Source organism: Spirosoma pollinicola (genome assembly GCF_002831565.1).
In the GTDB taxonomy this organism is placed as follows: Bacteria; Bacteroidota; Bacteroidia; order Cytophagales; family Spirosomataceae; genus Spirosoma; species Spirosoma pollinicola.
Map to the genome: position 1 here is coordinate 1326444 of NZ_CP025096.1, position 230686 is coordinate 1557129.

Consider the following 230686-nt stretch of genomic DNA (forward strand, 5'->3'; position numbering starts at 1 on the left):
CGCCATTAAGTATTTGCGAAACATAGCCTTTCGTCACGCCCAGCTTTTCGGCAAGTTGAGTTCGCGAAATATCATTTTCAGACATGTATTTGTCTAGTTGGCTGAACAGATCGAGTTGGATTTTGGCAATCCAATATTCCCGGCTATGTAGCAGTTCATCGCGTGTCATCTTAAAGCGAGTTTAAATACTGTTCTTTCAATGAGCGGAAACGTTTAAAGTCTGACTTTTGAGTAGTCTTTAAGCCTCCTAGCACAATCACCTTGCCATTTAATTGTTTAATTGCATACAGGCGTAAATGCTTTGATTTAAATTCATATTCTTTGATTAAGACACCGGTTGGTGTCACATCTTTGAATCTTGTATCAGGTAACGTATTGCCATTAGCCGCATGTTCAACATAAGTGAGCATTGTGCGCAACTCAGAAATATACTGCTTATGTTTTGTAGCGAGTAATTCTTCAAAAGCGGCTAATTGCCCAACTCCGTCAATCACCAACTCATCTAATTCTTGTTTAGCTTTTACTACCTCTACTTTCCTTAATGCAAACGTACTCATAAAAGTTTAGTTAAAGCTAAACAGGCTAGGCTGAAAATTTAGACTGTCGATTAAACCGTAAACTCCGGGTCGACATGCTCTCGGATCTGTTCGCGCAATTGCTCCACGTTGAGCCAGTCGGTATTGGTGCCGGAATTATATTTGAACCCCATATCGACCTGCCGCCCGTTGAACGCTTTCATGTAGTCTTCGATGCTCCAGGTGGGCGTCGAGGGCGTGATGACGTAATATTTGTCTGTCTCGACGGTGTTTAGCGAGTCGGTTTCGGTAATCATTTCCTCATGCAGTTTCTCGCCCGGACGAATGCCCACCAGTTTCTGTTCGCAGTCGGGACCAATAGCCGTGGCCACATCGGTGATGCGGTAGGAGGGAATTTTTGGAACGAAAATTTCACCGCCCCAGGCGTGTTCGAGGGCATGGAATACCATTTCGACACCCTCTTCAAGCGAAATGTTGAAGCGGGTCATATCGGGGTGGGTGATGGGTAACACACCATCTTTCCGTTTTTCCAGAAAGAACGGTACAACGGAACCCCGCGACCCGATTACGTTACCATAACGAACGACGGAAAACTGCAAATTGCGACTTCCTTTCATATTGTTGGCCGCTACAAAGAGCTTGTCGGAGCAGAGCTTGGTGGCACCATACAGATTGATTGGGGCAGCGGCTTTATCGGTCGACAGAGCTACTACGCGTTGTACACCATTGTCGAGGGCTGCGTTAATGACATTTTCGGCACCAAAGACATTGGTTTTGATGCATTCCATCGGGTTATATTCGGCAGCAGGAACCTGCTTCAGGGCGGCTGCGTGAATAATGATGTCGATTCCCTCACAAGCCCGCTTCAGCCGTTCGCCATCGCGCACATCGCCAATGAAAAAGCGAATGGATTTGTACTGGGAGGGCGGGAAATGCTGGGCCATTTCGAACTGTTTCAGTTCGTCGCGGGAATACACAACCAGGCGTTTAATATTGGGGTGGCGCTTGTAGACCATCTCAACAAATTTTTTGCCGAAAGAGCCGGTACCACCGGTAATCAAAATGGATTTATTCGTTAAATCAAGCATCGTTTTAGGTACTGAGTTGACCAGTGGGTTTGTGTAAAGCTTACTAAGTGAAGAATGTAGAGTGAAGAATAAATTACGGCCTGGAAGTCATTATCTATTGTTTATTCTTCATTATCCATTCTTCACTCTTCATTCACTTAATTCGTGTCTTGTTTTTCCCGGACGCTTTTTAGCAAAGCGGCTAGTTCGGTGGTTATCTGCGGGTATTTTTCGGCCAGATTTTTTGTCTCGCCAAGATCGGTTTTCAGGTCATACAATTGCGGCATTGGTGCGTAGCCCGTTTCAATGTTGGTATCCTTGTTGAGTACCGGCCCGTTGGATGGTTCAATGTATTTCCAGGTGCCTCGTATCAACGAAAGCGTACCATTTATGGCATGTTCTATAACGTATTCTCGGCTCGTTTTAGCTTTCCCGAGGAATGTATTCAGTGTATTAAAACTATCGGGGACCTCTCCCTTCGCCAACGGCTGACCAACCAAAGCCGCAAAAGAGGCTGCCAGATCAACCTGACTAATCAGCGCATCAGATATTCCGGGCTTCACTGTTTTCGGCCAGCGCACGATGAACGGAACGCGGGTGCCCGCATCGAATGCACTGTATTTGCCTCCGCGCAGTGGACCGGCGGGTTTGTGTCCGTTCAGTTTCTCAACGGCCTGATCTTTGTAGCCATCGTCAACAACGGGGCCGTTGTCACTACTCACGATGACCATTGTGTTATCGCTCAACCCCAGTCGATCCAGCGTTTTCATCACTTCGCCAACGCACCAGTCCAATTGCAGAATGGCATCGCCACGCGGCCCCATGCCACTTTTGCCCGCAAAACGGGAGTGGGGCATTCGGGGAACGTGAATATCGTGCGTGGAGAAATAGACAAAGAACGGTCCGTTTTTACTGGCTTCGATAAACTGGTTCACCTTGCCGGTCAGCACATCGGCCATCTCCTCATCGACCCAGCGAGCCGATTTCCCCCCGCTCATGTAGCCTATTCGGCTCACCCCGTTAATGATGGTCTGGTCGTGGCCGTGAGAGTAGGTCATTTTAAGCAACTCCGGATGATCTTTTCCGGTCGGCTCATTGCCAACGGGTCCTGTGTAACTTACTTGGATAGGATCGGCGGGGTCGAGGTTAATGATTCGGTGATTTTCGACATACACACAGGGCACGCGGTCGCCGGTAGCGGGCAATAAGAATGAATACGTGAAGCCAATTTCCAGCGGGCCAGGCTTAATGTCGCCGTTCCAGTTTGGTCCCCCTTTAGGCCCCAGGCCCAAATGCCACTTGCCAATGACGCCTGTTTTATAGCCTGCTTTTTGCAGGATTCCGGGCATCGTAATGCGGTCGGTCGGGATCAGGAGAGCCGCATCGCCGGGAGCAATGCCGGTTCCACTTTTTCGCCAGGCATACGCCCCCGTCAGGAGCGAATAGCGTGAGGGCGTGCATGTTGACGAGGACGCATGGGCATTGGTAAAGCGCAGACCTTCTTTCGCGATCTGGTCGATGTTCGGGGTACGCACCTTAGTGGCACCATTAGCGCTAATATCGCCGTAGCCTAAATCATCGGCATAAATCAGAATAATGTTGGGCTTCTTTTGCGCCAGCATCACCGATGGGCGGAGTAGACAGGCACTGATGAGTAAGAAAAAAAACTTCGTTTTCATGATACGTTTACTCATTACTCATTGACTGATTTACCGACTGGCTGATGGATTCTCGTTCGAAGGCATCTATGTAGCTTTTGGCACTGGCGTTAATAACTCGAACTCCCCGATAATCAGCGTAGTCGCGCAGAACCTCATAGCCCCGAAAAACTTTGTGTAAGGATAAGAACTGCGCGGCCATTGAAAACGTGCGTTGCCGTTGCGCATCCATATACACCGGCTGGTGAGCCAGATCTTTGGGCTTATCGTAAAAGTGAATCTGCTTGATCAGGAGTTGATTTTGTTCGTTCAGCCGAATTTGTTCGTGCCAGGATGTATCGGCTCCGAAAAGATAAATGGTATCGAACTTCCGGTTGATCATCAGCGTCAGCGCAGCAATAATAACGGTTTGCGCCTGAGGCATACCCAATCCTTTGCTATAGAGCCAGTACGTTAGCCGTCTGAACCCTCGAACAACGGTGTAGTTGAAATACACAACGGAGATTTTAGGGTTACTCGCTTCAATTTTACCCAGCAGATAGGAGCCTTTGGCAAAGTGCGGCACATAGAGTGTCATGGGCCAATCGACCTGATTCTGAAAGATGGATAAGGTTTTTCGGATATCGTCGCGGTCAGTGGTTTGCTCGGTAAAAACGAAATAGTTGGGATCGGAAATAACGTAATCCTGCGGGCGAAGGCGAAGGAAAACCTCGGCGTGGGCAAAGTTATTCACGCACACAATTTCGGTTTGCCGAATGAAGTCGAATTGGTCTGTCAACGATTCGTTCAGCGAAGGGCCGTTGCCCAGGACCGAGCACGTGGGTAATTGCCTGTCGGGCAAGCGGGTTGTATGTCGGCCACGAATCGCCACTTTAAGCAACGATACCAGTGAAGCGAACAAGTCGCTCAAAAATTGACTAAGAGAATTAAAACCAGCTTCGACCATGCAAGCGGCACACGAGGGCGTGCCTTTTTTCTACAAAACAACAAAAAAAACAGCAGATGGGCAGAGCGGCCAGCAGGATTAGCCCATTAACGTCATTTTATCCCATCACGTATAGACAAAGCCATTGACATTAAAACAAGGCCGCCCGTAAAGGACGCACTCGTATGTATCAATCAATAAGACCTACTTATTAATTTTTGAAAAATTTACCCCTAATAAGTATTCAAATGATTATTTATTTATAATTTTAGTTTTCAATAATTGATATAGGTTAATTTAATAAAATGTACTGTACCTATTAATTCTATAATATGATTCCTTACAGATTAAACGTGATACAGACAGTATAGCTAAAGACCGTACTTGTACTTTTCCAAAAAATATGCAAAACAGCTACCCAGTTCCTGAGAACGAATTTCAACGAATTATTGACCTGTCCGACTTCGATTTAGATTATTCGGGGCTTCAGGACAAATTTAAAGACCTTACTACGCTGGCAGCTAAGGTGACAGGAACCGATATCTCATTAATCAACCTGATTGATTCCTACACACAGTGGACCATTACCAGTCACGGCCTGGATTTAACGTCCATGCCTCGCGAAGAATCCGTTTGTCAATATACCATTCTGGAGCCTACCAGTTTTGAAGTCAAAGATTTACAACTTGACGAGCGATTCTCTGAGCGATGGTATGTATCCGATGCTCCTCATCTGCGCTACTATTTTGGTATACCCCTAACGTCGAGTAATGGCAACCATATCGGTGCACTTTGTGTGCTCGATACAAAAGTAAAAGAGCTTGATCCGGAAAAAATCGAGCTTTTACAGATCATTGCAGCTGAAGTCGTTAGCCGACTAAACACGCTTCAGGAGATCCAGTATTTAAAACGGCAGGCATCCGAAATGAATGAATCCCGAAAGCGGGTAGCACATGATATTCGGGGGCCTTTGGGCGGTATTATTACGATGGCTCAACTGGTTACCAGCAGCGGAGCCAGTATTAAGCTGAACGAAATACTCGAACTAATTCAGCTCATTCAGATGAGTGGTAAATCGCTGCTCGAACTGGCAGATGAAATCCTGGTCAACGATGATAAGTGGAAGCAGGACCATGATAAGAAAGAGATCTTTCATCAGGTTAGATTGAAAGACACGCTGGAAAAACTGTATACTCCACAGGCACGCTCCAAAGGAATTCGCTTCCTCGTTTCGACCGATGCTTCGACGGAGTTAATCCCTTTTTCCCGTAATAAAGTGGTACAGATTGCGGGTAACTTGATTTCCAATGCCATCAAGTTTACGCAGGGGGAAGGGCATGTGCAGGTCAACACTAAATTGAGAATTGAAGGCTCACACAACATGCTTAGTCTCACCGTTCAGGATTCTGGCGAGGGTATTACGAGCGAAAAAATAGCGGATATTCTTAATGGCCAGGGTCGTTCGAGTAACGGAACCGCCGGCGAGTCTGGCTATGGTTTTGGACTTCCTCTGGTAAAACACCTGGTCAGTACACTAAATGGAGAAATGACCGTTACCTCATCCCCTGGGCAGGGGACATGCTTTGAGATAAGTCTAATGCAGCAGAAAACGAGTTGATACTACTCAAGAATTTAGTCAGACACAGCAAAAAGGCCCGGTGATTAGTCAACCGGGCCTTTTTTTTGAGAAAAGACGGTGCCTTTGACAATTGTAGTTGTTAATAACTATTGACATACCTTACCGTTATATATCGTTGTAAACGTTTGTGAAAGCTGATAGCCCCAAGCTGCTGTAGCACTAAATGAGCGGATAATTGTGAACTTGCCACGAAATAAGCAACGCAGCTAACATCGGGTAGTAACCAGCAGAATAGCATGACTAAAAAGCGCATATTTTTTACCGGGGGATCGGGAAAAGCAGGAAAGCACGTAATTCCCTACCTGCTCGGCCAGGGACATAAAGTGATGAATGTAGACCTGACACCTCTGGACCACCCAGGGGTAAATAATCTGGTCGCGGATATAACAGATTCCGGACAGGTTTTTAATGCCATGAGTTCATACGCTGGCTTAGATGAATTGGAGGCAGGGAATGGGGTGCCAAAATTTGATGCGGTCGTTCATTTTGCGGCCGTGCCCAGAATCTTACTCAAACCGGATAATGAGACGTTTCGGGTTAACACCATTGGTACCTACAATGTGATTGAAGCGGCTGTTAAACTCGGCATTAGAAAAATTATTATTGCTTCGTCAGAGACCACTTACGGGATCTGTTTTTCAGATGGACAGACCAATCCTAGCGTGTTGCCGCTGGAAGAGGATTATGACGTCGACCCAATGGATAGCTACGGCTTATCGAAGGTTGTCAATGAAAAAACGGCACGCAGCTTCCAGCGACGGTCAGGCGTTGATATATATGCCCTTCGTATCGGCAATGTGATTGAGCCGCACGAATACGCGGAGTTGTTCCCCTATTATTTTAAACACCCTGAAGTGCGACGCCGGAATGCCTTTTGTTATATAGATGCGCGTGATCTGGGACAAATTGTGGATTTATGTCTGCAAAAAGACAGCCTTGGCTATCAGGTTTTTAATGCTGGCAACGATCATAACGGCGCCATTATTCCCAGCAAAGAACTGGCCGAAACGTTCTTTCCTACTGTGCCCATAAGTCGCGAATTAGGGGAGTATGAAGCCCTGTTTTCAAATCGCAAAATTCGTGAAGTGCTGGGCTTTAACGAACAACATAACTGGCAGAAATACGTGAAATGGGAATCGTGACAATGTAACCCTGGGTTTTAGTCTAATTCGATAGCCTGCTCGATTGACTTTTCGCTTTGACTCATTGACCGCAACTAATGATTTTGCTGATTCCTGTGACACCTCACAAACGCTTCAACCTCAAACAGCATGAATACGACAAGACAGCCCCAACCACTTCCAGGTGATTATTATGGAATAGTGTATAAAGGCAGCTTTATTGTGCCAATCCTGGTGATAGTTATTCTTGCAATAGCTCTTTGGTGGTTTTTGAGGAAACGTAAATAATCGTAGTCAACGTAAGCTTAGCGGCTGTTGGAAAGTAGTAAATGGGTCATTCCGAAGGTCAATGATCAGATCATATTTTTGCGTATTTTGAGTCAGAAAATAAACGCAAAATACGCAAAATTGATCGACTCGGACTTTGGCAATAGCCAACTCACGTATACAACAATGATTAAGCCTTCAAATGCTCTTTTCTGTATCTTGCTGTGGGCTTCCATCCTGAGTTGCTACAAACAGGTTCATCCTCCCACTGTTAGAACAATTTTGTTAGAGCAGCTAAAGAATACTCATACCAACGAAGACTGGTTTACTCCTCTGAAAAAAGCCACAGGAGGGCTTACAGCCATACAAGCTAACTGGCGAGATAGCACAGTTAATCACTCCATCGGGCAGTTAGTATCTCATCTAATCTTCTGGAGCGAAAGAGTTCTAACTGCCTTTCAGGGTAATACTGCTCCAGACTTTAGCGGAAATAATGAAGAAACCTTTGAGCGGTTCACCAACGTAAGTTGGGATCAGGCCATCGTGAAACTAGATAGTATTCAAATTAAATGGTATCAATCCGTAGAAAAGGCTACAGATAAACAACTTGCTAAATGGAGTTCTTCAGTAGCTAACATTTGCTCACATAACGCCTACCATACGGGGCAAATAATCTACATAAGAAAAAAGAACAGATGGTGGCCTAAACCTGAAGAAAAGAAGTAATTTCTATCTGGCTATTTATATAATTCTAAGGCTTTGCTAACCGGCGTTTTAAATAATCTTCTGACTTTATTCTTTTTTTATGAAATTAGTTATATAGCACTTCTAAAGAAATTTAAATTACTATTGAATGTATGAATTATGCTTCCTTAGCCTTTTTACAGCTATTAATAATTTAATAGTCTTTTCTATTCAATATACTCAGTCATTGATAATAAAATTTTACCACTTGCATTTTTATTTGGTTTTACGTAGAAAATAATCCCAGTATTATCTTGGTATATATCATGCTTACCTATATTCAAGTTTATTGAGTCTTTAAAAATTGTAAACGAACTATCCGTAAGTTTATCATTATTTCCTACCATCGCAATCTTGATACTACCGGAAAATTTTCCATTTATTCTCGTGTAAACTTTATCGCCACTTTTACCAATAAATGATATTTTACTCGACTTAGTTACGTCAAGTAAGATTCTTTTTTCAACTCCTTTTTCTTGTTCGCATCCTGAAAATCCTAAAAGATTCAGAAGGATAAGTAATTTCGAATTGTTCATTGTCTACGTTGAGAGATGTGTTTAGAATGTGAAAAATACTTCATTAATTTTTTGAGATTTCAACAACTAAAAAGCTCTGTCACTTAAAATTTTCATTTGTTATGTAAGTACGGTTATGTTAACCGAAATCTACCTTTATATAAATTACAAATACTAGCTATAACATCTCGGTTATATTTTTTTGAATTTTATAACAGCTCCTTTTTGTTGGCCAACAGGAGTATACAGAAAACCAACGATATTAGTTTCACTACAGGTTAAAGTAAGCAAGTTCGACTCTCTAGAAGGCATCAGATAAACTATATAACTTATACAACTTTCATTTACGCTTGTCCTGTTAATCTGCTGGGCAACAAAAGCGCTTTTGTACGTAAGACTATCCTGCGGTTGCCCATCAATAATAGTCCGCAAAGATACTTCAGCGGTATCTCTGGCTACACTTTTAATAGTTAATGTGATATCTCCTGCCTTGATTGGAAAAGGAATACCGCTGACTTGTGCTTGATAGGTACCTTCTACCGATGGAGCTGGATTTGGTAGGCTCAGAGTACTTTTAGTACAAGCTATAGCGCCTGCAAAAAGGGCAGTGGTGATGAGGAGCGTAGGATTACTCATTTCACTTAAAAATTCGTTCAGCCTAGAAACGAAAACCCTTCAGATACATTATGCTAAACTTATTCCATCATACATTCTTTTGTTATATAATCTACGCTATGTTTATATAAAGGAAAAGTTTAACAAAAATGGAATTCTGTTAAACAGGTAATTTAGGTGCTTTCTACTGAATTTATCGTTTATGACAGAAGAAGTTTGTAAAATCAACTTTTACGTTTCGTTAACATTCTTTTACTAGCCCTCCATCACATCTCAGCACAAAGACTAGTAGGTTTACGGGCCACTGTTGCGACCATCCGCGGTTGCGGCTAAAACCCTTACAAAAAGAGAGATGTCTAAACTCATACACATATATGCTTTGTTCCTGATGGTTGTTTTTTGCACTTCCTGTGGACAAAACCAAACAAACGGACCAAAAGATACTATCAGGTCCGAAATTAAAGACATAGGGCCTAACGTAATGGTTCGTAATATAAAAAGAGGCAGTAATGGCACCATTTTGATTGCTGGCCCCAACAACGCATCATTTGGTGATGTTTTTCGATATGATGCCCGCTTGCCAGAGGGGCAGGGAAAATCGTTTACTAATCTTACAAGTAAACTAGGTCAGCACAAATTCCAGGATGTTCTGGAAGATCGAAGTGGAAATATCTGGTTCGCTACTACTGATTCAGGCGTTTATTATTACAACGGGAAATCCCTGCCTACCGGACAGGTAGGAATTCAACATTTCACTACCACAGAGGGTCTTGCCAATAATCGGGTTACGTCTATTTATGAAGACAAAGCCGGCATTATTTGGTTCGGCACGGGAGGTGGAGTAAGTCGTTACGATGGGAAATCGTTTCGAAATTTTACATCTCCAAACGCCCCGCTTTTTTATAAAGAAGGGGATTGGAATAATGATATTCATACAATCATTGAAGATAAAACAGGAAAATTGTGGGTTGGCACAAGAGGAGACGCCTTTGTTTATGATGGGAAAAAATTTACCACGTTAACCCATAAAGGCGAACCCTTTCTCGATGTTTGGGCTATAATGGAAGATAGAAAAGGTACTATTTGGCTCAGCGGTTACAATGGCTTTAAAGTAAGCCAGACCGGTGGCCTCTATCGCTATGACGGCAGTACCTTTACGAAGGTATCGGAGAGGGGTGCTTATGCAATAATCGAAGATAAAAAAGGAAACATCTGGACTACTGGTCCGGTAAATCCTGCTAATTGGACGGTCCAGGCACTTTCCCGTTATGAGGCAAAGTCCTTGTCTAGTAATGAGCCCACGGTAACCGAAATCAGGTCAGGAAAGGCTTTTCTGGGGCTTTCGGAAGCGAACGATGGAAGTATTTGGTTTGGCGATGCGACCGGCGTGTATCGGTATGATGGGAAGACCATCACGGACTTTTACAATAAAGAGGGTCAGAAAAAATATAGCCTAGATACAAAGCAAAGTGTTGTCATATGGAAAGGTTCCTGGCTACTTGGTGCATGGGAAGGTTCTACGTTTTTGGGTGATGGTGCCGGTACAGGGGGCGTTGATCTATTAAAAGGAGAATTATTGATCGAATCGGATCGCCGAAGCGACCGTCATCTGGTGGGTGGTGCAGTTGACGTCGACATGACTACAATTGAACAAAAATTTGATGATCCAGGTCCACACAATAAATTACCGCCATTTTTTGATGTCAAAAAATTCCCTGTTTCTAGATTCATAATTACGAAGGTTGAAACAGGGAATGATGGAAATACAAAAGTTCCAACTGATGGAAGTATAAGAGTTACATCTGAAGGAAATATAAAAGTTACCGGGAACCTGACCATTGAAGGTATCACGAAGGCAGTTACTTTTCCAGCCCAACTATACTTTAAGGACGGAATGGACGGAACTGTCGAGATAAATGGCACACTGACCCTTGATCGAACAGAGTGGGGTATCGATTCTGGATCAGAAAAGCACTTTTTTAAGTCTGGTAATGCAATCTCGGACGACGTTAAACTCTTTATGAAAATCGTAGCAAAAAAATAAATAGTTAGCAGGGTTAGAAATAAGGTGTATAGCTGTTGCTAAAAATGCCCCATTTAGTAAGCAGTGACATGAACGCTCTTTCGTCTCAAGTGGGAGCGATTTATGAGACGCTGGCATCTGTTGATTATCCTAGTCGCAAGATAGTTGTATTACCGCTTTTTGCCTTTTCAGGGGTAACATCGCCAGTGTACTTAACCCAAAAAAAGTGGACTGGTGAAAAGCCGAACGGGCTGATATAACAGATTGGTAAACTAACGAACATGAAACCTATGGCAAGGCTACTAGGAATGGCTAAAACGAACATTCAAGAATTGGTCAAGTTCGCGTTGGGTAGCGGGATTCGTTCTTTGTCCGGATAGGTAAACTTTAGTACCTTGATACCAGAACGCAAGGATTCGGTGACTTCCTTTTTCCAGGCAGGAACTTTATATGAAAGCTACTTTCTTCGGTTTACTCCTTCTATTCCTGCTGGTTTCCTCAAGCTGGGCACAAACGGGGGTTAATACGGTCAAAAGCCTGCCTCCTGAAGGGATTAATCTCCAGGAAGGCTGGCGGTTCCAGGCAGGTGATAATCCTGCCTGGGCCAACGTCGACTTTCCCGATCAGAGCTGGCCAATCAGTAAGCTCACCCGCGATATCAATGATCCTTCCCCCCTGAATGCCGCCCCCATGGGTTGGCTGCGATTGCGATTGTCAACCGATAGTACCTGGCTGCGAGAACCGCTGGCATTAGTCATTCAGCAAGTGGGGGCCTCCGAAATTTATCTCAACGGGCAGCTCCTGCACCGATGGGGCGTGGTGAGTGCCGATCCTAAAAAAGTGATCGCGTTTGATCCCTTGTGGAAACCCATACCCTTCCCCCTGCGTAAAACCGGCGAGCAGCTACTGGCCGTCCGGTTTGCCCGTCAGCCCGGTATTCACTATACAACCGTGTTTGAAAGTCAGAATCCCCCCTTCTGGATTCAGCTAAAAAAGCAGGAGGCCGCCGACGTTTTCTATCAGCAGTACCTGGTCATTGCGGAGCGCTTACATGTGTTTCTGATCAGTGCCTGTTGTATACTGGCCATCCTTCACCTGGCTTTTTATCGATTCGACCCCAGCCGAAAAGCGAACCTCTATTTCGGTCTGTGGGCCGTTCTGGTGTTGACAGGAAATATTTTGCAGCGAAATTTGATGATCGCTACCCATCTAGTCGCCGACAAATTTTATATAGCCAATCTGTCGTTCGCCCTCTACCAGCTGGGTAGTCTAATGCTGATGTTGGCACTCTACCAATTGCTGGAACAACGCAAAGACAAAGTTTACTGGGCGCTGGTCGCTTGGATTCTTGCCGGGCTGTTGCTTAACGCCGGTATTTACGGATGGGGCTGGAAAGTCGGTGGTGTTTTGGCCGGGACGGCCTGCCAGCTAAATATGGTCCGAATTGCCTGGCTGGCCATTCGCCGACAGAAAAAAGGGGCCTGGATTATTGGCCTGGGAGCGATCAGTTTCGTTTTATTTTTTTTGGCCTTTTTTCTGCCCAGCATGTGGAGCAACGAGCTGTTTACTATAGGCATTGCCAACCGACGAAATAGCCTATATATACTCTCCTTACTGAGTATTCCGGTGGCCACCTCCATTTACCTGGGGCTTGATTTTGCCTTGCTCAGTCGCGCCCTTGAGCAGCAGTTAACCGAAGTCAAAGCCCTTTCCTACCAAGCCCTGATTCAGGAAAAGCAAACCCAGGCGTTGCAGGAGCTGGATAGCCTCAAATCACGCTTTTTTGCCAATATCTCCCACGAATTCCGTACCCCGCTCTCGATCATCAAAGGGTCAGTAGAAAAGCTACGGCATCAGGATAAAGAAGGCTCCGAACGGCGATCCGATTACCAACTCATCGACCGTAGCGCGAGTCGGCTATTGCAACTGATCAACCAGTTGCTGGACCTCTCCCGATTGGAAGCGGGTAAACTGGAACTGCATCCAAAGCCCGGTGAACTGACTCACTTTCTCCAAGGGATGGCGGGTTCGTTTGCCTCCCTCTTCGAAAGCAAGGGTATCACTTACCACTACACGGTATCGCTGCAACCGGTTTGGGTACAACTGGACAGCGATAAACTCGAGCAAATTATTTCTAATCTCCTTGCCAACGCCTATAAGTTTACGCCTGCTACCGGTCAGGTGCGGTTTTCAGCAGCAGTTGAACCGGGGCAAACCGGTAGATGTGAGCTTCAACTCATCATTCAGGACACGGGCATTGGCATCGGAGAACACCAACTTACCCGCATCTTCGATCGGTTTTACCAGGTCGATGATTCGGCTACCCGCTCGTATGAAGGCACGGGCATCGGGTTAGCCCTGGTGGCCGAACTGGTTGACTTGCATGGTGGGCAACTAACCGTAGAAAGCACGTTGGGCAGTGGTACAACTTTCCGTCTCTGCATTCCTTTGGAAATGCTACCTGTGGAAGAACGGCCCGGGCAGGAAAGTCCCGGGCTGGATGGCTCTGCGTCGGGAATCCCCGTCTCAGAACCCACGATAATGCCTTCGATGAAGGAACCTGCCCAAAGCAGTAAACGATCGAGCCATTCCGAGCAGATTTTAGTCGTGGAGGATAACCGGGATTTAAGGCAGTTCCTGGTCAGCCAACTGGCGAAAAACTATACCGTATCGGAAGTTGAAAACGGTCTGGACGGCTACCAAACCGCTATAAAAACAATTCCCGATTTGATTATTTCGGATGTGATGATGCCCGGCCTGGATGGGATGGCTCTCTGTGAGCGACTCAAAACCGACGAACGAACCAGCCATATTCCTATTATTCTGTTGACCGCCCGAGCCGACAGGGAAAGCAAACTCAAAGGCCTCGATACGGGCGCCGATGACTATATGAGCAAGCCCTTTGGTCTGGAGGAGTTACAGGTCCGGGTTCGCAACCTGCTGGAAAGCCGCCAAAAGCTTCGGGAGCGGTTCAGTCGGCAGATCACCCTGCACCCCACCGAACTGGTCGTCACCTCGCTGGATGAACAGTTTCTTCAAAAAGCCTTGGCCGTAACCCAAGCTAATCTAGCCAATGCGGCCTTTGACGTAGAGCTGTTCAGCCGGGAAATGGGATTGAGTCGAACCCAACTGCATCGCAAACTGACTGCCTTAACCGAGCAGTCGCCCAATGAATTTATCCGTGCCCTTCGCTTGCAACGAGCGGCCAGCCTGCTCCAGCAACAGCAGGGAAATGTGGCCGACGTGGCTTATCAGGTGGGCTTCAACAGCCCGAACTATTTTACCAAGTGCTTCCGGGATGTCTACGGGCAAACGCCGACCGAATACGCCAGTGGGCGTGTGGGCTCCGTCAAAAAACCGTAACCCGTACGATTTTTCGCCAGTTGCTCAGCCCGGCCCCAGTGTATTTCCTACCCGGCAATAGCAAAATCAGCTCATTTTTCTACAAAATTGTTCCATAGCGCTCATGGAGTAAGCTTTGGCACAATATTGCTAACCCTCCCCGGACCGGGTAGCGTAGGTTTGGGGTAGTCAACCGCTATGCACAGAAGGGATGGCTACTAGTCTACAATCGCTGTACCTGTCACCGTTATCCACTAACGTTTCTGACCAGGAGTTGGCTTTCGACTACGTATCTATTCCGATCTGTGCCTACATAGCCTAAACGTCAAACTCAATGAAACACCTTGTTACCCTGGCGGCCTTCGCGCTGCTGACTGCGCCCACGCTGGGGCAAACCCTGCCCGACCCGCACACGCCCCCGTCGGGCAAGTATAACACCACCAACTACCCCGAGGACCGCAAAGCTATTACGGCCATGCGCCTGATCGACGGGCTCGGACAGCACTGCGCCGACGACTATGTAACGGTGAATCCGGATGGGACTATTTCCTACGGCTTTGAGGAGTGGAAACAGGGGTTTATTAACGCCGGAGCCTCGTTTAAGTCGGTAACGCCCGTGCCGAGCATGGAAATTCTCCGCATCTACGAGGGCAAAACAGCGATCTTGAACAGCCTGACGGATGTGGTTTTGGGCACACCCAAAGGCGATGTCAAGATTCGGGTGCAACGCGTGGAGGTGTTTGTGAAGCAAAACGGTGGCTGGTGTTTCGTGGCCGGTCAGGGAACTCGCATCCTGTTCAAAGAAGAGATGGGAGCCCTGCAGGCTCCAGGCCCAAAAAAGTAAAACCAATGTCCCTACATCCAATCCCCAAAACCCAATGGAACCAAAACATGGTTTGTGGTATCCAACACCGTTTGTGACCAGAGCGTGAACAAAGCACCAATAAATCGCCCTGGTGATTTAGCCTAGCCGGATTGTTTAGCCAAAACGGCAATATTGTGATGATTGACTAGCAAACTGTCAGCAGACAGACCACTGTAGATTTTGTTATATGACGGCATGGATAGTCATTTAGTGGACGGTTCACGAATTCATCGGACGATTTTATCCACGATAGTTTCTATTTCACTATCACTTTAAACGCCCGTTCGAAGGGACGATAGCTGATAGGACTTTATAACTATCAACTTGAGTCAACTCATGTCGCAACTTGTTATCTCATGAATCAATGTATCATTTTCGACGTGTAGGTTGAGTTTTTGCGACACTAGTTGACCGCTGTTAAGCTTTAACGTCTGGTAATATCGATCGATTGACTTTAAGACTCATTTAGGTGAGTATATAATCAGAAGTAATTGGCAAGCTATTCCATTTGAATTCTACCTATCGTTTTAACACAGCGCGAATTGCGAATTGACTATTTAATCTTGAAGCTGTTTAAACTTTCTCTTTTAGTGAAGTTTAGGGTGTTTTTTTGTCATGCTGACGAAGGAAGCATCTTCGTTAACAGCAATTAATATGTATCCCGAAGATGCTTCCTTCGTCAGCATGACAAAAAAACACCTAATTCGGGCCTAATTTTAAAAGTTTAAACAGCTTCCTTATCAGAAATGTACTATCGTGTTAATTTTTGAATTTTATAGTGATGTTGCTGACTGAGTCGTCAATAAGTGTAATGTTAAAATTTCCCGATTTCGTTTAGTATAAACCCTCGTTTATAATTCGTAACAACTTGCCTTTTTATCTTATACCATACCGTTCAGCCGCTTTTAGACTATTTATCAGGCGTTCCCTACGCTAGAGGGCCTTTTCGAAAACAAACTTCGGTGACTCCTGTGCGCCAAGGTTCCGTTTAAAACGCATCAATCCTGGTTTCAGTTGCCGGTTACTATCAAGCGCCATCCCTAAATCGAATAGCTGAATTTTCTGTTGCTGGCAATACCCGTAAATGCCAGCTATAAGCAGAACCATCGGACTGAACGAGTTGTAAGCAGGATCTGACGCGGGCATGAAATTGTATAAGATGTCGTGTCGAACGCGAACGGCTATCGTCAACGCGATTAACTGCGGGCCATTATGCACTGAAAACACCACAAATTGATCCGGAAATTCGTGCAGTAAGCCCGTTAATCGGTCAGCGCAAATCGTTAATGGGTAACCTTGCTGTTGGCGGGTGTTCTGAATAAATTCAACGACTTCGGCTATTACGGGTGTTTGCCAGTGTGCAAACGTGAAATTGGCTTTCCGGCATTTGCGTAGTCGCCGTTGCTCTGCCGGAACAATAGAGTTTTCAAATAGCCTGTTGTCAACGGGTAAGAAGAAGGTTTGGTTACGCTCGGCCAATGTGAATCCGTATGTCAATAATGCCTGAATCAGCCGATCTGTTTGCCATGCTGCATAACAGTGCGGATAGTTTACGAGTCGCAAGTGCGTGGCTCCTGCCTGGCGAGCAGCGTCAGTAAGGACAAGAATAAATTGATCTAATGCAGCATCGGGAAGTGCCGCTGTGAACTCGATAGAGCCAAATGGAGCCGCAATGGGGCTGATTGCCTGAGTATGGGCCATAAAAAAGGAGCAACGTGCCTCTGCCTGTTTAGTCTCCTGATGTAGGGCCGATAATAAATAGAATTCACCACCAGATTGTTGATTGAGATGTTGTACCTCATTAAATAAAAAGCCCGGTTGGCAGAAAGTCGGAATCGTATCGGGTTGTGGACTATACTGAAGTAAAAAGGTGTAGTTAGCCATGCGATCAACGTATTATGGCTATACAGACGATCGAGATGGCGGTAAAGTAACACCTATATAAATTAACAGTAGTGACCTCACTGTCTGTTTTGACGTCAAACAAGTAACAAAAGTCGGGTTTATGTATATGATTACACTCTATCAGTACAGATCTGCTTTTGACGAACTATATGAACAAAATAGTACCTGTAAAACTGACGCATACAATAAATCCGGGTTGGAGTTGGCTTCGCGTCTGTTGTTTTAGTCTGATTGGGTTGTGTGTGTCGTGGGGTTTACGGGCGCAGGTTGCCGACTGTTCCAGCCTTTTAACTACCCGTGTAACATCCATTACGGTTTGTACGGAGAAAGCCGTTGATCAATTACAGGTTTTGACAACCGCTATAACGCCGGATGAAATTGAGTTTGTGCGATTCGATTCGCTACAGACAAATCCGTATAAAGGCAAGGGGGGCGTTTCGGTAGGTCATGTAGTACCGCTAAACGGTAAGGCTACGTTACGGAACGTAAATTTTCCCCCGAATTGGGATATAACGGACCGGCTCTATTATGTGTACGCCCGCCTGAAATTTAAATCAGCAAATTCCACTTGCACGCCATTCGCGCTAATAAGGGTTTTTATTCGAGCCAACCCAACGGCTTCTTTAGTGGTAAAAGAGGCCACTTGTTACAATGCCGAATCGCAAAACGATGGGCAAGTGTCAATTACCGGATTCGACCCAACAGACAGGTATGAGATGGCAATCAATGGAACATTTGTTGAGCATAGCAACCCTATACCGACCAATGGTGTACTTGTTGGCACGGGTAGCCGAACCGGCAGGCCAACCGTTTATACAGTTCGTGTTACGAATTCACTGGGTTGTACGACCGACCGGTATATAACCATGATAAACGCGCGCTGCGATTGTCTGCCCATGCGCTGTGTGCCCATCGTTATTTCTAAAACAAGACGTGGCAGGTAAGCCAGTCGAAGGGTGTCGTGCGGCAGAAAAGCCGCACGACAAACTATTACAATACTCGTTTTTGTTTGCTGAGGTGGGCGTAAACCAGCTGGATGATTCCATCTTTCAGGCCTAAGTCTGGCACAATGATCTTGCTGGCTCCTGCCCATTTCATGACAGAGGTATAAATATCAGCGGCTGGTACGATCACATCGGCCCGGTCGGCGTTCAGGCGAAGTTTATTGATACGATCTTCCTGGCTGAAACCCGCAATGAAATCCCGAATGCGCTCAATTTCGGATAGGGTGGTTTCTGTTTCTGAAATTTTAGACGCCAGATTAAACAGTTTGCTAATGTTGCCACCGGTACCAACGGCTGTAACTTCCTGCGAGGAGTCAATATTCTCTTCAACCCAATCTTCTATTTTGCGCCACGCTCCTTTATGCTCCTTACCCTCCAGTAACCGAACAGAGCCAATTTTGAAGGATTTGGAGTTGATCTTTTCGCGGTTCACATACACGTTCAACTCCGTGCTGCCCCCGCCAACATCAATGTGTAGATATTGCCGATCGTCTAACGCATGAACGACCACATCATTGATTAGCTCGGCTTCTCTACGACCGTCGATGATGTTAATTTTTATACCGGTCAAGTCGCCAATCCGTTTGGCAACTTCCTGTCCGTTAGATGCCTCCCGCATAGCCGAGGTGGCACAGGCCATGTAATCTTCGACCTCGTGAAGTTCCATCAGCAGCTTATAGGCCTGCAAAAGTTTAGTTGTCCGTACTTCGCTTTCGGGTGTTAATGCCCCGAAATTGAACACATCGTGACCCAGTCGAAGCGGGAAACGGACATATTCAACGCGCTTAAAGCTAACGAGGTTGTCGTTGTGCAATACCGTCGAAATTTGTAGACGGGCTGCGTTCGAACCGATATCAATGGCTGCCAGTTTCAATATCTATAGAGCTTTATGAAAGGGCCAAAGGTAAATTTTTTACGTGTACCAGAGAAGTTCTGTCATTTATTTTCGACCGTTTGGTATAGTAACCAACTCAATAGAACAACCTTCTTCGTGGCTCGTATATTTGTGTTATGTAGCAATCTTAAAAATATACCTATGTAGTGTATTCGCCTACTAATAGTATCTGCTTTGGGGAAATACTGGCGCTTCAGACCGTTACCGTGCTATTTCTCGTGTTTGTAAGCGCCGTGTATCAATTAGCGTTACAATTTATTGGAGTTATAGTAACATATAAAGCAGGGTTTTTCTGGCGTTAATAGCCATAAAACAGGAGCAAAACATAAGGTCGGACGTATAAAACAGGGAATCTCAACACCTCGTAACTTGAATAGATTTATTATGCTGTACAGTAAAGTATGGATTAAAGGGAGTGTACTATCATTAGTGAGCTTTATCGTTAGCTGGTTAATTCTTGAAGGTGTATCTGGTATGTTGCTGCGCTTGAAGGAAAATGCCTCGAAGTCAAGTGCTCAATTTACTGCTAAAGAGAATAAGTCCAGCGAAACAAAAAACACACTCGTATTAATAAAAAATGATGCTTTAGGGATATTAAGGCTAGCACCTGGCCCCTATAATGTGAGCTACGTAGTAAAGCAGACCGATTCACTCGATAACGCTCATACCCTTCCCGAAAAAACCGTTTCCATCACATACCATATAGATAGTCTGTCCCGGCGAATTACTCCGTTCGATAGCAGTCGGGCTGTTGGCAAATATGCCCTGTTTCTGGGCTGTTCATTTACCTATGGTGAATCGGTGGCGGATTCGAGTACGCTGCCTTATTTTTTTGGTAAAGACACCGGCTATCGGCCCTATAATTATGGCGTATCAGGCTATTCTCCGTCCCACATGCTGGCACTCCAACAGTCAGTTAACATGCGAAATGAGGTAGCTGAAAAAAATGGGATTGCGATCTATACGTATATCGAAGATCATTTGGCCCGAGTTGCTCCCAGCACCAAATGGATTTATAATTCGAAAGGGTATTGGCCAAATGTCAACCCGAACACGGTAACTGTAGAGGGTACCTATGCTGAAAAACATCCTATTCTTTTGGAGTTAATTCAGGGCATGTATAAAAGTAATATTGTCAATCTATTCAATGTCAACTTTCCCCGCAGATACAGTACTGAACAGTATGAGCGGTTTGTTGCTATTGTTAAGAAATCAGAAGAGCTATACCGAAAGCAGTTTGGGAACGATAATTTCTACGTCGTTATTTTTCCTGCCTATCCAATGCCTGCTGAGTTACGCCAGTTGTTTGAGCAGGCTCATTTAAACGTGATTGACTACTCTGCTCTGTTTTCCTGGAAAGCAACGTATGATGGAATGCATCCGGATGGCGATGCATATCGGCGGGTGGCTGAGAAATTAGCGCACGATTTGCCCCTTGCGTTCCCTCAGTCGGGATCTACCATGTGATGTGTTAAACTGGAATGCTGATTTTATGATTACCAGGATTTGCCCTGACCTCTTGACGAAAGCAAGAGACAAAACCAGGTCGCTCTTTAAATTAAATCATTGGTAATCGTAGAAACCATAAAAATCAGTGTCCTGCTTGTTAAAATTCCCTGTTTAATTAAAAAGTAATCAATAGATATTCTGGTTATTCGTTTGACAAATAAAACATTTATTTTGCGCTTCACTAAACGGATAGTAGTAACATAATTTATGGTAATATTGGGCATTTCTGCTTTTTATCACGATTCTGCAGCCGCAATTATTGATGATGGACGTATTGTTGCCGCTGCTCAGGAAGAGCGGTTTACGCGTAAAAAGCACGATCCGGGTTTCCCTGCCGAAGCCATTAAATACTGTCTTGAGTACAGCGGAGCAAACCTGAATACACTGGATGCCATTGTCTTTTATGACAAACCATTGCTCAAATTTGAGCGGTTGCTGGAAACATACTACGCCTTTGCTCCCCGAGGACTGAGGTCGTTTCTGATGTCGATCCCGGTTTGGCTCAAGGAAAAGTTGTTCTTAAAGCGACTTATTCGGGAAGAGTTGGCGAAGCTGGGCTACAAGGCTTCCAGTAAGGTAAAACTGCTTTTTCCCGAACACCATCTTTCGCACGGAGCCAGTGCATTCTACCCGTCTCCCTACGAGCGGGCCGCCATCCTGACTATAGATGGTGTGGGCGAATGGGCCACAGCGTCTATCGGGCTGGGCGAAGGAAAAGACATCTCCATTTTAAAAGAAATGCGGTTCCCGCACTCGCTCGGGCTGTTGTATTCGGCATTCACCTATTTTCTGGGCTTCCGGGTCAACTCCGGCGAATATAAATTGATGGGGCTGGCACCCTATGGCGACCCGAATTCACCCGATGTGGCCCGCTACATGACCATCATAAAAGATAAACTGGCCGACCTGCGGCCCGATGGGTCAATCTGGCTGAATCAGGATTATTTCGATTACGCAACGGGCCTGAAAATGGTGAACGAAAGCAAGTGGGCGGACTTATTTGGTTTCCCCAAACGCCAGCCCGAAGATGAGTTATTACCGCAACATTGCAACCTGGGACTAGCCATTCAGTATTTGACCGAAGAGGTTGTTCTGAATATGGCTAAGGAAGCCAAACGCCTGACCAATGCCGATGCGCTGGTGCTGGCGGGTGGGGTAGCGCTCAACTGCGTATCGAACGGAAAACTTCAGGCATCCGGCCTCTTCAAAAATATATTTATTCAACCGGCGGCAGGCGATGCTGGTGGCGCTCTGGGAGCAGCGCTCGCGGCCTATCATATCTACTTTGGCAAAGAGCGTATCGTAACAACCGAACGTGATGCCATGCGGGGTTCTTACCTAGGCCCAACATTCTCTGATCTGGATGTTGAGCTGATGGCAAAAAAATACAAAGCCGTTGCCACACACTACACCGATTTTACCAACTTAAGCCACGATGCGGCCCGGCTTTTAGCCGATGGCAACGTGCTTGGCTGGGTGCAGGGCCAGATGGAGTTTGGTCCACGAGCATTGGGAGGCCGTAGTATCCTGGGCGACCCCCGAAATGCCGAAATGCAGAAAAAGTTGAATCTGAAAATTAAATACCGCGAGTCATTTAGGCCGTTTGCCCCTTCTGTCTTAGCCGAAGATTGTGCCGAATACTTCGACTATAATGGTGTCTCGCCCTATATGTTACTCGTGCATCCGGTAGCCCAAAAACGCCGAACGCCGGTACCGGCCAATTATGCCAGCTTCCCCTTGCGCGAGAAGCTTTATTACCAGCGATCGGATCTGCCCTCAATTACGCATATAGACTACTCGGCACGTATCCAGACGGTTCATAAAGATACCAATCCACGGTATTATGAATTGATCGACTCGTTCAAAAAATTAACCGGCTATGGTGTTATTGTCAACACCAGTTTCAACGTGCGTGGTGAACCCATCGTTTGTACGCCCGATGATGCTTACCGGTGCTTCATGCGAACCGAAATGGATTATCTGGCCGTTGGAAATTACCTGTTCGATAAGCGGAAACAGCCCGAATGGCAGGAGAAAGATAACTGGAAAGAAGAATTCGTACTGGATTGATGAACAACCTGATTTAATAAAATCAAACACCTACTCCGGGGCTGTCCATGCACTCCTGAGGAATTTGCTGATCCTTTTTGCTGCGTGTAACACAACAATAACGGGCTGATGATCCTGATGAGGTAATTGTTACTAAACGGGTAGGTGAGACTCTTTTTTGCTTTGTACAGTTAACTTCGGTTATTATTCTGCCGCATCAATTAAAAATAAGTAAACTCAAACTAACGTATGGAATTTTTACAGGACATTTTCAAATTCATGAAACAGCGCAAAAAATGGTGGCTGGCCCCAATGATAATTTTATTGTTACTCGTTGGTGTTCTTATTGTCGTTGGCGGTGGATCGGCGGTAGCACCATTTATTTATACATTGTTTTAACCGATGGACGTTGCCGAAAAAGTAAAAGCCCAACTGGTCATTGTAACGGGGCTGATCGTATTGTATTTTGTGACTAAATCGCCCTGGTTTCTGTATGCCGCAGCGGCTGTCGGTGTGTTAAGTCTGGTGGTTCCGGTAGTGGGTGACCTGATTGTGAAGGGCTGGTTTAAGCTGGCCGAGATATTGGGCGCTATTAACGGAAAAATCATTTTGTCGGTCCTGTTTTTCGTGTTTTTGTTCCCCATCGCCTTACTATACCGCATGACAGGCAAGAACCCGCTGGGCATCAAACGAACCAACGAAAAGTCGTTCTACAATGAACGAAACCACTTATATACAAAAGAGGATTTAGAACAGATGTGGTAGCAGTACCAGGAAACATACTTATTTCGGGTGTTCCGCTTGCCGGGGCACCCGATTTTTGTTTAATTTTGTCCTAGCTTATCCAGAAAGACGGAGGGAACGGACCCGATGATGTCTTGGCAACCAACCAACTCCAGGAACTGGTGCCAACTTCCTCCCGCCATAAGGCGGGATAGATAAGTTAGCCCTGTGCTATCTGTCTTTCTGCAACTAAGCGTTTTCGTCTTTTTGGACTTTTTTTAGTGCGACGGTTGTTGGGTCTCTAACAATTTCGCCTTTCCATACAACATTTGAAAACGATATTCGAACTTCTTCGCGAACGTATCCTTGTCCTTGATGGCGCAATGGGTACGATGATTCAACGGTATAATCTGACCGATGCCGACTACCGGGGTGAACGATTCCGCGATTGGCCGCATGATCTGAAAGGCAATAACGATTTACTATCGTTGACCAAACCGGAAATCATTCAGGCCATTCATAAACAGTATCTCGAAGCGGGTGCCGATATTATCGAAACCAACACCTTCAGTTGTACGACCATCGCCATGGCCGACTACCACATGGAGGAACTGGCCTATGAACTGAACTACGAATCAGCCCGGATTGCTAAAGAAATAGCACTTGACATCACGCACCAGAATCCCGATAAACCGCGTTTTGTGGCCGGCGCAATGGGGCCAACCAACCGCACGGCTTCACTGTCGCCCGATGTAAACAACCCGGCCTATCGCGCGGTTACGTTCGATGATCTGGTGAATGCGTATTATGAGCAGGTAAGCGGCCTGGTAGATGGTGGAGCAGATTTGCTGCTGGTCGAAACAATTTTCGATACGCTGAATGCCAAAGCGGCCATGTTCGCCATTGATAAGTACTTCAATTTAAATCCACAGAAAACGGTTCTGCCCATCATGATCTCCGGCACCATTACGGATGCCAGCGGTCGGACATTGTCGGGGCAAACGACAGAGGCTTTCCTGTATTCGGTGTCGCACTTGCCGTTGCTGAGCGTGGGCCTGAACTGTGCGTTGGGCGCTGAATTGATGCGGCCGTATATCCAGACGCTTGCTAAAGAAGCCCCGTTCTTTACGTCGGCCTATCCAAATGCAGGCTTGCCGAATGAATTTGGCGAATACGACGAAACGCCGGATATGATGGCGGTGCAGGTTGAAGATTTCATTAAAAGCAGTTTTGTCAATATCGTTGGCGGTTGCTGCGGCTCCACGCCCGACCACATTCGGGCCATTGCTGATATAGCGGCCAAATACCCACCCCGCCAGTTACCGGAACCAGAGCCGTATCAGAAATTGAGCGGACTGGAGCCTCTTAAAATCACCGAACTGACCAACTTCCTGAACGTTGGCGAGCGGACCAACGTAACGGGTTCCAAGAAATTTGCCCGGCTTATCAAAGAAGGAAACTACGACGAAGCCCTAAGCATTGCCCGCGGTCAGGTTGAAGGCGGAGCGCAGGTGATTGACATCAACATGGACGAAGGTATGCTGGATTCGGTAGAGGCCATGACGACCTTCCTGAACCTGATTGCTGCCGAACCCGATATTGCCCGCGTCCCCATCATGGTCGATTCCTCGAAGTGGGAAGTTATCGAAGCGGGCTTGAAATGCGTACAGGGAAAAGCCATTGTCAACTCCATTTCGCTCAAAGAAGGCGAAGAAGCCTTCATTGAGCGGGCACAGTTGGTGAAGCGCTATGGTGCCGCAACGGTGGTGATGGCGTTTGACGAAAGCGGTCAGGCCGATTCCTACCAGCGACGTATCGAAATCTGCGAGCGGGCTTACCGGATTCTGGTCGACAAAGTCCATTTCAATCCGCAGGACATCATTTTCGACCCGAACATCCTGACCGTTGCCACGGGTATTGACGAGCATAATAACTACGCCGTTGACTTTATCAACGCCACGCGCTGGATAAAGCAAAACCTGCCGCTGGCCAAAGTAAGCGGGGGCGTATCCAATATTTCGTTCAGTTTCCGGGGCAACGATGTTGTTCGGGAAGCCATGCACTCGGCCTTTTTGTACCACGCCATTCGGGCAGGTATGGACATGGGTATCGTAAATGCTGGCCAACTGGAAGTATATGACAGCATCCCGAAAGAACTGCTGGAACGTTGCGAAGATGTATTGCTCAACCGCCGGGATGACGCCACGGAACGTCTGGTCGATTTTGCCGAAACGGTAAAAGCCAAAGGGAAAGTCATTGTTCAGGATGAAAGCTGGCGGCTCGAACCCGTTCGCGAACGGCTCAAGCACGCCCTGATTAAAGGGATTACCGATTATATTGATCAGGACGTCGAAGAAGTTCGCCATCAGGTAGAGCGGCCCTTGCACGTGATCGAAGGTCCGCTCATGGATGGCATGAACGTGGTTGGCGATCTGTTTGGCGCGGGTAAGATGTTCCTGCCGCAGGTGGTAAAATCGGCACGGGTCATGAAAAAAGCAGTGGCTTATCTGACGCCGTTTATCGAAGCGGAGAAATCCGGCACAGGCTCATCGTCGGCCGGGAAAATTTTGCTGGCTACGGTGAAGGGCGATGTCCATGACATCGGCAAAAATATTGTTGGCGTAGTGCTGGGGTGCAATAATTACGAAATCATTGACCTCGGCGTGATGGTGCCCACTCAGAAAATTCTGGATGCCGCCCGCGAGCACAACGTAGATATCATTGGTCTGAGTGGTTTGATTACCCCCTCGCTGGACGAGATGGTTGGCGTAGCGAAAGAGATGGAGCGTCAGGGATTCAAACTTCCGTTGCTTATTGGTGGTGCCACTACCTCGCGTATTCACACCGCTGTGAAAATCGATCCTCATTACTCGGGGCCGGTTATTCACGTGCTGGATGCAAGCCGGAGCGTACCTGTTGCCGGGAAACTGGTGAGCGATACCGATGGAACAAAAGAAAAAATTTTCACGGAAATCAAGGCCGAATATGTCAAACTCCGTGAAGACCATGCCAAACGGCAAAAGGAAAAAGCGAGCCTGACCATTTCGAAAGCGCGCGAAAACCGCACTAAAATAGATTGGTCTGCCTTCGAGCCAACGAAGCCTGCTTTCTTGGGAAACCGTTATTTTGAGGATTATGATATTGCCGAATTAGCCAAATACATCGACTGGACGCCTTTTTTCCAGACCTGGCAGTTGCACGGGAAATACCCCGCTATTTTCGAGGATGCCATTGTAGGCACAGAAGCCAAACAACTATTTGAAGACGCGAACCAGCTTTTAAAGGAAATCATTGACAAGAAACTGCTGAAAGCGAAAGCTGTGGTTGGCTTCTTTCCGGCAAATTCGGCCGACGACGATGTGCTTCTACACGATTTTGAAGAGCACGTACGCGAAACCTCCTGCGAACGGCACGGTTCTCACCAGCACATCGAATACAAAATCAGCAAAGCTCAGTCACAAACGGCCGTAACGCCAGCGGGTGAACTGATTTACGACACCAAAACAGTGCTGCATTTCCTGCGTCAGCAAAACCAGAAAGCACCCGGTTTACCAAACCTGTGCCTTTCGGACTATGTGGCTCCGCTGGAAAGTGGTCGGGAAGATTATATCGGCGGTTTCGCCGTAACGGCGGGCATCGGCATTGAAGCATTGCTCGACAAATACGAACGCGACCATGATGATTACAACAGCATTATGGTGAAAGCCCTCGCCGACCGCCTGGCCGAAGCGTTTGCGGAGCGAATGCACGAGCGTGTTCGGAAGGAGTTCTGGCCCTATGCCGCCGACGAAAACCTGCCGAACGATCAGCTTATTAAAGAGGCTTATCAGGGCATACGGCCCGCACCCGGTTATCCGGCCTGCCCAGACCATACTGAAAAAGGTACCTTGTTCAACTTGCTGGACGCCAACAAAATCGACATTGAATTAACCGAAAGCTACGCCATGTACCCGGCTTCGTCGGTGAGTGGTTTCTACTTCTCGCATCCCGAATCGAGGTATTTTGCCGTTGGAAAAATCAACAAAGACCAGGTGCTGGACTACGCCCACCGCAAAGACACGCCGGTTGAGGAGATTGAAAAGTGGCTAAGCCCGGTGCTGAGTTATGACGCTTAGGGGTTACTATTTTTTACAGAATACTACAAACACAAGAATGCCCGGCCAAACGGTCGGGCATTCTTGTGTTTGTAGTAAACCGCAATTTACATTTAGGGCATCAATACCGTGTCGATTACGTGGATCACGCCGTTTGACTGGTTCACATCAGCAATCGTTACCGTTGATGTACCACCTTTGGCATCCATCAATTCGATTTTTTTACCTTTCATCATAGCGGTTAGCGTACCGCCCGAAACTGTATTCAGTGTGGCTTTTCCACCGCCATCTGTAATAGCCTTCATCAGATCAGCCGCGCTCATTTTGCCTGATACAACGTGGTAGGTCAGGATTTTAGTCAGCGTTTCTTTGCTTTCTGGTTTTACCAGCGTTTCAACTGTGCCTTTAGGCAGTTTGTCGAACGCTTTGTTCGTAGGAGCAAACACCGTGAATGGACCGGGACCCGAAAGCGTCTCTACCAAACCTGCGGCTTTCACGGCGGCTACGAGCGTGGTATGGTCTTTCGAATTCACTGCATTTTCAATGATGTTCTTTGATGGATACATAGGTGCACCACCAACCGTTACTGTCTTTTCCTGTGCAAATGAAACCTGGCTGATAGCCGATAAAGCAACAATCGAGAATAGTAGTTTAAGCGTCTTCATGTCGTTATTTTTTTGACTGGTTCAAAATGTGTGTTGAATGTTTTTACTCTGTTTGTCGACAACATGAAGACTTACGGCGATTGAGTAACGTTTGGATTTAATTTACCGAAAAATATTTTTAATTCACTGGTAGTAAGTAAGTTAAATATATTTTCGCTCTAAGCCTGATAATTTGGTTTGAGTAAAATATACTATGATTGATTAATCAAAATGTTTACAGAAAGAAAAAAAATTTACGGAGTGTTATTAATTTTAACGCATTCCTCAGTTCACTAACACGCGTAAAAAAATGGTCGGTATAAACTAAAAAATTTAGTTTATACCGACCATTTTTTTACACTAATTCAGTTCATTAAACCGCTGCTTTACAACAGTGACAGCCACCGCTCATAAGCGTCTCGCTAGGCTTGTTGTGCCCGCATGTCAGGCTCTATTGTTTTGGTCACGTGACGCTCTCGTTTTTCGGTACCTATTTCCGTTGCCTTAGAATGGGTAATTCGCGGATACGGAATTTATCCTCTTCAAAAATCACTAAAGCGCCATCTTCCAATGGTCGGCAAATGAGTGACCAGTTATCGGTCAATAGCTTATAAAACAGACTACTGTTGATTTTATCAATTCTGAAAAGAATGACTGATGGCTTACTTGTGCCGAAAAAAGAAAGTAGTGTGCCAAAGTCTGTATCGTGTGTTAAAATGACTTCTCCTGTCGCAGCAGCCTCCTGAATAATATGTAAATCACTAGTCGTCGGACTCATGCAAATCGGTACCCAACGGTATGAGTGACCAAGTGTTTTGAGGCTTTCTCCCAGAGACGGGGCATATTTACATCAAGCAAAAACTTCATTATTAAGCTGCTTTTTGAAGCGGAAAAAATTCTCATGCAGCATCTCTGATGAGAAGGATAAGGCTTCAAGGATGTCTTCGCGTTCCAGAAAAGGAAATTCAGTTAGTAAAGCCTCATAGGTCATTCCGCTGCTTAAATACGCCAATAATGAAGTTACCGGAAATCGTATGCCACGTATACATGGTTTGCCTGTGCATACATCTGGGTCGATTGTAATACGCGGGTACCGAGGATGGACGTATTTCATGACGAGTGTGTTTTTTGTAAAAATACGGATAAACATAATTAAACTGAACCGCAGTTTTACAACAGTGCCAACCACCGCTCATAGGCGTCCCGGTAGGCTTGTTGTGCCCGCATATCGGGTTCAATGGTTTTGGTTACGTGCAGACCGGTGAAGGCTTCCTGGGCATTTTTGTAGTGGCCTAAACCTAGTCCGGCACCACGGGCCGCTCCCTGTGCGCCATCGGTATTGTAAAGTTCGATGGTGGCACCGGTCAGGTTAGCAAGTGTGTCGCGGAAGAGCGGACTGAGGAACATATTGGCTTCTCCCGCCCGAATCGTTTGCAGGCCAACACCAACGCTTTCCATAATCTGAATGCCATAGTATAAGGCAAAGACGATACCTTCCTGAGCCGCCCGAATCATGTGCGGCAACCCATGCCGATTGAGTTGAAGTCCGTGAAAAGACGCCCCTAGATCGGCGTTTTCGAGCATCCGCTCGGCACCGTTGCCGAAGGGTAAACAGACTAGTCCGTCAGCACCAACGGGTGCTTCGTGCGCCAGCATGTTCATGTCGGGGTAACTCACCGACCGTTGCAGTACCTGATTCCGTAACCAGCTATTCAAAATTCCCGTGCCATTCACACACAACAAAACCCCATAACGAGGAGCCGCAGGCGTATGACTGACGTGCAAAAATGTGTTTACCCGCGATTGAGGGTCGTAACTGGCCTGATCGCTAACGCCATACACCACACCCGACGTACCCGCCGTAGCGGCAATCTGACCCGGCTCCAGTACGTTGAGTGACAGGGCGTTATTCGGCTGGTCGCCCGCACGGTAGGTAACGGGTGTTCCGGCTGCAAGACCCAGCTCAGCGGCTGCCGATGCGGTCAATTCGCCTTGTGGTGCAAACGTCGGTTTGATGGTGGGTATAAGCGAGGCATCGAAACCGAAATAATCGAGCAGAAACTGAGCGGGCTGATCGGCCTGAAAATCCCAGAAAGCGCCTTCCGATAAACCCGAAGCCGTGGTGACGATATCGCCGGTCATGCGGGCCGCCAGATAATCGCCGGGGAGCATGAATTTGTCTACCTGAGCATACACGTCGGGCTCATTGGCTTTCACCCAGGCGAGTTTGGCGGCTGTAAAATTGCCCGGTGAGTTCAGTAGGTGATGCAGGGTTCGGTCATGGCCAAGCTCGTCGAAAGCACGGTTGCCGTAGGGAACGGCCCGGCTATCGCACCAGATGATTGACGGCCGAAGTACGTTGAAATCTTTGTCGACAACTATCAGACCGTGCATTTGGTAGGAGATACCAATGGCTTTCACATCGGCGGGCTGAACATTGGCTTTCTGCATAACAGCCTTGCTGGCCAGACAGGCATTTTTCCACCAGTTTTCAGGCTGTTGTTCGGCAAAACCGGCCTGGGGTGATTCAATGACCATTTCCGTTTCCGGAAAAAAGGCGGAAGCAACAGCTTTACCGCTATCGGCATCAACTAAACACGCTTTGACCGACGAACTGCCAAGGTCGAATCCAAGAAAATACATGTGGTTACCAGAGTTAAGGAATCTGGTACGAAAGTACAACGAGAAGGTGATAAACAAGTAACGGATTGTTCGGCAATTGGCGGCTGTACACCACGTAAACACTGAGCCTGATATAGAGGTTAGTGTCTGATAATCATTACACTTTTGTGCGATTTCCGCTATTCTTAGCCAATGCTCACTAACCAAACTATATGAATAACAAACGTATACTTTCTTTGGGGACGGCCTTCGTTGCTGTTTGTTTGACTATTCCGGATACTCATGCGCAGACGGATTCAGATCCTTTGTTTAACAAAAAACAAGTTTTCCGCACGCTCTCTGACCGGTGGGAACTTGACTCCACCACGCAAAAAGGTACATTTTTGGTTACGGCCTATAAACCATTATACGTGACCGCCGGACGATGGTCGAGCGATCCTAACGGACAACCGGTCAGTGAAAACCCGGCTTATAACTATCCATTCAATATACCTTTGGGCCGGTATGAAGCACGCTTTCAATTGAGTCTGAAAGTCAAGCTACTTCAGGGCATTTTTGGTAAACATGGCGACTTATGGGCTGGTTATACACAAAAATCACACTGGCAAATATATAACACAACCTTCTCACGCCCTTTTCGGGAAACTAACTATGAGCCGGAATTAATCCTGAACTTCGCGACAAACTTCTCGTTTCTAGGGTTGAAAACCCGCATGTTGGGAATAGCCTTCAACCACCAGTCGAACGGGCGGGCCATACCGCTTTCAAGAAGCTGGAACCGGGTCATTTTGCATGCCGGTTTTGAGCAGGGTAAATGGGTAATACTCTTCCGACCCTGGCTTCGACTACCGGATGCCGAAGATGAGAACCCGGCCATTACGGATAACATTGGTCGCGCCGATGCAACAGTCATCTATCGAACGGGGCGCCATCTTTTCTCAGCCGTAGGGAGCCATTCACTAAGGGGCGGTACTAAAAATAGGGGACAGGTGCAGTTCGACTGGACGTTTCCGGTAACGGGCAACCTGCGTGGTGATCTTCAGATTCTGCACGGCTACGGCGAAACACTAATCGACTACAACCATAAGCAAACAACAATTGGAGTAGCGGTGTCATTGGTCGATTGGTTATGAGCATTGGAAACGTGACCAGATACAGATGAAGATCAACGTTTTTTTATAAAAAAATGGAACGCGGATGGCACGGATTATACGGATATCCACGGATTATTTCCGTTCAAATCTGTAGATATCTGTATAATCCGTGCCATCCGCGTTCCATTTTGTGAGGCTTGATGTGTCAACTATGAGCATGCGAATAAACTGATAGTTGACACAATTCTTACCAGCCGGAACCCAGAAAATGCACAGAAAATCTAACTTGCGCTGCTATTTCAAGCCTTCCTGTTCTATGCGCTCGTTTCAACTCCTGCTCTTATTTTTAGTACTACAAACCACTACTTTCGCCCAGATACCCGCCCCGGACTGGACAAATCAATATTGGCCTGCCCGCTGGATTCTGCATCCTGTAGCCCCCGCACGCCAATACGGTATCTATCACGTTCGGAAAGCGATTGAACTGGCTCAGAAGCCTGCTCGGTTTGTCGTGCATGTCTCAGCCGACAATCGTTATCGGTTGTTTGTGAATGGCAAATCGGTGGCGATGGGTCCCGCTCGAAGCGATACCCAAAACTGGAATTACGAAACCCTCGATCTGGCTCCTTATTTACAGGCGGGCCGCAATGTACTGGCAGCTCAGGTGTGGTACATGGGTGAGGGCGCCCCCTTTGCCCAGATGAGCTACCAGCTTGGATTTTTGCTACAGGGCGATGGCGAAACCGAAAAGGTAGCCAATACTGATGCCAGTTGGAAGATTTACCAGAACCCGGCTTATTCGCCCATTAAAAACGACATTCCAAAACTCAGAACCTACATTGTGGCTGGTGATGGCGACCGGGTCGATGCTGCCAAATACCCCTGGGGCTGGGAGCAACCTAATTTTGATGATAAAGCCTGGGTTGCCGCCAAACCGCTTGGGTTTGGTACAAAACCACGTGGTTTCGGAACGGACGGAAACTGGCAACTGGTGCCGCGTACTATTCCGATGATGGAAGAAGGAGTGGTGCGGCTGGCCACCGTTCGGCGGAGCGAAAAGGGGAAAATGGACAATGCTTTTCTGCAAGGGAAAGCACCAACAACGGTTTCAGCCAATACTAAAGCCGTGTTCCTGCTCGATCAGGGCTACCTCACCAATGCCTATCCCGAACTGACCGTGAGTCAGGGGAAAGGGGCCACCATAACGCTTGCCTATGCCGAAGCATTGATAGATGCGAAGAACCAGAAGGGCAATAGAAACGAGGTAGAAGGACGGACACTACTTGGTTTCGAAGATCAGTTTATTGCCGACGGTACGCCCAAACGGACGTTTCGGCCGCTTTGGTTTCGCACGTACCGGTATCTGCAATTGACCATAGAAACCAAAGATGAACCGCTGGTTCTGGACGATCTGCTGGGCCAGTTTACGGGTTACCCATTCCAGGAAAAAGCGCAGTTTGCCACCAGCGATACTACCCTCAAAGCCATCTGGAACGTGGGCTGGCGAACGGCCCGCCTGTGTGCGGGCGAAACCTATTATGATTGCCCCTATTACGAGCAATTGCAATACACGGGCGATACGCGCATTCAGTCCATGATTTCGCTTTACGTGTCGGGTGATGACCGGCTGATGCGCAAGGCCATTATGGATTATGACCATAGCCGGTTCAACGATGGCCTGACGCAAAGCCGTTATCCGTCCGCTGATTTTCAGGTGATTCCGACCTTTTCGCTTTTCTGGGTTTGCATGATCCACGACTATTGGATGCACCGTCAGGACGACGATTTTATAAAGTCAAGGTTACCCGGTATTCTTAGCGTACTGAACTGGCACGAACAGCGCATTGCCAAAACGGGTTTGAACGGCCCGCTTGAGTGGTGGAATTTTGTGGACTGGTCGGCCTGGAAAAACGCGAAAGATGAAACGAGTGGGGGAGTTCCGGCGGGTGCGCGAAAAGGCGGTTCGAGCATTCTGTCGCTTCAACAAGCCTACACCTATTTCCGGGCGGGGGATTTGCTGGCGCACTACGGCCAGAATGAACAAGCCGAACACTATCGGGACTTGGGCCGGAAGTTGAATAAAGCGGTGTTTGCCCAATGTTACGACGCCGGGCGCGGTCTTTTCGCCGACACGCCGGACAAGACATCGTTCAGCCAGCACGCCAATATTCTGGCTGTGTTGACCGATGCCGTGCCTGCGGCTCAGCAAGCGGCCCTTTTGCAGAAAACAATGGCCGATACGTCACTGACTCAGGCTACTTTTTACTTCAAATATTACCTGTTCGAAGCCCTCAAAAAAACGGGCCTTGGCGATCAATTCATAGCCCAGCTAAAGCCCTGGCGCGATATGCTGGCAATGGGCCTAACCACTTTCGCCGAAAACCCCGAACCGACGCGTTCCGATTGCCACGTTTGGAGTGCTTCGCCTTTGTATGAGTTTTTGTCTACCACCTGCGGTATTCGTTCGGCTGAGCCGGGTTTTAAATCAGTTCGTATCGAACCATTTATGGGTGATTTGACAACGGTAGACGGGAAAATGCCTCACCCACTCGGTGAAATCGCCGTGCAGTTTCAGAAAACCCCAACGGGCGGTTTAACCGGAACCGTTACACTCCCGGCTAATCTGACAGGAACGCTACGCTGGAAAGGAAAATCGCTGCCACTGAAAGCCGGGAAACAGGATGTGAGTTTATAGGGTTGTGAATTGGCGGCTCGTTTACAACTGCTTAGCCCCTACAACCTGCCCGTTGTCTGTGCGTTGCACATATACCAGCACAGCCGTTTGATTGGTAGTGAGGCCAGTAGGTAAGGGGAGGGTAACGCTGCCCGACTTTTCAGCGTTGTCGATGGTTTTGAATTGACGAACAACATTGGTGTTCACCAGCGTTCGTCCTCCGTTTTCGCCATTTTTTACGTCGGTGCGGGCTTCCTTCTGGACTAACGCAACATTGACCCGATAGGGACCCGCCGTCGACAACTCGTAATTAACCGTTACTTGCTTGTCATTGCGGGTAACGCTGCCATCGACGCCCACAAAGGCTGCTGTAGGCTGGTTCTGAATCGTTTGGATAGCCTGTTCAATTTTGGCTTTCTGGCCGCCAATTACATCCTGACGCCCGTTAATAACCAGTTGGGGCGTATAGGTCTGGCTGCTCAACGCGCGGTCGTATTGCCGTTGGCGATCGGTAAAAAGTTTACTGCTGAACGGGTCCTGCCAGCCCAGCCGATTCCAGTAGTCAACGTGGAAAGACAGGCCATAAACCAGTTTTCCGGAGCGGGCGGCTTGCTGGGTTATATCCTGCAAGGCTTTGTCGGCGGGCGGGCAGCTGGAGCAGCCCTGCGACGTGAATAATTCCAGCACCACAACAGGCTGAGGAGCCGGTTTCGCTGGTTTTTTTGGAGATAGCATCCCGAAGAATGCCATGAGAATGAGTAAGTAGTTCATACCGATTTTTTGTCTAAATCAAACCTATAAGGTTTCTAAAAACCTTATAGGTTTACTGCTTACAACCCTACATAATAATCATAACCCCGCTCGGTCCAGAAGTCGCGGGGGCGGGTGTCGGAAAAGAAAATCCGGCCAATACGCTTAAGGTTTTTTACTCCGTATTTAACCGGAATAATCAGCCGGAGAGGTGCCCCGTGTGGTGCCGTAATAGGCTCTCCATTCAGTTCATAGGCCAGTAAGGTTTGGGGATGCATGGCACTTTCTATGTCAATGCCTACATAGTAGCCTTTGTCGGGCGTTTCCATACCGACGTGTTTGAACAGATCGTCGGTCGCATCGGGATTGGGGGCGTTGCCGCTTTTGGTACCGAGTTTGTATTTTTCCAGAAAATCGGACAGTCGTGCGCCACTCCAGTGCTGCACCTGGCTCCAGCCCTCAATGCACTTGAACTCATACACCATATCGTATTTGGGCAGGGCCTTAACGTCGTCGATAGTTAGCATCAGCGGTTCGGCACCCGGCCGGTCGATCTGCAGTTTCCAGTCTTCGGGAATTGGTGTTTTGATGCCATCGTAGCCATTGACGCGGGCTTTTTGAGCCGCATCCTGTACCGAAAACGTGGGTACCATATGTGTGTTACTGAAATAGGTGCGGGCCACCTCTTCATTGACATCAAGCACCCGTCGCAACGGTTTCTTCACACCCAGTAGTTTCGGGCTGTGCGTAATCCATTCGTAAACGCCAACGGGCACCGCAGCAGCCAAGGCAAACCAGCCAAATGATTGTATCATTCGTCGGCGGGCCACCGATTCGGGAATGTCGCTTTCGGGAAGTTTCGGTTCGGTAGGCTGGCTCATGATAAGGCTGGGGTAGGGGTTGGTAGAATCGGTTCGGTAGGTAGCTCACTGATAGGGTCGGGTAGTACCGATGGCCGTTCAGGATCGGTTGGTTTAACGACCTCAAAACCCGTTACCATCGACTGGAAGTTGTGCCAGCCCGCGCGAATCACCTGCCATACATGGATGAAGAAAAACAGGACGTAGCCAACCGTCAGAACGAAGTGTTCCAGTCGGGCCGCTTTGTATCCGCCCAGCAAACTTGTCAGCCACGAAAACTGTGTTGGTTTATAAATGGCAAAGCCCGTCAGCACGGAGCCAACGCCCATGAGCATAATGGAGAAATACGCGATTTTCTGCGCACCATTGTATTTGATAAAGGGCGGTTGCGTTTTGCGAAGACCGAAGTCATAGAGTGTCACCTGAATAGCCTCGCGAAACGAATGTCGATTGGGTACCAGGTGTCGCCACTCGCCCGACACGAAGGTATAGATAACATAAGCCAGCCCGTTGAGCATGAACAGCCACATGAATACCCAGTGCCAGGCCATGCCCTCGGCTAACCGACGTTGGGCACCCAAAAACGTATAGAATCCATCCGGGAAAAACGAAACCAGCGTGTAGCTTCCGATGGTAATTTTATAGGGATCGTAGGCCCAATAGATCAACAACCCGCTCCAGATCATGACGAACAGAACCGGGAAGTTGATCCAGTGAAACCACCGGATGGCCAGTGGGTGTTTGTGAACAATTCGTTTCATGGGTGAAAGATGGGGTAGTTAATTGACAGATAGCCTCAAACTTACTGTATAACGAATTAACGAAGAATTCGTGGGTTTCGATTGCCAAAGTTCAACCCAGTACGTAAAAAATACTAATTAACTTGCCATCACCTTTCTCAACAACGATGCCACCCTAGGGCAGACGTTCGGCTGCCGCTTACCCTGCCCTGCTATCAGGCATTTACGTTGATTTTGCCAATGAGCTTGTCTAACGTAATTGGGTAATCGCGAACCCTGACCCCGGTTGCATTATAGACGGCGTTGGCGACCGCTGCCGCTACGCCGACCAGACCCAGTTCGCCAACTCCTTTGGCTTTCATGGGCGACATGGTTGGGTCGAGGTCTTCGAGCAGGATGACTTCCTGATGGGGGATGTCGGCATGAACCGGCACTTCATAGCCTGCGAGATCGTGGTTCACAAAAAAGCCAACCTGTTTGTCTACTACCAGTTCCTCCATCAGGGCGGCTCCCACGCCCATCGTCATAGCCCCGATCACCTGACTGCGGGCGGCTTTGGGATTCAGAATACGACCGGCATGACAAACGGCCAGCATACGTCGTACCCGAATCTCACCGGTAAACTTATTTACGCCCACTTCCACGAAATGAGCGCCGAAGGTATCTTGGGCGTACTCCTGCGAAAGGGTACCGTAGGTCATGGCATCTTCCACCACCAGTTCGGCCGATTTGGCGGCTTCACCAAGCGGATAAATCCGATTGCCTGAGCGAACCTGCCCGTTCGTAAATTCGGCGTCTTCGCTCGGTAGACTAAGCGACTTCGCTACGGCTTCGCGGAGTTTCGTGCAAGCGGCATAAACGCCCGACGTAGCAGAGGCCGCGCCCCATTGCCCGCCGGAACCCGGTGATTCCGGGAATGTTGAATCGCCCAGTTTGACTACGACTTTATCCAAGGTAACGCCCATCATTTCAGCGGCCGTTTGCCCGATGATGGTATAGCTGCCGGTGCCAATATCGGTCATGTCGGTCTCGACCGTAACCACGCCATCCCGATTCAGCCGTACCCGCGCGGCCGACTTCATGATGGGTGCCCCCCGAATGGCCGACGCCACGCCCATGCCGATTAACCATTGCCCATCCCGCAGGGTGCTGGGTTTGGCTTGCCGCCGATTCCAGCCAAAACGCTCAGCCCCGGTTTGCAGGCACTCGACCAGTTTTCGGGTGGAAAATTTACGTCCTGGCTTTTCCGGGTCTACCTGCGTATCATTTTTAATTCGCAAGGTAACCGGGTCCATGTTCAGCTTCTCGGCCAGTTCATCCATGGCAATTTCCAACGTCATCATACCCGTCGCTTCCCCCGGTGCACGCATGGCGTTGCCTTCGGCCAGATCGAGAACGGCCAGCCGCAGCTCGGTGAACCTATTGGCCCCTGCGTACAGCAGCTTGGTCGACGCGGTGGCCGATTCGGTTCGTCCGCCCGGAATATTGCCCGACCAGCTTTCGTGGCCAATGGCGGTGATGGTGCCGTCGGGTGTTGCGCCGATTCGGATGCGCTGGATGGTGGCCGGTCGGTGGGTTGTGTTGTTGAAGATCAGCGGTCTGGGTAAAGCCACCTTCACCGGACGACCAGCCGCCTTAGCCGCCAGCGAAGCCATTACGATATCCGACAGGGCCGTACCTTTTCCGCCGAAGCCCCCACCAATGAAGGCCGAAATCAGCCGGATGTTCTCTTTCGGAATACCCAGAATAGCGCCTAGATCCCGCGCGCCCCAGTTGAGTTGTTGCACGGAACACCAGCACGTTAGATTATCACCGTCCCACCGGGCGATGGTGGCGTGCGGCTCCATCATGGCGTGCGACTGGTCGGGGGTGGTATAGGTTTGGTCCAGGGTGACGGGTGCCGACGCAAACGCCCCGGCAAAATCACCGACGCTGGTCTGCGGTGCCCCCCCGAACGGCCCTTGTTTCGGTACGGGAGCCGAATCTTTGGCGGCTGCCAGATCAAACGCTCCTTTGGTCTTCGTGTAGCTTATTTTCAGTAGCGAAGCCGCAGCCCGTGCCTGCTCGAAGGTCTCGGCAACCACCACTGCAATAGCCTGGTGGTAATGGTCGATCTCCGGCCCTGCCAGTAGCCGGTCGGCGTAGAATTTCCCCGGTTGGGTTGGTCCGGCATTGGCGGCTGTCACGATGGCGAGAACACCGGGTGCGGCCTTTGCTTTTGCCTGGTCGATGGACTTGATGCGTCCTTTAGCAATACCGGCGCCGACAACGTACCCGTACGCGTGATTCGATACGGCCTCATTATATTCGTAGGCATACTTGGCCGTTCCCGTTGTTTTCAACGGTCCCTCGATGCGGTCGGTTGGTTTGCCAATCACCTTCAACTGGTCGATTGGATTGATTCCTGCGGGCGTTTCAAATTTCATGTTAGTGTCCCCCTTCGTTTAAAACGGCCTCCAGTGTGGCTTCAACCAGTGCCAGTTTGAATTCATTTTCGTTCGTTGGCCGGGCGCCTTTCAGCAGTTGAGCGGTAAACGCCTTCGCGCCCGAAGGCAGTAGTTTCTCGGCGGCTTCTACGCGCCAGGGCCGGGGCGCTATACCCCCAATCGCCACGCGCCCGCTGCCATCTTTCTGTAAAATCGCACCTACCGAAACCAGCGCAAAGGCGTAAGAGCTGCGGTCGCGAACCTTGTGGTAGATATGCACCCCGCCTACGGGTGGCGGAAGCACCACCGCCGTAATCAGTTCGCCTTTTTCCAACGCTGTTTCTACCTGTGGCGTTTTGCCCGGCAAGCGGTGGAACTGGGCCATTGGAATGGTGCGGGTTTTACCGGCTGGGTTTACCGTTTCTACCACCGCGTCGAGGGCCCGCATGGCAACCGCCATATCGCCGGGGTACGTGGCAATACACGAGTCGCTGGTACCAATAATGCCAAGTTGGCGACTGAAGCCGGCAATGGCCGCGCAGCCGCTACCCGGCACGCGTTTATTGCAGAGTTGGTTGGTGTCGTAAAAATAGGGACAGCGGGTACGTTGCAGCAGATTACCCGCCGTGGTGGCTTTGTTGCGCAACTGCCCCGAAGCACCCGCCAGCACGGCTCTCGCCAGCAAGCCATAATCCCGACGCACGGTGCCGTTTGCGGCCAGATCGGTGTTGCTCACCAGCGCCCCAATGCGCAACCCGCCGGTTGGCGTTGGCTCAATTTTGTCGAGGCCAATCTTTCCAACGTCAATTAAATGCGCGGGGGTTTCAATTTCCAGTTTCATCAGATCCAGGAGATTGGTGCCCCCGGCCAGGAATTTTGCGCCCGGCGTACGGACAGCGGCTTTTGCAGCTTCGGCTGGCGTATGAACGCGCTCGTAGGTGAATGTTTTCATAGGTCGCTGATTTAGATAGTTCCCGCCACTTCGCTCATCGCTTCGGCAATGTTTGAATAGGCCCCGCACCGGCAGATATTGCCACTCATTCGTTCTCGTAGCTCTATATTGGTCTCTTTGGGATTCTCCAGCAGATCGGCGCTGACGTGGCTGGGAATGCCCGCCTTGATTTCATTCAGCACCGCCACGGCCGAACAGATCTGCCCCGGTGTGCAGTAGCCACATTGATAGCCATCATGCTTGATAAAAGCCGCCTGCATGGGGTGTAACTCCTTCGGCGTGCCTATGCCTTCGATGGTGGTAATGGTGTCGCCCTGATGTTGAAGGGCCAGCGACAGGCAGGAATTGATCCGCTGGTTATTAACCAGCACCGTACACGCGCCACACTGACCGTGATCGCAACCTTTTTTAGTCCCCGTAAACTGAAGATGCTCCCGAAGCACGTCGAGCAGCGTGGTTCGGGTGTCCATTTCCAGATTGTGGCTTGCTCCATTGACCGTAAACGACACCTTCGCCAACGAAAGTGGCACCGTATGCGGGGCGGCTTGCACGCCGGTCAGGTTCGTGAAAGCAAGGGCGGCAACGGCGGCTGTCGTTCCCGCAATCATTTCGCGCCGGGTAATCATCGACTCGTTCGACTCGTCCATAGTTTTATCGTTTGTCTGTCGTGGTAGTTGCTGGGTCGATCTTCACTTCCCGGATCACGCCGATGGCGTTGGCAATGCGAGGAAAGCCGATATAGGGATAAAGCTGCACCATGGCCGAAAGCAACGTTTCTGTATCGTTACCAACTTTCAGATTCCCGACCGCGTGAGATTCCATTTGGCGTTCGGTGCCGCCCAGAGTAGCTAAAGCACAGAAGATCATCAGTTCGCGGGTTTTAAGGTCCAGCCCTTCCCGCGTGTAGAAATCGCCAAAACACGATTCGGTCAGCAGGCGCGGGATTGCCTCCGCAAATTCGCCCGGCAGGGTTTTCATGTTCTGCTTCATGCTGTCGCCGTAGAGCGGAACCTGCTTTTCGGCGCCTTTCTCAAGCCGCTGCCCTTCCTGTACGGTCCCTTGAGTGGCCAGCGGTAAGGTGATATGACGACTTTCAAACACCTTGTTGATAGCGTCCATGGAGTTTAGCACCTTTGGATAGCCAATGAAGGGAGCCAACTGGTAGATGACTTCCCTGATCTCGAGGGGCGTTACGCCAATGTTTAGGGCGGCACCGGTGTGCGCAGTCAGTTGGGGAAGGGTTTGATTGGTCGCCAGGGCTGTAATCGTAATTAGCTCCCGGGTTTTGTCGGTCAGATTACCAACGTAAAACACCTCGCCGAAGATGAACCGTTGCAGGATCGTCAGCAGTTCGGGGTCGGTTTTGCTGGCCATAATTTCCTGTTGAAATAATGCCTGATAGGTCTTCTGGGTACGTTCAATGCGGTTCATAGTCATAGTTTGTTGAGTAGTAGGCTTGTTTGATACTTGTCCCAGTGAAGAGCTTATCGACAGGGCAATCAGCGAGCCGGTTAAAAGAAAATGGTTCATGGTGTTGAGGTTGTGTCAATTCGATGCCATCCGGTATTCATTCGGGGATTGGCCGACGTGCTGCTTGAACAGCCGCGTAAAGTGCTGGGGATATTTGAAACCCATGTTGTAAGCCACTTCGCTTATCGACTTGCTGGCATCGAACACTTTTTCTTTCGCTACCTCAATCACCTTGGTGTGGATATAGTCCTTAGCCGATTTGCCAGTTTCCTTCTTGACCAGCTCACCGAAATAGTTGGCCGATAAATTCAGTTGATCGGCGCAGTAGCCTACCGACGGCAGGCCCAATGTCTGGGGTTTATCGGAGTCGAAATAAGTATCCAGTAGTTCTTCAAACCGGACCAGAACATCTTTATTCAGGTGTTCGCGGGTGATAAACTGCCGGTCGTAAAACCGGACGCAGTAGTTTAGAAACAGCTCAATGGCGCTGACGATCAACGTCCGGCTGTGTTTATCGATGGGGTGATCCAGTTCGTACTGGATTTTCTGGAAGCATTCGAGCACCAGCTGCCGCTCCCGATCAGAGATATGCAGGGCTTCGTTGACGTCGTAGCTAAAAAAATCGTAGTCCTTAATGTGCTTCCCCAATGACGTTCCACGAAGCAGATCGGGGTGGAAAGCCAGTGCCCATCCGTTCGGCTGGAGCGTGTCTACGTCTTCATCGAAGCCAAACACCTGTCCCGGTGCAATGAACAGCAGCGTTTCATCCTGGTAGTCATATTGATTCCGACCGTATTGCAGCGGTGAACACTTGGCATCTTTCAAAAAGATGATGTATAACTCCGACAACTGACGGGCGGGCTGGATGAGGGTCGATTTAGACTGATCCAGCACGCTCACCAACGGATGCAGGGTTTGCTGTCCGCGCTTGGCGTTGAACTGGGAAACACTGTCTACTTTTTTGATTTTATCCATTGGTTTATCGGTCAACTAACTCAAAACTAACGGATGTGTGGGACGGATGTTTGCCTCCTTCGCCCAATCGGTAATTATGGTAAGTAAAACCGGAATCTGTATAAGTAGCCAGAGAAAGATTAGGAGACCTTTGTCCTATCGAAATGTCCTATCCCCTTGTCCGTAAGCGCAATACATACTTGGTTTTTTTGTCATCCCGACCGGTCCGCTGGTGCGGTCAGGAGGGATCTCCGGTAACAGGCCATTTCTAGCTAGTACCGGAGATCCCTCCTGACCGCACCGGCGGACCGGTCGGGATGACAAAAAACTTAAATTACGCTGTACTTAGTAGGCGAAGGCATAAGCACCTTAAACCATTAAACGAGCCAATGATGAGTATACTGAAATGGGCGTTACCCGCTGTGACCGGATTGATGTTGACAGTAGGTGCGCAGGCGCAGACAACGGCCGACAGCACGCAGAAAAAAGCAGAAAAGAAGTACCAGGCCGGGCCGCGTCAGGCCCGTGCGCCTAAAACGCAACCGTTTGGAGCCAGCGCCTTTGGGGCGTCAAAATCAACGACAATCCGGTGGCTGGGTTTTGCCGGTTTCTTTGTCAACTCACGCGGCACCACGTTCATGGTCGATCCGGTGCTGGAAGGGTTTGATATGCCCGTCCTGATCGACTTTCCGATTGCGCCCAAAGACGTACCCAAACTGGATGCCGTTCTGGTGACGCATGCCGATAATGACCATTTCAGCGTACCTACCAATCAGGACCTGAAAAGCGTAACGAAAGCCTATCATTCAACGATTTACGTCGACTCGCTGATGCAGAACCTGGGCCTGCCCGCACAGGGTCATACCATTGGTGATACCTTCAAGTTTGGACCTATCCAGGTGAAGCTCACCACCGCCGATCATGCGTACCAGAACGCCTATCCGGGCATGAGTAAACGTCATTTCAAGAATGAAGATGCCTGTGGTTTCTGGATCGAAACGCCCGACGGGAACATCTGGGCCACGGGCGATTCCCGCCTGATACCAAGCCACCTGACGATGCCCACACCGGATGCTATCTTCTTCGACTTCTCAGACAGCGAGTGGCATTTTACGTTCGAGGGCGCGGTGAAAATTGCCAATGCGTACCCGAATACGCCCCTTTTGCTGTGCCATTGGGGATCAGTAGACTCTCCGGATTTCGCGCCATTTAACGGCGATCCAGAAAAACTGGCCAAAGCAATCGTTAATCCGGGCCGAATTAAGGTGCTGGCCCCGGGCGAACCGTATACGCTCAGCCGGTTGAAAAAATCAGACAAGAAGTAGCGTGAGCTGACTTGCTGCGACCTTATGCTTCTGTAGGGAGTAATACCAATAAACAGTCAATACGTTTAAGGATGGAGCACTGTACTGCGGTCTGATTTTCCCTGCTTTTTAGATAGGTAAAATTGACCGTGTCGAGCCTTCTTTTGTAGGGGTCAATTAACAGAACCGGCCTTCGCTGACTACTGGTTCGATCTATCGAAACCGGCAACCCTACTTCTTACCCTTATGAACTTAAATTTAAAAGCACAGGCTGCCAATACGTTCGATGCCATTGTGGTGGGGTCGGGCGTTAGTGGTGGCTGGGCGGCAAAAGAACTTACCCAAAAAGGTCTGCGCGTGTTGATGCTTGAGCGGGGCCGTGACCTTGAGCACGTAACGGGTTACACAACAGCACAGAAAGACCCCTGGGAGTTTGCTCATCGCGGACGTAACATTTTGCCTACGGAAAAACAGGAGCCTGATTTCCGTGTCCGCCCGTACAACGAACAAAACGGCGATTTTTCATTCGACGATCGGAAGGCACCTTACAAGGAAATTCACCCCTTTGCCTGGTATCGCCCTGACATACTGGGTGGTAAGTCAATTATGTGGGGGCGGCAGAGCTACCGCTTCAGCGAGATGGATTTTGAATCCAACGCCCGTGATGGCTTCGGCACCGACTGGCCGATACGCTACAAAGACCTGGCTCCCTGGTACAGTTATGTCGAGCGTTTTGCGGGAATTTCGGGCAATAAAGAGGGGCTTTCGCAGTTGCCGGACGGTGAATTTTTGCCGCCAATGGAGTTGAATTGTGTGGAGGAACACGTTCGCGAGCGATTGAAAACCAGAATGAACCGCGTGCTCACCATTGGCCGAACGGCAAATCTGTCGCAAGCGAATCCGGTGCATACATCCGTGGGGCGAGCCCCGTGTCAATACCGAAATAAATGCGCCCAGGGCTGTCCATACGGTGGCTATTTCAGTACGTTATCCGCTACCTTGCCAGCCGCCCGCCAAACCAACCGACTCACCGTCCGGCCCGATAGTATTGTCTCTGAGGTTTTGTACGATGAGAAAAGCAATCGAGCCAAGGGCGTTCGGGTTATTGATTCAAAGACTCATCAAACAACGGAATATTATGCCCGGATCATCTTCCTGAATGCGTCGGCGATGTCCACGAATTTTATTCTGCTTAACTCCGTATCCAGTCGTTTCCCAAACGGATTTGGCAACGATAGCGGTACGCTGGGCAAATATATTATGGACCACCATTTTCAGGCGGGAGCCAATGCACAGGCCGACGGGCTGGGATTCGACGACAAATATTACTACGGTCGCCGGGCTAATGGCATTTACATTCCCCGCTATCGAAATATCGGCACCGATAAGCGGGAATACCTGCGGGGCTTTGGTTATCAGGGTGGTGCCTCACGGTCGAGCTGGCAACGGCTCATTGCTGAAGCGGCCGGGGCTGAGTCCAGCTTTGGCGCCGATTTGAAGGAACAAGCCACGCAGCCCGGCCCGTGGAATATGGGCATTATGGGGTTCGCGGAGTGTTTGCCCTACGAAGATAACCAGATTACCCTCAACCGGAACCGACTCGACAAATGGGGATTACCGACGTTGAATTTCGACGTTCGGTTTCGCGAAAACGAACATCTCATGCAGAAGGATATGATGAATGATGCCGCCGAAATGCTTGAAGCCGCCGGTCTGAAAAACATCAGCACGTACAACAATCATTCGGTACCCGGCGGGGCAGTTCACGAAACGGGCGGGGCGCGCATGGGGCGCGACCCGAAAACCTCGATGCTCAATGCAACTAATCAACTCTGGGCAGCCAAGAATGTATTTGTCACGGATGGAGCATCTTTTGCGTCGATTGCCTGCCAGAACCCATCGCTCACGTTTATGGCCCTTACGGCCCGAGCCGCCGATTTTGCCATAAGTGAGCTGAAAAGAAAGAATTTATAAGCTGGAAGCGAATGACCCGGTTAAGGAATTTTGTCCCGTCCGGCCGAAAGTCGCCCTGGTATCAGTAGGCTCCGCCAAAAATACGCTGCATTACCAGTGGTGAAGTTGGCAGAATACCAGATTAGAAAAACGCCCAGCCTACGAGCGTTTTTCTAATTTGAGCACCGCCAGCGGCAAGCCATTGAACAAATCAGCGAGCGCAATTCCCTGGTCTGCTTTACCTTCACTAGCCAGTAAGCGATGCTGCCAGCTGTTGGGCGCTTCGGGGGGCAATACAATATGCGTATCCTTCCAGTCTAAGGAGAAGGCTTTCTCGGTCAGTTTGTTGCACAATTGAGCCATGCCCAGCGGCACGGCGATGACATACCAAGTCTGCTCATGCCGACGGGCAAAGGCCAGCACATTCCTTTTGTAACGACCCTCCACAGTCAGCGGAATATAGTGGCCGTAGGCAAAAAGATCGGGATTCTGGTTGCGTTCGGCCAGCAGGGAATGGATGAGCCAGAGTTTGATACGGGCATCGTAGCGGTTTCCCCACAAGTCAGTCCAGTTCGTTTCCGTCGCCAGCAGGTCATCCAGCCCCGTTTGACGAACGGCGAAGTCAACGGGTCGACGATTGTCGGGATCGACCAGGCTCAAATCCCACCCCTCACAGCCCTGGTAAATATCGGGCATGCCGGGACAGGTACATTTAAGAACCACCTGTGCCAGCGAATTGAGAAGGCCGAAGTCAGCGACTCGTTGGTGAAATTGCTGAAAACTGTCCCAGAAAGGTCTTTTTTTGTCCAAAAGCTTAAGCGCAAATGCTTTTGTTGCGTCCTCATAAGCCTCGTTCGGCGCATTGTAAGTCGAGTTGCGTTTGGCTTCCCGCATCGCTTTTTCCAAATACTCCGTCAGGCGATCCGGAAAATCGACTTCATCCACGTTCGGCTGGTCCGCCGTGGCGGTGGACTCGCCGGGCATCGGGTAGGCGCCGACGAGTGTCTGGTAAATAAAGTACTCATCGTTTGGGTCGGGGGCGCCTTCGTCTGGAATTTCCCCGCCATCTCCCTTTTGCCGCAACTCGTTGTTGAGCTGCTGCCACTCCTGCACTTTGGCGAGCCATTCGTCCGTCAGGTCGGTAAGCACATTCAGCCTGCTCCGTACATCCTCACCCCGTTTGGTATCGTGGGTCGAGGTCGCACTGAGAGCCAGTGGCCAGTGCGTTTGCCTGTCAATCATTTTCTCATGAAACTCATCGACTGTCAGGCCAAAATATTCCGGTGAATCGCCCACTTCATCGTGTCCGATAAAGCGATTATAGGTATACATCAACGTATCTTCCACGCCCTTCGCCATCAACGGGCCCGTAAACTGCATGCAGCGCTGGTAGAAACGCAATGCCCGTTCGTCGTAGTCTGCATTGCCTGATTGTGGTCTTTTGAGAATTGCTTCGTCCAGCAGGTCAACGGCTGTTGAATGCCCTTTTTTTGCCTGCCTGATTCGGGCAAAAATACCCTCCACCGCAGCCGTCTCGTCCCGGTCTAAAGGCATATGATTGCCATAGTAGCGATAGACCGGACACTGAATCAAAAAATCACCGATGGCCGCTTTCAGTTGATCGGGTGAAACCGTTGCCAGTACGTCGTTGGAAACCAGGTTCAACGACCGGAACAGCGCATCCAGATTATCCAGCTCGCCCTGCATGTGCTGGTAGAGAATGTAGGCTTTCTTTTCGTGCAACTCCTGCCGTACCGCCGTTTTTTCGCCTAGTAGTTGTTGATAAAACCGGGTGAAGCTGACCTCGCTGCTGGTGCGCGTAAACAGGTTATTGACCATCGAGAGATAGGCATAACCCGTTGCACCCTGAACCGGCCAATTCAGCGGGAACACTTCATCGTTTTGCAGGATTTTCTCCACCACGATATACGCATCTTTGCCCGCCAGTTTCCGGAGTCGGTCCAGATACTGCCTGGGGTCGTAGAGGCCGTCTATATGATCGACTCGTAAGCCATGAAAAATACCCGCATCGAGCAGGGCTTTCGGGAGTTGATGAACAGCATCAAAAACGATTGGGTCCTGAATGTTGAGGCAGATGAGCGCGTTGACCGTAAAAAAGCGTCTGTAATTGATCTGCTGGTCGGTTTCGGCATGGGAGCACAACCTATATGCCTGCTCATTGGCGATCTGCCAGATACAGGCCGGTGTGTCATTGACAACGTTCAGGCAACGCCTGATATAGGCTTTGCTTGCGGAGGCCTTCATCAGCCCGGCCAGTGCCGACTGGCAAGCTGTGCTTTGTTGGGCGTATGTAGCTGGTTTGCGTAGTTTTCGGAGGTGGTTGATCTGATCAATCAATTCCTGAACAGCTTCTGTTGGCGTCTCATCACCAGCCTGCAAAATGGTGGCATATGAACGCAGATGTAACGGGTAAGCTGTATCGAAATAGGTGATAGAAAACGTTCCGCTTCGGTAGGTGATTTTTAGCTGGTTCTGGTCAATAACGTCGTCCAGCGACTCACCCAGAAACGGCACCATCAGGCGGCCTTTATGGACAGGGCTATGCCAGTCTATATCAAAAAAAGGAGCGAAGCGCGATAACTGGCCTTTCTCCAGTACATCCATCAACCAGGGGTTAGTTGGATGGAAGGCCATATGATTGGGAACAATGTCCTGTATCCAGCGCATGCCCCGCTGGCTAAGCTGACGACTAATGGACCGCAACTGCGCCTGGGTTCCGATCTCCGGATTAATGCGTTGTGGGTTTACGGAGTCATACCCGTGTACGCTGTCCGGCACGGCCTCCGCAATTGGTGAAGCATAGATGGTACGAATGCCCAGCTTGTCGAGATAAGGAATGATACCCTCAAAATCACGAAAGGTAAAGCCTCGGTGAAATTGGATCCGGTAGGTAGAAATTGGATTGTTCATCAGGTTGAGCATAAAGAATATTCGACTCGGATTTTAGCCTAATAGTTTTAGAACCGGTCATCTTTCTGGATGCCCTGCCTAGCGACAAAGAGATTTTGTGGCAACCACTGAATAGGGGGTGAGTCGAGCATTACACATAAAAAAATGGCGTCAACTGCCTGTGAAGGGCCATGTACGCCCTGCGCCTGGCAATTACTATAGTGCCTGTGTACTGTTCAGGCTTTCAACTTTTCTCCCCCGAAGGAATACCCGTATGTGAAATTGAAAAATGAGGCAACGGTACAACATTTTATTGGTACGAATTGTGTCATATACTATGATAACCACTTTCCCCCTGCACAGTAAAGGCTGTCTTACTAGCTGGTGTATCATCTGTTTGATGATGATGGCACGCGCATTGACTTGCCAATAGACGCTTTTTATGGTTTACCCGTAACGGATTTCATAAAAATTTAACGAAAGGGTACCAACAATGGCTACGCCTATAAACCAGTTGGTGGCGTTCGGGATGGATCAATGCGTTAATCCGGTTGTCACTTTGTCAAGACGCCACATCGGCCCGCTTTCGGTTCTTGCCCGGCTTACGACGCTTCTTTTTTGGATGGTCTGGAGTTGGCAGGCTATGTTTGGTCAAAATACGGGCCTGTTCGGCCTGGCCAACTTCACTTTGACGGGGAGTATGGAGTTGGATACGGGCCTGGCGGGCCATCATAGTCGCATCGATGATTGGAGCGGGGTAGTCCATGCCGACCTGAAAATGCGCCATTATCTGTTCTAGTGGAGGCATCGTCCAGGGGTGGTGAATGTAAGCAAGGGGGCAGTTGACCAACTCGGGCACCCATTGCCGGATAAATACCCCCTGCGGGTCATGGTCCTGCGACTGCTTGATGGGGTTATAAATCCGGATCGTATTGGTACCTGTCATTCCCGACTGCATCTGAATCTGGGCATAGTGGATGCCCGGTTCGAAATCCGTAAAGAGCCGGGCCAGGTGCCAGCCCCCTTCCTGCCAATGCTGAAACAAATGATGGGTTAGAAACGAGGTCAGCATCGCCCGCATTCGAAAGTTGATATAGCCGGTGGCTGTCAGACAACGCATGCACGCGTCGACGAGCGGATAACCCGTGCGCCCATCTCGCCAGGCTGCGTAATGGTCAGGGTTGGTGTTTTTCTGGATGGCATCGAAAGCCCGGTTCACATTCTCAAACTCCATGCGGTCTTCGCCTTCAAACTTCTGAATGAAATGGCAGTGCCAGCGCAGCCGGGAGGCCAACGCGCTTAACTGCCGCCCCAAACCTGCCTGTGTTGGGTGTTTGGCGGTCTGTCGCTGGGCCTGGTACACCTGCCGGATACTCAGACATCCCCAGGCCAGATAGGGCGACAGGCGACTGCATCCCCGTCGGCTTTCGAGCGGTTTGGAGATGGAGATGGCATACTGTGCAATACGCTCCTGAAGAAAACTGGCCATGTACCGATGCCCGTAATGTTCACCGCCGGGCTGAAATGAGGAGTTCGCTACCAGCCACGCCGTGGGCAGGTCCGGCCCTCGCTCGGTCTCAAACCAGGCTGGGGATACATTGGCTGGATACCAGCGGGTCAGGTCCGGATGCTGCTGGGGTGCCTGCATAGTCTGTTGCCAGTCGGCCGCCCAGGTCTCCCGGTTTTTCAGGCGTCGGATCACCCCATTGCTCTGGAATTCGTGCCAGCCAATTCCCTGCTCGCGGCAAAACTGCGCAACGGCTTTATCCCGGTTGTAAGTTACAGCCAGACCGGTTTCCTGATGGGAGAAGATCGTGCCGATGGTAAATTGGGTCAGTAAGACAGTCAACACATCCATTACCTCCCGGTAAAATACCCAAATGGCGGGCGGGCCTGTTTCCGGTGGACTAACCTCTTCAGTATCCTCGAATTCGAATGGTAGCCACTCATGCACCAACCGACTGCTGTCTGGTTGGGGAGCCGGGATCACAGCCGCCAACTGCTGCTGGAGGTCGGCCAGGCACTCGTGTATGAATCGCCCATGACGGAGATCAAAATTAGGATCGGCTATGAGGGATGGCTCAAAACAGTAGAGTAGGAGCAAGGGGCGCCTGGTCGTGCGCTGTCCCATAGAAATGGCTGCCTGTAAGGGGGCATGGTCTCGCAGACGCAGATCGCGCTTGAACCAGAGTATATTAATGGTTGGTCGGTTGGGCATGCTGGGAAGAAATAACCGCTTGTCCCCGAGTGGCTGGTGGCTCTCGCTGGGAAGGGGTTTTCAGAACGTAATAACACGTTTATTCGTGGGTGTGTTTTTTGTCCGGTAACCGGTAAACAGTTCTCCACGTCTGAAACGATGCACGTATCTATAGATAAACAATCGGGCGCCCGTCCGTGTTCTTCTCCAACTAAAACGAAACAAATATAATGAGCAAAGGAGCCACTCAACCAACCGTCCGTGAGACGGCCGACGACACTAAAAAGTACGAATTAGATAACAACTTGCCCGACGAAGCCCAGGGTAAAACCTCGCGCGGCAAGCATAAAAGCAAGCAAAGCACCGAAGATGAGCACGATGCTACGGGATCGGTCGAGAATAGCCACAAAGGGGGTCATGGCCATTCGGGCCACAGCAGCAGCCAGAGCGGTAGTGAGTCGAATCCGGAAAAAGAAGATTAATCGTTAGCTTCTTCAGGAAGCTGTCTAGCCCGATAGGCAGTCTGTCCTGCACATAGGCAGGTTCGAAAAAGGCGCAGGCGTTGGTGAAGTTCAAACTCATCAATGCCTGCGCCTTTTTTGATTGCCACCTGACAACACTTCGTAGCTCCTAAAACTTGATACGCTGGCCATCTTTGTACGAATGATACTTATCTGCCGCATCGCGGTCAGCATCGTTACCGACCAGCGCAAACGAAGCGGGATCTGCCTTTTTCAACACCTTGCCTTCATAATAGACCCGGTTGACGTCTTTTGCGTATCCATATTCCAGAACAGTGAACGACGTTAAATCGCTTGCTGGCAGGGGTGTATGCTTATAAAAAACGGCTTTAGCATCCTGCGCGTAAAAATCTGGCAGCAAGTTAAACGACGCCTTGTCGGCTTCCGCAATTCGTTTCTCCTGGAAATAAATATGCGTGCTATCACGGGCATAATTGATCTCATTCGCATCCCATTGCCTGAACGAAGCAGGATCGGCGGCTGGCAGGCAGTGGTCTTTGTAAAAGGCGTGAACCTGATCGGTGGCATAATACATGCCGATTACCGTAAATGAATCCGGAGTCGCCAGCGCAAGCCGGTGTATGCCCAAAAGGGGTGGCCCATCTGCGGCCCGCGAGCTGTAATAAACGTGCTGATTGTCTTTCGAGTAGTTGGCAGTCAACACCGTAAACGAGGGTCCGTGACTACCGGGTATCGGTTTGAGATCGCAATAGCCCGTCACGTTGTCTTTCCCATACCGATAGTCGAGTGGTTGGAACGAAGCCAGGTCGTTGACAGCAAAGCCCGTATCCTTATTGTAGCACTGATTTTTATCTTTAGCGTATTCACTCTCAATGACCTCGAATGAATTGGCATCAGCCGTATACATGCGGATGATTTTATCCTTTCGACTCGTGTCAAATAGTTTAAAATCAAGGTAGTTGTCGCAATAAAAAACCAGTGTCTTATCCTTGCCATAGTGGTCATTAAGTGCGCGAAAGCTGGCACCATCGGCATCAGTGAGTGAAATGCCCCGGTAATAGGCGTGCTTTTTATCTTTTGCGAAGACATTGTTCAGCACCTCAAACGAAGCATAGTCGGCCTCGCGAAGTTGATAGTCCTTGTAATAAACCGATCCATCCCTGGTTTCATATCCCGACTTTTTGCAGGACACCAGCATGCCCAGACCGAGAATTGACAGCAGGATGTGGAGTGATTTCATGGCCAGGAAACAAATCAGTTTGAAAAAGCGGAAGACATCTGCCATCAGTTCGTGGTAATATAGCGAGCCAGCAACAGGGCTCCCCAGATCGTAATAAGCAGCCAGTTGATGTACGTAAGCAGTTTCCAGATTGTCATATGGGTGGGGTGTAGAAAGGTTGTGCCCTTACGTTAGGCGTTAAAGACGGCATCCGTAAAAGGATGCCTGGATAAAGTCAGGTTGTGATTGGTCCGTTTTCTTTCCTGCCAATTCACGTTGATGCGCCCTAAAAGTTCTTCCTGATGGCTGAACAATATCCGCCTAAAGTCCTGCGCATGATTTCGGTTAGCCAGTTCAAATGTACAGGCCATCGAGAAGGTGATTGTGTCAAAAATCCAGTATAAGAGGTCGTCGAGTGCCGTAGTCGTTCGTCGTTCCAGCTCCTGACCCCGCTCCACCACGACAAAATGAAACGTATCGGAGCCATCAAGTTCGATGTGCGGCAGTGCCCCATCGGCCGAACGGCCATAGGTCGGGTACAAATGGTGGGGCGCATTGATCTGCCCTCCCAGGATATCTACCTGTTCTTTTATTGCTGAAAGCGTCATTGTCTTATTCCTGATCCTGAAAGAATGTGTGTCCTCTTGGGTAGTAAGCCTTTCCCTACTCATTTCCAGCCGCTTGAATTGCCGCCGAGAAGCATAAGTCCCATAAACAGGCCGTAGAGTAGGCCGGGCACTGCTAGTAAAGCCAGCAGGAGTTTGGCCAGAACGGCATATTGGTGGGTAAACAGCCAGTAGCCACCCACCAAGAGCGCGGCCAAACCGACCAGTATCATCAACCAGAGTAGGATATTGAATGACGAAACGGTGCCATCACCTAATCCGATAAAAAAGAAATAAACAAGGGTGATGGCAATCAGCGCGTCGATACCCCATAAAGTCCAGAATAAGTACATGGGTTTATACAGCAAAAGGGAGTTCGTATTCTTTGGTGATCACCTTGGAGCTACGGGTTTTCACGGCTACTTTGGCTTTAAGGGGTGAACCCAGCACGAGGTAATTTTTGACGAACTGATCGTCATGCACCATCCATGAGTGATCGTCCAGCAGGTATTCCTCAACGCCCGCTTTCGCAGCCTGATATGCCAGCCGCTCTACGGCCAACGGCTCGTAATTGACGATGTGGCCCATATAGAGTACCTGAATACCGGGTAGCGACTGGTTGCCCAGTTTCGTACATTTTACGGCCGTAATGGTCAGTGATGAGCCGTCTTCGAGGTCCTTTACCGCCCATTCGTCGATGATCGTTTTTTCGTTTGCCATAATTGTAAAGTGGTTTAGCTAGTTTATTACAAGTTGATAATTAAGCCGATCGTCAGAACGGTTTGTAATTTTTTACGTATTCCTGAAGGGAGGTCAGTTTGCGGTTGATTTGGCCATCAAGAGCTGTGTAAATGGCTTGAAGGTCCGCTTCATTTTTCTGGCAGTAGTTCTCAATGGCAGCCGGTCTGTTCCCGCTTTCCAGTACATCAAGCTGGGTGATGGTTGCCCGGTATTTGCGATTAGCACACTCGATAATAAAGCTGTACCGAAACGTGTAAACGCCACCGGCTGAATGCTCCGAACGGGGCAGCGTAATCACCTGCGACACCCGCCCGACCAAATCGCCGGTTTCTCTGTCGCTCAGCGAGAACGTGTCACCGGGTGAATAGCAGGATTGGGTAGCCCACAACCGGACGCGCCGGAACAGATCGGCCTGAGACACAGCCCCGCAGTCGACTACGTCCGAGTAGCTTACTTTTTGATTCACCACCGGCAGAATGCCCTGTAGTTTTCCGTTGGTGATAACCGGTGGACAATCCACGATTCCGTAGCTGGAGTTTACGAGGCAGGCCATGAGCAGGCCGATGAGAAAAAGACGCATGGTGAGGTGTAGTTTATGTCCTGTATTGTGCCGACAGGGCGTTTTGATGACACAAAGGTGGGTAGGCCTACACCGTGCGGCAATAATTTATAGCCGAGTTGCCAGTTTTAGACAGATCAACCGTAATGGGCTGGCAATGAATCGTTTTTGTGGGATAAGTAAGTCTGGCAGTTACCGAAAAGCGTACCATTCCGATGGCCCATTACTTTAGGGCATTTTGGTAGCCTGTGCTTCCAGAATCAGTTGCTGGGCAGCGTTTGAGGGTGTAATGTGGATGTAGTTTCCCTGGCCGGAACGGGCAATTTTTCGGAGGTTTCGGCCGTTGACTTCCGCTTTGCCGAAGGTAAAAACGGTCAGAAAAATAGCTCGTTGAGTGTTTTCGGCAACCGATGCCTGCACGTCGTCGCTGATGTCGAATTCGCCATCTGTTGCCAGTACGATCCGGTTGTTACCCGCTTCGATATAGTGTTTATTGGCCGTTTTATAGGCCAACTGGATGCCTTTATTTCCGTCGGTATCCCCATCTGATTTTAACTCGTCAACGACGCGGCTAATCTCGGCCATGTTGGCTCCTGATGTGGGTTTGAGTGCTACCCGTGCCTTCCCCGAATAGACCACAATGGAAACCTGATCCTCGGGACGAAGCAGGGTTAACAGCGACTTGATCGACTGCTTCAATAACGGCAGTTTATCGGGCGAACTCATGGAAGAGGAAACATCCAGCAACAGGATCATGTTGTTGGGCGCATAACCCGCCAGCGACTCTGGCTTGCTCGGCTGAACAGTTGACTCAACGGGTTGAACCACCGGTTTTTCGGAGTCAATAGGCGGTTGCCGCCGAAAGACAAACAAATCGGGTTGGTTGATCGTCGGCAGTACATCCGCTGGAGCCAGTTCACTAAACTTGTTGTACTGGTAGATTAACTCGTTGTTGTAGAAGTAATAAGCCGACTCAAACGGATTCGTTGACGACGTAACGGGCTTCACGGCCGCCACTACCTTCTCGAAACGGAGCGAGTTTTCGGCTACATCTTCGTAGGGCGAATAAGGACACAGGCCGTTGCTTCGTCCGTAGCGTTTGAGGCCGTTCAGATTGGCGTATTCATCGGCTATCAGCGTTCGGGCGTGGGCCGTGACCGAGTCCATCGCCGGTAGGTGATCGCTCTGCGCTTTCAGGTACCTCTTTACCCCGAAAAGGGCTTCCCGGTCCCGGTCAATGGTGGCCAGCAGTGCCCGACCCGATACATACCAGGCACTCGTTCGGCTGGCAGGTGGGTAACTTTCATAGATACGCCGTATGTCCGTGTAGAGCCGTTCTTTTTTCTGATCGAATAGGTCGAACAGATCGGCATACCGATCCAGAATAGCATCGGAACGATGCAACTGGTCTTGTAGATACTGTTTTTCGGTGGTATAGCGGACCAGTTCAGTGCTCAGGCCGTCCATTTCTGTCAGCATCGAAAACAGCACGTCTAACTGACCCGTCACCGATGCGCGATAGGGCATGGGAATGGATCGGCTTGTCGTGAGCAGGAGCTGGTGGGCCGAAACCGGAAGGATGACCTCATTATACGTGTAGGTGAGTGGGGCGCGTTTTGCCGCGTCAGCCGGGTTCCGATAGCGCTCGGCAGTGGGTTGGTAATTGCGGATCAGAAGCTGAATCCGGTGCATCTGCCGCAATGATTCGTTAATAAACTCAATGTATCCAGACAGAACCTGAACGGTGGTTTTCAACGCGGGTGAAGTAGCCGGTTTAATCGTAAACACAACCGGTTCCATGTCCCGAAAAGCGGGTGTTTGTCCTGAGTTTTTGGCGGATGGGGTAGGCTTGGCGAGGCTAAAAACCGGGGTAAGTTTAGGTGAATGGAGCAGTCGTTTGGTCGATACGCTATAGTTGACGAATCCGTCACGGGCCGCCAGTAAATCCTGATTGTAGTGCATCAGGAGTGCGCGGTAAAAGGCGTTCCCATGCTCGGATGATTGCCGGGCGGCAACCGTGTAGCCATCTACGGCGTCGCGCTTGAGTTGCTGGATGGACTGGAGCGCGACCCTGAACGGAACAATCGTCCCGGAAGCCGGGTAGGCTATCCCCAGCGGGTTGTTGTCAAAACTGTCCAGCACCTTCGCATCGGCCAGTATGCTTTGCTGCACCAGCTCAACCGGCCAGTCCGATGGGTCACTGGTTCGCAGGTAAAACGTAAGGGTATCGAGCAACTGCTGCTGGCTATGTAAAATTCGGTCCATGCCATCTTCCGTAGCCAGATATACGTCGGTGTTCAATAAGGGTTGATACCGACGGTAAACCCGTCTAATCTGGCTCATGAGCACAGCCCGTTCCTGAGCGAACTGCACAAACAGCGACTGCATCTGGCCAATCAGCACATCGGACTGGCGCAGGTTATCGCGCTGGTAATCATTGAGACGAACGTAGGTTTCCAGCGCCTTTGCTGTTTGGTCGAGCTTCGCCAGGCAGCCCCACAGCGATTCGGTCGTGCTGGTGAGCCGCTGCTTTTCGGCGGGTGTCAGACCATCGCTCACCAAAGCTTGTTGGTAGCTATAATCGTTCAGTGGTCCCGACGACGGCAATCGGAGTAACAAGGTGGAGGTCTGGTGGGGTTGCGAAGGCGCTACATAAGCGGCTGCATAGTACCCCTGTAACAGTTGAAAACGCCCTGCCAGCTCGTCGGCCGACTGATTCAGGAAAGCCACATAGCGGTTAAGCGACTGCTGCGGTGTTTCCCGAACGGGTTGGCCCGCTGCCCAGCCGGAAGCGAAAATTAGAAAGAGAAAGTACACATACGGTTGCATAATAAACAGGCGGGAAAGTCAACGATTTATGATAAGACTATTCTGAATCAGTCGGGGTCCATCTCACTAAACCCCTCCTGAAATCGACCTTTGCGCAACTCTCCGTCAAACTGATCGCCAATGGTTCTGAGCAGCGTCTGGTCTGTGCTTTGCAGACTCAGGCTTTTGTAGTCGTCACGAACGTAGAGGTTGAATACAGACCCATTGATGGTGAACACGGCACTGATCATACCCTCAGATCGCTCCACTCTGGGCTCGATAGCTGGATACTGTTTTTTAGCCCAACTCATGAAGTGATCAAACATACCGGGCAGCACCGGCTTTAGCTCGTAGCGAATTGGTTGCCCCTCACCCGGATCCTGCGCCCACCGACCGTGCCAGGGCGGGTGCTGCGTGTAGGGATGTACGCTCAGGATTTCTTTGCCCCCGCTGTCCGTTGTCCAGTCAAAATAAGTGGCAAACCAATCGGATGTTGCGTCTTCAGCCCAGATAAACTGCATGTCCGACGGACGGAATGGAACGGCATATACCTGATTCTTTACAAAATCGACACCCAGCATTGCATACTCCGACCGATTGCGTTGGTTGTTATAGCGGGTGCCAAGAAACACCAATTGTGTCTTGCCGGGCGAGAAACTAACCAGCCTGGTGCTAACCCGAACAAAGCCGTCGGTGCGCTTTATCGACCCCTCGCTAATCAGATCGAACGGGTAAATCGCCAGCGTGTGTACGTCCAGGACACTACGCTCATCGACCAGTAAAAAACGCCCACCCGACAGAAATCGGGATGCCCCTGAATTGTCCGTCGGCGTGCTGCTCTGTGCTCTGCCAGGTTGCCCGTGTTCGCTGTCGAGCCACTGGTAGGTACACAAGTCGCCCACATCACCAACGACGGTCGATGTATGTACCTGTCCCGCATCGTCAGTAATCAGGAAGATGCTGTTGCTGGTAGCCAGAATGGCAGTTTTCGGGGCGTCGGTCAGAAACCGGGCCTCCCAGATTTGCGCTTTTTTGCCCTCTTTACTGGTCAGTACGACTGGCTTACCCTGATAGTTGATGTTGAAATAAGACGTTGTGTGCGTGCCAATCAGGTTGCCGCTGCTATTGTTGGTGAACAGGTTCAGCCGGTAATCCCGCTCAAGCGAATAACTGATGGACATCGGTCCGCGAACAGTCTGATTCTGAGCGGTTGACGAACAGCCCAGCAAGGCAAGAAAGCTGGTCCAGGTGGCCATAGTGCGTAATAAAAACATGGGTCTAATATAGGATTATGACAGGTGTAAAATGGCACGAAAATCACCCCTGTCCCCTGGGTTGGGCATCCCGCGTGTTTTTCTGTACGGCAATAGCGGCAAAAAGGCTTAGTGTAAACGACATACCGTAAAAGCCTTTTTCGCTTGGTGTCAGCGTGGCATTCCACAGGCCGACGGTAAGCAACAGTAGACACAGTAGCACTGATACCCAGCTCAGACCGTAATAGATTGCGGTGACTGGAATACCCTCCTGTCGGTCGCGTACGCTTTTTTGCACCGAAACGGCTGCAAACAGGCCATACATGAGTACCGTGAAATAATACCCCTTTTCGTTTAACGGCATTTGCGCGTTCCATAGCCCGATGTTAAAGGCTAATAGTCCGGCAAATAACGCGGCCCAGGCAGCGGCAATAAATGCCCCGGATGGTTGTTGGTTCATGATTGTTGGGTGTGATTTAGTGGTTATGGAATACTATGGATTTATACTGGCGGCATTAAGCCGCCTGATGCATCGGGCAACCGCCCGCGCGAATGACAAGGGCTGGTTTTTCGGCAGGCGCTCCCATCGGGCAAACCCCGGCGGGCGCACTGAGCTCAAGGTGATCGCCGGGTTGCACAATGTCGAGAAGCCAGTTGCTAACGCTGCCAGTTTTGCCCGTTTCGCGTTTGGCCACAATAGTGTAATATTGACCGTTCGGCGCACCTTCAACGCGGTACGGATGCGGCTGAAACAGTTGTAGCTCGGGCATAAACAGCCGTACATTCAGGTACTGACTCATCCCAAAATTAGCCACTGTTCCGCCGTCGGCAGGATACAGATGAAAGGTGGTTTTGCCATTGGTCTCCGCGATTTTGGCATTGACAATAAACGGACGCCAGCCCGTCCAGCCACCTGGTTTCGTTACCTGAGCTGCGTATAAATCGGCTTCGATGCCAATCATCAGACTGGCTAGTTGTTTATAAGCCGCCGTCCAGGCATCGAGCAGTGCCGGGGTTGCCGCCGTACCCAGCACTTCACTGATGGACGCAATCAGGTGGCGACCAATAACGGCATAGTGTTCGGGCCGAACAGCCAGGCTGGTGTGTTTGTGGCCAATGCGCTGTAATGTGGATAGCAGAACTGACGGGTCGTCGATGTTTTCAGCGTAAGCCAGCACGGCCATCGCCAGGGCTGTCGGTTGTCGGCCATTCTCCTGATTAGCCATGTTGAAGGTGTTCTTCAGTTCAGCATTGACCGAAAAAACGCGCTGGTAGAAGTGTGTGGTCAGCAACAGGCCGTTTTCTTTTAAGACCGGTACGGTTGCTTTGATGAGTTGTTTCTGTTCGGGAGTCATTGGGTTTATGATTAGAGGAAGGGATGTAAAACACGGATAAGCTGTTCAAAAGGAAAGACCTGAGTTACACGATTCAGATGGAAGAATGTGTTTTGACTCGGCCGCCGATGTGCAGAAACAGGTTTACTTTTTCGGGTTCCTGGCCAACACGAACCGGGTGTGCATCGCCGACGGCTTTACGACCCAGCTGTAGCAGTTGATCTGTATTCCGGTAGTTGAGGGACCAGGCCACTAAATCCATATAGGGTTTGGAAGGATGGTTATCGGCGAAATTGCCGACAATCAGTTCACCTTCGGCTGTCAGGTACTCCGCAAACCGGCTGATGAGCTGCACAAACTGCCGGTCGTTGAAATAGTCGAACAAACCCGCCGACCAGATCATATCGTACTGACGATCCGGCATGAACCTAAACACGTTCTTCTGGATGAATCGAATATCATCGGTGTGACCGGCAAACTTCGGTTTGGCATACGCAATGGCGTTGCTGTCTAGATCCACACAATCGGCAATGATCCGGTAATCGGGGTTTTCGGCGATGAACTCAGCCAGTTCAGTGCAGGGGCCACTGGCTAAATTAAGCAGTCGGATTTCCCTCCGGTTATGGCGCTGCATATATGCCTTTACGACCTCTTTAAAGTACGTTTTGCGATTGCGAACGGCCCGGCAGGCTGCGTGATTTTGTAGAAACAGATCCCACTTGGTGTAAGGCTGGTCGGGGCTGATGTACCAGGTGTACATACGCTCGATAATCTCGAAGTCGCCCGCGTAGCCGTGTGGTTTGTTAAGCATAAAGCCCTGCATCGTCTGGTTCGATAAAGTCGTGCCAAACTCCGTCCGAATGCTGGTCAGTTCGTCGTCGGTCAGCAAACCCGACCGGAACTGGCTGCTTAACCGGATCATCAGGTTATCGACGTGCTGATAATCCTGTACGTCGGGACCGCCCTGACGGACCAGTTTTTCAATTTCTGCTTTCATCAGTGAAGTGCCTGGGGTGTAGGTAATAGTTTCCATTTGTGGTGCTGGTTAATTGGTTATGGAGTAAAGAATCAAGGTCTGCTCAATGGCCGGATAGTTTTGCCGGCGATTATGGTGTAAAAGTGGCGGGCGGGTGCCTGCTTCTCAAAAAATAGATACTGAGTAGTAGCAGAAAGCCGTTAAACCGTACGGTATTGGCCTTGAGTCGTTTACGACATCTGTATTGACCCCTGCATTATTCAGCCGGTACTGTTGACACAAAAAAGCCTCTAACAGAATCGGTAGAGGCTTTTTTGGAGATGCTGTGCTGTCAGTGGACATCGCGAACCGGGCTACTATAGTAGCTGAACGGCTTAAAAAGTTGGCGGAGTGTCGGCCGACACATACTCATACGCCTTGCTATCCCTCACAACGCCGGTTAGGACATCAACGCTCGTCCGATTTGATACATACCCGTTGGCGTTCATTGTGTAGGTAAATTTATTGTCCTGCTCCACCTGATTCGTAATCAGATTTTTTCGGATTACACGCTTCACCAAATGAGTGCTGGCAGTGCCAAAAACGCCCAGATACGTATCCTTGAGGAGACCCCACCACTTAAAGTTCAACTGAGCGTTCAGCGGATACGAATCCGGTAGAAGCGCGGGGGCCTCCGCCAGTTTATAAGCAAACGTAATCTCCTCATCGGCTGCGTCCCCATTGTATCTGACTACTTTACTTAGATCACCGTCTACTGTGTAGGAATACTCGTACTGTAACGTGAGGGTAGGGGCGAAACTGGTCCAAGTTTTTAACCGGCCCTGGTTGTCGTAGGTATATGACGAGTTATATACGTATTTCTGTTTAGTCACACCGCCATCGGGATAGACATACTCTCTGTACTGGTAGCAGCGGCCGTAAGCATCGAGCGTAAACGTTTCCTCGTTGTAGGTTTTGTTATTGTAGACTGCAGTTGCCTTGACTGACTGAGTGCCTTCATATGTATAGTCTGTACGTTCATTAGTATTGCCCGGTACGTCTGCGCCATAAATTACGCGCTTCAACCGGCCATCCGGGTAGTAACTCACCGTCTGTGGTCCATCTTTGATGAGCACGTATTTCGGAAGCTTGTCCGGAATTATATTGTTTGTGGCCTGATTCGCCACTTGTCCGGGATTCGCGGGATTGACAAGATTATCATTTTGGCAGGCAAAAGAGCCGATTGCTACGGCAAGGGAAACCGCGATTTTTGAAAATAGTGTGTTGATAGTAAAAATCTGATTGATGTTGATGCCCCATTTGGGAAGCTGGGCGCAGCTCTTGACGGATGAGTTAGTTGACATGATTTTTAATGGATAGATGTTGTTGTTCACTGTTCGTTTGTTGCCTACTCGTTATCAGGTTTTCGGCTTACCCTGTATTGTGGTTCAAAGGTGACAGGTGCAAAAGGGAGGAACAAAAGTTTCACCCTGAATGGTCGTAATCTATTAGCTGAACTGTATACCAGTGTCGATGAGTCGTTTAGGGGATAATCTGTTTGTCTGTCTTCCTGCCTGGTGTGGTAAAAAAAATAGCCCTCCGGCGCGAACGACGAAGGGCTATCTCAGGTATGTATGATTACTCGCTTAATGATGTTTTAGAATAGAACCAACATAGGCCATTGCTTCGGAGTACGTTTCGATGCCGTGACCTACATTGTCAAATACCTTGACTTCTCGTAAATTCTCAAGGTGTTTTTGCGCATTTTCGACGGACTGCTGCCAGGGAAACAAAAGGTCCTGATCGCCTACCAGAAGATAGGTGTCGGTTTTGACTTCAGACAGTTGTTCGGCCATGTAATACGGCTTTTGCGTGTTGTCCTTATATCGGGTTAGTGCGAAAATTTCGTAATCAACCAGCATCTTTTTGGCTGTTTCGGATAGCTGGTGATTGGGCGTTGAAAAGATCGCTTTATCCAGAAATGTGGACACGTTCCGGCGGGTTGGATGTAGAATCGGCAGAAGATTGTAGAAAAGATTCTTTACCGATAGCGAGAAGGGTTGCAAACAGCCGGGATTCAACAGGAAAGCCGCTTCGATTTTTTCTGGCGCCACAAGGCCCAGTTTCATGCAAATGAGTCCACCGAATGAAGCACCGGCTACGAATGCTTTCTTCAGGTGTAAACCGTCAAAAACTTCCGATGCCCATACGCCATAATCCAGTGACTCAATAGCTGGCGTGTCGCCGTGGCTTAGGTTTGGAAGTCCATTGGTTTCGACCATGAATATCCTCACGTTATGGTTTAGATTATCAAGCCCATTATCAAAATCCCAAATCAATGAGGTCGTTCGGGCACCCGGAAAAATAACCAGGCTATCCAGGTTTTCCTGCTTTGTGTTCAACCCCCACACGTGCGTTTTTCCCAGCGACGTGTGAACCTCGTATTGCTCATATTGCCTGCCGTTGGCGGCTTCCAGCTGAGTGGTCCAATTTCTGAAATAGGCAAAGTCGTTCACCTGATCCTTGAAATGGGACCTGCGTTTTATAGTCATAGATGGTATCGTTTATGCCCTGCTGAATTAGTGACTCAGTGGAGCCTGTTCGAGCATGAGTTGGGTAAGGGTGTCATAACAGGCAATCCAGGCCTGTTGCACATCGGTGTTCCAGTCGAGTCCTAATCCGCGTTCGAGTGTCCATAGCAGGGCCTCTTTCACATCGGCATAGTGGGAGGGCTGTACGCCATACCCGGCGTGGCTTCGGGCTAACAGACCAATTTCCTGCGCCACGGTATCCGGCCGGTCCAGTCGCGCTACGATAATACTGAGCATATCAACGAACTTCTGATACTGGCTTTCCATCGACCCCTTGAACATGGGCCGCAGGGCTGGATACTTGAAAAATAAACGCCGATAAAAGACATCACCCAGCACGGCCGGTTCAATCTCACGCAGGAGTTTCCAGGTTTGTTTGACCAGTTGAAGTTGTTGTTGCGTCATCATAAAAATCAGTGTTCTATTGAATCGGATAAAGCACCGACTAAATAGGTAGTTCACCAAATTTTCTCCAATGAGTCGCCAGTATTAGGTAATCAGTCGTACGAAAGAAGTCATCAGTCGCAGTTGAACTACACCACACGATTCATGACCCGTTCTGCGTCATTAAACCCGCGACCAGTACGGTTCGTTGCCGGAAACTTGCTATTGCTGATTGAAAATGAGAGTTTTAGCGTAGATTCTCTGCTCAATCCTCTCTACCATGAATGCGCTCATTATTGAAGATGAAAAATTAGTAGCTCTCGAACTGACGGCTAGCCTTGCGGAGGTCGATCCGGGTATCAAAATTGTCGGTACGGTTAGTAGTGTGAAAACTGCTTTACGTTGGTTCGCTGAGAACGCCGAACCAGACGTCATTTTTGCTGATATCCAACTGTCCGACGGGATTAGCTTTACCATCTTCGAGAAGTTTAAAATCTCATGCCCCGTCATTTTTACGACGGCCTATAACGAACATGCCATCCGGGCCTTTAAAGTAAATGGCATCGACTACCTGCTTAAACCCGTCGACTGGGACGAACTCCGGCAAGCCGTTGCCAAAGCCCGCGCGCTGACCAAAAACCAGAACAAACTGGTTGTTGACGTTCAAAAACTGATGGATGCGCTGAACACGCCTGCGTCGCTCAAATCCACTTACAAAGAGCATTTTCTGGGTAACGCTCGCAATAGCTGGGTTCCTGTCAAGATAGCCGATGTCGCCTATATCATCCGCGACGAACTGAATTTTATGGTTACCAACACCAGCGAACGCTACATTCTGGATTACGATACGCTGGACGAGATTGAAACCATGCTCAATCCTGACCTGTTTTATCGCGCCAGCCGCCACTGTCTGGTCAATATCAACGCCGTACAGAGCGTAAAAGGACTGGCGAATCTGAAGTTGCAGCTTGTGCTGAAAACGCCAAATCATCAGGTACAGATCGACATCAGCCGCGACAAGGCTCCTTCGTTTAAAAAATGGCTGGAGAAATGAGGCTCGCTTCGTTTTTTCGTCTTTTTCTGCTGTTTAGTTGGACCTGTATTGGCAGTCAGACTGTTTATGCTCAACCCGTTAACCTGCCGCTCGAATTCCAGCACATTCAGGAGTCGCAGGGACTATCATATAACGTCATTAACAGTCTGTTACAGGACCACGATGGGTACCTCTGGATTGGCACCTACGAAGGATTGAATCGGTTCGATGGCAGCCATTTTACGGTTTTCAAGGCCAGTCACCGGGCGGGGAGTTTACCCAACAATATTGTTCACGACTTATGTCAGGATAAAGCCAATGATTTGTGGTTGGCAACGGACGATGGAATCAGTCGGCGCGACAGCCGTACGGGGCAATTCTCGGCTATCCGCTTAGTGGGTACCGAAAACCTCGGCCGGTGTATGAACATCCTCTGTGATCGCAAGGGACGCATTTGGTTCTCCAGTTTGAACAAAGGATTGTTTCGGCTGGACCCCGCAACGGGACAGATCACCCAGTTTAAAAACGATCCGGCAAAGCCCGCAACGCTCTCCGGCGATTACATCAGTAAAAATGGTATCGTGGAAGATCCTCAACGGGATGGCCTATGGCTGACGACAGAACAGAATGGGCTAAACTATCTGGACATCAACACCGGGAAATTTTTTAATCATAAGAATAACCCGGAGCAACTGCCGGTTTTTCGTTTGCACGACACGTCGGCCCTGGTGCTCGATGGGACTGACAAATTGCTTTTTTCAGACAATACTGACCAGCGGATTTTAGTGTATGATCTGGTCCATAAAACGATTACGAACAGCATTTCGCTCACCAGTCAGACAGGCCGTTCGGCTTTTCCGGTGGGAACAATCTTTGTCGACAGAAAGCATAATTTGTGGATCAGTTCGTGGACCTATACCATGTTTACGGCCGAAGCCGGTTCGTATAAAGTCCGCGAGTTTTTTCACGATGTGGCCCGGCGAACCTCGATTGCCGGTGATTTTTTCTGGGCGGGCTGGCAGCAAAATGATGGTACGATCTGGCTCGGTACGGTGAATGGCATTTCGTATACCAATCCCGGAAACGCCTTCTATCAAATTCACGATCTGGCCCGGATGCATCCGTCGCTTGCCCACAAGCAGGGGCTAACCTCATTTCTGGAAGATGAGGTCGGAAACTGGTGGTTTTTCTCGGTCGATCAGGAGTTGTTGAAATATGAGTCAGCGTCAGGTCAATTAACTGTTTATTCGTTACCCCTGCCCATGCGGCAAACGGTCTGGTCGGGTCAGACGAATTTACTGCCGGGGCTTAACCCGGATGAGATTTACATTCGGCAGGGGAAATCGGTAAGCATTTTTAACCGGCGAACCCGAACGTTTACGCCGTTTCCTTTGCCGCCATCGCTGTTCAGTCACGCGGCTGACCTGCGCAGTATGGTACGGCAGGGCGACTGGCTGTGGCTGTTCGGTACCAGCGATGTTATTTTCAGGTGCTACCTGCCATCGGGCCGCTGGCAAACCTACCCGCTGCCTTTTGGCGAAACTAAAAAATACAGGGTTTACTCGGCTGGACTAGATAAAACCGGACGCTTGTGGGCCGATGTGCGGGACAAAGGGCTTATCTGGTTTTCGGCGGGTCAGCAGCGATTTGTGCCGTTTCCGGTGCAACAGGCTGGTTCGGGCTACGCCGACCACTTGCCGTTCACAACCGACGCCGAGAACCGGCTGTGGATACCTGCGTCGGGGCAGGGGTTGCTTGAAGTGGACCCGAAACGGGGCACATCGCGACTCTGGACAGATCAGGACGGCCTGAGCACCAACGAGTGCAAAGCCGTCTGCGCCGATGCTTACGGGCAAATCTGGATGGCTTCGCTCAATAAGTTTTCCATTATCAATCTGGCTCGCTCGTCCGTTCAAAATACCACGCTGGCACTCAATGAATCAAACATTGGGTATACCAATTATATGTTTGCCCTGCGAAACGGAAACTTGATCACCACCCTGAAAAATTACGTGGTCGAGTTTATGCCGCATCGAATCAACCGGCAGATTGCGCCCGCCAGTGTCCTGATCAGCACCCTCACGTTACCCGATACAACGATGCTCGTTCAGGCGCATAGTCCGGCAATCCGGCTGGGCGTCAGCGCCACTAATTTCAGCATTAGCTATGCTGTCCTGAACCGCGTTCAGCAGCACTACGTCTATTTCTATACGTTGGACGGATACGATGATCACTGGGTAAAGGCCGATGCCCGCACGGTGGCTAACTACACCAAAATTCCGGGGGGCGATTATACGTTTCGGGTCAAGGCGGTAGCGGGCAAAACAGAGACGGGCGAAACGACACTGGCTGTTCATATTGACACCGCTTTTTACAATACGCGCTGGTTCCGAATGGCCCTGCTGGCCTTGTTGCTGGGACTGACGTACTGGTTATACTTATACCGCACCCGGCAAACGGCTCAGCTACACCACTTTCAGATACAGACAACCCGGCTCGAACGGGATAAGGCCCAGATTCAGTACCAGAACCTGATCAACCACCTCAACCCCCATTTTCTGTTCAACAGCCTGACCTCGCTCAACAGCCTGATCATTACCAAACCGAAAGATGCGTCGCAGTTTCTGCGGAAGCTATCGACGATCTACCGGTATATCCTGCAGAATAAAGACAAGGAACTCGTCAGTCTCCAGGATGAATTGACCTTTGCCCAAAACTACATCGACCTCCAGGCCGCCCGCTTTGGCAGTGACCTGCAAATTAGTATCAACGTAGACGCTGCGTATTTAACCCATCGAATTGTGCCCGTAACGATCCAGAATCTGCTCGAGAATGCCATCAAGCATAATATCCTCGATGAAGAAAGTCCGCTTTACATCCGGATTTTTACGGAAAATAACACCCTGTTTGTGGCAAACACACTGCAAAAAAAGGACTTCGTGGAAACGTCGAACAAACAGGGATTGGCTAGCCTAAAATCACTATATGGCTACCTGAGTGGACGCGAGATCAGCATTACCCAAACCGATACCGAGTTTACTGTAGCAGTGCCGTTGCTTTGAAAGAAAACGTGGAGTTTTTCTGTTGAGGAAATTCTCATGTTTTCAATGCGTGATGGCTTAAAATCAGGCTATAAGTAGGTGTAGACCTTGACTCTGATAAAGGGGAAAATTTCCATCGTGGCTAATCATGATCAGGTTTTCAGTAATAGCTTGGCAGATCAGAAGATGGTCAAAAGGGTCGTTATGAATAGGCATCAACTCTTCTAACTGCTGCATGTGCATCACTTTAGAAGCTAGTAGTTTGACACCCAACGTTTCTTGAAGGGTCTTGGCAATGTCGGAAATGGTAACGCTCTGGAGTAATCTGAAATCTGGTTTGTTCAACTTCGCTTTAATAACGATTTCACGCAGGCTCTCATGACTAACATAAAATTCGTTTGCCTGATCGAACAGAACAGCTTTGATGAAAGGCTTTAATTGAGCGTCTTGAGTGATGAGCCAGATAAGAACGTGCGTGTCAAGAATATACCTCATTTCTTAACGGTACGGCGCAAATCGGCACTCCAGGCGGATGGCTTACTGATAATTTTATCTTTAAAAATACCAAAACCCGCCTTCATATTTGATTTAGGCATAGTAGTCTCCTTTTTTGCCCCTTTACCAGAGTTGGTTTCCTTAGTTTGGACCGGATTAGATTTGGTTACGTGTGCCATGCTGATTACTAACTAATTTCTGTAAATGTAACGAATTAAGCTATTCGTAAGTTTAAAGGGCTTATTCCATCCAGTGAGGTGGTCAGATTTACCGGCACACTAACTTTGCAAGTTTTGCGGTGGGGCCTAAAAACTATTGGTGCTGAACGGATTGTGGCACCAGCTTAAACCGGTAACGCAGACTGATACCTTCGGGCGTGGTGCTGTTTTTGTGAGGAGCGGGCCCACTCCAGTCCGACCATTCTGTCGATTGGGTTGGCCGATACGGTAGGTTCATGGGAAAGTACAGGTGCTGGCTATAGCGTAGCGTTACCCAGATAGACCAGTTATAGACAACGTTCACCGTCGTCTCCCAGGGTATGATCAGAAAATTACCTTCATGCCGAATCTGTTCGGTATGGAGTTGGTCGAAGCTGCCACCTAAAAAAGAGGGAACGATCACCTGATCGGGTTTGAGCGTGTCAAGCAGCGATGTCGCCACCCTAATTTCGGCCTCCAGCACACCCTGCCGGCCACTATAGTCCAGCTGACGGGGTTCATGCCAGGCAAAAATGGCCCCGGCTATACTCCAGCCAGCCAGCATCAGAGCAGTAGTCGTCTGTATCGGACGCAGATATCCATGTCCGCCATAAAACAAAGCCAACCCGCCCGTGACGATGAAACCTACTAGGGCCAAAATAACCCCCAAAAGGAGACTTGTCGACAAGCTGGGTCCCTGTCCGGGATCAGACCGGTTAATCGAGTCGATAGCCGTTAGGGTTAGGATAAAGAACAATGGCGCTGCACATAGGCCAAAAACGAAGGCGGTTACATAGCGTTCCATGCTCGGTATTGGGGTTAATATACTGATTTAGCTGGCTAATCGAGCAGCCGATCCCGCGAGCCCGGCTGTTCTGATCTCGCATCCAGTTGCTTCTGGTAGTGGAACCACTGCGTGGCGAAAATAGCACTGAGTAGCCCCAGGGCGACTCCCATTGGCCGATCATCCTGCCATTGCCAGGTAACCATGTCTATTCGAATGCTGATGGCCACGGCAAAAAGACTGCATAGAATAGTAGCCATCCGACAAACATTTCGCTTTTCCATTGTAATCGTTGGGTATCGTTGGGTGAGGAATAAAGAACGATACAAACCTACGGAGAAGCGGCAGGCAGGGGTTAGCAGGCTCGTAACATTCTATAGCACGGCTGTAACAGGGGATAAAAGAATTGGTGAATGGAGCCTGTTGTGTAGTTGGGCTATAGATTATCTACCGATCCCTAAGTATCGTCATGTTTTCTCCGGCCGTGATGATACCTTGCCGCCCTGGTTATCTCCTCTACTCATGAAATCAATTCGTAGTCTGCTTTTGGGCGTTATCCTGTTGATAACATCGCACCTGGTATCAGCCCAACAAAGCAAGCGAGACAGCCTGGAAAACCTCCTTACTCATGCCGGCATGGACACCAATCGGGTAATCCTGCTTAACAAAGCAGTTGGGTTGTATTTCAGTAACAATCCCCAAAAAGCAAAGCAATATGCCGAACAGGCATCCCGGCTTGCCCAACAACTTGGTTATTCTCGCGGGATTGGTCGTAGTTACCTCAGTCTTGGGGTTTACTTCTGGTCGCAGGGGCAGTACCAGCAGGCTATTCAGTTGGCGAACAAGGCCCTGCCTTACTTTGAGAAGTTGAACGATCAGAACGGACTCTCGTCGGTATATAGTAACATCGGTCTGAGCCTGCGCGCCTTGGGCGACTTTTCACAGGCAACCTCCTATTACTTTAAAAGCCTGCGGGCGAGCGAGAAAGCGGGTGATTTGGGGGGCGTTGCCAAGACGTATAATAACATAGGTATCGTCTTTAAATACCAAGAAAAATACGATCATGCCTTGTATTACTACTGGCAATCGTTTCGGAAAAGTGCCGGTGTCGATCCACGCAATCAGGCGGGGGCTTTAGCAAACATTGGCGTCATCTATCAGCTCAAAAAAGATAACCTGAAAGCCATTACCTACCTGATTCAGGCCCGCAACCGCTTTGCCGCCCTCAATGAACCTATGGGGCTGGTCATCTGCGACAACGATCTGGGCGAAACATACTGCCGGATAAAGCAATATGATAAGGCCGAAACAACGGTTCAGCGGGCGTTACAGGCAGCCACCCGCCTGAGCTACACGCCCGGCATCGTATCGAGTTTGCTGTCACTGGGCGAGATTCGATTGCAGACCGGCCGGGCAGCGGAAAGTTTCGATTTTTTCAACAAAGCCCTGCCTATGGTTGAAACGGTCAAACAACAGGCAGGCCGGTTGCGCACCTATAAGGGACTGGCAACGGCTCATGCACAAACCGGCGAATATGCCAAAGCCTACCAGTTTCAGTCGAAATGGGTGGCGCTCAAGGACTCGGCCTTTAATGAGGAAAGCATAAAAAAAATCGCCGGAGTGCAGGCCGAATACCAATCGGAAAAGAAGCAGGCCGAAATCGAGCTGTTAAAAAAGGATCAGCAAGTGGATCGGTTGTGGCGTAATACGGTGGGTGCCGGTTTACTGGCGGCCTTGATCATTGCCGGTCTGGTCGTGAGTCGGCAGCGCCTGAAAATTCGTAACGATCAAGTATTGCTAACCCAGGGTAAAGTCGTTGCCGAAAAGAATCAGCAACTGGAAGTCCAGACGCAGTTGCTGGAGAGTCAGGCCATTGTGTTGACCACGCAGGCACAACAGCTTCAGGAATTAGACGAAGCCAAAACACGCTTCTTCACCAATGTTACCCATGAATTCCGTACTCCCTTAACGCTCATCATTGGCACCTTGAGTGAAAAACTACACGGGTTAGCCGATAAGGCAGAAACCGTTATTCGACGGACCGAAGTAACGGTTATGTATCGCAATGCCGAACGACTCCTGCAACTGATCAACCAACTGCTCGATCTGTCCAAACTCGAATCCGGGCAACTACATCTTCACCTACAGACCGACGACGTAAAACCGTTGTTGAACGTAGTGACCGCCCTGTTTTCGTCCACGGCCGAACAGCGGAACATTCGTCTGTCGGTACAGCTATCGCCGGAACGGCTGTTGGTCAGCCACGATGCCGATCAACTGGAGAAAGTAGTGACCAACCTGCTGTCCAACGCCTTCAAATTCACCCCCGACGGCGGAGAAATAACGGTACAGGCCGAACCCATTCAGGTTGATGACGCTGCTTTTGTTCAGATAACCGTTGACGATAGCGGTATGGGCATTGCAGCCGAGCAGACGGATAAGGTCTTCGAGCGATTCTATCAGGGCGCATCGCCCCGCATGGATCGGCAACCCGGCACGGGCGTTGGGTTATCGCTGGTGAAAGAAATTGTCGAATTGCACAAGGGAACAATCACGATCGATAGTAAGCCCGGCGCGGGCGCCCGATTTGTGGTACTGCTTCCCGTTGCCGGGCCAGAAACGGTAACGGCCAGCTCACCCACGGGCAGACCGCAGTCAGCAAATCACATTGTTTCGGTAACCATCCAGGACCAGCTATCTGCTGCGGCACCGCTGGATAAGGGTCGTACGAATCAGCCCCTGTTGCTGATCGTTGAAGATAATGACGACGTGCGAACCTTTATCCGTAACCTGATGCAAAGCACCTATCAGGTGCTGGAAAGCGAGAATGGCCGTGCGGGGTTGAAACTGGCACAGGAACAATTGCCCGACCTGATCATCAGCGACTGGATGATGCCCGACATGGACGGCATTGAACTCTGTCACCGCATCAAAACGGATGAGCGCACCAGCCATATTCCGTTTGTGTTGCTAACGGCCCTCTCCACCCAGGACAAGCGCCTGACGGGTCTCCAGACCGGTGCCGATGACTACCTGACCAAGCCATTCGATGCCCGTGAGTTACTGATTCGTAGCCGCAATCTGATTGATACCCGTCGCCAGTTGCACGAGCGCTTCAAACGAGAAATCCGCATTCAGCCGAAGGAGATAACGGCCACCTCAGCCGACGAGAAATTTATGGCCCGGGTCATGACTATTGTGGAAACCAACCTCGGCAACGCCGACTTCAGTGCCGAGCAGTTCGGGCAGGAAGTTGGCCTGAGCCGGATGCAGCTACACCGCAAGCTCGTTGGCCTGACGGGCGTAGCGGCCAGTGATTTTATGCGGCTCATGCGACTGAAACGGGCGGCCCAACATCTGGAAGGTAGAACCGGCAGCGTGTCGGAGATTGCTTATGGAGTAGGCTTTAATTCGCTGTCTTATTTCGCCAAATGTTTCCGCGAACAATTTGGTATGTTACCTACCGACTACCAGAACAAAGCACGTACGCCGGCCTAGGGTATTGCTTTGTTGCCATACTTACTGAGGTAGTATTTACCACCCCGTTCAGCGGTTGTTAGGGAGCGGGAAGTGGGCAGCATTCCCAGTCAGCAGAAAGTGAACCCGGCCAGACAGTAACGGGATTAGTCGGTTTCAAAACCTTTTGGTATGCGAACCTCAATCTTACATCGCTCAAAATGGGCCTTGGCTCGCTTCAGACTCAAGAATAAGTCACCTTCCAGTTTACTTAATCCATTGTGTAAGGTGTAGATATGCTGGCTTCTACCCTTAATTCTCGTACTGCAAATGGCTTTAATCTTATCTTTCGCTAACGTCCGGTCGGCCGTAACATAGTACACCACATCACCGACAAAAATTTCTAACATGATCAAGCGTGAAAATCAGGAAATGCTGTAGCCTAACTCTCCATAACAAAAACAATAAGAAGTCGTCATTAATTCGTCATTATCAAGTAATTGCCGGTTATTTATATTTCCTGAACTACTCCACAGACATAGTTTGTTTGACGTTGTTACAACTGACGCAGGCGGTCATCCGGATGTTAATATGGAGCGGATCCGGGCATGACAGAAAATCTGAAAACGATACGATGGTGATATGTTTCGCCCGGATACAGTCTCGTATCTGGAAAATGGGGCTGATTTGGACTGTCGGGGAAATACTGGCACTCAAGGCACAGGCCATCGAATGGTCCGTATGAACCCGGTTCGTTGCCAGAAAGATAATCACCGGTGTACAGTATCATGCCTGGGTATGAAGTGTCCACTTCCAGCAGGCGACCGCTGACGGGCTCAAACAGGCGACACGCGTTGGAAAACAAACCGCCTGTTTTTTCGAGGACATAACAAACATTGAGACCGGCCAGCGTATGGCCATCATCCTTAACCCTGCTCCTGATTGCGTTTGCATCGAAGGTGAGTTGACCGGCCGGAATTAGTTGCCCCGTGGGAATATAATCGTCGCCTGCCTCCACTATGTACCGGGCGTTAATAGAAAGCTGGTGATCCAGAATTTTTCTAGCCCCGGCGGATAAATTAAAGTAGGCATGGTTGGTGAAATTGGCCACCGTTGTGCGGTCACTGGTAGCCCGGTAATCGATGGTCAATTCATTTTCGTCATTCCATCGGTAATTGACAGTAAAATCCAGCGTGCCGGGGTAACCGCCATCCCCATCCTTGCTGGTCAGCGTGAAGGAAACGCTTTGTTCATCGATCGTGTAGGTAAACACGTTACGATTGAACCCATTATAGCCACCATGATTGGACTGGCCGTTATCATTATCATCCAACGCGTATTCGTACTCATCCAGCGTAAACCGGGCACCCTTTATCCGGTTTGCAAACCGCCCGATCGTTGACCCCAGGTAGTAGGTATCAGCTACGTAAGCTGCTAAAGAATCGTAACTCAGGATCACGTTGCCCAAATGGTCGTGCCTGTCGGGTACGTAAATAGTTACAAGCGTAGCTCCGTAGTTGGTAAACTCAACATAGGCTCCGCTACTGTTGGTAATCCTGAACAGATAAACGGGGACCTGATCGGCTTCTCCCCAGAATAAAGAGGTTATCTGACTCATAGGTTATGGTGCAATTTGTTAGTAGCCACTTTGTCAATAAGTAAAAATACCTGCTGGTGCTACAGGGGTAAATGGATAATCTGATGATATGACAAAACAAGATTCGTTCTGATGCAGGAATGCGTTTTATTGCTGGCTGCACACTGTCGATCGCACTATTGAGTCGGTATAAAGCTGTGAAATCGTACTTTGTCAGACAATACTGATTTTTACTGCGTACAGCATCAGGGTTTGTGGTATTTAGATAAACTAGGACATGCTCAAAAAAAAGGAAGGCTTTGCCGGGCAGCGTAGTTGTGCATTGCCAGCGGAACTGACGCGACAAATTGCGGTACATCCTCTTTGCGAAGCACTCTATATCACCGATATGGGCTATTATCCCCATGCGGCATTCCATAGTCGGGAACGGCGCAAGGGCAGCCAGCAGCACATTCTTATCTATTGTATCAAGGGTGAAGGGTGGTATTACCTGAATGATCAGAAACATACGGTAAAACCTAATCAGGTGTTTATCCTGCCGGCCAATGTAGCACACCGCTATGGCACGGACGATACAAATCCATGGACTATTTACTGGCTTCACTTTACGGGTTCCCGGTCGCAGCATTTCCTGGATTTTCTGTTGCAGGAGTCGGGCAAATTACTCATAACCGTTTCTCCCCAGCCCGAGCGATTTCAGCTTTTCGACGACATCCTCTCGCACGTCGAGATGTCGTACAACATGGACAGCATCGTATATGCCAACAGTAGTCTGGCCCGTTTTCTAGCGACCTTTAATAATGCCGTATACAACCCAAACACAGTCAACAGGGTAGAAAACGATCCGATTAGCCAGACCATCACGTTCATGAAAGAAAACCTCCGCCAGTCGCTCAAACTGGAAGAACTGGCGGAGATAGCGGGTATGTCGGCGTCGCATTACTCGGCTGTTTTCCGCGAGAAGGTACAGAGTGCGCCGATCAATTTTTTCACGTTCCTGAAAATTCAGGAAGCCTGTCGGCTGCTTGAAAACACCCAGTTACGTATCAAAGAAGTGGCTTACCAGATTGGCTACGCAGACCCGTACCACTTCAGCCGGGTCTTCACGAATGTAATGGGCGTTTCCCCCCGCGACTTTCGCAAGCTGAGAAAGGTGTAGACCCGGTCAGGAGTGACCCTGTCAGGAATGCTGGTAGTTTGCCTGTTGAAAATCGACCATGTTGCGGTGAATGATGGCTCCCTGATGGTTAATGTCCATCGTTAGCACTTTATCAAAATAAGCGATAGCCTGACTCGTGTGCTCATTACCCAAACCCAGGTTGCCCAGGGCCATCAGGTAATAGCAGTGAATCCGGTTGCGCTCGTTGAGGTCCGTGTCGAAAACCAGCATGTCGGGCAGCGACACGGCGAAATAATCGAGTTTAATCTCGTCGTTCAGGTGTGCTTCGCCGTACTGGATCAGCTTCGTGAACAGCCGTTCGGCCCGTTCGTGGTCGTTTAGTTTTTTCCAGGCCAACCCCTGATAAACCAGTTTGTCGGGTTGCTGGTCGTTATAGAAAATGGCTTGTACGGGCGCATCGAGGCCCAACGTAGCCCGTTCAAAATACGCGATTGCCGTAGCTGTGTCGTTCAGCGCTTCATGAGCCAGCCCTTTCAGGTAAAAAATATCATTCTCCTGCACGCCATACAGTTTCCCTTCGCCCAGATTAACCGGATAGGTTTCTGCCTCAGTCAGCAGGTCAAGGGCTTCCGTCGGATTATCAGCTCGTAGAGCCTGTTTGGCCAGTTCGATATGGCTAATCAAATACTGCCCGACTACTTTGCCCTCGCCCCCTTCCCACGGGTGAAACTGCCGGGCGGCCAGCAATTGCCGGGCGGTCTGGTAGTGGCCCAACTGGTTATAGAGCGTGATGCGTTCGAGGTATAAATCATCCCGCTGCTCAGTGGCAGTGAGGTGCTTTTCGAGTAAGGCGAGCCTGTTGTGGGGGGCGTGGTTCAGTTTTTTATACAACTGGTCCAGTTCCATCAGTACCCGTGCATCGGTGGTGTCGAGCGCGAAGGCTTTTTCCAGCATCCGAAGCGCATCGTCTGAGCGATACAATTTGTTCTGATAGGCCAGCGACAGGTTGCGGAACACCGTGGGGAACGTATCGTCCAATTGGGCCGATTGCTCCCAGGCGGCAATGGCTTCGGCATATTGCCGGTTGCCGTACCAGAAATTGCCGAGGTAATAAAGTGTGCGGGCGTGGTTGTAGCCGGTCTGCGTAGCGGCCCACTGCAACACAATCAGTTCATCGAGCCGGTTGGGAAATACAAAATCCGGGTTCGCTTCGGTCGCTTTTTCGAGGTAAGCCGCACGTTGGTCGGTTTGCCCCAACTGAGCGTAGAAATAAGCCAGAAAATAATAGACGATCGGGTAAACCGTCGACTGCGATTCAACCAGTTCCAGCAGTAATTGAGCCGCTTCGTCATACAACCCGGCGCGGCTGTAATCAAGAGCGTAGGCCAGATAGTTGTGGACATAGTGCCGCATGAGTTTCTTCAGCTCCTGACGCGCTTCAGGCCCGGCAACGTTATCCTTATCCGCTTCAATGAGAACCCGCTCGAACAAACACCCGAAATGAAATTTATCGATGGCCAGGGTATCGTCGATGAGCCGCCGGGCTTCGTCCAGGTTGCCTGTTTTGCGGAGCAGGGCCACCTTCAGATGCCGGGCCGAGTGACCGTGCCAGTTGCGTACCAGCGACCGCTCGACCAGTTCGAGGGCCTGTTGGTCGTTCTTTCGACGGGTGGCAATCCGGGCAAGTTCCAGAAAGCTGGTATCCTGCCAGGCGGCATTCCAGGTGGCTTTGTAGAACGCGTCGAACGCGTCGTCGTAGCGGCCCAGCCTGGTCAGGCACAAGCCCAGATTGTAATACGCTCCGCCGTCGTAGGGGTTCGGGTTGCGGGCCGTTAGCGTTTGAATAGCCGCCCGGAAATACGGTTCGGCTTTGGCAAATTGCCCGTGTTTGTGATACCACAGGCCCATCGCGTTATTGCAACGGCTGTCTTTCGGATCCCGGCGCAGGGCTTCTTCGTAGTAATCCGTCGCTGAATAAGTCGCGTGGCGATACTGCTCGATGTGCTGACCCGTTAGAAATAGTTGCTCATTAGTTTCGACATCGGCCGGGGCTTTCGCTGCGACAGCCGGTTCCGGAATAGTAGGTTCAGCACTGCTATCGTCGGGCTGGTAGGCTACCAGTTCAACGCCTTCGGAGGTGGTCACACTCACCCGAACAGCGGCTTGTCTGCTTATCGTTACGGCTACAGTATGTATGAACGGATGGGCTGGCGAGAGGTCAACACGCTGCTCAAAAATGACCTGGTCCGCATCCGTTAGCCGTACTAGGGCTCCCGGATAAGCGGCTGTTGTATAGACGCTTATCTGAACCTCGTTTTCTGTAAATTCCAGATTGACAGCCGCTTCCTTCGTTGCGTTTTTGACGATGCCAATTTCGCTGTATGGCATAAAGTACTGCACGAAGGTGCGTTCTTCATTAGGCATAAGCCACGAAAAATCGGGCTGATTGTCGGTAAATACGCCCGTCATTAACTCCACGTACGGCCCGTCTTCATCGGTCAGATTGCGGTCCCAGGCGTAGCCAAATTCGCCGTTGCCCCACGTCCACTGCTTTTTGCCGGGCGACAGGTGGTGACTCGCCACGTGCAGCAGCCCCCCTTTGGTGTCGTGTTCATACCCCCCCACAAAATCGTATTTCGACTCGACCGCCATGTAGGATGTGGGTACCTGAATATTCTTGTAGCGCGAAATATCTGTTCCCGGCGAATAATCGACTTTGTAGTAGGTGCCTTTCGCAATCGGAAACGACGAAACGTCCCGGCGACCGTGGTCGAAAACAGCGTGCACATCGGGCGGAAACACCGATTGATAGTGGTCGTTCACTTTCAGGGCCGGGTTGCTCCACCACAGAAACGTTTGGGGAACGTCGGTCCGGTTATAGAGGACGCCCTGAATTTCGAGGTAAGCCTTGCCGGGGTGGAGCCGGAAACCGGCCATGCCTTTTGTACCAAACATCCGCTCCACTTCGCTCACCCATACCGTTTTAGACCCATCGGCGTGTTCTTCCATCGTGAAATCGACAGCCTCGAATGTGCTTGGACGGTGGTGCTGCGGCCAGTTGAACTCGATACCACCCGAAATCCAGGGGCCAGTCAGCCCCACAAGGGCGGGTTTGATAACCTGATTGTAATAGACAAAATGACGATTTTTGACTTTATCGAACGCCATCTGAACCCGCCCGCCCAGCTGCGGCAGAATCATGATCTTGAGGTATTCGTTTTCCAGGTAAACCGCCTGATAGGTCTGGTCTTCTTTCTGGTCGTTGATTTTCTCGATAACAGCGTTGGGGTATACCACGCCACTGCTCCCCTGATACACCCTTTTTTCCAGGAACATCGGGTTCTTTTCGGGTTTTCCCAGGCCGTAGGTAGGGATGATTACGGGTTCTTCCCAGACACGAACTTTCTGTGAGGTCATTGTATGATGTGTTTAGTAAGGATCTTGTCAAGTGGGCGGGATTGGTCACGCCCTGCTACATGTTTATTTCCTGAGTTGGTTTTGGGTACCTAAGCGTAGTCTTTTCCCTAAAACCACTTCATCAATTCATCTACAATCAGCGTGTGCCCGGCTTCGTTGGGGTGATTGCCCTGCGCCATATACCGGCTCAGGGTGTCGCCCTGCTGACGTTTGGTGTCGAACGCCTGATAGCTGTCAACCAGGCCTGTCTGGTATATATCTGCCAGTTGCCGAATCTGGTTGGCGTGTTGATTCAGTTCGTTATCGGGTTTGCTCATGTCTACGCTCAAATCGGGCGAGGGCGTGAGCAGAATGACTTTTATGCCCGCCTGCTGCGCCTGCTCAATCATTGTCTGCCACGATTGTCGCGCCTTTTTTACGCCAATTCCCCGGTCGTTGAGGGCGTAGTCGATAAACAGGACATCGGGTTTATGCGGCAGCACATCGGTCTGAAAGCGGGCGGCTCCCTGTTCGGAATGCTCTCCGCCAATGGCCGTCACCAGTACGTTAATTACAGCCGTTGGATACCGTTCTTTCAGGTGTTTCAGCAACTGATTCGGGTACGCACCCAACGTGTTAACCACCGGCGTTTTGAAGTACCCGGCCGGAACGCTGTGGCCGTGAAACAACAGCGTGATCGACCTGTTTTTCGGCCACTCTTTTGTCAATTCCGTTTTGATGTCGGCCAAAAATGTGGCTGGGTCAGCTGTACCGTATGACACCGGGCGGGACGCCGTCAGCAGCATAAGCAGGGAAAAAACGGCCGCCAGTTGGGAGGTTGACTTCATGAGATGATCTAGTTTTTAAGGGCCTGTTCCGTCTTTTTTGCCGTAAGAGCTTTAACCTCGTCAACAGATAGCGCACCCGTTGGGCTAAATGCTTTCGTATTCATGTAGTTCAGCAAACTATACCGCAGTTGCCGGGCCACCAGACGGTTTTCAAGGTCGGTGCTAATGTCGAAACTACAGAGCATCAGCCGCCCGTCGCCCACCTTTGCTTCCACGATGCTTGCCAGATACCGATTGTTGGCGAAGTTGTCGATCTGTCGCACGATGGGTGTTAGTTTGTTGTCGGGCAAGATCATCGTAGTCGATTTGGTGCATAGATCCCACCACTGCCAGTCGGTGTGGAAATCGGTTGGAAATCCGCGTAGCGCCGGGTGCGTGGGGTCGCATAGCAGGCCCATCGTGATCGCCTGCGCCGGGAAGTGAACTGGACTCCAGAACACAGGAACAAACTTGCCTTCCATCCCGGTCATCTGCTTGTAGTCGGGGTTAAGCAGCACCTTTTTGCCCTGCGCCAATGCCTGCATGGCCTCGTCGGTCGATTGAGTGAAGACGACATCCGCCGAAACATCGGGTACGCTGGCGGGATATACCCAGACGTGCCAGGTGTTTTTGTAAGGTGTTCCCTGCAGTGACAGGGTCAGCGTGAGTTGTTTAGCGGTTTTGATGCCCGACAGGCTGGCGTTGATGCTGCCGAGTGAGTTGCCGTTTCCCACCGGCACCGTCGTTTTCGGGAGTTTCCCACCGGCCAGTTGCTTTCCGGTTTCGTCCCGCAGTGACCATTCCGGTGTTACGTTCGGTAACGGAACGGCGCCGAAGTTGGCGAGTTCGGCGGTGGCCGCGAACGTCTCTGCGTTGGTATAGGTCGCTTTGGGGAAGCGTACCAGCGGCACCACCGATGAACAAAACTGCCGGAATTCTTCAGCAGTCAGGATACCCTTGCTATCCCAGAAAGCATCGAGCAAGCCAATATCCGCCGTACCCTGTCCCGGAAAATCGTGCAGGTCGAGCAACTGAATGCCGCTTGCGCCCGGCGTGCGCAGAAGCCGTTCCAGTTCTTCCTTGTACAAAATAGCCGCCAGTTTTCCGCTCGCTTTCAGGTACTTGTCGGCTAGCGGTAGCAGTCCCTTTTTTTGCAGGTCGTTGCGAATCGAAATCAGGCTGATGGGTTCCAGCACGCCTGTGTATTTACTGATTTCGGCCATGTTGGGAAACACGGCATACTGCCCTACTTCGTGCGTCACGAGCGGTACGGGCATGCCCACTATGGAGGCCGAGTAGTCATCGGTAAAGGCTGGCGATTGCTGGTTGAAAACGCCCTGTCCGCGCACCCAACCCAACTTTGTCTGTTGCGTGATGAAGTAGTCGTCGGCGGGTTCGGGCCAATTTCCGTGGGGCGGCTGAAACGAGTACGAGGTTGTGGTGTACAGGTGGCGTTTGTCGGTCTGCTGAAGGTGCGTCATCAGATCGGTCAGGAAGCTGAAGCGCCCTTCCAGTTCGTTTCCCATCGACCAGAAGCAGAACGACGGATGATTGCCGTATTCCCGGCTCATACGGGCCGCTTCATGTCGAATGAACTGGTCGGCTTTCGGGTCTTCGCCCACCTGCAAACTCCATAAAGGCAGTTCGATCTGCAAATAAAAACCCAGCGAATCGGCTACGTCGAAAGCCGCTTCGGGTGGACACCACGAGTGGAACCGGATATGGTTCAGGCCGTATTGACGGGCCGTTCCAACTACTTTTTCCCAACCCGCGCGATCGGTAGGCGGGTGACCCGTGAGCGGAAAAATAGCGCATTCGAGGGTGCCCCGCAGAAACAACCGGCGACCGTTGATGTGAAGCAAACTTTTCTCGCTGGTCAGTTGCCGAACGCCGAACGTGGTTTTATACGAACTTTTTGTTTTGGCATTATCCGCTACAAATTCGGCCGTCAGGTGATAGATCGAAGGCGAAAATTCATCCCAAAGCTGTATGTTTCGGCCCAGATCATACGCCATGTCTACCCGTTGCTGCCCGGAATCCACCCGTATCGTTTGCCTGGCTGCGGGCAGGTCTTTCCCGTTCACACGCGCTGTTAACTGCAACATGCCGGAAGTTGCCTTGCCCGTTTTATTTTGTAACTCAACCTGCACATTAACCGTGTTTGTCTTCGTCGTTTCGGTGCGGAGGTGACTGATAAAAACCGGTTCGCGGGCGATGAGAGCAAGTTTTCCGATGGCTCCGTTCCAGATCGTCTGCGTTCCGTCGGTATAGGCGTGAGCCAGCGTATTATGACTGATTTCGTACTGCCGCTTGTTGTTCACGCGTAGTAGGAGGGTGTGTGTACCCGGCGTCAGCAGGCTCGTCAGGTTGTATCGGTGGGGCGTGGTCAGGCTTTCCTGCTGTTGCAGATTTGCTTCGTTTCCATCTACATACACCCGGCTTTGCCAGAGCACCCGTTCCAGCATAAGCTCAATTTGTTTACCCTGCCAGTTGGCTGGAATGTTTACGGTACGCCGGTACCAGACCGTACCGATATAGCGATGTTTACGGGCCAGTTGATACAAGGCTTCGCGGTCGAGCGATGGTTTCATTGTGAGGGAATCGCCCAGGCCGGCTTCATCTGTTGTGCCGGGAAGAGTCATCCTGTAGGGATAATTATTGTTCAGCCAGCGATGCGCCCCGCCGTCCAGGTTTGTGTCAAAAGCCACATCCCACTCACCTGCCAGCGACAGTTCGTCCTGGGCAAAGGCGAATACGGGCAGGACGATAAGGCTAATAAACAAGAGAATAGTCTGGCGCATAGGTGATGAAAGAGTCAGGATAAATACAGGAGTCTACTATATGATTATATGTTTTTTATCTTTCCAAAGAGTGAAACGTCTTAATCTTATTGATGAAGCTGTTTAAACTCTTATTTCCCGAGTCGGATTATGTGGTTTTTTGTCATTCCGATGATAGGAGGAATCTTGAACTCTCCTGATAGGCAATTTCAAGATTCCTCCTATCGTCGGAATGACAAAAACGCTCTTTTCTCGGCCATTCTGAAAAGTTTAAACAGGTTTGACATATTAGTAAGATAAAGTGCCGATTCCTCCCTTATCGGAATGATAAAAAAGGTTAGTGCGGCATGAAAACTTCTTCCATTTCTTCCAGCGTCTTGCCCTTCGTTTCGCGTACGTTGCGGAGAACGAACACGAACCCGATCAGGCAAATACCGGCGTATAGCCAGAACGGTCCATACGTACCAAGCGTCTCGGCGAGGATAGGGAAGGTGAAGACGAGGATGAAATACGACCCCCATAGCGCCAGAATCGCAACCGACGAAGCCAGCCCCCGCACCCGGTTCGGGAAGATTTCGGAAATAAGTACCCAGGTTACGGGTGCCAGCGAGGTGGCGTAGGTAGCAATGGCCAACAGCACAAAGATGGATAATAATCCTGCCGACGCTCCGGTTTGCAGCAGCGTCGCAATAACGACGTAGAGAATGCTGAGACCAATGGCCCCAAACAGCATCAACGGCTTACGGCCCAGCTTATCGACCTGCCACATCGCTACCACTGTGAACAGTAAATTGACAACACCAATTGCGACCGTCTCGAACAGTTGCCGGTCCAGGTTGGCCCCAACGGTCTCAAAAATAGTAGATGTGTAATTGAACACGACATTGATACCGCACAACTGCTGAAACACCGCTAGTCCGATACCCACGAAAACCGCCGACCGTATGCCCGGTGCCAGTAATTCTGACAGGGCTACTTTTGCCTTGTTTTCGGCCGAAAGGTGAACGTCGGCCACTGTCTTTTCGGCAAAAACAGGACCGCCAATGCGTTGCAGAATGGCCGTTCCCTGTTCAACCATTCCGTGCTGAATCAGCCAGCGGGGGCTTTCGGGCAACCAGACGACACCGAACAGGAATAAAAGTGACGGCACAGCTCCCAGACCGAACATCAATCGCCAGGCATCGGGACCGTTGTTGGCCAGACCATAGTTAACCAGATTGGTAATCAGAATGCCAATGACAATGGTCAGTTGGTTAATGGCCACATTTCGCCCCCGGATCTCGGCGGGCGACACCTCGGCAATGTACATCGGACTCAGCATAGAGGCCATTCCCACGCCAATACCTGCCACGAATCGGGCTACCATAAACGTCGTCAGCGAACCGGACAGGGCCATCCCGACCGACGATACGGCAAAGATACCGGCTGCTACCATCAGGGCCGGTCGGCGGCCGTACCGGTCAGCAAGTCGGCCCGCTATGACGCATCCCGCCATACAGCCCAGGGCCAGCGTTCCCGTCAAAAAACCCTCCCACCAGGCCGTTAGGCCGAACACCTCCCGCAGCAATGGCAATGCCCCGGCAATCACAGCAAAGTCGAACCCGAAGAGGTAGCCGCCCAACGCTGAGATAAAGGAAATGCCCAAAGAATAATTCGTACTGACGCGGGAGTTTTCCATTATTGATTTTTAACTATTCGGTTATAGAGTTGCAAAAATATCAGTTCGTGACGCGCCTATACATAGTTATTCTTACGGAAAAGTTGGACGAAATGATGAAATAAACAGGTTCGTTAAAGTACTGACAGATCATTGCCAGACAGATCGGATCAGACGGTTAAAAAATCATTAAATTATCCATTATTATCAAGATTCTCTCCATTGAATAAGTGACATAAGTCTGTCAACTTTGTGAAAAATAGGCTTTACCTTCTAAAACTTTGTATTTTATCAGTACAAGGAAATTAGTCGATTCTTATTTTATCTCAATCTAATCATATATAAACAACCCCTCTTAACGATATGCAAAACGCTTTACGATGCTTGCAACTAATCTGCTTGCTGGCCATGTCAACCCTCACTGCGCTCGCCCAAACCCCTATTTCGGGACGGGTAAACAGTGAGCAGAACGAAGGTATTCCCGGCGTAACGGTGTCGATAAAAGGCAGCACCCGCGGAACAACTACGGATGCTGCAGGAACATTTAAACTCAATGCAGCCGCTAACGAGACGCTGGTATTCAGCTATGTAGGGTATATCAGTCAGGAAACGGTGGTGGGCAGCAAAACAGACTTCCTGATCAAACTCACCCCTGACACCCGGAGCCTGGAAGAGATTGTGGTTGTGGGCTACGGTACTGTCAAGAAAAGTGATTTGACCGGGTCGGTATCGACCATCAAAGCCGACGCCATCAAGGAGATGCCGGTGGTTTCTGTCGATCAGGCTATTCAGTCACGGGCAGCAGGCGTACAGGTAACGCAGAGTTCGGCCGCGCCGGGCGGGGGAATATCCATCCGGGTGCGCGGGGCCAACTCCATAAACAGCGGTAGCGAGCCCCTGTACGTTATTGACGGCTTTCCGCTTTATCCCGATAATGGCGCTATTGGCACCGGGGGCAACCGCCAGCCGACCAACGCCATGGCGACCATCAACCCAAATGAAATTGAAAGTATCGAAATTTTAAAGGATGCCTCAGCTACGTCTATTTACGGCTCGCGGGGCGCCAACGGTGTTGTGCTGATCACCACCAAGCGCGGTAAGGAAGGCCAGAGCCGGGTCGATTATGAAGGGTCTTATTCTACCCAAACCATTGCCCGCAATATCGACGTGCTGAACGGGGCCGACTACGCCCGCTACCTGAATATTCTGGAAAAAAGTCAGGGCGGAAGCCCGCGCTTCACCGATGCCCAAATCAGTCAAATCGGGCAGGGCACGAACTGGATGGATGCTATTTCGCGCACGGGTGGCCTGTCTAACCACCAGCTTTCGTTTACGGGCGGAAACAAATCCATGCGCTATGCCGTGGTCGGTAACTACGTAGCGAATAAGGGCGTTATCACGAATACGTTTTTCAAACGATACGGTTTCCGGCTCAATCTCGACAATGATTTTCTGAACGGCCGGGCTACGCTGAGCAATAGCTGGTCGTATAACCGGACGGGAAACAGCAATGTCCCTACGGATCGGGGCGGTCCGGGGGGTATTATCATCACGGCCCTCGGCCTTGACCCAACGGTACCGATCTACGATGCGAACGGTAACTATACGTATCCCAGCTACGATCAGCGGTTCAATACCAACCCACTGGCCGAAGCGCAGGAGGGCTACGACAGAGATAACCTTAACCGGTTGTTTGGTACCACCGCTGTCACATTTAAAATTATGGACGGCCTTAAATTCAGGACCAGCATCGGGGCAGATGTGCTGAGTGCCGAACGGACTACATTCTATAACAGCTCTACGTACCTCGGCCGGCAGTATGACCGGCAGCTGGAGAAAGCGAACCGGAACGTAACCAGCCTGCTGAACGAAAACATCCTGAGCTACAACAAACAGCTTGCACCGGGCCATACCATCGACGTTACGCTGGGCTATACCTATCAGAAAGAGAGCAACCTGTATAACTCGGTGGCAACGCGTGGACTACCCTCCGATGATGCGCTGTCGGTAAACCTGCAAAACGGGAGCAAGCCCCAGATTCCGTTTTCGGGTCGGCAGGACTGGACGCTGCAATCCATGCTGGGTCGGGTAAATTACAACCTCAACGACCGGTATCTGCTCACGTTCACGTTCCGGCGCGATGGGTCGTCCAAGTTCGGGCCGAACAACAAGTGGGCTACGTTCCCGTCCGGAGCCATCGGGTGGCGGGTTGTCAACGAGAGTTTCTTCCAGAATTCGGGCCTGGGTAAGGTGTTCAACGATTTCAAGTTCCGGGCCAGCTACGGCCTGACGGGTAACTCGCAGATTCCGGTGTACCGGTCGGTGGGCGGTCTGGTGCCGTACAACTATGTGTTGGGCAGCAACTTAGTGGCGGGCTATGGCCCCGACCGGATTGCAAATCCCGATCTCAAATGGGAAAGCACCGCTATGCTGGATCTTGGTCTGGATCTGGCCTTGCTGAATAACCGGCTCTCCATGACCTTCGACGTGTTCAGCAACAAAACCAGCGATTTACTGCTCGATGTGTCGATTCCACAAAGTACCGGCTTCAGCACCATCCTGCTCAATTCCGGATCGCTGACTAACAAAGGGATTGAGTTTTCGACCAATTACAAGGTGATCAGCAACAAGGTATTGACTTGGGATGTGAGCGGTAACATTTCTGTGCTGCGCAATGAAATCACCAGCCTGGGACAGAGCACGCCATTCTTTGCCAACAGTACGAGCGGTCACCTCGGTGTTTTCGGTAGCTGGGTAGAAGCAGGCAACCCCATTGGCGTGTGGAAAGGCTACAAATACACGGGCCTCTTCCAGACGGACGAAGAAGCCAAAAGCTATGCGGCCCTCGCGGGTTATCCAAAGTACGAAGACGTGAACGGCGATGGTAAGTACACGTCCGATGATTACCAGACTATTGGCAACCCGAACCCGAAGTTTACGTGGGGGCTGAATTCTACGGTGAAGTTCAGCAACTTCGATTTCACGATTTTCTTCCGGGGGGTGCATGGCAATCAGGTGCGTAACCTGCAACAGTCCGAAATGGGTGATGGTGTGCAGAAAATCAACCAGATCGCTAACATCCTGACCGATTCATGGACGCCTACCAACACGGGTGCCAGCCGCCCCGTTATTGATGGTCGCCGGGACTTTATCTCCTTCCGCCGGTCGTCGTTCTTCATTCAGGATGGCTCGTTCGTTCGGTTGCAGAACGTGGTGCTGGGCTACACTGTACCACTCAGAACGAAGTTCATTCGTAGTGCCCGTGTCTACGTCAGTGGTCAGAATCTGTTCCTGATCACGAAGTACAAAGGCTTCGATCCGGAAGTGAACAATCAGGGTCAGAACAACCTGAACCGGGGCGACGACTACGATGCCTACCCCCGCGCCCGGATGCTGACATTCGGTGTAAATCTTGGCTTATAATCCTCAGAATCTTCTAAGACAACGTTCAGCATGAAAATCAACCTATCTCCCCGAATCGCTTACCCGTTGCTGGTGGCCCTGATGGCTGCTGGCGCCGGTTGCTCGGACCTCAAAGAGAACCCGGACTTTATCAATCCGGACACGTTCTATAAATCGGCAAAGGAACTCCAGTTAGGAGTCAACGGCGTATATGACGACCTGAACTCCGGCTTCTCCGGCTACTTCTACGATCGTTATGTGTTCGAGTGTCTCACCGGCGACCAGATTGGCTGGGAAAAAGGGCCGTTACAATACAACCTCGGCAACGTCAGCTCGGCAGATGAGTACATCGAAGCCTACTGGTCTATCAGCTATCGGTCCATCAACCGGGCCAACGCCGTAATCGAAACCGCCGACGCGCTGAAAGACCCGACGAACGATGCGCTGGTGAAGCGTCTGAAAGGGGAAGCGCAGTTCCTGCGGGCTTTCTATTACTATGGCTTGCTGAGTTACTTCGACAACCCGCCCCTCACCATCAAATCGACAAAAGGGATTAGCGAACTACCCACCAACGCGGGTGGCAAAGGGGCTGTAATCGACCAGATCTATGCCGATGCCAAAGCGGCTGCCGAAGTATTACCCGCTTCCTATACAGGTGCCGATTTGGGTCGGGCTACGAAATGGGCCGCCAAAACGCTTCTGATGAAGGCGCAGTTGTGGGACGAGAAATGGGCCGATGCCAAAACCACCGCCGAAGACATCGTCAACAACAGCGGTGTTCAGCTATTTGAAAACTTCGCCCACAACTTCGACCTGGCGCACGAAAACCAGGGTGAGCGTCTATTTGAAGCCCAGGTATCGGCAGCAGCCAACGCCAACGAATATGATGTACATTCGGCGCACTTTAACCCGGAAGATTACCCGAGCGAACTGGGTGGAGCGGGCTGGAGCTGGCTGAGTGCCACGCAGGAGTTCCGGGCATCGTATGATGCCAAGGACAAGCGAATTGACGGCACCTTTATCGAGACGTATCCTACGGGGCGGTTTGGTAAAATAGACGGAGCCTATCCGATGGTGAAATGGAGTCCGAAAGCAGATTTCAACCTATCGCGTTTCGGTGGTATTGTCAAGTCGGATGCTAACCCCCGCGACCCATCCCAGATGATTTTTGGTAAAGCCTGGGCTGGTAAACTTGTCGAACTGGGTACCAACTGGACCAACACCGAGCGGAATACCATTTACCTACGCCTGGCCGATGTGTTGCTGGGCCACTCCGAAGCCTGTAACGAAAGTGGACAGGGCGATAAGTTTATGGGTATCAACAAGGTACGTGCCCGTGCGGGATTAGCGGCTCTGAGCGGACTGAGTCAGTCGGCCCTGCGCGATGCCATCATCCAGGAGCGCGAGCAGGAGTTCGTGTTCGAGCAGGTAATGTATCCGGAGTTACGCCGGAAGAGCAAACCTGGGGGTACGCCGGATTATCTGGGCAACCACATCAACAACTACATTACTAAATACAAAGCGGGCCGAACCCTCAAAGCGCGGGACTATGTGCTACCCCTGCCGCTGAAAGAAATGCAGGGTAATACCAATGTAACCCAGAATAAAGAATGGCAGTAAATGGTAGATGATAAAATCAAAAAAGGGCTATCTATGGCCCTTTTTTAGTGATGGACGTGTTTAAACTTTCTCAAATGAGTTGGCAATAAGTGGTTTTGTCATGGCTCCGGCCACCCGGCCCGAGGAACGAGGGATCTTCGGTAAGAACAAAAAACACTACTTCCGAAGATCCCTCGTTCCTCGGGCCGGGTGGCCGGAGCCATGACAAAACCACCTAATTCCACTTTAAAAATAAAAGTTTAAACAGCTTCGATAACTCTCCTTCATGAAATACGTAGCAGCGGTCTGGTTCCTTTGTAGTTTAATGGCTTGTTCGCGGAAACCAGATACGCTGTTTACGACGCTTTCTTCAAGTGAATCGGGCGTTGATTTCCAGAATATCGTTACCGAAAACGACACCGTCAACCTTGTCGATTATTACTATGTCTACAACGGTGGGGGCGTGGCTGTGGGCGATATCAATAACGACGATCTCCCCGATTTGTACTTCACCGGTAACCAGGTTGGCGACCGGCTGTACCTGAACATCACGAAGCCCGGCTCAGGGCATCCGCAGTTCAAAGACATCACCCAAACGGCGGGTATCCGGAAAGCAGGCTGGTCGACGGGGGTAACGATGGCCGATGTCAATGCCGACGGATTACTGGATATCTACGTCTGCAAATCAGGTAACTACCCCGGTAACCGGCGAAAAAATCAACTGTATATCAACAAAGGCAGTAAGGCCGGAGAATCACCCCGTTTCGACGAACAGGCCGAACAGTATGGGCTGGCCGACACAACGTATACGAATCAGGCGGCTTTTCTGGATTATGACCACGATGGCGACCTTGACGTTTATTTGCTGACCAGTACGAACCTGATCCGAAACCCGAACCAGGTAACCCCCGTCATTGCCGACGGCTCCGGACTGGCCAATGACAAACTTTTTCGCAACGACTCCGATGCCAGCGGTCACCATTTTACCGACGTAACAACGTCTGCCGGGATTCTGCACGATGGGTTTGGCCTGGGGCTGACCGTGGCGGACTTTAATCAGGACGGCTGGGAGGACATTTATGTAGCGAATGATTTCCTGGCGAATGATTTTCTGTACCTCAACAATCGCAATACCCACGCCGGTGAACCGTCGTTTAGTGAAGTCGGTAAACGCTATTTCAAGCACCACAGTCAGTTTTCAATGGGCTGTGATGCCGCCGATATCAACAACGACGGCTTGACGGACCTCGTTGTGGCCGACATGCTGCCACCCGATAACGAGCAGCGTAAGAAAATGGCGGGCCCGGCTAACTATCAGCAGTTTGAATCTATTCTCAGGCAGGGCTACCACCCGCAGTTCATGCGGAATATGCTCCAGGTAAACGGGGGTAAAGCGCCCGACGGACGCATGGTTTTCTCCGAGATCGGGCAGTTGGCAGGGGTGTCGGCCACCGACTGGAGCTGGTCGCCGTTGCTTGCCGACCTGGACAATGATGGCTGGCGCGATCTGTTCATTACCAACGGCTACCTGCGCGACATTACCGATCTGGATTTCGTTTCATTTAACGATAACATGGCACAGAAAGGGAGCCGCAACCCGGACGAAATGAACCGGTATCTGCGACAGGGCGCAACCAAAATGCCCTCCATCAATAAGCCAAACCGCTTCTTCCGGAATCATCACGATCTCACCTTCGACGACGTTACGGCAACCTGGTTCGGGACTGAACCTTCCCTTTCCAACGGAGCCGCCTACGCCGACCTTGACCGCGATGGCGACCTTGATCTGGTGGTGAATAACATCAATCAACCGGCCTACATTCTTCAGAATAACACCGCCAACACGCATTACCTCCAGCTAAAACTACGGGGACCGGCTCTGAATCCGTTCGGACTGGGAGCCGACGTGACGGTGTACAGCCGGGGGCTTACGCAAACCTATCATCAGGCCGTTACGCGCGGCTATCAGTCGTCGGGCGATTATATTATTCACGCCGGGCTGGGGCTGGCCAACCGTGTTGATTCCGTGCGGGTGGTGTGGCCCGATGGTAAGGCGCAGACACTGGCGAACCCACCCATCGACCGGCTATTGACGCTGGAACATACTCAGGCACGCCCAATTCCGGAACAGCCGAAACAACCATTGCCTACGTTACTGACTGATGTAACGGGTGTTTCGGGCCTGAACTTTACGCATCAGGAAGAGTCGTATCTGGACTATAATCAGGAGCCGTTGCTGCCTCATAAACTCTCGCAGCAGGGCCCGAAACTGGCCGCTGGCGACGTAAATGGCGATGGACTCGAAGACCTGTTTGTGGGTGGCTCGTTCCGGCATTACGGGAAAATAATGCTCCAGACGTCGGCAGGACGGTTTATCGAAAAAGCCTACACCGATGAGTCTCAGCCAAAAGACGAGGAAGACGTGGGTGCGTTGTTATTTGATGCCGATGCCGATGGTGACAAGGACCTTTACATTGTGAGCGGTTCCAATGAGTATTATGATGGCTCTGTTTACTACCAGGACCGACTTTACCTTAACAACGGCAGCGGCACATTCACCAACGCTACGGACCGCCTGCCCCCCATTCGGCACAGTGGTTCGTGCATCGTTGCGGCTGATGTTGACAAAGATGGTGACCTTGATCTATTTCGAGGGGGGCGGCTTCGGGCGTTGTCCTACCCGCTATCCGGCGAAAGCAGCCTGCTCATCAACGAAGGCGGGCGTTTTCGCGAAGCCACCGACGCGCTGGCTCCAGGCCTGAAATCGGCGGGAATGGTGACCGATGCGGTCTGGGCCGACATTGACCGGGATTCGTGGCCCGACCTTGTGGTGGTGGGCGAACTGATGCCAATCACTGTTTTCAGGAACGATCGGGGGCATCTGGAACCGTCGACAAGCCCGTCGCTAACTGGTTCAGAAGGGTTCTGGAACTGCATTCGGGCGGGTGATTTCGACCATGACGGCGATCCCGATTTTGTGCTGGGTAACCTCGGCATGAACAGTCGCTACCGGGTTTCGGCCACACAGCCCATGCGTGTCTACGCGGGTGATTTCGATGGCAACGGGCGGCTGGATGCCATCTCGACCTATTATTTGCAGGGTCAGGAATACCCCATAGCCTCCCGCGACGAACTGGGGCGGCAGTGGCCGGGCATCAAGAAACAGTTCACGAATTACGCGCTCTATGCCAAAGCCAAACTCACGGACTTACTGTCGCCGGAGCAGCAGAAGTCCAGCACCATGCTGAGGGCCTGCATACAGCAAAGTATTCTTCTTGAAAACACAGGGAATGGTACGTTTCGGCTGAAACCCCTGCCAATGCCCGCGCAGTGGGCACCCATTCAGGCGTTACTGGTCGATGATGTTGACCGGGACGGTAATCTGGATGTGCTGGCCGTTGGCAATGCCTACGATACGGAGTCGATAGCCGGGCAGTACGACGCCATGACGGGTCTGCTGCTACGGGGCGACGGGCGGGGGCGGTTCCAGTCAGTACTTTTTCCGAAAAGTGGTTTTCTGGCTGATGGCGATTGTAAAAGCGTTGTCCGATTGATCAATAAAACACAATCGCTCTATGTGGTGTCGGCTAACAAGGCACCGTTGCGGTTATTCCGGCGGCAAAAGGAACAATGAACAGACACTAGATATTTACTATAGGTTGGTTGTAAAAAGGCTGTTTCAGGTTTCCTGTCAGTCTTTTTTTATGCTCACCCTGCCTGTCACTTTAACGGGATTACTAGTCTTTTATCAAGGAAATGTGCGTGAGACGACAGCAGGGCATTTGCCGTTTCATACGGCACCGGGACAGCACGCCGTCGCAGGCCCGGAAAATCAATCACTTGATAGCAAGCAAGTTGATGAGCAATGATTGTAAGTATCACGAAATCAACCAGTAACTGAAAATGAGACGTCGATTAACGAGACAGCAATTTAAGACAACAGCCATTTTCTAGGAAAATCATTATCAGCATAAACAGATTATCTCAGACAAACGGGCGTTTTTTTAGATCAGGTATAGATGATATAGGAAAGGGAAAATTACAACGAAATTTCCCATTCACTGGCCCCAAGCCTAAAACCTATATGTGTCGAAGTGCAAATTTTCAGTGACAGGTATAAATTTATGTATTGCACATTGACCACTTTTACTGGTACTTTTGGGTGTTAGTAAACATAATGGCAGTGGCTGTTGCAAAGGTCGAAAAGCGGTTCGGTTGGTTCAATATATGAGTACTACGCAGCCAAACTTTACTTCGAAAACTATACGTTGAGCCGGGTAGTCCAGACGTGTACCGACTTTTGCAACAGCCACTGATGTTATGTAAAGCTAAGGCTTAAAGCAGTGCCTGCGACGCTTTAGGCCTTAGCTTTATTTAAGGTGTCCCATAAGTTCGGTACACCGATAAATCTGACTATCTGACACTATTTAGCTAGCCATTTCTCATTAATATATAACACACTGTGGTACTGAGTTGGAGCATTTGACATTGAACGACCATCGAAAGCAACAAACCCATAGTCGCTGAGAAATGAAGGTACTCGTTCATCATCATATCCATCTAAGTAAATCGCTTTTATCCTAGTCTCGTCGAAAAACTTACTTGCACCCTGTAAGACTTCCCACTCATGCCCCTCCACATCGATCTTCAGTATCATGGAATGTCCATCTAACGCAAAAGAATCTAATCGCCGAGTGGAAATGTTGACAATCCAGTTTGAATTTTGATTATGAGAAGCATTTATCAAAGCTCCGAAAACACCTGAAACGGCTCCCTTTGCAAACGGTATTACTTTCTCACTGTCAGACAGGCCCAGAATCTCAATATTTGCGTTCTTGTCCAGTAAAGTCCTTTTCAACTTCTCACCTGTTTCGGGATTTGCTTCGAAAGCATAGAACTTTATGTTAGGATAGACATATTGTAATCTACTGATTATACTGGAATATAGTCCTACGTTTGCCCCTATATCAATAAATGTATCTTGAGGAGAAATAATTAGGGCAATGTTAATAATTGAAGCTATTTCATCCCTAAAAACAATGTTACTGTTGGCATTCTTAGCTGCTCTGACATACCCTATTTCGGTTATTGTATTTGCATATATCTTTGAGCCAGCAATTTCAATATATGCGTTTTTGTCACGAATAAGTAATTTAGTCAGCCAAAGTCTAAATTTTGGTTTATTTATAAATAGTTTCCAAATAATCTTACTGATTATTTTATTGCTATAAATATTCATTGTATTGGATATTTCGAGATGTTTCTGCTAAAGTGTTCTACTGTCTTCAATTGATTTGCACGGATGTTCTGAATAAACGGTCCAAGCAGGCATATCTTTTCGGGTAGTGTTAAGATAGTACAATAGAATCATCATCCATCAAGGACTACCTACTTTTTAGTAAGCGGTCGCGAATCAGGAATCAGATGGTAGGTTAAGGCAAACATGTTGCGAAATGTAGCTCTTGGAAGTTGAAAATGAGCCGTTTTTAATCTATTTGGCAAAAATGGCTAAACAGGTCCATAGGATGGGTAGTTAGATCTGCATAACTGCCAGATTATTAGACTATTATGGATTCCATGTGGCGGATATACCCTGAATGTGTTAACTACCCCGATGATGAATTGAGGGAAGCCGAAGTCGGTTAGTTCTCAACAAGAAATAGGTTGATCGATTGCGGCCTCTCTAACTTCTATCGTCCGCAATAAATAGTCCAAAGCCGTTGTATAATCAAAGGTTATGTTAACCCTAAGGCTATTTTTAATGGTCCTTTACTCGTAGTGGGCGAGCTCAATCTAGCAATATTTCATTAACATAGTACCGACCCATTCTCTCCCCTCTGTAAGTTACAATCCGGCCTGTTTTTAGGGCTTCTATAAGGTGGTTGATCTAGGAATAGTTCATTAACATAAGATATGTGGCTGTTGCAAAAGTCGAAAAGCGGTTCGGTTGGTTCAATATATGAATACTACGCAGCCAAACTTTACTTCGAAAACTATACGTTGAGCCGGGTAGTCCAGACGTGTACCGACTTTTGCAACAGACACATATCTCATGAAGCCCTACTAAGAAAAGTGCAAAAGGAGTCCCCTTAATTTATTCTCACTAAACGCTTGATTTCTGTTACACGAATTTCCTTAAGTCAAGGGACGGCTTTTTATGCAAAACGGCAAATGCACACGGCAGCGTTTCGAATCATAAGAATGTCCATGAAAAGCAAAATTTGCTCCATTCCGGGTAGGACTATAATGGCTTAAATTTGTGCTAAGTCAATATCTCTCAGCGTATGAACATAAAATCGGTCGTCTTTATTGGAATAGGAATTGGGGGGGTATTTGTGCTATCCTCTTTTTTCGGTCTGTTTGGGGAGCGAGTCGATTTCAACACGCAGGTTAAACCACTCCTGAATAAAAACTGCATTGCCTGCCACGGCGGGGTCAAGAAAGCAGGGGGCTTTTCGGTGTTGTTCCGGCATGAAGCCGTTGCACCCACAAAGTCGGGGAAACCGGCTATTATCCCCGGCGATGCGGATGCCAGCGAGATGATTCGTCGGCTCACGCTGGAGGACCATACCGAACGCATGCCGCTGGAAGCCGCTCCCCTCAAACCAGACGATATCGCCCTGCTTCGGAAGTGGATCGATCAGGGAGCCGACTGGGGTGACCATTGGGCCTATACGCGCATCGAGAAGCCTGACGTGCCCGTCATTGGTACGTTCTGGAGCCGCCTGGGCCTGCGTGACAACGCCGAACTGGACTGGGCCAGAAATGACATTGACCATTTTACGCTCCAGAAAATGAAGGCGCAAGCCTTACTGCCGTCGCCAGAAGCCGACCGGGCTACCCTGCTCCGGCGCGTCTCACTCGACCTGACGGGACTACCCCCAACGGAGCAGGAAATGGCTGGGTTTACTAAGGATAAATCACCCGATGCCTACGAGAAAGTAGTGGATCGTTTGCTGGCTTCACCCACCTACGGGGAACGCTGGACCGCTCTCTGGCTCGACCTGGCCCGATACGCTGACTCGAAAGGGTACGAAAAAGATACCGAGCGGAAAATATGGCGGTACCGCGACTGGGTTATCAACGCCTTCAACCAGGATAAACCCTACAATCAATTTGTGGTAGAGCAACTGGCGGGTGATCTGCTCCCGAACCGGACGGATGCGGATTTGATCGCCACTGGTTTTCACCGTAACACCATGACGAATGACGAGGGCGGCACGCAGGACGAAGAGTTTCGCACGGCTGCCGTTATCGACCGGGTAAATACGACCTGGGATGTGTTTCAGGGTACTACCTTTTCCTGCGTACAATGCCACAGCCATCCGTATGACCCGTTTACGCACGACGAATATTATAAATACCTCGCCTTTTTCAACAACACCCGCGACGAAGACGTAACGACAGACACACCCACTCTTCGTTTCTTTAAAGATCAGGACTCCGTTCACGTGGCAACCCTCAAAACGTGGTTAACAACGCACCATACCCAGCCGAAACAACTGCAGGAGTGGGTCAATTTTGTTCGGCTTACCGAGCCTAAAATCAACTCGCATGATTTTGACCAGTACGTGAACGCATCGCTGCTGGATGCCAAGTACTTTGGGGTGCAGGATGGTGGCTCAGCCCGAATTAAGCCCATTAACCTGACCGGCATCAACCGCTTTATCATGGCGATTGGCACCCAGTCGAAGGGAGCCGTGCTGACGATGCATCAGGATAGCCCCACCGGACCGTCTCTGCTGACCATACCCGTGCCGAATACGGGCAGTCAGGGGAAAGATACGGTCATGATTTATGCCCTGCCTCAGCTTACCGGCAGCCATTCCATCTACCTGACACTGGCTAACCCAAGGCAACCAAAAGACTGGGTTGTCATAAAATGGGTCTCATTCCGCCCTGCTCTGCCGGGAACACCGGCGACGACGCTGGGCGATATGGACGCGAAACTCCAGGCTGTTTTGAACGCGAAACCAGAATCGACTCCCGTGCTGGTAGAAGCTACGGGTGATCTGGACCGGAAAACGCACATTTTCGAGCGGGGAAACTGGCTGGTGAAAGGGAAACAGGTGCAGCCGGATGTGCCAAAATCATTGCCGCCCCTGCCCACCGATTCAACCGGAAAGCCGGTTCGTAACCGACTGGGTCTTGCCCGGTGGATGGTGCAGCGCGAGCATCCCCTGACGGCGCGGGTAGCCGTTAACCGATTGTGGGAACAGCTCTTCGGTACGGGACTGGTCGAAACGGTGGAAGACATGGGTACGCAGGGGATTCAGCCCACTCATCGGGAATTACTGGACTACCTGGCGGCTGAGTTCATGGATACCGACCATTGGTCGATGAAACGCTTGCTGAAGCGTATCGTAACCTCCGCTACCTATCGTCAGCAATCGGTGGCTTCTGCCGAACTGGTCGCCAGAGATCCGTTCAATACCTGGCTGGCGCGTGGACCCCGCGTTCGGCTGACGGCCGAGCAGGTACGCGATCAGGCATTGGCGGTGAGTGGGCTGTTGAGTTACAAACGGTTTGGCCCCAGCGTGAAACCCGTGCAGCCGGACGGCATCTGGCAATCGCCCTACAATGGCGAAAGCTGGAAACCGAGTGACGGGGAGGACCAGCATCGCCGGGCCATTTACACCTACTGGAAACGGACGGCTCCCTACCCGTCCATGACAACCTTCGACAGCCCCAGCCGGGAGTTTTGTCAGGTACGACGCATCCGGACCAACACGCCCTTGCAGGCGCTGGTTACGTTGAACGACCCGGTATTCATAGAGTCGGCTCAGTCGCTGGCAACGCTGATGCAGCAGCGCGGCAAAACCCCGGAGCAACAGATAAAGGCTGGTTTTCGGCAGGTTACCCAGCGGGATGCGTCTCCGCAGAAAATGGCCGTGCTTCTGAAATTATACCAGCAGTCGGCAATGTATTACAAACAGCATCCGGCCGATACCCGAACGTTTCTGGCTGGTATTGACGCCACGCCACAACTGGCCGCGCTGACCGTTACGGCCAACACCCTGCTTAACCTGGACGAGACAATCACGAAAGAATAAGATGAAAAAGCTACTCGACGAACTTCAGCAGGCCGCCCTCCAACGCGAAACGCGCCGGCATTTCCTGCATACCTGTTCCACCGGGCTCGGTGCCATGGCCCTGGGGTCTTTTCTGGAAAGTTGCGGTTTTGCCGATAAGACAGCCGATAAAAAAGCCGGGCAGGTACCTGTAATCAGCAGCCCCGACGAATCGCCGATGGCGGTGCGGTCGGCACAATTTTCGGGTAAGGCCAAACGGGTAATTTATATTCACATGGCGGGGTCGCCCTCGCAGCTTGAACTGTTCGACTACAAGCCCGAACTGGTCAAATACAATGGTAAAGACTGCCCGCAGGAATTACTGACGGGCAAAAAGTTTGCGTTTATCCGGGGCGTTCCCAAGATGCTGGGACCGCAGGGGAAGTTTGCCCAGCACGGTCAGTCGGGGGCGTGGGTATCCGATTATCTGCCCCATTTGCAGGGGGTGGTTGATGATATCACGTTCCTGAAAGCCATGCACACCGATCAGTTCAACCATGCCCCCGCGCAGTTGCTGATGCATACGGGTTCGGCCCGGCTGGGTAGACCGAGTATTGGTTCCTGGGTAACGTATGGCCTTGGTTCCGAGAATGACAATTTGCCGGGTTACATCGTGCTTGCATCAGGCGGTAAGCAACCGGATGCCGGTAAATCCGTATGGGGGAGCGGTTTTCTGCCATCCGTGTATCAGGGTGTGCAATGCCGCACTGATGGCGACCCGGTTCTGTACGCGTCCGATCCGGCGGGTATGCCCAGAAGTCTGCGGGGTAAAACGATCGAAGCCATATCGGCCATTAATCAGCAGCAATACAACGATGTAAAAGATCCGGAAATACTCACCCGGATTGCCCAGTACGAACTGGCCTATCGAATGCAGATGTCGGTGCCGGATTCGATGGACATCAAAAGCGAACCACAATACATGCTCGATATGTATGGCGTTGACCCAAACAAAGGGTCATTTGCCCGCAACTGTCTGCTGGCCCGGCGGCTGGTGGAGCGTGGTGTTCGGTTCGTTCAACTCTTCGACTGGGGCTGGGATACGCACGGCACCAGTGCCGATGGGTCCATCGATGTGGGTCTTCACGACAAGTGCCGCCAGTCGGACCAGGCTGTAGCGGCTTTGCTCAAAGACTTGAAACAGCGTGGTTTACTGGATGATACACTGGTGGTATGGGGTGGCGAATTTGGTCGGACTCCCATGCAGGAGAACCGCGATGGTCAGACGCTGCCGTTTATGGGCCGTGACCATCATCTGGATGCCTTTACGGTCTGGATGGCAGGAGGGGGTGTTAAGAAGGGATTCTCTTTCGGCGAAACGGACGACATTGGCTACTACGGTGTGAAAGACCAGGTCCACGTTCACGACCTTCAGGCCACCATCCTGCATCTGCTGGGCTTCGACCATGAAAAGCTGACCTACCAGTTTCAGGGCCGCCCATTCCGATTAACCGACGTGGCCGGGAAAGTAATAAAACCTATTCTTGCTTAATAGGATGGTATGATATAGCTAGTAGTTCATGAAGGTATTGGCTTAACTGCGTTGCCAACTATTACTCCCAGACCAAAGCAGTGTCAACTTTTTTTAGGACGGGACACGCTTGAAAAGGCATTGGCTTCCGCAGTCTGAATGATGCCATCGATACCACCACCGCGCAAGGCCGCTTAGTGTTTAACTTATTTGCGTCGCTGGCCGAGTTCGATGGCACAGCAGCGGCTGGCCGTCGGCCACCCGGCGTGATATGATCCGGGAGCGTACCAAAGCGGTTCTAGCGGCAGCTCGTGCCAGGGGACGAATAGGTGGCCGACCAAAGGGACTCACTGTTGAGGCCCAGGCAAAGGCACAGGCCGTCAAATCCATATATGCCCTCAAGACACATACAATGTTAGAGATTGGTCAGCTGTTTCACGTAAGCCGAGCAATGGTGTATCTATATTTAGCTTGGAAGGAAGAAAATAAAGTTTGAGTAGTGAAGGACATTACTTTATAAAATGGGCCTTTAAAAAGACAATAAATGGGGGGCTGCCGACATTGGTACGTTTTGGCCAGCCTACTGTGGAATAGCGTAGCCCGGAAAATGGCAGAACTCGGCCAACGAATGGAAAAGGCAAATCAGCTACTCCATATCCCGAAAGCTGCTGGGGGGAACTCCTTTCTCTTCCGAAAAAACCCGGCTGAAGTACCGGGGATTCTCGAAGCCCACTGCATAAGCAACCTCGGCAACGCTCAAGGATGAATTGAGGAGTAGCTCTTCCGCTTTTCGCAGGCGAAGAGCCCTCAGGTAAGGAATGACCGATATGCCGGTCAGCGCCATTACCTTGCGATACAGCGCGTTACGGCTCATGCCCATCAATTCACAAATCATGGTCATGTCAAGAGCCGCGTTGTCCAGATGATTCTCCAGGGTGCTGCGCAGTTTGGTCACAAACTGGTCTTCCATCGCGTCGGTCCCGTTGGCGGACACCGGGCCAGCCTGCGGGTTACCCAGCGCCTGCTGGCTGTAATAGCGCTGCAAAAGCCGCCGGGTTCGTAGCAGATTGCCCAGCACAAGGAGCAGTTCCTCCCGCTGGAACGGCTTAACCAAATAGGCATCCCCCCCCCGCCGTAAGCCTGTAAGCCGGTCGTCAACGGCGGCCCGGGCCGTGAGCAGGACAATCGGAATGTGGCTCGTGCGTTCGTCGGACTTCAGGGTATCGCATAAGTCAAATCCATCTTTGACGGGCATCATCACATCGCTCAGAATTAAGTCTGGTACAATGGTTAAAGCCTGATCAATACCGATCTGCCCGTTTTCGGCTCGTATGATTTGATACTCCTCCCGCAGGCAAGTCTGGATATAGATGGCCACATCGTCATTGTCTTCCACCAGCAGCAGCAGAGGGTGATCAAGAGCTTCCCCCCGCCCGGATTCGACCTGGTCTGGAGAGACCGGGTCACCTAACTCGGCTGAGTTCATCCAGACTGGGTCAGGGGCAAACTGGATGGGCACCGGCAGTACATCGTCGGCCATGGGTGCCTGCCGGGTCAGAGGCAGACAAACGACGAATTCAGCACCCGGATTCAGACCGAGCCCCTCCAGATCAGGTCGAACCAGACCGGGTCGATTGCGAACGGCCAGACCACCCTGCATCAGGCTAACCAACTCCCTCACCAGCGAGAGACCAATGCCAGTACCCCCACTGGCCACGTCGATCACGTCAGACCCTGCCCGACGTGGCCCGGCCAGTCCAGGCGGGGCCAGTCCAGGCCGGGCCTGATAAAAGCGGTCAAAGATCCGGCTCAGATCGGCCGGGTAAATGCCAGGGCCGGTATCACTGACGATGATCTGAATCCACGGGTCATTCAGCTGCCGGGTTGGCGTAAGAGCCTCGTAGTAGCCCGCCGTGGCAAACGATTGCCAGCGGGGCTGCATAACCACTTCGCATCGTACTTCTCCTCCCGCTGGAGTAAACTTTAGGGCATTGCCCAGCAGATTAGCCACAATATCCTGTAGTTTGTCCGGATTAAAATCGGCCTCATGGACGTCTTCTTCAACGTATATGATCAACTGTATTCCCTTCGTCCGGGCTATCGAGTGAAACGATTCACCCACGTACCGAATAAAACGATTCAAGTCGCCCCGTACGAGTTTGAGCGGCATCTGTCCGGCCTCCAGCCGGGAGAGGTCCAGAAGCTGGTTGACCAGTCGCAGCAGGTTGCGACCGCTGCGTTCGATCAGAACAGCCGACTGCCGTAGCCGAGGGTCTGCCAGCTGAGATAGGTTATCGGCCATGCCCAGAATCACCGTCAGGGGTGTGCGGAATTCATGGGAGATGTTGGCAAAAAAGCGGGATTTGGTCTCGTCGAGCCGTTGCAGATCCTGAGCCTGCCGGGTAATGACCCGAGTGGCCTCGTCGATTTGGGTCTGCAACCGGGCTTGTGCTTTTTGGTATTTCCAATCCCGCCACCGACCCCACACCCACGCACCACCCAGCAGCAGAAATATCAGCAAAAGGAGAAACCAACTGCGCAGATAAAACGGCCGGAGCACGTGTACTTCAACAGAAAGCGGAGCCGCTGACATGCGCCCGTCGGCGGCCTGTCCTTTAATCAGCAACTGGTAATCGCCGTAGGGCAGATTACCCAACCGCAGGTACGGCTCGGGCTGGTAGTGCCAGCCATCATCTATGCCCTTAAACTGGTAGGCGTACGTGTTCTTGCGGGCATCGGTGTAGTTGAGCAGCGCGAAGTTGAGGATACTGCTCCGGTCGTTGGGTTGCAGCGTGATCTGATTGGTCCCGAGCAGTTCGGCGGTCTTGTCGACCAGCGTGTTGCGACGGGCATCGAACTGGCGAAAGGAAACCACCCGCAGGGGTAGGGCGGGCATGGGAGGCTCGGCTTCAAAATCACGCGGATCGAAAGCCGTTACCCCGTTCAGGCCTCCGAAATAAAGCCGTCCCTGCGCATCCTGGTAATGGGCGATGCGGTTGAACTCGTTGTGGGTGATGCCATCGGGCACCGTATAGGTCCGGGTGGTGAGCCGTAGAGGATCAAACTGCATGATGCCTTCGTCGCTGCTGAGCCAGAGATGGCCCCGATGGTCGGCATACACCGCGTAAATATTATCGTTATTCAGCCCATCGGCCCGCCGAAACTGGCGGTAGCTATTCCGGGCGCGATCCCAGCGCACCAGCCCTGTATTAGCCGTTGCCAGCCAAAATACCCCTTGCGGGTCCTGGTAAAAATGCTGGTAGCTGTCGGCCGGTAGCCGGTAGCCACCCCGGCCACCCCGCCAGTAGCGGCCCGTAACGCCCTTTTGGGGATCGACGGTATAAAGGCCCGTTGTCGCGCAGAGCCAGATCGTACCTTGCCGATCGGTGCCAATGTGCAGGATGTGCGCCTTGGCTAATTCGAAAAACTGGTTATAGCCCCCGAAGGGGAACACCCGATTGGCGATCGGGTCGACTAGCAACAGACCAGGATCGCCACCGGCCAGCAGCCGATGGGGTTTCGTCGAATACGGATGAATGCTCCAGACCATCACTTCCGAACCAGGGGTCGGCATCAAGGCGGTTTTGGTGGTCTGGTAGTCGTAGGCCACCAGATTACTAATCTGGGCTAAATACAGCTTTCCGCCCAGCGGACCGCTCATGCTGTTGAAAACCCCTTGGCCCGCCAGCAATTGGCGGGCCGACCCACCCGAAAACGTACTGCTGAACAAACCCACATTTTCCAGATTCGTGTAGAGCGTTTTTCCCACGGCGGTAATACCCCGTACGGCGGGTTTTTTTCCCTCGCCGGGTTCATAGAATAAGCGCTGAAAGTAGTTTCTGCCCACCCGGGTCTGGTAGAGCCCAAAGCTGGTTCCCAGCCACATACTCCCATGCCGATCGCGAAAAAAACTTCCGTCTTCAATGGGACCGCTGGGTAGCTGGCTGGTGATATCGACGAGGACCCGGCCCGTGGAGTCGCGCAACTGGCAGCCATTCCAGACTAGACCATGCTGATTAAACGCGTAGGCGAGTGAATACTTAATTTTCGTCGATTCGACCAAAGCCGGGGACAGGACCTGGCGATGACCCGACCCGTCAATTTTATATAGCTTTAGGATCGGGCCTGATGGACTGTTTCCCTTTGCGTGTCGATAAAAGAGTTCTGCACTGGCATTCGATTGACCCCAGCAGGAGAAGATGGCTTGTGGGTGATCATACGTGCGCAACACGTGCCCATCCATCGTTAATTCGACCAGCTTGGTACCATCAGCAGCGACCCAGACCGTATTCCGAGCCGTAACAGCCTCCAATGTCAGGCTCTTGTACTGGGGTAAGGACACCGTCCGTAATCCTGTTTTGAGGTGGTAACTATTCAACTTGGCCGGCCGGTGATCGACAAACACGATGGTTCCATCTTTGCTACTCAACAAAGACTGCTTCACCCCGAAAAAGTGCGTCGGTCGGGATCGGTGGAAGCGTTTTTCGAAGGAGGTAGCCACGCCCGTTATCGGATCAAATAGCGTGATGTTTGATTGCCCCGTCGGCCCCATGAGCCACAGCAGTCCATCAGCATCCTGAGCGATCGAACGAATGTCGTCAAAGTCGAGCCCGTTTTTATCCCGGGTGTAGTTCGTGAACGTAGCCCCGTCGAAGCGACTAAGGCCCAGCTTCGTCCCGAACCACATGAAGTCCCGGCGGTCCTGGAGAATAGCGTTCACTTCGCGGTGGGCCAGGCCGTCTTCGGGGCCATACCTTTGTACGGTAGCCGCAAAATGCTGTGCCCCGGTGAGCGAGCTGCACCCGATTATCAGGACTAAAATCAGGCCAATTATTTGTTTCAACGGATGCTCTTTTTAAGCCTGATCCTAGGAATGGGATACAAATATAGGTATTATCATATTCTGATTCGTATACTAGGCGGGTAATAGTCGACTATATCTTTGGATTACGCTGGCTCACTAGCCTACCAAGTTCAGTCGCTTTTAACCATGACTTCAGCCGCCAGAAACTGCCGCTTCCGGGGCATTTTATCCTTCTTTTTTCTTCTTTTTGGATCTGCTGCACCAAATCTGTACCTATCTGGCCGAAATATGCACATAAGGCGGAGGGCTATGTTCTAAACTTGCATAAGCATTGGAGATGCCCAGACGCCTTTTTTTATCTTCCAATTTATGGGGGTAATCCGGGGTCGACTGCTTGGTGGTTTTCCAGCAGGGATAGCTATCTACTAACTCAACGACGATGAAAAAACATCTTCCAGCTGACGAACAAATCGTCCAGCTTTCCTTTAGCTTTTTTTACCCGCTCGAAGGCGGAATTCTTCCGTCTAGTGCTGCTGCTGGTTGCCAGCCTGCCAGCCCGGAACCAAATCATTCGCTACATGTGCACTGATGGCACCATCCGATATTGAATACCTTACCCATGATGAATTTCCTGAAAAAGCTTTTTCAAAAAGAAGAACACCGGCCAACAGAACTGGCCCCCGCCATTGCGAAAGAAGTAGCTACGCGCTTAAAGCATGCTGCTGAATTACGTCTGAATAAACAGTATGAGTTCGCTATACTCGAATGCAATGAAATCCTGCAGTTCCACCCTGCCTGTCATCTGGCTTACCAGATTCGGGCTCTAGCCAAATATGATATGGATGATCAGGATGGCGCTATACGGGACTGGCATCGGTTCAAATCGTTGCAAAAGTGGCTAAAATAAATAGGTCTGTCAGTCGAAAAGCTGACGAGTAATCCGATGACTATGCCGCCAACGATCAGCCCTACGTACCCAATAGCCGGGTCTACTATAAAACAAAGCACATGTGTCTATTTCAAAAACTGGGCGTTTGGTAAGGCAGTGAATGAAGCCGATAGGAGAACCAGCCTGTCAGCTGACGAAGGCCACTACGGCCAGTTTACCTATTACTTTACCACGGGTACCGAAGCATTGGAACATTGGACCAGATTAGGTCTCCTGCTCCGATTTCCCACGAATGTACACCGCAAGCATTATTGACAGACCTCTCCACTTAAACCGCTTTTGAATCAACAATGAATATGATAAATCAATTACGTAGTTGAATTATGCCTAGATATTGGTCATATCCTCATCCTAAATGGGCGAAATATGCACCTATTTGGGTGAAATATGCCCCTGCTTGTAACAGCTATTCTCTAATCTTGCACAAGCATTCGGCACCAAAAATAACGACTGCTTGAGAGGAAGAAGCAATCAAACAGCGGCTGCTTCCTAAGTAGGGCGTTAAGGGGGCAACAGCGGATACTGGCCGGACGCGAGTGCCGGTTGACAGGCCCTGATTAACGCCAACCTCAACTTGTTACCCGCTTCTTGTTACCTAGTTTATTGATCAACCAATCAGCAACAACCAGCCCCTATGTATCAACTCTTGTTAACCTCGCTCACGATGCTGGTGGCTACCAACGCTTTTGCCCAGAACAGCGTCAGCATTACCCAAAACGGCGGAGGTAACAACTCGGCATCCGTCATCCAGTCGGGTGAGGGCAATAGCGTCAGCATCAGCCAGACAGGCGGTGCGACGACGGATGGCAGTAAGCCCGGCAATCGGGTGAGCCTGCGGGTGCCTTTAGGCACCCAAACCACGATCAGCCAGCATAACCGTGGCGACGGACCGTTTGGCCCTAACTCGGTCGAGATTACGCAGCAGGGTCAGGCGACGGCGACGATCAGTCAGTCGTCGGAAACGCGTGAGAATGCCATTCACACGATTCCGGTCACACCCGACCATCAACCTAAAACACGTCCATCGAAAAAACGGAATCGGTAATAACAACAAACCCATAGTGTAAGTAACAAACCCAATGAAAAAAGTACTCCTTACCGGCACCGCCCTGCTGGCTTTTGCTGCCACAGGCCTTGCCCAGACCAACACGGTCATCACCAATCAGAATGGCAACAACCAGACGGCTGCCCAGACCCAGAATGGCAACAACCTGAAGTCGACTGTTACCCAGACCCAGGGTACCGCCACCAACATTGGCAACTACGGCGCTACCCAACAAACCAGTACGGGGGCCGGGGGCAACCAGGCCACCATCAGCCAGACCAATGGAGCCAACTCGAACCGGGCGGGCGTAACGCAGTCGGGCGGCACGGGCAACACCGGCACCATCACCCAGGACAAGTCCAGCGGCACGGGAACCTTGCAGGTAACGGCAAGCACCACTTCGGCTGACGTTATCAAGGCGGGCGGTAACTGGGCTGGCATCACCCAGCAGGGCAGCGGCAACGCCAATACCTTCATCAACCAGGGCAACACCGCCAGCAGCAACGTCGGCAACATTACCCAGTTCGGCTCCAACAACCGCCAGACCTCCATCGACCAGTCCAGCACAGCGTCGGGCAACACAGCCACCATCACGCAGGGAGCGGATGGCAAGCCGGTGGATCTGAACAGCGCCATCATCACCCAGCAGAATACGGTCTCCGGCAACACGGCATTGATCAACCAGGCCGGCGCCAGCAACACGGCCCTCCTCAATCAGAGCGACAAAACAAAGGGTAGCCAGGCAACGATCAACCAACTTTCGGCCAACGAAACCGCAAACGTCTCTCAGTACTATTTTACTACCAACAGCCGAGTGGACGTCACCCAGGCGGGTAGTGGCGACATGGTCAACGTTAGCCAGAATAATGTGGAAGATGCCTCCGTGGTGGTCAAGCAGGGGACCAATGGCCCCACGAGTGGTGGTAGCGTCACTGTCTATCAGCAGGGCGGAGCCGTTCGAGCCAAAGCCACGGTGACCCAGGATGGGTTGAACAACGTAGCCTCCATCAGACAGACCACGGCTAGTTTTTATGGCATAGCGACGATCACCCAAAACGGTAATCGCCTGAATGCCACCATTAGTCAAGAACCCTTCATCAATTCTGGCCAGGCCACGATTGCCCAGAAAGGAAACGACAACAAAGCCACCATCACGCAGGGCTTCGGGAATGAGTTTACGTCCACCATCAATCAGAATCAGATCGGCGCCAATGGGGGCAACAACGTAGCCGAGACCCAACAGACGAGACTTGACGTCGGTGACGTGGGCAACGTCGCCACCATCAACCAGGAATCCAGCTACAACACGGCCAGGTTGCGGCAAGCTGGCAACACGAACACGGCGAGCCTGAGCCAGATGAGTGGGGGTAACAACGTGATCAAGGGACTCGGTGACAGCCCCCTTGCGCTCCAGCAGGGCAGTGGCAATACGCTGACTGTGACGCAAAGCTCGGGGATGCCGGGCATGGCTGGCGGCTATGTGGCCAACAGTGCCAGCGTAAGCCAGATCGGTAACGGTAACATGGCCACTATCAGCCAGGCCGGGGGCGTTAATCCCTAAGTCTGCCTGCGTGCATTCGGTACGATCGGCAGGCCTCCTGCCGATCGTACCTTTACTATATATAACTCTATGAATTTGCGACTGCTTACGTTGCTGTTGAGCGTAACGGCTGGCAGCGTTTGGGCCCAGCCCGCAGCTACCCCGTCGCCGGAGGTGTTCTGGCAACTGACGGCCGGCACGGCTACCGCGCCGGCATCGCCCGCCAATGACGTATTGTTGCAGCAGGCCGGGACCGGCCATCAGGCTATGATCGCCGTGCTGGGTCAGCAGAATCAGATTAGCCTGTCGCAGACGGCCAACGCCAATGCGGCCACAGTGCAGCTCACGGGGCGGGGTAACCAGCTTCAGCTCAATCAGGCAGGCGATGGCAACCGGCTCGCTGTCGGGCTCGACGGCACCAACAACCAGCTCCGGGTGAGTCAGAGCGGGGGCGATGTGGTGAGTCTGCTGGGTCTTTCGGGCAGTAACGCCCGCATCGACCTGATTCAGCGCAACGGCAACAACACCATTATCGCCGACGGGCTGACCGTCCCGACGACGTCGGCCGGTATGGGCGTGGCGAATCTAAAAATTGAGCAGTCCGGCGGGGCTACCATCCGCATTCAAAACGGCAGGCCGTGACCCGGACCCCATTATGAGACAGTTAGTACTCACTACCTTGTTCTTGCTGCTGGGTGTCGGCGCGCAGGCGCAGGACCCCGATCTGGAGGGGACACTCGACCGAGAAACGATGAACGAAGCGGTTGTCGCCGAAGAGGGTACGCAAACGCTGCTGCTCGACAACACCCGCTCCAAAATAGGCCGGGATTTTTACGAAGCCTTTTTTCGCTATTACGCGGATCTACCCAAAGGACTGGGTTTGCCTATTCCCACGGATTCGACCCGTAAGGTTGAACCCAATCTGGAACTTGACCTAAACGCATTCCTGGTCACGGTCGATGAGCTGCCTACGTTCGGCAGTGGCACCAGCATCATTTCCATCACGCTCAACGATCAGATCATCTGGCAAAATTATGTGCAGATTCGGCAGGATGTCTTGGAAGCCTACGCGCTCGATGCCGCTCAACTCATAAATCAATACGTCATTAACTACCAGGCTGTGCAGCAGTCACTGGAAAACGAGGACCAGCGCGGTTCGGGCGTTTTCTAGGCCACACAAAACCAGTTCGGATCTCATCTTCCTCATGAAACCGTTTACCTTATTGGCCATAGCGTTCCTGCTGATGGGCCTGACGGCCCGCAGTCAGGGCTTTGTGTATCACCCCAACAACCCCAACTTCGGCGGCAACACCTTCAACTATTCGTGGATGCTCAGTTCGGCTACCGCGCAGGACCGCACGACCGATCCGGCGGCTAAGCGAAACGCGACGACCAGCACCCAGACCAGCACGCTCGACAGCTACGCCCAGAGCCTGCAAAATCAACTGCTGAGTCGCATCACCAGCAACCTCATCAGCCAGCAATTCGGTGAGTCGACCCTGAAGCCCGGCACCTACACGTTTGGCGATTTTCAGGTCGAGATTTCCAACGGAACCGATGGTGTTGTGGTGCGCATCGTTGATGGGAAAGGGGGCGAAACCTCGATTACCGTACCCTACTATTAACCTGCTTTACTTCATCAACTGGAATCAAATGACCCGTTATTACTTGACCCGCCCATTGGCGCTACTCGTGTTTGTGAGCCTGGTGAGCGGTTGCACTACGTTTTTTTACCAGCCCACGGGTCCCCGACGGGCGCGGGCGGGTGAAGAAACCCCTACCACAACCTCGCTGCGGCTGTTACCCCCTGCCAAGGAAAAGATCGTGGCCGCCGTCTATAAATTCCGCGACCTGACGGGACAGTACAAACAAATTGAAACGGGCTCGACCTTCTCAACGGCCGTCACTCAGGGCACCACCAATATTCTGCTGAAGGCCCTCGAAGAAAGCAACTGGTTTGTACCCATTGAACGCGAGAATGTCAGCAACTTGCTCAACGAACGAAAGATCGTGCGCTCCAGCGTGGCCCAGTTCAAGGAGGGCGAAAACCTGCCCCCACTCCTGTTCGCCGGTATCATTCTGGAAGGGGGCGTGGTGTCCTACGATGCCAACATCATTACGGGGGGCGGTGGCCTGCAGTACTTCAGTGCGGGCGGCTCGACCCAGTACCGCCAGGACAGGGTCACGGTCTACCTGCGGGCTGTAGCGACCAAAACCGGCAAAATTCTTAAGACCATTTATACCTCCAAAACCATTCTGTCGCAGACGGTCAATGCCAGTTTGTTTCGGTACGTAACCTTCAAACGGCTGCTGGAAACCGAAACGGGCCTGACCACCACCGAACCGGGGCAAATGGCCGTCACTGAAGCCATCGAAAAAGCCGTTGAGGGCCTAATTATCGAAGGGGTACGCGATGGATTATGGGCGGCTGAAGACAAGCAGGCCGGACCGATGAAAAAAGTACTCGACGCTTACCAGACGGAGATGACCCGCATGAGCGAGACCGACGTGTACGGCATCCGTCCCGAAATCGACGCGCCGTTAGTCACGATACAACCCTACGTCGGGGTGATGCGCTACTACGGCGACTACGCCCGCCACACCATGACAGGAGCCTATGGCGCATCACTGGACGTGTATTTAACGGCCAAGTTTGGTCTACAGGCCAATGCTGCGACGGGGACGCTCGCCAGCGAGGGTGCTTTCTCGACCCGTATTTCGTCGCTGGAAGGCAACCTGATTTTCCGGCCCACCCCGTTCCAGCACTGGAGCTCGCTGCTTTTCATCGGCGCGGGTATGGTGTCGCGGGCGGGCAGTGGACCGCTGCACCTACAGGGCGACCGCTACCTGCAGGCGCAGGGGGGCGTCGGCATTCAATACTCGTCCAGCAGGTTGATCGGGTTTCGCTCGACAATTTCTTACAACCAGCCGTTCACCGACGCCCTCGACGGCATCACGGCCGGTACGCGCAACGACTATTATCTGCGCGGTACGCTGGGGCTGACGCTGAACATTGGGAGTCTCTACCGGCTAAAGCGCACGACCGTTAACACCAGTAACTAATCCTACTTCATCGCCAATACCGTGATTTCCCGTTTTCTTTTCCCCAAATCTGTCTATCTCGTTCTTATGCTCCTAGCTGGCCTTGTCGGGCTGGCAGGCTGCAATGAAGATACCTACATCGATCCGGTGCAACTGACAACGATACGTGGTCGGGTGGTGTACAGCCTCGATCAGCAACCGGTGCGCAATGCGATAGTTAAACTAACGCCCGGCAGCCGGCTTGTCTCGACCGACTCGGCGGGTGCCTTTCGCGTCGACAGTGTTGTCGTTGGTAACTATACCGTACAGGCGTCGAAATCGGGGTATGGCACGCAGGTAGCAACGGTATCGGCAACGGTGGGTACGACGCCGGTTTTGACAATCCAGCTCACCGATGATAAAAGCCAGAACCGTCCGCCGACTACGCCCGCGCCTGTCGCTCCCGCCCTGAACAGCACCGCCCAGTCGACTACGCTGACGTTGAAATGGACCTCGACCGACCCCAATCGCGACACGCTGACCTACAACGTGCAGCTCTATCGGGCCGGTGCCGCCACGCCCACCCGTTCGTACACCGGCCTAACGGCCGACTCGGTGGTTGTTTCGGGGCTGGAGTACAACACGACGTATCTCTGGCAGGTAATTGTCAGCGACAAGGTAAACACGGTGAACGGACCGATCTGGTCGTTTCAGACGGGAGCCTACCCTGACTACAATTACGTCTTTGCCCGGCGTATGAATGGGCAGTTCCAGCTTTTTGGGGCCACGGCAGCCGGGACCGTGAGTCAGCTTACCCGCGAGGGTAGCAACTGGCGACCTATCGTCAGCCCCAACCGACAGAAAATCGCGTTCATTTCCAATACCGATACCGAACTGCAGCTCTACCTGATAAACCTGGACGGCAGCAACCGACAGCAGGTCACAACGGTGCCTATTGCGGGGCTGTCGGCGGCTGATTTATCATTCTGCTGGTCGCCGGATGGCACGCAGTTGCTGTACCCCAGCAATGATCGGCTCTACGCGGTGCGCACCGATGGGACGGGTTTACGCGTGGTAGCCCAGGCTGGCAGTGGCCGCATCTGGGCGGGTTGCGACTGGACTCCGCAAGGAAACCGCATTGCCGCTCGCACCACTGGAACGGGTCTCTACGACAATGAACTAAGCGTATTCAACAGCGACGGTAGTATCGCCCGAACGGTCTACACCCGGCGCGCAGCCCGCGTGGGCAACCCGGTATTTTCTGTCAACGGTCAGCAGCTACTGTTCTCAGCCGACTCGACCGATTTCCAGAACGAGCAGGGCCGCCAACTGGATGCCCGGCTGTACCGGCTCAACCTAACGACCGGCGCGATTGCTGACCTATCGCAGAATCAGACGATCAATAATCAGACGGGGCAGACCAACAAACTTGCCGGGACCAATGACCTCGACCCGCGCTATTCGCCCACCGGGGCCGGCGTGATCTTTACCAACACTGACAATACAGGTATTGGTCAACGCAACGTATACACTGCCGACGCCAATGGACAGAACCGCAGACTACTACTCTCGCAGGCTGAGATGCCCTACTGGCGGTAATAGACCTCACTTATTAAGATCACATCAGGTAAAAAAGTCACTTTGATTGGTAGGCGCTCCTATTTACGCTTAGGTACTGTACGCCAGGAGAACGGTTGGATTAGTAGCGTGTCGTGTTGACCTACTCCCAATTAGTAAGCGGTTTGGAAATTGGAATCTCACAAATCGCTCTTGCTTGAGACGAAGGAGCATTCATGTATCTCTGTTTCTTAGATAGGGCGTTTTTTTAGGCAATTATTCAATTCTATTAGTTATGTGTTATTACTTTATCATCTCCTTTATTAATAGCCTGCATGAATCGCATTACTGAATCGTACCGATGAAGAATACACTTAAGTTAATTAGTCTGATCCTTACACTTGTACAACTCTCAGGAGCCACTCGTGCTAATGCCCAAATCATCGATACCTTAGTAGACGTTAGTGACTACAAGTTGCATTTCCACATCATCAAGGGGCGAGGTATCCCTATTCTGTTTGAGGCCGGTGGCGGTGAAACAGCGGCTGTGTGGAAAAACATTCTACCCGATATTGCCCGAATCACCGGTACGACACTAATTTCCTATGACCGGACAGGATTTGGTAGTAGCACATTCAACAGCCAACGACATGGTATTCTTAACGGGATAATTGGACTGGAGACGGCGCTACATAAATTAGGGTATGATCAAACTATGCTACTAGTTGCCCACTCACAAGGGGGCATCTATGCCCAACTATATGCGTATCGTCACCCGCAACAAATAAAAGGGGCTGTCCTTATCGATATTAGTTCCAGTTGCTGGTTTGCCGGTAAACGGCTTGTTGCCTTGCAACATGAGAGTGATCTTGAAAAGCAAAAGCACAAAGTAACAAAGCCCGGCTTATACTACCTGTTTGATGGCTTGACAGCCAACTTCGATTATATACGAAATAAACCCTTCCCGACGAGCTTTCCGATCATTGACTTCGTCGCAGAACGGCCCTTTACCGATAGCATGGATGTTTTGGATTGGCATACCTGTCATGCCGCCTTTGTGAAGCAGTCACCGAACCGTATGGCCATCATGGCTCGTGGCTGTGGGCACTATATCTATAAAGACAATCCGCCACTGGTAGTCAGTGCGATTGCAAAAATGTATGCTCAAACGCTGACACCTCAACTCCGAGTCTTGGTTATGGACAAAGCGCATTCTTACATGATGAACGCATTGAATAAACCGATCAAGTAATAGGCCAATCATCAATGAAAACAAGCGGTGTGTAGGCGACTGATAAGTTTGACAAAAATTAAAAAATTTGTCCTCTCGCAAAAACGCTCCCATCGGAGACGAAGAAGATTTACGTGCCCTTAAATGGGTCGTTTTATAAGGTTTCCTAGGAAGTGTCATGGCCGGGATGGTCCACCAAAAATAACCGAGCCACCGCCAGCAAAAGCCATACGAGGGCGTAGGCACCATTCAATTGACCACCAAACGCATGGGTAACCCTATTCGTTTAACGGCTCTCTGCCAACGAACACCCGGTTCGAGTGACAACTCGGTTCCGCCGACTCATCGCTCTGCCAACCAATCCTCTATAGCCCATCCAAATGAATCTTCTGCGTATCTTTGCCCATGCTTAACGCCACCCCATTTATTGAACGCATTAAAGGGTCCTGGAGTCGGGAAGAATTTCCCGCTAAAAGCTTGCTGGTCAAGGAAGGGGCTTTAGTCAGGAAGCTTTTTTACCTCGAAGCCGGTGCTTGCCGAGCCTGGTTCACCACCAGCGATGGCAAACAGGTGACCATGAATTTTGGCTTTGAAGGCAATTTTGTCTCGTCCATGGAAACCATCATTGCCGACGAGCCCAGTTGGTACACGGTCGAAACCCTGGAGCCAACGGTGGCCTATAGTCTGCCAATAGAGGAGTTTAAAGCACAGCGGCTCACCCAGCCCCAGGTCCAGGCCGCCTACTGCGAGCACCTTGAAAAGCGGCTCCTGCACTACCAGCAGCTTTTCGTTTCCCGCATCAAAGACAGCCCCCAAAAGCGGTATCAGGACTTATTGACCCAACACCCTGAGATCATTCACCGCGTCCCCCAGCATTATATCGCTTCCTTTCTGGGCATTACGTCCGTTTCGCTCAGCCGGATTCGTAACCGGCGGTAATTAACAATTGTTATCGTCGGCCGACGGATGAAGGGCTACTTTTGCCCCCAAAAAACCGGACGACGACGATGAATCACACGACCGTATTAATTATTGGAGCGGGGCCCGTTGGCCTCACCCTGGCTTGTGAACTGGCCCGGCGCAGGATTCCGTTTCGGATCGTCGAGCGCTTAGCCGAACCCTCACGGGGCTCCCGGGCCAAAGCCTTGCAGCCCCGCAGCCTGGAAATATTAAACGATCTGGGCATCGCCGAAGCCCTGATGCCCCTGGGCTATACCGACCTGCCCTATCGCAAGTTCAACGGCAACGAGTTGATCGGGGAAACCCCTCGTCGGAGTTTTCCCCGTCCTGATACGCGGTATCCCAACCTGCTGCTATTGCCCCAGTACCAAGTCGAACAAGCGTTGCGGGCTAAACTGGGTGAATTAGGCGGCCAGCTGGAGTGGGCCACCGAACTGGTCGACCTGACGCAAACCGAGCAGGGCATCAGCTGCCGCCTGGACCATCCAAACTGGACAGAAGCGCTCACCTGCACTTACCTGGTTGCCTGCGACGGGGGTAAAAGCCCCACCCGTAAAAAGCTGGGCATTCATTTCGTGGGCGAAACGCATCAAACCGAGCAGCTGTGGGTGGGCGACGTAGAAGTGGAAGGGCTCAAACCCGATGCCTGGTATAATTGGCTGAGCCCCCAACTGGGTCTTGCGTTTGCTTTATTTCCCTTTAAAGAGTCCAGAAACTGGCAGTTGCAGGCTGTTATGCTCCCCGATGCGGAAGGCAACATCCCGGTGCCCACCCTGGAGGGCTTCAACCAGCTCTTTGTCGAGCGGACGCACATGCCAGGCGTAACCTTTACCAGCAGTAGCTGGCAGTCCATCTACCGGGTCAACATTCGCCGAGCCGAGCGTTACCGGGTTGGCAACGCCTTTTTGGCCGGTGACGCGTGCCATGTTCATGCCATCGCGGGCGGCCTGGGCATGAATACCGGCATACAGGATGCCTATAATCTGGGCTGGAAGCTGGCCGCCGTCATTAATGGGCAAGCCTCTGACACGTTACTGGATACCTACGGCGAAGAGCGCATACCGATTGCGGACGAACTGCTGAAAACCACGGCCGAGCGTCAGCGAGGGATGATGAAGGCGGCCACGGCCGGTAAAGGGGCTTTTGACACCCTGGCCGCTCAGGATGGCACGCAACTGGATCTGAATTACCGCAACAGCTCATTGACCCGACAAGGAGAGACAATAAGTCGCACGGTACAGCCGGGTGACCGGTCCCCCGACGTTCAGTTAGCCGATGGAAGTTGGCTATCCCAACAGCTAAGCGGTACCCGCTGGAAAGTCGTGCAACTGGGCCAGGCCCAACCCGAAGTACCTGCCCAGTTGACGGTTATCAACACGACCGATCAAGCCTTGCTCAGGGCGTATGGGTTGACGGAGGGGCTAGTCCTGATTCGCCCCGACGGCTATATCGCCCTGATCACAGCAGACGTGCGGGCGGTCAAGCAGTATTTTGATCGGTTTGGATGAGCGGATCCGTACCGCTTTTTTCGTTCCAAAACCTACTGTCGCTTCGGTAGCCAACCCGCCTTCGTTAAGCAGTGCCCTGACACGTTAGTTCTTCTTCGGCGGGTGCTGATTTAGGGGTTGACTACCCTACTCATTACTTTATTTCCATGAAGACCGTACTCATAACCGGTGCCAATAAAGGGGTTGGCCTAGAAACCGCCAGGCAAAGTAGCCGAGCTCGCCTACTTTGTCTACATCGGAAGCCGGGACCAACAAAATGGGCTTAAGGCCGCCAAAACGCTGAATGCCCTGGGCTTGGCCAACGTCGAATCAGTCCAGCTTGATGTGACCAACCTTACATCCGTTCAAGGGGCCCGTAAAGAGCTGGAAGCCAAGTTGGCTGCGTTGGATGGGTTAATCAATAACGCTGGCATCGCTGGCTATCAGCCGCAAACATTTAGGTCGGGCGACCTGACTAATCTGCGCCAGTTATTGGAGACCAATTTATTCGGGGCGGTGCAAACGACGCAGCAATTTATGCCCTTGTTAGCCAAAGGGGCTCATTCGGTGATTGTGAACGTGTCGAGTGAAGTGGGCTCGTTAACCAGGCATTCGAGTGCCGATAAACGAAATCGATCCAATCTACAAGCAGTATGAAAGGGCTTATTCGGCGCGAAGACGACGAAGCTATCCGTTGCAATGGCGCAGCTGACACCGCTAATCTAATCGTAATTAAGAGGATGATAAATTCCTTCCTGATGATCGGCCAGTCAAACATGGCTGGTCGCGGCTACCTAAGTGATGTCAAACCGATCTACAACGAACAGATCAAAATGCTGATCAACGGCCGCTGGCAGACCATGACCGAACCGATTAATTTTGACCGGCCTACTGCCGGCATCAGCTTGGCGGCCTTGTTTGCAGCGGCCTGGCAAGCTGATAATGAACAGGAGCAAATCGGCCTGATCCCCTGTGCGGAAGGCGGTTCCAGTTTGGATGATTGGTCAGCCGACGGGGCTTTGTTTGAGCACGCTACATTCCTCACAAAAATGGCCCAGCGCACCAGCACCTTACGGGGTATACTGTGGCACCAGGGGGAAAATGACAGTTTTGCGGGCCGTTCCAACGAGTATCTGGATAAATTGGCCTTACTGGTTGATCAGTTACGACGTCTATTGGCTAGCCCGGCTATTCCCTTCATTGCCGGCGGATTGGGCACTTATTTAAGCAGCGGCCGGTACAGCCACTATTTCGCGGAGTATGAAAACGTCAACCAGGCTTTGCTAACCTTCGCTCAGGAAACGCCCAATTGTTATTTCGTTAGTGCCAACGGGCTGACGGCCAATGCGGACGGACTTCATTTTGACGCAAGGTCGCAGCGACTATTTGGCATTCGTTACTACGACGCATTCCAAACGAAGCGGCATGTGTTAGCGCCCCTGCGGGATGAAAAAGAACGGGTAAAACGGCTCGAGGAGCGGCCGTTGACCAAAGCCGAAAGCACGGCCTTACTGGAGATCAGCTTTGCCCGGGGAGAGATTTCATTACCTGAACTGGAAGAGCGGTTAGCCCGAATTTGACCCGTACTAAAGGACAGGGCCTGAAACGAAAAAGCTATCCTGTTACTACACCTAAATGGAGCGTTTGTTTTAATAACTGGCCAATTCAATCAGTAACATACGGGTTAGCCTTACTGCCGATGGGCTTACCGTTTGGCTACAGATTCTCTTCAGATTTGACTATTAATCTTGCTTCCTTAAACCATTCCCCCATTCTCTACTCTAACCAAGCAATGGGCAATACAGCCCGCCTACTTATCAGCACAGGTAATCGGTTTACAAGTAATTATGGAGGTTGACAAGCGAGGCCACCGAAAGCATCCGTTTCCGCTTTTGGTGGTTGAAAATAATAAAGATCATCAGTTAATTATTGGCTACTGCCTACGCGCCAACATCCCACAAGCAGAACCCATCTTTGCCACTACGGCAAAAGAGGCAAAGGCCTTTCTACAGCTTTCGTTTGCTCAGCGAAAAACCTTTCCTCAATTAATGCTTCTGGATCCCTTCTTACCAAATTTAACGAAAGGCTTTGGTTTATTAACCGAGCTACGAACGGCCTATCCCCTGCTGCCCATTGTCATCTTAAGCCACCAGCAGGACCAACAGCTCGTTAATGAATCCTATCAGCGAGGGGCGCATTCGGTGATCATAAAGTCCACTGGGCTGGCTAGTTGGGAACAGCAGTTTCAACGCTTAAAAGACTATTGGCTGGACGTGGTATCGTTGCCTAAGAAGTTTTAAGAGATTTAACCCATAAGACAGCCCTGTGATTGCACCGGCAACTGGTAGACTATTGATGACTGGGCAAAATGGACCTTTAGTAACCTTATTAAACTTTACATCCATCTATATTTCGTTATGAAACACATTAACCGTTTATTCCCATTTATTGCACTTACCTTCTTTGTGGTTGCTAGTTGTAGAGAAGAACCGCGGTTGACACCCAACCAGGCAGCCAGCAGAACCGGGCAGTCAGCTCGCCTGTCGGCGCAGACTCTGGACCAACTTCAAACCCTGCGAAAAGGATTACCGGCTGGGTATGAAAAACGATTGGAAGCCAATGCCGCCCGGTTAGCTAAATCACACCCGGAGTATCAGACCGCTATCAACCGGGTACTGAAGGTTATAGAACCAACGGCCTGTGAGCCAACCGCTTTCAACACGTGGGTTAATCAGCAACTGGCAGATTGGAACGATGAGATTCTGTTTTATGCTATCGTGACAGGCATGCTTGATTTTCCGACTTACGATGCCTTGTACTTCGAGAATAGCTCCGCTGAACAGTATTTTGGCGTTACTGGCCAGTACTCACAGCGAACCACTAAAACGTTCAAGGATTTACAGCGTTTCTGGGATATCCGGTCGAATGACATTGTGCTGGTGGCCATGCATGGCAGCATGTTGCGGGACCGGGCAAAGATCATTCGCATTGATAAGCTCCTGCATGGGGATAGTCAGGCAGCCGCAGAATATTGGGCTGATCTGATCGCCACCTTATTAAATGTGGTTCCCCAGTATCGACAGGGTAACCACCCCATCTTTACCCTCAATGCGTTTGCCCAGCCAGCCTTTCAACTACTGGGGTACGGGGTTATCCCCAATAAAATAGTGATGGGCGATGGCATTATTGAGGCCTACAACAGCCTGGGTTACGGGGATGTGGTTTCGCAAGCCGTGCTGGCGCATGAGTTTGGGCATCATGTTCAATTTCAACGGGGCCTGTTTACTGATGCGTATAGCCCGGAATCGACGCGTCGAACGGAATTAATGGCGGATGCGTATTCGGCTTACTACCTGTCCCACGCCCGGGGTGCTTCCATGCAATGGAAGCGGGTGCAACAATTTCTTAATGTGTTTTATAACCTGGGCGATTGTGGATTTACCAACTATGGCCACCATGGAACCCCAAGACAACGAATGGCCGCTGCTGATTGGGGCTACTCCCTGGCCAATGACGCCCAGAAGCAGGGGCACATCCTCTCCAGCCAGGCAGTGGCAACCCTGTTTGAGGCCAAATTACCCGAACTGATTGCGCCTTAACAGGCTAAAAAACTCCTCTCCACCAGAGAGACAATTTTTATTGTTTCCTTTCTGAGGGAGAGGAGCTGCTTCGTGGAGAGCGATACAGACCCTTGAATACCAGCCTGTCAGCCGCGTATAAACGGTGAATTTGTTGGTGCATATCACGCAAACCCCACGATTCGAGATTCGGTAACTCACCAACAAGCTCAAGGATAGCCCACGCTTTGGAGCGGGCTTCAGCGCTTATTTTGATCACATCCCGGAGCATTTGCTGATCTACGTCTAGACTAGCCATTAGCTGTCTGAAATTAATTATCTAACCCTGCTACTTTACGTTACGACCTACTATGAGCCAATCAACAACTACGGCCCTATCAACGAGTAAGCCTACCGATAATATCGGTAAAGCCAGCCTGTGGCGTTCACCCGAAGCGGAATTAATGTTTTTACAGGCAACGGGCAATTATAGCTGGCTGTACTGGAAGAACGGGAAAAAGGTGCTTCTGGCCCGTACCTTGACTTATTATCAGGCTCAACTATCTAATGCCTGGTTTATCCGGCTGCATCGCAATTGTATTGTTAACCTACTGTTCGTCGAGCGGCTCGAAACGTTAGAGGCCACTAAAGGTGGGCTGGTTTACCTGCGCTCGGGCGACGTTTTGCCGGTCTCCCGGCGACGTTTGAGTCAAGTCAAGCGGGTGGTATCACGCTATCAGACTTTGGGTAACGGTAGGGCATAAGTACCCTTAGGTTAGGGTTTTGGCTAAGTAGCCTCAGGGAGTCAACCCGTCCAAACTTCCTGAGGAAAGAGGTAAAAGCGTCTTCTACCGGGCCTTATAGTTAAGCACGATCCAATTAAGGGTAGCAAGTCCTTAGCATATATATCCACTTAATAGATTGATTAACTCATCAATAGAGAAAGTTCGTGTTTAGAGTTCAAGACTTACTTCGAAAATTTATTAAATGGCAATAAAGTGCTAGTAATGAAACATTTAAGTATTTATTGATTTATTAAACGTTTGGGATTTACACCCTTCCTAATCTGTTGGTTAACTGTAGGCTTTGAAAAGCGGTATAAGTAAATTAATTTCACACATAGCTCTCTATTATCATTATTTAGTTAAAATAGTAATTCTCATCAAAGAATATAAAGTCACAGTGGTGTGCCTCATTCCGATGCCATCATGCATAGGATATAGTTCAATTGATAACGGGCAACATTTGTAGAATATAATTTTAAAATAAGCGCTAAACACTCGATGGTTACAACTTTCCACACAGAGAATAAAACAGTAGTCGATCTAATCGCTGAGCAAGTTCGTAACACGCCGGACAATGTTGCTGTAGTTTTTGAAGACCAGCAGCTTACTTATCGAGAGTTAGATGCCAAATCAAATCAGTTAGCCAATTATTTAAAGAAACATGGCGTAGAAGCGGAGGTACTTGTCCCCATTTGTATCAATCGCTCACTGAAGATGATCATTGGAATAGTAGGAATATTAAAAGCAGGTGGGGCTTACGTACCTATTGACCCGGAGTATCCTAAAGATCGGATAGAATACTTATTGTCAGATATTGGAGCCAATATTTTACTTACGGATAGTTACTCTGCTAAATTATTAACCGAGCGTCGAGAAGATTTCGAGCTTATTGATATAGATAAAAATTGGGCAATTATATCGCAGGAATCGGAAGTATTTCCTAAGATTTCTTTAATGCCCAGTAACTTAGCCTACGTAATCTATACCTCTGGTTCTACAGGATTACCGAAAGGGGTCATGATTGAACATCAATCAGTAGTCAATGAAATCAGCAGCTATTCAAAAATATTTGGGTTCAACAGCACAGACAAGCAACTGGTATTAGCTAACTACACGTTTGACGCTTCGGTTGAACAAATCTTTGTTCCGCTTATAAGTGGGGCGTGCGTCGTATTAATTTCCAAGGATGATCAACTGGACCCTGACAAGCTAGATAGAATAATCGAAGAAGTAGGAATTACCCACTTCCAGACTACTCCATCCTTTTTGAGAGGAATAAAACCTCGCTTATATGCTACCTTAAAGCGAGTTTGTTCAGGAGGGGAGACGTGTTCAACTGATCTAGCTGAGCAGTGGAGCTCATATGTTAACTTTTTTAACAAATACGGTCCAACCGAAGCCACGGTAAACGTGAGCTACCATCTATACGATCGGCGTAAACAATATGAGGGACAACTGCCCATCGGCAAACCTTTACCAAATACCCAGTTATACATTCTGGATGCATCTGACAATCCAGTTGCAGTAGGCTTACCGGGCGAACTGCACATTGGTGGTATACAAGTAGCCAGAGGGTATTTAAATAAATCCGAATTAACGTCAGCAAAATTCATAGTAAATCCATTTGGTGAAAGAGGCTCACGTCTGTACAAGACAGGTGACCTAGCGAGGTGGTTGCCAGACGGAAATATAGAGTACCTGGGCAGAACAGACAATCAGGTAAAAATTAGAGGATATCGCGTTGAATTAGGTGAAATTGAAACCATACTTAGTCAGCATCTATCGGTTCGTCAGTCTGTGGTAGTAGCCAAGGACGATGGAATTGGCGGTAAGCGATTGGTTGCTTACGTGGTGCCTGAAGCGGAGTTTACTACGGTAGCCATTACTCAATATTTGAAGAGTAAGTTGCCCGATCACATGATTCCGTCTTCTATAGTACAGTTACTCGCTCTGCCGTTAACACTCCACGGCAAAATAGACCGGGAATCTCTGCTGAATGCATCGTCGGAACGACCCGAGTTAGCTGTACCTTACAAAGCGCCTAAAACAACAACGGAGAAGCAAATTTGCATGCTTTGGACTTCCTTACTGCAACTTGATAGAGTGGGGATAAATGATAATTTTTTTGAATTAGGCGGGAATTCTTTACTGGCTATAAAAACTGTATCGTCCCTGAAAGAGGTGCATAACTACCGATTGCCAATTGCTAGTTTATATCAGTCTCCCACCGTCGAAGGTATTGCTCGGTTCTTGGAAGGTAGAAACGAAAACAATCTTCCGTTAGCTACCCAGAAGCACAAAACTAGTGCTTCTGTTCATGAAATCGCGGTGATTGGTATGGCCGGACGCTTTCCGGGTGCTAACACGATTGATGAGCTTTGGGATGTGTTAAAAGACGGCAAAGAAACAATTCGGTTCTTTTCTGATCAGGAACTGGATTCAAGTATATCTCAGCCTGTAAAAGATGATGCAAATTATGTAAAAGCTCGTGGTGTAATCGATAAAGCCGATGAGTTCGATGCTTTTTTCTTTGGTATCAACCCGAAAATGGCTGAGTTAATGGACCCACAGCAACGTATATTCTTAGAGGTCGCCTGGGAAGCCTTGGAAGATGCGGGTTACACGTCCGAAAAATACAACGGATCAGTTGGTGTTTTCGCCGGCTGCCGCTTTAATTCCTATTACCAGAATAACGTAGCATCCCATCCGGAGTTGATCGAAAAAGTCGGCCTCTTACCGGTAATGACCTACAATGATAAAGATTACATTTCCTCCCGCACAGCGTATACGTTGAATTTAAAAGGCCCGGCGGTAACTGTGCAGTCGGCCTGTTCTACGTCTCTTCTGGCCATTGCTCAGGCCGTGGAAAGCATTCGGGCAGGCCAGTGTACGATGGCGCTCGCCGGGGGAGCTATTATCACAGCACCCGTCAATAGTGGCCATCTGTATCAGGAAGGGGCTATGCTGAATAATGATGGCCATTGCCGGGCGTTTGATGCGGATGCAAAGGGAACCGTATTCAGCGATGGAGCCGGGGCAGTGTTACTTAAGAGTAGAAAGCAGGCGGAAGAGGACGGCGATTTTATCTACGCAATCATCAAGGGAGTAGGTGTCAGCAATGACGGTGGAAATAAAGCAAGTTTTACGGCCCCCAGTTCGGAAGGACAGGCTGAGGCTATAAAAATGGCGATAGCAGATGCTGATGTATCACCTTCTTCTATTTCTTACGTGGAAGCCCATGGTACTGCCACCCCATTAGGAGACCCGATCGAAATAGAAGGATTGAAAAAAGCCTTTGGATTTCAGGAGAAAAAACAGTTTTGTGCGGTAGGTTCCATTAAAAGTAATATGGGCCACTTAGTCACCGCTGCGGGGGTGGCCGGGTTCATAAAAACTGTCATGAGCTTACGTCATAAACAAATTCCGCCCTCCTTATTTTACAAAAATCCAAATCCGAACATCGACTTTGCGAATAGTCCTTTTTACGTTAACACAGCCCTGACTACTTGGGATTCAGCCACCATTCGACGAGCAGGGGTAAGTTCGTTCGGCGTTGGGGGTACGAATGTTCACGTTGTGCTAGAGGAATGCCAGCAGGAAAGTGAAGTGGTAACGACCGATCAACCAGTGACCGGTCGCCCGGTACAGCTTGTCACCTGGTCGGCTAAGTCGATACCAAGCCGTGACGCCTATGCCACCCGGTTAGCCAACCACCTCCAGCAAAACAGTTATCTGGACGTAGCCGATGTGGCCTTCACCTTGCAAACAACCCGGGCTCACTTCAATCAGCGTCAATTTGTACTGGCGGCCACGGGGGATGAGCTATCCGAAAAATTACTGGTCAGTAAAGTTTCTCTTACGCAGTTAAAAACAGTTACGGAACTACCCAGTGAAGTTGTCTTTCTATTTCCCGGCCAGGGTTCGCAGTATCTGAACATGGGCCGTGAACTATACGATAACGAGCCAGTCTACCGGCAAGCCATCGACGAGTGTGCGGACTTACTCCACCCGTATTTAGACGTAGACATCCGGCAAATTATCTATCCTGAAGACGCGAACTGGGGGGCTGATGAACGCTTAAAAAATACGCGCTTCACGCAACCAGCCTTATTCGTTACCGAATATGCGTTGGCCAGATTATGGATGAACTGGGGGATTGAACCATCTGCGTTTTGCGGGCACAGCATCGGTGAGTTTGTAGCCGCTCATTTAGCCGGCGTGTTCACGCTGGCTGATGCGTTAAAGCTGATCGCGATTCGTGGTCAGTTGGTGAGTGAACTTCCCCGTGGTAGTATGCTTTCAGTACGATTGGAAGCTGATAAAATCGGCGCGCTCATGCCCGAGCCGTTGTCGATTGCCGCCATAAATAGTCATAAATTATGCGTAGTGGCCGGTCATGACGAAGACATTGCTGCCTTCGCAACTGTCTTGGATGAACAGGAAATTCCCAATCGAGTCTTGTTGACGAGTCATGCCTTTCATTCGGCCATGATGAACCCAATCGTTAGTGATTTTGAGCAGGTCGTCCGGAAGGTCCGCTTAAACCGTCCCCAGAAACCAATCGTATCATCCGTCAGCGGCATCTGGCTGACGGATGAACAGGCTATCGATCCGACTTATTGGGCCAAGCACCTGCGGCTAACCGTCAATTTTGCCGACGCGCTTGACTTTATTTTCGCCCTGAACAAACCCCTTTTACTGGAAGTGGGACCGGGCAATGCCGCGACAACCTTTGCCCATCAGCAGGCAGGCTCCCAACAGGCAATCATACTAACCAGCTTAGACAAAAAGGGTGGGCAAACTGATCACGAATCAATATTAAATGCGTTAGGCCAAACGTGGCTAAACGGGTTAGAACCAAATTGGAAGGCTTTCTACGCCGATCAGCGTCGAGTAAAGGTAAGTTTGCCAACCTACGCCTTTGATAGATCGCGCTATTGGGTCGATCCGGCCCCGGTGGCTAAGCTGGAAGCACCCAGTGGGTACGTACACGTACCAGCGCATCAGTTCAGGCTGGATACGGCCGTTACGGAAGACAGTCCACACAACGATAACATGCGAAAAATTAACATTCTCAATCGGTTAAAAGACATATTAGAAGACGCATCTGGTGTTGATCTGGAAGGGGTAAGGCCCGAAGCCAGCTTCCTCGAGATCGGACTTGATTCGCTTTCAATGACTCAAGTTGCTTTAACGCTCAAAAAAGAACTTGGCATTGCCATCACATTCCGGCAGTTAAATGAAGAATACGCTACTCTGAATGCGCTCGTTGATTATCTCGATCAGACCTTGCCCGCCGAGCCTCACCAGCCTAAACCAATCGCTCAGCTAACGGCTCAGCCGATCGCTATGCCGACTACTCCCGTACCGGTATACGTCAGCAACGGAGCCGCACCGATTCAGAGTCAGACCATGCTGGACCTGATGGGCCATCAACTGCAAAGCCTGTCACAGCAGGTCGTCGTAATGCAAAACCAGATCGTCCTAATGCAAAACGGTGGTCTCACGTCTGCGATCGTAACGGCACCTCTGACGCCACCGCCCGTTTTAAATGTTAATAAACCCATATCCTCAGGGCAGGCCGCATTAAACACCGAAGAAGAGGCTGAGATCAAGAAACCGTTTGGTGCGGGAGCCCGCATTGAGCGGCAAGCGACCGAACTTACCCCGAAACAGCAAGAATTTTTAGCGCAGCTTACCCAACGTTACACCTCCAAAACCGCGGGTAGCAAAGCTTATACGCAGGAGCACCGACCCTACATGGCTGATCCACGAGCCGTTACGGGCTTCCGGCCGCTGACCAAAGAGATTGTTTATCCGATCGTTGTTGACCGGTCGAAAGGGAGTCGATTGTGGGACATTGATGGCAACGAATACATTGATATTCTGAGCGGGTTCGGCTCTAATATGCTTGGGTATCAGCCCCAAATCATCATTGATGCCCTGGTGCAACAGGCGACTAACGGGTATGAAATTGGGCCGCAGCACGTTCTGGCTGGGGAAGTTTGTAAACTCCTCTGCGAGTTTACGGGTTTCGACCGGGCTGCCCTTTGCAGCACGGGTTCGGAAGCAGTATTGGGCGCGATGCGGATTGCACGGACCGTGACTAACCGGTCCCTAATTGTGGCCTTCACGGGGTCGTACCACGGTATCGTTGACGAGGTCATTGTCCGGGGCAGCAAAAAATTAAAATCGTTTCCGGCCGCACCAGGAATTATGCCCGAAGCGGTGCAGAACATGTTGATTCTGGACTATGGCACCGACGAAAGCCTGCGCATCATTCGCGAACGGGCGGGCGAACTGGCGGCCGTATTGGTAGAGCCAGTCCAGAGCCGTCGGCCCGAATTCCGGCCAGTTGAATTTATGAAGCAACTCCGGACCATTACGGCGGAATCAGGTACAACTCTGATTTTTGACGAAATGATTACGGGCTTTCGAATACATCCCGGTGGGGCGCAAGCTATGTTCGGCATCAAGGCGGATTTGGCTACCTACGGCAAGGTGATTGCGGCCGGCATTCCTATTGGCGTCATCGCCGGCGACAAAAAATTCATGGATGCGCTCGACGGTGGTTCCTGGCAGTACGGCGACGATTCGATTCCAGAAGCGGGCGTCACATATTTCGCGGGCACTTTCGTCCGACATCCGCTGGCGCTGGCCACGGCTAAGGCGTCGCTGACGTATATGAAGGAAAAAGGGCCAGCACTGCAGCAGGGACTCAACGCCAAGGGAGAGCGGGTAGCGAATGCCCTGAATGCCGAATTTGAACGGCTTGGGTTGCCAATGTACGTGGCGCAATTCGGTTCGGTCTGGAAAATCAAGTACAAAGAAGAAATCCCATACAGCGAACTACTCTTTACGCTGATGCGTGAGAAGGGCGTCCACGTTTGGGACGGCTTCGCCTGTTACATCACCGAAGCGCACACCGACGCCGAACTGGACCGCGTGATCAGCCTGTTTATTGAAAGTACCCACCAGATGATGGCAGCTGGTTTCTTTAAACCCTCTTCAGCCCTCAACCCTGGTACTGGGCCATCGGCAGATGCGGCCCGTGACGAACTGGTCATCGACTCACCGCCCATGTCCGGCGCGAAGCTGGGCCGGGACCCGGATGGGAATCCAGGGTGGTTTATGCCCACCCCAGACTTGTCGGGACGGTTCCAGCGGGTGGATAACGGCGACGCTATTCGGAGTGAAACGTACTTAACCGTCGTCGATTACAACCCGTTTGCCGGTCTCGAAATCAGTCACCTGGCCCCCATAACTGAACCGCAGTTAGAAATATGGATGGCCTGCCAATTAGGGGGCAATGACGCAAACCTATCTTACAACGAATCCAATTCAATCCATTTCCGGGGACCGCTTAGTCGCTCGGCAATGGAGCGGGCGGTGCATTCCCTGTCCCAGCGGCACGAAGCGCTGCGGTCAGTTTTCAGTGCAAATGGGGAGCATATCTATTTCTTAGCCCAGCCGATTGGCGGCCTGCTTTATCAGGACTTCTCCGACGAAACCAATCCTGAACAGTTGGTCCAGGGTTACGTCGATCGGGAAATGCAGCATGTATTCGATTTAGAAAACGGCCCCCTGTTCCGGGCCAGCCTGCTCAGGCTGTCGGAAGATGATCATTACCTTGTGCTGATGGGTCATCATATTATCACCGACGGTTGGTCGACACACGTCATTTTGCAGGATTTGGGTAAATTCTACTCTGCCTATTACCAAGGCAGTTCGGCTGAACTGACCCCGGCCCCGTCGTACGCTCAACACGCGATCGAACAAGCTCAGTTCGTGCAGAGCGAAGCCTACGAGCCAGTTGAAAAGTTCTGGATCAGCCAGTACGCTGGTAACGTACCTATCCTTAACCTGCCGGTGGACAGGCCCCGCCCGGCAACGCGAACCTACCAGGGGCATCGAATCGACTACGCAGTCGACCCGGAACTGGTGGCGGCCATCAAGCAGATGGGTGTTGGGGCCGGCACCAGTTTCGTAACGACGCTGATGGCGGCTTTTGAAGTATTTCTGCATCGGCTGACTGGCCAGCAGGATTTAGTGCTGGGCTTACCGGCCGCCGGGCAGTCGTTTACGGGAAAAACCCGCATGGTGGGTCACTTCGTTAACATGCTGCCTCTGCGGAGCCACGTAAAACCCGATGAGCGTTTTGTGGATTACCTGAAGCAACGTAAAACGGCGATGTTCGATGCATACGAACATCAGCAGATCACCTTCGGTAGTTTGCTGAAGAAACTGAACATAACCCGTGACCCGTCGAGAGTGCCCTTAGTACCGGTGATCTTCAATATCGACATGGGTAAGGCAGTTGGCGTAAACTACGCTGGACTTACCTACCAAATCACCAGTAATCCGCGCAAGTACGAAAACTTCGAGCTGTTCCTGAACGTTACTGATGCCGAATCGGTACTGACATTGGAGTGGTCTTATAACACGCAGCTATTCAAGGCGTCTACCATTGACCGCCTGATGCGTGAATTTGAGCAACTGCTCAGGGCATTAGTTGTCGATCCGTCTGTCCGCATCGGCGCGGTGCGGGTCTTATACGATCCCCAACGACTGGCGGAACTGGCGCAGTGGAACCAGACCGCTGCCGATTATCCCCGCGAGGTGGCGTTGCCCCAACTGATTGCTCAAACCGCAACGCTGTATCCGGCTAAAACGGCTGTCACGTGTAATGGGCAACAACTGAGCTACCAGGCTTTGGATGAAGGGGCGAATCAGCTTGCCCACTACCTCGTGCAGCGAGGCATCCGGGTTGGCGACTTAATTGGTGTCGCCTTGGATAGGTCGCCCGACATGCTAATGACGTTGCTGGCTATTATGAAAGCCGGTGCGGCTTACATTCCCCTTGACCCCGCGTATCCTCAGGACCGTATCCAGTTCATGCTGGCCGATTCGGAGGCTAAATTGCTTATCACGTCCGAAAAGCACAGCAGCCGGTTAGCCAGCGCAACGGCGCAGGTATTGCTTGAGAATGGGCTGGCCGAGTCGGCTCAGTGTCCGAAAACAAAACCCGACGTTTCGGTTTCGGGTGATGATCTGGCTTACGTACTTTACACGTCCGGTTCGACCGGTAAACCCAAGGGTGTATTGATTACGCACCGCAACATTGTCAATCTGTTATGGAGCATGTGTGCCGAGCCCGGCATTGGCCCGGACGACGTACTGCTGGCTGTCACCACGATTTCATTTGATATTGCGGGCTTAGAACTATTTCTGCCCCTAATTGCGGGGGCTACCGTGGCGTTGGCCGATGCTGAAACGGCCAAGGATGGGCGGGCTTTGGTCGAAATCATCCGGGAGCAGCCCATTACGTTGATGCAGGCAACGCCGGCCACCTATAAAATGATGCTGGACGCGGACTGGCAGCCGCCGGCCACCCCCGGTGGGTCGGCGTTAAACATTCTGTGCTGCGGAGAACCGATGTCGAAGGATTTGGCCCAAAAGCTGATTCCTCGCTGTCGCACCCTCTGGAACATGTACGGCCCAACGGAAACGACCATCTACTCAACGGGTAAACAGATTTTAGCCAGTGATCCAATTATCACCATTGGCCGTCCAATCCACAATACTCAGGTTTACGTGCTGGACCCCTCGCTCAGGCCGGTTGCCGAAGGTATCGAAGGCGAAATTTACCTCGCCGGTGACGGCGTTGCTCAAGGCTACCTTAACCGGCCGGAGTTGACCGTCCAGCGGTTTATCAAAAACCCGTTCGGCGAGTCAGGAACGGGAAAAATGTATCGCACAGGCGATCTGGGTAAGTTCTTGGCAAATGGCGAGATCCTGTGCTTAGGCCGGATTGACAACCAGGTTAAGCTGCGGGGCTACCGGATTGAACTCGGCGAAATCGAGAATACACTGAATACATTCAATGGCGTGAAGGAAGCGGTGGTCGTGGCGCGGGAAGACCATCCGGGCGACCAGCAATTAGTAGCGTACGTTGTGCCAGAGTCGATCGTGCATAGCGACGAAGTGCCTAGTTGGCACGACCAGTGGGATCGAATTTATCGCACGGGTGAAGGGATAACAGCGCAGGTTAGCGGCCGGGACACCTTCAACGTTGAAGTTAAGGAATGGGAAGGGCAGGCGCTGAAACGCATTCGGGCACTGAATCCAAAACGTATTATGGAAGTAGGTTGCGGAGTTGGGCCACTGCTTTTTGCACTGGCTCCCGACGTCGACCAGTACATTGGTACCGACTATGCTGAGTCGGCCATTAATACCGTCCGGCAGAAAATGGCCGTTCAGCCAGAACGCTGGCAGCATGTGACCGTTGCTACAGCTCCGGCGAGTGATTTTTCCTTGGTGAAGGAACCGTTAGACATGGTTCTGATGCACAGTGTGGCCCAGTACTTTCCGGATGTGGATTACCTGTTGCGGGTCATTGAGGAAGCCACTACTGTAGTGGCCAAAGGCGGCTGTATTTTCATCGGCGACATGCAGACGAAAAGCACCCTGAAAATGCTTCACATAGCGGATCAGATTACGCGATCAGCACCGGACACGACCCTTCGAAAATTCAAGCAGGTGATCGACCGGCGGATTTTCCTCGAGGACGAGATGATGGCCGATACGGCCTTCTTTTACCGGCTTCCTGAACTGATACCAGCGATTAAAGGTGTCGACGTTCAACTCCGTGAAGGGAAATATAGTAACGAAGCGACCAAATACCACTACGATGTTTGGCTTTACATTGGCGAATCGCCCCAGATTGTCAATGTGGACCGGCCCATTCTGTGGACCCAGGATTATGAAATAAGTGTTCTAGAGCGGGAACTACGGGCAAATCTTCACCAAGTGACGGAATTGAAAGGAGTGGCTAACCAGCGTACTGCGTTGGACTACGCCCAGTTTCAGGCGGTAGAGACTCTAAATGAGAACTTGTCGCTGACCGATATGAAGCAACAAATCCAGGTCGTTGCCGAAGGCATTGATCCGGACGTTTTCCGAAAAGTGGGCGAAACGCTCGGCTTCAAAACGTACGTGCGGTGGGCTAACGACGGAGCCGACCAGCTCTTCGACGTCGTTTTTATTCCCAGCCATCTTAAAAACGTTATTCCCGCCCCGCCCTCATTCTCCAAACTAGACTGTGGATCCGCAACGGATTACGTCAGGAATCCATTCAAAGCTGATCAGGTTACTTCTCCAGAGCAAATTAAAGAGTGGAAACGACAAGCAAAGACATTTTTGCCAGACTACATGGTGCCCGCTCAGTTCGTTGTCCTGGCGAAACTGCCCCTAACGCCGAATGGTAAAATCGATCGGAAGGCACTGCCCGCTCCTGATTTAGGAAAATCGGTACGAGAAGACGAGTACGTTGGCCCCCGTAACGACTCGGAAAAGCTGGTAATGGCGGTTTGGACCGACCTTTTAAAATTAGAGAAAATAAGCGTATTCGATAACTTCTTTGAATTGGGTGGGCACTCGCTGATTGCCCTTCATATCATGGTCCGTTTAGAGAAGGAAACTGGTAAACGATTACCATTAGCGGCTTTGCTTGAACACCCGACCATAGAGAAGTTAGCTTTGCTACTTCAAGTGAATGCGGATTCTGTGAATTGGGACTCACTCGTTCCAATACGGCCTAAAGGCAATAAAATTCCTCTTTATATAGTACATGGGGCGGGTTTGAATGTATTATTATTCAATGCATTAACGGTTCATCTAGATCCTGAACAGCCTATTTTTGGTTTGCAAGCAAAAGGGTTAAACGGTTTGGATGAACCATTAACCAGCATTGATGATATTGCCGCCCATTACATAGACGCTATTACAAGACAAAATCCCAATGGACCTTATGCCCTGGCAGGTTACTCATCTGGCGGAATAATAGCGTATGAGATGAGTAGACAACTGCTCGAAAGGGGCAAAGAAGTAAAGTTGCTGGCTCTATTTGATACACATGTCGATCAGTCTAATTATTTTGATCCCTGGCTGTTTAAGCAATGGAATAATTTGGTGTATGGAATAAAAAAATATTTATACACTTTTGTTTTGTTGAAGAAAGATTTCCGAGGAACAATTAGTTACAAAAAAGAGTCAGTAAAGCGAAGAGTAACTAGTTTTCAAAATAAGCTAAAGCACAGAGAGGACTATTTTAAAGTGCTTTACGGCAATAATTATAGAGTTTATCAAGCTAATCATGTAGCCGCCCGTATGTACCGTTTCTCTCCCCAAGAGATAACTATTGACTTATTCCGAGCCAAACAGCGGATGTATTACTGGAAAGACTTCGAGTTTCTTGGTTGGAAACCCTTAGCCTTGAAAGGAATTAACATTCATGAAGTACCGGGCGACCATGCTAATTTATTTAGTCCGCCGAACGACAAGGAAATTGCACGTGTTCTCCAGAAAGTTTTGAATGAACGCCTGTGAGTATTGTAGGACCAGGCTCAAGATCAATTGCTGATTTAGATGGCAAGCCTAAATTTGACCTTATGAACAACAAAGATAAATGCATATCAACTGCTTAAGGTCTTCCAGAATCTGGAAAATCCTCAAAAAGAAAAACATCGGCTATCATTACCAAATAACAAGGATTGTATGCTGATCAGGTTAATAATTGTAAGCAGCAGTTCGCTCCTAGAAGCCCAATACCTCTGAACCAAAATCTGAGGTAATAAAATAGGCTACAATTTATTATGTATAACATGCTAGGAAATTATGTTTGGCATTAATTGTCAATCTGTTGTAGCCTGACTTGAACGTTGGCCAAATATGGCCAACTTACCGAAGATGATATGGTGTATTAATAATCCTTGACAACACGCCGGTAGAAATTCGTCTACGCAATAGTCCTTTCTACTACCCACTGTTTGTCTACAGGGACAACACCCCGAGCTGTTTCGGGACGTGAAGCCCGCTCAAAATCGATGCTCCACTCGGCTAGGGTCTGGGCAAAAAAACTATTGTAAGCTTGATCGCCATACACTTTATCTAATTTTAAAACGGAATAGCTATTGAGTGAACTGAGCGTCTGCATGTTTAATGTACGTCGTCAACCAAAAGTGAACAGATGCGGACCGTCAAACGCAGCGGTGATCTGCTCTCTGATCAGGGGGTCCCGGGCCTTGTGGGTATAAGTTTGACTGCGGCCGGGGCGCCGGGGCGATTCGGCCGTAGTCAAAGCATTGGTAGCGTTGGGTACCAGCACGGGTAGTGCCATACCGTTTGACGTGTTGAGTTTGCCCACAATGTTTGCAAGAAACCGCTTCGAAGACTATTCACAAAGCTGCGTCATTCAACGCAGTTAGGCCACTACCCAGATTTGGAATGTCACAACTCTTTAAACGTTCACTCAATTCTTGATAAGTAAAAAGTGCATTTTCCGTGTTGCGACTTAATCGAGCAATCTTAGCTATCACTAATTTGGCCTGTTCTTTCCTATGCATCAATATGCTCGTGCCGTTCAGCGGTCGTCTCACCACTGCGGATGTCTTTTAATTCCGTCAGATCCGGTTTGTCTCTATAAAAGTTGTTAATTTAGGCACGCTGAGCCTCTAAGCCTAACCCTGATTCGCTCTGCTTTTTTGCTAAAACTTGAAAATAAAGTATATAATATTTTTGATTTGGTGTTTTACTGGCGAAGATTGCTAAAGTTGATTTGTTAGTCATAGCTAACATGCTTGATAGAAAATTACTCGCTTACCGTCCCTATTAATGACGTTATCTCGATGATCATATCAATCGATAAGAGTTAATACAAACCGGTTCGCCCGAATCATGTATAAATCTAATGAATCATCACTAGCGCCATTGATTGCAATATGCACTCGAAGCCATCTGGCCCGGTCACCAATGGCTTCTGCCTGCGTCTCAAATTTTAGTTCTGATTTAACCCATCTTGAAGAATATGCCAATGCTTTAGCCTGGTTAATGATAGCCCTGAAAATAAGACTCGTCCGATTCAGATCATCGGTCTCAAGATCAAGGCCAGTAATGGCTTCAAGGTAATCAGCATAGTTTAATCCACCGGAGGGTAATTCAACTTTTGCCCATTCATAAGCCAATCCTCGAATAAAGGCTTCGGTCTCTTCCGAGTCCATACAGCTAGGTTTATTTTACAATCGAAATATAAGCAGTAAGATAAAAGTAATAAAGCCATAATGAGCGCTTCATGGATTTATTATGCATTTTCTATCATATATAAACCCGCTGACAGGTTGGCAGAAACACTGGATTCTTCACCCGGTGTACCCAATCAGCAGCCAAGTATTGAAAGTTGAGGTACTGGTATCCTTCGGACCGGACAAAAAGGCTGGCCCGCTTTGGTAGTTGCAACCTAATGTGCCGACCTTGGGCGTTCCGTCGGCGGTTGTACCCGATTCGGTTAACTACCTGCTTCACCCAATGCAGGCTTCATTTGGGCATTTATTCTTCACGCCACTTATCCACAGGTGGCTCAGTTTACGCCGGTATACCTGGCTCAATATCATCGGCCTACATAGTATCGTATCCGACCAATTGAAGGCCGAACAAGTATAGATATCTAATCAAATGGCCACTACCTCAAAAATACGGCCTTGGTTTTGTGGGAATGATTACGTTTGAACACGGCTTTGCCACGGGTAGATCTCAACTAGAAACGTTTATTGCCATGCCTACTTGCGCACTAATTAGCGGTCTTACTCTTTCGGCTCAAGCCCAACAAACTACCCTAGATTCGAACTCAGTCCCTGTTCGTAAAATCTTTACTGTCGTTCAGAGCCAACTCAATTTCCGGGTGGTATGAACCCGTTTGGAACGTATTTACGGCAGAACATGAAGTATCCCCAGGCTGCTCGCCAAGCCCAGAAAGAAGGGAAAGTGTTTGTTAACTTTATTGTCAATGAGCGGGGCGGCATTGAAGAGGCTCGTGTCTTGAAAAGCTTAGATTCAGAATTAGATGCGGAAGCCGTTCGACTTGTTCAACGTATGCCTGCTTGGACACCGGGTAAAGTGAATGGCTCAGTCGTTGCCTGTCGATACAATCTGCCGATTCCGTTTGACTTGTAATCAGACTGAGTAATCCTGACGTAGTGTCTACTAAAAGGTAGTAAGTCCAGTTAGCAGATGCCAGAGCGAAGTCGTGGCGAATTGTCAGGGCGGCCTGTGCCGTACGATTCGGAAGATCTTCCGTATATAATTGGATTCCGATCCAAATCAGTTTACATACTTAAAGTTTAATTATATTTACATATGAATAATAATTACTTGTATCTTAGGTTATAAAAAGTAGTCTATATTTATAGGTCGACTGCCAAGCGCATGAGAAGTAATAAAGCAATTGCGCTTAAGTAGCCTTAGCTAATGAGCTTCCAAGATGTCTTCCCAACGGGTCGTATACCGGGGTGAGAGATACGAGGGTTTCATTGGCCATTCGGGGTTGTACATCTGGGAGGCCAGGCGAAGTTTATCCTGACCATACCGCTTGTTTACCTTATCAATGACGGCCGAGAGTCTGATCAGCCGCTCATCCGGACCCTGGGTAAATACGCCCATCTGCCGGTAATCAGCAGGTACCAGATCCGTCAGCATAATGCCCACCCGTTGGTAATTATAGCCAAACTTAAAGATTGCTTTCAAGCCCGATGCGGCATACTTAATGATCTCCAGGGTGGAACTGGTAGGGTGAGGAAGCCGAACGGTAACACTGTTGCTGTACTGCTTGGCAGGCAGAAAGTTGCCGGGCGTTCTCCGGTGCGGGTTGGTTCGAAGCCATACCGTGACCGTTCCACAAAGTGATTCCTGTTTACGAAGCTTCTCGCAGATTCTTGACAGGTGGACCGTCAGGGCATCCGTGATAGTATCCAGATCGGGAATGACTTTACCAAAACCCGGCTCGGTACAGATCGCCTTGCGGGGTGGCGGATTTACGTCTAGTAATTTACAAGGCATCCCGCGCAGTTCATGAACCAGACGTAGTCCGTTGACGGTCATCACGCGTTGAATCCAGTCGTCGTTCACCTCTCTGAGTTGATAGGCCGTCCGGATACCCTGTTTTTTTAGCTTACTGACTGATTTGCCGCCAACGCCCCAGACATCCTCAATCGGAAAGCCCCACAGGGCCTCGTCTATTGCTTCCTGACTATCCAGCACACAAACCCCGTTTAATTCTGGCTTTATTTTGGCCAGGCGGTTGGCTACTTTGGCCAGCGTCTTGGTTGGACCAATACCCACTCCTACCGGAAGCCTGAGCCATTGCTTCATGGATTCCCGAATAGACAGGCCCAAGCCCTGATAGGAAGGGTAAATGCCGGTATACTCTTCGAGTTGCAGAAACGCTTCATCAATTGAATAGACCTCGACGTCAGGGGCAAATTGGGTAAGCAGGCTCATCAATCTTGAGGAAATGTCACCGTAAAGCTCATAATTTGATGAAAAAACGACTACGTCATGCTGGTCAACGAGTTCTCTGGTCTCGAAGAACGGTTGCCCCATTTTTATGCCTAATGCCTTTGCCTGGGCACTTCTAGCAACCACATTTCCATCTCTATTGCTGAGCACAATAATAGGCTTCCCTTCCAGCTCAGGTCTGAAGATTTGGTGGCAACTGGCGTAAAACGAATTGGCATCAACGAGGGCGAGCATACCGGGGAGGTTTTGAGATGATATACGTCACTTCGCCCAGCACCGCCACCTGGTCACGATCCGGATGCAGATACATGGGAGCATACTTCTCGTTACTGGATTCCAGCATGATCATGGGGCTTTTGTCGATGTAACGCTTGACACACCAGCCCTCATTGACCCAGATAACAATCACCATGCCCGTTTCGATTGGCCGGGTGGAGTCGACCACCAGCATGGAGCCGGGGAAAATATAATCACCTATCATACTCTCTCCGGATGCCTTTACGAAGTAGGTATTATCCGGATGTAGTACGCACAGATCCTGTAAATTTAAACGCTGGCGAATGAAATTATCCGCCGGGTTTGGAAAGCCTGCCTGCACAGCGATATCAAAAAAAGGTAAATCTTTGCGCCGGGTAGGGTCAGTTAAGAAGATGTTTTCGGGAGGTAAATAGTCAATGGTGTCAAGCATGGGCGCGATTTTCTAATATTGAACCGCTATATAATACTTTTGTTATATATATTGCAACTATAGCATAGCGTTTTGTATCGTTAACTCTTTTTTTACCTGAACCTCGTTTCGACGGGATACTTTAATGACGGTTCGAGAGCCCATCAGATTAAGGGTAATGAATAAGCATTTAGTTATTTGCTCCCAATTCGCTACAAAATCATAGTTTATGGCCGCATGCTTACTCACACGTACCAGGTGGGGATACCTTATTATAACTTTCCCCAGCGTGATGGCTAGCAGATTTTGTTTTTCGGTTGAATAGTGAAGGCGAGTGTAGTTGCCATCACCAGTAATAAACGCAACTAACAAGCTGGAATCAATTCGTGACAACGTCAAGGTAAGTATATATTTTAGCTTAAAACTTAGCCATATATGCTTAAAATCGCATCAGGATTTTTAGCTATACCTTAATTTTCGCAGCAATCAGCTATTCATTTCGACCAAAGGTTTTACAGACCATGAAAACAGTCATTTCTACCGGTGACCGGCTGCGGGTAACTCGTCTTGTAAATGGGTATGAGCAGGGTTATTATGCGGGTGCGGTTGTAACGCTTACTCCTAGTCAAGTCAGGAGGACTCTCAGCAAACTCTTATGCAGTTCATTGAGCTTACTGACGTGAACGAAAATGAGATGGAGATGTTGTCGAGTTCAAATCACACGCCATGCTTGACTTGCTGGCCGGAAAGCCCATACTAACAAGAGTCCCGAGCAGTTTCAGATTGACCAGCAGAACGAACGGCGCGCTACTACCCAGGAAAACGTTAAGGGCGTAGATGAATATTAGAACTGGATTCAGGGGAAATAAACGATTTGGCCACATTGCCCTCGTAACCCGTAGCAATAAGTCCTAACCAATCAACGTCCATATTCTCTTTCTGAGGGGTTGGCCGGCTTGGAATCGTTGTTTTAATCAGGTAGTAGGCCAGTCTCAACAGGGAGACCAGGAGCCAGTCGTAGATACGTGTGAACATATACATGAGACAAAAAAACCAGTGAATCGCCACATAATGGCCGGTAGCTTCGAGAGACAACGAGCGCATAAGAGAGACTTAGTGAGCTATGAAAGAGAGACGCTCCCCACCCTGGGCCCACAGGCCCGCCCCAACGCCCCCGACCTAGCCATAACACCGCCTTTAGATTAATATGATCTAATCAATATATAATCAACTGTTTTTTAGTTCATTACACTTCATGTAACAGATATACCGCAGCATTTCTACCAAAAAAAGGGTAAAACGGTCAGTTCATCGAATCAAGTTCTCAATGTGTGGGTAATAGAAACAAATTTGTATCAATAAATGACAAGCAGAAACTTGTTGATATACCTGAATTTTATTCACGACTCAGACGATGAAAACTAAACTCAACGACGAAGACCTGATCCGCCAGCATTTTACCACCAATCCCAATGCCTGCTTCGAAGAGCTTTATAACCGCTATGTTGGAAAAGTCTATAATCGCTGTTTATCCATGACTAAAGACTCGGAAAAAGCCCAAGATTACACCCACGATATATTTATTCGGACCTTTGATCGACTAGATCGTTTTCAGGAGAAATCCACTTTCTCTACCTGGCTCTACTCGATTTCCTTCAACTACTGCCTGGACCAGATCAAAGTCGCCAGGCGATTGCCGATGTCAAACCTGGACGGTCAACAGGGGTATCAGTTCGCCGATATTCAGGAGAAGGAATCTTTAGAAGAGCGTTTGCAACTGCTTAACCAGGCGCTCCAGCAACTCTCTCCCATGGAGGCTAGTCTGCTTCGTCTGAAGTATCAGCAGGGCCTGCCCATACAGCAGATTGCCCAACAGCTCGGTCTTCAGGAGAGTGCCGTTAAGATGCGGTTGAAACGATCCAGACAGAAAGCTCATCAGCTTTATTTGACGGCGGCAAAGCGCTAGCGTCTGTTGGCGGAAATCTGCTCAACCAACTACTTGGTCGAAAAACGGTGGACTCTGGGTCCAACTGGGCCTCAATTGTTAGTTCCCTTTTCTTAGCCCTGTGTTCAACACAGATAGACGACGTCAATCAGATGACCGTACTGATCAGCCCCAAAGAGCTACTGGCCATTGACCATTACCTTGGTCAGGCTAAAAACAACCAATTGCAGGGTCAGCTTCAATATGCTGTTTACTCCCAGGAGGAACTGGTGTTTATCTTCCCCGCCATTCGAAAGCTATTGTCTTACGGCGTGCAGGAAAATGAAAAGCTTGCGAAGCACGCCATACGGTATAATTATGCTTACATGCGTAGGGGTAGCAAGAACAACCCCCGACATATCTTTATGCTGGTACTGACTTACACCCAGGTGCTGGCCGATCTGCTGTCAATGTATAAGCTGGCTGTAGCCAGGGAGCAGACAAACGAAACGAAGGCCGCTTTCTTTGCGCGAAAAGAGCTCAAAGACTGGCTGTTTTCATTGACCATCGACGAAATGAGTCCAGGAGAATATGCTCAATTCAGGAGTCTTATTGGACGATAAAAATGCCAATCACACTCCGTTAACGTGATGATCATCGAGGTTCGTCTTACAGCGCACGAGTGGTGGTGGCCTACCTAACAGCTACCTAAGTGGGTGCGTTAAAAAATACCTTTACGGCACAGTAGCGGTTGTCTCCGGCGAACTAATTAAGAAAACAGCCGATGGACTGGTCTCCTAACTAGCCAATAACGACGGGGCTTTTACTTTATCACTACCTCACTGAAAAAGGCTAGCCTTGTTAAGTTGTTCGATTGAGTGTGCCGAACCTAATAGTTGTCTGGTTTTATCCTTGCGGTTATTCAATCCAGGATCCTACTAACGCCCGAACCAGTTAAGGCCCGGGCGTTAGTAGGTATTACATCAAGTTTACTACTGGCTAAGGGCGAATTACTTTCAGCACTTGCTGTTGAGTAGCTCCACTGATTCTGAGCAGCAGCGCTCCCCGACTCTGGCCCAAGGGCATGCTCACCTGCTCAACATCACCGGCCTGGTCAACTCGCAGTTCATGCACCGGGCGACCTTGTAGATCCACTAATTTCAGCGTTAGTGATTGACCGCCTGCTCCGCGAATCTCGACCATTGCCTGATCGCCCACCACCGGGTTACCCAATAAATGGGCCTGCAAGACCGAAGTAGGCTCTTGAGCTATCATCCGAGCCGACGCTCCCGAAGAGGGTGTACCGAACACCAGATTATTGTTAAGATAGGCCGTAATGTGATTGTTCAATCCCACATTGCCGTAGTTGGCTGCGTAGGAATAGTCGTTGGCTTGGTTAAACAGGCCGTAGTCCGAGCGCACTAGGCGGAAATCAACAAAACCCAAACTGCTCAGTGGATTGAGCTGTCCCGTATTACCAGAGAAGCTCAGTTCAACGTAACTATCCGCTCCATTAACCGGTGAAGCTAACTGCATCACCCGGGCCTGAACGTTAGCAGTCCCCATATCGGCATAGTCCACGTACACGTTGGCTAGCTGACCATTGTCCGAAGTGAAATAGTAGCGCAGCTTGAGGCTCGATACGGGAAGGGGCACGTTACCCGTATTGCGCAGTTCCACCCGGGTCTTAATCTGGGAAGCCGTCGGGTTATCCATGGCTGCGGAGTAGACCTGCACAGCGGTCTGAGAAGTTACCACCGTTGGCTCCTGCCCCCAGACAATGACCCCGTTGCGGTAGGCCGTAATGTGGCTATTGGGTGTATAATTCGCATAATTTCCCTGATACGAGTAGTCGTTGCTCTCGTTGAAGGGAGAGCCGTCGGTTTTCTGGATGCCGTTCTCGATGGGCCCCGAGTTACCGTTCATGGGCAGACTACCCCCGCCAGGGAAACTATACTCGACATAACCAAAGGCCCCTTGCCGGGGTTGGGCAAGCATTACATACCGCATGTTCACCGCGCCCAGGGGAGCGTAGTAAACGGCAAAGTTGGTCGCAGGGGCGTTGCCTTCGGAAGTCAACCAGTAACGCACAGTCACCTCGCTGTAGGGAATAGCCTGGCTACCCGCGTTGGCCAATTCCAGAAAGGGCTTGATAATGTTGTTTTGTGTGTTGCCGTAATCCTGGTCACGGTGGAGTACACTCAGGCTGGTGGGTACGACCGTGAGCAGGAAGCTGGCTACCGGACCGATACAACCGTTCTGGGTACAGGTGGCCGTATAGGTTTGGATGCCTAACGTACTGGTGGAAACGGCCAGGGTAGTGCTGTTACCCCCGTTCCAAGTAATAGTGCCGCCACTGCATCCGCCAACCGTGAGAATAACCGACCCCGTATTCTGGCTAGCCGTCAGGTTACTGACGCCAACAGGAAAAGGCTGACCGCTGGCCGTTACCAGGCTAGGCGCAGTGGGTGTGGCCTTGATGGTGATGGTCTGACTGGTTGAGTTTACGCAGCCGTTGGTGTTGGTATAGCTGTATACTGTGGTATGCTGGCCTAAGGGCAGACTGGCTGTATTGAAGTTGGTAGCCGGGGTACCATCCAGGGTAAAGTGCCCATCGGCGGGAGAGCCGTTGAGTGTAACGATTCCGGCATCCTGACAGTAAGCCGAAGCTAAACCGTTAATGGAGACGGTAGGCAGCGCATTGACCGTTATGGTAATGGCAGCCCGTGGCCCTTCGCAACCGAAACCGTTGGTCTGGCTGACATAGTAAGTGGTCGTGGTCGGTATGCTGGTCGAAGGCGTGGGCGCACCGGCCAGACGCGAACCGTCCGCGCTGTACCACGTTAAGCTGTTGCCGACACTGGCCGTAGCCGTTAACGGATCGGCTGTGGTGAATTGACAGTAGGCCACATTCTTGACACTGGGCTCGTTTACGGTGAAGACCGTCAGTTGAGCTGTGCTTGAATTAACATTTCCACTAACATTAGACGCTACAGCTCGAAAGTAATCGCCATTTAACGAAGAGGAAGCCAAAACAGTTAGAGTGCTAGACGTACCGGTCGTGATGATGGTGCTACCTGGAGCAACCGTTGTCGGATTGGCAAAGTCTGCGCTTGCTGACTGTTGCCACTGGAAGCTCGTGGCAGCACTCGCCGTCACGGTAAACGCAGCTGTATTACCCGTACAAGCGCTGGTCGTCACCGGTTGCCGGATAAAGGCTGGTGCGGGTGGCAGGGTAACGAAAGTCTGTTGGCTTCCATAACTGGTGCCCACTGAATTAGTGGCATAGGCACGCACGTAGTAGGTTGTTGATGAGGTGAGCCCGGTAATAGATTGACTAAAGGTGCCGGTACCGCTGCCTATGACCACTTTGGTGTCGCTGGTGGTGGGCGTAGCATTGGTCGTGCTGTAAACGACCCCGCGTTGGGTGACGCTTGCTCCGCCGTCGGCCGTCACGTTGCCCCCCAATGTGGCAATGGTTGTACCGATACCACTGGCCGCGCTGGTTAGCACCGTTGGCGCAACGCTCGTTACCGCGCCTGTTGGGCCAACCACTAAATCGTCCAGGGTTAGCGTATTTAGTCCGTGAAAGGCTAATACGACCTGCGTCACGCCGACGCCATTTGGTTTAGCAACCGTAACCGTTTGGTCGGCATCATACTTCTCATCCGCCAGCGCACTACCTGTTGTCGAATACTGAATAGTTAAAAATGGATAAGTATAATAAACAGGGTCCTTATAATTCGTATACTGAAGTTTGACCCCATAAAAATTAAATGGCTGACCATCTTTACGCTTAATACGCGGATTAGCGTCTCCTGCCGTGGAATAGACGATGGCTGACCCATTCCAGGTATAACTTCCATTGATCGCATCGGTAATGAGATACTCTACGCCCCCTAAGTTGATGGTAACCGTTGAGTTCCAGGGCCAGTCATCGGCAAAGCCATATTTATCAATCGTAGGCTGGGTCGAAAAATCAGCCGTATACTTTGTTTGAGCGCTTACACTGGTTAAGGTCAACAAAACAGTTAGCAGACTCAATAAAAGGGCTGGTATTGCCCCAAGGTTTAGTGGTGCGTTTATCCATGAACCAATCCACCTTAGAAATCGAGATAATGGATTCCCAAGTCGTGTTTGAGGTAGAGTAGAAATTGACATAGTTGATTTAGTTTTAAAATGAACGAAAGGGTAATTGGTCTTTTGTTTGACAATCACCTGGTCAGTTTATGCCCAGGATTTAATTTGTACTTGGTAAGGGCCGAATTATGGCTCATCATTCACGCAAGAGTTATAGATAAGGCAGTTCGTTGCGCGTAGTAAACTCATCCGGATGCTGATGATTTCGGGTATCCTTGCCCAATTACCACTCATCAATCGGGTAAGAAGCCCTTGGGGACACGTGTTTAAGTATGATAACAATAGGCTTCATAAACAGTAGTATTTGTCCTTTATGAATAATGAAAATATTTTCCATTATTCATAAAGGACAAATACTACTTTAGTTACTTGGAATTAATTAAATCATCTCTTCTTGAACAAAGAAGAGATGAAATGCAGGAAGATGTTATGTGAAATACTAATTCTGGGGTGTTTGAGAAGGATCTTTCGTGAAGGAGTTTCATGGCTTGCACACGCCAAAACGTTCCTAGCTTACGGTAGCATTAAAAAATACAAGCGCTGTCACAATGGGACTTTTCGAGAGTAGTGCTTTAGCTTTAAACTAGCCAAAGTCAGTCCACCTTATAGAGTAATTAATTAACCGTATGCTACTGATTAGATTGGACAGATATTAAAATCACCGTAACAGGCCCTCGTATTGCACATTTCCGTACCTCACCTTTTTATAAGGGTACCATCGTAACTTGACTTTACGCTTTCGCTGGTGCATCTGGTGCGGAGTTAAATAATTCAGCGAAGCGTGCGGACGAACCGTGTTATAAGCCGTAATCGCTCGTTCAACACCCTCGGCGGCTGCGGTAAAAGAGGTAAACGTACGGCTAAGTTTGCAGTCGTCTTTCAGAGACTGAAGCACCCGCTCCGCCAGGGAGTTCTCATTCGGATCACCCGACTCGGTCATACTGATCGTGGCATTCACCTGGCGCAATCGTTGGACATAAGCCCAGGAGCAGTATTGTACGCCCCGATCCGAATGATGGATTAAGGACTGACTGATATCTTTTCGAGCTAACAAAGCCATATTCAACGACCTTAATGCCCCTTTTGCATGCATGGTCTTCTCAAACGACCAGCCGACGATCTTACGCGAAAAAGCATCCATAATGATGTAGAGATACGCATAAGTTGGACCAACCGAGACATAGGTTAGGTCACTCACCCACAGCTCATTAGCCCGTCCGGGTATGAGATTTTTGACCTTGTTTGGGTATTTAAAATGAGTATGGTTCGATTGAGTCGTGGTAACCTTATTCGCTTTTCGTTTGGCTAACATGCCGTTCTCTTTCAAGAGCGCATGCAGGCGATCCCGGCCCAGCTTGATGCGGTGTCGGGTTAAAAATACCCGCATTTCATGATGCAGTTTGTGGGTACCCATACCCGGAATGTCACGACGTATTCGCCTGACCTCCTGCAAGATAGCATCCGTCTGGAAACCCACTTTTTCTTTTTGCCGGGTAGCCGCATACCAGGCTTGTCTTACTCGGCCAAACAGCTTACAAATTACCTCCATCCCCACTAAGGGGTAGCGACGAGTTAATTTTTCGGCCGCCTGGCGCCAGGCTTTTTTACGATTGGAATGTTAAACTGCTCTTCGGCAATTTGAATCACCGTTTGATAGGCTTCCGCCTGTAAGCGGAGAAACTGGTTCTCCTTTTCCATGTCCGCTAGTTTGCGTTCCAGCGTTTTGACATAATCCGCGTCTCGTTTCATGGTTTTTCGGCGGTTTTTGGGTTGTAAAAGGGGAAGTAAGCGTAATCTGAAGTAATTGCGGTTAAGACGGCGCAGCTCCCTCATCGGGATACCCAAGGTTTCTTCCAGTTCGGAAGCCTGGACTCGTTCGGCGCGATAAGCTTCAACGACCTTCCAGCGGAATAGGTGTCGAGTTTTCTTTTTCTTATAGCCTAACAAATCATTAAGGTACGTATTCATACTGGATTTTGTCTAGATTTTCCAGTAGCATACGTATAGACAAATACACTATTCATTCGACAACCATGCCGTAGTAGAAACGTCTCCCACTCTCCCAACATCGTGTAGCTGATAGCCGTAGCCAGTCGGTCTTCTTTCCAGGACCGGAGTATGGCTGAATCAAGGTCATCAAAGGCCCGGGCATAACTAATTCGATTAGCAGCCCGGAGCTGTTTGATCAGCAAGTGGATGGTTTCACTGACCTATGGAATCGCTAATTTAACCTTTGCAATCGGAGGATTTTTAATCTGTTCCAGAATCTGGATAGGATGAAGGTTATCGTTACTTAGCCGAACTACCCGATTATACAATTCAGCCAGATCCTCGTAGATAGCGGTATAATTGGGACATTTCTTTATGACCCGTTCTCTAGTCTAATCCCAATTAGCAATACTGACTCGGTGTTTGGTCGATAAATACTGATGTTTTCGACTCTGGGTAACTCTCAGGTGAACCGAATATAGGTTATCCTTACCAGGCTTGTCCTTTCTTAGGAGGAATCGGATTGATAGGTTCATATAGGTAACACATAGGTAAAACATTTGTCTATGACTACCCTCCAAAAACCACCTCAAATCCTTCTAAAAGTCCATGCAACGGTCGATTCCGCCTGATTTGTAATCAGGATGCGCAAGCGCGTCGGGCTTCGAATCCCTCCACTTTCTCACCAACTACCCGCTAGTTACCACAAAAACCGTCTTCAGCAATGTTGGCGGTTTTTGTATGGGCTAGTAAATCGCTGCGTTGTCCAGGCCACCCTGATCGGGGCCAGCTCTGAACTCTCCCCGTATACGCAAATTGGTTAAATTTTGTAAAACTGTCTGAATGTCTGCCTGACTGACTATCTTCCTGTTCTTTTTCCAGCCGCTCGACTCATCCAGTTTTACTGCGTATCTCATCCAAGTCGTTTTTGGGTTATAGGCGGTGTTGAACCTCAACGTATCCAGTCCACTGGCCAGAATAACATCATCTTTACTTGCCTGATTGTCTACCACTGACTGCTCCAGATCAAAACGGAGTGTTTGACCGTATCTTTTTTTGACTTCGTTGATAAACGTTTGTGAAGCAATAAAATACCAAACACCATTTGCCGCATCAATCGCAGATAAATAACCGTCTGGATTACCGCCTGTTGGCCTATAGATACCTAGTCCCCCTGAACTTACACGCCCACCCTGATCATCGGTATCAAAGCTATTGACGTTGGCTTGAAATACTTTATTGATACTAGACTCTGAACAGCCTACCGAAAGAAGGGAGAATAAACCAATGATAAAAATTAGTTTGTAAAGGACAAGTATTTCTCTTTTAGAGCACATTGTCCGTAAACGTAATTGATTAAGAGATATAAGATGCGTAGCTACACCTTCTTAAAAAGCCAATAATACCTGTTTTTCCGGAAAAGGTACCGACGAGTAAAATATAAAATGTAAAGCGAATTTGTGACAGCATACCGTTTGAATAATCGACTGTGTTCCATAACAAGCCGGTTAAACCATTCCAGACCTGCCCGTTGCATCCAACGTCCTACAAATTAGAAATTATATCTAATTACTTAATAACCGATTTTTTTGCAGGCTATATCGTATTTTGGTTTACCTACAAGCAGTGTGGCTATTTGCAATTTGCCTGACAGAGGCCGATAGTTGATAACTCAAGTGTATCAAGGGCGTTAAAATCAAATTGCCAGATAGGTTGAAAAGGATCTTGGAGCAAACCTTTATCCAATTACCCGTATCTTGCGATACTACTAAAACAGTTCATGACTCGACGTCGACATCTTTCGCTCATTCTCATTCTTGGCGCTATGACGGCGCTGGGGCCTTTTTCCATTGACATGTATCTGCCGGGTTTTCCCGCTATTGCCAATGATCTGCATACCACAGTTCCTCAGGTAGCGTTGTCTCTTTCCAGTTTCTTCATTGGCATTTCGGCAGGGCAGTTGCTGTATGGCCCGCTGCTGGATCGGTTTGGTCGTAAAAAGCCGCTTTATGTTGGATTGAGCCTGTTTATCCTGACCTCTATAGGGTGCATGACGGTTACGAGCATTGACTGGCTCATTGCTCTCCGGTTTTTACAGGCCATTGGCAGTTGTTCCGCCGGTGTAGCGGCTGTGGCTATGGTTCGGGACTTGTTTCCGGTTGAAGAAAATGCAAAAGTGTTTGCCCTGTTAATGCTGGTGTTGGGTCTGTCGCCTTTGCTGGCCCCTACGCTGGGTGGCTATGTGACGGCTACCTTCGGCTGGCAGTCGGTCTTTGTCATTCTGGGGGTATTGGGTGTAGTATTGCTATTTGCCACTCGTTTCGGCTTGCCGAATGGTTATCTGCCCGATACAACTATGTCGCTGAAACCGTTGCCTATCTTAACCAATTTTCTGGCTGTATTGCGGGTTCGGCAATTTTCTACGTATGCGTTGACAGGGGGGATGTCCTTCGCGGGTTTGTTTGCCTATGTAGCCGATTCACCCCTGGTGTTCATGGATATTTTCCAGGTGAGCGGCCAGGTGTACGGCTGGATATTTGCCGGTTTGTCGGTTGGATTGATTGGTGCCAGTCAGGTAAACAGCTTCTTGCTGCGTCGTTACCGGAGTGAGCAGCTCATTTTTGCGGCTCTGAGTTGTCAGGTAGCCATTACGCTGGTTTTTCTGTTACTAACCGTTCTTGGCTGGCTTGGGCTGGTGGGTACGCTGGTGTTATTATTTGCCTTTTTATGCTGTCTGGGAATTATCAGCCCTAACACGGGTGCGCTGTCGCTGGCTCCATTTACAAAAAACGCGGGAAGCGCATCGGCGCTGATGGGTGCCACCCAGATGGGTCTGGGGGCATTGGCATCGGTGAGTGTCAGCTTACTCAATAATCATACGGCCATACCGATGGTGGGAATCATGGCGGCAACTTCGCTACTGGCGCTCCTGATTCTGCTTTGGGGTAGAAAAAGCATCAGGTATCAGGGGGTGGGAGAGGAACTGCTCGGCGCGGAAGTTTAGCGAATTTTTACCAACCGAAGCACCACCCCCAACCCCCTCCTAAAACAGGAGGGGGCTCCGTAACGGGCTACCCTTTTTTAGCCCCCTCCTGTTTTAGGAGGGGGTTGGGGGTGGTGCTTCGGTTGGTAAAAATTCGCTACTTTCCTTTAGTCTCCGGTTTCTTTTCCAGATCGGCGCGTTGATCGTCGCGCAGGGTTGGGTATTTGATACCGAGCTGTTCCAGGTAGGTTTTGTATTTGGTTGGGTCGTAGTAGAACTTCTCCAGTTTTGGTTTGAACTCGGCCATGATCTTCTTGTTCAGGTAGATTGCCGGGATCTCCTTCGACGAAATCAGGGGGGTGTATTTTGTATCTTTGGTTTGCTCGTCGGTATAGTAGGCTTTTGCCTCCTGAAGCACCTCCGGTTTCATGAGCATATCCAGCAACGTCATGGCCTCTACTTTTGCCCCGGCTACAATACCTTTGTGGGCAATGGGCGTGGCCATCGAAATGGCATCGGACCAGTGGTGACCGGGTAAGCCGGGAATATTCGACGGGTACAGCAGCACAACCGTCGGCACCGCCCATGAGATATCAGAAATATCGTCGGACCCGCCCGTAAGCGGCACCATCGACTGACCTCCCATCATAACTGTTGGGGCAGTGGGCACCGGCGTTCCGATAGTGTCGAGCTTACTGGCCAGACCTTCCCGCTTTGGCGACTGCAATTCTTTCTGGGTAGCTTTTGCCAGCATTTGATCGTCGGCAGACCAGGTGGGTAGACCAATCCGTTTGATATTATCGTACATAGCCGCTGCAATGGGTTTATTGAAGTGACCCGGCCAGGCCGATCCCAGAATTTCGTAGGTGAATTTGGTGTCGGTCATCAGGGCGGCTCCTTCAGCTACTTTGATGCCTGTTTCGAAAAGCTTAACGATTTTTGGGTATGAGCGTTCGCGGAAGTAATACCAGACCGAGGCCTTAGACGGAACAACATTTGGCTGGTCGCCACCGTCGGAGATGACGTAATGCGAGCGTTGGGTTAGCTCCAGGTGTTCGCGACGGAAATTCCAGCCAATGTTCATCAACTCCACGGCATCCAGCGCACTTCGTCCGCGCCAGGGGGCCGCAGCCGCGTGAGCCGCCTGCCCTTCAAACGAAAACTTAACCGAGATCATACCATTATAGCCCGCATCGCCGTAGTTGACGCTGAGGTTGTCGGCAACGTGGGTGAAAATACAGGCGTCGACGTTTTTGAAATACCCGTCGCGCACGTAAAATGCTTTTGCCCCCAACAACTCTTCGGCTACACCCGGCCAGAGCATCAGCGTGCCGGATAGTTTGTTTTTTTCCATCAGCGCCTTCACGCTCAGCGCAGCCACGATGTTCAGCGCCTGGCCGGAATTGTGACCTTCGCCATGACCGGGGGCTCCTTCAACAATAGGGTCTTTATAGGCTACGCCCGGTTTTTGACTGGCTTTTGGAATACAGTCCACATCGGAACCAATGGCAATAACGGGTTTGCCGGAGCCCCAGGTCGCAATCCAGGCAGTGGGCATCCCGGCAATACCTTTCTGAATGGTGAAGCCTTCTTTTTCGAGTAGTGTAGTCAGGTAGTTGAACGATTCCACTTCCTGAAAACCCAGCTCAGAAAAGCTGAACAGCATATCGTTGATTTGCTGTGCCTGATCTTTTCGCTGGTCAATGGCGGCAATTGCTTCCTGCTTTAGCTTTTCGACCTTATCGGCTGTTTGTGTATTCGCTGTTTTAGGCTTTTTCCCCTGTGCCAGCATCATCGTTGGAAGTAGGGAAAGCAAGAGTATAAGTCTTATCGCATAGTTCATGGGAATAGTAGAATTTTATTTCATGTAATGAAGTATTATGTGATAAATATACTTATAAATTAAGAAAAGGCGAAATAAAATTAAAGCTGTTGATATGTTGTATAGCACGCGGATTGTACAGATTTAACGGATAAAGACGGATTGAAACCATGCTCAATCCGTCTTTATCCGTTAAATCTGTATAATCCGCGTGCTAATAGTCTATTCTGATAAAATGACTTTTCTGGTGAAACGCTGAGTGCCCTGAACCATATTCAATATATAGAAGCCACGACTCAGCTCAGCGACGGGTAGTCGTAAGAGGTTCTCGCCCGCAATAACTTGATGAAGTGACTGAATAACTGGCAACGCCCCTGTCGTTACGAGCTGGAGGCTTACTTCGCCCGCTGTTTCGGCTATGTAACGAATACTGATTTCGTTGTGTGCCGGAATAGGATATACGTGTAGGGCCAATTCAGGTGTGAACTCTATAGCTGGTTGGTCGGCCAGTCGGCCACCGCTAGAGGTCGTCACGCGGGCACCTGCCCAATCGGCATGGTCGCAGTTTGTGTTATCGCCCCCATTCGTGACAACCAGTTTCAGGGTTTGTTTACCCGTTATATTCAGGTCGATTGACTTGGTTGCTGTTGTTGGATTCATAACCCCGCTGCTATAAGCCAATACATTGTCCAGATAAACCTCGAAGGTAACGGTTCCACAACCGGCAGTGGCGATTTCGTCATCCATACCCATGTCGGTTATAAAGTGAGTATACTGACCATTCAAAGCATACGTAATCTGAGAAGGCGCGTGTACACCCAAACCTTTGGGGTAGGTTACGCCATTCAAAATTATTGCCCTGCCGTCGCCACCGTTTATCTCGCCGTTACTGCGGTCTTTCTCAACGGGTCCATACCCATTTGTGGCGGACGTCCAGTTCAGGTCCGACAGGTAAGTACTGGTGCCTGCCGTTGGTGTGGTCGGCGAGGCCGGATATAGGAAACCTTGCGGAATTGCCTGCTGAGGCTGTCCCGGATATGCCCACATAAGCTTTGCCACAGCGCCAAGGGAACTCTCGAAATATTCCATTTTAATGGTGTAACGCTGGCCAGCCGTGAGGGCAATTGAATTGCTGTTATCAGTAGCGGGAGCATGCGTAGTCCAGTTATTAATGACCTGATTGCCATTGACCCAAAGCCGTACACCATCGTCAGATATAGTACTGAAGGTGTAGTTGCCTGTAACGGGAGCCTCGACCTGGCCTGTCCAGCGAACAGAAAAATTATCGGTGCCAACGGTGCCCGGAATAGGGGAGTTGTTCCCCCAATCAAAGTTTACGGTGGCATCGGTGCGCGATGATACAATAGGCGTACTGAGGTTTATATTGTTAAAATACTCGCCTAGTAGACCGCTTCCATTTCCGGTCGTAACCGGTGCCGAGACCCGAAAATAAGCTGATGCCGGGATAGTTTGTTTATTAACTCCCGGACCTGAATAACTGGTGGTCATTTCCTGTCCACCGTCCCCCTGAAAAAAGAGAATCGTAATGGCGTGTTTACCGGCTTTTAAGCCAATGGTGCCGGATTTTTCAATTGTCCCATGAACGCCATCATTATTAACCACTTCTGTTGTGCCGATCAGGAGTTTGCTACCATCGTCGGAAGAGGTATAAAACGTGTAGGTGCCATCGGTTGGAGCATTGATATAGCCTTTGAAACGAAGTCCGTAGTTCTCTGTACGGTTGCGAACCGTTATATCAGTCGTGGCAACGGTTCCCGTTTTGCCGGGTGTCAGTCCATTGAAATCGGGCATCGACGTCCAGCTACCTTCATAATACTGATAATTGAGCCCGCTAACGGTGTTTGCCGGGTTTTCGGGGTCCCGTAGCGTAACGGGCGGGGGTGGGGTTGTCGTGGTTTCTTTCATTAACACGGCCGACGAATAGGCAGGCAGTGTTATCTGATTGGAATAGAGGGTGTTTTTGGCATCCCGGTAGTTGCCGTTCAGTGATGTTGTTGCGTTCTGGCCTGTGGCATTATACACCAGCTTGATGTAATCGTCGGGGTTAAGTGTAGAGAGCGTGGCTTCCTTCAAACGAATGTTATCGACCCAGGCCGTTTGTCCGTCGCCCGTTACCTGAAACACCAGAATCGCATTCGCTTCATCGGCTGTGGCGGTGAATACGGCTTCATATTGCTGCCGTGTCGTGCCTAGTAATAGCGTTGACCGCGCCGAGAGGTCGCTGTAATTACCCGATAGTTGGCGCGGAAAAGCATCGATTCGCTTGTTGGCACCAGAGGCTATACCATCAAATAAAAGCTGATACGATTTGCCTTTGGTAACAGCGCCGATTGGTACTGTTGCCAACAGATATGAATTGGCCTGCGAATTTGTAAAGGATATGCGGAGTGACCCACCGTCAAGTTTATTTGTATTATCCCAGTCGGTTCGGCCATTGCCATTAGGCGACCATACACTCCAGCCTTCGGTATTGCTGCCAAAGGAATTTGAGAGCAGACTAGCTCCCGTTTGACTAACAACCTGGCTTTTGTAGGTGATCGGGCTGTTAGACGAGTTCGCATCTTTGCCATACAGTGCCTGCCAACCGGTGAGTGTATAGTCGGCACCTGTAATGCCTGAGCCGGGATTATAAACCGCCCGAATTTTAAACAGATCATCGAAGGGGCGCACATAATAGTTGTAATTGAACTGACCATAGTTGGTCAAATCATTGGCGTTCGACTCATAGGATGCCACGACCTGATTCGGCAATCGGCTGAAAAAAATGTTATTCTGAACGTCGTTGTTCCGTACAGCACAGGCTCCATTGTAGGCTAACTTGATTTGTTCCTCCGAGTTATTGAACGTGGTATTCCCTTTGACACTGATGCTGGATACGCCCCGCAGGAAAATTCCCATTCCCTTCGACCCAAACGAGGTGTTGTTGGCAACTTCTACATTTTGCGAACAGTCGTCCAGAAAAATGCCGTTGGCACCCGAGTAAGCGCCACCCCGCGTGCCTTCCGGTGCGCCAATACCGCTAAAAACAATGTTCGAGATAATGTGCAGATCGCCTACATTGGCCCGACTGCCGTTCCAGGTGTAAATGCCGCCACCGTCGCTTTTGGTCAGGCAAAAATTAGATACCTGATTGTAGCGGACCGTCGCGCTGGTTACGACCGAAATGCCATTATAGCCAACGTTATCTACCAGGTTGTTTTCGATCAGTGTATTGCCTGTGCATAGCGACTGAACGGCAGAGTAAGTGCCATCGCCACTTTTTCCCCGGCCTGGCAATATCCCAATTCGCCGGAGGGTATTTCCCCGAAAGGTAAAGTTTTGATAGGGCCCAATGTAAAATCCACTGCTGTTCGCGTCTTCAATAAGGTTGTTTTCGGCCAGGATCGTATTATTGGACCCAATAATGGCCACCGCGTCCTCGCCCGAATTGGTAATATCATCGCCCGACAATGTAATGTTGGAGCCGCCATTCACCGAAACGCCAGTGCCAAGTGTTTCGGTAATCTTAATGTTATGGACGGTTATGTAAGAGGAATTATTCAGACTGATGCCGTCGCTATTGGTGGCCGTGATGGTCTGGTTGTTTGGGTTGTTCTGGTTGTCGAACAGGCGAATCGTTTTCGTCGACGGGTTGTAATACCACTCACCAACCTGATCCAGCGTGGCCGGGTGATTCTGGATAAAATACCCCCAGCCGTCGGCCAGATCGTAACTGCTATTATTGGAAAGGGTAAGGGTATTGCCATTTTGCTGGGTAATGGCCGCCCGATCCAGAATCCACTGCGTTGGCCGAACCACCGCTTCGCCCCCCGTCCAGTTTTGCGACAGCGCCTGCTGGCTGGTCAGCGATGTTTTCCCGCCATGCGATTGAATCGTGAGATAACCTTTATTCGAATCGCTGAGGTTTGGATAGCGCCCCAGCGGAAGGGTCGATGCATTTCGGTAAACACCCGTTACCCGACTCCCACAGGACGGGCAAGCAGCCTCCCAGACGTTATTGCCGATGTTATTCCAGTTGGAAACCTGAACTGAGCCTGCCAGTATGGGTTTGTTGCCGGAGCCGAAAGCATCAATAATGATCGGTCTGCCGGACGCACCCGACTGGCGTATCTGTAAGTTTCCTCTGAACGTGTCTCCCCGCCGGAACAAAACGACATCGCCAGCCTGAAGGGATAAACTGTTGATTTTTGCCAGCGTCTGAAAAGGCGAACCTTCAGACCGCCCATTGTTGGCATCGTTTCCCGAATTGGCGACATAATAGGTCGTTTGTGCGGTGACAAATTGCCAGCTTGAACACAGGAAAAGCATGAGTGTGTTGCAAACCAGAAACAGTCGTCCTGCCCGGCCGTGTTTCCAGATAAATAATATAGACATGTAGGAATAGGTAAGAGGTATATTGAGTGTTGGCTAAACAGGCAGAGCTTATTTGTTGCTTGCTTTATTACAAGCAAGTTAGTCGCAAAAAATTATTTATTAAACGGTATGTATATAAAAACAGTAGAGAGTGCAAATAATTCTAGGATAAATGGGGTACTACTACGCGATTTTTACTGTAGGCTGATCTACAAGGGGATACGTTCACGTTTTCTGACCTTCAGAGGCTACTTACATGGAATTGATTCCAGTGAATCAATTCCATGTTTTTGGTAGGCAAAAAGTCAGAAATTTTATCGGTTGATTCCGCGATGGAGGAGTATTTATTTGCTTACACTGGTATTCTGATTCTTTTGTAAGGCTTCCAGGGCTGCGGTCAGGTAAACAAGGGGGGCGTTCCAGTTGATGGCAATTTCGTTGGACGCATAGGAGCAGTCAGCATCGAGATACACCTCGTCGGCGATGGTCGAAGTATAACCAGGGCATTTATCCTGTCGGGCAGCATTGGCATTGGTGCCACCCGATAGCAGGCCCGGCACAGGCGAGTCTATACCATCGGCAACGGATGGCCGGTGGTGGGGGTGCATGGGTGTTTTGTCGCCAAAGCCCGTTACAAATGAGTAGCCAACAGCATTGCGTCCCAGCAAATAATCGAGGTTCACAAGGGCATACTGGAGGTACTGGCTACGATTAGGTGAGTTCGTAAATTGATACGCCTGAATAAGCGCAATGCCCTGATTGGCGGCTTCGGCACTACTTCCCCAAATGAAATCCTTCGCCGATTTTCCCATCACAGTTTGATAGGCCTGTTGATTGGCACCGCTGATAAGCGAGTCGGCTAGTGTTATCAGGTGTTGTTCTACGGCAGGCAGGTCTTTTTTGCCAAGGGCAGTCAGGCTGTTCGCTGTCCGGGCCAGTGTATAAATGGCAAGTGTACGAACCTGTGGCCAGGCGGGCAACGGCAACGGCCGACCGGGGGTTTTGCTGTCCGGAAACAGGGTAACGGCGGTGTAATACGTATCGTCCTTTGTGGTCGCATACAGCTCAACGGCGGCCCACATCCACTCATCGTCAGCCGTGCGGTCTTCATACCCACCCGTCACAACATCGGGATCGAAGGCCGAATTCATTGCCTGTTGGTTATAAACGGCATTCGGGTTGGCTTTTGCCCATTTCCAGGCTTTCACCGCTGCCGACAGACAAGAATCGGCCAGACCGGGAAGTTCGTTTTTGTAAGGTTTTATTACCCGACTGGCCTGCGCCATAACAGCTGCAAAATCGAGTGTGGCCGTAATGCTTTTGGCAACCACATACCGCTCATTTGTTGCTTTATCAGGCATAATCATGCCATCGAAGCGGGCGTTGGTCAACTTATGGTACACACCACCGTCGGAAGGGTCCTGCATGGTGAGCATCCAGCGGAGATTCCAGAGGGCTTCGTCCAGCACGTCGGGCAGCTTATTCGTACTTTCGGGAATATTGGTCTGCAGCTTTTTAACATAGTCCGGGAAATCCTCGCAGAGCGAGAGCAAGGTGCCCATTGTAATGCCGGAGTTGACAATATACTTGTTATAATCACCGGCATCGTACCAGCCTTTAGGGGAAGAGATAACTGTTCCGGTCGGACGATCGGCCGAAGCCGCTGATGGGTGAATCAGCACTCGGGTGTCGGGATGTCCCGCCGGACGTGCCCATTTGCCGGCAAATTTTTCGGGCAGGTCGATGGCTGTTCGCTGGTAGTAAAATCCTTTGATAGCACCAATAGCCAATTCCCGATAAACATCTGAACGGATTTCGAACGGGTAGGAGTGACCCATGCCGGGAATGACGACTACGTATGTGCCGGGTTTGGTAAACGACGAAAAATCGGCTGAGCGGGTTGTTTTACCAGACAGGGCGTTTTGTCGGGAAGTACCCAGCATACCAGTAAAAACCACTTTTTTTAGATCCGGTGTGGTGATCTGAAAAGGCCCCTGCGCATCCTCAGCCACCACGGCAATTTTGGCCGCGTTAGGATAAAAGCCAATCTGGTTGAGCCGGATAGCTTCGGAAAGCGACTGAGCGTCTGATTTATTGGCTGCCAGCAACAGGGCCAAAGCAAGAGCAGCCAGCCCTTTATAGGTAAAGTTCATAACGTTTTTTTTAACCTCTAAGGTCTTAAAAGACCTTAGAGGTTTGGCTTGTTACTTCACTACTTTCATCGTACCCTGCATGACGTAGAAGTGGCCGGGAACCGAGCACTCATACATGTAATCGCCGGGTTTTTCGGGGGCGATAAAGTAAATCGACTCGTTGGTGTTGGGTTGAAGCAGGTTTGTATGGTGCAATACCTTCTCCGTTTGTGGAATGTAATTCTTTTCCTGCCCTTCCAGCCCAAGCTTCATGGCCAACTCGCCTACCTGAAGCGCCGAACCGGGAGCTACAACCACAAAATTGTGGAGCATGTCGTCTTCATTGTTGAATACGACCCGAACCTTGCTGCCGGCTTTCACCTGAAACTGATCGGGCACAAACTTAAGTCCCGGTTTGGTACCCATATTGATCGTGTAATCGGGCTCGCCCCAGGAAGCGGGCATTTCGGTTATACGCTTTGCCATCGAACTGCCCGCTGCTTTTGTTGCCGGAGTTGATTTAGCTGCGGCACCTTTCTTCCCAATCGGTCTGCTATTGACCGGCGGTGTCGTCGCCGTTGAGGCCGTCATCATGGAGGCATGGTCATGAGCAGGTGCCGTATGGGCAATGGTCAGTTTTTCGCCATCAGGGATATTATTCAACGTGTAATAGCCCACGTTATGCAGTAAAATCCGGCCCTTTGCCGACCGCACACCAGCCGTCGTAATTTCGTGAATGTACCCCAGCCGAAGACTATCGACCACCAACCGGGCTTTTAACCCATCTTTCGACACCACGATGCCGCGAATTGGACAGCCGCCCCGGTTAATGACCGGACTACCATAAGTAGCATGATACTTATAGTTGAAGCCCGTTACTTTATAGGATGCCGGATCGGCGGCTAGTTCCGCATCGACCGGCTCGGTAAATTCGATTTCGAAGCCATCCGGCATGGCGTGAATCGTTTTCATCTCGAAAGGCATTCTACCCGTCCAGACCACGCGCTGCAAACTGAACTGTTCCTTACCCGTCGACGACCAGCCCCGGCTCGTCATACCCACAAACATGGAGGCATCGTGTCCCCAAACCATGCGCAGTACCCCAGACGAGAAACCCTCCCGGAATGGAAAGACAACCCCCTGATATACACCTTTCACTTTCTCCAGATCAACCCGAGACAGGATACTTTGTCCCTGGTCGCCAATAAATAGCTGGTTTTCAAATGGACCGAATTTGCCTTTTGTGTTGTCCATCAGGAAGCCCGAGGTAGAGATGCCTAAAATACCGTGGGGGAGCCAAACGGCGGGCGCTTTCAGGGCCGTGAATTTTTTAGATACGTCGTAGAGCGGTTCGCCCGTATTGGGTACGTCCTGAGGTTTAATTTTCAGCGGTGAGCCGGGCATGTCTGTCCAGCGCAGGCTTTCGGCATTGCCCAGAAAATCACCTTTCTCGACCTGCGAAATACGGCCCGAGCCTACCCAGTCACCCTGATTTTCGGTATAGAAATAATCACCGGCGGCATTCATGCCGTAGCCAGCGGGTGAGCGCATCCCGGCGGCAAACGGCATCATTTTCCCATCGGGCGTAATTTCCAGTGTCCAGCCGCGCCAGGGCACTAAACTAACGCCATGCCCTAAACTGTTGCTCCAGCCTACATTCAGCGTGACGAGCATATTGCCGTTTGGCAGGAAGGTTGGCCCGTAAGAATATTCGTGGTAATTGCCCGACAACGGCCAGGAGTAAACTTTGTCGTAGGAGTCGGCGCGGCCATCGCCATCGGCGTCGTGCAGTCGGGTAACTTCACTCCGCTGGGTCACGTAAATGTCGCCGTCTTTATAGGTCAGGCCCAGGGGCTCGTGCAGGCCATAGGCAAACCGTTTATACGTTGGTCGGGCCGAGCCGCTGATGTACGGGTTCGACACGATCCAGACTTCGCCCCGGCGCGTACAAACAGCCAGGTTTCCGTCGGGCAGGGTAACCAGACCACCGACTTCCAGAATGATCTCTTCGGGCACAGGCAGCGAAATGAGTTTGTAAAAGTCGTCTTCCTTTTCGGGATCAACGTCTAATTTGGTTAATCCTTTAGGCCCCGGCGCCGGTTGTTTGCTGCTGGAACTTACGGGTAAACCCGTTTTGGACTGAATTTGTGCCTGAACGGCCAGATGGCTAACGCAGGCAAGGCCAGACGCCAGCAGGGCCGTTCTCGCTACATGTTGTAAGGTATGATGATTGATCTTCATGAGAATGCGGTCAGAAAAGTTGAGCGTTTACCAGATAAGTGAATAGGTCACCGTGCCAACGGCGTTGGCTGGCTTCACAGGCAGCAGCATCTCTTTGGTATGCTGCGGTGTGGTGCGAATAACCGGTTTCTCTTTGCCCGGCAACTCAATGAAATACTGTTTGTCGTTGATGGCATACAGGCCATTGGGCAATTGGGTAATCTCGCTTCCTTCGGCAACCCGGCACCAGATTTCGCCGGTCGATTGGGCATTGCCTGTAGAGGTCACCGTGAACGAGTGAATAAGCTTATGCCCATCGCCTTCGCCCGCAAACGACTCCCGAACCTGCGCCGAACCCAACGTATATTTGAATACCGGCCGACCATTGGTATCGACGTCGTAGCCCATATTGTTGTAGGTAGCATTGGAGTCGGGCCAGGCCGCGTTTTGATCGGCGAGATACGTTAGCGATGGCTTTCCCGACAGTTCGATCACACTACCCAGTGGCGCAGATAATTGGGTTTCGCCCCGCCCGTACCACATGGGTGTTGTTTCCAGAAAGTCGCCCCGCCAGATTTGCAGAAACTCTCCTTTGCGCAAATCGACGGTGTAATTTAGCTGACCCGGTTCCCCAACAGACATGGTGTGGGTATGCTTAATGCCGTGGTGGTTCATAAAGCCGCGTTGCATAACGGGTTCGTTCTTTGCCAGCAACGAAATTTCTCCAACGGGGTCTTCGGCACGAATAACCTGATTGAGCGTCGTGTATTGAACACCGGGGCCTTCGACCGCCAGCGTAATGTCGTTGCTTCGGGCATACCACAGCCCAAAGTTTTTAAAGTAGGCTAACTCAACAGGATGGTCACCGGCTTCGAGTGTCACTTTGGTGGATGCGTGCCCGCCATCTTCCGGTTCAATTGAAACGATTTTTTTACCCGCAATTTTTAACTCACCGGCTCCATTGCGAACCGTTTTGTTGACCTCAGCCGGAATCCAGGGTAAGGTTAGCGACAAATAGTATTCGCCCGTGCGGGGAATGTGCAGGGTGCCGGTAATCTTGCCGCCAAATTTATCGCGGCTGCCGGGAGCCAGGTGAGCCAGCACATCAATGTCCATTTCCCGGTTGGGTTTCAGGGTGTTGAAATCGTTGACGGAAGCAAACTTGCCTTCATACGAGCTTAATTTCATGTTGGTAAGCGTTACTGGCTCAATGCCATACGACTTGTAGCGGATGTTCCGAATGGCTACCGCGCCATGATCTCCCTGAACCATAAGCGGGCCTGTGGGCTTTTCGTCCTGGAAAGCCGCCGACCGCGTTGGGCCGGTTACCTCAATATTTTCCTGAACTGTAACGCCATTCAATATCACTTTCAGGAAGCGGGCATTGGCTGTTTTTTCACCTGTCCCGTTGAAACGTGGTGCCCTGAATACAATGCTAAGATGTTGCCACAGGCCCGGTGCTCTACTCACATTCTGAGCGGGCGGGTGGCCTTCATAGCCCTTTCGGCCTTCGGGACGGCTGTCGTCCCAACGTTCGTAAATGGCTCCGCAATCGCTCGGTTTGGGGACTTTTACCCCCCAGCTATCAAAGAGTTGCACTTCATATCGCCCTTCAAGGTAAATACCTGAATTAGAGCCACGTTCCATCATAAAGTCAAGGTCAAGCTCCAGATCGCCATGTTCCATTTTGGTGAACAGATGGTCTTTGCTTTTGCCAGACAAGTCATTGACAAGAACACCGGTGCCGGACTTTGTGCTGGCTTTACCGTCTTTATTAAGGTCGTAAAAGGCATCGCCAACAATTTTCCAATTGCTGCCGGATGGCTTGAAATCAGCCAGACTCTGAAGGTTAATCGGAACTGAGGGAATAACATTCGGTTGTGCTGATACGCCCAGGGTGCAGAGCAGCAGGTAAAAAATAGAACAGCAAACGTTGCGTTGCATAGTCGGGTATAAACAGATGATAATAAGGTATAAAGGCAATGAACACGTTGTGTACTCCCGTAAGATACAGGAGCATTTTGCGTGCTTATCAGCTTAAAAACAGGTATTGGTTTGCAATGAGTTAACGAAGGGAATGCCCGGATCAGGCAATTCATGTTTCGGCACATCAAAAATAGTTGAATCTATTCACTATTTTGAGTAACAATTACAGGAGTTTTGCGGGCTTATCAAGAAAGTAACTATTAATATGTGCCAACCAGCGTAACGACGGATTTTGGTTCCAGCTGAAGGGTATTGGCCGCAACTATAGATTTGGCCAGCGTTTTGGTTTCAGTCGTTGTATAGCTGGCAAAACGGCCATTTTTAATTTTTAATCCGTTAAGGGGCAAGGTTGTTGCGCTGGGTGTCATGTTGATGCAAACTAGTACAATCTGTTTACGACTCGCATCTTTATAGGCCGATACCATACAGTGGCTGGCTTCGGCTACCGGATTATCTGACGTGCCAATGTGAACGGCTACCCGCTTCATGCCGGGACGAACAAAACGGGCATAATTTCCGAACGCCCACAGTTGTTTGGAATCCAGCACCTGACCATTCAGGCGGGCATTATTATGCTGTTTATAACAGCCGTCCGGCCCATTTATATAGACCAACCCATCGCTGTAGTCGTAAGGATTAATGGCCAGCCACCACTGCCAGGATGTGACATTGGCAACGGTCAGATCATTATGAATGACTTTGGCCACATACAAGCCATAGTCCATGTCGGTATGGCGGGGATTGCCATTATACTGACCGCAGATATCGCCCAGAACCCCGAACTCACTCTGCCAAAGCATGGGATTGCCAACGGCTTTCGCTTCTTTAGCCGCTTTCTGGCGCATAGCCACCAGAACAGAATCGGTACAGGTAGTAAAATAGCTATGGTAAGCCCAGATGGGTTCAACGTTGGGGAGTTTGGTTAGAGAGGTAGATTTATCAGAGCCGAAAAAGTAGCCAAGCTGGCTTCCCCGACCACTTTCCGCTTTTTCGTAAAGGTAATTGAGCTGCCCTGCTTCGCCCGTTACGACTGTCGTTTTGGCTTTGCTGGCGGCTAGTTTAGTTGATAACGTTTTTGTTAGGGCGGCTATATCCGCGTTTTCGGCGGGTGAGCCTTCCTGATTGGCTTTACCCGTTTTCCCGGCAGCCCAATCCCACTGCGGCTCATTGATTGGGCTCAGGTAGTCAAGCTTGAAGTGATTGGCAACCGTGGACAGAAAATCTGCAAACGGCGAAATCGCATCTGCTTTAAGGTTAATCGTTTTGCCCCCCGGCGAAAACGCTTTGCCGTTACGGGTCAGCTGAACCGGAGGGGAGTTGGTAAAACCCAATGAATAACGAACGCCCCGTTTGCGAGCTGCTCGCAGAAACCACTGGCTTCCAGCCTGTTTATTCCAATCGTACTGGCCGTCAGGCTTAAGAAAGCACTCTTCGCGACGCCATTCATCTGTAATGAGACTACTGTCTTTTTGTTCATAACTTCCTGCGCCAATATTCATACGCCACAGCGAAAGACCAATGCCCTTTGGCTGGCCAGTGGACAGCGTATCTAAACTGAATAATAAGTCTGCTATTTGATTCTTTTTTGCTTCATCAGGCCAGTTGCCGATAAACTTGGCCGACCAGCAATCGGATGCACCAAAACTATGAATGGTCTGAAATTCTTCCTGAAGGTTGACCGTAAGTGGTTGATCAGGTGGTAAGATAGAGTCTGGATATACGATTTTATTGCCTGAGTTGGTAAGAATCAGAAGGCCGAACGAGATTACTTTCAGTAAAAATTTCATGTTTAACAAAGGGTTGAACGCCGATAGGTGCCGGGCCTTTGCCTGTAGTTCGTCCTTAATCTTACAGTCAGATCAATGAATTGTCGTTGATGGATACAGAATCAAAAGACAAGTCGTTGACATAGTTTGTTATAACAAGTCAAAAAAACGAGCGATACTAGGCACTCGTAAATGTAGCTAATAGTAGCCTTGTTTGCGCCTGTTGGTTCAACCGATTCAAAATGATCGTGTGGGAAGCCAGCTTCTTGTAATTTTTTTTATGCGAAGCCGGATTTGACGATTCTACCTTGTCCATGTCCAGAAGAAGATTTTCCAATTCCTCATGCATATTCATCAGTAACCCAACCAATTGATCTGTAGGACACTGACCTATAAATAGAGGCTGTACTTTATTTCTTCCTTTTTCTGCTTCAGCTTGACTAAGGCAGATGATCAGCCTTTTATAGTTTTCATGCAAGTTGAAAGCGGCTTCAACCCAGTTGGCTAAAATCTGTACATGTGAAGATGAACGCTGTTTATCCAGCGTATATACAAGTGGATTAATATTCATTGTAGCTAGAAAGTTTAATAATTTATATTGACTATGGCGTATAAGTGAATAAGAGAGTTAACATAAGGATAAATACTTAAGTAAAAATATATGTTATTACTCATATGTGGGGTTTTTATTTTCTTTTTTTACTAAATAGTTTTTTAGGGAACCATTAGTTTAACATAGTGTATTAAAGGGTGTTTTTGTATCAACTCTTAGGTAGCTATTTATGTATTTTAGCTATTCCCTTTCTTTATAGATCATTCCAATTTATGATGTTATCGGTCATGGGTACTGCCTTACCTTTATGGCGTACCGAGACGGGCTTAACGTACTATGGTTTCATACTGTAGCAGGACAGCCTCAAATCAAATGATAACGACAGATATTTGTATTATTGGCGCAGGTCCTGTTGGCCTGTTCGCTGTTTTTGAAGCTGGTTTATTGAAAATGCGCTGCCACCTGATTGATGCGCTGCCTCAGGTGGGCGGTCAGCTTTCGGAAATTTATCCGCAAAAACCGATTTATGATATTCCCGGCTATCCGGCCATCAATGCACAGACACTGGTCGACAATCTGATGGAGCAAATTGCCCCGTTCAATCCGGGTTTTACACTGGGCGAACGCGTTGAAGGGCTGGAGCGGCAGGAAGATGGTTCCTATATTGTTACAACGACTGACAGCACTGCCATTCATTGCCAGGTGGTAGTTATTGCTGGCGGGCTGGGATGCTTTGAACCGCGCAAGCCCGAAATTATAAATCTGGAGCGCTTTGAAGGGAAAGGTGTTTCATACATGGTAAAGAATCCCGAGCTGTTGCGGGATCGCCGGGTGGTGCTGGCTGGTGGGGGAGATTCCGCTCTGGATTGGACGATCTTTCTGGCTGGTATTGCCAAAGAAGTAACGCTGGTACACCGCAGTGATAGTTTCCGGGGGGCACCCGATTCGGCAGAAAAAGTGGCTGAACTAGCCAAACAGGGACGTATCAACCTTATTCTGCAATCCAATATTACCAGCATCAACGGCAATGGTCATTTGCAGGAGGTGACTGTTACGGCTAAAGATAAATCGGAAACAACGTTCATGGCCGATAACTTGATTCCACTTTTCGGGCTTACCCCGAAATTGGGACCTATTGCCAACTGGGGATTAACCATCGACAAGTCGGCTATCCACGTCAATGTGGCTGATTTTTCGACGAACGTCGAGCGTATCTACGCTATTGGCGACATCAACACCTATCCAGGCAAACTTAAACTGATTTTATGTGGCTTCCACGAGGCCGCACTGATGTGTCAGAGTGCATTCCACCATGTCCATCCCGATCAGAAATTGAGCTTTAAATACACCACCGTTAACGGAGTTCCTACTTTTTAAAAGTGGGTAAGGCACCCACTCATCCATTACCTCATGATTTCATTTACAGTTGAAGACCGCAACGGCGAACGCCAGCCAATCGAGATACCAGAAGGCATTAATCTAAGCCTGATGGAAGTACTAAAAGCGTCGGATTATACGATTCTGGCTACCTGTGGAGGATTGGCCATTTGTGCAACCTGCCATGTGCAGGTACTGAATGGGCTGGACGCTTTGCCCGAACCCCAGGATGCCGAACTGGATATGCTGGACACGTTGCCCGATGCCGATTCAGATAGCCGACTGTCTTGTCAGATTCGCATTGACGAAACCGTAGATGGGGCTATATTCAGAATAAAAAGTGAAGAGCCAATCTAAATTGTAGCACAATAGGGCTTAATCATAGAATTTTATTCTGTTCGTTGATTAGAATAGGAAATAAAAGGCTTATTTGAGGTTGTTTCGCAAACTCCTTAACTAAGCCTTTTATTTATACGCTAATAGCCCATGAAAAAGTTGTCGTTGCTTTACCTGTTGTTGGCTCTTTACCAATTTGCTCAGGCACAAACGTTTACACTGGAATCTGTTAAAAGCTACCCATTCCCAACGGAGTTAACCAGTTCGGCACAAGGGTCGCGGATTGCGTGGGCCTTTAGCGAACAGGGAAAACGCAATGTGTATGTGGCCGAAGGGCCAGATTTTACTCCTCGAAAGCTGACTAATTACACCGACGACGATGGGCAGGAGTTAACCAGCCTGTCTATTTCCGACGATGGAAAATGGGTCGTTTATGTGCGGGGTGGCGATCATGGCTCCAATTGGGATGATGAAGTGCCGGTCAATACGACCTCTTCGCCGGTGGCTCCCAAAGTACAGATCTGGAGTGTGCCGTTTGCGGGTGGCGAACCGAAAGCCATTGCCGAAGGGGATGCTCCCGTCATTTCGCCAAAAAGTGAACGCATTGCCTTTATAAAAGGCGGTCAGGTGTGGATTTCGCCAACAGATGGGTCATCGGCAGCTAAAGCCTTATTTAACGCACGCGGCACGAATAGCTCAATTCAATGGTCGCCGGATGGGTCGAAACTGGCCTTTGTGTGTGATCGGAAAGATCATGCCTTTGTGGGGGTTTTTATCAACGAAACAACGCCTATCACCTGGATTTCGCCATCGTTCTCACAGGACGATTCGCCACGCTGGTCGCCGGATGGCAAACGATTGGTATTTGTGCGGACGCCCGGATCCGGTGGTGCACCTGATTCCATTCTGACCCGTAAATATCGCCCCTGGGCTATCTGGACTGCCGATGCCACATCGGGTACTGCGTCCCAACTATGGCAAGCCCCTAAAACGCTGGCCGGTTCACAACCAACTACGCATGGCGGTTTTAATTTGCACTGGGCTGCCAGCGATCGTATCGTCTTTCTGTCTTATCAGGATGGCTGGCCGCATTTATATTCCGTTGCCTCCTCGGGTGGCGTACCATTGTTGCTGACACCCGCTCCGTTTATGGCCGAGCACATCACCTTAAGTCACGACAAAAAATGGTTGTTATTCAGCGGAAATACTGGCCCCGACAAGCTGGATATCGACCGGCGGCACGTAGTGCGTGTGCCAGTGGATAAAGCCACTATGGAAGTACTCACACCCGGCAGTGGCCTCGAATGGACGCCTGTTGTAACGGGCGATGGCGCGACGGTTGCCATGATCAGCGCCACGGCACAACGACCTCCGTTACCAACCGTCATGGCGTTTACGAAAGGGACGCCTAAGGTTCTTGCTCAGAATCTGGTCCCCGCCAATTTCCCTACAAACCAATTAGTGACACCCAGGCAAGTCACGTTTAAGTCGCCGGATGGGATGATCGTACATGGTCAACTGTTTGAGCCAGTGGGCGGATCGGGTAAAAAGCCTACTGAACGCAGCCCGGCCCTGATCTATGTCCACGGCGGCCCGCCACGGCAAATGCTGCTAGGATGGAATTATTCGGATTATTATGCCAACTCCTATGCCCTAAATCAATATCTGGCCAGTCAGGGGTTTGTTGTATTGTCGGTGAATTACCGACTGGGTATAGGCTACGGTTTTGACTTTCATCAACCGGCGAATGGTGGTGCAGCTGGGGCCTCTGAATATCAGGACGTTCGGGCTGCGGCTGTCTGGCTCACCGAGCAACCCCAGGTCGATGCCACTAAAATTGGCATTTACGGAGGTTCATACGGGGGATACCTGACGGCTCTTGCCCTCGCCCGCGACTCTAAATTGTTTGCCGCTGGCGTTGATATCCACGGCGTCCACGACTGGAGTCAGCAACGGAATGGCATTAGCCAAAGCGACCGATATGAGAAAATTCCCGATGCCGAAAAGGCCGCAAAAGTGGTGTGGGAATCATCGCCGGTATCGTCTGTAAGTAGCTGGACATCACCCGTGCTGATTATTCACGGCGATGATGACCGCAACGTTCGCTTCAATCAAAGCACTGACCTTGTCCGGCGGCTCGACAAGCAGGGCGTTTCGATGGAAACTCTCGTTATTGTCGACGATACGCACCATTGGATGAAGCACACGAATGCCCTGAAAATGAGTGGCGCTACCGCTGATTATTTCAAGCGGAAACTGATGAAGCCGAAGCAATAATCCTACTGAGCGAATTTTGATATATGGAGCGCAGATTCTTATGATTCTTATGGACAGATATGATTTTTTGGTTCCGTTGTCAAGTACCCTCGGTCTGTGTCCTCACAGACCGAGGGTACTTGACAACAACTCACTTTTGTCCTGCTGTATGTTTCTCCAGCAGCTTTAGTGTGTGATCAAGTGATTTTGTATCACTCCAATCCTGATGGCCGGGCACGACAATTCGGGCGTTACCAAAGTTCTTCATAACATTCCGGATGGAACCCGCCCAGGTATTCAGATTGGCATCGGCGAGATTGCCCATACCAAATGCGGCCACACTTTTTATCAGACAGCCCCCGTATAAAATTTTCTGGTTTGGTAACCACACCACGATATTGTCGCTGGTATGGCCTTCCCCTGGAAAATAGCACTGTATTGGTTCCTGACCAACAGTAAATGTGGTATCATTGGGCAAAATGCCTTCTGGCGATTCAAACCCCAGTTTAATCGACTTTTGGGCTGTCAAGGGCGTACTAATAACCCGAATTCCAGCTTTGTGAAGTTCGTTTATACCCCCTACTTTGTCTTCATGAGCGTGTGTAATGATACAAAGCCGAACGGGCTGATGCAGGTTCTTGCTAACCCATTGAAGTAACTGCCGGGTATTGTCGGTATTGGTATCCGTATCCCAGCCTGTATCGATCAGTACGACTCCGTCCTTTGTCTTGATGATCAGGCCATTGGCCGGGAAAGGTGTTTTGCCGTAGATGCCGTACGTTGTATGGATATATACTTGCTCGTTGAGTTTTGTGACCGAAAGCTGTGGTCTTTGCACAGGTTGAGCCTGAGCCGAAAAGATTACGAATAGGAAAAGAAAAGGTAAGACGCGCATGGATTAGGGGAGTTCTGGTAGGGATATTTACCACCCCCAACCCCCTCCTAAAACAGGAGAGGGCTATGCAGAAGGAGGCTTTTCTTGCTGATTTTCAAATAGTTAGAATGGGTGAATAACTTTTCGTATTAGCACCCACAAGCCGCGTTTGGTTTTATCAATAAAAAGGAAAGCAAAAATAATACACCTCTGCATAGCCCCCTCCTGTTTTAGGAGGGGGTTGGGGGTGGTCGAGCCGGTTGGGGGGCAAAACTGATAAACCATTCTGCTCCGGCAATTTGTCTTTATAAACAGGTCAGTTTGTAATTTATCTGCTTTCTTACTGAGCTAACACGCCAACTTTTAAAAAACTCGCACCCGATTTGCCATGATAAACCCGGTGAGTGGCTTTCTTGTAATCGGACTCTTTCGCACTGAAAACGGGTACAAACGTCTGTGGGTTTCGGTCACTCCAGGGAAAGCATGAACTTTGCACCTGAACCATAAGCCGATGGCCTTTTTTGAACGTGTGCAGAACATCCTGCAACTCAACGGCGACCTGTGTTGGCTGATTGGGTGTAAACGGAACGGGCTTGCTTATGTTGTTACGATACCGTCCCCGGATGATCTCACTGCGAATCAACTGCTGGTAGTCGCCATAAACCACATCTGGTTTCTTTGGATTCTGAGGGGCATCGGGTGGATACACGTCAATAACTTTCACTACCCAATCGGCGTCAGTTCCGGTAGTTGAGACGGTAAGTTGAGCCATAATTGGCCCGGCTAGGGTCAAGTCTTCGGTCAGGGCGTCAGTCTGGAACGTTAGCACATCGGGCCGAGCCGAGGCAAATCGCTGATCTTCCACCATGTAATCAGCGGAGAAACCATCGTTGATGTTGCTGGAAAACGGTACGGGATGAGCCGGGTCGGAGGGGAATTCGGAAAAGGCGGTACCCGTTGTTGCGGGTGTAAAGCTAAGTTTTCCATTACCAGCCAGATACACTTGTTTTTGCACCATTCCGGCGGGTGGATAGGTGTCGAAGGAACGCCAGCGATTGGTGCCGGTCTCAAACAGTGTTGCTTCGGGCAGGCCCAGCGGGGTCGCGTTCCGACTGTTCGGTTCTGTGAAGAGGTAGTGTTTGAAAAATTTGGCTTCGATATTTTCCTGATAATACGGCGACACGTTTGACCCGAAATCCTGATCGGCAAGTGTCTGCCCCGAAGGCCCAGCCCAGCCGCCGTGCACCCAGGGACCTACCACAAAAATGTTCTGGATGCCGGGGTTCTGCTTTTCGATGGCCTTGTAGGTGTTGAAAGTGCCATATAAATCCTGCTCATCATACCAGCCGCCAACAACCATAACGGCATGTTTGATGCCTTTCAAATGGGGCAGAATATTCCGCTTCTTCCAATGGTCGTCGTAGTCGGGATGCTCGAAATTTTCATGATAATATTTATTCCGGCCCTTATAAAACTGGCTCTCCGAGTTTGCCGTCGGCCCCATATTCAGGTAATAATGATACCCGTCGGGATCATTAATATTGAACAGGGCTGGTGGATTTTGCTTCGTTGGTTGTTTGTGCTCCTGAAAAAACGTGTAGAAACCAAAATTGGCAGAAATCATGAACGCACCATTATGAAACGCATCATCGCGCCATAGATCTGCCATAGGAGCTTGTGGCGATGAAGCCTTTAGTGCCGGATGACCGGATACTGATCCCGCCGACGTGAAAAAACCGGGATAACTAATGCCCCATTGACCTACATTGCCATTGTTGGCGGGTATGTTTTTTAATAGCCAGTCGATGGTATCATAAGTATCTGATGCTTCATCATGGTCAGCTGTTCCTTTTTTAATATCCACGTGCGGGGTCATTTCCACAAACGTCCCTTCTGATGCCCAGCGCCCGCGAACATCCTGATAAACAACGATGTAGTTATCACGCAGCATGAATGCATTCGGGCCAACGCGCCGACGGAAACGGTCTGTTCCATAGGGCTGACAACTATAGGGCGTGCGTTGCATAAGGATCGGATGGGTGACGGCCTGGTCTTTGGGAGCGTACACCTGTGTGAACAGTTTCGTGCCGTCGCGCATAGGTACCATAAATTCGAATTTCTGGTACATCTCACGGACATAGGTCGAATCCTGTGCGGTAGTGAATGGATACGGACTAGTTGATGACGTTGACTGGGCTACAGCACAAGCAGGTGCTAGCAGCAGGATTGTGAGGAGTGTTTTCAATAGTATGCTGGAATGAAGTTGTTTTTCGGTGCAAAATAGTCTCTAATTGCACTGGTCAACGGTGTTGGCTACTAATTTCCTGAATAACTGATCGAATGTTCATGAAGATCTGCTCTTATGCCAACAAGCAGGGCATTGACTTATTGGAAGGTCAAAATGAATGGAACGCGGATTGAACGGATTTTGCGGATTCACTCTGATAAGATCTTTTAAATCCGCAGAATCCGTTCAATCCGCGTTCCAATTTTTATACCTCCCTGGCGGAGTGATTCAACTGAGTTAATTCGAGAAACAGCTGGGCGGCTGGCTCAATCAAGTTGTCGTTGAAGTCATAGTCGTTATTGTGTAAGGCCGGTGAGTTCTCTCCGTTGCCAATGCCAAACATAGCTCCTTTGTATTTTTGCGTGAACAGACCAAAATCTTCACCCCATTTGAAAGGCTCCTGTTTCTCAACGAATGAATACCCTAATTGCTGTGCCTGTTGCCTGATTTGATCGAATACTTCTTTATCGTTTTCGTTGGCAACGAATGCTTCTGTATATGTGGTTTTCAGATCAATACCACTCCCGGTAGACAGTTCCGCCAGCAACGCCTGTAGTTGCTTTGTCAGCGCTTCCATTCGCCTGGCATTACGGGTTCTGAGTGTCAGGTGAACTTCGCCGTAGCCTGCCGATATACCGTATGATTTCTCGCCCATAGTCGTATAGATAGGCGTTACGAGGGCGAATTCATCAGATTGAGGATCAGGGTGTTGTATCTGTTTCGTTTGTAGGGTGAAATCAGCCATTAAATAGGCTGGATTAAGTCCCTTTTCGGGTTCGGCCGAGTGGGAGACTTTCCCCGTGAACGAAACGATCATGCTTAAAACAGATGACGTAAAGGAGCCCGGTTTGCATACAATGACACCCTCCTTATAGCCCGGCAAATTGTGCAAGGCAAACACCCGGTCTGGGTGGATGTTTGCCAGAGCAGGGTCGTTCAGAACAGCCTCGGCCCCTTTGCCGTTTTCTTCGGCGGGTTGAAACAATAGATAAACTCGACCGGTAGACACAGGCTTTTCGGCCAGTAACGAAGCTACTCTAGCTAAAATAGCCGCGTGTCCATCGTGACCACATTTGTGTGAAACCCCTTCATTACGGGAGCGGTGCGCAAACGTGTTGATCTCCTGAATAGGCAACGCGTCAATATCTGCCCGAATCAACGTGACCGTGCCTTCGGTATCTTGGCCATATTTTAGTAGCAACCCTGTTGCGGCAACCTCTTTAATCGAGGTTGGGTTGAACTGGCTGACGAAGGCCTTTATCCGTTTCTGCGTCTCCAGTTCCTGACCCGAAACTTCCGGGAATTGGTGTAGCTCATGTCTGAATTGAGCAAAGATGTCTGGATTCTCCATGTTCTTAGGGGGGGAGGACTCTGGCGCGGGTTTGAACCCGTGCCTGTCTATATAGCAAGCCGGTCCGGCGTCCCGGTTCGCTTGCGTCAGTGAATACTGACTTCATTAACAGGTACGGGTAAAAACCCGCGCCAGAAGCTACCGGCTTCCCGAATACTTGGCCGGTTCGCTGTTTTTGGGCGTGCTTTTCTGGATAAACTTTCGAAGGTGCTCGTTACTGGTGGCGAGGTCTTCTTTACGCAGGTACATCATGTGGCCGCTCCGATACCCTTCCCACTGCATCCTATCTTTCAGTTTACCGCTGGCGTCCATTTGCCACATGTTGTATTTGGCATTGAAGTAATCGCAGGCGCCATCATAATAGCCCGACTGGACCAGCAAGTGCAGATACGGGTTTTGGGCCATCGCCTGTCGCAAGTTTTCGCCGGTGTGGTTATTTGTGTTGTCCCAAGGGAAAGTAGGGCCGAACATGAAGTATTTCAGGTCGGTTTTATAGTTGAGTTCTTCACGCATGTACAGGTTTATGGCGGGCGTGAACGAGTGAAGCCACGAGGTCAGTTCGGCATTGTAATCGGGACCGATACCGGCATCTTTACTGTCTACACCAAGATAGCGGGAGTCAAGCCGTCCAACTGTCTGACTTTTGCTGCGAAGGAGTTCTTTCCAGAAAAAATTGGTTGGCACATCCAGATTCTGTTGCAGTACAGCCGTTTCCGATAAGCCGGAATAGCGGGCCACTTTAGCCGCAATGTCTTTCCGTTTCTGGTCACTCAGCGAACCACCCAACGCCAGCGCAGGCAGGTATTCCTGAATAGTAAACGCTTCTACTTCCGGCAGAACATCGGTCAGGTCTTTCTTTTGTAGATCGGCGGGTAAGGCTTTATGATACCAGGCTGTAGCGGCAAAGTAGGGAAGTTTCAGGACACCTTTAGCCGGGCCATCACGCTCAATACCCAGGTCGGTAGGCGACACTAAAATCACGCCGTTCAGGTACATCCAGTGGGCGTTTTGTAACTCCAAAGCCAGCCCGGATACACGCGCTGTGCCATAACTTTCGCCAATCAGGTATTTAGGCGACGACCAGCGATTGTAGCGGCTTACAAACGTATTGATCCAGTCGGCCAGGTATTTAATGTCGGCATTAACGCCAAAGAATAATTTTGCCGCCGGAACGTCTTTGTTGACTGGCCGCGAAAACCCTGTATTCACGGGATCGACATACACAATATCGGCCACGTCCAGAATGGAATTGGGGTTGTCTTTGATGCCATAGGGCTGAATAGGATAGCCCTCATCATCGACTTTCAGAATGCGCGGTCCGGTATAGCCTATCATCATCCAGACAGATGCCGTTCCGGGGCCACCATTGAACGAAATGACTAAAGGACGGGTGGCCCGGTCGGCTACATCAGACCGTTCAAAATAAGTGAAAAACACACCGGCAACGGGTTTCCCCTCTTCATCCCAAACCGGAATAGTGCCGACGGTTGCTTTATAAGGCACACGTTGGCCTTTAATGGTCACCTGTCCGTTGGTCACTACCTGCGAATCAATGTTGAGGGTGCGGGAGAGCGAAACGGGTTTGTCCTCTTTTGGTTTGTCGGCGGGGGTTGGCTTTTGCGCAAATGTGCTGATTATTGTCAGGTAGCAAATAAGCAAAAGTATAGATGATTGTTTCATGGACATTAACAGGGTTGATAGATGTAATGGTAACGAATAGGTTGATGGGACACGGGTTTTTTTGTCGAAGATAGGGAGAATATCGAGTGATGTAACTACCAATATTCTGTAGACGAAATGGTATGAAGAATACGTGCTTTGGCTGATTTCAGCCTGATTTTGATGAGTAGTTGGCTGGAACGAAGTAAAAGTTGGACTTAATTGAATTTGGGGGGCGTAGGCTTATAACTTTCCGTATTTTAGCCTATTCGCCCAATTAACTATTGTCATGAGGTACATCTTTCTGTTTTTATTTGTTAGTTCGGGTGTTTCGGCCCAATCGCTGTCGAAGCCCGAAAAGAGTGTCATTGCCACCGTACAAAAGCAACTGCCGGAAACCGAAGCCTTTCTGGAAAAAGTCGTTAACATCAATAGTGGCTCCCTCAATAAAGAGGGCGTTCGGACAGTCGGGAAACTGATGTCGGACGAACTCGATAAACTGGGCTTCAAAACGGAGTGGATCACGTTGCCCGATTCGCTCAACCGGGCCGGGCATCTAGTAGCGACGCATCAGGGTAAAAAAGGCAAAAAGCTGTTTCTTATTGGTCATCTGGATACTGTTTTTGAAAAGAGTCTGCCTATGGAGCCGTTCACTCGCGTTAATGACTCGACCGCATCGGGACAGGGTGTCAACGACATCAAAGGGGGCGATGTGCTGGTAATTGCCGCGCTTAAGGCCCTGAATGCTCAAAAGTTGCTCGATGATGCGTCGATCACGGTTTATTTTACGGGCGATGAAGAAAGTGGGGGCGGGGCAGCCAGTCGCATTGATTTCATAGAGCGGGCTAAAAAATGCGACATAGCCTTGGCGTTTGAAACAGCGCAGGGATTACACAGCGTTACAACCGGACGGCGGGGTTCAAGTAGCTGGACACTCAATGTGAAAGCCCGTACTGGCCATTCGTCCCGAATATTCAGCGATTTGGGGTACGGCGCTATTTACGAAGCGGTTCGGATTTTGAATGAGTTTCGGCGCACGCTGGGGCAGGAGCAGTATCTCACATTTAATCCCGGTCTGATTGTGGGCGGCTCTGAGGTGCATTACGATGACAAAACTGCCAAAGCCGAAACCATTGGAAAAACGAATATCGTAGCCGGTACGGCTTTGGTAAAAGGCGACCTGCGTTTTCTGACCGAAGCGCAAAAAGAAACTGCCCGCACCCGGATGCGCGAAATCGTTGATAAAAGTTTGCCGCTCACCAAAGCGACTATTTCTTTTGCCGATGGTATTCCCGGGATGGAGCCGTCTGCTGCCAACGATGAACTACGCAAGCAACTGGATAAACTCAGTCAGGATATGGGGTTAGGCAGTGTGCAGGCGGGGGATCCCGGTTCGCGCGGGGCGGGCGATGTGTCGTTTGTTGCTCAGTATATGCCGTGTCTGGATGGTCTGGGGGCATCGGGTAAAGGCGCACATAGCATCGAAGAAACCATGAATATAAAAGAGTATCCATTATTGATTCAGCGTACAGCCCTGTTCATTTACCGACTAACAAGGTAAGCAGGATGGAAGCTTCCCATCTGAATTCAGGCAAAGTGCCTATTTTTACGAACGTACCTTGTATCTCTCCCTTACCTACATATGAAAAAACGTTTACTTTGGCTGATTCTCATTGTGCTTATAGTTGCTGTATACCTATATCCTGTACCAAAAAAAGACGCACTTGACTTGTACACCGGAACTGACAAGACTCTAATAAATGGTCTGGCGGCCTTCCGGAAACAGCCAACATCAACAATTAATACGCAAGGGTACGACTGGACGTATCTGGTACTGGGTAAGGGGCCAAAAACCATTCTGTTTCTGCATGGCATGACGGGCGGCTATGATTTCTGGTGGCAGCAGATGAACGCATTGAGTCGAGATTATCGGGTTATTAGTGTTACTTACCCGCCTGTTGATAATTTGCCGAGCCTGGGGAATGGCATTGTGGCAATTCTTGATAAAGAAAAAGTTGACACGACAGCCATTGTGGGTAGTTCGCTGGGGGGCTATCTGACTCAATATCTGGCGGCAACCTATCCTAATCGGGTTACGAAGGCGGTCTTTGGGAATACTTTCCCGAATAATGATAGCCTTAAGGAAAAAAATGGGACAAAGGTTGCTGTTGCAACCTGGTTGCCGGAGTGGTTAGTAATGGGTGGGTTACGTCAGAATTTACTCGACGTTGTCATTCCTGCCTCAGAAAATAACCCTCTGGCCGGTGCTCAATTGCTCGAAAATACGTACGGACGCATGTCAAAAGCGCAATTTCTGGCCCGTTATTACTGTGTAGTCGATAAATTTCATCCTATTGACAGTAAGCAGACAGCTATCCCCCTATTGATTCTGGAGTCAGATAATGACCCGCTCGTCCCGGCAGATTTACGGATGAAACTGAAACAGTATTACACAACTGCGCAAGTCCATACGTTCCATCAGAAAGGCCATTTCCCTTACCTGAACGGCCCGGCAGAATACAATGCAGTATTGACAGCGTTTTTGTCAAAATAAGGAGAAGAATATGATCTTTTAATCACATTATCAGTAATCTAACTCTGTCTAATTTATGAAATATCTCTGCATTTTCCTGCTTGTTCTCAGTGTGACTCTCTCCGTATCCGGGCAGCACAAAAAAATCGTTCAGCTGCGTAAAGCACCCGCAACGCCATCGCCTTACCCATTCAGTCAGGGGGTTATTAGCAACGGACTTTTGTTCGTATCGGGGCAGGTTGGAACAGACCCGCAAACCAGCAAACTGGTGGCGGGGGGAATTGAGGCCGAAACGGAGCAAACCATTCAGAATATCAAAACTATTCTGGAAGATGCGGGCGCTTCGCTCGATGATGTTGTGAGTGTAACGGTGTACCTCAGCAATATGGATGAGTTTGCAAAGATGAACGCGGTTTACCGGAAATTTTTCAAAGAAGGCACATACCCTGCCCGGACAACTGTTGGTGTAGCGAAATTAGTCTTCGGTTCCAGTGTTGAAATGACCATGACAGCCGCCATGCCTACTAAATAAGACGGGAATAATTGATTAATAAGTTTTTCAACCACAGAGGCACAAAGAACACAGAGGTTCACAAGGGTAGAGAATAACCCATTGAACCTCTGTGTTCTTTGTGCCTCTGTGGTTGAAAACCTTTTAGTTACTGGAATAATAGTCAAGCATACAATTCAACTTAACTCAATATTATTCATTCTCCGCCGAGGACTCACAACGCCTGAACAGACCTTTATAGCGACCCGCGCCGGATCATGTAAAATGGATTTTTGACCTTAATGCGCTTGTTATCAAGTAATAATGAAGCTGCCGTGTAGCCCATTGCTTCAAAGTCGGTGGTGATAACCGTTATATTCAACAGTTCTTTAAGTGTCGTTTCATTGAATGAGATAATGCCAATTTCCTGACCTAACTCATAGCTCGACTGGCGCACCTTCTTGACCAACTCCGATAAATCTGTTTCCTCGACAACAACATACCCCGTACCAGCCTGGAGGTTTTCGTGGATAGCGTTCTCTTTAATACAGAACTCTTTACGATAGTTGACGCAAAATGACCGAAAACCATGCGCAATTTCGGATGGGTAGTTGCCGTCGCTGGGCAAGATGAGCACCATTCGGCTGTACTTGTTCAATAAATCCTGCGCATTTTCAAGGGCCTCACAAATGTCTTTGTCAAAATTCTGATAAACGCTCAGGGGCGAGCCTGCCAGCTCCGACACATCTTTATCAAGCAACACCAATTCGTTGGTGGGAATAGACTCGAGCACTTTTATATAATCGGCCTTATCCAAATCCTGGGTGAAATGGGGCATCACAACGTAATAGTTGTATTTGCCCATATTCTTCTCGATGATTTCCTGAAAGTGGCGGGCATTGTAATGGTGAATCTGAAGATCGACCGTTGCCTTGTCGCCAAGAGCTTTCAGGAAAGCATAATAAATTATTTTCTTGTAAGAACTTAGCTTGTTGAAAACGAGCAGGATTTTCAGCTTGGTCGTCGTGTTTGTCTGCACATAATACCCTTTGCCTTGCACCGACGTAATGTAGCCGCGTTCACGAAGTTCGCGGTATGCTTTTTCGACCGTATCACGGGCTAAATAATACTCGACACTTAACTCACTAATGGAGGGTAATTGCTCATTGTTTTTTAAAACGCCCCGTTCAATATCGGTAATGACCGACTGCACAATCTGCTTATACTTAGGCGTTTTGTCTTTTGGATTAAACTGTAGCTTGTAAAGCGGAGAAAAAGAGTTGCAATAAACATCAACAAGATCCCCGTATGTTTGACGACGACTATGACCTGGAGACGTGATTTTAGCAATCATACTTGCGGATAGTTTATGTATTATTCTGAGAGGGCAAATTTTCTGTCTACTATATTGTTAACTGACATCTATACAAGCTTCTACATAATAATGCACATAAAGAAAGAATCAGCGCTTTTTTTTTATGCAAACGTTATCAGGAGCGTTTGCAAAGAGTATAAATGCCAGATTTTGTTGTAAAAAAGGAAGTGTGAATTTATTGTAAATAGCTCTGATATCAGCTATAAACAAGGGGTTGTATTTGAAGGTTATTGTACTTTTTTAAGACATATTATTAGGAGGTTAAGCTTTTAATTGTGCCTTTTCCTGAAGAATGGCTGATGAAACTATTGACCATGATGATAACAATTTCGCGATCAGCGAGATAACAGTTCTTTAATAAAAGACAGGCTCGGGTTGGTAGATGGGCTCTCCCAGCGACTTTGTATAGTATATACAGTTTCACTTTCTACCCGCCAGCTGCCTTAATTTACCAGCTAATTTCGGTTTCAGAACGATGCATCGAACCTTTATAAATCTTACATTTTTTTATTTCATCTTATTCCCTGTATTTACTTTTTCTCAAACACTGGTACCACGCCAAGCCTGGATTCGGGGTACGCTGGTAGACGAGAAAAAAGCACCTCTTCCCTTTACAACGGTTGCTTTGCATCGAACCACCGATTCGTCATTGGTGACTGGTGTGGTGGCCGATGAGGCTGGCGTCTTTGGAATACAAGCCAAAGCCGGGCAATACTTTCTGAAAATCAGCGCAGTGGCTTTTCGGGAAAAAATTGTTTCAGCTATTTCGCTGGCTGAAGAGGATAAACAATTGGGAACGCTGGTGCTCATTGCCAGCGCCAAACGGCTGGACGAAGTCGTTGTGGTAGGAGAGAAAAGCCAGATGGAACTGGCCTTGGATAAACGCATTTTCAATGTTGGTAAAGATCTCGCCAATGCCGGAGGAACGGCATCTGATATCTTAAAGAACATTCCTTCGGTAGCCGTAGATGGCGATGGCAACGTTAGCCTGCGCGGAAGCAATAGTGTTCGTATCCTGATTGACGGAAAGCCATCGGGGCTGGTAAGTTTCAAAGGCGGGAGCGGTTTGCAGCAACTGCAAGGCAGCATGATTGAGCGGGTTGAGGTGATCACGAATCCATCGGCTCGGTATGAGGCAGAAGGAATGGGGGGTATTATAAACATCGTTTTAAAGAAAGAGCGGAAAGAAGGAATCAATGGCTCCTTTGATGTTATTACTGGCTATCCAAGCAATTTTGGAGCCGCGGCAAATATCAATTATAGGCGTAAAAATCTGAACTTCTTCGTCAACTATACCGCTTCCTTCCGAAATACGCCGGGCCGTAGTTCCCTGTATCAGGAGGTGTACAGCAACGACACAACATTTGTTTATCGGCAAAACTCAACAAGTAGCCTGAAGGGTCAGAATAATAATGCACGTGCTGGTATTGACTATTTTTTCAGTCCTAAAAGTATTCTAACGGCTTCCTACACCTGGCGGCTTAGTAAAGGCAAGCGCTTTTCTGATATTCAGTATTTGGATTATAAAGCCAACACCAATACTATTCTGCAAAGCCGCACAAACCGAACGCAGGACGAAACCGAAACTGAGCCGAATTCCGAGTATGTGGTAAGTTATAAAAAAACCTTTGCCCGTGAGGGACACGAACTGACCGCCGATGTACGCTATCTGGATAACTGGGAAAAGTCGGACCAGTATTTTGCCCAGCAAACGTTTCTGCCGGATGGCAGCCCTTCCGGAATACCTAACCTTCTGCAACGGGCCATTAATGACGAAACCGAAAAGCAGTTGCTGGTTCAGGTCGACTATGTGCGCCCATTTGCCAAAGATGGTAAGCTGGAAGGGGGGGTACGCCTGAGTTCACGGGATATGACCAATAACTACACCGTTACTCAACAAAATTCAGATTATAGCTGGACACAACTACCGGGCCTGACCAATGATTTTTTATATGTTGAAAAGATCAATGCACTCTATGGTATCGTGGGGAATAAGGTTCGCAAATTCTCCTATCAACTGGGCTTACGGGCTGAGTGGACTGATGTGACAACGACGCTTAAACAAACGAATAATGTTAACCCCCGCAGCTACGCCAATCTGTTCCCGAGTGTGCATGCCACCTATGATTTACCCCATCAACATGCCTTACAAATCAGCTATAGCCGCCGGGTACGTAGGCCACAATACAATGATTTAAGCCCGTTTATGACGTTTAGCGATAATCGTAACTTCTTCAGTGGAAACCCGGATCTGAATCCCGAGTTTACGAATGCGTTCGAAATTGGTCATGTCAAATACGTTGAAAAAGGGTCGATGAGCTCGTCGATCTATTACCGGCACACAACGGGAAAGATTATCAGGATTCGCCGGGTCGATGAGCAGGGAAATTCCAACACACGCCCTGAAAACCTGGCCACGGAAGATTCCTATGGCGCCGAATTTGCTGGCTCGTACGCACTTTATAAATGGTGGAAACTCGACGGCAGCGTTAACTTTTTTCGGGCTATAACCAATGGCGGCAACCTCGACGCGAGTTACCAAAGCGATACCTACAGTTGGTTTACCCGCCTGACTTCCCGCTTTACTATACTCAAAAACACGGACTTTCAGTGGCGGGGAAATTACGAAGCTCCTCAAAAAACACCACAGGGAAGCCGAAAAGCCATTACTACGTTAGATCTATCTTTAAGTAAAGATGTGCTCAAAAATAATGGCACATTGGTTCTCAATGTCATCGACGTTTTTAACTCCCGCCGTTACCGATCCATTACAGAGGGCGAAAACTTTTACACCGAAAGCAATTCGCAGGGACGCCTGCGCCAGATAAACGTGACGTTCAATTATCGACTGCATCAGGCTAAAAAGAAAACGAAAGAGCCGGGCGAAGGGGAGTTTTAGGCCTGTAAGTGCCGGATTGGTTATGAACCTGTTTGGCGATAAAGTTGTCTTTTCTCGCAGGCATCTGTGAGTAATAGATCAGTAATCGAAATCAACTTGACAAACGCACATCAACAAACGAAAGCGGGGCTTTTGGCCTTATGCCAAACATACATCCAAAAGCGAATTGATACCGCCCGACAAGCTATGGAAAGCGCTCAGGAAGCGGCTAATTCCGAGTCGAAAAGCAGCGCGGGTGACAAGTACGAAACCGGCAGGGCAATGGCCCAAAACGAACGTGATCGCAATGCTCAGTTACTGGCCGAGGCCAAAAAAGTTGACGGAGAACTGAAGCAACTTGCTATCGAAAAAACATATGAAACCGTTCTGCCGGGAAGTCTGGCAGTTACGAATCAGGGGTTATTTTTTATTAGTATCGGCGCCGGAAGGCTAACGCTCGATGGCGTGGATTACTTCGCCGTATCGGCGGCATCGCCAATCGGAACAGCCCTGACTGGCCGAAAGGCAAATGACACCGTTACGTTTAATAAGCTGGACTATACTGTGCTGGACGTTTATTGACAGGATCAAAGCCTGTCAAAAACCTTAAAATACCCGTTCGCCACCAATCCAGGTCTGTTTCACCTTTGTCTGGCGTAACTGCGGATTCGGGGCAGTCATGATATCGCGGTCGAGAATAACAAAATCGGCTTGTTTACCAGGGGCAATGCTACCCCGCAGATGATCTTCGAAGCAGGCATAAGCGGCCCAGCGTGTCATGGCCAGCAATGCCGATTTACGATCAACGGCATTCTCCATCTGATAGCCGCCTGCCGGGAAATTTTTAGCATCCTGCCGCGCCACAACTGAGTGAAAGCCAAAGAGAGGGTTAACCGCTTCGACCGGAAAATCACTACCAAAGGCAATCATGTTGTTTTGCTTCATCAAATCCTTGAACGCATACGCCCCTTTCACCCGAATAGGCCCCAATCGCTCGGTGGCCCAGTACATATCCGAGGTGGCATGTGTAGGCTGAACCGACGGGATGATTGAATACTTACCAAACTTATAAAAATCATCGGCAGATATAACCTGGGCGTGCTCAATGCGCCAGCGCCGGCCGTTGTGGCCCTTCAATAATTTTCCATAAAGGTCGAGCATGAGGTGGTTGGCCGAGTCGCCAATGCAGTGCGTATTTGCCTGAAAATTCGATGCGTAGAGTAGCTTGGTTACGCGTTCCAGTTCTGATGGTCCAAGCAATAGGAAGCCCCCTGTTTCGGGGCGGTCGCTGTAGGGGCGACGGAGGCAGGCACCACGTGAGCCCAAGGCCCCATCGGCATACAGTTTAAACGAACGGACGGTAAGCCAATCAGTTTGGAAAGGGCCCCGTTTTAAAAAGTAATTTAGATTCGGCTCGCCAAGGCTAATCATAGCATAATCACGAATTTTCAATTTTTTCGCTTTTTGCAGGCTGTCGATCAGGTTAATTTCGTCAGGGCTGATACCCGCATCGGATACCGTTGTCAGGCCTAGCGACACACAAACTTTCTGAGCGGCCAGCAACATTTGAGCTTTATCGGTCAAATCGGGTTGAGGAATTACGCGCTTGATGAGCTGCATGGCATTATCGACCAAAACCCCGGTCGGCTGTCCACGTTGAACGATCACCTCTCCTCCCGGCAATGTAGAGCCAGCCGTAACCTGCGCCAAACGAAGAGCTTTGGAGTTTACGAACAGGGCGTGACCATCCACCCGCATCAGAGCAACGGGAACATCGGGGAAAGCCGCGTCTAATTTTTCTTTTGTCGGAAAAGTTTTTTCCGGCCAATCATTTTGATCCCAGCCTCTCCCCGTAAGCCACATGGCTTCGGGGTGTTGCTTGCGGAATGATTGGAGTCGTTCGAGCAATTCATCGTATGATGCGGTGCCAACAAGGTCGGCTTGAGTAAGTACCTGGCCCAGTCCCAGAAAGTGGGAGTGAGGGTCATAAAAGCCGGGATACACGGCCTGACCGTCTAAATCGACCGTACTATCAGCAGTGTAGTCATTTTCCAGCGTGCTGGTTTTGCCAACAGCGATAAATTTTCCGTCTTTAACGACAAACGCATCGGCGATGGCGAAACTTGAGTCAGCTGTATAAACATGGGCGTTTTTGACGAGCAAATCAGCTTTTTTCTTCGATGTACAGCCCGGAAGGAGGACCGCAAGGAGTGAGGTTAGTACCAGTAAACGGTGCATAATGACATATGGGTGAAAAAATGCAAGATAGTGAAAGTTGATAAGCTGACGAGTCAATCGTAGATTCTCTTACTTTTGTCATACTTGTAATTGATAATCTGTATTCAATGAAACTCAGCAGTTGTATTCTTCTTGCTCTTCTTCCATTTTCGGTCTTTGCTCAAGCCTATAAAAACCCGTTACAACGTGCTCAACGAAACGCATATGTCATTCAGCAGGGAGAGGTAACAAACCTTTCGCAAGTCATTGCGGTGGCGTTAGAGAAAAACTACCAGATCCGAATTGCCCGTACTCAGGAACAGATCACACAGTTCAATGCCACGTATGGTAATGCTGGTTTTTTGCCCGTTCTGACAGGTAACCTTAGCCGAAATAACAGTCGGCAGAATCTACAACAGGAATATTTTTCAGCCCAGGCACCCACAAACGTCTCTGGCGTATTGAATGCCAATACGGTGGTTGGGGTTAACCTGAACTGGACGCTATTTAACGGGCTTGGCATGTTTATTTTGTACGATCAACTCGCTGAGCAAACTCGGCTAGCCGAAGTGACGACCCGCGCCAACGTCGAACAAACGGTCGCTAACATTGCCACGTCCTACTATAATGTTGTTCGGCAATTACAACGATTACTAACATTACGGCAGGCACTGGATATTTCGCGCGACCGGCTTGAGCTGGCCCGCGATTCATATGAAGTGGGTACACGCTCGAAAGTTGATTTTCTCAGCGCCCAGGTCGATTACAATACAGACAGTTCGGCGCTACTAACTCAAACACAGCTGTTGCAGGCAGCTAAAATCGGGTTAAATCAATTACTGGTGCGTGATCCTAATACAGAGTTTGCCGTGCGGGATTCAATTATTGCCCGGAACAATCTGGCCATCGAACCACTTCGAGAATCGCTATCAACAAATAACCCGTTGTTAATAGCGGCTGTGTATAATCGTCACATTGCCGATTTGAGCATTAAACTGGCTAAAGCACAACAGTTACCAACCGTGACGTTCCAGAGTGGATATAACTATACATCCATCAACAACCAGGGTGGCTTTGGCGTTAGATCGGCTAATAACACCACGCTCTTATATAACCTTCAGGCTTCTGTCCCCATTTTTAATGGGTTAAACCAACGACGCCTTAATCAAGTGGCCCGGGCCAACTCCGTAATTGCCGAGTATCAGGAAGCGAATCAGCGAATTGTGTTGCAAACGGCTTTGGAGCAGACCTACTCGCAGTATGTGAACAATCTTAATCTGCTCAATCTGGAAGTTCAGAATAATCAATTGGCGAATCAAAACGTCGATATTGCTTATGATCGATACCGTATTGGTAATTCTACCTTCGTTGAGTTTCGGGATGTGCAGAGGAATGCTATCGACGCACAAAATCGCCTAATCGAAGCTGAATACAACGCCAAAGCTGCTGAAATTGAATTGCTGCGCCTGAGTAGTACCATCACACGTGATCTTGCGCAGTAAATAGGCCAGCCTGGGTGAACAGTTACCTGGCAAGCATGTTTAATGTCTTATGGGCTCAATTTATTAGCGTCCATAACACATTCATAGCACTATGCCAGAGCCAATTGAGCCCTTCGACTGGGGGCGCATGTTCATTCATGATTTCCCATTAACATACCTCGGCGAGGTAGCTTTTCGGACGGCTTTCATGTTCGTTATTCTACTAACCGCCTTGACCGTATCGGGAAAGCGGGAAGTAAGGCAACTGTCTATTTACGAACTGGTTTTACTGATTGGGTTGGGTTCTGCTGCGGGCGATCCCATGTTTTACGACGATGTCCCTCTTGCATCGGCAGTAGTTGTGTTTATCGTCATGATGAGCTGCTATAAACTAGCTACCTATATCAGCGATAAGAATAAAAAGGTCCGGCATGTAATTGAAGGTCAGCCTGTTTATGTTATTGAAAATGGCTGCATTCTTACCCGGAATTTCGATCGGGAGGATTTGGGGTTGGATGATTTGTTCTCCGATTTACGAGTGGAGGGAATCGAACACCTGGGGCAGGTACGTACGGCTATTCTGGAGCCAAATGGACAGCTTAGTGTTTTTCAATTTAATGCAGAGGCTGTTCGGCCGGGGTTACCAATTCTGCCAAATGAACTTAAAAAGCATTCAGAACACATTGACCAGTCTGGCGATTATGCCTGCTGTAGCTGTGGTAATGTGCAGATGTTCAACGCACCCGCTGATCGGGTGCATTGCCAGCAATGCAACAAAACAGGCTGGGTAAAGGCGATTAAATAGGACTGATACAAAAAAGCAGTGCCCGAATTATGCGACACTGCTTTTTTATATGAGATGAGGCTACAAGTTTATACTAATCGGTAACGTGTCAGGCTACCAATTTTGCTGCTTTATTGCTCTTTACAACTGTTTTGATCTCATCTTTCAGAAATTTGAGCAACAACTTCTCGATCCCATCCAAGCCGTATGGGCTGGTTTGTTTGAAACGGGCTTTCTGTTTGATGTAGGGGTTAAGATCTTGACACTCATATGCTTCTAAAACCTGTGGGTGAACATAGTGCTTCCGGCAAACGGTTCGTGTGTTCCCCAATTGATGAGAGACCTGATCTAAAACAGTATTCACATTTTTTTTAAGTTCTTTTTCCGTTTCGCAGGGTTCCAATTCGGCTAATAGCCGGAGAGCATTAACGGTACCTGCCCAGGTGCGGAAATCCTTTGCCGAGAAATCATCGCCCATCGTTTCGTGCAGATAAGCATTCACCATGCCAGAATCTATAGGATGGCGGTCGCCGTTTTCGTCAAAATACTGGAATAATTCTTTACCGGGAATTTCGCGGCAGGCTTTCACCAAACGGGATAACCGGCGGTCGTGCAGCGTGATATCGTGGTAAATCCCTTTTTTACCTTTAAAGCTAAACCGGGCTTCCTGTCCTTCCAGTTTTACATGCCTGTCTTTCAGGGTTGTCAAGCCATACGAGCCATATTCTTTTTCATAGGCGGCATTTCCCACCCGAATCAGCGTTTGTTCCATAACGCTCAGGGCAATGGCAATCACTTTCTCCCGGGTTAACTCACGCTTTTTTAAGTCGTTTGTCAGGCGTTCGCGCAGTAGGGGCAGGGCCTCGCCAAACGCTTCCATCCGAAAGAACTTTGTCTGACTCCGGATCGCATTCCACTTCGCATGGTAACGGTACTGTTTTCGATTCTTTGTGTCGATTCCCGTTGCCTGTAGGTGACCATTCACCCTGGGGCTGATCCAGACATTTTCCCAGGCAGGGGGCAAAATAAGGCTGCGAATTCGCGTCAGCGTGTCAGGGTCATCTACCTCGTTGCCGGTGTGGTCGACATACATGAATTGATCCCGATTCCGCTGACGTTTAATGCCCGGCATGGTGTCATTCATATAAACCAGACGAGCCGCCTTTGCCGTTTCGGCTGGGTCGTGTGCTAATTCCAATAAATTCACGTTCGTTGAGTATAAGTAATAAAGCAAAATGAGTGATTGAGTAACTGCTTTTTTAAGCCATTGGTTAATCAGTTTGTCACCTTTATTACTATAGATCCCCGATTTTAATGATCGCTATGATTTAAGCTGATTTTTAAACGAAATACAGAGAAGAACCAGGCAGGTTATTGACTTGTAATAAGAACAAATTGTAGGAATCAGCCGCCCTTTGCTCGGATCAGCTCAAGCGGATCGCTTCAAGCGAGTTTGTCGGTTTCCAATGCGCCAATCAGAAGCTTTACCAAAAAACCACAGGGCTAGTGTTGTAGCATAATGATAAAAATCGGTTGGGTGAATAAATCCATTGAATGAATCGGCTTTTGTTGCCAATCCCATCATCATAGCGGCTAGTACAACCCATAAGCCTCGTTTGTTTCGTTGAAGAAGCGAAAAAACTGCCAGTAGCATCAACACCAAAATACCCATCGATGGGACAATTGGCGTGAAAACACGTACATCGGGAAGTAAGAGGGAAATAAATAAAAATAAACCAAAAAGTACCGTTGACACGAAGGAGAAAAGCGAAAGAGTACGTTGGTTCAAGAGTGCATAAACTGCCGTTACAACGCACACAACTCCCAGTGTATCAGACAGTATAATCATGGAGTGATGCAATGGCTCCAGTGATTCATTGCCTGCAAAATGCAGAACACCAATTAGAGCTGCCACGGAGGTAGTTAGCAAAAAAAAGCCCCATAGCAACCGGTTGAACAGGGAAATGCGTCCAAAAAAGTGCCAGAACACTCCGACGCCCGCCCCGGCCAGAATGGAGCCGGAAAGGATGTGCGAAAAAATCATCACGTAATTTACGAAGTTTCGGCTACTTTTGCCCAACTTTTTAAAAGAGAGAGGACTACTGAACGAAAGAGAAAAGAGCGTAAGCACTACCACCTATTTTCTTTTTTGTCTAGTAGCCTTGCATATAATTAACCGTATCGCCAACGATTTACAAACCGTCATGAGCGTTTTAGTCAACAAAGACTCCAAAGTTATCGTCCAGGGCTTTACCGGCTCGGAAGGCAGTTTTCATGCCCAGCAGATGATCGAATACGGCACCAACGTTGTTGGGGGCGTAACGCCTGGTAAAGGCGGCCAAACGCACCTTGACCGGCCCGTGTTTAACACTGTTCAGCAGTCTGTCGAGCAGGCAGGAGCGAATGTCTCTATCATTTTTGTGCCACCGGCTTTTGCCGCTGATGCCATTATGGAGGCTGCCGAAGCCGGAATTAAGGTTATCATCTGTATTACCGAAGGTATCCCGACGGAGGATATGGTTGCTGTTAAAAACTATCTTTCGGACAAAGATGTTCGGCTAATTGGTCCTAACTGCCCTGGTGTTATGACGGCCGAAGAATGCAAAGTAGGTATCATGCCGGGCTTTATCTTCAAGAAAGGAACCATTGGCATCGTTTCTAAATCAGGAACGTTAACCTACGAAGCCGTTGACCAATTGACAAAAGCGGGTCTGGGCCAATCGACGGCTATCGGTATCGGTGGAGACCCCATTATTGGTACAACGACCAAAGAAGCGGTCGAATTGCTGATGAACGATCCTGATACAGAAGCTATTGTAATGATCGGCGAAATTGGTGGCGGTATGGAAGCGGAAGCTGCTCGCTGGATTAAAGCCGACGGTAACCGGAAGCCTGTTGTAGGCTTCATTGCTGGCCAGACTGCACCGAAAGGTCGCCGGATGGGTCACGCGGGTGCTATTGTTGGTGGAGCTGACGATACCGCTGCAGCAAAAATGGCCATCATGGAAGAATGTGGTATTCACGTCGTTGAATCCCCTGCACTGATCGGCGACACGATGTTGAAAGCGTTAGGAAAATAATAAAAGCAAAAAGAGTGAAAGAGCGAGAGAGCGAAAGAGTGAACAAAAAGGGAAACAACTATGCCCTAATATCGCTCTTTCGCTCTTTCACTCTTTCACTCTTTTTTATTTCTATCGCTACAGCCCAACCCCGTGCCACAGGCATTGGACCAGAGGGACGTTATTACCTTATCCACAATTTTCGAGATGATTTTCAGGTGTACGACGAAGGTGCCAAAGCCTATATTCCGTACATTATCGAACAACACGCCGACCAAACGGCACTGAGTGCCTATATCGACCTCGAAAGTAATCGGCATTATAATTTATTGATCTCGACCCGTCGGGATGGCTATCTGTTTATTAATGCCGCCCTTAAACGTAAACTTCGCGCCGATCGCTGGGAGGTGTTAAGTATCGATAGTTTGTTCCGGGTGTACCGCCAACCAGAAATTTTTCTGACCATTTACGGCGCCCCGGGCCTTGATGACAAACGGTTGTATATTGGCTATCCCAAGTCAGCTACGCAGAAGCAAGTTGTGCTAGGTGATGATAATTTGAGCGTACGGCCACGCCCGCAAACAATCTACGATAACTTTTTGAGCTTGGGCCTCCTGTTTTTATTGGCTACACATGCTTTTCTGTTTGCTATTTACCATCGGGCTTTTTTACGGTTTTACAGCTTTCGTGATCTGGTTTCACTGCGGGCGCAAGAGGAGTCATTTCTGATCAATCGCCCCTTGAGCAGCACGAACTTGCTCTTCACGCTGAATGTTAGTTTTGTCATTGCCTACCTGATCGTTTTTGTCCAAAGCCGTAACCTCGACGTATTTGCCTCGCGCACTTTATTGCTTGGAGAACAGCATTTTGGCTGGTTGATTGGCGAGTTTTTACTACTGAGTGGAGCCGCATTCTTAAGCTTGGTTGGCAAATATGTTCTGCTTGAAGTTATGGGCGGTTTGTATAAATTACAGGATATAATTCACGTTCATTACTTCAAAATACTCCAATCGTCCCTATTGTTTTTTACGGCACTGGCCCTGTTGCTGTCAATAATCACGGTCAATGCGCCAACCCTCTTGTGGGTACCGAAGATGTTGTTATTGCCTTTGATTGGGTTTTACCTGGGGCGTCTGATGTTGCTTTATCTGGTCATCCGAAGTTTAGAGCCTATCAAGAATCTTTATTTATTTTCGTACCTTTGCATCGTTGAATTGATTCCACTTATAATTGGTTTGCGTTTCGCATTGTAAGCGTGAGTGGGTAGTGATAAGTTGGTTGTTTTTGAAAAGCAGACTACTTCATCGAGTAGCCTGATATTGACTACAACTGTTGAACCGAGTAAAGATTCAATGAACGAAACTAGTATGCAATCCACCGAAAACCGGCTCACGAAAGTAAACCGGCTGTTAGTGACCCAATCCCGACCCGCCGACGAAAAATCTCCTTACTTTGATTTAGTTAGCAAGTATAATCTTCAAATCGACTTCCGCCCATTCATTCAGATTCAGGGCGAATCGTTTAAAGATTTTCGGCGTCAGAAAATTAATATCCTGGCTCATACGGCTATTATTTTTACCAGCCGGAATGCCATAGATCATTTTTTTCGGATTTGTCAGGAGGGGCGTGTCGATGTGCCAGCTGATATGAAATACTTCTGTATTTCGGAGCAAACGGCCAATTACCTGCAGAAATACATCGTTATTCGAAAGCGCAAGATTTTTAACGGGACTAAAACGGCTAGTGAATTATTTGACCTGATCAAGAAACACAAGACCGAAAAATTCCTGTTCCCCTGCTCGAACATACGGCGTAATGATATCCCCGAATTCATGGATACCAGTGGGCTTCATTTTACGGAGGCTGTAATGTACGATACCGTACCTACTGATCTGTCGGATCTGGATATTGAGAGTTACGATATTATCGCTTTCTTTAGTCCTTCGGGTGTTAGTTCGTTAAAGAGCAACTTCCCAAACTTCAATCAAAATGGTACCCGGATGGCAGCCTTTGGCCCAACCACGGCCAGAGCGATTACAGAAGCAGGTTTGACACTTGATATTGAGGCTCCATTGCCAAACGCTCCTTCCATGACAGGCGCACTGGATCTGTATCTAAAAAAGGCTAACAATCAATAAACCTTAGCTGTTATACAAAGGCTGAATGCCGGAACCGAGTGTATAGCCTCACTTCCGGCATTTAGCCTTTATTTATGGGCCAATAATTTGGCCATACAGGCGTTTAGTTGTAAACTGTGATATTGTTTACGGGAACGCTGTTTAATTTGCCAATAGCTGTTCTGAATTTCGGTTAGGTCGTATGATTCGCACACTCTACGTTTTTGCTTTCTTATTGCTGACGATTGTTGCTCCAACCGCCTTTGCTCAGCAGGACCCTCAATTTAGTCTGTATATGTATAACCCCCTTTATTACAACCCGGCTGCGGCCGGGTCAGAGGGTGTATCACGGCTACAGCTTACGCACAGAACACAGTATTTGGGGTATCAAACGGCTGGCACAGGGGATGGAAGTGCTGCACAAAGCACACAAATGATCTCATTCAACATGCCACTGGCTAAAATCAAAAGTGGTATTGGTATTTATGCGCTTAACGATAAATATGGCCCATCCATAAATCAGGCCGTGCAGATATCGTATGCCTATCGGATGACCTTAAAAAACGGAACTTTGTCTTTGGGCGTTCAGGGTGGAATGTTCAATCGGGGCTATGACTTTGACCAATTCCGTCCAAGTGACCCTGGTGATCCGTTGCTTACTACCGGACGCATCAATCAATTCAAGCCTGATATTGGTGCCGGCGTATACTATAATACGACAGATTATTGGCTGGGTGTAAGTATGACACACTTAAACAAGGCCAATTACAGTTATATAGCCGACCGTACAACGGAACCGTCTGACAGTAAAGCTTACTTAACAGCAGGTTACCGCTTGGGGATGGGTTATAATATCGATCTACAGCCCTCCATATTGGTGCAGTATAGTACTGTTGCGGGTTTTCCCGGATCCAATGTTGCTCTAAACTTACTGGGAACTTATGATAACCGTTTCTGGGCGGGCGTTGGCTATCGGTTTAAAGATGCTTTGATGGCTACGGTAGGTATTAACCTGATGCGTAATAATGCCTTGAGAATTGGTTATTCATTAGATGTCGTAACAAGCGGCACGCAGATAAAGAGCGCAACGTCGCATGAGTTGTTATTTTCTTATGCACTGCCCGCACCTGATGTCAGGAAGAAGCCAATTATCAGGACTCCGCGTTTCCGGTATTAGGCAATTACAGAAAATTTAAATTCTTGACTAAGTTTCATAAAAAATGCCTTTTTGGCAATATTCTTGTTAGGCTGTTTGCAGTGAGAGCCTTATTTTTGACGAAAGTGACGTTGTGAATGCTGCAACAACAATTTTAATAGACATGAGTTCGTGTATAAGTAGTACAGAAAATACGCTCAACCCGAATTTAACATACAATAACTAAACAGATTTTCGTTTTTAGTCTGGTCTCGCACAAGAAGAAGGTAAAAGTTCGACAATGATGAATTATAACTGGTTAACAGTCAACGCAACCCGGATAGTGATGGGCGCAGCAGTCATACTGCTAATGCAAGGTTGTGGCTTTCTGAAGTCAAAATTTGGTGGTAAGGGTGGAAAAGGTGGCGATGTAGGCGTTACAAACGGTGAAGTTACAGCCACCGGGCGTAAAGGCTGGAAACAGCCGACTCCCTTTGGTATGGTACTGGTTCCATCAGGATCATTTATTATGGGTCAGGCCGATGAAGATGTGGCGGCTACTCAAATTAACATGAACCGGCAGGTAACGATCAGTTCGTTTTATATGGACGACGCCGAGATTTCGAACCACGAATATCGGCAGTATGTCAATGCACTGATGGCTGATTCCGTATCGACTTTGGGCGAAGAGGAAATCATGTCTAAATATTATCCTGACACGACTGTTTGGAAAAATGACTTTACCTATCACAATGGTGATCCCATGCTGGAGCACTATTATGGACACCCTGCCTTCGACACCTATCCTGTCGTTGGTGTTAGCTGGATTGCGGCAAAACACTTCTGTAAGTGGCGTACCAATACACTCGATGATTTCCGTACAAAAGATGGCGGTTATAAGTCGTTTGGTTTCCGTCTCCCTTCAGAGGCCGAGTGGGAGTGGGCTGCACGGGGTGGCAAAAATGGAGCTAAATATCCGTGGGGTAACCCATATGTTGCCAACGGCAAAGGTTGCTATCTGGCAAACTTTAAACCACAACGGGGTAACTTTGATGCTGATGGCTACCCATATACAGCCCCTGCAACGGCATATAATCCGAATGATTACGGCTTGTACAATATGGCTGGTAACGTTGCCGAATGGTGCCGGGATGCCTATGCTGATAACACGAACGCTATTGTTTGGGATATGAACCCGGACAATCAGAACGCCGATGAGCCTCGTAAAGTGGTTCGGGGTGGTTCTTGGAAAGACATTGCTTACTACCTCGAAACAGGTACTCGTTCATACGAGTATGAAGATCAGAAACGCTCGTACATTGGTTTCCGTTGCATAATGGACAACCTGGAAGGTCGTACGGCATCAGGGCGGGCAAGCAGTGGCAAGGCTAAATCAAGCAAAAAGGCCTCAGCCAAGAAAGCATAAATAACAGAGTGCTGGCTAGTTCAGCACCTGCAAAAAATTAAAAGAGTATCCTTACACAGCAAATTACCTATTCCAACCAACAATCGCTTACCATGGCAGCAGAAAAGTCCACGAGTTTCTTTTGGGATCGTTTAGTACCAACAATTTATAGTGCAGGTGCCGCCGTCGTTATTGCCGGAGCTTGGGCCAAGATTACGCACAACGAACAATTCGGATGGTTATTGACCGCCGGTCTTTTAACAGAGGTAGTTATTTTTGCCCTGTATGCTGTTCAAAGCTTCACCATGCCAGTAACCGCGGGCGATGGATATGCCTGGGAACGGGTATATCCTGAACTAGCAGAGGATTTCAAAGGTGAAGCACGTAAACCCGCTCCGCAAGCGAATGGCTTGACCGGAAATATGGATCAGATGCTCGCTCAGGCCAAAGTTACCCCCGACGTTTTCGAACGGTTAGGCTCAGGCTTCCGTAACTTGAATGACACCGTATCTAAACTTTCTGATCTTACTGATGCAACGGTTGCAACCAACGACTATGCAAAGAACGTTAAATCGGCGTCGAGTTCGATTGGTGAGATGAATAAATCATACGGTACAGCGATCACAGCCATGAATTCAATGGCCGACGCGACGACCGATGCCAAAGACTATCGTGATCAATTTCAGAAAGTAACCAAAAATATGGGCGCTCTTAACGCCGTATATGAGTTGGAGTTACAGGACACAAACAAACACCTGAAAGCAATGAACGCTTTCTATGGTAGCCTGTCGGCCGCGATGGAGAACATGAGTGATGCCAGCCGCGATACACAGCAGTTTAAAAGTGAACTGGCCAAATTGACTGGAAATTTAGCTTCCCTGAATGGCGTATACGGCAGTATGCTGACAGCCATGCGTGGCAACTAGAACTGATAATTATGTAAAGTATACCGTTGTCAGTTAGTAGACCGAACGTCTATAGCTGACAACGTAAACTCTACTTTGCCTCAACAACATAACCGCTACGGCGGCCTTTTCCACAACTTTTTATTATCACTACCATAGTTTATGGCAGGCACAAAAGAGACACCCCGTCAGAAGATGATCGGGATGATGTATCTGGTTTTGACCGCATTACTGGCTCTGCAAGTCACGTCGGCCATTCTGGAGAAATTCGTTTTAATTAATAACAGTTTAGAGCAGTCCGTCGGAGCCGTTAGTAAGGTAAACCAGTCTACATTTGACAATATTCGGGCAACCGTCGAAAAGTCAGGTAACCGGGCTACTGATCTGGCTATTGTCAAACAAGCCGATGAAGTCCGGAAGTTAACAACTGAAGTAAGTGGCGAAATTGACAAGTTGAAAGATCAAATCGTAACCGCAAGCGGTGGTCGTGACGAAGCGGGTAATATCAAAAATCTGAGCGAAGAAGAATCCGTCGCTCAACTTATGATCGGTACAAACCGTAACGGGCAAGCATTCAAACTGAAAGATCAGTTAAACGGATACATTGAAAACCTGAACAGACTTTCGGGCAATAAATACGCTCCGATGGCATTAGACGGTAAAGACGATCCAATTGCCAGTCTTTCTCCCGATCAGAAAAGAAAAGATTTTGCCGAACTGAATTTTGCTCAAACGCCGGTACCGGCAGCATTGGCAGTGTTAAGCCAAAAGCAATCTGACGTTCGTCGGCTTGAAGGTGAAGTACTCGACGTGCTGGCTAGTAAAGTTGGTGCGCAGGATGTTAAATTCGACAAAATCATTGCCATGCTTAGCATGGATTCTAAAGTAGTTGTTGCCGGCACGAAGTTTAAAGGACAGATGTTCCTGGCTGCTTCATCGTCGGGCATTCAACCACGAATGAGCTTGAATGGTGGAGCTGTGCGTATGCAGGATGGGCAGGGTATTATTGAGTTCACGGCTCAGGGTGGTGCATATGACAAAAATGGTCTGGCCCGTCGTACATTGACAGGCTCCATTGCCTATCAGACTGCAGCGGGTTTGAAAACGGTTCCGCTCACGGCAGAATATTTCGTGGCTAAGCCATCATATCAAATTGAGACAGGAACTTTACCTCCTTTGTATCTTGGCTGTGCAAATAAACTGAGCATTCAAAGCCCTCAATTAGGCGCTCTATGGAATCCAAACATCACTGCCAATGGGGCTGCTGTCATTCAATCCGGAGAAAAAGGGAAAGTGACCGTTGTGCCAAGTGCGGCTACTGTTGCGCTGAACGTAAGTAATGGTGGTAGCTTACTAGGTACTGAAACATTTAAGGTATCTAAGGTGCCGCGTCCAACCTTACAAATATCAGTTGGTGGCACTTTGACAAATGATCCTCGAGGTGTTCCAGTTTCTTCAGCGAGAAGTGTAAAGATTCAGGCAGTTCCGGATCCAAGTTTTGCTATCTTTTCACCAGAGGATGCAAGATTCCGTACAACAGGTGCAACTATCTCTTTAGTAAGAGGTACACGTCGAGTTACATCTGTGACTGTAGGTCCCGGAGGAGGTTCTATTGCTACACTAGCGGCTGAAGCTCAACCTGGCGATCGCCTTGTTATTCAGGTAGATGGTGTACAACGCCAGAATTTTAGGGGTGAAATTAGTGACGTACCGATGGGCAGTCCGCTTTCACAGGTTTCGCTTTACTAGATGTACTAAAGCGGATTTTTGACCGTTAACATACTGAATTGACAACAACTAGTGGCCATGACACAAAATAGAACGATACGATATGCTGGTGTGCTGGCAGTAGCAGCGCTGGCACTGGCGGGAGGAGAAGTCCTGGCTCAGGAGAAAGCGAATAGTGGCGTAAATGCTAATTCTGTTCGTGGAATTAACGAGAACGACATCATGATGAAGAAAACCCTTTGGCGTCGGATTGACCTGAAGGAGAAACAGAATCAGTCGATGTTCTCGAAGAACAATGAGATTTCTAAATATCTGATTGATGCCGTGAAAGCTGGGTTGATTGATGCGTATGCAAATGATTCGTGTACGACAAAGATAACAGCCGAGAAATTTCACGAAAATATGCTGATTCCAAATACCGGTGGAGGTTTGTCGGCTGAGGAAAAAGCAGCTGGTTTTACTGAAGATGGTAAAACTGCCGGAGCTACCGATGGTTGGGATGCACCTAAAGATAAGAAGAAGCCAGTCGATGATGGTTGGGGAACGCCTAAGAAAGCTGCTGCACAACCCGCAGATGATGGCTGGGGAACCCCAAAGAAAAAGTCATCAGTAGCTGCTAACAAGAAAGGTAAAAAAGGTAAAGTTGTTGCTCCTGTTGTTGAAGCGCCCAAGGATACGGTAGCTGTTGCAGCGGCTGCACCTGCGTTTTCTGGCGATGAATACTTCCCTAAAGAACTGAATATTCTTGAAGTTAAAGAAGATTGGATCTTTGATCGGAAGCGCTCACGGCTGTATTATGATATGCAGACAGTAACACTTTTATTGCCAGCTGATAAAAACCAGGCTGGTTTTGAAAAGCCGATAGCTTCGTTCAAGTATAAAGATCTGGATAAGCTTTTCCGCAGTGATCCAAAGAAATTCATTTGGTATAACCCACAAAATCAGGCTCAACACAAAAACCTGGCCGATGCTTTTGACCTCCGGTTGTTTTATGGTCGGATTACTAAAGTAGCTAACCCTGGTGATACTGACTTGGTAGGGATGTATGGTGACCGCGAAGGCTTACTTAAATCGTATCAGACAGAATATGAATTGATGGAAACCGAGCACGGTCTCTGGGAATATTAATCAACAAAAAAGAGCGACTGAAAAGTCGCTCTTTTTTTATGGGATTTATTACAGTGTAATTTATAGAGGTGAAATTGTCTGAACAATCCCATTATGAGCGGCTTTCTAGCCGCTTTACTTTTTAGGCATTCTCAATCGTGTCGAAATAAAGTTTAAGCTTTTCAGCACGGTCTTTACCAACCACTTCGGCTACTTCATCCAGCGAAGCTTCACGAATTTTCGTAACGCCCTTAAAGTGCTTCAATAATTTGGCTGCCGTTTTTTTGCCAACGCCTTCTACATTTTCTAACTCGCTTATCAAGGAATTACGGCTTCGTTTGTCGCGGTGATAAGTGATAGCAAACCGGTGGGCTTCATCGCGGATTCGCTGAATCAGTTTCAGTGATTCAGATTTCTTATCAATATAAAGCGGCAGGTTATCCTCCGGGAAGTAAATTTCTTCCAATCGTTTTGCGATACCGATAATCGGTACTTTGCCATAAAGGTCCAGTGCCTTTAACGCGTCGCAGGCAGCGCTGAGTTGCCCTTTCCCACCGTCAATCACAATAAGGTCGGGTAAGCCCGTATCTTCTGTTAAAACGCGTGTGTATCGGCGAGTAACTACTTCATACATACTGGCGAAATCGTTAGGGCCAATAACGGTTTTTATAGAGAAATGCCGATATTCCTTGTTGGCCGGTTTTCCACCAACAAAACACACCATTGCCGACACGGGGTTTGTGCCCTGAATGTTGGAGTTATCAAAGCATTCAATTCGATTAGGAAGCGTTTTTAGCTGTAAATCCTGTTTAAGCCGAATAAGTACCCGATCTTTCTTACTGGCATTGGCCGTCGCTTCAGCAGCCGCCCGATCCTGACGTTCACGTCGAAAGTACAGGACGTTTTTGAGCGACATATCCAGCAATTTCTTTTTATCGCCAATCTGAGGAACCGTCACTTCAGCTTTTAAATCAACGTCGAGAGGAATATTGGTAATGATTTCTTTTGCCTGACTTCCATATTGCTCTCGAAATTCGATAATCATCATCGCTAACAAATCAGGGTCGGTTTCGTCGAGTTTTTTCTTGACTTCCACCGTGTGAGCCTGCACAATGGTGCCGTTCACAACTTTCATGAAGTTGATGTATGCAGACACTTCATCAGAAGCAATCGAGAAAACATCCGCGTCGGCAATTTTGGGATTAACAACCGTCGATTTGCTCTGAAAGCGTTGTAACACGTCCATTTTATCTTTATACTTCTGTGCCTGTTCAAAGGCCAGATCGTTGGCAGCTTCGACCATCCGATCTTTAAAATATTCCTGAGCCGGTTTAAGATTTCCCTTTAGTATGTGATGAATTTGTTCAATATCACTATTGTAATCGCCTTCATCCTGCTTGCCTTCACACGGCCCTTTACAATTACCAATGTGGTATTCCAGACAAACTTTGTACTTGCCTGCTTCGATGTTTTCGGGGGCCAGATTGTAATTACAGGTTCGAATAGTAAACAGTTGACTGAACATATCCAGCACTGTATACATAGGCTTTAGGTTGGCAAAGGGTCCATAGAATGTTCCCTGTTTTCGGTCGATGCGACGAGTGGTTAAAACGCGCGGAAAATGCTCATTGGTAACGCAGACGAAGGGGTATGTTTTGTCGTCGCGCAGGAGAATATTGAACTTTGGCTGATAGCGTTTAATGAGTTGATTTTCGAGCAGCAACGCGTCGAACTCAGTATGAACAATGGTGAACTCGATTTTTCGAATCTGGCTTACCAGCCGTAATGTTTTGCGATCATGCCCTTTTGAGTTTGTGAAATAACTACTGACCCGGTTTTTGAGGTCTTTCGCCTTTCCCACATAAATTACTTCGCCCGATAAATCAAAATACCGGTAAACCCCCGGCTCGTGCGGCACCTTGCTTAACTCTGTTTTATAGTCGAATTCAGGCATACTGTATTGCCGACGGAGACTGTCGACGGATTAGGGTGCAATCTTGAGGTATGATTGGTATTACAAAACAACCCACATCGACTAAAGGTTGCTTAAAATTTAAGGTAAAAAAAGGCCAGCAATAGGCTGGCCTGAACTCGTTTACTGTAAGACTTCATCCTCATCTTCGGGTACGACTTTTGGCGGAATGTACCGTTGGGAGGAGTCTATATGATAACCGCCACAATCGATCTTAAAATTATTGGGCTTCCGGAAAGGTTCGGGGCGATACTGCGTCAGCGAAGGATCATTATAAATCTTTTGCATATACATGGCCCAGGCGGGCATAGCCAATCGGCCACCCTGACCCAGTGAAATATCCCGGAAGTGAATAGGCCGGTCGTCACCTCCCACCCAAAGTCCGGAAACAAGATGCTGGGTCATGCCCATAAACCATGCATCTGAGTAGTTGGACGTTGTTCCGGTTTTAGCAGCAATCTCATTGCCACCATCCAGCAGTTTATACTGTGTTCGCAACCGTTGGGCTGTTCCATTGGGATCTTCTACGGCTCCGCGCATCAGATGAAGCATCTCATAAGCCCGATTCGCACTAATTACCTGTTTGGCATCGGGTGTGAAGTTCTTTAACACATTACCGTTTTTATCCGTAATCTGAATAAGCATCATCGGGCGGACACGCGTCCCGCCGTTGGCGAAAGCACAATAAGCCGCCACCATCTCATAAACAGACACGTCGCCGGTTCCGAGACAAAGCGTGGGGTTATCGGGCAGATCTTTGCTTTCAATACCCATATCGTGGGCATATTTAATTACGGCTGCTGCACGCGTTTTTTTGATCAATTGAGCACTAACCGTATTGATGGATTGGCCTAGGGCTTCGCGTAACGATAGATTTATGCCGCTGTATCGCCCTGTCGAGTTCTTTGGCATCCAGGGTGGCCCATTGTTATTATCCTCGCCATGTGCGAACACGGTGGGGCGATCTACAATGTGGCTACAGGGAGTCACGAAACCCTGATCCATAGCCGTAAGGTAAACGAATGGTTTGAAGGTAGACCCTGGCTGGCGACGGCTCTGACGAACGTGGTCAAACTTCATGTATTTGAAATTGACACCGCCAACCCATGCCTTTACGTAGCCATAACGAGGGTCCATAGACATGAAACCAGTGTTGAGCAACCGCTTGTAGTACCGGATCGAATCCAGCGGACTCATGGTTGTATCTTTATCATTTCGGCGACCTCCATACACAAACACTTTCATTTTAATCGGCTTGCGCATCTCTTGCCAGATGGTCTTTTCATCGTCGCCATAGGCTGCCTTTAACTGTTTAAATCGAATTGTACGACGTGCAACTGACTCAATAAAGCCGGGAATTTCAATGTATTTCTTCGTTCGGGGGTCTTTTTTGACCCAAGGGTTACGACCGCGCCAGTGCTCGTAGAATTTCTTTTGCTGATCGCGCATATTGGTCATTACGGCCTCCTCTGCATAGGCCTGCATGCGAGAGTCGATAGTCGTGTAAATTCTCAATCCGCTGGTATAGAGGTCGAGCTCGGCACCTGGATTTTCGTCATTATACTGCCTGATCCACTTTTTTATGTCATCGCGGATAACAGACCGAAAGTAAGCCGCCATACCTGTATTCTGATTCTCGATGCTAAAATCAAGTTTCAGGGGTTTGTTCTTATAGCTTAAGAATTGCTCCTCGCTCAGGAGTTTGTACTTTTTCATCTGCCCCAACACCACATTCCGACGATCTCTTGTTCGGTCCTCAAATAAGCGGGGGTTATAAAAGGTTGGGTTTTTGAGCATTCCTACCAGTAAAGCGGCCTCTTCGACATTCAGATTCCAGGGCTCTTTACTAAAATACGTCTTGGCGGCCGTTTTGATACCGTAGGTATTGTTCCCAAACGAAACCGTATTGAGGTACATCATCATGACCTCCTGCTTGGTGTAGTTCCTCTCCAGGCGTACAGCAAGGATCCATTCTTTTGTTTTGGCAATAATCAGGCTAATCACCGGAATATGACCCAGAACACCCCGGAGTTCCTCCTGCCGTGTATCAAATAAATTCTTGGCGGTTTGCTGTGTGAGTGTACTGCCACCGCCTGAACTGGAGGCATCTTTGAAGGTAATAAAACCGCCAACAGCCCTGAATAACGAGCGAGGATCAATGCCGGAGTGTTTGATAAATCGGGCATCTTCTGTTGCCAGCAGAGCCGACGTTACATTGGGCGACACCTGCGAAATCTCGATAGGAGTACGGTTTTCAACGTAGTATTTACCCAACAATTGATGGTCGGCGGTGTATACTTCAGAGGCTTCTTCGCTTTTTGGATTTTCAAGAGCTTTCAGACTCGGCATGCCGCCAAAAAGCCACAAAAAATTGTAGCTGACAGCCAATACATACAGAACCAGCAAGATTATGCCCGTGAGCGAAAATCGCCATAAGCTTCGGATTATTTTTCGGTATGGACCAGGAGCAAATTCAGTCATTATGGGTTTGTCTCATTCGTTTTAGATTCAATTCGTCAAGTTCCTGAATGATCAGATGGACGTTGACTTACCGAACCTACATACATTAAATTATTTTCTCTTTGCCGAAAGCTGATCGGCTGCGGCCTGCATTTCCTTTACATGAGGTAACAACTGACTGCCGGGATAATCACGGACAAATTCGCTTATGGCCTGCCGGTAATCATCTATACCCTTTACTTTACCAACCAATAAAAGCCGCAATAACGCCAATTTGTCTTCCAACTGGGTTCCTGCGACACTCCCCAAAGCGGTTTCTGCCCGGGTCAATGCTTCGGCGTTATTATTTGCCTTATACAGCTCATAAATGGCTGTGTAGGTTTTCAATGCCTGCGCTTCCGAATCGGTAGTTTGGGCAACCACTTTCCCTGTTAGACGCGCGTAGGAGGTATTGGGATACTCTGCCAACAATTTTTCTTTCCAGGGAGACGATTGACCGATTTGCTCATTCGAGAGGTAAAGTAAGTAATACACTTCTGGTTTTTGTAGTGTATTTGGGTATCGGGTCAGCAACTGTTCAAAGGTTGGAATGGCATCGGCGGGTTTGTTCAACTCGAACTTATAAAGCTTGCCCAACTTATATAAAGCATTCTCAATGCGTTGGTTTGCCAGTGCCTGCGCTTCCTTTGTGAATGGAATCTTAGCCATCATGGCATCCTTCTGCCCTTTTCGACTTGGTCCCGACAGCACGACAGCGCCCCCACCGGCATCGACTGGCTGTAACGGCGTATTCGGGTTAATGGAATTGGCTGGAGTTGATCCGTTGATTGGACTATTATCAGCTGCTATTGCGCCTGAGGCTTCCTTGTTGCTTCGTCGCCAGTTGTCTTCGAGTGGCCGATTGCCCCAGCGTACCGAGAATTCCTGTTTCCCCTGGCTCAAGGCAACGGGGTTATAAAGTACCCACCGTTCATTTGGTTGAAGATTGGAGTTCGTAGCACCCGGCATTGTGTTTCCAGCTCCATTCGTTGCCCGATCTACAATTTGTTGTGCCAATGCGGCCTGTGCTTTGTCTTCTTTCTGCCGTTGATCAATTGCTTTCTCAAGAACCTTATCAAGTGCATTGGCGTCTAGTTTCGACAGAGCTAATAAACTATCGTCGGTAGTGATAGTCGTTCTGTAGAGAACAAAGTCGTCGAGTGTTTTTTTGCGGGTTACCAGAGCGGCATAGTCTGGTGATTGTTTCGGCATTAAAGCGAGCGCACTATCATAATAAACTTTAGCGTGCGTGTAATCTGCTTTCTTTTCAAAGTACAACTTGCCGATTTCAAGATAGGTGTAGGGCACCTGAGTAGTGTTGGAACCGGCCGCCTGAATCGACTGGCTGTAGTAGCCGATGGCTTTATCTACCCGACCGCTTCGCGCTTCAAGCAACCCCATTGTAAAGTAAACCTTATCTTTCAAGTCTTCGTTTTTTCGATCATTTAGCAAATCATCAAACATTTCGGCCGATTGCGCCATCCTTTTTTTATCACCCGTTAACCCGTTACTTTGAATAGCATACAGATTTGCGTAAAACGACTGGTCATAAGTGGGGTGTGAGGACAACACCTTGCGGTAATGGTCAACGGCTTTAGCTGGCTGGCCAATCTGGTCATACAATTGACCCGCAATAAGGTGTAGACGAGCGGTGGCTTCTCCCTTTTTCAGCACAGGGAAGGTGGCATCCAGAATACCGGCAGCGGTTGCATATTCGCCCTGCCGCTCATGCATGTACGCTTTTGTCAAATAGAAGTCACGCGTATTAGGCTTATTGAGTGGTTGATTTCGAAGGTACTCGGATACATTTAATGCGTTTGTATAGTCATTGGCTTCAACATAGGCCCGCATCAAACCAACCAGTGCTGTATGCTTATCATTTTCATTTGTTCCTTTTGTATTGACGTATTTGAAGACCTCAATTGCATTCGGCAAATCCTGTTTCAGCAGCCGGGCACGTCCTATCAGAATGTAGGCATTATCGAGCCATTTACTATTCTGATGTCGTTCAGGAATAAGCGATGCTTTTTTAATTGCATCGTCAATTTGGGGTTTTACCGGTTGCATCAGTATGGAGTCGACCGGCAAGAGGATAGGCATTAACTGATTGTAGTTTTCCTGCCGTGTTTTAAACAGGATTTGCTCGGCCAGATTGATCTGGTCGCGGGCAAGAACATATGCATTAAAATGGGCTGTTAAGTTATGATACCCTTTGCTGACCGCTTTCGTGCTATACTGTGAGCACGATACCAGTCCACCGGTCAATAGAATAAGGACCGTAAGTAACAAAAAGGATTGGTTTCGTAAATAGCGGGACATTCGAAAATAACACGTGGTCACTCGTACTAAAACGTTTCTAAGGGGGTCAATAATATGGAACCTTAGCCCAAATTAACGAATTTTGCCTGGTATAAACATGTCAATTGCTAATTCTATGGAAAACAGCCCCGGCCAACCTGATGAAAACTATCCGAAAAAATCGGCTCTGGGTGATGAGCCTGTAAAAAAGGTTACCGAAAAGACGACATCGTTTGTTCAGTTTAGTGGAATCGCCTTTCAAATGCTGGGCACTATTGGGCTTGGGGTTTATGTCGGTATGAAACTAGACGCCTGGCAGAACAATCATCGGCCTGTCTGGACAATTGTTTTATCGCTTACCGCCATTGGCGCTTCGCTCTATTTGTTTATCCGACAATTGACGCGGAAGTGAACGTAGAATTGGATGCCAGCCCGGTCATCAGAGTATTGATTTGAAAACTGCTGACTTTGCTTTAGTGTCGAATATGGTACGTATGTGTATCTAATCACCATTTACGATAAATCGGAAGAGAGTAGTATAAGAAAAGAACTCTTGCTGAAAATAGCCAAAGCTTTATTTGATAAATAAACTTTAGTTTATGTGGTCAATAACCAGTTAAATCTTCCTTAACTAACAGAATAAAATTTGGCAAATTCTTTTTCATGATCCGTATTATTTTATTTACAGTTTTTTTTGCAATTGTATTTTTCGTAGCTGAACGATATTTTGTTTCTTCCTGGGTGCACCCGACCTGGAAGGTTTTATTGATCTTTTTTTTTAGTGTCTCTTTTTTAACTCACCGGCTGGTAGAGTCTGGTTTACAGGGTGATCGGGAACGTTTTGTACCACTCTTCATGGGTGCAACGGTGGCCCGGTTGATATTGGGGCTGGCGTTCGTTGGTTTTTTTCTCTTCCGGCACATCGAGCAGCGTCGAACCTTTATTTTGGACTTTCTTGTACTATATATATGTTACACGGGCTTTGAGATTTGGACGCTTACTCGTAACTTGCGACGCGATTCGTAAAAACGATTTGTCACATCATATGTTGCGTTCGGCTATTAATAAGATTTTATTTGCAACGGCTCTCATTCTGAGCTCGTTAGTAGGTGCTCAGGCACAGGAGCATGCCCACGAGGGTGAAGCGCATGCCAATCATGAAGGGGAGGCAAAAGCCACCAAAGGTAAATTTGATGTCGGGGGCATGATTATGCACCACATTAAAGATGATCACGGCTGGGAGTTTGCCCACGGTGTTACACTACCATTACCCGTCATTTTATATTCTAAAGATCGCGGTCTGGAAGTCTTCTCTTCGTCAAACTTAGCCCACGAAGCTACGTACAACGGCTACAAGAACGTACACGGCAAAATTCACCGGGTCAATGAAGCAGGTGAGGTTGATCACGAAGCGAAAGTCTATAACTTCTCGATCACCAAGAACGTAGCATCATTGCTATTGAGCGCCGTTATTATGTTACTTGTCTTTTCGGCTGTTAGCCGGGGCTATGCAAAAAACAAAGGCAAAGCACCTTCGGGTCTTCAATCGTTCCTGGAGCCGATCATTCTGTTCGTTCGGGATGAGATTGCCAAGCCAAGCATCGGCCCTAAATACACGAAGTATTTGCCTTACCTGCTTACACTGTTCTTCTTCATTCTGGTGAACAACCTGCTTGGGTTGTTGCCGGGTGCGGCCAACCTGACAGGTAATATCACCGTCACACTGGTGTTATCGGTTATCACTTTCCTGATCGTTACGTTCAGCGGAAACAAGCACTACTGGCTGCACATTCTGAAGCCAACGGGTGTTCCTGTAGCGTTGTTGCCTATTATGATTCCCGTTGAGATCGTCGGCGTATTCATGAAGCCATTATCGCTCATGATCCGGTTATTCGCCAATATCACGGCTGGCCACATTATCATTTTAAGTCTGTTGGGCCTGATTTTTATGGCAAACAACATGGGTGGCATGGGCACAAGCCTTGCGATTAGTCCTGTTGTTCTGTTTTTTACCCTGTTTCTGAATTTGATCGAACTGCTGGTAGCGTTCCTGCAAGCGTTCATTTTTACCCTGCTAACGGCTATGTATATCGGTAGTGCGGTAGAAGATCACCACGAAGCCGATCACGGCATTGGCTACGAAGGCGCTGAAGCGCATTAAAATAATGGACAATGTAAAATGAATCATGTCGGCTATTAACGCATTATCCATTAGTCAATTTTACATTATCCATTTTATAAGTTGCAATCTTTTGTTTTTCACTAATAAATACGTTTGAAGTTTATGTTCGCAATGTTGTTTTCTCTGCTGTTAGAAGCTACTGGTAGTGTTTCGGTTATGGGTGCTGCTATCGGCGCTGGTTTAGCTGCTATTGGTGCTGGTCTTGGTATCGGTAAAATTGGTGGTAGTGCAATGGAAGGTATCGCCCGTCAGCCAGAAGCGGCTGGTCGTATCCAAACTGCCATGCTGATCATCGCGGCTCTTATCGAAGCCGTTGCTCTGTTCGCAGCTGTAATTTGTCTGCTGGTTGCTACGGCTTAATCTAGCCCTGGCTTCAGTAGATACCAAATTTGAGTAGGCTGGTTGCATTAGGCACTGGCATCGCTGCTCACCTATTTTCTGGAAACGTTTGCCCGTTTGGGATTGCCAGCGGGCAAACGTTCTCTAACAAAAGATTGAATTGACTTACGATGTATGCATTACGAATTGGTAGTTTGTAACATACATAGTAACCAGCCAAGATATCATAAATCGAACTTTATAAATTGTAAATCGTAAATCCATGGATTTGCTAACTCCCGACCTCGGTCTTTTATTCTGGCAGGTAGTGGTTTTCCTCGGCCTGTTTCTTATTCTTCGTGCTTTTGCCTGGAAACCCATCACAGAAAGCCTGAACGAACGTGAAAATAATATTCAGAGCGCACTTGACCTGGCCGAAAAAACACGTCTGGAAATGACCGCCCTGAAAGCTGATAACGAAAAACTGCTTGCTCAAGCACGTACGGAGCGCGATGCTATTCTGCGTGGTGCTAAAGAAGCTTCCGACAAAATGATCGCTGATTCTCGCGAAAAAGCATCTGCTGAAGGACAACGTATTCTGGAGCAGGCACGCGAGTCGATGCAGAACGAGCGGCAGGCTATTGTAGCACAGATGAAAAAAGAAGTTGTTATCCTCTCGCTTGACATTGCTGAAAAAGTTCTTCGTAAAGAGCTTAGCGATAAAACATCACAGGAGAAATTGGTAACAGACCTTGTATCTAATTCACGCTTAAACTAATTCGATTATGGCAGTCGCTACAGTTGCCGCCCGCTACGCCAAATCGCTATTGGATCTGGCGCAGGAAAAAGGCCTGACCGAGACTATGTATAAGGACATGCAGTTCTTCAAGAATACGGTGGATCAAAGTCGTCCATTAATGCTCATGCTGAAGAACCCCATTGTTCGTGCTGAGAAGAAAAGTGCCGTATTGACTGCCGCATTTAATAAGCGTGTTGATCCCATGACAATGGCGTTTTTTCAAATTATTGCCAAAAAGAATCGTGAGGGCATCATGGATGCCATTGCTGAACAATTCATCTCGCAATACAATAAATTGAAGGGAATTGAACGGGCCAATGTTGTTACAACTGTTCCATTGACAGATGCACAACGTGAGCAATTCAAGGCTATTGTCATGAAAACAACCGGTTGTAAGGTGGTTGAACTGGAAGAAAAACTGGACTCAAAGTTGATCGGTGGCTATGTGTTGAACCTTGGTGACCGTCAGGTTGACGGGTCTATTCGAAGCCAACTGAATGACCTGCGGTTGAAGTTTCTAAATTAAGAAGCCTAAAGCGCGGGTGCTAGTTTGCACTGTGCTCAAAACATAAAGTGGGTTCTCGTGCACGTTCGTTATCCATAAAAAAATGCGCTGGTCAAAACTGACCAGCGCATTTTTTTATGTTGAATCAGTGTGTTACCACCACTTTTCATAACCCTTGGCTGGCTTCCAGGTTGATTTCGGTTCAAAGTGGTGCCAGAGTATAGCTGAAACATTTCTTAGTAGCTCAAATCCTTCGTTTGTCCGTTCCCAGCTTTCGTCTTTCTGGTTTTTTGTCATAATACAATAAACATATTCCCCGTGGGGTGCGTGAACAAATACAACCTCCGAACGCGACTGGTTAACTGCGCCATTCTTACAGGCTGTTTTGATTTCAGATGGAATTTGCGATAAACCGTCATTGTCCCAATACTGACGACCCAGATTTCGATACATTTCGTCGCTGGCATCGGGGCTAACGGCTCTCCCTTGCCGTATGTATGTCAGTAAGTTCGCCATTTCACGAGGGGTGGTTTGCCCCCAGCCGTATTGGGTGCGGCTGGCTTCGCGACCCGGTGTGCGGGAGTTGACCCGTGTCTGATGAAATCCATTTGTTTCCAGCCAGTTATTAATCGCAGTACCGCCACCCGCCAGAGCCTGACACCACAAACTGCCTGTGTTATCACTCACGGTTTCCATGAGCATGACCACTTCGCTAAGCGGTATTTTGGTGCCGTCTTTTAAGGAACCCACAATGCCGTCGTCGTAGTGAAGTGAGTCCTTGTAAACGAGCGGCTCAGTGTATGTCAACTCTCCTTTGTGCAGCTTATCGAAGAGGCCACATTGGATTGGAATCTTGATCGTACTGGCCGTTGGGAAGAGCGTATCGGCGTTGATCGCAACAGTTTTTCCAGTGCGTAAATTGTATACATAAACACCAGCATCGCCCCGAAAGCCACTTAATGCACTACGGAGTTGGCGCTCCAGAGAAGCGTCAACGCGCGTTGTCTGGCCATTGGTAATGAATGTATATGAGAAAAAGAGTGTAAAAAGAAACGAGACGCGCATCAGGATTGTATGGGTTTAACTAATTTGATATGAGTTCGGGTGAAGGCTTCCCGTTCGTAAAAGCGGATGGTATCCGTACGTTTTTGGTTTGTTGTAACTTCCAGATTTACGAAGTTTTGCTCAATGGAAAGCTGATTGAGGGCGGCAATAAGCTGATGTCCGATGTGCTGATTTCGGACTTCTGGCCGGACGTATAACTCCTGTATTTCACCAACTTTGCCGCTGTGATGTAACAGATATTGAACGTGGCAACTCACAAAACCGAGCACATTACCCTGCCGTTCGGCCACAAGGTAATGGATGTGAGGATTACTGAGATTGAAGAAAAAAACCGAATTAAACGCTGTTGTATCCAACGTGGTTTCTTCCAACGCACACACAAAATCATAAATAATTGACGCGTCATTTGGGGTAACGGCGCGAATGTCTACGTTGGCCGGTAAAGTAGATTGAGTAGGCACAATGATTTATAGCGGTATACGCCCTGGAGCGAATTTACGCCTTTAAGTTCGTCAATTTTTGTCCTGTTGCTTACATGTCTATGAACAAAATCATCGCCTTTGCTTTTGCAGGTTTAGTCACGGCCTGTTCGGGGCGGAAAGCTGATACCGACGATACGCAAACGAATCAATCGACTGTGGATACCCTGCCAACTACCTCTTTCGACAGAGACCGGGACTTTTTACGTCAATACCACCCCGACCTGATTGAGCTACAGAATGGTGAGGCACACGCCCTGATTTGTCCAGCCTATCAGGGGCGGGTGATGACCAGTAGTGCCGACGGAAAAGCCAGTTATGGTTGGATCAACTACGACTTAATTAAATCGGGGAAGTTACTGCCGCATATGAATGCCTTTGGGGGCGAAGATCGATTCTGGCTTGGACCGGAAGGCGGGCAGTTTGCGCTCTATTTCAAAAAAGGCGATCCCTTCGACGCCGACCATTGGCAAACACCAGCCGCTATTGACTCTGAACCATTTACCCGTACAGATAGCTCGCAGACGTCAGCTACGTTTACACGTACGGTATCGCTGACAAATTACACGGGCACCCGCTTCGATATTGGTATTGCGCGAACAGTTCGGCTATTAACGAAAGAACTAATAACCAGGCAGTTAGCTGTTAATTCTGAATCGATAAAAGTGGTTGGGATTCAATCTGAGAATTCAATTGCAAATAAAGGGAAACAGGCCTGGACAACAGAAACGGGTATGCCGTCGATCTGGATTTTGGGTATGATGAATGCATCGCCCAAGGCGACAATTATTATTCCCTACAAGCCGGGTAAAGGACAGCCCATAAATGATGCCTATTTTGGCGAAGTACCCGCCGACCGGTTGCGAATGGGAAAAACATCGGCGCTGTTAACGGCCGACGCCAACTTTCGGAGTAAAATTGGCGTGTCGCCCAGCAGGGTTACTGGCTGGATTGGCAGTTACGATCCCACGGCTAAAACCTTAACACTTGTCACCTATGAGGTTGATCCAACGAATATCCGATACGTCAACTCCGCCTGGGAACATCAGAAAGAACCGTTTTCCGGAGATGTTATCAATGCATATAATGATGGGCCGATGAAGCCCGGTCAATCACAAATGGGGAAATTTTACGAGCTGGAGTCTTCATCGCCAGCGGCCGGGTTAGCCCCCGGTGCCAGCCAGCACCACCGGCATACAACATTTCATGTGCAGGGAACGGAACAAGAATTGAATGAGCTGGCGAAACGATTTCTGTTAACGGATTTGACGTCTATAACGGACAAATAGTTTAAACAATTAATATGCCTGCAAGGCATCTGACTCGAAAATATGATTGCCGGTTAATTGTTGCTGTGTTGTTACAAACATGGCATTGGCAACTTTTGACCCCTCAACAGCTCTGTATTTAATCGGAATCAAGGGCTTCAGCACGCGCATGGCCCCCTCGGCAATACGTTCGCCCAGCCGCGATTCAGTACGCCTAGCCGTTGACCGATTGCCAAGAAGGAGGGAGGGTCGGAAAATAAGGAGCGTTGGGAAGTTTAATGAAGCCAAATCGCGTTCTACTTCGCCCTTGACCCGATTATAAAAAAATGATGACTCCGTGTCGGCACCCATCGATGTAACAATAGCGAACTGTTGGGCACCGTTCGCTAAACCAAGGCGGGCAATATCCAGCGGGTATTTGTAATCTACTTTTTGGAAAGCATCTTTGGAACCGGCTTTTTTCATTGTTGTACCGAGACAGCAAAATATATCGTCGGCTTGTGTCACTAATCCATTTGGATGATCGAAATCAAACTGAACTTCCTGTAAGCGAGGATGTTGCCAGCCTAACGATTTTCGTGCTAAAACTTTGACGTTTGAATAGACAGAGGAGTTAACAAGCTGGTGAGTTAATTGATTGCCAATAAGACCTGTTGCACCAAGTACTAAAGCTGTTTTTTGAGTAGGTATAGTCATGTTTAGGAAGAGGCTGTTTTTGCTAATTTAGTCACGTCATTGCTAAGGAAAAGCACCACTAGCCAAATTCTATTTTATGCGTCCAGCTATTTCCATACCTGTTAGATTGTTTTTTATTCTCGCGGGTACTTTATTTTTTTCTTTTCGGCCTAATGATGATGAATTCATCAAACGATTGCTCGAACAGTTTCGTGTTTATATAAACCAGCAACCTACCGAGAAGGTCTATATTCATATCGACCGGGACACCTACCTGACAGGGGAGACCGTTTGGCTGAAAGGATACATGTTCGACGGATACACTCACACAGCGGATACGCTTAGTAGTGTACTGTATGTGGAGTTAGTGGACCCTTATGCCCGGCAGGTTTGCCTTCGGACGCAGCTTCGCGCAACAGGCAGTTATGCCATCGGTCAACTGATATTACCTGATTCACTTCCAGCGGGTTCATATCAACTTCGGGCTTATACCAACCTGATGCGAAATTATTCGGAGAGTTACTTTTTTACGAAGACGCTGACGGTTTTACATGCTGACGATTCGAGCGTGAGGACTACTCCCGTAAAACAAACACAGCCCGACGTTCAGTTTTTACCCGAAGGGGGTCATCTGGTTACTGGATTAACAAGCCGCATTGCGTTCAAAGCTGTTAATTCGGTGGGGCAGGGAGTTGCAGCAAAAGGCTTTGTACTGGATGCGAAAAAAGATACGGTTATTGGTTTTTTTACCACTCACCTGGGCATGGGCCATTTTATGCTCAAGCCTGAACCGGCACAAACCTACACCGCTTTTGTGCCGCTGCCAAACGGCACGCTCGCCAGCTATGCACTACCAGTCATACAGGAACAAGGTGTGGTCATGCAGGTTGAAAACTTGACGAATAAAGACAACGTGCTGGTATATGTGATGCACAACAAAGCCATTACTGATACTGCTGCAACCCTAACACTCGTTGCGCAAGCCGGAGGCCAGATTATTCAGGTGGCCAAAATACCCTTAACCCGAAAAATGGCCGCTGTCCGACTACCTCGGGCGACCTTTCCGGAAGGTATCGCCCAGCTAACGGTTTTTGATGAAACCCAAAAGCCGGTTTGCGAGCGACTAATCTTTATCAATAAGAATGAGCAACTCAATGTTGCGGTCGTAGCAGATAAAGCCTCGTACAAAAATCGGGAGCAGGTTAACCTGACAATAAAAACGACCAATGCCGACGGTAAGCCACTCTCGGCTAATTTATCACTCGCGGCTGTCGATACCAAGTTAGCGCCCGAAGGTGATTCCAATAGTACGACCATTCGCTCTCACATATTGCTTTCGTCTGACCTGGTGGGTACAATCGAACAGCCTGATACCTATTTCAATCCCGAAAATAAAGACCGTTTGTTGCAACTGGATTTATTGCTGATGACACAAGGCTGGCGACGTTTTGCCTGGACTGATGTACTGTCGGGTACTATTCCAGTCCTGAAATACCCATATGAAAAGGGATTGTCGTTAACTGGTAAAGTTGTGCGGCCTAACCAGAAGGACATTGGCGGCACAGTGAAGATGACATTTATTATTGCTAAAAAGGATAGTTCTCGCCAGATTCTGGCAGGCGAAAGCGACGAAGCCGGTAACTTCTGGGCGTATGATCTTGATTTTACGGACACTGCCACGGTGATGATCCAGGGATTGAAAGGTGCAGCCAATCGTAATCTGGTGATTACACTGGATCAACTACTGAAGCCAACTGTTACGATTGTTAAAGTCCCCTATAATCCGATGGAGTTCCGGCGCGACGAGCTAACTGACTTTATCCGCCGAACAAAAGAATATCAGGAAATCGAGCGCCAGATCAGGCAAAATAGAGAGGTCTTGTTGAACGCCGTTACGGTGAAAGCAAAGAAGTATGCGGAACGTGATTCTCGTGTTATTTACGGCACGCCCGATGCAACAGTTAAGTTCGATCAAACGAATACGTCGGGGCGACTAACCATTCTGGATGTTATTCAGGGGCGTATTGCGGGCGTACAGGTAACTGGCAATGGGTTTAACGCGCGCGTGCAAATTCGGGGTGCTGCCAACTTCAATGGCCCTGTAGACCCGCTGTTTGTGCTGGATGGAATGCCAATGGATTTGCAGGCGATCTTAGGGATTTCCGTGCAGGACGTTGACAGGGTCGATGTGTTGAAAGGAGCGTCGGCAGCCATTTATGGTTCGCGAGCTTCGGGTGGGGTGATTTCAATCTTAACCAAACGGGGAAAGTCAGTTGACGAAATACCAAGAGAGGCTCCACCGGGAACGTTGCTGGCTAAATTGCCCGGCTATGCGCCCGTACGCGAGTTTTACTCACCCCGATATGACATTAAAAAGCCTGAACATGCGCGGCCAGATTATCGGACAACGCTACACTGGGCACCCATGATTCAAACAGATATAGAAGGAAAAGCAACCGTTTCCTTCTATACATCAGATGCCAAAACCGACCTGCGTATTCGGGTGGAAGGTGCCACGCTGGATGGCCGACCGGTCGTAGGAGAAAGTAGGGTGCGGGTGGAATAAAGAACGGGTGGTATCGATCAACTGATACCACCCGTTTCGATATACTTATTCAGGCTAAACCGCGCCTAAAATTTTCATGTTATTAGGGTCCCAGCTTATTGCTCTTTTTTGAGCGAAGCTCATGTTACCGCACTGGGTTGGCCCACAGGCACGAAGGCCAAATGTGGCATCTTCAACATTCGGCGAGTTTGACCGAACCGACTTGAAGAAATTGACAAAGTGCTCGTATCTGTCACCTTTGTAATCTTTCGGGAACGAATATTTCATTTCCTTGGGGCCTTCCAGTTCAGGATGTGGCGGATACAACTTGTTGTATTCCTGCACATACAGTTCTTTCTGATCTTTTGGGAAATTATCAATAGACATTCCCGGCGCTTTCGGAAATTTATTCCGGTGGACAGTCAGGCTGTCGAATCCGAGGGAAAGGTCGCCTTCTGTACCCACAATCCGAACCAGGTAATTACCACCGCCACCATCCACAAAGTTAGAGCGGGTTGTCAGGTTAAATTCCGGGTGTTCGGCTGTTTTTGGGTAATCGTAAATGCTGAGTTGAATGTCTGGCACATCACGGCCATCTTTCCAATAGCGGGTGCCGCCACTTGAGTACACTTTGTTTGGGCCTTTTGACCCCGTAATGCAGTGCAGCGATGTTAGCAAGTGAACATACAGATCACCGGCAATCCCTGTTCCGTAGTCCTGATAATTACGCCACCGGAAAAAACGGAGCGGGTCCCAGGGGCGTTTGGGAGCGCTGCCCAGATAGGTATCCCAGTCAACGGTTTGGGGTGATGCATCGGGCGGAATGGAATACTGCCAGGCACCCATCGCACTGTGTCGGTCATAGATCGCTTCGGCAAAAACAAGCTCGCCAATATCACCAGCTTTCAATAATTCACGTGCTTTGGCAATGAGAAGCGAACTGGCAAACTGGCTGCCCACCTGAAATACCTTACCCGTTTCTTTCGACACTTTAATCAGGGTATGGCCGTCTTCAACTTTTTGAACCATAGGCTTTTCGCAGTACACATGCTTGCCTTTGTGCATGGCATCCGACGATATTTTTTCGTGCCAATGATCTGTTGTAGCGTTAATTACGGCGTCAATATCCTTCCGCTCAAGCAGTTCACGGTAATCTTTCGTGACGGGAAGGCTATCGCCCCAAAGTTCTTTGGCCCGGCGTAAACGGCCGTCATACAGGTCGCAGGCCGCCACCATTTCAATGCCATCGACCATCAAAGCCGTCTGCGTATCGCCAATACCCATACCGCCAGTGCCAATAAGGGCAATGCGAACTTTGTCGTTAGCGGCCGTACTGGAATGGCTACGTACCAGATTCAGGTATTGAGGAATGCCCTTCGAGCTGGTTTCTGCCAGTGCAGCAGGTGCAGTGGCAGCAGCAGTGCCCGCCAGCCCAAGGGTCTTCAAAAACGACCGCCGGGACTTGTTTTCCTGGTTGGCCGACGAAGCCGCTCGTTTTTTATCGTTCATAACAAAAACAGATTGGAAAGAAGAAAACCCACTTAAAAATAAGCGAAGTTGTAAGTATAATTAAAAAGAGCACTCAATCTACTTTCTCATCTTGCTACCCGCTAAAATTAGTCGTAGCATTACCCTTATTCCTACTCCTTAAAGCGAGCGTTACGCTCATTCACTCGTTAATAAAAATGAAACGCCACGTTATTCTACTATCTGGCCTATTACTGGCTGCCACAGGGCCTGTTGTTGCTCAAACCGCACCATTCCCAACGATTGGTCAGGTAGTTCGGGTTGATCCCCGGCTGGATAAACTTATTCCTGCCGACGCCAAAGTTGAGGTGCTGGCCAGCGGATTTGTCTGGACCGAAGGACCGATCTGGATGAAAGATCAGGCATGTCTGCTCTTTTCAGACGTTCCGCAGAATACTATTTACAAATGGACTGACAAAGAAGGTGTTACGCCCTTTTTGAAACCCTCCGGCTATACGGGTGTGGGACCCTACAGCGACGAACCCGGCTCCAATGGACTGACAATTGACCGGCAAGGGAGGCTCATTGCCTGCGAACATGGCGATCGTCGTGTAACGGCTATGCCGTTGAATGGGAGTGGCGGCAAACGCACCCTGGCCGACAACTTTAACGGCAAGCGGTTCAATAGTCCCAACGATGTGGTGGCTCACTCTAGTGGCAGCTATTATTTTACCGACCCACCTTACGGGATGCCGAAAAAAGAGAAAGATCCGGGTCGCGAAACGGATGGATGGGGCGTTTATCGTATTGCTCCCGAGCGGGCAGGGTTTCCTGGTGCCGTATCTATTGTTGTGAGTGATCTGACCCGCCCGAATGGAATTGCCCTGTCGCCCGATGAAAAAATAGTATACGTGGCTCAATCTGATCCGCTCCGTCCCGTTGTTATGGCATATCCGCTTCAGGCTGATGGATCGGTAGGTAAAGGACGGGTCGTGTTTGGGGCTGAGGGGATGAAAAAACTCGGTCTTGAAGGTGGTTTCGATGGTATGAAAGTGGACCGTGATGGCAATTTATATGTAACAGGGGGCGGTGGCGTATTGGTATTATCCGCTTCGGGCAACACACTGGGATTTATAAAAATTGGTGCTGCCACGGCCAATTGCGCCTGGGGTGATGATGGTTCGACGTTGTACATAACATCCGATATGTATCTCTGCCGAATACGGACATTTGCTAAAGGATGGTAATTTTTAATGCAGAGTGAAGAATTAAGAATGTGGCAGGCACTTTACATTTTTCACTCTACATTCTTCATTAAGAATGACTAACTTTGTATAGAGTACGTAGCTTGATTGAAAGGAATTTGTTCTCATGTTAGAGAATCGTAAGTGGGTCATCATTGGTGTTTTTTGCCTGGTTGGATTAGCGTATCTGGCCCGATTGTTTTATTTGCAGGTGTTGGACGATACCTACTCGCTGGGAGCATCGAAGAATTCCATTAAACGGGTGGTCGAAATACCCTACCGGGGGCAGGTCTACGACCGAAACAACCAGCTAATCGTTTATAATACACCTGTCTACGATCTGTATGTAACGCCTAAACAAGTCAAGATTCCCGATACAGCCGCTTTTTGCCGAATGATGAATGTCAGTCTTCCCGAATTTGACAGCATCATGGGGTTGGCTAAAAACTATTCACCGGTGAAACCATCGCTGTTTCTGCGGCAACTATCCAAAGAAGACTTTGCCCGAATTCAGGATGCTCTGGTCGACTATCGTGGGTTTGAACCAGTTATCAGTTCAATGCGAACCTACCCGGCTCATACCTTGTCGAATGCCCTGGGGTATGTCAGCGAAATCAGTAAAAAACAGCTGGAAAATCAGGATATAGTCTATTACCGGCAAGGTGACTACGTGGGTCATAACGGCTTGGAGGAACAATACGAAGAGCAGTTGCGCGGCAAACGTGGGGTTAAGTTTATGATGCAGAATGTTCGGGGCGTCAACAAAGGTTCCTGGAAAAACGGGGCTTTTGATACACTGGCCGTCGCCGGGCAAAACCTGATTACCGGTATCGATGTCGAGGTGCAGAAATACGCTGATAGCCTTATGCAGAATAAAATTGGCGCTGTGCTGGCCATAGAACCGGCAACGGGCGAAATACTAGTGTCGGTTTCTGCGCCAACCTATGATCCCAACCTGTTGTCGAGCCGTTTCTTCTCTAAAAACTATCGGGCACTAATTAAAAACCCATACAAGCCACTCATCAACCGGCCTATCATGGCCAGCTATCGACCTGGTTCAACGTTTAAGTTAATTCAGGCGCTCATTGCCCAGCAGCAGGGGTCGCTTTTGCCAACCACGGTATATGGTCATGCGGGTTCGCCAATGCGTTGTCACTGTCGTGGTGGTAATAATTTACGCGGAGCAGTGCAGAACTCCTGCAATCCCTATTTCTATTACGTGTTTCGTAAATTTCTTTACTTTAACGGCGAGCACAACACGTTCAAGGCATCGGCAATTGGGTTACGACAGTGGCATGATATGGCCGAGAAATTTGGCATTGGTGATCGTCTTGGTATAGACTTGCCAAGCGAAACAAAAGGGAATCTGCCGACACCGGAGTATTACGACAAAGCCTATCGCGGGTCGTTACGCTGGAAGTTTTCGAATGTGTACTCGCTAAGTATTGGCGAAGGCGAATTATTAATTAGTCCGCTCAAGCTGGTGAATCTGGCCGCAACGATTGCTAATCGGGGTTGGTTTATTACACCCCATTATATCAAAGGGTTTGGTAAAGCAGGCGTTGGTTTACCGGCAGAATACCGGGAACGGCACGAAACGGGTATTGACTACAAATATTATTTACCCGTGATCGACGGTATGCGGGGGGCGGTAGCTCATGGTACAGTAACACCTTTGGCAAACATTGCCGGTATTGATTTGTGTGGTAAAACCGGGACATCGCAAAACAACAAGTTTGGCCATAAGTTTGACCACTCTATTTTCATCGGTTTCGCGCCCATGAACAACCCCAAAATTGCGGTAGCTGTGTTTGTTGAAAATGCAGGTTGGGGGGGCAAGGCAGCCGCTTCGGTGGCAGCTCTGGTAGCCGAACGCTATTTGAAACGTAAAACGGAAGCGTTAAAGTTAGATGCTCAGGTGAAAGCGTCCAATTATCTGCCCCCTGTTACCAGTCTTCCCGGCTTCAAGAAACCCGTAGCGCCGAAGAAGGATACAACCCAACAAAAACCTGCCCCTAAACCCATGATGACCGCTACTAAACCTAAGCCGGTCATGGCAGCGATCATAAGCGGAAACTAACGGGTGTACGTTTACCCAAAACGATTTTTAGAAAAGTCATTATGGGTAAATCGTATGTCGTAAATCGTAAATCAATTTGGCCCGTAACAACGACCCATTCTCACAAAATATTGACTGGCTCACCCTCCTGCTGTATTTCGGCTGTGTAACGATGGGCTGGCTGAATGTCTATGCCGCTGTGTATAGCCCCGAAGACCATACCAGCTTATTCGATATGACGACCAATGCCGGAAAACAAATGATGTGGATCGGCACAACAGTGATTCTCATTATCTGCATTCTAGTTGTTAACCATACGTTTTTCGACACGTTTGCCTTTGTGTTTTACGGCTTCATGATACTCGTTCTGATACTGGTTTTATTTGCCGGATCGAATATTAACGGGTCCAGATCCTGGTTCAAATTTGGATCAGTTTCTATTCAGCCCGCCGAATTCGCAAAGGTGGCTACCGCGTTGGCACTGGCCAAATACCTGGATGTGCCGGGAATAAATCTTACAAAGCAAAAAGATCTGATGTTTATTGGGGGCATTATAGTGTTGCCCTGCATATTGATCTTAGCCTCTAACGAAACTGGGTCAACGCTTGTATTTGCCTCTTTCGTTATCATGCTTTACCGCGAAGGGTTACCAAGCTGGATTCCAGCGGTTGGTATTGCCGCTGCAGCATTGTTTGTGTTGGCGCTGGTTTTTCCCAAGCTGTATATTTTCATTGGAATTGTTGCATTGCTTGGGTTGATCATACTGCTTATGCCCCGCTACAATCGCACGTTGGCCAATTTGTTGTCAATAGGCTTGATTGGTATTGTGATGGTGGGGTACGTAACGGGGGTTGATTTTTTTGTGAACAACGTGCTGCAAAAGCACCAGCGTAACCGGATAAAAGTGCTGGTTGACCCTAAAATTGACCCGTTAGGTGTAGGGTGGAACGTAACGCAAGCCAAAATTGCGATCGGTTCGGGACGGCTTCAGGGTAAAGGCTTTCTGGAAGGAACACAAACGAAATTCGACTTTGTGCCCGAACAAAGCACCGACTTTATTTTTTGTACTATTGGCGAAGAGCACGGATTTGTGGGAGCAACGGTTGTCATTGCCCTGTTCATTGGGCTAATCTCCAGAATTGTCATACTTGCCGAAAAACAGCGAACTAAGTTTGCACGGGTTTATGGCTACTGCGTGGCTGGTATAATCTTCTTTCACGTAATGGTTAATGTAGGTATGACTATCGGTTTGATGCCCGTTATTGGTATTCCGTTACCATTTTTTAGCTACGGTGGTTCTTCGCTTTGGTCATTTTCTATTCTGCTGTTTATTTTTCTCAAACTCGACTCTCGCCGAACGGCATTTATGAGGAGGTAAACCATGACTTTTTCGTTAAAAGTTGAAAACTAAATCGCCGTTCAACCTGAGGTGAAACCTTTGATTGAACGGCGATTTGAGCTTAAAAAAAGGGAAACTACCGGCCTCCTGATCGTTGTCCTGTAACCCGTATAAAAACTAGATTCATCCATCGGGGCCGCCCATGCGGGGCCATTGCTTTTTTATAAGAAAGGCCTGTAAAATAGGACGGAACGATTGCTTCATTTGGCTGCTATACTGGTGTTCCAAATGTCGCGGTATAATTTCCAGTCACCTTTTTCTTTTTTCCAGATCACGATGTACTTGCCCGAATCAATGGCGCTGCTGTCGGCTCCTGATAATTTATAACGTCCAGTTTCGATAATCTGATCGCCAGCAGGATCGGCAGTAACGGTTTCCAGATTAACGTTTTTGACGCCTGCATCAAAGGCTCCTTTCCAAACGGGACCAATAGCCGTATTGCCTTTTACAACATCTCCGTTGGGTGGGTAAAGTTCGGCATCAGTGGCATAGAGGTCACTTATACCGGTTGTGCCTTTGCTGAAAATATCCATAAACTTTTGATTCGCGGCTACAACACTGGCCTTTGCTGCGTTAGATTGCGCTAAAGACTGAGCGGAAAACAGGGCGAATAAAACGAGGGTGAGAAGCGTAAGTTTCATGAGTATCTGGATGTTGATTGATTGAAAATCATTAACAAATATCATGGATCCTTGACGAGTTACCTATATCTCGAACGGGGGTATTTTTACGGTAATTCGCCTTCGTAATATTCTGTAAGTCAAACGATTTATAGTGAGTTTGTCTTGTCATAACGTCAATGGATTTAGTAAAGTAGCAGGAGTTGATTACCTATTGGCAAAGCGTTATGTTCAATGCTAAGCTGAAGGCCTGATCTTAGCTCGCTCCTGGTATTTTTAGCACTTTGTATTCAATTTCTTACACATTATCTTTGAACAGTGCCGAAAGTATACACGTCTCCCATGAATGCCATCCGTACTTGTCTAGCCATTACTAACCGTCTCGTTTCTGATCTGGCTAGTTGGGGTAGGAGAGAACGGAGTTTTATCCTGCTCTGGATAGGCTGTTTGGCGTTGGTAGGGTGCCAGTCAACGACTGAAACAAGAACGTATCGGATTGGGTTTTCGCAGTGTACCGGGGGCGATGAATGGCGAAAAACACTACTCAATGATATGAAACGCGAACTGACGTTTCACCCTAATTACACACTTCTCTACGAGGATGCAGGTAACAGTACGACGAAGCAAATCAGTCAGATTCAATCGTTAGTTGATCGTGATATTGATCTGCTCATCATTTCGCCTAACGAAGCCGCTCCCTTTACCAAAGTTGTTGAAGCCGTTTTTCGACAAGGAATTCCCGTGATTTTGCTCGACCGAAAGATTGAAACAGAATCTTATAATGCCTACATCGGGGGCGACAACGTTGAAATTGGGCGTCTGGCAGGCGTATTCATTGGGAACTATCTAAAAGGAAAAGGGCGCGTGGTTGAGGTATGGGGATTGCCCAGTTCATCACCTGCGCAGGAGCGGCATCGGGGTTTTCGGGAAGAGCTTAAAAAATATCCCAATATACAGGTAGTCAAAGAGTTAAATGGGCAGTGGGAACGCGATACAGTACGGCGTGTGGTGGCTTCTGATCTTAATACGCTTAAAAATGCTGACCTTTTGTTTGCGCATAACGATGTGATGGCACTGGGTGCCTATGGCGTTTTTAAGCAAAATGGCATTCAGGATCAACTGGATTTTGTGGGAATCGATGCCTTGCCCGGCCCGAGCGCGGGTATGCAGGCAATTACGGATGGTACTCTAAAAGCCAGTTTTTTGTATCCAACCGGAGGAGAAGAAGCCGTTGAAACGGCAACCCGAATTCTTGAAGGCAAATCTGTCAAACGGGAGCAAATTCTGAGTTCGATTCAAGTGGATGGTTCGAACGTTCGTGCCCTTAAAGCGCAAAGCGATAAACTCATCAAACAGCAACTCGACATTGAAAAACAAAGCCAGCGGATCGAAAAACTTACAGAAACATACACATCGCAGAAAAACACCTTATACCTCACCCTGACCAGTCTACTGGTAGCTATGTTCCTGGGTAGTTGGGCGTTATATCTTTATCGGTCGAAACAGACTGCTTACCAAACCCTCGAAAATCAGAACGACGAAATTCGGGAACAAAAAGATAAAATTGAGGCTGTATCCCAACAGGCACGCGTGGCAACGGAAGAGAAGCTGCGCTTCTATTCTTATATATCGCATGAGTTCAACACACCCCTGAGCTTAATATTAACTCCAGCAGAGGATTTGTTGAGTAAGAAATCAGTGAGCACAAACGAGTTGAAAAGTAACCTCTCGCTGATCCAGAAAAATGCCTATCGCCTGTTGCGGCTGATTGACCAAATGCTGGATTTACGCAAGACAGACGCCGGTAAACAACGGCTTCGCGCAACGGAGCAGGATCTGGTTGTCTTTATTCAGGATATTATTCAGGACTTTAAACGCAAAGCCGAAAAGCAGCGGATCGACTTACAATTTATTCACTCAGTGCCTGCTTTGCCTGTGTGGTTCGACAGGGAGAAACTAGACAAGGTTATCGTGAATCTGATTGCAAATGCGTTTAAATACACGCCCAAAGGCGGCCTTATTCATGTAGTGCTCGAAGGTGTAGGAAACCAGGTGCGTATTCAGGTTCAGGATAATGGTGAAGGAATGACCCCCGAGGAAAAGGATCACGCTTTCGACTTATTCTATAGCGGAACAAAGCCATTTAACCTGTCGAAAGGGCTTGGGTTGGCGTTATCGATGGAGTTTATACAATTACATCAGGGCGAAATCGAGGTACAGTCAGAAAAAGACAAAGGAACCACCTTCACCATTCTATTGCCGATGGGGAATACTCATTTGACCGCCGAAGAGATGGGTGAACAAATGGCCCGAAAGGCCGACATGCAACCCACACTGTCGGCACAGCAACTAGTAGCTGACCTGGACGAAGATGAGGTGACTGCGGTTGAGTGGCCACTAAAACGGGCCGGTACATTGCTGGTGGTTGAAGATAACGACGATATACGAACGTTTCTGACTACCCGGCTGGGCAATGAATATGAGATTATAGCCGAAAGTACAGGTGAAACTGGATGGGAGCGGGCTTTAGAGCTTATCCCTGATCTGATTATCAGCGATGTTATGCTTCCGGGTATGGATGGTCTACAGTTGACCCAGCGTGTAAAGGCCGACCTGCGAACATCACACATTCCGGTAATTTTACTAACTGCAAAAGGGCAGATCGAGCAGCGAATAGAAGGCACACGGGCGGGAGCCGATGCCTATATAACCAAGCCATTCAATACGACTTACCTGCTCGAAGTTTTACGAACTACACTTGCCAACCGCGAAAAATGGCAACGACGCTACGCATCCGATTTTCTCTCGCAGTCAGGAACCGAAAATCGGCAGGACAAGAAATTTTTGAATGAATTGACCGGCCTGATTGAGCAAGGGTTGATAAGTCCAAACTTTGGCGTTGAGAAATTAAGCCGCGATATGGGTCTGTCGCGGGTGCAGCTTTACCGGAAAGTACAGGCATTGCTCGACATGAACGTCATTGATTACATTGCCGAGATCCGTCTGAAGAAAGCCCGTCGGCTACTGGCCGAAAGCACCAAAACAATGGCCGAAATTGCCTACGAAACGGGCTTTAGTTCACCAGCTTACTTTACAACATTCTTCAAACAGCATACTCAGAAAACACCCTCAGAGTATCGGAAATCTCCGGCTGGAGTTTAGAAGGGACAATAGCAAAAGCCCCGTACTGCCCGTGATGGCTGATCGAGAGGGAAAGGGCCACGTTGCCAGCCGTCACTAAAGGAATGCCAAGGCTATCATTCTCAATACAAATATGCTGTTCTGATACATTAACTGCCACCGAAACGTGCTGCCTTATTTGCTGCCGTATCAGACGTTGATGAGCCCGGGAATCTGCCGTATCAAACGGAACAATCACCTGTGTGACGGTTGGGACTGTGTTGACAGGGAACGCTATTGTAGCAATATAATTCGTTGTAATAATCGATCTGGTTTGATACGTTTCGCCGTAAAAGACCGCCCCATCGACTGTTTCTGCCGTTGATTCATGTAGCGAGCAAGCGATTTTTGTAGGAGCAAAAAGGCGCTCTTTCGTTGTTCGAACGGCTAATTTATACGCACTCTCTTTCATGCTCCATAAGAGCCAGACCATCTGGTCGGGGTTGTTGGCTTCCTCTATGAGTTGTTGCTCATATGGGGTAAAGATTTTGTCGATATAGCCCCGGCGACGCCAGTTGCTTTCTAGCCTGGCTTGATTTAAATCAACAATATCATTTCCAATCATGCTTTTTCAGCTAATTTTTGGGTGATAACATCAATGGACGAGCCAACAGTGAGCATACGTTCCATGGCTTCATTGTCGATCACAATGTCAAATTCCTCTTCAACATCCAGCGCAATATCGACCAGATTTGCCGAGTTTATTTTCAGATCGTTTATGAAATCAGTACCTTCTGTAACATGCTCGTAGGCCTGTTCGTCCTGAACATAGGGTTTAACGATTTTTTTCAGTGTCGCGATTAATTCTTCTTTCGTTTGCATCGGTAAGGTCAGGAGTTAAACTTCTTTAAAATTACACACGCATTCACGTCGCCAAAACCAAAGTTGGCCTTTGCCAGTACCTGAATGGGTTGCTCAATTAGTTGCTGGGGGATTTTTTTGGGTGCTATCAGATTCGAAACTTCTGGATGCAGGTCTTCGCAATTGATAGATGGGTAAATGAATCCTTCGTGCAATTCGAGCACGGCGGCCACACACTCGATGCTCCCGGCTGCGCTCAGGCAATGCCCAACCATTGCCTTGAGTGAATTTATATACGGAAAATCCGCTCCCCGCCGATCTAAGGCTTCGCACCAGGCGGTCACTTCAGCTGAGTCTTTTATGGTGGCCGTCAAATGGCCATCAATCACATCTATTTCGTTGGGTTGAATGCCTGCCTGCTCAATGGCTTGCTGAATGCATCGTTTTACGCCCAATGCATTAGGGGCTGTCATGGACCCACCTCCCCGCTGACCACCCGAATTCAAGTGTCCCCCCAGCACTTCAGCATAAATTGTTGCCTTGCGGCTCAGGGCAGATTCCAGCGATTCCAGTACCAGCGCCCCCGCACCACTGCCGGGCACAAAACCGCTTGCCGAAGCACTGAGTGGTCTTGATGCGCGTTCGGGAGCGTCATTAAATTGGTAGGGCGTAACGCGCATGGCATCGAAACCACCCCAGATATAAGGGCCGTGATCGCTGCAACTGCCAGCCAGCATCCGGGTTGCCTGACCGCTCGCAATGCGTTCGTAGGCCAGTAAAAGGGCCTCTGTGCCCGTTGCGCAGGCTGATGAATTGGCGGTTAGCTGATTGCCGCAACCAATCATACCACCTAGATAGGCACTGACGCCACTGGTCATTGTCTGCACAACGGTAGTACTGCCCAACCGCCTGACCTGCCCCTCATCGACCTTATATATAGACTCCCTGAACTTGTCGATTCCCAAAATACCGGTGCCAAACACAATGCCGCTGTCCCAGTCGGGTTGTTCGGCGGCAACAGACAGACCAGCATTGTGCCAAGCTTCCATGCCAGCAATGACACCGTAAATGATGCCACTGCTATTGAGCTGCCGAAGCTGTAAATCGGTAAAATATTTCTGTTTGATTTCTTCCGTAATGGGAGGAATGCCCCCAATCTGACATGAGAATTTTAACTCAGCCAGAATCGGTTGAAACGCAATACCGCTGCGACCGTGCTGAATAGCGTCTAAGAAAGAAGGGACGCCAACCCCATTGGGAGCTGCCACGCCAAGCCCGGTAATTACGACTCGTTTACGCATGATTGGTCGGTTTCATCATCCCCGAAATGGTGCCCCGGCAAACCAGTTCGCCCCGGCTGTTTAGCATCTCGACTTTACATTTTAACTTCTGGAATCGAAAATACTCTTTTGTTGACCGAACCGTGACGGTTTCTGTTGGGAAAACGGGTTTGTAGAAGTCAATTTGGGTAGCCGTCATAGCAACGGTATATTCGGTTGAAAGGGAATCATCCAGCAAAAAAATGCCCAGGCAAACTAAACCGATCTGGGCCATCACTTCGGTCAGAATAACGCCCGGCGTTACGGGTTTCTGTTTGAAATGACCCGCGTAAAAAGAGGAATCTTCGGGAAAGGTATAACTGCCTTCAACGCCGTTTTCGTCAATATGATGCAGGGCATCGACAAACAAAAAGGGTTTGCTATAGGGTAGCTTTTCGTAGATGTGCGTAAAATTCTGCAAGCGTATGCGTTTATTGAAGGTGTTCGCCCCCGTTTACCGGAATAACTGCGCCATTGATCCAGGCAGCTTCGTCTCTACATAACAAATAAACAACGTTGGCCACATCCTCGGGCGTGGTTAAACGCGAAAATGGGTTCCGTTGTTGACTATGCTCGCGTAAGGCATCGGCCCCCGGAATCAGTCGAAAAGAGGCTGTGTCTGTAACGCCCGCCATAATGCAGTTGGCCCGGATACCAAACGGTGCCATTTCTAGCGCAATACTGCGAGAGATAGCTTCCAGAGCGGCTTTAGCCGCCGAAACAGCCGCGTAGTTTTTCCAGGCTTTCTGGCTGCCCTCGCTCGTAAAGCTAATAATGCGTGCATCGGATGCAAATAGCCCGGCGGCCAGTAGCTCGTTCGTCCAGTCATATAAGCTGATCGCCATTGAGTCGATCGTTAGCTGAAAATCGTCATGCTGAAGTTGCCGTTGATTTTCGGCAATCATGGGCTTCAAATTTCCTTTGGCAATACTGTGAACGAGCGTTCTAACTTTTCCGACCTGACCCAGAACTTCTTTTAAAGCTGTAAGGACACTGGCCCGTTTTTCGGGGTTGGTTGCATCGACATTAAATTGTTTAAGTAAGACGCCTTCGGTTTCAATTTGCCTAAATGCCTGTTCGACTTCGGGCAAATCTACTTTTCGGGTGCGGTGAATGATGCACAGGTTCAAGCCATGGTTAGCCAGCTTTCTGGCGGTTGCCAGGCCTAAACCCGAGCTGCCGCCCAGAATAACTGCCCAATAGTCTCTGTGTGCAAATTCCTTTACCACCTCAATAAAACGCGTTGCGCTGTAAAACCCGGACCAAAACTTAGCATCAGACCATAATCGCCCTGGGCCAGAGGCCTGTCCATGAAGCGTTCCAGTACATACAGGACTGTGGCACTCGACATATTGCCATACAGCCGAAGGACTTCTTTTGTATCGTCTATATTCTTGCCCAGTTTGCCAAAAAGCTCCTGTACGACTTCCACAATTTTCCGTCCGCCGGGATGGAAAATCAGGTGCGAAATATCGTCTATGACAAGCCCGTTTTTTTCTAAAAACGGATGAACAATGGCCGGAAAATGTTCGGCAATATTGTCTGTTACGGCCTTATCCAGCACCATTTGCAAGCCACTGTTACGGAGGTTGAAACCCATCATGTGCGTGGCATCGTAAAAATGGTACATTTCTTCGGATACGACTTCCGGCCCTTTATCGTCTTCGTGCGAAGACAGCAAAACGCAGGCGGCTCCATCGCCAAAAATAGCCGCACTGACGATGTTCGCCATCGAGAAATCATCCAGCTGAAACGTAGCCGTTGGCGACTCGACAGCCAGTAAGGCCGCACGTTTGCCCGGGTTCGCCTTCAAAAAATTCTTCGCGTAAATGATTCCTGAAACGCCAGCTACACAGCCCATTTCCGTTACCGGCAATCGAACTACGTCCTGCTTCATTTGCAGGCTGTTAATCAGATAGGCATCCAGCGACGGAATCATAATGCCCGTGCAACTTACCGTAATCAGGAAATCAATATCGGTCGTTTTCCAGTTGACTTTTGCTAACGCTTTGGTCAGTACATCTTCACCCAGCTTTATACATTCGCGACTGTAGATGGCGTTTTTCTCCTGGAAAGATGTTTTTTCAAACACCTCTGTCGGCCCCATAATGGAGTAGCGCCGGTCAACGGCCGCATTCTCGAAAATCTTCTTCACTTTCCGTTGAAACCGGCTTTCCTGACCGTCCAGCCAAACGTCAAGAAACGGTAAAATATCGCTTGTGTCCCGCCAGTTTGCTGGTAAAGATTTTGCAACGGCCGCTATTTTTACACTCATATGCTTTTGATAATCCATTGATAGCGGAAAGCCCATCGCCAGTTAATCCGATAGGTTTTTACTTGTAATTGGTTTGAAAACGTAATTAATTCCTGCTTTTTAAATCCGCGCAAAATTGATGTTAACCCATCTTCTCTGGATAACGTATTGAGCTGAAAAACAAAGCAAACGAGTTGAAATAAACGATAGGCAAGAGCCGAACGTTGTAGGTCATTGATGACGACACCAATTTTAGCTTTTTTTACAAATAGCCCCATCAAATACAGAATTTCCTCATTAGTAAAGTGATGGAGGGTCAATGTACACAAGGCAATGTCATAGTCGACAGCGGCAAAGTGCTCATCGAATATATTAAGTGTGGCATAGTCAATATCGGGGTAGGCAACAGAACTGGCTTTTGCATGATTGACGGTATAAGCATTCGCATCAATACCACGTATACGAACCGTAAGCCCTTCCTGTTCGGCAAAATCAGCTACAGCCCGGCACATATCGCCGTTACCACAACCAATATCGACGATAGAAACCACACGTTCTTTAGGGTAATTTTTGAGGAGAATCTTGATACCATCGATGGTAACTCGATTACCACCCAACCATTGATTGATTGTCGCAATCTTATCCAACGCATCGCGCAGATCATCGCCAGCTAATGAAAAATCATCCAAAAACTCTTCTTTAGTGGTGCGATGAGTGGTACTTAAAAACATTCGGGTGCCTTTCTGGTGTATTAGATGGGTAATTTACTGATAAGTTATCTGGTAAACGAATTAGGTCAATAAGGGTTTACCATGTGTTTGTCGAATGATGTGTGGCAACACCCCCGGTGTCAGTCGCAGACTTTTTAATAATAGCGCCGTAATACCTGGCGACGTCAGAATCGACTGGGCAATCCGACCGGTTAACAGGCGGCTTTTAAACTCCGCCGACCAGTCCGATACATACTTTTTTTCCAGTTCAGAACGGTTGGCCAGCGTACCCTTAAAAAACGGAATGATCAATTCTGAAACCAGCTTGGCACTGTGAATGGCCATCGCCATGCCATTGCCGCATAGGGGGTGAATAAGGCCGGCCGTGTCACCGCACATCAGTATATGGTTTTCGACCGGATTTTTCCTGGCAAACGAGATTTGACTGATCGTTAAAGGTTTCTCAAATAGTGGAGTTGCCCTGGCGAAGAAATCGTTTAAGAATGGATTCTTTCGGAGAATGTGCTTCTGAAAGGCGTCTATGTTTTTAAACGGTTTAAAGCTCCGATAAGTAGTAAGGTAACAAGCGTTCACAACGCCATTTTCTACCTGAGACAGGCCGCAATAGCCACCATCAAAATTATGCAGGGCAACTAAATCGTTCGGAAACGGGGCTTGATAATGGGCTTTCACGCCCAGCCACGATGATTCCTGTTGAGCAAATGACCGATTTAACCGTTTGTCGAGTTGCGAGCGTTTGCCATAAGCACCAATTACGATCTTGGCGGTATATTTCGTCTCATCTGACGTACTTACCACGAAGGCATCGCGCTCGAATTGAACATCCGTCACGTCGGCTTGCCTGATGTCAGCGCCTGCCATACGGGCTGTGTTAGCTAAAAGCTGGTCGAGCGCGAAACGGCTTATACCAAAGCCACCCAAAGGCAACATGCTTTCGACTGTTTTGCCGGAAGCGGTACTGAGCAAAAATCGGTTTATGCGAGCGGGGGCCAACTCGTCGATTGCTACGCCAAGATACTGTAAATAGGGAAGTACTTCGTTCGATACATATTCACCGCACACTTTGTGTTGTGGGTAGACGTTCTTTTCGAGGAGTACCACATGCAGGTTTGCTTTGGCAAGGTGAATGCCTGCGGTCAAACCTGCCAGACCACCACCAATAATCAGTACATCAGCATTAACGGTTAGTCGGGGTGGTGTCATGGGTGATAAAACCTGCGTATATAGGAATAGGTTTTTTGAAATTCATTGTGTCGCTATAGAAAACGACTCTGGATAGTTCATGAATGTAAATTCATTGAATCAAAAACGAAAATTGATGTATCAAAAACGAAAAACAACTTTAGTTAAATTGAGTTAACTTATTGATAATCAGTAAAAAATAGTTACTGTTGATTTCGAAAGCTTTTGAACAATTCTCTAAATCATCTTATTTATAGTTCATCTAGATTTGATTCGAAGTTAACGGTTACCTGTTCCTTTCCCTCTGCTATGAATCAGAAACAACGCATCTTTTTTTGGTCTATAACAGCCGCATTAGGCGGTTTCCTTTTTGGCTTCGATACGGCGGTCATATCCGGTGTTGAGCAGTCACTTCAAACCTTGTGGCACCTCAATGTCTGGGAGCACGGCTTAACGGTTTCCATCGCGCTTATAGGCACCGTTATCGGTTCAATGCTGGGAGGAATTCCAACCCAGAAAATTGGGCGTAAACGAACATTATTCTGGATTGCCATCCTCTATTTAGTGGCTTCTATCGGTACGGCAATGTCTACCGGCTGGAGCGTTTTTCTCGTCTTCCGTTTTCTGGGTGGTTTAGGCGTAGGGGCTTCGTCCGTTGCGGCTCCCATGTATATCACCGAAATTTCGCCTGCTAAGTCTCGCGGCAAACTGGTGGGCCTGTTTCAGTTC

171 protein-coding genes, 1 pseudogene and 1 riboswitch (2 of these 173 only partly in view) are annotated in these 230686 nt (G+C 49.2%); of the genes and pseudogenes, 82 read left to right on the forward strand and 90 right to left on the reverse strand.

The window, feature by feature from the left end; translation table 11 throughout:
- From CWM47_RS05785 to CWM47_RS05805, 5 genes are all read right to left on the reverse strand, one after another.
- Window positions 1-169 carry the 5' portion of a helix-turn-helix domain-containing protein gene (locus CWM47_RS05785; RefSeq protein ID WP_100987057.1) on the reverse strand. 182 nt of this gene lie to the left of the window's left edge, so 169 of the gene's 351 nt are visible here — the first part of the coding sequence; it begins with the start codon at window positions 167-169; its stop codon lies beyond the left edge, outside the window.
- Window position 170: 1 nt separating this feature from the next.
- Window positions 171-557, reverse strand: a complete 387-nt coding sequence (locus CWM47_RS05790) for a hypothetical protein (protein WP_100987059.1) — start codon at window positions 555-557, stop codon at window positions 171-173.
- Window positions 558-607: 50 nt separating this feature from the next.
- Window positions 608-1624, reverse strand: coding sequence for a UDP-N-acetylglucosamine 4,6-dehydratase (inverting) (gene pseB, locus CWM47_RS05795; protein ID WP_100987061.1), 1017 nt, complete (start codon window positions 1622-1624; stop codon window positions 608-610).
- Between the two features lie 137 nt (window positions 1625-1761).
- On the reverse strand, window positions 1762-3282 hold the full coding sequence (locus tag CWM47_RS05800; RefSeq protein ID WP_100993752.1) for a sulfatase family protein: 1521 nt from the start codon (window positions 3280-3282) through the stop codon (window positions 1762-1764).
- Between the two features lie 7 nt (window positions 3283-3289).
- Window positions 3290-4207: a hypothetical protein gene (locus CWM47_RS05805; protein WP_100987063.1), complete on the reverse strand. Its 918-nt coding sequence runs from the start codon at window positions 4205-4207 to the stop codon at window positions 3290-3292.
- 382 nt (window positions 4208-4589) lie between these two features.
- Between CWM47_RS05805 and CWM47_RS05810 the strand changes: the two genes are divergently transcribed.
- The 3 genes from CWM47_RS05810 to CWM47_RS05820 all read left to right on the forward strand — a co-directional run bounded on the left by CWM47_RS05810 (window position 4590) and on the right by CWM47_RS05820 (window position 7939).
- Window positions 4590-5804: a GAF domain-containing sensor histidine kinase gene (locus CWM47_RS05810; RefSeq protein WP_100987065.1), complete on the forward strand. Its 1215-nt coding sequence runs from the start codon at window positions 4590-4592 to the stop codon at window positions 5802-5804.
- A 257-nt stretch (window positions 5805-6061) separates the two neighbouring features.
- Window positions 6062-6967 carry an NAD-dependent epimerase/dehydratase family protein gene (locus CWM47_RS05815; protein ID WP_100987067.1) on the forward strand — a complete coding sequence of 302 codons (906 nt, stop codon included), beginning with the start codon at window positions 6062-6064 and terminating at the stop codon, window positions 6965-6967.
- 432 nt (window positions 6968-7399) lie between these two features.
- Window positions 7400-7939 carry a DinB family protein gene (locus CWM47_RS05820; RefSeq protein WP_157815907.1) on the forward strand — a complete coding sequence of 180 codons (540 nt, stop codon included), beginning with the start codon at window positions 7400-7402 and terminating at the stop codon, window positions 7937-7939.
- Window positions 7940-8124: 185 nt separating this feature from the next.
- On the opposite strand, the gene CWM47_RS05825 is transcribed toward CWM47_RS05820, so the two are convergent.
- Window positions 8125-8493, reverse strand: coding sequence for a hypothetical protein (locus CWM47_RS05825; RefSeq protein WP_100987071.1), 369 nt, complete (start codon window positions 8491-8493; stop codon window positions 8125-8127).
- A 171-nt stretch (window positions 8494-8664) separates the two neighbouring features.
- A complete protein-coding gene (locus CWM47_RS05830) occupies window positions 8665-9108 on the reverse strand; it encodes a hypothetical protein (protein WP_100987073.1) in 444 nt (147 codons plus the stop codon).
- 331 nt (window positions 9109-9439) lie between these two features.
- On the opposite strand from CWM47_RS05830, the gene CWM47_RS05835 reads away from it, so the two are divergent.
- From CWM47_RS05835 to CWM47_RS05845, 3 genes are all read left to right on the forward strand, one after another.
- Window positions 9440-11131 (forward strand): two-component regulator propeller domain-containing protein, encoded by a 1692-nt coding sequence (locus CWM47_RS05835; protein ID WP_100987075.1) that lies wholly within the window; start codon window positions 9440-9442, stop codon window positions 11129-11131.
- 429 nt (window positions 11132-11560) lie between these two features.
- Entirely contained in the window at window positions 11561-14473 is a 2913-nt protein-coding gene (locus CWM47_RS05840; RefSeq protein ID WP_100987077.1) for an ATP-binding protein, read from the forward strand.
- A gap of 313 nt (window positions 14474-14786) precedes the next feature.
- The gene (locus tag CWM47_RS05845) at window positions 14787-15296 is read left to right on the forward strand and encodes a YybH family protein (RefSeq protein WP_100987079.1); all 510 of its coding nucleotides are present in this window, start codon (window positions 14787-14789) and stop codon (window positions 15294-15296) included.
- 954 nt (window positions 15297-16250) lie between these two features.
- Here CWM47_RS05845 and CWM47_RS05850 read toward each other — a convergent pair.
- The gene (locus CWM47_RS05850; RefSeq protein ID WP_100987081.1) at window positions 16251-17201 is read right to left on the reverse strand and encodes a GNAT family N-acetyltransferase; all 951 of its coding nucleotides are present in this window, start codon (window positions 17199-17201) and stop codon (window positions 16251-16253) included.
- A 170-nt stretch (window positions 17202-17371) separates the two neighbouring features.
- Here CWM47_RS05850 and CWM47_RS05855 point away from each other — a divergent pair, with 170 nt between their 5' ends.
- Window positions 17372-18166 carry a hypothetical protein gene (locus tag CWM47_RS05855; RefSeq protein ID WP_100987083.1) on the forward strand — a complete coding sequence of 265 codons (795 nt, stop codon included), beginning with the start codon at window positions 17372-17374 and terminating at the stop codon, window positions 18164-18166.
- Window positions 18167-18212: 46 nt separating this feature from the next.
- Here CWM47_RS05855 and CWM47_RS05860 read toward each other — a convergent pair whose 3' ends face one another.
- The gene (locus CWM47_RS05860) at window positions 18213-19100 is read right to left on the reverse strand and encodes a Ppx/GppA phosphatase family protein (RefSeq protein ID WP_100987085.1); all 888 of its coding nucleotides are present in this window, start codon (window positions 19098-19100) and stop codon (window positions 18213-18215) included.
- A 390-nt stretch (window positions 19101-19490) separates the two neighbouring features.
- On the opposite strand from CWM47_RS05860, the gene CWM47_RS05865 reads away from it, so the two are divergent.
- The 5 genes from CWM47_RS05865 to metH all read left to right on the forward strand — a co-directional run bounded on the left by CWM47_RS05865 (window position 19491) and on the right by metH (window position 27517).
- On the forward strand, window positions 19491-20588 hold the full coding sequence (locus CWM47_RS05865) for a hypothetical protein (RefSeq protein WP_170069407.1): 1098 nt from the start codon (window positions 19491-19493) through the stop codon (window positions 20586-20588).
- 249 nt (window positions 20589-20837) lie between these two features.
- Window positions 20838-22700 (forward strand): carbamoyltransferase family protein, encoded by a 1863-nt coding sequence (locus CWM47_RS05870; RefSeq protein WP_100987089.1) that lies wholly within the window; start codon window positions 20838-20840, stop codon window positions 22698-22700.
- Window positions 22701-22928: 228 nt separating this feature from the next.
- Window positions 22929-23078 carry a DUF5989 family protein gene (locus CWM47_RS38745; protein ID WP_170069408.1) on the forward strand — a complete coding sequence of 50 codons (150 nt, stop codon included), beginning with the start codon at window positions 22929-22931 and terminating at the stop codon, window positions 23076-23078.
- Between the two features lie 3 nt (window positions 23079-23081).
- A complete protein-coding gene (locus CWM47_RS05875) occupies window positions 23082-23444 on the forward strand; it encodes an SxtJ family membrane protein (protein ID WP_100987091.1) in 363 nt (120 codons plus the stop codon).
- Window positions 23445-23516: 72 nt separating this feature from the next.
- Window positions 23517-23624: riboswitch (SAM riboswitch) on the forward strand.
- 107 nt (window positions 23625-23731) lie between these two features.
- Window positions 23732-27517, forward strand: coding sequence for a methionine synthase (gene metH, locus CWM47_RS05880; RefSeq protein WP_100987093.1), 3786 nt, complete (start codon window positions 23732-23734; stop codon window positions 27515-27517).
- Window positions 27518-27609: 92 nt separating this feature from the next.
- Here the strand turns inward: metH and CWM47_RS05885 are convergent, their stop codons facing one another.
- The 4 genes from CWM47_RS05885 to CWM47_RS05900 all read right to left on the reverse strand — a co-directional run bounded on the left by CWM47_RS05885 (window position 27610) and on the right by CWM47_RS05900 (window position 30783).
- Window positions 27610-28161 carry a fasciclin domain-containing protein gene (locus CWM47_RS05885; RefSeq protein WP_100987095.1) on the reverse strand — a complete coding sequence of 184 codons (552 nt, stop codon included), beginning with the start codon at window positions 28159-28161 and terminating at the stop codon, window positions 27610-27612.
- 469 nt (window positions 28162-28630) lie between these two features.
- On the reverse strand, window positions 28631-28972 hold the full coding sequence (locus CWM47_RS05890; RefSeq protein ID WP_170069491.1) for a DUF5615 family PIN-like protein: 342 nt from the start codon (window positions 28970-28972) through the stop codon (window positions 28631-28633).
- An 18-nt stretch (window positions 28973-28990) separates the two neighbouring features.
- Window positions 28991-29254: a DUF433 domain-containing protein gene (locus tag CWM47_RS05895; RefSeq protein ID WP_100993753.1), complete on the reverse strand. Its 264-nt coding sequence runs from the start codon at window positions 29252-29254 to the stop codon at window positions 28991-28993.
- A gap of 56 nt (window positions 29255-29310) precedes the next feature.
- Complete coding sequence (locus CWM47_RS05900; RefSeq protein WP_100987099.1) at window positions 29311-30783, reverse strand: xylulokinase; 1473 nt, start codon at window positions 30781-30783, stop codon at window positions 29311-29313.
- 191 nt (window positions 30784-30974) lie between these two features.
- Here CWM47_RS05900 and CWM47_RS05905 point away from each other — a divergent pair, with 191 nt between their 5' ends.
- Window positions 30975-31895, forward strand: a complete 921-nt coding sequence (locus tag CWM47_RS05905; protein ID WP_100987101.1) for a phospholipase A — start codon at window positions 30975-30977, stop codon at window positions 31893-31895.
- A gap of 277 nt (window positions 31896-32172) precedes the next feature.
- Window positions 32173-34551 carry a family 78 glycoside hydrolase catalytic domain gene (locus CWM47_RS05910; RefSeq protein ID WP_100987103.1) on the forward strand — a complete coding sequence of 793 codons (2379 nt, stop codon included), beginning with the start codon at window positions 32173-32175 and terminating at the stop codon, window positions 34549-34551.
- 21 nt (window positions 34552-34572) lie between these two features.
- Here CWM47_RS05910 and CWM47_RS05915 read toward each other — a convergent pair whose 3' ends face one another.
- The 8 genes from CWM47_RS05915 to CWM47_RS05950 all read right to left on the reverse strand — a co-directional run bounded on the left by CWM47_RS05915 (window position 34573) and on the right by CWM47_RS05950 (window position 42703).
- Window positions 34573-35301 carry a DUF1223 domain-containing protein gene (locus tag CWM47_RS05915; RefSeq protein WP_100987105.1) on the reverse strand — a complete coding sequence of 243 codons (729 nt, stop codon included), beginning with the start codon at window positions 35299-35301 and terminating at the stop codon, window positions 34573-34575.
- 59 nt (window positions 35302-35360) lie between these two features.
- Window positions 35361-36161: a molybdopterin-dependent oxidoreductase gene (locus CWM47_RS05920; RefSeq protein WP_100987107.1), complete on the reverse strand. Its 801-nt coding sequence runs from the start codon at window positions 36159-36161 to the stop codon at window positions 35361-35363.
- On the reverse strand, window positions 36158-36901 hold the full coding sequence (locus CWM47_RS05925; RefSeq protein ID WP_100987109.1) for a cytochrome b/b6 domain-containing protein: 744 nt from the start codon (window positions 36899-36901) through the stop codon (window positions 36158-36160). Before CWM47_RS05925 ends, CWM47_RS05920 begins: the two co-directional genes overlap by 4 nt.
- A gap of 194 nt (window positions 36902-37095) precedes the next feature.
- Entirely contained in the window at window positions 37096-39306 is a 2211-nt protein-coding gene (gene paoC, locus CWM47_RS05930; RefSeq protein ID WP_100987111.1) for an aldehyde oxidoreductase molybdenum-binding subunit PaoC, read from the reverse strand.
- 1 nt (window position 39307) lies between these two features.
- Window positions 39308-40258 (reverse strand): FAD binding domain-containing protein, encoded by a 951-nt coding sequence (locus tag CWM47_RS05935; RefSeq protein ID WP_100987112.1) that lies wholly within the window; start codon window positions 40256-40258, stop codon window positions 39308-39310.
- A gap of 11 nt (window positions 40259-40269) precedes the next feature.
- The gene (gene paoA, locus CWM47_RS05940; RefSeq protein ID WP_100987113.1) at window positions 40270-40905 is read right to left on the reverse strand and encodes an aldehyde dehydrogenase iron-sulfur subunit PaoA; all 636 of its coding nucleotides are present in this window, start codon (window positions 40903-40905) and stop codon (window positions 40270-40272) included.
- A 4-nt stretch (window positions 40906-40909) separates the two neighbouring features.
- Window positions 40910-41788 (reverse strand): carboxymuconolactone decarboxylase family protein, encoded by an 879-nt coding sequence (locus CWM47_RS05945; protein ID WP_100987114.1) that lies wholly within the window; start codon window positions 41786-41788, stop codon window positions 40910-40912.
- 15 nt (window positions 41789-41803) lie between these two features.
- Window positions 41804-42703 (reverse strand): helix-turn-helix domain-containing protein, encoded by a 900-nt coding sequence (locus CWM47_RS05950; RefSeq protein ID WP_100987115.1) that lies wholly within the window; start codon window positions 42701-42703, stop codon window positions 41804-41806.
- A 368-nt stretch (window positions 42704-43071) separates the two neighbouring features.
- Between CWM47_RS05950 and CWM47_RS05955 the strand changes: the two genes are divergently transcribed.
- Window positions 43072-44007 carry an MBL fold metallo-hydrolase gene (locus tag CWM47_RS05955; protein ID WP_206170611.1) on the forward strand — a complete coding sequence of 312 codons (936 nt, stop codon included), beginning with the start codon at window positions 43072-43074 and terminating at the stop codon, window positions 44005-44007.
- 225 nt (window positions 44008-44232) lie between these two features.
- Entirely contained in the window at window positions 44233-45960 is a 1728-nt protein-coding gene (locus CWM47_RS05960) for a GMC oxidoreductase (protein WP_100987116.1), read from the forward strand.
- A 138-nt stretch (window positions 45961-46098) separates the two neighbouring features.
- Here the strand turns inward: CWM47_RS05960 and treY are convergent, their stop codons facing one another.
- Entirely contained in the window at window positions 46099-48870 is a 2772-nt protein-coding gene (treY, locus tag CWM47_RS05965; RefSeq protein ID WP_100993755.1) for a malto-oligosyltrehalose synthase, read from the reverse strand.
- A gap of 541 nt (window positions 48871-49411) precedes the next feature.
- Window positions 49412-51067: a cryptochrome/deoxyribodipyrimidine photo-lyase family protein gene (locus tag CWM47_RS05970; protein WP_100987117.1), complete on the reverse strand. Its 1656-nt coding sequence runs from the start codon at window positions 51065-51067 to the stop codon at window positions 49412-49414.
- 209 nt (window positions 51068-51276) lie between these two features.
- On the opposite strand from CWM47_RS05970, the gene CWM47_RS05975 reads away from it, so the two are divergent.
- Entirely contained in the window at window positions 51277-51528 is a 252-nt protein-coding gene (locus CWM47_RS05975) for a hypothetical protein (RefSeq protein ID WP_240625728.1), read from the forward strand.
- Between the two features lie 148 nt (window positions 51529-51676).
- On the opposite strand, the gene CWM47_RS05980 is transcribed toward CWM47_RS05975, so the two are convergent.
- The 13 genes from CWM47_RS05980 to CWM47_RS06040 form a co-directional block, all read right to left on the reverse strand.
- Window positions 51677-52768: a DKNYY domain-containing protein gene (locus CWM47_RS05980; RefSeq protein ID WP_100993756.1), complete on the reverse strand. Its 1092-nt coding sequence runs from the start codon at window positions 52766-52768 to the stop codon at window positions 51677-51679.
- A 170-nt stretch (window positions 52769-52938) separates the two neighbouring features.
- Window positions 52939-53355 carry an Imm63 family immunity protein gene (locus tag CWM47_RS05985; RefSeq protein WP_157815908.1) on the reverse strand — a complete coding sequence of 139 codons (417 nt, stop codon included), beginning with the start codon at window positions 53353-53355 and terminating at the stop codon, window positions 52939-52941.
- A 59-nt stretch (window positions 53356-53414) separates the two neighbouring features.
- The gene (locus CWM47_RS05990) at window positions 53415-53705 is read right to left on the reverse strand and encodes an osmoprotectant transporter permease (protein ID WP_100987119.1); all 291 of its coding nucleotides are present in this window, start codon (window positions 53703-53705) and stop codon (window positions 53415-53417) included.
- A gap of 4 nt (window positions 53706-53709) precedes the next feature.
- A complete protein-coding gene (locus CWM47_RS05995) occupies window positions 53710-54072 on the reverse strand; it encodes a hypothetical protein (protein WP_100987120.1) in 363 nt (120 codons plus the stop codon).
- 52 nt (window positions 54073-54124) lie between these two features.
- Window positions 54125-54673, reverse strand: coding sequence for a DUF4468 domain-containing protein (locus CWM47_RS06000; protein WP_100987121.1), 549 nt, complete (start codon window positions 54671-54673; stop codon window positions 54125-54127).
- A gap of 207 nt (window positions 54674-54880) precedes the next feature.
- Complete coding sequence (locus CWM47_RS06005) at window positions 54881-57481, reverse strand: vWA domain-containing protein (RefSeq protein ID WP_100987122.1); 2601 nt, start codon at window positions 57479-57481, stop codon at window positions 54881-54883.
- A gap of 47 nt (window positions 57482-57528) precedes the next feature.
- Window positions 57529-58734, reverse strand: coding sequence for a hypothetical protein (locus CWM47_RS06010; protein ID WP_240625729.1), 1206 nt, complete (start codon window positions 58732-58734; stop codon window positions 57529-57531).
- 43 nt (window positions 58735-58777) lie between these two features.
- On the reverse strand, window positions 58778-59173 hold the full coding sequence (gene yiaA, locus CWM47_RS06015) for an inner membrane protein YiaA (protein ID WP_100987123.1): 396 nt from the start codon (window positions 59171-59173) through the stop codon (window positions 58778-58780).
- Between the two features lie 55 nt (window positions 59174-59228).
- Window positions 59229-60068 (reverse strand): globin domain-containing protein, encoded by an 840-nt coding sequence (locus CWM47_RS06020; protein WP_100987124.1) that lies wholly within the window; start codon window positions 60066-60068, stop codon window positions 59229-59231.
- Window positions 60069-60141: 73 nt separating this feature from the next.
- Window positions 60142-61080, reverse strand: coding sequence for a class I SAM-dependent methyltransferase (locus CWM47_RS06025; RefSeq protein ID WP_100987125.1), 939 nt, complete (start codon window positions 61078-61080; stop codon window positions 60142-60144).
- Between the two features lie 317 nt (window positions 61081-61397).
- The gene (locus CWM47_RS06030) at window positions 61398-62366 is read right to left on the reverse strand and encodes a hypothetical protein (protein WP_100987126.1); all 969 of its coding nucleotides are present in this window, start codon (window positions 62364-62366) and stop codon (window positions 61398-61400) included.
- A gap of 282 nt (window positions 62367-62648) precedes the next feature.
- The gene (locus CWM47_RS06035) at window positions 62649-63554 is read right to left on the reverse strand and encodes an alpha/beta fold hydrolase (RefSeq protein ID WP_100987127.1); all 906 of its coding nucleotides are present in this window, start codon (window positions 63552-63554) and stop codon (window positions 62649-62651) included.
- A gap of 27 nt (window positions 63555-63581) precedes the next feature.
- On the reverse strand, window positions 63582-64001 hold the full coding sequence (locus tag CWM47_RS06040) for a globin domain-containing protein (protein WP_240625730.1): 420 nt from the start codon (window positions 63999-64001) through the stop codon (window positions 63582-63584).
- Between the two features lie 256 nt (window positions 64002-64257).
- On the opposite strand from CWM47_RS06040, the gene CWM47_RS06045 reads away from it, so the two are divergent.
- Window positions 64258-65031 (forward strand): LytR/AlgR family response regulator transcription factor, encoded by a 774-nt coding sequence (locus CWM47_RS06045; RefSeq protein ID WP_100987128.1) that lies wholly within the window; start codon window positions 64258-64260, stop codon window positions 65029-65031.
- Window positions 65028-68072 carry a ligand-binding sensor domain-containing protein gene (locus CWM47_RS06050; RefSeq protein ID WP_170069409.1) on the forward strand — a complete coding sequence of 1015 codons (3045 nt, stop codon included), beginning with the start codon at window positions 65028-65030 and terminating at the stop codon, window positions 68070-68072. Before CWM47_RS06045 ends, CWM47_RS06050 begins: the two co-directional genes overlap by 4 nt.
- Before the next feature lie 63 nt (window positions 68073-68135).
- Here the strand turns inward: CWM47_RS06050 and CWM47_RS06055 are convergent, their stop codons facing one another.
- From CWM47_RS06055 to CWM47_RS38025, 3 genes are all read right to left on the reverse strand, one after another.
- A complete protein-coding gene (locus CWM47_RS06055) occupies window positions 68136-68546 on the reverse strand; it encodes a type II toxin-antitoxin system VapC family toxin (protein ID WP_100987130.1) in 411 nt (136 codons plus the stop codon).
- Between the two features lie 312 nt (window positions 68547-68858).
- Window positions 68859-69548 carry a hypothetical protein gene (locus CWM47_RS06065; RefSeq protein ID WP_100987132.1) on the reverse strand — a complete coding sequence of 230 codons (690 nt, stop codon included), beginning with the start codon at window positions 69546-69548 and terminating at the stop codon, window positions 68859-68861.
- Window positions 69549-69583: 35 nt separating this feature from the next.
- Window positions 69584-69811: a hypothetical protein gene (locus CWM47_RS38025; RefSeq protein ID WP_170069410.1), complete on the reverse strand. Its 228-nt coding sequence runs from the start codon at window positions 69809-69811 to the stop codon at window positions 69584-69586.
- A 238-nt stretch (window positions 69812-70049) separates the two neighbouring features.
- Here CWM47_RS38025 and CWM47_RS06070 point away from each other — a divergent pair, with 238 nt between their 5' ends.
- On the forward strand, window positions 70050-73025 hold the full coding sequence (locus tag CWM47_RS06070) for a tetratricopeptide repeat protein (RefSeq protein ID WP_170069411.1): 2976 nt from the start codon (window positions 70050-70052) through the stop codon (window positions 73023-73025).
- 125 nt (window positions 73026-73150) lie between these two features.
- Here the strand turns inward: CWM47_RS06070 and CWM47_RS06075 are convergent, their stop codons facing one another.
- Together CWM47_RS06075 and CWM47_RS06080 are read right to left on the reverse strand one after the other, a co-directional pair.
- Window positions 73151-73393 carry a hypothetical protein gene (locus tag CWM47_RS06075; protein WP_100987134.1) on the reverse strand — a complete coding sequence of 81 codons (243 nt, stop codon included), beginning with the start codon at window positions 73391-73393 and terminating at the stop codon, window positions 73151-73153.
- A gap of 176 nt (window positions 73394-73569) precedes the next feature.
- Complete coding sequence (locus CWM47_RS06080) at window positions 73570-74601, reverse strand: aldose epimerase family protein (protein ID WP_100987135.1); 1032 nt, start codon at window positions 74599-74601, stop codon at window positions 73570-73572.
- 256 nt (window positions 74602-74857) lie between these two features.
- Here CWM47_RS06080 and CWM47_RS06085 point away from each other — a divergent pair, with 256 nt between their 5' ends.
- Window positions 74858-75739: an AraC family transcriptional regulator gene (locus CWM47_RS06085; protein WP_100987136.1), complete on the forward strand. Its 882-nt coding sequence runs from the start codon at window positions 74858-74860 to the stop codon at window positions 75737-75739.
- Window positions 75740-75760: 21 nt separating this feature from the next.
- Here CWM47_RS06085 and CWM47_RS06090 read toward each other — a convergent pair whose 3' ends face one another.
- The 4 genes from CWM47_RS06090 to CWM47_RS06105 all read right to left on the reverse strand — a co-directional run bounded on the left by CWM47_RS06090 (window position 75761) and on the right by CWM47_RS06105 (window position 84381).
- Entirely contained in the window at window positions 75761-79117 is a 3357-nt protein-coding gene (locus CWM47_RS06090) for a DUF5107 domain-containing protein (RefSeq protein WP_100987137.1), read from the reverse strand.
- Between the two features lie 107 nt (window positions 79118-79224).
- Entirely contained in the window at window positions 79225-79944 is a 720-nt protein-coding gene (locus tag CWM47_RS06095; RefSeq protein WP_100987138.1) for an SGNH/GDSL hydrolase family protein, read from the reverse strand.
- Between the two features lie 8 nt (window positions 79945-79952).
- Window positions 79953-82724, reverse strand: a complete 2772-nt coding sequence (locus tag CWM47_RS06100; protein WP_100987139.1) for a sugar-binding domain-containing protein — start codon at window positions 82722-82724, stop codon at window positions 79953-79955.
- 316 nt (window positions 82725-83040) lie between these two features.
- Window positions 83041-84381: a sugar porter family MFS transporter gene (locus CWM47_RS06105; RefSeq protein WP_100987140.1), complete on the reverse strand. Its 1341-nt coding sequence runs from the start codon at window positions 84379-84381 to the stop codon at window positions 83041-83043.
- Window positions 84382-84723: 342 nt separating this feature from the next.
- Here CWM47_RS06105 and CWM47_RS06110 point away from each other — a divergent pair, with 342 nt between their 5' ends.
- The 4 genes from CWM47_RS06110 to CWM47_RS38030 all read left to right on the forward strand — a co-directional run bounded on the left by CWM47_RS06110 (window position 84724) and on the right by CWM47_RS38030 (window position 93230).
- A complete protein-coding gene (locus CWM47_RS06110) occupies window positions 84724-87783 on the forward strand; it encodes a SusC/RagA family TonB-linked outer membrane protein (RefSeq protein ID WP_100987141.1) in 3060 nt (1019 codons plus the stop codon).
- A 30-nt stretch (window positions 87784-87813) separates the two neighbouring features.
- On the forward strand, window positions 87814-89382 hold the full coding sequence (locus CWM47_RS06115; RefSeq protein WP_100987142.1) for a RagB/SusD family nutrient uptake outer membrane protein: 1569 nt from the start codon (window positions 87814-87816) through the stop codon (window positions 89380-89382).
- 265 nt (window positions 89383-89647) lie between these two features.
- A complete protein-coding gene (locus tag CWM47_RS06120) occupies window positions 89648-92995 on the forward strand; it encodes a VCBS repeat-containing protein (protein ID WP_100987143.1) in 3348 nt (1115 codons plus the stop codon).
- 70 nt (window positions 92996-93065) lie between these two features.
- Complete coding sequence (locus CWM47_RS38030) at window positions 93066-93230, forward strand: hypothetical protein (RefSeq protein WP_157815910.1); 165 nt, start codon at window positions 93066-93068, stop codon at window positions 93228-93230.
- A 554-nt stretch (window positions 93231-93784) separates the two neighbouring features.
- Here CWM47_RS38030 and CWM47_RS06125 read toward each other — a convergent pair.
- Window positions 93785-94600 (reverse strand): FkbM family methyltransferase, encoded by an 816-nt coding sequence (locus CWM47_RS06125; RefSeq protein WP_100987144.1) that lies wholly within the window; start codon window positions 94598-94600, stop codon window positions 93785-93787.
- Between the two features lie 1045 nt (window positions 94601-95645).
- On the opposite strand from CWM47_RS06125, the gene CWM47_RS06130 reads away from it, so the two are divergent.
- From CWM47_RS06130 to CWM47_RS40030, 3 genes are all read left to right on the forward strand, one after another.
- Window positions 95646-98414 carry a DUF1553 domain-containing protein gene (locus tag CWM47_RS06130; protein WP_100987145.1) on the forward strand — a complete coding sequence of 923 codons (2769 nt, stop codon included), beginning with the start codon at window positions 95646-95648 and terminating at the stop codon, window positions 98412-98414.
- Between the two features lies 1 nt (window position 98415).
- On the forward strand, window positions 98416-99924 hold the full coding sequence (locus CWM47_RS06135) for a DUF1501 domain-containing protein (RefSeq protein ID WP_100987146.1): 1509 nt from the start codon (window positions 98416-98418) through the stop codon (window positions 99922-99924).
- A gap of 146 nt (window positions 99925-100070) precedes the next feature.
- The gene (locus CWM47_RS40030) at window positions 100071-100178 is read left to right on the forward strand and encodes a hypothetical protein (RefSeq protein ID WP_317046739.1); all 108 of its coding nucleotides are present in this window, start codon (window positions 100071-100073) and stop codon (window positions 100176-100178) included.
- Between the two features lie 371 nt (window positions 100179-100549).
- Here CWM47_RS40030 and CWM47_RS06145 read toward each other — a convergent pair whose 3' ends face one another.
- The gene (locus CWM47_RS06145) at window positions 100550-104746 is read right to left on the reverse strand and encodes a hybrid sensor histidine kinase/response regulator transcription factor (protein ID WP_100987147.1); all 4197 of its coding nucleotides are present in this window, start codon (window positions 104744-104746) and stop codon (window positions 100550-100552) included.
- Between the two features lie 400 nt (window positions 104747-105146).
- On the opposite strand from CWM47_RS06145, the gene CWM47_RS38035 reads away from it, so the two are divergent.
- The 17 genes and pseudogenes from CWM47_RS38035 (at window position 105147) to CWM47_RS06225 (ending at window position 120096) form a co-directional block, all read left to right on the forward strand.
- Window positions 105147-105296: a hypothetical protein gene (locus tag CWM47_RS38035; RefSeq protein ID WP_157815911.1), complete on the forward strand. Its 150-nt coding sequence runs from the start codon at window positions 105147-105149 to the stop codon at window positions 105294-105296.
- 30 nt (window positions 105297-105326) lie between these two features.
- Entirely contained in the window at window positions 105327-105614 is a 288-nt protein-coding gene (locus tag CWM47_RS06150; RefSeq protein WP_100987148.1) for a hypothetical protein, read from the forward strand.
- A gap of 42 nt (window positions 105615-105656) precedes the next feature.
- Window positions 105657-105911: a hypothetical protein gene (locus tag CWM47_RS06155; RefSeq protein WP_157815912.1), complete on the forward strand. Its 255-nt coding sequence runs from the start codon at window positions 105657-105659 to the stop codon at window positions 105909-105911.
- 379 nt (window positions 105912-106290) lie between these two features.
- Window positions 106291-106701, forward strand: a complete 411-nt coding sequence (locus CWM47_RS06160) for a curlin repeat-containing protein (RefSeq protein WP_100987150.1) — start codon at window positions 106291-106293, stop codon at window positions 106699-106701.
- Window positions 106702-106735: 34 nt separating this feature from the next.
- Complete coding sequence (locus CWM47_RS06165) at window positions 106736-108262, forward strand: beta strand repeat-containing protein (protein WP_100987151.1); 1527 nt, start codon at window positions 106736-106738, stop codon at window positions 108260-108262.
- Window positions 108263-108331: 69 nt separating this feature from the next.
- Complete coding sequence (locus CWM47_RS06170; protein WP_100987152.1) at window positions 108332-108883, forward strand: hypothetical protein; 552 nt, start codon at window positions 108332-108334, stop codon at window positions 108881-108883.
- Window positions 108884-108896: 13 nt separating this feature from the next.
- Window positions 108897-109412, forward strand: coding sequence for a CsgE family curli-type amyloid fiber assembly protein (locus tag CWM47_RS06175; RefSeq protein WP_100987153.1), 516 nt, complete (start codon window positions 108897-108899; stop codon window positions 109410-109412).
- A gap of 34 nt (window positions 109413-109446) precedes the next feature.
- Complete coding sequence (locus CWM47_RS06180) at window positions 109447-109866, forward strand: curli production assembly/transport component CsgF (RefSeq protein ID WP_100987154.1); 420 nt, start codon at window positions 109447-109449, stop codon at window positions 109864-109866.
- 28 nt (window positions 109867-109894) lie between these two features.
- Window positions 109895-111304 (forward strand): CsgG/HfaB family protein, encoded by a 1410-nt coding sequence (locus tag CWM47_RS06185; RefSeq protein WP_100987155.1) that lies wholly within the window; start codon window positions 109895-109897, stop codon window positions 111302-111304.
- 66 nt (window positions 111305-111370) lie between these two features.
- Window positions 111371-112861 (forward strand): carboxypeptidase regulatory-like domain-containing protein, encoded by a 1491-nt coding sequence (locus CWM47_RS06190; RefSeq protein WP_100987156.1) that lies wholly within the window; start codon window positions 111371-111373, stop codon window positions 112859-112861.
- A gap of 319 nt (window positions 112862-113180) precedes the next feature.
- Window positions 113181-114071 carry an alpha/beta hydrolase gene (locus CWM47_RS06195; protein ID WP_100987157.1) on the forward strand — a complete coding sequence of 297 codons (891 nt, stop codon included), beginning with the start codon at window positions 113181-113183 and terminating at the stop codon, window positions 114069-114071.
- 384 nt (window positions 114072-114455) lie between these two features.
- Complete coding sequence (locus CWM47_RS06200; RefSeq protein ID WP_100987158.1) at window positions 114456-114989, forward strand: Crp/Fnr family transcriptional regulator; 534 nt, start codon at window positions 114456-114458, stop codon at window positions 114987-114989.
- 68 nt (window positions 114990-115057) lie between these two features.
- The gene (locus tag CWM47_RS06205; protein WP_100987159.1) at window positions 115058-116518 is read left to right on the forward strand and encodes an FAD-dependent monooxygenase; all 1461 of its coding nucleotides are present in this window, start codon (window positions 115058-115060) and stop codon (window positions 116516-116518) included.
- Between the two features lie 231 nt (window positions 116519-116749).
- Window positions 116750-117154 (forward strand): annotated as a pseudogene (locus tag CWM47_RS06210) (SDR family NAD(P)-dependent oxidoreductase); the annotation flags it as partial.
- Window positions 117151-118077, forward strand: coding sequence for a sialate O-acetylesterase (locus CWM47_RS06215; protein WP_206170613.1), 927 nt, complete (start codon window positions 117151-117153; stop codon window positions 118075-118077). The pseudogene CWM47_RS06210 and the gene CWM47_RS06215, both read left to right, overlap by 4 nt.
- A gap of 267 nt (window positions 118078-118344) precedes the next feature.
- Window positions 118345-118797: a response regulator gene (locus CWM47_RS06220; protein WP_100987161.1), complete on the forward strand. Its 453-nt coding sequence runs from the start codon at window positions 118345-118347 to the stop codon at window positions 118795-118797.
- A 117-nt stretch (window positions 118798-118914) separates the two neighbouring features.
- Entirely contained in the window at window positions 118915-120096 is a 1182-nt protein-coding gene (locus CWM47_RS06225; protein ID WP_100987162.1) for a hypothetical protein, read from the forward strand.
- Window positions 120097-120133: 37 nt separating this feature from the next.
- On the opposite strand, the gene CWM47_RS06230 is transcribed toward CWM47_RS06225, so the two are convergent.
- The gene (locus CWM47_RS06230) at window positions 120134-120373 is read right to left on the reverse strand and encodes a hypothetical protein (protein WP_100987163.1); all 240 of its coding nucleotides are present in this window, start codon (window positions 120371-120373) and stop codon (window positions 120134-120136) included.
- Window positions 120374-120425: 52 nt separating this feature from the next.
- On the opposite strand from CWM47_RS06230, the gene CWM47_RS06235 reads away from it, so the two are divergent.
- A complete protein-coding gene (locus tag CWM47_RS06235) occupies window positions 120426-120818 on the forward strand; it encodes a LytR/AlgR family response regulator transcription factor (protein ID WP_100987164.1) in 393 nt (130 codons plus the stop codon).
- Window positions 120819-121337: 519 nt separating this feature from the next.
- Window positions 121338-133226: a hybrid non-ribosomal peptide synthetase/type I polyketide synthase gene (locus tag CWM47_RS06240; RefSeq protein ID WP_100987165.1), complete on the forward strand. Its 11889-nt coding sequence runs from the start codon at window positions 121338-121340 to the stop codon at window positions 133224-133226.
- Between the two features lie 409 nt (window positions 133227-133635).
- Here CWM47_RS06240 and CWM47_RS06245 read toward each other — a convergent pair whose 3' ends face one another.
- The 3 genes from CWM47_RS06245 to CWM47_RS06250 form a co-directional block, all read right to left on the reverse strand.
- Complete coding sequence (locus tag CWM47_RS06245) at window positions 133636-133833, reverse strand: hypothetical protein (protein WP_100987166.1); 198 nt, start codon at window positions 133831-133833, stop codon at window positions 133636-133638.
- Between the two features lie 43 nt (window positions 133834-133876).
- On the reverse strand, window positions 133877-134074 hold the full coding sequence (locus CWM47_RS40635) for an IS1/IS1595 family N-terminal zinc-binding domain-containing protein (RefSeq protein ID WP_449448546.1): 198 nt from the start codon (window positions 134072-134074) through the stop codon (window positions 133877-133879).
- Between the two features lie 459 nt (window positions 134075-134533).
- Window positions 134534-134896, reverse strand: coding sequence for a hypothetical protein (locus CWM47_RS06250; RefSeq protein ID WP_100987167.1), 363 nt, complete (start codon window positions 134894-134896; stop codon window positions 134534-134536).
- A 715-nt stretch (window positions 134897-135611) separates the two neighbouring features.
- Here CWM47_RS06250 and CWM47_RS06255 point away from each other — a divergent pair.
- Window positions 135612-135845 carry an energy transducer TonB gene (locus CWM47_RS06255; RefSeq protein WP_170069412.1) on the forward strand — a complete coding sequence of 78 codons (234 nt, stop codon included), beginning with the start codon at window positions 135612-135614 and terminating at the stop codon, window positions 135843-135845.
- Between the two features lie 291 nt (window positions 135846-136136).
- Here CWM47_RS06255 and CWM47_RS06260 read toward each other — a convergent pair whose 3' ends face one another.
- Window positions 136137-137420, reverse strand: coding sequence for a Y-family DNA polymerase (locus CWM47_RS06260; protein ID WP_100987169.1), 1284 nt, complete (start codon window positions 137418-137420; stop codon window positions 136137-136139).
- Window positions 137404-137874, reverse strand: coding sequence for a LexA family protein (locus CWM47_RS06265; RefSeq protein WP_100987170.1), 471 nt, complete (start codon window positions 137872-137874; stop codon window positions 137404-137406). Before CWM47_RS06265 ends, CWM47_RS06260 begins: the two co-directional genes overlap by 17 nt.
- Before the next feature lie 500 nt (window positions 137875-138374).
- Here CWM47_RS06265 and CWM47_RS38040 point away from each other — a divergent pair, with 500 nt between their 5' ends.
- Complete coding sequence (locus CWM47_RS38040) at window positions 138375-138536, forward strand: hypothetical protein (RefSeq protein WP_157815913.1); 162 nt, start codon at window positions 138375-138377, stop codon at window positions 138534-138536.
- A 142-nt stretch (window positions 138537-138678) separates the two neighbouring features.
- Here CWM47_RS38040 and CWM47_RS06275 read toward each other — a convergent pair whose 3' ends face one another.
- The gene (locus tag CWM47_RS06275; protein WP_100987172.1) at window positions 138679-138957 is read right to left on the reverse strand and encodes a hypothetical protein; all 279 of its coding nucleotides are present in this window, start codon (window positions 138955-138957) and stop codon (window positions 138679-138681) included.
- Between the two features lie 310 nt (window positions 138958-139267).
- Between CWM47_RS06275 and CWM47_RS06280 the strand changes: the two genes are divergently transcribed.
- Together CWM47_RS06280 and CWM47_RS06285 are read left to right on the forward strand one after the other, a co-directional pair.
- Window positions 139268-139819, forward strand: a complete 552-nt coding sequence (locus CWM47_RS06280) for an RNA polymerase sigma factor (protein ID WP_100987173.1) — start codon at window positions 139268-139270, stop codon at window positions 139817-139819.
- A gap of 131 nt (window positions 139820-139950) precedes the next feature.
- On the forward strand, window positions 139951-140400 hold the full coding sequence (locus CWM47_RS06285; RefSeq protein WP_100987174.1) for a hypothetical protein: 450 nt from the start codon (window positions 139951-139953) through the stop codon (window positions 140398-140400).
- A 376-nt stretch (window positions 140401-140776) separates the two neighbouring features.
- On the opposite strand, the gene CWM47_RS06290 is transcribed toward CWM47_RS06285, so the two are convergent.
- The 5 genes from CWM47_RS06290 to CWM47_RS06310 form a co-directional block, all read right to left on the reverse strand.
- Window positions 140777-143938: a cellulose binding domain-containing protein gene (locus tag CWM47_RS06290; protein WP_157815914.1), complete on the reverse strand. Its 3162-nt coding sequence runs from the start codon at window positions 143936-143938 to the stop codon at window positions 140777-140779.
- Window positions 143939-144575: 637 nt separating this feature from the next.
- Window positions 144576-145466, reverse strand: coding sequence for an IS3 family transposase (locus CWM47_RS06295; RefSeq protein ID WP_100987176.1), 891 nt, complete (start codon window positions 145464-145466; stop codon window positions 144576-144578).
- Window positions 145467-145489: 23 nt separating this feature from the next.
- Window positions 145490-145885, reverse strand: coding sequence for a hypothetical protein (locus CWM47_RS06300; RefSeq protein WP_100987177.1), 396 nt, complete (start codon window positions 145883-145885; stop codon window positions 145490-145492).
- Between the two features lie 413 nt (window positions 145886-146298).
- Window positions 146299-146466, reverse strand: coding sequence for an Arm DNA-binding domain-containing protein (locus tag CWM47_RS40185; RefSeq protein WP_394341982.1), 168 nt, complete (start codon window positions 146464-146466; stop codon window positions 146299-146301).
- Window positions 146467-146652: 186 nt separating this feature from the next.
- Window positions 146653-147243 (reverse strand): laminin B domain-containing protein, encoded by a 591-nt coding sequence (locus tag CWM47_RS06310; RefSeq protein ID WP_100987179.1) that lies wholly within the window; start codon window positions 147241-147243, stop codon window positions 146653-146655.
- A 443-nt stretch (window positions 147244-147686) separates the two neighbouring features.
- Here CWM47_RS06310 and CWM47_RS06320 point away from each other — a divergent pair, with 443 nt between their 5' ends.
- Complete coding sequence (locus CWM47_RS06320) at window positions 147687-148910, forward strand: multidrug effflux MFS transporter (RefSeq protein ID WP_100987180.1); 1224 nt, start codon at window positions 147687-147689, stop codon at window positions 148908-148910.
- A 136-nt stretch (window positions 148911-149046) separates the two neighbouring features.
- Here the strand turns inward: CWM47_RS06320 and CWM47_RS06325 are convergent, their stop codons facing one another.
- The 7 genes from CWM47_RS06325 to CWM47_RS06355 form a co-directional block, all read right to left on the reverse strand.
- The gene (locus tag CWM47_RS06325; protein ID WP_100987181.1) at window positions 149047-150732 is read right to left on the reverse strand and encodes an amidohydrolase; all 1686 of its coding nucleotides are present in this window, start codon (window positions 150730-150732) and stop codon (window positions 149047-149049) included.
- A 201-nt stretch (window positions 150733-150933) separates the two neighbouring features.
- Window positions 150934-155106 carry a PA14 domain-containing protein gene (locus tag CWM47_RS06330; protein ID WP_100987182.1) on the reverse strand — a complete coding sequence of 1391 codons (4173 nt, stop codon included), beginning with the start codon at window positions 155104-155106 and terminating at the stop codon, window positions 150934-150936.
- A gap of 323 nt (window positions 155107-155429) precedes the next feature.
- A complete protein-coding gene (locus tag CWM47_RS06335) occupies window positions 155430-157238 on the reverse strand; it encodes a glycoside hydrolase family 9 protein (RefSeq protein ID WP_100987183.1) in 1809 nt (602 codons plus the stop codon).
- Between the two features lie 51 nt (window positions 157239-157289).
- Window positions 157290-159458, reverse strand: coding sequence for a plastocyanin/azurin family copper-binding protein (locus CWM47_RS06340; RefSeq protein WP_100987184.1), 2169 nt, complete (start codon window positions 159456-159458; stop codon window positions 157290-157292).
- Between the two features lie 27 nt (window positions 159459-159485).
- Window positions 159486-161381, reverse strand: coding sequence for a family 16 glycoside hydrolase (locus CWM47_RS06345; RefSeq protein WP_100987185.1), 1896 nt, complete (start codon window positions 161379-161381; stop codon window positions 159486-159488).
- A gap of 242 nt (window positions 161382-161623) precedes the next feature.
- Window positions 161624-163210 carry a glycoside hydrolase gene (locus CWM47_RS06350; protein ID WP_100987186.1) on the reverse strand — a complete coding sequence of 529 codons (1587 nt, stop codon included), beginning with the start codon at window positions 163208-163210 and terminating at the stop codon, window positions 161624-161626.
- A 157-nt stretch (window positions 163211-163367) separates the two neighbouring features.
- Window positions 163368-163760, reverse strand: a complete 393-nt coding sequence (locus tag CWM47_RS06355) for a hypothetical protein (RefSeq protein ID WP_100987187.1) — start codon at window positions 163758-163760, stop codon at window positions 163368-163370.
- A gap of 354 nt (window positions 163761-164114) precedes the next feature.
- Between CWM47_RS06355 and CWM47_RS06360 the strand changes: the two genes are divergently transcribed.
- The 3 genes from CWM47_RS06360 to CWM47_RS06370 all read left to right on the forward strand — a co-directional run bounded on the left by CWM47_RS06360 (window position 164115) and on the right by CWM47_RS06370 (window position 167732).
- The gene (locus CWM47_RS06360; RefSeq protein WP_100987188.1) at window positions 164115-165119 is read left to right on the forward strand and encodes an NAD(P)/FAD-dependent oxidoreductase; all 1005 of its coding nucleotides are present in this window, start codon (window positions 164115-164117) and stop codon (window positions 165117-165119) included.
- A 33-nt stretch (window positions 165120-165152) separates the two neighbouring features.
- Window positions 165153-165476: a 2Fe-2S iron-sulfur cluster-binding protein gene (locus tag CWM47_RS06365; protein ID WP_100987189.1), complete on the forward strand. Its 324-nt coding sequence runs from the start codon at window positions 165153-165155 to the stop codon at window positions 165474-165476.
- 129 nt (window positions 165477-165605) lie between these two features.
- Complete coding sequence (locus CWM47_RS06370; protein WP_100987190.1) at window positions 165606-167732, forward strand: S9 family peptidase; 2127 nt, start codon at window positions 165606-165608, stop codon at window positions 167730-167732.
- Window positions 167733-167862: 130 nt separating this feature from the next.
- Here the strand turns inward: CWM47_RS06370 and bla are convergent, their stop codons facing one another.
- From bla to CWM47_RS06390, 4 genes are all read right to left on the reverse strand, one after another.
- The gene (gene bla, locus CWM47_RS06375) at window positions 167863-168606 is read right to left on the reverse strand and encodes a subclass B1 metallo-beta-lactamase (RefSeq protein WP_100987191.1); all 744 of its coding nucleotides are present in this window, start codon (window positions 168604-168606) and stop codon (window positions 167863-167865) included.
- A gap of 319 nt (window positions 168607-168925) precedes the next feature.
- Entirely contained in the window at window positions 168926-170830 is a 1905-nt protein-coding gene (locus tag CWM47_RS06380) for a CocE/NonD family hydrolase (protein WP_240625731.1), read from the reverse strand.
- A gap of 247 nt (window positions 170831-171077) precedes the next feature.
- Entirely contained in the window at window positions 171078-172223 is a 1146-nt protein-coding gene (locus CWM47_RS06385; protein WP_100987193.1) for an amidohydrolase, read from the reverse strand.
- A gap of 138 nt (window positions 172224-172361) precedes the next feature.
- On the reverse strand, window positions 172362-173903 hold the full coding sequence (locus CWM47_RS06390) for a S10 family peptidase (RefSeq protein ID WP_100987194.1): 1542 nt from the start codon (window positions 173901-173903) through the stop codon (window positions 172362-172364).
- Window positions 173904-174171: 268 nt separating this feature from the next.
- On the opposite strand from CWM47_RS06390, the gene CWM47_RS06395 reads away from it, so the two are divergent.
- The 3 genes from CWM47_RS06395 (at window position 174172) to CWM47_RS06405 (ending at window position 176947) form a co-directional block, all read left to right on the forward strand.
- Window positions 174172-175443: a M20/M25/M40 family metallo-hydrolase gene (locus tag CWM47_RS06395; RefSeq protein WP_100987195.1), complete on the forward strand. Its 1272-nt coding sequence runs from the start codon at window positions 174172-174174 to the stop codon at window positions 175441-175443.
- A gap of 81 nt (window positions 175444-175524) precedes the next feature.
- On the forward strand, window positions 175525-176436 hold the full coding sequence (locus tag CWM47_RS06400; RefSeq protein WP_100987196.1) for an alpha/beta fold hydrolase: 912 nt from the start codon (window positions 175525-175527) through the stop codon (window positions 176434-176436).
- 55 nt (window positions 176437-176491) lie between these two features.
- Window positions 176492-176947, forward strand: coding sequence for a RidA family protein (locus CWM47_RS06405; RefSeq protein WP_100987197.1), 456 nt, complete (start codon window positions 176492-176494; stop codon window positions 176945-176947).
- A gap of 214 nt (window positions 176948-177161) precedes the next feature.
- On the opposite strand, the gene CWM47_RS06410 is transcribed toward CWM47_RS06405, so the two are convergent.
- Window positions 177162-178259 (reverse strand): GntR family transcriptional regulator, encoded by a 1098-nt coding sequence (locus CWM47_RS06410; protein WP_100987198.1) that lies wholly within the window; start codon window positions 178257-178259, stop codon window positions 177162-177164.
- Between the two features lie 496 nt (window positions 178260-178755).
- Here CWM47_RS06410 and CWM47_RS06415 point away from each other — a divergent pair, with 496 nt between their 5' ends.
- Together CWM47_RS06415 and CWM47_RS06420 are read left to right on the forward strand one after the other, a co-directional pair.
- Complete coding sequence (locus CWM47_RS06415; protein ID WP_100987199.1) at window positions 178756-181179, forward strand: TonB-dependent receptor domain-containing protein; 2424 nt, start codon at window positions 178756-178758, stop codon at window positions 181177-181179.
- A 96-nt stretch (window positions 181180-181275) separates the two neighbouring features.
- On the forward strand, window positions 181276-181740 hold the full coding sequence (locus CWM47_RS06420) for a 3-oxoacyl-ACP synthase (RefSeq protein ID WP_100987200.1): 465 nt from the start codon (window positions 181276-181278) through the stop codon (window positions 181738-181740).
- 24 nt (window positions 181741-181764) lie between these two features.
- Here the strand turns inward: CWM47_RS06420 and CWM47_RS06425 are convergent, their stop codons facing one another.
- A complete protein-coding gene (locus tag CWM47_RS06425) occupies window positions 181765-183396 on the reverse strand; it encodes an amidohydrolase (protein WP_100987201.1) in 1632 nt (543 codons plus the stop codon).
- 107 nt (window positions 183397-183503) lie between these two features.
- Here CWM47_RS06425 and CWM47_RS06430 point away from each other — a divergent pair, with 107 nt between their 5' ends.
- Window positions 183504-184877 carry a TolC family protein gene (locus CWM47_RS06430; RefSeq protein WP_100987202.1) on the forward strand — a complete coding sequence of 458 codons (1374 nt, stop codon included), beginning with the start codon at window positions 183504-183506 and terminating at the stop codon, window positions 184875-184877.
- A 91-nt stretch (window positions 184878-184968) separates the two neighbouring features.
- A complete protein-coding gene (locus CWM47_RS06435) occupies window positions 184969-185661 on the forward strand; it encodes a DUF421 domain-containing protein (protein ID WP_100987203.1) in 693 nt (230 codons plus the stop codon).
- Between the two features lie 88 nt (window positions 185662-185749).
- On the opposite strand, the gene CWM47_RS06440 is transcribed toward CWM47_RS06435, so the two are convergent.
- Both CWM47_RS06440 and CWM47_RS06445 read right to left on the reverse strand, forming a co-directional pair.
- Window positions 185750-186847, reverse strand: coding sequence for a DNA topoisomerase IB (locus CWM47_RS06440; protein ID WP_100987204.1), 1098 nt, complete (start codon window positions 186845-186847; stop codon window positions 185750-185752).
- Window positions 186848-187069: 222 nt separating this feature from the next.
- Window positions 187070-187684, reverse strand: a complete 615-nt coding sequence (locus tag CWM47_RS06445; protein WP_100987205.1) for a DUF6962 family protein — start codon at window positions 187682-187684, stop codon at window positions 187070-187072.
- A 160-nt stretch (window positions 187685-187844) separates the two neighbouring features.
- On the opposite strand from CWM47_RS06445, the gene sucD reads away from it, so the two are divergent.
- From sucD to porN, 8 genes are all read left to right on the forward strand, one after another.
- Window positions 187845-188720, forward strand: coding sequence for a succinate--CoA ligase subunit alpha (gene sucD / locus CWM47_RS06450; RefSeq protein ID WP_100987206.1), 876 nt, complete (start codon window positions 187845-187847; stop codon window positions 188718-188720).
- Window positions 188721-188734: 14 nt separating this feature from the next.
- Window positions 188735-189952 (forward strand): DUF4271 domain-containing protein, encoded by a 1218-nt coding sequence (locus tag CWM47_RS06455; protein WP_100987207.1) that lies wholly within the window; start codon window positions 188735-188737, stop codon window positions 189950-189952.
- A gap of 99 nt (window positions 189953-190051) precedes the next feature.
- On the forward strand, window positions 190052-190837 hold the full coding sequence (locus CWM47_RS06460) for a uroporphyrinogen-III synthase (RefSeq protein ID WP_100987208.1): 786 nt from the start codon (window positions 190052-190054) through the stop codon (window positions 190835-190837).
- A gap of 181 nt (window positions 190838-191018) precedes the next feature.
- Window positions 191019-191993 carry a PorP/SprF family type IX secretion system membrane protein gene (locus CWM47_RS06465; RefSeq protein WP_100987209.1) on the forward strand — a complete coding sequence of 325 codons (975 nt, stop codon included), beginning with the start codon at window positions 191019-191021 and terminating at the stop codon, window positions 191991-191993.
- 259 nt (window positions 191994-192252) lie between these two features.
- Window positions 192253-193377 (forward strand): T9SS ring complex lipoprotein PorK/GldK, encoded by a 1125-nt coding sequence (gene porK / locus CWM47_RS06470; RefSeq protein ID WP_100987210.1) that lies wholly within the window; start codon window positions 192253-192255, stop codon window positions 193375-193377.
- A gap of 92 nt (window positions 193378-193469) precedes the next feature.
- A complete protein-coding gene (porL, locus tag CWM47_RS06475) occupies window positions 193470-194282 on the forward strand; it encodes a type IX secretion system motor protein PorL/GldL (protein WP_100987211.1) in 813 nt (270 codons plus the stop codon).
- A gap of 141 nt (window positions 194283-194423) precedes the next feature.
- Entirely contained in the window at window positions 194424-196010 is a 1587-nt protein-coding gene (gene porM / locus CWM47_RS06480) for a type IX secretion system motor protein PorM/GldM (RefSeq protein WP_100987212.1), read from the forward strand.
- A gap of 57 nt (window positions 196011-196067) precedes the next feature.
- Entirely contained in the window at window positions 196068-197117 is a 1050-nt protein-coding gene (gene porN, locus CWM47_RS06485) for a type IX secretion system ring subunit PorN/GldN (protein ID WP_100987213.1), read from the forward strand.
- Window positions 197118-197238: 121 nt separating this feature from the next.
- Here the strand turns inward: porN and uvrC are convergent, their stop codons facing one another.
- From uvrC to porW, 3 genes are all read right to left on the reverse strand, one after another.
- Window positions 197239-199050, reverse strand: a complete 1812-nt coding sequence (uvrC, locus tag CWM47_RS06490) for an excinuclease ABC subunit UvrC (protein WP_100987214.1) — start codon at window positions 199048-199050, stop codon at window positions 197239-197241.
- 141 nt (window positions 199051-199191) lie between these two features.
- Window positions 199192-201549, reverse strand: coding sequence for a penicillin-binding protein 1A (locus CWM47_RS06495; protein ID WP_100987215.1), 2358 nt, complete (start codon window positions 201547-201549; stop codon window positions 199192-199194).
- A gap of 90 nt (window positions 201550-201639) precedes the next feature.
- Window positions 201640-203886, reverse strand: a complete 2247-nt coding sequence (porW, locus tag CWM47_RS06500; protein ID WP_100987216.1) for a type IX secretion system periplasmic lipoprotein PorW/SprE — start codon at window positions 203884-203886, stop codon at window positions 201640-201642.
- Window positions 203887-204001: 115 nt separating this feature from the next.
- On the opposite strand from porW, the gene CWM47_RS06505 reads away from it, so the two are divergent.
- The 5 genes from CWM47_RS06505 to atpH all read left to right on the forward strand — a co-directional run bounded on the left by CWM47_RS06505 (window position 204002) and on the right by atpH (window position 207690).
- Window positions 204002-204277, forward strand: a complete 276-nt coding sequence (locus tag CWM47_RS06505; RefSeq protein ID WP_100993760.1) for an AtpZ/AtpI family protein — start codon at window positions 204002-204004, stop codon at window positions 204275-204277.
- A 633-nt stretch (window positions 204278-204910) separates the two neighbouring features.
- A complete protein-coding gene (gene atpB, locus CWM47_RS06520; protein ID WP_100987218.1) occupies window positions 204911-206026 on the forward strand; it encodes a F0F1 ATP synthase subunit A in 1116 nt (371 codons plus the stop codon).
- A gap of 123 nt (window positions 206027-206149) precedes the next feature.
- Window positions 206150-206407 carry an ATP synthase F0 subunit C gene (gene atpE / locus CWM47_RS06525; protein ID WP_100987219.1) on the forward strand — a complete coding sequence of 86 codons (258 nt, stop codon included), beginning with the start codon at window positions 206150-206152 and terminating at the stop codon, window positions 206405-206407.
- Window positions 206408-206648: 241 nt separating this feature from the next.
- Entirely contained in the window at window positions 206649-207143 is a 495-nt protein-coding gene (locus tag CWM47_RS06530; protein ID WP_100987220.1) for a F0F1 ATP synthase subunit B, read from the forward strand.
- Between the two features lie 7 nt (window positions 207144-207150).
- The gene (gene atpH, locus CWM47_RS06535; protein ID WP_100987221.1) at window positions 207151-207690 is read left to right on the forward strand and encodes an ATP synthase F1 subunit delta; all 540 of its coding nucleotides are present in this window, start codon (window positions 207151-207153) and stop codon (window positions 207688-207690) included.
- A 132-nt stretch (window positions 207691-207822) separates the two neighbouring features.
- Here atpH and CWM47_RS06540 read toward each other — a convergent pair whose 3' ends face one another.
- Window positions 207823-208734, reverse strand: a complete 912-nt coding sequence (locus tag CWM47_RS06540; protein ID WP_100987222.1) for a serine hydrolase — start codon at window positions 208732-208734, stop codon at window positions 207823-207825.
- Entirely contained in the window at window positions 208734-209195 is a 462-nt protein-coding gene (locus tag CWM47_RS06545) for a GNAT family N-acetyltransferase (RefSeq protein WP_100987223.1), read from the reverse strand. The genes CWM47_RS06540 and CWM47_RS06545 overlap by 1 nt, the downstream gene beginning before the upstream one ends.
- A gap of 80 nt (window positions 209196-209275) precedes the next feature.
- On the opposite strand from CWM47_RS06545, the gene CWM47_RS06550 reads away from it, so the two are divergent.
- Window positions 209276-210502 carry a DUF6786 family protein gene (locus CWM47_RS06550; protein WP_100987224.1) on the forward strand — a complete coding sequence of 409 codons (1227 nt, stop codon included), beginning with the start codon at window positions 209276-209278 and terminating at the stop codon, window positions 210500-210502.
- A gap of 9 nt (window positions 210503-210511) precedes the next feature.
- Here the strand turns inward: CWM47_RS06550 and CWM47_RS06555 are convergent, their stop codons facing one another.
- Window positions 210512-211177 carry a Rossmann-fold NAD(P)-binding domain-containing protein gene (locus CWM47_RS06555; protein WP_100987225.1) on the reverse strand — a complete coding sequence of 222 codons (666 nt, stop codon included), beginning with the start codon at window positions 211175-211177 and terminating at the stop codon, window positions 210512-210514.
- Between the two features lie 76 nt (window positions 211178-211253).
- Here CWM47_RS06555 and CWM47_RS06560 point away from each other — a divergent pair, with 76 nt between their 5' ends.
- Window positions 211254-213722: a TonB-dependent receptor plug domain-containing protein gene (locus CWM47_RS06560; RefSeq protein ID WP_100987226.1), complete on the forward strand. Its 2469-nt coding sequence runs from the start codon at window positions 211254-211256 to the stop codon at window positions 213720-213722.
- Between the two features lie 54 nt (window positions 213723-213776).
- On the opposite strand, the gene CWM47_RS06565 is transcribed toward CWM47_RS06560, so the two are convergent.
- Complete coding sequence (locus CWM47_RS06565) at window positions 213777-215210, reverse strand: Gfo/Idh/MocA family protein (protein WP_100987227.1); 1434 nt, start codon at window positions 215208-215210, stop codon at window positions 213777-213779.
- A gap of 176 nt (window positions 215211-215386) precedes the next feature.
- Between CWM47_RS06565 and CWM47_RS06570 the strand changes: the two genes are divergently transcribed.
- The 3 genes from CWM47_RS06570 to rodA all read left to right on the forward strand — a co-directional run bounded on the left by CWM47_RS06570 (window position 215387) and on the right by rodA (window position 219849).
- Entirely contained in the window at window positions 215387-216415 is a 1029-nt protein-coding gene (locus CWM47_RS06570; protein WP_100987228.1) for an SMP-30/gluconolactonase/LRE family protein, read from the forward strand.
- A 124-nt stretch (window positions 216416-216539) separates the two neighbouring features.
- A complete protein-coding gene (locus CWM47_RS06575; RefSeq protein ID WP_100987229.1) occupies window positions 216540-218492 on the forward strand; it encodes a penicillin-binding transpeptidase domain-containing protein in 1953 nt (650 codons plus the stop codon).
- Window positions 218493-218568: 76 nt separating this feature from the next.
- Window positions 218569-219849 carry a rod shape-determining protein RodA gene (gene rodA / locus CWM47_RS06580; protein WP_100987230.1) on the forward strand — a complete coding sequence of 427 codons (1281 nt, stop codon included), beginning with the start codon at window positions 218569-218571 and terminating at the stop codon, window positions 219847-219849.
- Window positions 219850-220070: 221 nt separating this feature from the next.
- Here rodA and CWM47_RS06585 read toward each other — a convergent pair whose 3' ends face one another.
- A complete protein-coding gene (locus CWM47_RS06585) occupies window positions 220071-220511 on the reverse strand; it encodes a YybH family protein (protein ID WP_240625732.1) in 441 nt (146 codons plus the stop codon).
- A 321-nt stretch (window positions 220512-220832) separates the two neighbouring features.
- Between CWM47_RS06585 and CWM47_RS06590 the strand changes: the two genes are divergently transcribed.
- Window positions 220833-223652, forward strand: coding sequence for a substrate-binding domain-containing protein (locus CWM47_RS06590; protein ID WP_100987231.1), 2820 nt, complete (start codon window positions 220833-220835; stop codon window positions 223650-223652).
- On the opposite strand, the gene CWM47_RS06595 is transcribed toward CWM47_RS06590, so the two are convergent.
- The 8 genes from CWM47_RS06595 to CWM47_RS06630 are packed head-to-tail and all read right to left on the reverse strand — an operon-like array spanning window position 223594 to window position 229978.
- Window positions 223594-224235, reverse strand: a complete 642-nt coding sequence (locus CWM47_RS06595; RefSeq protein WP_100987232.1) for a 4'-phosphopantetheinyl transferase family protein — start codon at window positions 224233-224235, stop codon at window positions 223594-223596. The two genes, CWM47_RS06590 and CWM47_RS06595, sit on opposite strands and share 59 nt — an antisense overlap.
- Window positions 224232-224492, reverse strand: a complete 261-nt coding sequence (locus CWM47_RS06600; protein ID WP_100987233.1) for an acyl carrier protein — start codon at window positions 224490-224492, stop codon at window positions 224232-224234. The genes CWM47_RS06595 and CWM47_RS06600 overlap by 4 nt, the downstream gene beginning before the upstream one ends.
- A gap of 8 nt (window positions 224493-224500) precedes the next feature.
- Window positions 224501-225772 (reverse strand): beta-ketoacyl-[acyl-carrier-protein] synthase family protein, encoded by a 1272-nt coding sequence (locus tag CWM47_RS06605; protein WP_100987234.1) that lies wholly within the window; start codon window positions 225770-225772, stop codon window positions 224501-224503.
- On the reverse strand, window positions 225765-226211 hold the full coding sequence (locus tag CWM47_RS06610) for a 3-hydroxyacyl-ACP dehydratase FabZ family protein (RefSeq protein ID WP_100987235.1): 447 nt from the start codon (window positions 226209-226211) through the stop codon (window positions 225765-225767). The genes CWM47_RS06605 and CWM47_RS06610 overlap by 8 nt, the downstream gene beginning before the upstream one ends.
- 10 nt (window positions 226212-226221) lie before the next feature.
- Window positions 226222-227019 (reverse strand): SDR family oxidoreductase, encoded by a 798-nt coding sequence (locus CWM47_RS06615; RefSeq protein WP_100987236.1) that lies wholly within the window; start codon window positions 227017-227019, stop codon window positions 226222-226224.
- Complete coding sequence (locus CWM47_RS06620) at window positions 227013-228065, reverse strand: type III polyketide synthase (protein WP_100993762.1); 1053 nt, start codon at window positions 228063-228065, stop codon at window positions 227013-227015. Before CWM47_RS06620 ends, CWM47_RS06615 begins: the two co-directional genes overlap by 7 nt.
- Window positions 228062-228775, reverse strand: coding sequence for a methyltransferase domain-containing protein (locus CWM47_RS06625; protein ID WP_100987237.1), 714 nt, complete (start codon window positions 228773-228775; stop codon window positions 228062-228064). The genes CWM47_RS06620 and CWM47_RS06625 overlap by 4 nt, the downstream gene beginning before the upstream one ends.
- 60 nt (window positions 228776-228835) lie before the next feature.
- Entirely contained in the window at window positions 228836-229978 is a 1143-nt protein-coding gene (locus tag CWM47_RS06630) for an NAD(P)/FAD-dependent oxidoreductase (RefSeq protein ID WP_100987238.1), read from the reverse strand.
- A 288-nt stretch (window positions 229979-230266) separates the two neighbouring features.
- On the opposite strand from CWM47_RS06630, the gene CWM47_RS06635 reads away from it, so the two are divergent.
- Window positions 230267-230686: the beginning of a sugar porter family MFS transporter gene (locus CWM47_RS06635; protein WP_100987239.1), read on the forward strand. 906 nt of this gene lie beyond the right edge of the window; 420 of the gene's 1326 nt are visible here — the first part of the coding sequence; it begins with the start codon at window positions 230267-230269; the stop codon falls past the right edge of the window.

Coding starts and splice junctions, on each gene's coding strand:
- CWM47_RS05790 (WP_100987059.1), bottom strand. CDS start 557: ATGAGTACGTTTGCATTAAGGAAAGTAGAGGTAGTAAAAGCTAAACAA.
- pseB (WP_100987061.1), bottom strand. CDS start 1,624: ATGCTTGATTTAACGAATAAATCCATTTTGATTACCGGTGGTACCGGC.
- CWM47_RS05800 (WP_100993752.1), bottom strand. CDS start 3,282: ATGAAAACGAAGTTTTTTTTCTTACTCATCAGTGCCTGTCTACTCCGC.
- CWM47_RS05805 (WP_100987063.1), bottom strand. CDS start 4,207: ATGGTCGAAGCTGGTTTTAATTCTCTTAGTCAATTTTTGAGCGACTTG.
- CWM47_RS05810 (WP_100987065.1), top strand. CDS start 4,590: ATGCAAAACAGCTACCCAGTTCCTGAGAACGAATTTCAACGAATTATT.
- CWM47_RS05815 (WP_100987067.1), top strand. CDS start 6,062: ATGACTAAAAAGCGCATATTTTTTACCGGGGGATCGGGAAAAGCAGGA.
- CWM47_RS05820 (WP_157815907.1), top strand. CDS start 7,400: ATGATTAAGCCTTCAAATGCTCTTTTCTGTATCTTGCTGTGGGCTTCC.
- CWM47_RS05825 (WP_100987071.1), bottom strand. CDS start 8,493: ATGAACAATTCGAAATTACTTATCCTTCTGAATCTTTTAGGATTTTCA.
- CWM47_RS05830 (WP_100987073.1), bottom strand. CDS start 9,108: ATGAGTAATCCTACGCTCCTCATCACCACTGCCCTTTTTGCAGGCGCT.
- CWM47_RS05835 (WP_100987075.1), top strand. CDS start 9,440: ATGTCTAAACTCATACACATATATGCTTTGTTCCTGATGGTTGTTTTT.
- CWM47_RS05840 (WP_100987077.1), top strand. CDS start 11,561: ATGAAAGCTACTTTCTTCGGTTTACTCCTTCTATTCCTGCTGGTTTCC.
- CWM47_RS05845 (WP_100987079.1), top strand. CDS start 14,787: ATGAAACACCTTGTTACCCTGGCGGCCTTCGCGCTGCTGACTGCGCCC.
- CWM47_RS05850 (WP_100987081.1), bottom strand. CDS start 17,201: ATGGCTAACTACACCTTTTTACTTCAGTATAGTCCACAACCCGATACG.
- CWM47_RS05855 (WP_100987083.1), top strand. CDS start 17,372: ATGAACAAAATAGTACCTGTAAAACTGACGCATACAATAAATCCGGGT.
- CWM47_RS05870 (WP_100987089.1), top strand. CDS start 20,838: ATGGTAATATTGGGCATTTCTGCTTTTTATCACGATTCTGCAGCCGCA.
- CWM47_RS38745 (WP_170069408.1), top strand. CDS start 22,929: ATGGAATTTTTACAGGACATTTTCAAATTCATGAAACAGCGCAAAAAA.
- CWM47_RS05875 (WP_100987091.1), top strand. CDS start 23,082: ATGGACGTTGCCGAAAAAGTAAAAGCCCAACTGGTCATTGTAACGGGG.
- CWM47_RS05885 (WP_100987095.1), bottom strand. CDS start 28,161: ATGAAGACGCTTAAACTACTATTCTCGATTGTTGCTTTATCGGCTATC.
- CWM47_RS05895 (WP_100993753.1), bottom strand. CDS start 29,254: ATGAAATACGTCCATCCTCGGTACCCGCGTATTACAATCGACCCAGAT.
- CWM47_RS05900 (WP_100987099.1), bottom strand. CDS start 30,783: ATGTATTTTCTTGGATTCGACCTTGGCAGTTCGTCGGTCAAAGCGTGT.
- CWM47_RS05905 (WP_100987101.1), top strand. CDS start 30,975: ATGAATAACAAACGTATACTTTCTTTGGGGACGGCCTTCGTTGCTGTT.
- CWM47_RS05910 (WP_100987103.1), top strand. CDS start 32,173: ATGCGCTCGTTTCAACTCCTGCTCTTATTTTTAGTACTACAAACCACT.
- CWM47_RS05915 (WP_100987105.1), bottom strand. CDS start 35,301: ATGAACTACTTACTCATTCTCATGGCATTCTTCGGGATGCTATCTCCA.
- CWM47_RS05920 (WP_100987107.1), bottom strand. CDS start 36,161: ATGAGCCAGCCTACCGAACCGAAACTTCCCGAAAGCGACATTCCCGAA.
- CWM47_RS05925 (WP_100987109.1), bottom strand. CDS start 36,901: ATGAAACGAATTGTTCACAAACACCCACTGGCCATCCGGTGGTTTCAC.
- paoC (WP_100987111.1), bottom strand. CDS start 39,306: ATGAAATTTGAAACGCCCGCAGGAATCAATCCAATCGACCAGTTGAAG.
- CWM47_RS05935 (WP_100987112.1), bottom strand. CDS start 40,258: ATGAAAACATTCACCTACGAGCGCGTTCATACGCCAGCCGAAGCTGCA.
- paoA (WP_100987113.1), bottom strand. CDS start 40,905: ATGGACGAGTCGAACGAGTCGATGATTACCCGGCGCGAAATGATTGCG.
- CWM47_RS05945 (WP_100987114.1), bottom strand. CDS start 41,788: ATGAACCATTTTCTTTTAACCGGCTCGCTGATTGCCCTGTCGATAAGC.
- CWM47_RS05950 (WP_100987115.1), bottom strand. CDS start 42,703: ATGGATAAAATCAAAAAAGTAGACAGTGTTTCCCAGTTCAACGCCAAG.
- CWM47_RS05955 (WP_206170611.1), top strand. CDS start 43,072: ATGATGAGTATACTGAAATGGGCGTTACCCGCTGTGACCGGATTGATG.
- CWM47_RS05960 (WP_100987116.1), top strand. CDS start 44,233: ATGAACTTAAATTTAAAAGCACAGGCTGCCAATACGTTCGATGCCATT.
- treY (WP_100993755.1), bottom strand. CDS start 48,870: ATGAACAATCCAATTTCTACCTACCGGATCCAATTTCACCGAGGCTTT.
- CWM47_RS05970 (WP_100987117.1), bottom strand. CDS start 51,067: ATGCCCAACCGACCAACCATTAATATACTCTGGTTCAAGCGCGATCTG.
- CWM47_RS05975 (WP_240625728.1), top strand. CDS start 51,277: ATGAGCAAAGGAGCCACTCAACCAACCGTCCGTGAGACGGCCGACGAC.
- CWM47_RS05980 (WP_100993756.1), bottom strand. CDS start 52,768: ATGAAATCACTCCACATCCTGCTGTCAATTCTCGGTCTGGGCATGCTG.
- CWM47_RS05985 (WP_157815908.1), bottom strand. CDS start 53,355: ATGACGCTTTCAGCAATAAAAGAACAGGTAGATATCCTGGGAGGGCAG.
- CWM47_RS05990 (WP_100987119.1), bottom strand. CDS start 53,705: ATGTACTTATTCTGGACTTTATGGGGTATCGACGCGCTGATTGCCATC.
- CWM47_RS05995 (WP_100987120.1), bottom strand. CDS start 54,072: ATGGCAAACGAAAAAACGATCATCGACGAATGGGCGGTAAAGGACCTC.
- CWM47_RS06000 (WP_100987121.1), bottom strand. CDS start 54,673: ATGCGTCTTTTTCTCATCGGCCTGCTCATGGCCTGCCTCGTAAACTCC.
- CWM47_RS06005 (WP_100987122.1), bottom strand. CDS start 57,481: ATGCAACCGTATGTGTACTTTCTCTTTCTAATTTTCGCTTCCGGCTGG.
- CWM47_RS06010 (WP_240625729.1), bottom strand. CDS start 58,734: ATGTTTTTATTACGCACTATGGCCACCTGGACCAGCTTTCTTGCCTTG.
- yiaA (WP_100987123.1), bottom strand. CDS start 59,173: ATGAACCAACAACCATCCGGGGCATTTATTGCCGCTGCCTGGGCCGCG.
- CWM47_RS06020 (WP_100987124.1), bottom strand. CDS start 60,068: ATGACTCCCGAACAGAAACAACTCATCAAAGCAACCGTACCGGTCTTA.
- CWM47_RS06025 (WP_100987125.1), bottom strand. CDS start 61,080: ATGGAAACTATTACCTACACCCCAGGCACTTCACTGATGAAAGCAGAA.
- CWM47_RS06030 (WP_100987126.1), bottom strand. CDS start 62,366: ATGTCAACTAACTCATCCGTCAAGAGCTGCGCCCAGCTTCCCAAATGG.
- CWM47_RS06035 (WP_100987127.1), bottom strand. CDS start 63,554: ATGACTATAAAACGCAGGTCCCATTTCAAGGATCAGGTGAACGACTTT.
- CWM47_RS06040 (WP_240625730.1), bottom strand. CDS start 64,001: ATGATGACGCAACAACAACTTCAACTGGTCAAACAAACCTGGAAACTC.
- CWM47_RS06045 (WP_100987128.1), top strand. CDS start 64,258: ATGAATGCGCTCATTATTGAAGATGAAAAATTAGTAGCTCTCGAACTG.
- CWM47_RS06050 (WP_170069409.1), top strand. CDS start 65,028: ATGAGGCTCGCTTCGTTTTTTCGTCTTTTTCTGCTGTTTAGTTGGACC.
- CWM47_RS06055 (WP_100987130.1), bottom strand. CDS start 68,546: ATGAGGTATATTCTTGACACGCACGTTCTTATCTGGCTCATCACTCAA.
- CWM47_RS06065 (WP_100987132.1), bottom strand. CDS start 69,548: ATGGAACGCTATGTAACCGCCTTCGTTTTTGGCCTATGTGCAGCGCCA.
- CWM47_RS38025 (WP_170069410.1), bottom strand. CDS start 69,811: ATGGAAAAGCGAAATGTTTGTCGGATGGCTACTATTCTATGCAGTCTT.
- CWM47_RS06070 (WP_170069411.1), top strand. CDS start 70,050: ATGAAATCAATTCGTAGTCTGCTTTTGGGCGTTATCCTGTTGATAACA.
- CWM47_RS06075 (WP_100987134.1), bottom strand. CDS start 73,393: ATGTTAGAAATTTTTGTCGGTGATGTGGTGTACTATGTTACGGCCGAC.
- CWM47_RS06080 (WP_100987135.1), bottom strand. CDS start 74,601: ATGAGTCAGATAACCTCTTTATTCTGGGGAGAAGCCGATCAGGTCCCC.
- CWM47_RS06085 (WP_100987136.1), top strand. CDS start 74,858: ATGCTCAAAAAAAAGGAAGGCTTTGCCGGGCAGCGTAGTTGTGCATTG.
- CWM47_RS06090 (WP_100987137.1), bottom strand. CDS start 79,117: ATGACCTCACAGAAAGTTCGTGTCTGGGAAGAACCCGTAATCATCCCT.
- CWM47_RS06095 (WP_100987138.1), bottom strand. CDS start 79,944: ATGAAGTCAACCTCCCAACTGGCGGCCGTTTTTTCCCTGCTTATGCTG.
- CWM47_RS06100 (WP_100987139.1), bottom strand. CDS start 82,724: ATGCGCCAGACTATTCTCTTGTTTATTAGCCTTATCGTCCTGCCCGTA.
- CWM47_RS06105 (WP_100987140.1), bottom strand. CDS start 84,381: ATGGAAAACTCCCGCGTCAGTACGAATTATTCTTTGGGCATTTCCTTT.
- CWM47_RS06110 (WP_100987141.1), top strand. CDS start 84,724: ATGCAAAACGCTTTACGATGCTTGCAACTAATCTGCTTGCTGGCCATG.
- CWM47_RS06115 (WP_100987142.1), top strand. CDS start 87,814: ATGAAAATCAACCTATCTCCCCGAATCGCTTACCCGTTGCTGGTGGCC.
- CWM47_RS06120 (WP_100987143.1), top strand. CDS start 89,648: ATGAAATACGTAGCAGCGGTCTGGTTCCTTTGTAGTTTAATGGCTTGT.
- CWM47_RS38030 (WP_157815910.1), top strand. CDS start 93,066: ATGCTCACCCTGCCTGTCACTTTAACGGGATTACTAGTCTTTTATCAA.
- CWM47_RS06125 (WP_100987144.1), bottom strand. CDS start 94,600: ATGAATATTTATAGCAATAAAATAATCAGTAAGATTATTTGGAAACTA.
- CWM47_RS06130 (WP_100987145.1), top strand. CDS start 95,646: ATGAACATAAAATCGGTCGTCTTTATTGGAATAGGAATTGGGGGGGTA.
- CWM47_RS06135 (WP_100987146.1), top strand. CDS start 98,416: ATGAAAAAGCTACTCGACGAACTTCAGCAGGCCGCCCTCCAACGCGAA.
- CWM47_RS38035 (WP_157815911.1), top strand. CDS start 105,147: ATGAAAAAACATCTTCCAGCTGACGAACAAATCGTCCAGCTTTCCTTT.
- CWM47_RS06150 (WP_100987148.1), top strand. CDS start 105,327: ATGATGAATTTCCTGAAAAAGCTTTTTCAAAAAGAAGAACACCGGCCA.
- CWM47_RS06155 (WP_157815912.1), top strand. CDS start 105,657: ATGCCGCCAACGATCAGCCCTACGTACCCAATAGCCGGGTCTACTATA.
- CWM47_RS06160 (WP_100987150.1), top strand. CDS start 106,291: ATGTATCAACTCTTGTTAACCTCGCTCACGATGCTGGTGGCTACCAAC.
- CWM47_RS06165 (WP_100987151.1), top strand. CDS start 106,736: ATGAAAAAAGTACTCCTTACCGGCACCGCCCTGCTGGCTTTTGCTGCC.
- CWM47_RS06170 (WP_100987152.1), top strand. CDS start 108,332: ATGAATTTGCGACTGCTTACGTTGCTGTTGAGCGTAACGGCTGGCAGC.
- CWM47_RS06175 (WP_100987153.1), top strand. CDS start 108,897: ATGAGACAGTTAGTACTCACTACCTTGTTCTTGCTGCTGGGTGTCGGC.
- CWM47_RS06180 (WP_100987154.1), top strand. CDS start 109,447: ATGAAACCGTTTACCTTATTGGCCATAGCGTTCCTGCTGATGGGCCTG.
- CWM47_RS06185 (WP_100987155.1), top strand. CDS start 109,895: ATGACCCGTTATTACTTGACCCGCCCATTGGCGCTACTCGTGTTTGTG.
- CWM47_RS06190 (WP_100987156.1), top strand. CDS start 111,371: ATGCTCCTAGCTGGCCTTGTCGGGCTGGCAGGCTGCAATGAAGATACC.
- CWM47_RS06195 (WP_100987157.1), top strand. CDS start 113,181: ATGAAGAATACACTTAAGTTAATTAGTCTGATCCTTACACTTGTACAA.
- CWM47_RS06200 (WP_100987158.1), top strand. CDS start 114,456: ATGCTTAACGCCACCCCATTTATTGAACGCATTAAAGGGTCCTGGAGT.
- CWM47_RS06205 (WP_100987159.1), top strand. CDS start 115,058: ATGAATCACACGACCGTATTAATTATTGGAGCGGGGCCCGTTGGCCTC.
- CWM47_RS06215 (WP_206170613.1), top strand. CDS start 117,151: ATGAAAGGGCTTATTCGGCGCGAAGACGACGAAGCTATCCGTTGCAAT.
- CWM47_RS06220 (WP_100987161.1), top strand. CDS start 118,345: ATGGAGGTTGACAAGCGAGGCCACCGAAAGCATCCGTTTCCGCTTTTG.
- CWM47_RS06225 (WP_100987162.1), top strand. CDS start 118,915: ATGAAACACATTAACCGTTTATTCCCATTTATTGCACTTACCTTCTTT.
- CWM47_RS06230 (WP_100987163.1), bottom strand. CDS start 120,373: ATGGCTAGTCTAGACGTAGATCAGCAAATGCTCCGGGATGTGATCAAA.
- CWM47_RS06235 (WP_100987164.1), top strand. CDS start 120,426: ATGAGCCAATCAACAACTACGGCCCTATCAACGAGTAAGCCTACCGAT.
- CWM47_RS06240 (WP_100987165.1), top strand. CDS start 121,338: ATGGTTACAACTTTCCACACAGAGAATAAAACAGTAGTCGATCTAATC.
- CWM47_RS06245 (WP_100987166.1), bottom strand. CDS start 133,833: ATGCAGACGCTCAGTTCACTCAATAGCTATTCCGTTTTAAAATTAGAT.
- CWM47_RS06250 (WP_100987167.1), bottom strand. CDS start 134,896: ATGGACTCGGAAGAGACCGAAGCCTTTATTCGAGGATTGGCTTATGAA.
- CWM47_RS06255 (WP_170069412.1), top strand. CDS start 135,612: ATGAAGTATCCCCAGGCTGCTCGCCAAGCCCAGAAAGAAGGGAAAGTG.
- CWM47_RS06260 (WP_100987169.1), bottom strand. CDS start 137,420: ATGCTCGCCCTCGTTGATGCCAATTCGTTTTACGCCAGTTGCCACCAA.
- CWM47_RS06265 (WP_100987170.1), bottom strand. CDS start 137,874: ATGCTTGACACCATTGACTATTTACCTCCCGAAAACATCTTCTTAACT.
- CWM47_RS38040 (WP_157815913.1), top strand. CDS start 138,375: ATGAAAACAGTCATTTCTACCGGTGACCGGCTGCGGGTAACTCGTCTT.
- CWM47_RS06275 (WP_100987172.1), bottom strand. CDS start 138,957: ATGCGCTCGTTGTCTCTCGAAGCTACCGGCCATTATGTGGCGATTCAC.
- CWM47_RS06280 (WP_100987173.1), top strand. CDS start 139,268: ATGAAAACTAAACTCAACGACGAAGACCTGATCCGCCAGCATTTTACC.
- CWM47_RS06285 (WP_100987174.1), top strand. CDS start 139,951: ATGACCGTACTGATCAGCCCCAAAGAGCTACTGGCCATTGACCATTAC.
- CWM47_RS06290 (WP_157815914.1), bottom strand. CDS start 143,938: ATGTCAATTTCTACTCTACCTCAAACACGACTTGGGAATCCATTATCT.
- CWM47_RS06295 (WP_100987176.1), bottom strand. CDS start 145,466: ATGGAGGTAATTTGTAAGCTGTTTGGCCGAGTAAGACAAGCCTGGTAT.
- CWM47_RS06300 (WP_100987177.1), bottom strand. CDS start 145,885: ATGAATACGTACCTTAATGATTTGTTAGGCTATAAGAAAAAGAAAACT.
- CWM47_RS40185 (WP_394341982.1), bottom strand. CDS start 146,466: ATGTTTTACCTATGTGTTACCTATATGAACCTATCAATCCGATTCCTC.
- CWM47_RS06310 (WP_100987179.1), bottom strand. CDS start 147,243: ATGTGCTCTAAAAGAGAAATACTTGTCCTTTACAAACTAATTTTTATC.
- CWM47_RS06320 (WP_100987180.1), top strand. CDS start 147,687: ATGACTCGACGTCGACATCTTTCGCTCATTCTCATTCTTGGCGCTATG.
- CWM47_RS06325 (WP_100987181.1), bottom strand. CDS start 150,732: ATGAACTATGCGATAAGACTTATACTCTTGCTTTCCCTACTTCCAACG.
- CWM47_RS06330 (WP_100987182.1), bottom strand. CDS start 155,106: ATGTCTATATTATTTATCTGGAAACACGGCCGGGCAGGACGACTGTTT.
- CWM47_RS06335 (WP_100987183.1), bottom strand. CDS start 157,238: ATGAACTTTACCTATAAAGGGCTGGCTGCTCTTGCTTTGGCCCTGTTG.
- CWM47_RS06340 (WP_100987184.1), bottom strand. CDS start 159,458: ATGAAGATCAATCATCATACCTTACAACATGTAGCGAGAACGGCCCTG.
- CWM47_RS06345 (WP_100987185.1), bottom strand. CDS start 161,381: ATGCAACGCAACGTTTGCTGTTCTATTTTTTACCTGCTGCTCTGCACC.
- CWM47_RS06350 (WP_100987186.1), bottom strand. CDS start 163,210: ATGAAATTTTTACTGAAAGTAATCTCGTTCGGCCTTCTGATTCTTACC.
- CWM47_RS06355 (WP_100987187.1), bottom strand. CDS start 163,760: ATGAATATTAATCCACTTGTATATACGCTGGATAAACAGCGTTCATCT.
- CWM47_RS06360 (WP_100987188.1), top strand. CDS start 164,115: ATGATAACGACAGATATTTGTATTATTGGCGCAGGTCCTGTTGGCCTG.
- CWM47_RS06365 (WP_100987189.1), top strand. CDS start 165,153: ATGATTTCATTTACAGTTGAAGACCGCAACGGCGAACGCCAGCCAATC.
- CWM47_RS06370 (WP_100987190.1), top strand. CDS start 165,606: ATGAAAAAGTTGTCGTTGCTTTACCTGTTGTTGGCTCTTTACCAATTT.
- bla (WP_100987191.1), bottom strand. CDS start 168,606: ATGCGCGTCTTACCTTTTCTTTTCCTATTCGTAATCTTTTCGGCTCAG.
- CWM47_RS06385 (WP_100987193.1), bottom strand. CDS start 172,223: ATGGAGAATCCAGACATCTTTGCTCAATTCAGACATGAGCTACACCAA.
- CWM47_RS06390 (WP_100987194.1), bottom strand. CDS start 173,903: ATGAAACAATCATCTATACTTTTGCTTATTTGCTACCTGACAATAATC.
- CWM47_RS06395 (WP_100987195.1), top strand. CDS start 174,172: ATGAGGTACATCTTTCTGTTTTTATTTGTTAGTTCGGGTGTTTCGGCC.
- CWM47_RS06400 (WP_100987196.1), top strand. CDS start 175,525: ATGAAAAAACGTTTACTTTGGCTGATTCTCATTGTGCTTATAGTTGCT.
- CWM47_RS06405 (WP_100987197.1), top strand. CDS start 176,492: ATGAAATATCTCTGCATTTTCCTGCTTGTTCTCAGTGTGACTCTCTCC.
- CWM47_RS06410 (WP_100987198.1), bottom strand. CDS start 178,259: ATGATTGCTAAAATCACGTCTCCAGGTCATAGTCGTCGTCAAACATAC.
- CWM47_RS06415 (WP_100987199.1), top strand. CDS start 178,756: ATGCATCGAACCTTTATAAATCTTACATTTTTTTATTTCATCTTATTC.
- CWM47_RS06425 (WP_100987201.1), bottom strand. CDS start 183,396: ATGCACCGTTTACTGGTACTAACCTCACTCCTTGCGGTCCTCCTTCCG.
- CWM47_RS06430 (WP_100987202.1), top strand. CDS start 183,504: ATGAAACTCAGCAGTTGTATTCTTCTTGCTCTTCTTCCATTTTCGGTC.
- CWM47_RS06435 (WP_100987203.1), top strand. CDS start 184,969: ATGCCAGAGCCAATTGAGCCCTTCGACTGGGGGCGCATGTTCATTCAT.
- CWM47_RS06445 (WP_100987205.1), bottom strand. CDS start 187,684: ATGATTTTTTCGCACATCCTTTCCGGCTCCATTCTGGCCGGGGCGGGC.
- sucD (WP_100987206.1), top strand. CDS start 187,845: ATGAGCGTTTTAGTCAACAAAGACTCCAAAGTTATCGTCCAGGGCTTT.
- CWM47_RS06460 (WP_100987208.1), top strand. CDS start 190,052: ATGAACGAAACTAGTATGCAATCCACCGAAAACCGGCTCACGAAAGTA.
- CWM47_RS06465 (WP_100987209.1), top strand. CDS start 191,019: ATGATTCGCACACTCTACGTTTTTGCTTTCTTATTGCTGACGATTGTT.
- porK (WP_100987210.1), top strand. CDS start 192,253: ATGATGAATTATAACTGGTTAACAGTCAACGCAACCCGGATAGTGATG.
- porL (WP_100987211.1), top strand. CDS start 193,470: ATGGCAGCAGAAAAGTCCACGAGTTTCTTTTGGGATCGTTTAGTACCA.
- porM (WP_100987212.1), top strand. CDS start 194,424: ATGGCAGGCACAAAAGAGACACCCCGTCAGAAGATGATCGGGATGATG.
- porN (WP_100987213.1), top strand. CDS start 196,068: ATGACACAAAATAGAACGATACGATATGCTGGTGTGCTGGCAGTAGCA.
- uvrC (WP_100987214.1), bottom strand. CDS start 199,050: ATGCCTGAATTCGACTATAAAACAGAGTTAAGCAAGGTGCCGCACGAG.
- CWM47_RS06495 (WP_100987215.1), bottom strand. CDS start 201,549: ATGACTGAATTTGCTCCTGGTCCATACCGAAAAATAATCCGAAGCTTA.
- porW (WP_100987216.1), bottom strand. CDS start 203,886: ATGTCCCGCTATTTACGAAACCAATCCTTTTTGTTACTTACGGTCCTT.
- CWM47_RS06505 (WP_100993760.1), top strand. CDS start 204,002: ATGGAAAACAGCCCCGGCCAACCTGATGAAAACTATCCGAAAAAATCG.
- atpB (WP_100987218.1), top strand. CDS start 204,911: ATGTTGCGTTCGGCTATTAATAAGATTTTATTTGCAACGGCTCTCATT.
- atpE (WP_100987219.1), top strand. CDS start 206,150: ATGTTCGCAATGTTGTTTTCTCTGCTGTTAGAAGCTACTGGTAGTGTT.
- CWM47_RS06530 (WP_100987220.1), top strand. CDS start 206,649: ATGGATTTGCTAACTCCCGACCTCGGTCTTTTATTCTGGCAGGTAGTG.
- atpH (WP_100987221.1), top strand. CDS start 207,151: ATGGCAGTCGCTACAGTTGCCGCCCGCTACGCCAAATCGCTATTGGAT.
- CWM47_RS06540 (WP_100987222.1), bottom strand. CDS start 208,734: ATGCGCGTCTCGTTTCTTTTTACACTCTTTTTCTCATATACATTCATT.
- CWM47_RS06550 (WP_100987224.1), top strand. CDS start 209,276: ATGAACAAAATCATCGCCTTTGCTTTTGCAGGTTTAGTCACGGCCTGT.
- CWM47_RS06555 (WP_100987225.1), bottom strand. CDS start 211,177: ATGACTATACCTACTCAAAAAACAGCTTTAGTACTTGGTGCAACAGGT.
- CWM47_RS06560 (WP_100987226.1), top strand. CDS start 211,254: ATGCGTCCAGCTATTTCCATACCTGTTAGATTGTTTTTTATTCTCGCG.
- CWM47_RS06565 (WP_100987227.1), bottom strand. CDS start 215,210: ATGAACGATAAAAAACGAGCGGCTTCGTCGGCCAACCAGGAAAACAAG.
- CWM47_RS06570 (WP_100987228.1), top strand. CDS start 215,387: ATGAAACGCCACGTTATTCTACTATCTGGCCTATTACTGGCTGCCACA.
- CWM47_RS06575 (WP_100987229.1), top strand. CDS start 216,540: ATGTTAGAGAATCGTAAGTGGGTCATCATTGGTGTTTTTTGCCTGGTT.
- CWM47_RS06585 (WP_240625732.1), bottom strand. CDS start 220,511: ATGAAACTTACGCTTCTCACCCTCGTTTTATTCGCCCTGTTTTCCGCT.
- CWM47_RS06590 (WP_100987231.1), top strand. CDS start 220,833: ATGAATGCCATCCGTACTTGTCTAGCCATTACTAACCGTCTCGTTTCT.
- CWM47_RS06595 (WP_100987232.1), bottom strand. CDS start 224,235: ATGATTGGAAATGATATTGTTGATTTAAATCAAGCCAGGCTAGAAAGC.
- CWM47_RS06600 (WP_100987233.1), bottom strand. CDS start 224,492: ATGCAAACGAAAGAAGAATTAATCGCGACACTGAAAAAAATCGTTAAA.
- CWM47_RS06605 (WP_100987234.1), bottom strand. CDS start 225,772: ATGCGTAAACGAGTCGTAATTACCGGGCTTGGCGTGGCAGCTCCCAAT.
- CWM47_RS06620 (WP_100993762.1), bottom strand. CDS start 228,065: ATGAGTGTAAAAATAGCGGCCGTTGCAAAATCTTTACCAGCAAACTGG.
- CWM47_RS06625 (WP_100987237.1), bottom strand. CDS start 228,775: ATGTTTTTAAGTACCACTCATCGCACCACTAAAGAAGAGTTTTTGGAT.
- CWM47_RS06630 (WP_100987238.1), bottom strand. CDS start 229,978: ATGACACCACCCCGACTAACCGTTAATGCTGATGTACTGATTATTGGT.